Here is a 230,686-nt window from a genome sequence, read left to right as displayed (position 1 = left end):
CTACAATTACAGTCAAATAAGACGATATCAGTTTTTTTTTGATAAAAATTCGGCTATAATAGTATTTGTTTGACATAGTGATCAAAACAGACCATTTTAAAAATAGGTGGTGTTAATGAAGCCCAATGAAAAAAGTCAATCGTGTCAAAAGAAACGAAGATTTTCAAACAATCTTTAAAAATGGATTTTCATCAGCTAATCGTCAATTTGTCGTCTATGTGAATCCGCAACAGCAACAGGACCATTTTAGATTAGGCTTATCTGTTAGTAAAAAATTAGGTGATGCGCATTTACGTAACTACATTAAACGTTGCATTCGTCATGTAATGATGGATTTTGATAAGGATCAACTGATTTCGCAACACATCGATATTGTTATTATCGCCAGGAAACCGGCGGCCACTATGACGTTTCATGAGATGAAAGCCAGTCTCGAACACGTGCTTAAATTAGCAAAGGTGTACAAACACCGTTCTAAATAATTGTTCTAATAGATAGTTTTGATAAGGGGGATTTATTGAGTGAAAGCGAATAAAAAATGGCTCTTACTGTTAATGATGGTATCACTGGTACTCGTGTTGTCAGCTTGTTCACCGACAGCAGGTGCTGCATCTAATCCAGTTGACGCTAATACAACCGGCTTTTGGAGCCACTACATTGTATTTCCAATTAGTTGGTTAATCTTGAAATTATCTGCGCTTGCAGGTAACAGCTACGGTATGGGTATTATCTTAATTACGATTTTAATTCGGTTGTTAATTTTACCATTAATGGTAAAACAATTACGTAGTCAACGTAATATGATGAAATTACAACCGAAGATTAAAGAGATTCAAGCGAAATACAAATCAAAAGATCGTGATACACAGATGTTGTTGCAACAAGAAACAATGGCATTATATAAAGAAAATAATGTCAATCCATTAGCTGGTTGTTTCCCAATGCTTATTCAAATGCCAGTGCTCTTTGGTCTTTATGCTGCCATTAGACGAACAGAAGTATTAGAAACAGGTACGTTTTTATGGTTCAACTTAGGACAAGCCGATCACATGCACATCTTGCCAATCTTAGCTGCGATTACAACATTCTTATCGACTAAATTAAGCATGATGTCGCAACCAAAACAAGAAGGTGCGATGGCATCACAAATGAGCATGATGTTGTATGTTATGCCAGCCTTTATCTTGTTTGCGGGTTGGTCATTACCATCAGCCTTAGCGCTTTATTGGGTAATTGGTAACATTTTCATGGCTGTTCAAACGTTGGTCATCAACAATCCGTTTAAAATTCGCCGTGAAATGGCGGAAGAACAAGCGAAATTAGATGCTGAAAAACGTCGTACAGAACAAATGTCATTGAAACAACAACCAAGTACGAAAAAGAAAGCTAAAAAGAAAAAATAAGTTTTCTTAGAAGCACGCTCTAAAACGTTAAAAACGTTCCTTCCGACTTGTGATAGTCGAAGGGAACGTTTTTTTGTTTCGGTAGGAATCGATTAGTAGTTAGTTCATGCAAGCGTTTTTTTGCTTAAAATTTCCGCTCCGCGTATTAAATAAGAGTCCTAATGGCCTCTTACGGCCAAACAGCGAAACAAGTGGTTCGAGATAAAAGCGAATTGATTTTGATCGGTGGCGCGGCGCGAAAATAAACAGTTTGACTTGTTATTCACATGTGGATAAGTTAAAATAAACATTGAAATCAATATATCTACAGGTGAAAGATGTGGATAAGTTACGGCTAAAAACAGAGGTGTACAGCTTGTAAACAAAGTCGAATTAAACTTTTTGCTGTCAAAATAATTCAAGTAACTTTGGCTACGAGATGATAAGACTGAAAAGCGTTTGTCGTCAGTCTGGAGCAGTCTGTTGTTTTTTAACCGAATTCCGCCATGCAATATCAAGCGGTGTAACTTCTCAATCTTTTAAACCTGTGTTGCAGAGCTAAAAACAACATGAGGTGTTTTTGGCTTTTTATTTTGTCTGAAATGAAAGGGGAATACAGTAATATGTTAGAATTTGATACAATTGCCGCGATTTCAACCCCACCAGGTGAAGGCGCGATTTCGATTATTCGTGTCAGTGGTGATGAGGCGGTTAAAATCGTTAATCAAGCGTACCGTTCGGGTACAAAATCATTAGAAGAAGTACCAACACATACAATACATTACGGTCATATTGTCGATCCGATGACTAACGAAACCATTGATGAAGTAATGGTCAGTGTCTTACGCGCGCCGCGAACATTTACGCGTGAAGACTGCGTCGAAATTAATACGCACGGTGGGATTGTAGCGGTAAACCGCGTCTTACAATTGATTTTGAAACTAGGTGTTCGCTTAGCAGAACCAGGTGAGTTTACGAAACGGGCCTTCTTAAATGGTCGAATTGATTTGTCACAAGCCGAAGCTGTCATGGATCTCATCCGTGCCAAAACGGATCGTGCAATGGGCCTAGCCTTAAAACAAATGGATGGTAATTTAAGTCGCTTGATTCGTCGTTTCCGTCGCGAAATTTTAGATGTGCTTGCACAGGTAGAAGTGAATATTGATTATCCAGAATACGATGACGTTGAAGAAATGACACAAAAAATGTTGCTTGAAAAAGCAACCGATGTTAAAGGGTATGTGCTGCAATTGTTAGAAACCGCCCAACAAGGTAAAATTTTACGTGATGGGTTATCGACGGCGATTATTGGTCGTCCAAATGTCGGTAAATCATCGCTCTTGAATCAGTTAATTCAAGAGGATAAGGCGATTGTAACAAGTATCGCAGGTACGACCCGTGACATCGTTGAAGAATATGTGAACGTTAAAGGCGTGCCGTTAAAATTAATCGACACCGCCGGTATTCGTGAAACGGAAGATATCGTTGAAAAAATTGGTGTTGAACGTTCACGCCAAGCGCTTTCAGCTGCGAGTTTCATCCTGTTAGTAATCAATCAGGCAGAGCCGTTAAGTCCTGAAGATGAAGCGTTATTTTCCGCGGCAGCGCACCAACCGTTCGTGGTTATTTTAAACAAAACAGATTTGCCGACACAGGTGGATGAAGCGCGTGTAAGGGCCTTAGCGAACGGTAATCCGATTGTGAAAATCTCACTCGAAGCACAGGACGGTATTGACCAACTCGAACAAGCAATTGCTGATTTCTTCTTCTCGGGTGCAGTCGTTAGTGAAGATGCAACGTATGTTTCAAACACGCGTCACGTGGCGCTCTTAAATAAAACAGTCACAGCCTTGGATGATGTTTTAGCGGGCTTAGCGAATGAAATGCCCGTTGATCTCGTTCAAATGGATATGACACAGGCTTGGAGCTTACTCGGTGAAATTACCGGTGACGCTGTTCAAGACGAACTATTAGATCAGTTATTCTCACAATTTTGTTTAGGAAAATAGAAGGGACGATAAAAAATGCAAAGATATGAAGCAGGTCAATTTGATGTAATTGTCGTAGGATCAGGTCACGCAGGCGTTGAAGCTGCGTTGGCCGCAGCACGGATGGGCTGTAAAACATTAGTTGTTACCATTAATTTAGATATGATTGGATTTATGCCATGTAACCCGTCAATCGGTGGACCTGCTAAAGGGGTCGTTGTGCGTGAAATTGATGCCTTAGGTGGCGAAATGGGACGTAACATCGATAAAACTTACATCCAAATGCGGATGCTTAATACAGGTAAAGGTCCTGCCGTACGTGCCTTGCGTGCACAAGCTGATAAATGGAATTACCAAAACGAAATGAAACACACGCTTGAAAAAGAAGCTAATTTAACGCTCCAACAAGGGTTAGTAGACGAATTAATCATCGAAGATAACGTGATTAAAGGCGTTGTGACTAAAACAGGTGGGGTTTACCGCGGAGCTGCCGTCGTTTTAACGATGGGAACTTATTCACGTGGAGAAGTCATCATTGGGGAAATTAAATACTCGAGCGGTCCCAATAATCAACAGCCATCCGTTTTATTATCAGAACAACTTGACGCGCTCGGCTTTGATTTACTCCGCTTAAAAACAGGCACACCGCCGCGTGTGAAATCGACTTCAATTGACTACTCTAAAACGGAGATTCAACCAGGGGATGAAAATAGCCGTGCCTTTAGTTATGAAACAACAACTTTCATTACGGAACAAATTCCGTGTTGGTTAACGTATACGTCCGAAACCACCCATGAAATCATCAAAGCTAACTTGCATCGTGCCCCAATGTTTACAGGAATTATCGAAGGTAGTGGCCCACGTTATTGCCCGTCAATCGAAGATAAAATCGTGCGTTTTTCTGATAAGCCACGTCACCAAATCTTCCTTGAACCGGAAGGTCGTAACACGGAAGAAGTTTACGTACAAGGCTTATCGACAAGCATGCCGGAAGACGTACAACATCAAATGATTCATTCCATCCCAGGTCTTGAAGATGCGTCAATGATGCGTGCGGGTTATGCGATTGAATACGATGCGGTGGCGCCTACACAATTATGGCCAACGTTAGAAACAAAACGGATTGCAAACTTATATACTGCTGGCCAAATTAACGGTACAAGTGGTTATGAAGAAGCTGCTGGCCAAGGGATTATCGCGGGGATTAATGCCGCCTTAAAAGTGCAAGGAAAAGAGCCTTTCATTATGAAACGCAGTGAAGGTTACATCGGTGTAATGATTGATGACTTAGTGACAAAAGGCACGAAAGAACCTTACCGTCTCTTAACCTCACGTGCTGAATACCGTCTACTATTGCGTCACGATAATGCTGATTTACGTTTGACTGAAAAGGGTCATGAAATTGGTCTAGTAACAGCAGAACGCTATGCGCGTTACCTTGCGAAAAAAGCTGGAATCGAAGCAGAAACAGCACGCCTCCAAAGCATTCGTGTGAAACCAACTGCTGACGTGCAAGCTTGGATGACAAGCCTCGGTGGATCGCCTTTAAAAGACGGTATTTTAGCGTGGGATTTACTACGTCGTCCTGAAATTAAATACAGCGATTTACTGAATGTTATACCAGCAGCTGAGAGCATAACTGACGAAGTGGCTGAACAGGTCGAAATTCAAGTGAAATATGAAGGTTATATTAAGAAATCACTTGAACGTGTTGCAAAATTGAAACGCATGGAACAAAAAAGTATTCCAGTTGATTTGGACTATGATTACATTAGCGGTTTAGCAACCGAAGCCCGCGAAAAACTGAAAGAAGTGCAACCATTAACTTTAGCGCAGGCGAGCCGTATTTCTGGCGTCAACCCAGCTGACATTTCGATTTTAATGGTCTACCTTGAACAAAGTAAACTCGTACGTACAGGAGGAAACTAAGTGAACCCAGAACAATTCCGTGCCGCGTTGCTCAGCAAAGGCATTAACTTAAGTGATGAACAAATGGCACAATATGCTGATTATGCCAAGATTTTGGTGGAATGGAACGAGAAAATGAACCTGACGGCCATCACTGCTAGTGAAGATATTTATTTAAAACATTTTTATGACTCCATCACGTTGGCGTTTTATTACGACATGGATCAAAGTGTCAGCCTCTGTGATGTTGGGGCAGGAGCTGGTTTTCCAAGTCTACCGATTAAAATTGCCTTTCCTAAATTAAAGGTGACGATTGTTGATTCACTCAACAAACGAATTACCTTTTTAAATCATTTAGCAACTGAACTTGGCTTAAAGGATGTTAGTTTTGTGCACGATCGTGCCGAAACATTTGGTCAAAACAAACAGTACCGTGAACAGTTTGATATCGTGACAGCCCGTGCGGTTGCCCGCATGAGTGTGTTAGCGGAACTTTGTTTGCCACTCGTTAAATTACGTGGTCATTTCGTTGCCTTAAAAGCTGCTCATACAGCCGCAGAAATGGTTGATGCTAAAAAAGGCATCAAGGTACTCGGTGGTGAGTTAGTGAGCGATGAAGCCTTCATCTTGCCCGTAGAAGAGGCTGAACGTCATGTTGTGACGATTGCTAAAAAGCGTAAGACACCAAAACAGTATCCTCGTAAAGCGGGAACACCGAATAAAACACCGATTGTGTAACTGAAAGAAAACAACGAACAGTTGTATCGTTAATCAACTGTTCGTTGTTTTTTTAGGAGCAAGATGAATAAATAGTTTAGGTGATTGATTGTTTTTTAAAGATTGTTTGCTAAAATAGAGAATGTAATCATTTAAAGTGACGTAGCAAAACCATAGGATAGAAGGAAGGAGTCGAAGACAATTGGGTTTATTTGGCTTTGGCAAAAAACAAACATTGAAGCAAGAAGAAGCGATTATCGAGCAGTTTATTGAAGCATCAACAAATCAGACAGTCGAAGAATTACCGCTGGCACAAATTATACCAAACCGTTTTCAACCCCGTTCGATGTTCGATGAAGAGAAAATTGCCGAGTTGGCCGAGACGATTAAGGAACACGGCTTGATTCAACCAATTATTGTGCGTGAATACAAAGAAGAAGGTTATGAAATTATTGCTGGCGAGCGTCGTTTTAGAGCGATTAGTTCACTTGAGTGGGAAAAAATCCCAGCGATTGTCAATCAACTGAGTGATAAAGAGGTAGCCTCAATTGCCTTAATTGAAAACTTACAGCGTGAAGAGTTAACCGCAATTGAAGAAGCCCATGCCTACAAACGGTTACTCGCCTTGCATCAAATCACACAGGGCGAACTGGCACAGCAACTCGGGAAAAGTCAGTCAACGGTGGCCAATAAATTACGCTTATTGAAACTCGGTGAAGCTGTTCAAACCGCTGCCTTGACGAAACAAATTACCGAACGTCATGCCCGCGCTTTAATTCCACTTGCAGAAGACCAACAAGAGCTCGTCTTAGCCGAAGTAATTGCCGAGCAATTAACGGTGAAGGCAACCGAAAATCGCGTTGCAAAACGACTAGAGCAAGCGAAACCGAAGAAGAAGCGTCAAATTATTAGCCGTGATTTCCGCTTGGCGGTAAATACAATCAAAGAATCGCTCGCACTTGTCAATAAAACAGGCATTCCGGTTGAAACAAGTGAGAATGAAACGGCTGATTTTATTGAGATATCGATTAAAATACCTAAAAATAAATAAGCAAGCAAAGACAGCATTCCTTTCATAAGAATGCTGTCTCAGATTGTAGACAAAGTCTAAAGAGACTTCATTTTCTTTCGAATGCTATTACAGTGACTTTGTTTACGAGATGATAAGACTGAATAGAAAGTCTGTTCTATCCTCTCGTTTAATCAGCTAACTTCTATGATATTGGAATGGAAAAGTAGCGACGGTAAATAGTCGCTCTTCTTTTCCATTCCAATATCTTCAAAGTTGAACGAGCTGATTTCACTTTCGTTCTAGTAGGCACGACGAGCGAGTGACGGTGCGCGAACTGATGGTACGTAATCCCGAGCGAGCAAGTCGTAACGACCTAGAACAGTGTTTATCTTCAGTCTCAGACAGCATTTCTTTCATAAGAATGCTGTCTTTTTTAGAGTAACAGTAATCCTAATTGACTATTTACAAGTAGTAAATAGGGCGATGCATTAAAAACGGTTACAAAGAGAGAAGTGTTAATTATGAAGAAACCATTTTTACCTAGAAATCGTAAAGTTTTTGAATATAACGCGTAGATTGAAAAGCATAGAATTTATGATTCGTATTACCAAAATTCATATGTAGGATACTGCCATTATATCAATGAAGAATATGAGTATGCAAAAAAATATTTTCAATTAGCGCTAGAATATAACTACGATGATGGTAATGAAGAAGAGGATAGATATAATTATTTGATTTCCTTGGAAGCATGTCTAGATAGACAAACGTTACATGCGATTCAACATAAATACAACGACCAGAATGACAGTGACTATCAAACAGAGATAGAAGGAATTTTTAATGAAAATAAAACGAACGATACCCACTAATTTGTTGCTTTTTTTACTATTGTTTTACTTTAGTATGGGAATATCCAAGTACATCCAAGTATTATGGTTCAATGAAAATGACGCTTTATTTAATTATTCGTTATCTTATGCTGCGATGGCGATAGCGGGATCATTATCTTTTTTAATATCGAGCTTTATCTCGGAATGGCCCGTCAATAAAATACTCGCTTACTGCATACCGTTTTACGCAGTGGGAATGTCACTGAGAGTGATTACAGATAGTGTCTTTATCGCGCTACTTTCAGGTAGTATTGCCGGTCTAGGTGCGTCTATTTGTATACTTGCAATCAGGTCCTAGTTATATTATTTATCAGATGAGCAACCAGAGAATAAAGAAAAAATAATTTCGATACGCTATACAGTAATGCAAATTTCGTTAACGGCTGCGACCTTTATCGCGGGACAGTTAATCTTCATCATGCATATGAAAAACAAGTACATGTACTTACTCCTCGCGAGTGCAGTTGTTTTATTAGTTGTGTTGCTGATGAAAGGCGCACCTAACCACCGGATTAGTTCGAAACGAACGAAAAAGAGATGGAGGGCCCCTAAAAGGAAGGGGTGCATTTTGAATTTGTATGTCTCTGTCTTACTGTTGGGCGGATCAACATCGTTATTAGAGCCGTTAATCCCTGTTTTCATCAGCGACGTCGGTTACAATGCAGCGATTGCAGCCATTATCTATTCGAGCTATGGCATCTTTAAGGTCGGAGCTATTTTCATCTTTCGATTAAGGTTGTTTTCGGGCAATGCAGCAGTCACATTCATCCTCTTAGAGACTGTTTCGGGAACCCTTGTCGTTACATTAGGGAATATTGGAGTGAATCAGCAACTCGTTATTTTTTTACTGTTCATTACAGGATTAGAAACAGTCGGCTTCTTTGTCATGAAAGAAATAATGGAATACCAAATACTCCCTAAACAGGAGTTGCTTCTTTATCTCGGAATTATCCAATCCGCCTTTTTATTTGGAGATGCACTCGGTAGTGTACTGGGGTCAACACTCTACAATACATTTGGTATCAATGAATTAATCCAAACCTTTGGTGTATTAACATTTAGCTCGAGCCTTTATTATTTCACGCTGTATCTGTATATAAGAAACGTCATAGGACGATAAAGAGTAGTGAGTAACTAACAGGAGTTACTGTCCCACCAACAGTAAAGCTGAATTAGCTTAGTAAACAGACACTTCGTTCAATTGTGTATTCTCGGTTGTCGAATTAAGGATAGATATTTTATAGAAAGAAGCTCGAATGCTTAAAGTCTCAATATCAGGTGTGCTAGCGCCATTTTCCTATCTTGACAGCGATTGTCTTGAAACATTAAGTTTATCAGCGATTGAGAGAGACTTTTTGAGAGCTGAGTAACCGTCTGCATCATTAAAAACAAATGGTTCCTCAGCTATGACAGTTGACGTAATCATGAGTAGTATTGCGATTTTTTTAATTAACAGATAAAAGCTATCATAATTTAGAGCGATTTAACAGTAACGACTTCAGTGATAGGATTAAGTCGCTGTTAGATATACGTGTTAGGCGAACGTTATAAAACGTGGAAGATAAGGCAGTCGGTTAGGAGTTCTGAACAATTACTCATTACAGAACGAATCATTTGCTTTTTAAAAGGATAGACACGAAAATAATCATGAAAGTATGAAAGGGGTATAACCAATGTATCAACGATGGCAACGAACTAAACATAAAGGACTTAAACTAATTTTCGCCTGTTTATTGTGTGCCGGCCTCTTATGTGGTGGCATGTATCTTGAAAGTCTCTCTAAACAAAAACAAGCAGATCAAGCTATTGCGGCAGTCATTGCTAGTTATGGCATCCCCACAGCGCAAATTATTGCAGATAGTGGTACAAATTACAGTTGGAAGATGGGGAATTACTATCGTAGTTTTACCACTAAAAAAGATATGGAAAATGAACGAAAGCGCCTGAAACGGCCTGAAAACAAAGCGGAAAATACGATGTACACCTATCAAAAAGGCAGTGATAAACTGGTCAAACGAACAAAAGATTTAGATAGTCCTGAGGACGTGGCTTTGGTCTACATTTTTTGCTATGACGACGGTAAGGTAACGATGTCATTTAATTATTTTGGAGCGGAATATAGTTTGCCACTTGAGACAGTGGCTGAACAACAAAAACTTAAGCAGTTTGCGTATCCGCCACGGGAACTATCAGTGAAATAAAAACGGGTCAAACTACACGACACCGTTTTTTTTTGCTACAATTAAATAGTAGATGAAGACTTAATAAGACGTAATGAGCACGTTGCTAGACGATTGACAGTCTAAACGAGAGAGTGAGTTGAGTCGGATGGGGAAGGTTATTGCAATTGCTAATCAAAAAGGCGGTGTTGGGAAGACAACAACCGCCATTAATTTAGGGGCGAGTTTAGCTATTATTGGTCACCGTGTGTTATTAATTGATACTGATCCACAAGGGAATACAAGCAGTGGAATTGGCGTTCAAAAGGCAACTGTTGAACAGTGTATTTATGATGTTTTGGTTGGTGGTATCGCGTTATCCGAAGTCATTAGACCTTCAGAAATAGCCAATCTTGATGTTGTACCAGCCACGATTCAATTAGCCGGGGCAGAAATCGAGTTGGTCTCGATTATGTCACGTGAACGTCGCTTAGAAGATGCCTTGCAAGCCGTCAAAGACAGCTATGATTATATTATTATTGATTGTCCCCCGTCGCTCGGAATTATTACATTAAACGCTCTAACAGCAGCTGATGGGTTATTAATCCCTGTACAATGTGAATTTTATGCCCTAGAGGGCTTAGCACAGTTATTAAATACAGTTAAACTTGTGCAACGGCATTTAAATAAGACACTTGTCATTGAAGGTGTCTTGTTAACAATGTATGATGCACGGACAAACTTAGGTCAACAGGTTGTTGCCGAAGTGCAAAAATATTTCGGATCACAGGTTTATCAAACCGTTATTCCCCGTAATGTGCGTCTTAGTGAGGCACCGAGTTACGGCAAACCGGCTGTGATTTTTGATGTGAAATCGAAAGGTGCACAAGCCTATATTGAGTTAGCGAAGGAAGTGAAAGCAAATGGCTAAAGGTTTAGGAAAGGGTATCGATGCTTTATTTGGTGATATGGGATTGGCAACAGATGAGACAATCGAAGATGTTCAACTCGTACAAATCACTTCAAATCCCTATCAACCGCGGACGTATTTTGCTGAAGAGGCATTGAACGAGTTAGCGGCATCGATTCGTCTCAATGGCGTATTACAGCCTGTTATTTTACGGAAGATGAAAAATAAGTACGAAATTGTTGCGGGTGAACGACGTTGTCGTGCCTCGAAGATAGCCGGTAAAGACAGTGTTCCAGCGATTATTCGAACATATGATGACAAACAAATGATGGAATTAGCGATTTTAGAAAATCTCCAACGTGAAAATTTAAGTGCGTTGGAAGAAGCCACTGCGTATCAGTTATTAGTGGATAAGCAACAGCTGACCCAGGCGGAGATTGCTAAAAAGCTCGGCAAAAGCAGACCTTATATTGCCAACTATTTGCGGTTGTTAAAATTACCATCGGTAGTTAAAGCAATGATGGAGACAGAGCAACTATCAACAGGACAGGCACGTGCTTTACTCGGTTTAACAGATGTAAAACGAATCGTTCCAGTCGCTAAGTACACGGTGAAACAACAATTAACGGTGCGTCAGCTGGAACGCTATGTCACAGAGTGTAACGAACCAACACCTCAAAAAAGTAAGGCAGAAGCAGTGAAAAAGCCGCAATTTATTCGTGCGACTGAAGCTGAATTGCAGCGTAAATTCGGCTCAGCCGTAGCGATTAAAAAGCAAGGTAAAAAAGGGAAAATTGAAATCGAATTTTTATCAGAAGCCGATTTCAATCGCATTTTAGATGTGTTAGAGATTGAATTATAAAGGGGAAAATTCAAATGGAAAGAAACTATGATTTAAAGACCGTTGTTGAGATGAAAAAACCACATCCATGCGGAACGAATGAATGGCAAATTATTCGAATGGGGATGGATATTCGGATTAAATGTTTAGGTTGTGGACATAGTGTACTCATCGCCCGTCGTGACTTTGATAAGAAAATGAAACGTGTCCTTCGTTAATACGGTTATCATTCTGTATTTAAAAAGTCCTATGTTATACTGACGTTTAGAGAAAAGATAATTGTGATTAAGGAGGAACTGAGATGGCTGAAACAACACGTCAACAAAAAAGAAAGAAAAAACATCCGGTCAGAAATCTTATTTTATGGCTAATTTTAATTCTTGTATTAGCTGTGGCAGGAACTGTCGGCTATGCGTATTACAAAGCACAATCGACAGTGAAAGAGATTAATGCACCGTTGAAAACCACATCCGAAAACATTGCTAAGAAAAAACCATTTAGTGTGTTGTTACTAGGCACAGATGATGACCTCAATAATAAGGGACGTAATCGTGCGGGGTTATCGGACACGATGATTTTAGTGACAGTCAACCCACAAACGAATAAAACATACATGTTAAGTTTGCCACGTGATACACGAGTGCCAATCGTGGGGCACGGTACAGAAGAAAAAATCAATTCAGCCTTCGCCCATGGCGGCGCTCAAATGGCAGTTGATACTGTATCCTCATTTTTAGATGTGCCGGTGGAGTATTATGTGAGCATGAATATGGAAGGTTTTTCTCAGCTTGTTGATGCCGTTGATGGTGTGACCGTTAATAATACGTTGGAATTCAGTCAAGATGGCTCGAATTTTGCTGTTGGTACGCTCAAACTAAATGGAAAAGATGCGTTAAACTATACACGAATGCGCTATGAAGACCCTAAAGGTGATTTTGGTCGTCAACAGCGTCAACGCCAAGTCATTGAATCGGTTGTACAACAAACGTTATCAAGTAGTGTCTTATTTAACTACAATGATATTTTGGCGGCTATTGGCAAAAATGTTGAAACGAATTTTGAGACAGACGACTTGGTCACAATGGCTAAAAACTATCGCAGCGTCGTCAATAATCTGTCAGAAGATACGCTCGAAGGTGGCACCGGAGAAACGTTACTTAATCCAGATGGTGAAACAACAAGTTGGTACTACGTAGTGTCAGATGAAGTTGTTTCTTCATATCAAGCGAAGGTGAAAGCCGTTTTAAAAGGTGAATAAATAATGACAGTGAAATCACGGCAGTTGTAGGCTGATTAGTGGTTTTAAATGGAAAAGCATCGACAGTTTATGTCGATGCTTTTTTTGACTGCTTTTTCAGTAGGTATCACAGCTTTAATGTTCACTCGCAATACGTGAATCAATAAAGTCAGCGAGATGTACCATTAGCTCAATTGTTGTACGCGGTTGTTGTGGTGACCCCCACTCGGCTTTGCCATGATGTGATTGAATTATCGCGATGGCATCGAGCCAAGCATTTAGCGGCAGCAACGTTGCTTGTTGATACATTGCCCGTGATAGATACATCACGCCAAGTTGGATGTGGCCAAAACGTTTGCCAATGACATCCATATCAATTGCTCCTGCGCGATAATGTGGCACTTCAAAGTCCGCGCCAAACCAGAGCTTGTATTTTTCGCCCGAATTATCACCAACCGTACTGTATTCGATGATTTTACCGATGTCATGAAAAATAATGCCAAACACCAACGTATTGATTGAACCTTGATCGTGTAAGTGAGCAGCTAACGTTTGCTGACAAATACTTAAAAGATGTTCACTCGCTTCAGAATAGCTGTTAAAGGGTAACCGTGGTTGCTCCTTTGCCACACTGGTGAGCATTTCTTGCCAACCTAACGATTGGAACAGTCGCACTAGCACATTAAAATGTTTTGCTAAGGTCAGCGGGTCATCACTCTGTGCGAAAATCGTTGTGGCAATCCGTAAAACTTCTACAGTATGTTGTAACAAACCACCGCGGTAGTTATGGTGATGGCCTTTGGCACCATAGCGTGTTGCAAAGTCAGTCCATACCTCATCGAGTAGCGTAAAGGTAGCTTGTTGATGCGCTTCATCAAGCAGGGAGATATAATAAAAAAATTCATCGACGATTGCTTGAAAGCTAACATCTTCTGGTAATTGTCGTTGCAACGCTTGGGCCGCCGTTTCATCTAAATGAAGTGGCTTAATTTGTGTACACATAATTGAAAAACGACCGCTCCCTTTCGGAAATTCATTCATTTTCCCACTAATATGAGCGGCGGTTGTTTCAAGTAATTCCAATTGTTGCCGTCCATCGCCATTAACCCATTGTCGTCCTTCGAACGTCGCACTCGTATTTTCTAACTGAAAACTGATATATTTACCTTTATTAAGGGCTGTACCGACTAAAAAGGTGCCTGAAACGGGAAGCCCATCTGTTTGATTGAGCGTTGTGTCTGCTGTTATTGTCGACTTAATCGGTGTAGGGAAACGCCTCGCTAGCTGCTGATGTTGTAACTGAGCAAGTCCGGCTTCGATGGTTGCTATAGAGGGTTTACCATAAAAAGCTTTTTTGCCATCTTGACCTTCAAAAAAGAGTGTTTTAGTTTGCATAATTAATCCTCTCTTGTCGCAAATTAACGTGCTGTTTGGATACTTCTATTGTAAATCGTTGGACAAAACATAGCTATTAAAATCATTTTTGATTTTATGGTATGATAGGAGAGACGGATTTTTGATTTCAATTTCATTAAAAAACCTCTATAATATAAAATACAATTAACGAGAATTAAAGGAGTGCAAACAATGCCATTAACAGCCGGAATCGTTGGCTTACCAAACGTTGGTAAATCAACCTTATTTAACGCAATTACAAAAGCTGGTGCAGAAGCAGCGAACTACCCTTTTGCAACAATTGACCCAAACGTAGGTCGTGTCGAAGTTCCAGACGAACGTCTAGGCAAACTGATTGAAATGTATATCCCCAAAAAATCAATTCCCACAACATTTGAATTTACCGATATTGCTGGAATAGTACGTGGTGCGAGTAAAGGTGAAGGATTGGGTAATAAATTCTTATCTCATATTCGTCAAGTGGATGCCATTTGTCATGTTGTCCGTTGTTTTATTGATGAAAACATCACCCATGTTGAAGGTCGTATTAATCCTTTGGATGATATCGAAACAATCAACCTTGAACTTATTTTAGCGGATTTAGAATCAGTGGATAAACGTGTGAAGCGTGTTGAAAAGCTTGCGAAACAACGTGATAAAGAAGCGGTGGATGAATTAGCAGTGCTTGTAAAAGTACAAGAAGCATTAGAAAATAATAAACCGGCTCGTTCATTAGATTTAAGCGAAGATGAACAAGCAATCATGAACGGGTTGTTTTTACTAACATCTAAACCAGTCCTTTATGTGGCAAACGTTGCTGAAGATGAAGTAGCAGAAGGCAGTGAAAATCAATTTGTTGCAAGCGTACGTGAATATGCAGCAGCAGAAAAAGCTGAAGTTATCGTAATCTGTGCAAGTGCCGAAGAAGAAATTGCGGAACTTGATGATAAAGATAAACTTGATTTCCTCGAAGCGATGGGCGTTGAAAAATCAGGCTTAGACTTACTGATCCATTCAGCTTACTCATTACTTGGTTTAGCAACTTACTTCACAGCGGGTGTGCAAGAAGTTCGTGCTTGGACGTTCCAACAAGGGATGAAAGCACCGCAATGTGCCGGCATCATTCACTCTGACTTTGAACGTGGATTTATTCGTGCGGAAACTACAGCTTATGCTGATTTAGTTGAGTATGGATCAGAAAAAGCAGCCAAGGAAGCTGGACGTGTCCGTGCTGAAGGTAAAGATTACGTTGTGCAAGATGGCGATGTGTTACATTTCTTATTTAACGTTTAATTAATAGGGGGAGTACTTGATGGAACAAACATATGGTTTCAATCACGAAGGCTTAACGAAAAAAAATCGACAATACATTGTGGATGTTGAACGTCATCTTCGTACGGCAGCAGTCTTGCCAGCCGATCAAATTAAAACATTAGTAGATGAGATGGCGACCGAAGTACAGACCGCTCAAAAACAAAATGTAACAGCACGTCAACATTATGGCAAAACACCGCAACAGTTTGCGGCGGAACAAAATGAAGTTATCACGAAACCAAAACCAAAAGAAGCGTCTTGGTGGCTACGTGGTGTTGATGGTGGTTTACTCGTTATGGGAATTATGTTGCTTGCAGTTGCAGCAACGGCCTTTATCGGCAAATCCAATGAAAGTGTCACATCGATTCCAATTTCATTAATTCTAATGTCGTTTGTAATTGGTGGGGCTGGGATGGCCGGTATGCAATATTACACGTTGAAAATTAGAGATCAAGGTAAAAAAGGCTTACTGAAGTATGCCTTATATGCAGTCGTATTTGTCATCGTGTGGATGTTGTTAGCCTTTGTCTTTACAGCTATCTTACCGGTTAACTGGAACATTGTCTTACAACCGCCAATGGCAATTATTCTCGGTGTGCTAGTCTTAGTATTAAAATGGTACCTTAAACGTAAATACAATATCACACCGATTACTCGGTTCTAACATTTGAGACCTTCAGCAAAATGCTGAAGGTCTCAGACTGAAGATAAACGCTGTTCTAGGTCGTCAATGCTTCGCCTTATTGAAGTCGAGTACCATTTGTACACTCACCTCAAAGGCTCGTGTTTCCTAGAACAAAAGAATTTAAAGTCGTTCTAAACTTGGGTGATTTAAATACTAGAGGATATAACAACGTTTCTATTCAGTTTTATCATCTTGTAGACAAACTCGCTTGACCACTTTCCACAGAAAAAACAGTTTGATTCGACTTTGTCTACAATCTGAAACCTTCAGCTAAATGCTGAAGGTTTTTTTAGCTTATCTGTGGACAAAAGACATGAGATTATGTATGGTGTAAGTGCGGGTGAAAGCGCAACCAAAATCGACGTCGAGGAATCGTGAAACTCGCATTAATTAGGGTGATTTAATCATTTAATTAAAGGAGGAAACACATGGCTAAAGTGATTTGTGTCTTATACGATGATCCAGAAACGGGTTTTCCACCAGCTTATGCCCGAACAACATTACCAACAGTCACACATTATCCAGACGGTCAAACAGTGCCATCACCAACAGCAATCGATTTTAATCCCGGTGAATTATTAGGCAGTGTTTCTGGTGAACTAGGGTTGCGGTCGTATTTAGAAAGTCTCGGCCACGAATTAATTGTTACATCGAGTAAAGATGGTAGCGACAGTGTGTTAGAACAGGAATTACATGACGCGGAAATTATTATTTCGCAACCGTTTTGGCCAGCCTATATGACAGCCGAACGGATGGCGAAGGCACCGAAGTTAAAACTAATTATTACGGCTGGTATTGGTTCCGATCATACTGATTTAGAAGCAGCCAGCAAACATAATATTACTGTGGCAGAGGTTACCTATAGCAATAGTCATAGTGTGGCTGAACATGTTGTTATGATGATGTTGTCACTTGTTCGTAATTACCTGCCATCTAATGAATGGGTCCGTAAAGGTGGTTGGAACATTGCTGATTGTGTATCGCGCTCTTATGACATTGAAGGCATGCACGTTGGTACGATAGCCTCAGGTCGGATTGGTCTACGCGTCTTGCGCTTATTAAAACCGTTTGATGTGAATCTGCATTATTATGACCGCCGTCGTTTACCGCTCGAAGTCGAACAAGAGCTAGGTTTAACTTATCATGAGAGTGTGGCCAGTTTGACAAAAGTGTGTGATGTCGTTAATTTACAATGCCCGTTATACCCTGAAACAGAACATATGATTAATCGCGCCAGTTTAAAAGACTTTAAAAAGGGTGCTTACTTGATTAATACGGCTCGCGGGAAACTGTGTGAGCGCGATGCGATTGTCGGGGCGTTAGAAAGTGGCCAATTAGCAGGCTATGCAGGTGATGTCTGGTTTCCACAGCCAGCGCCAAGCGATCATCCATGGCGTACGATGCCGAATCACGGCATGACACCTCATATTTCGGGGTCGAGTTTATCTGCGCAAGCACGATATGCAGCCGGTACCCGTGAAATATTGGAATGTTATTTTGAAAATCGTCCGATTCGTGATGAATACTTGATTATTAAAGATGGTAAACTAGCCGGTGTCGGCGCTAAATCTTACGGTGAAGGCAATGCGACAGCTGGTGCTGAAAAAGCATAAAAGTACCAGCAACCGAAGGAATAATAGTGAACTCACCTCGTTTAACTTTGAAGATATTGGAATGCAAAAGAATAGCGACTAGTTACTGTTGCTACTTTTCACAGAAAAAGCAGTTTAATTCGACTTTTTCTACAATCTTGAGCCACCGCTTGTTGCGGTGGCTTTTTTGCTGTGTATAACTTTACAAACAACGAGTCTTAGTATAATATATAAAAAGTTAAGTACTTTGTACAAAGTACTTTTGTGAAAAACCGGAAGAAGGAGATAGAATAAATGAATTTCAAAAAATTTATGGGATTAACAGGGGTTAAGGCTTCGATTTTTATGGGGATTTTTTATGCAGTAGCAATGTTATTAATCTTTTTAACAGGTTATTCAGCATTACCAGCTAATATGGATGAACTGAAAGTAGCGATTGTAAATGATGATAAAGGACAAGCAGGCACGCAAATTTCAAAAGAATTAGCGAAGAGCCTTCCTTTTGAAATAAACAGTGATTTAACGAATGAAAATGCAATGAAGAAACTTGAAGATAATAAGTATGCGTTAGTGATTCATATTCCAGAATCATTTTCGGATAATGCAACAAAAGGAAAAGCAGCTGAAATTGACTTTACGGTCAACGAAGCTTCAGCAACGATGGTTTCTTCTGCAATGAAATCAGTCGTTTCAGAAATAAATACACAGTTGAGCGCGAATTTCTCAACGAAAACGGCCGAAGGTGTTTTGTTAAACATGAACGTGCCAAAAGAGCAGTCAGCAGCGATTGCGAAACAAATTGATCAAGCTTATGTTGGTAATTATGTCATTATTAATGATGTGCCTGACGGTATGAATAACAACATGTTACCGATGTTTTTAACAATGGCTTGTTATGTAGGTGCCATGATTGGTGCAATGCAATTAGTTAGTGCTTTTAAACAAAGTCGTGGGCGGGCGTCGCGGGTCAAACTGTTCGGTTATGTCCAAGGGGCAGCGTTAATTATTGCGATTGTTTCAACGATTTTTGCAGTCACAGTGGCCTTCTTCCTAACCGAGATGGGCTCCGATGTTTTAATCAAAATTGCGGGCCAACAAATCTTGCTCTACATGGCTGCATTTAACGTCTGTGCGATTTTTACCTTCTTAATTGGAGATGGTGGGATGATTTTGAATATCCCAATCTTATTGTCGCAAACAATTGCGAATGGTGCGACAATGCCACGTGAGATGATGTATGGGTACTTCAATGCGATTAGTCATGTGTCACCGATGTATTATTCCGTGCAATCGTATTTTGCCGTTATTTTTGGTTCAACTTCACAAGTACCGTTTTTATGGGGGTTAGCAGCTGTAGCAGTGGGTGCCATGTTAATTAATGCGTTAGTGGTCACATTTGTGCATAAAAAGCTTCCCGTTGACACCCAACCTGTAGTACTCTAAGATAAAGAAGATTCGCTCGATAGCTGAGCATCCAATTTAGTAGTCACTTGGAGGTGTAAGATGTCCATTCAGATTTATATTTTGAGTAAACTGATGCAAGGCGACAATTATCCTTATAAATTAAAAAAAGAATTATCAGAACCGATTCCCTTTGATAAATTGGGGAATTTAACGGAGAGTAAATTATACTATCATTTTGAAACACTAAAAAAGCAAGGATTTATTGAAACAACGCGTGTAATTAAAGAAGAGCATCGACCTGACAAAAACATCTTTTCAATTACAGCTAAAGGCCGAAAGCAATTGCCACTGAAAATTTATGAAGTATTTGAAAAAAGTCATCGTGTCGAAGAAATGATGATTGGTTTATTCTTTTTAGAACACGTCGATAAAGCACGTATTGTTGCGATATTTGAAGGTAAGTTAGCAGCATTACAAGCCAAAAGTGAGGAATTATCGTTGTTGTATCCACATGTCATTTCGCAAGGAAAAAAACGTGAGATGGTTGAATTCGTGGATGGTTATTTTACTGAAAAAAGGAATCGTGAAATGTCCTGGATGAGTGAATTAATCGCTAAATTAAAAAGTGAAATATCATAACAAAAAAGGAATCTCACAGGAGATTCCTTTCAGACTGAAGATAAACGCTGTTCTAGGTCGTTACGACTTGCTCGCTCGGGATTACGTACCATCAGTACGCGCACCGTCACTCGCTCGTCGTGCCTACTAGAACGAGAGGATATAACAACGTTTCTTTTCAGTCAAGTCATCTTGCAGCCAAAGTCACTTGAACTAACGTTCAAAGTAAAATCAGTTTAATTCGACTTTGTCTACAATCTGAAGGAATCTCACAGGAGATTCCTTTCAGACTGAAGATAAACGCTGTTCTAGGTCGTTACGACTTGCTCGCTCGGGATTACGTACCATCAGTACGCGCACCGTCACTCGCTCGTCGTGCCTACTAGAACGAGAGGATATAACAACGTTTCTTTTCAGTCAAGTCATCTTGCAGCCAAAGTCACTTGAACTAACGTTCAAAGTAAAATCAGTTTAATTCGACTTTGTCTACAATCTGAAGGAATCTCACAGGAGATTCCTTTTTGTTTATAAAATTTTACGGAGCCACTTCAGTTTCTTTTTATACGGAGGGTATAAGAAGGCGACACGAATACTAGCACGTCGCTTTAAAATGCTTTTTTGATGTGAAAAAGTAGCGAAGCTGGCTTCACCATGATAAGCTCCGATACCTGAGGTACCAATCCCACCGAATGGCAAAGTCTCATTGGCGACATGAGAGATGGTGTCATTGACACAGCCACCGCCAAAATTGATTGTTGTATAGATGTCCTCACACACCTTTTTTGATTCGGTAAATAAATACAAAGCGAGTGGTGTCGGGTGTTCGGCGATGATTTTTTTTGCCTCACTCAACTCATTATAAGTAATGATAGGTAAAAGTGGACCGAATAATTCTTCGCGCATGGTAGCCGCTGTGGTATCTGATAAGCGTAGGAGCGTTGGAGCAATAAACAAGTCTCGTTGTGAAGATTGACCACCACTAATAATAAAGTCACGGTCAATTTCTAATAGATTGCTCAGTCGTTGGTAGTGTCGGTCATTTACAATTCGTCCATAGTCAGGACTCTCATGGGGATTCCTACCGTAAAAGGCAGCTATTGTTCGTTCGATCGCCTCGATTAGGGCGGTCTCTTGTGATTGGTGAACGAGCACATAATCTGGGGCAATACAGGTTTGGCCGGTATTCAAAAATTTACCCCAAACAATTCGCTCGGCCGCATTTTTAATTTTGGCATCAGAGTGAACGATGACGGGACTCTTTCCACCTAATTCGAGCGTAACTGGAATTAATTGTTGGGCAGCAGCCTCGTAGACAATTTTTCCAACAGTGATGCTACCCGTGAAAAAAATATAATTAAAGGGTTGGGTTAATAATTTTGTTGTAACAGTCGCGTCACCTTCGAATAAGGTGATATAATCTGCCGAAAAAGTGTTAGTAATTAACTGTGCCAATACACTCGAAACATGCGGTGTTAGCTCACTTGCTTTTAAGATGGCACAATTACCCGCGGCAATGGCGCCAATTAAAGGTTCAAGTATGAGTTGTACAGGATAGTTAAATGGCCCGATAATTAAAACAACACCGTAGGGATCGTGATGGATGGTGCTCTTAGCAGAAAATAAAGAGGGCGTTGTGCGAACCTTGCGTGGTTTTTGCCAGTGCGGCAACTTTTTCAAGGCCGTCTTAATGCTGCGAAAACAAAAACCAATTTCGGTAGCATACGATTCAAAGTTACTCTTTCCCAAATCTTGGGAAAGAGCCTCTAATAAGGGCTTTTCAAAGTCTATCAATGCTTGTTGTAACTGTTGTAACTGTTGCGTTCGAAACGCCAATGAACGTGTTTGGTAGCTGTTGAAAAATTGTTGTTGCTTAATGAAAATACGAGAAATATCTTCTGTCATAAAAGCCCTCCTAAAAATATTCGCTAATTATTATAATATTATTTTAAGTATAGCCTAAAGGAAGATTTATGTCAGAAGAAGAAATGGTAATAGCAACTAATCAAAAATATTCAGATTATGTATTGAAAAAACTAGTTAAAAAGCGTTATAATAAATTGAATAATATTAAGGTGTTATTATAATGTTGTATTTAATAAATATGTTAGGCTAGTTATTGTAAAGGAGTAATGTTAAAATGGGATAACATCTCAGGAGCAATGATACAGATAGTCCTACAATAGTTAGATACCATGACTAGACATATTTGTAAGCTTGTAGACAAATAAGGAAACGTCTAACTGATAGATTGTAAAGGGAACAATCTGTCGTGTAATGTAAAAAAATATTCATGGGATATTATTCAAAAAGATGACAATAAAAAGGGGATTTTTTAATTGGGACATATTGTTTTAGCAGGGTGTAATCATATTTATTCAGAAGGTTTGAAAATTATTTTAGCGCAAACAGAGCATACGCTAAGCTCAGCGGATTTAACGCTAGAATCCTTAAAAGAAAATGTCAAAGGTGCTCAAGATATCGTGTTACTTAATTCAGATAAAGGAATTACCGATGAAATTAAAGCTTATTTAAAAGCAGAAGATTTAATTGTGGGTTATATTGCCTCTAAATTTTCGAAAGCAGAAATTGATTCGAGCATAGAAGATGGTGTTAAAGGTTTATTAACCTTTAACATGGATACGTTAGGTTTGAATTTTGCGATTAGTACGATGATGGAAAATCGCATCTTTGTGGATCCATACATTGATTATTTCACGGTAAATCACCAAGAATCTGCAGCGGATAACATTAGTTATGCGATGCAATTACGTTTAACAAGTCGTGAATATGAAGTGTTGAAATTGATGGCTAAAGGGCAAAAAAACAACGAAATCTCAAAAGAACTTAACATAAAAGAAAATACAGTAAAAAACCATGTGAGCAGTGTTTTGAAGAAACTGAATGTGCATAACCGTGTCGAAGCGGTATTGACGTTCCAAAATCATCAAAAAATTTCATAAAAGTAGTGGGAAACTTATCAAATTAAGCTTTTTGATAAGTTTTTTCTTTTGGAAAAGCAATATAAACGGTGAATTTAAAAAAAGCTTAGTTGCTCATACCTAAGAGGTGTGATATAATTCGTAGATGTGAGTAATGAAAATTATTCCTTGTTCTATGACTTGTCATAGAACCGCATAGTCCATAAGGAGGTGAAAGACGATGAGAAAGTACGAAATTATGTACATTGTACGCCCAGACATTGAAGAAGACGCTAAAAAAGCTGTTTTCGAACGTTTCAACGGTATCCTTGCTGAAGGTGCAGAAGTCATCGAAGTAAAAGATATGGGTAAACGCCGTTTGGCATATGAAATCAACGATTTTAAAGACGGTTTCTACCAATTGGTAACAATCAAATCTGAAGATGCTGTATCTGGTCAAGAGTTTGACCGTTTAGCTAAAATCAGTGAAGACGTTATCCGTCATATGGTAGTTCGTTTAGACGAAGCATAAATAATAAGATCACTAAAAGTAGAGGGGGTTGTGTCTGATGATGAATCGTGTTGTTCTTGTGGGTCGTTTAACTAAGGATCCTGAACTTCGATACACACCAGCTGGTGCAGCTGTAGCCACATTTACACTAGCTGTAAATCGTACGTTTACGAATCAACAAGGGGATCGAGAAGCTGATTTCATTAACTGTGTTGTTTGGCGAAAAGCGGCAGAAAACGTTGCTAACTTTCTTAAAAAAGGAAGCTTGGCAGGTGTAGATGGTCGTTTACAAACGCGTAATTATGAATCAAATGATGGTCGTCGTGTGTATGTAACTGAAGTGGTCGCTGAAAGTGTCCAATTTTTAGAGCCGCGTAATGCTAGCGCAGGAAATTCAGGTACGGGTGGTAACAATCAAGGCGGCAATAGTTATAATAACAACAGTTCTTATAGCGGTGGAAATCAACAGCCACAATCAAATCAAGGAAATGCGTACAATCAAGAGTCTCAACAATCGAGCAAGCCTGCTTTCAGCAATCCATTTGCAAGTGATGGCAAGCCAATCGATATTTCTGACGATGATTTACCATTCTAACAATAAACTAAGGGAGGTTAATAACTATGGCAGGACAACGCAGAGGTGGACGTCGTCGTAAAAAAGTATGTTTCTTTACTTCGAACCACATCGAATACATCGATTACAAAGATGTTGATATGCTTAAAAAATTCATTTCAGAACGCGGTAAAATTTTACCACGTCGTGTAACTGGAACAAGCGCTAAATACCAACGTAAACTTACAATCGCGATCAAACGTGCTCGTCAAGTGGCTTTATTACCATTTGTCGCTGAAGAAAAATAAGTTGACGAAAAAATCACTTCCACTTGGAAGTGATTTTTTTTGATTGAAAGTAAGAGCGAGCTTGAAAGTTTGTGATTGATTAAACTAGAGGAACGAAAGTGAATCAGCTTGTTCAACAGCATTTCTATTCAGCTGTACCATCTTGTAGGCAAAATCGCTTATCCTATTTTTACAGAAAAAGAAGTTTAAATAGATATTGTCTGTAATCTGAGAGTTATCCACAAGTGGACAACTCAGTTGTAAAAAAAGCAACGAATCTCTGATGAGAGACTCGTTGCTTTTTTTCGGTGTTAAACTTATCCGTTTGTGGATAAGTTGGTCTGAAGATAAACGTCGTTCTAGGTATTCAATCTGATGGATAAGTGTTGATTATGTGCCATCAATGCCTGCTCCAGCCGTTTCTTGTTATAGAAAGAGGCAACGTGCTCTGCAGAGGTAAAAAGCGTCTCAGGATGCCATTGAGCGATATCTGTGATGATGTTAACTTCCATGCTAGGAATGATATTTGTAAAGGTTAAGATGGTATTCGCAAGCGCTTGTTCTTCATTATAAATAAAATGGTGACTGCGTTGACTATATATTTTAAAGAAATGCTTAACGAGCTCGTATTTTGTAGAGTCCGAAAGTTGCGGATGTTGAATGCTTGTTGTGAGTAATTCGGCCAACGTAACGTAGAACAGGGCCATACCTTTTCCGCCTTCAAAAATGAACCCCCGATAATCGGTTTCTTCTGACATGTACTTGATTAACGCTGTTGCGGTATCTTCTAATTGATCAGATAATAGAAAGTTAGCGACTGTATTGTCATTAGCAATCAGTTGATTTAACATGACTAAACTATCAATTCGTTGAAAGATAGCGTCACTAGCGTGCAAAGAGATATTTTTAAATAAATAGTCTTTTGTAAGTAGTCGTTTAGTTAATGTTCTTTTTTGTTGTCTTGTTAAAATATTCGCTGTAATCAGTTTGCTACATAACGGGTGAAAAATCGTGTCACGTAATAGCGGGTTGGTCGAACCGAAGTGTGTCAGGAGCTGTTCAATCTCGCTATCTGTTAATATTTGGCGTGTGTTGTTTGTTAGTTCTAGCTGTAATGATTTGATGAAATAAATTGTCATGGTTGGTAGCCCCCTAGTCGATTTTATGAGTGTTTACCGCGTGCTTGGTAATGTTCACTATGATGTAATGGTTGTGGCTTGCCACCATTACGTTGTGAACGACGACGTGTGCGACGGCGGTATTCACGGTGGTTCTCTTTACTTTGTCGTTTTTTAAAGCTATCTTTCCGTTGTTTTCGTATTTCTAATGAATTAGTTTGTTCTTCTTCACTATGGTAATAGCCATTTAAGCGACGTGTTTCAACGATATCGATAAAGGCTGTAGGATCGACGCTTTTGATGGTGCGCTCAATCTCATAAATTTCATAATTGCTCACAACCATCATAATTGAATAAATCGGTTTTTTAGAGTAGCCACCGTAGGCCGGAATAATCGTCGCACCGCGGTCGAATTTTTGTTGAATAGCTGATACGACGAGGTCGGCATGTGGCGTTATGATAAAGACTGTTAATTTTTGATAATTCGTATGAATCAAATCAACGACATAACTGTTTACATAGCGTGAAACCAACGTATACAAGGCGTTTTGCCAATTAAAGATAGCACCAGCTGCGACGATGATAATGCCATTTAAAATCATAAAGTAGCGCCCTGTCGGGGTATCTTTTTTTCGGGCTAAGTACAGTGCGATGATATCTAATCCACCAGTTGAAATTCCGTGTTTTAAAGCAATACCAACACCGGCAGCAGAAATAACACCACCAAAAATAGAGTTGAGGATGATATCAGATGAAATCGCATAAGTGGGTAAGACTGAAATGAAGAACGAGGTAATCCCAATCACAATGAAACTGTATAAGGTCAGTGATTTGCCGACTTTTGTCCATCCTAACCAAATGATTGGTAAATTGAGTACTAAAATAAGTAGACCGAGATCTAAATTAACATGGAAAAAGTCATGGAAAATATCGACTACCAATTGAGCAGCCCCATTAATGCCAGAAGCGTAAACTTTGGCTGGAATTAAAAACAATTTCATACTTATTGCGCATAAAAATGCAGCGATAATAGCGATGGCAATCTTTTTTAAATGTTCATAGTAAGCTGAGTTTTTTACCGTAGACACATGTATTCATTCCTTTTTAAAATTAGTGAGAAGCTTCCATATTTCAATCTCTATCATAACATTTAGGGAAAGGTTTGCCTATTTTTGTATTGTTAATCAAAAGTCTATTTTACGATAATGAAACCTGATGTATCTGCCTACAATAGGGGCACTCACTCTTAGTGAAATAAGGATATAAGAGCTCGGGTGCAAATCAGGTGATGATTGTGGTAAAATTACAAGAGTAATTAGGAAACAGAATAGAGTGGAGTTGAAATGATGCCATCATATAAACAACGTCGCGATTTACGCTTTCTGATATATATCGTCGTCATCGTCTTTGTTGTCCTGGCAATTTTATCAGAAATATACCATTGGTGGTTGGTTTTTCCGTTTCTCATTGTTGCAGCAAGTGTGTTAGTTATCCTTATATTTGCCGAATTACGACTGAATCGTAAAATTAAGCAAACGACGGATGAACTAACACAACGTGTACATACAGCGGAGCAACAAGCTGTGAGTGATATGCCTTTAGGTTTAATTATGTACAATCAAGCAGCTGAAATTGAATGGTTGAACGATTATATGGCACGATATTTCAAAAATGAGCAAATACTAGGTTCATCTTTACGAGACGAAGAAACTGAATTGTGGGATTTTATTCAAGCCGCACCTGCAAAACAGACACAGACTATTTTTTGGCATAACCAATACTTTGAGTTAACCGTTAATAAAGTTGATCGAATTGTCTATTTACAAAATACGAATAAGCTTGAAGATTTGGTGCAAGAAAATGAAGACAGTCAAATTGTTATTGGCGTTATTTTCTTAGATAATTATGATGAATGGACACAGGGAATGGATGATCGTCGCCGAGGTGCTTTGAATAACATTGTAACGTCAACCTTGGGTCAATGGTCACGAACACATGCTATTTTTCTAAAGAGAATGTCTTCAGAAAGATATACGGTTGTTATGCGTCATTCAACTTTAGAAGAACTTGAGAAAACAAAGTTTGCCATTTTAGATACGATTCGTGAAAAAACATCGAAGAAGAACATTCCGTTAACCTTAAGTATCGGTTTAGCTTACAATGATGCTGATTTAACGGTGTTGGCGGAGTTAAGTCAGTCTTCACTTGATTTAGCGCTCGGTCGCGGTGGCGATCAGGTCGTCATTAAGCAACCTGAAGGCAAAGTCCGCTTTTATGGTGGGAAAACAAACCCGATGGAAAAACGAACACGCGTACGTGCCCGTGTGATTTCACAAGCGTTGCAAGAACTTATTTCACAAAGTGATAATGTCGTCGTTGTTGGTCATCGCTTCCCTGATATGGATGTTATCGGTTCTTGTTTAGGGATTCGAAAAATTGCTGAAATGAATGGCAAGGATGCTTATGTTGTCGTTGATACCGAAATGTTAAATGACGATGTGCAACGATTGATGAGTGAGATTGATAAGAACACGGATGTCACGCGCAATCTTATTTCACCGCAGAAGGTGAAAAATCATATTACGAAAAACACCTTGTTGGTGGTAGTTGACACACATAATCCAGCGATGGTGGAAGCGAATGAACTGCTCGAATTGATTGATCAATGTGTTATTATTGATCATCATCGTCGCTCAGAGAACTTTATTACACATCCGAATCCAGTGCTCGTCTATATTGAACCATACGCCTCATCGACTGCTGAGTTGATTACAGAGTTGTTTGAATATCAACCATCGGGAACATCGATTTCGGCGATTGAGGCAACCGCAATGTTAGCAGGTATTGTGGTAGATACGAAAAACTTTACGTTACGGACCGGTTCGCGTACATTTGATGCGGCGTCATATTTACGCTCACTTGGTGCAGATACGGTATTAGTTCAACAATTTTTAAAAGAAAACCTCGACACCTTTATTAAACGTAACCGTTTAATTGAAACAATGAATTTCTACCATGAAGATATGGCCATTACGAGCGGGCCGGATGACGCCCCTTATAACAACGTGTTGGCGGCACAAGCAGCTGACCGAATGCTGGGGATGGAAGGTGTCGGTGCATCCTTCGTTATTTTCAAACGTGAAGATGGTAGAATTGGTATTAGTGCAAGGTCGTTAGGTGAAATTAACGTCCAAATTATTATGGAAATGCTCGGTGGTGGCGGCCATCTTTCGAATGCAGCAACTCAGATAGAAGAAAGTAGCGTATTGGAAGCTGAAAACCGTCTAAAAGAAGCCATCGATGCTTATTGGAAGGGAGAAGAATAAAATGAAAGTTATTCTACTTAAAGATGTAAAAGGTACAGGTAAAAAAGGCGATATTAAAGAGGTGCCAGATGGTTATGCGCATAACTTTTTAATCAAAAAAGGTGTGGCACAAGAAGCCAATGCAGCCAGTATCAGCACATTAAAAGCGAAAGAAAAAAAAGCGGATAAATTAGCGGCGGAAGAAGTGGCGAAAGCCGAACGTTTAAAAGCAACATTAGAAGCTGTTACCGTTGAATTAAAAGCAAAAGTAGGGGCAGATGGTCGTGTTTTTGGCTCAGTCTCATCGAAACAAGTCGTGCAAGGTCTAGAAAAGCAAGCCGGCATTAAAATTGATAAACGTAAAATGACGATGGATCCAATTCGTTCTTTAGGCGTTACGAAAGTACCTGTAAAACTACACCATGACGTTGAGGCGATTTTCAATGTGCATGTTAGTGAAGAAAAATAAGAGCATGAAACAAGCGATGAAAGGAGTTGCCTGATGGAAAATATCGATCGAACACCACCACAAAATAATGAGGCCGAGCAGGCGATTATTGGTGCTATTTTTATCGAGCCAAATGCGTTAATTACCGCGGCTGAAGTCTTGCAACCCGAAGATTTTTATCGCCAAGCCCATCAACATATTTTTAGAGCGATGGTAATGATGAACGAACAGGGCAAAGCGCTCGATGTCGTCACTGTCAGTGAAATGTTAAAATCACAAGGTTTAATTGAAGATATTGGTGGTATCACTTATTTAACAGATTTAGCCGTGTCTGTTCCAACCGCGGCTAATATTGCTTACTACATTGAAATCGTTGAAGAAAAGGCGTTATTACGTCGTTTAATCAATACCGCCACACAGATTGCAACGAGTGGTTTTGCCAATGAAGAATCAGTCGAAGCCTTAGTTGATGATGCTGAACGTCGCATTCTTGAAGTAGCCCAACGTAAAAATGTCGGTCAGTTTAAAAACATTACCGATGTTCTATCAGAAGCCTACGATAACATTGAGCTATTGAGTAACCGTGAAGGTGATATTACCGGTTTACCAACCGGATTCAAAGAACTTGATCGGATGACGGCAGGGTTTCAGCGTAACGATTTAATTATTGTTGCGGCCCGTCCTTCGGTTGGTAAAACAGCCTTTGCCTTGAATATTGCGCAAAACACCGCGATTAAGACGAATGAAACAGTCGCCATTTTCAGTTTGGAAATGGGGGCGAGTCAATTGATTAACCGGATGCTTTGTGCCGAAGGAAATATCGACGCCCAAAACATGCGGACCGGTAAATTGAATGATGAAGAATGGCGTAAATTAGCGTTGGCTATTAGCACGCTATCGAGTACAAATATTTTCATTGATGATTCACCAGGTATTCGCGTCAATGAAATTCGTTCCAAATGCCGTCGTTTAAAACAAGAACACGGTTTAGGTATGATCGTGATTGATTATTTGCAACTTATTCAAGGGAGTGGTATTGGTGGCGGTGAAAACCGTCAGCAAGAAGTATCTGAAATTTCGCGAACGTTAAAACAGCTTGCGCGTGAACTTGAAGTGCCAGTTATTGCGCTCTCACAATTATCACGTGGGGTTGAGCAACGTCAAGATAAACGTCCGATGATGTCGGATATTCGTGAATCTGGTTCAATTGAGCAAGATGCCGATATCGTTGCCTTTTTATATCGTGAAGATTATTACGACCGCGAAGCTGCTGAGGAAGATAACGGCACGATTGAAATTATTATTGCGAAGCAACGGAATGGTCCAGTCGGAACAGTACAACTTGCCTTCGTGAAAGAATATAACAAATTTGTTGATCTCGTTGTGAGAGACGATATGCCACCGATGGGGGCATAACAACTAAAGAGTCTGACCTTGTGTCGGACTTTTTTAGTTAATATTCATTTTTTGAAAAATAATGAGCAGAAAATGAACGAGTGCTGGTAAGAAGTAGTGCTATAATGAATTATTTGTTGAAAGAAAAAATTGATAAGAGGTGTAAACGATGAAAAAAAGTCATATTAAGTGGGTTGTTGTCGGTTTATTGCTCGGCATTTTAATGTCAGCGATGGATAATACGATTGTCGCAACTGCAATGGGTACGATTGTATCCGATTTGGGTGGATTAGATCATTTTGTTTGGGTAACAGCAGCGTACATGGTGACGATGATGGCTGGGATGCCGATTTTCGGTAAATTATCTGACATGTATGGTCGTAAACGTTTCTTTATCTTTGGACTCGTGGTCTTTTTAATTGGATCAATGCTTTGTGGGATTGCTGATAGCATGATTCAATTAAGTGTTTTCCGTGCCATTCAAGGGATTGGTGGCGGTGCGTTAATGCCGATTGCCTTTACCATCGTCTATGATATTTTCCCACCACAACAACGTGGTAAAATGACGGGGATGTTAGGAGCCGTCTTTGGTTTATCAAGTGTAATGGGGCCGTTACTCGGGGCGTACATTACTGATAGCTTTAGCTGGCATTGGGTCTTTTACATTAATGTTCCAATCGGTCTGGTTGTCATCGTTTTAATGAGCATCTTTTATAAAGAAGCGACCGCGCCCAAAAAACAAGTGGTCGATTGGCTCGGAGCGGCAACACTTGTCATTGCAGTCGTCAGCCTCATGTTTGGTTTGGAATTAGGTGGCAACACCTTTGCTTGGGTATCTGTGCCGATGTTAATTTTAGCCATTATCTTTGTGGTATTTGCACTGCTCTTTATTTGGGCCGAAAAACGCGCCGTCGATCCGATTTTACCGTTTTGGATGTTCAAACGTCGCCTCTTCTTAACCGCCCAAATTGCAGCCTTCTTTTACGGTGCGACCTTTATTATATTAACGGTGTACATTCCGATTTTTGTGCAAGCGGTATACGGCGGAAGTGCTACTAACGCGGGCTTTATTTTAATGCCAATGATGATTGGTTCAGTCCTTGGTAGTGGTGTCGGAGGTAGCTTGCTAACCCGCGTGAAATTTCGTCACTTAATGAGTGCGTCAATTGTCATCTTCTTTATCGGTATGCTCTTGCTTGCAACGATTTCGGCTGAAACATCGCGTGTGTTATTGAGTACATACATGGCGATTGCTGGTATTGGTGTTGGTTTTTCATTCTCAGTCTTACCAACGGCTTCAATATATAATCTTGAAGGTCGCTTCCGTGGCAGTGCGACATCAACGAACTCATTCTTGCGTTCGTTTGGGATGACGATTGGGATTGCAGCTTTTGGTGCACTGCAAACAAATACGTTTGCAACGAAAATGAGCGAAGCATTTGCAGGCGTAAAGGTCGATCTTGCTCAGTTTGGCAATACACAACAATTGTTTGAAGCCTCATCACGGGCCAAAATTCCTGACGAAGTATTGAATCCAATTGTTGATGCAATGGCTTCGAGTGTTTCAACCATCTTTTTAGTCGCTTTAATTCCAATTGCGGTCTGTGCCGTGGCTATTTTTATGATGGGTAACGCCAAAGATGGCGAAAGTTTAAAATAAGAGGTTAAGGCTGTTAACGATAAATTGGCAGTCTTTCTCTATGAAATAACAAATTTATGCTTAAAAACGAACAGAATCACGATTGCGAGGGAATAATGTTCGTGAAACAGTTGACCTTTCGATTGAAACGTTGTATAATCGAGGGTGGATAAAATGTATAGTATAAAAATTTTGAATGAGGTGTTTGGATGTCTTCAGTTGTTGTAGTAGGAACACAGTGGGGTGACGAAGGTAAGGGTAAAATCACGGATTTTTTAAGTGAACAAGCTCAAGTTATTGCGCGCTATCAAGGTGGCGATAACGCCGGTCATACAATCAAATTTGGTGGCGAAACATATAAATTACAGTTGATTCCATCAGGGATTTTTTATGATGATAAGTTAAGCATTATCGGTAACGGAATGGTTGTCAATCCGAAGTCTCTTCTTCGCGAAATGAAATACTTAGAAGACAAAGGTGTTAATACATCAACATTGCGTATTAGCAACCGTGCACATGTGATTTTACCGTACCATATTCGTTTAGATGAGGCTGATGAAGCACGTCGTGGCGATAACAAAATTGGTACAACAAACAAAGGAATCGGACCTGCATACATGGATAAAGCATCACGTGTTGGTATTCGAATGATTGATTTGTTAGACAAAGAAGTGTTTAAAGAAAAATTAATGTACAATTTGGGTGAAAAGAATCGTTTGTTTGAGCGCTTTTATGAAGTAGAAGGCTTTACATTCGAAGAAATTTTCGAAGAATTTTATGAATATGGTCAAAAAATCAAAGACCTTGTGTGTGATACATCAGTTATCTTAAACGATGCTCTTGATGAGAATAAACGTGTCTTATTTGAAGGTGCTCAAGGCGTAATGTTAGATATCGATCAAGGTACATATCCTTACGTGACATCTTCTAACCCAACTGCCGGTGGTGTGGCTAACGGTTCAGGTGTAGGTCCTTCTAAAATTGATTACGTAGTTGGTGTTGTTAAAGCATACAGTTCACGTGTTGGTGATGGTCCATTCCCAACGCAGTTAGACGATGCTATTGGCGATCGTATTCGTGAAATTGGTCATGAATATGGCACAGTGACAGGACGTAAACGTCGTGTTGGTTGGTTTGATTCAGTGGTTGTATCGCATGCTTGCCGTGTGAGTGGTTTAACCGATTTATCAATCATGTTGTTAGATGTTTTATCAGGTCTTGAAACAGTTAAAATCTGTACCGCTTATAACTATAAAGGTGAAATCACACGTGAATTCCCTGCAAGCTTAAAAGATTTAGCTTTATGTGAACCTGTTTATGAAGAACTTCCAGGTTGGAGCGAAGACATTACAAGTGTCACATCGTTTGAAGAATTACCAGTTAATGCGCAGCGTTATATCGAACGTATCGCCGAAATTACAAAAGTACCTGTTTCAATGTTCTCTGTTGGACCAGATCGTGTCCAAACAATTGTTTTAACGGATGTTTGGTCTAAATAAGGTGATTGAAAACCGTACATATCATTAGTGTGTACGGTTTTTTTAATTGCTCAAAAATAAAAATGTGATAAAGTTAAGGAGAGTAATATTACGTTTCATGTGAAACAAAAACGTGTAATGGGGATTGCACGGGGATAATTTAGGATAGGGAGGGAAACATTGATGTTTTCCAATAAAAGGGGACGCCTAATGATGACTGCGATTAGTCTCATTATGGTGGTATTATTTGTGTTTGCGATACGAGAACAAATAGAGGCGAAGAAAGCTGAAAAAACGAATGCTGTCGTCCAAATCGAACAAGCATTAACGAAGGCAGAGCAAAACTTAACAACAGCAGATATCGCAAAGGCTGAGGCGGTATTAAAAACAGCTACTCATCTCACGGACACTTCGGACTATGCGAAAACTATCGAACGGATTAAGCAAAGACAAGTGAAAAAAAAACAACAGCAACAAGCGCAACAACTTGATGTACCCTTAATCAATCAAATGGATGCACCACGATTATTTAACGGTTGCGAGGTAACGAGTTTGGCTATGTTGCTTAATTATGAGGGGGTGACAGTCACAAAAAATGAATTGGCTCAACGAATACCAACTGTGCCATTAACATATGATAATGGTCAAAAAGGCAATCCACATGAAGGATTTGTTGGGAGTGTGTCAGGAGATACTCCGGGTATAGGGGTGTATCATGAACCGATAGCAACCCTAGCTAAGCAATATGTTGCGAGTGACCGTGTCCGTGATATTTCGGGAGAATCGTTTGAAAAGGTGTTGGCAGCTGTGCTAGAAGGGTATCCCGTTTGGATTATTACGACCAGTTCATTTACTCCGGTGACTTCGATGCAAGAATGGCAGACGCCAACTGAAACGTTAGAAATGACGTACGATATGCATTCTGTTGTCATCACGGGGTTCGATCAAACGCATATTTACATTAACAATCCATATGGTGAAAAAAAGCAACAACTTAAGCGCTCAGACTTTATTGCTGCCTGGAAACAAATGGGACAACAAGCAGTTTATATTAGTAAGTGAGTACGGGCTTGCATCTCTGAGTGAAAGTGCTATAATAAAGCGTGTAAAGAGAAATTATCGGGTTGTTAGCTCAGTTGGTAGAGCAGCTGACTCTTAATCAGCGGGTCGAGGGTTCAAGCCCCCCACAGCCCATTATAAAAGTGAAAAATCCTGACAGCTTAGCTGTCAGGATTTTTTTGTTTATCATAAAATAAAATATTTGTATAGCTAGCGTATGCAAAGTGATGAAAAAAGTGGTTATTTATGTCTAGTTAGTGACATAATAGAGCGTGAATGAGTTTCTTTTATCACTTTACAAGTAAAATAAGGAATAAAGACCTACGTTATTTAGTGAGAAAGTATCTTTTAATTATTTAATTAAATCGCTATACTTATAAAAGGAAGTTAGTTCGGGATAATTAATTTCCTCTAGTGTTGTTAGTAAGGGGTTACTGACAACGATACGGGTTAAGTGATATTTCTAAGGGATAATTATGAATACAGGGGGAAATATAGGGATGATTAAGAAACTTAAAAAGAGTTTTGTTTTATTTGTGTTGGTTATGTTTATCGCACAAACAGTCACAGCCAACATGGTAGTGACGGCGAGTACGACACAAACGGGTCCGGTAATTGACGATGTTATTGTGTCAGCAACGGAAGAAGCTGAACAAGATGTTGAGACGTTAACGGACGGACAAACAGTCTATGTAAAAATGGGATTTACATGGACACCAGGGAAAGATGATAAGTCGACATCATTAACAGTACCAATTCAATTACAGGGGAAGGTAATTGAAAATGGCACTGTATTTAATGATGCCCAAAAAGATGTTGGACGTTATCTCATCGAGGACGACGAACTCAAGCTCGACATTGATGACAGTAATGAGGCAGACGGAGCATACGTATTAACTTACAAAGCGACATATCAAGCGACAGAGAATGTAGCGGATACTGTCTTGTTAACGTTTTTAAGTGGAGAGCAAAGTATTGTTAAAACGTTTGCGAGTAAGGAAACAACGCAAACGGACAGCGAATCAGACGCTGATAGTTCGGATTCAATGAGCGATATAGCATCTGATTCCGGTGCCAGTGATACGGAGTCAACGGATGAGAAAACGGTTAAGGCAGAGGAATCAGCGACAACATCAACTGAAAAAACAATAGTACCTGCTGAAAAAGCAGTGAAAAAGACCGCTCTGAAAGCAGTCGACATTGCTAGTGCAGCACGTGAGCCACATAAAATCACAGAAAACATTATTACAGCAGTGGCAGTAACAGATAAAACAGGCAAGCCATTTACAACGAGTAATCCGGCGACAACTGATGATGATGTCACAATCGACTTCACTTGGGATCTTCCGGATGAGTTAGATATCGTGGCGGGTGATACATATGAGTTCCAATTGCCAAATGTCTTCAAGATGTTGTCCACTGTCAAAGGTGAGATGCTCGATTCAGATGGTGCCGTTCTTGGTAACTATGTAATTGGCACGGATGGTAATGTCGTGATTACATTATCAGATGAAGCAGCTACGCGTTCAAATGTAAAAGGTCATATTAAAGTAACAACGAAATTCAATAAAGAAAAAATTGTAGGTGAAGTTGAGCAAGAAATTGTTTTTCCACTTGCTGAAAAGAACATAAGCGTTCCGATTACATATAAGCCAGAAAAAGGAACTGATATTAGCAAAGAAGGAAAGCTAGATAAGCAATATAATTCTTTAAATGTACAATGGACAGTCGACATTAATACGAGTTTAGACACGATTGCTAATGCAGTTGTGACAGATGCTGTTCCGAGTAGTTTAAGTATTACTAAGGTCAGCGTGTATGAATTATTTGTTGATGTTAAGGGTGGAATTGAAAAAGGTGCACTCGTTGACCCGAGCAAGTATACGGTTAGTGGTGGCACTGTTACGTTTAAAGATTCAACCATCAACAAGGCGTATCGAATTTTCTACGATACAAAAATTAATAATGCCGACAAATTAACAGGAGTACAAACATTTAAAAATACGGCGACTTTAACTGGCACAAATAAAGTAGCTACTTCTGCTGCCAGTGTCAGTGCAAAATATGGTAAAGCATTAGCTAAAGAAGAAACCGGTTATAGTTCTAGCAACTTAGGACATTATTATACAGTTAGATATAATTATAATGAGCAGCCGATTGCCAAAGAACAGGCGACTATCACCGATAAATTTACGAATTCGATGATTTTAATCGGCAGTCTATCTGATGTGAAAATTTACCCCGTCTCGATTGATGAAAACGGGAAGGAAACGATTAGTAATACGCCGTTAGATGCCAGCCAATACGACATTAAAACAGCGAACGATGCAAGTAATAATGGCTTTACAATTAGCTTCAAAAATAACGTGACATCGGCATATGCCATCAAGTATGGCATTAAAGATGCGGGTATTGTTACTACTGAAAGTAACTTTAAAAATACAGTGTCAGCACCTACGTCTGAGGACGTAGTGGTTAATGGTCGTTCTGTTCAGAGTAGTATTATTAAAGAAATCGATGGATCAGATAACGATGCCGAAACAGTCAACTGGAAAATGACACTAAATACGACAGGTTATACAATGAAAAATATGAAGATAAATGATACTTTTAGTAGCAACGCGTTAACGTTAGTACCTAATTCACTAAAATTAGTTGATAAGAGTGCGAGTGATAAAGTATTAAAAGAAGGAACAGATTACACGTTGACAGCAAAAACAGGCGATAAGACTGGTTTTGATATCACCTTCATTGGTAACTATGCAACGACAAACCATCAATTCATTCTAACGTATCAAACACATTACGAAGCATTTGCTAATAAGACAACTAAATATGATAACACAGCACAATTATCATGGACGAGTGAAGATGGTAAAAACTATAATTCGACCAGTTCGAAAGATTATACTGCTCCAGCAGAAACATTGAGTAATGGTTCAAAGTCAGGTAGTTATAATGCACAAACAAAAGAAATCACATGGCTCATTAATGCAAACTATAACCGAGCTGATTTGAATAATGCCAAAATTACAGATAAAATTCCTTTTGATGAAACAACAGCAACGAATCAGGTTTATGTTGATAAATCAGCACAGGTATATCATTATAGTGTTACAAAAAACGGAAAAGTTGTTAAAGGTGTCGCACTTGATCCGAGTGAGTATACGTTAACAACACCAACAGCAGCAAACAATTATACCATTGAGGTAGTATTTACAAAAGCGTTTAAAGGTAATGAAAGTTCAGTTGCTTTAGAGTTTAAAACCTCGCTTGCAGGTCAAATAATAGTAGAGAAGTATAATAATACAGCAACATTTACGAATGATGGTACTGACTATCCGCTAACAGCAACAGTATCAGTGCCAAATGGTCAATTTCTTGTTGATAAAGCAGGGAAACAAGAGGGTGATAAAATTGACTGGGTTATTACAATCAATCGTAACCAGTCAACTGTTAAAAATTACAAAATCAAAGATGATCCAACATCTAATCAAGTATTAGATCAAGACTCTTTCCACTTATATCCAACTGATGTATCTGCCAATAGTGGTATCACAGCGAAAACAGATACGCCGCTAGTAGAAGGTGTTGACTACAAGTTAACGATTAGTACAGATGGATCAACAGGGAAGCAAAGTTTCGAGTTGGAATTCTTAAAAACAATCGATCGTCCTTATGTATTAAACTATTCGTCAGTCATTGATGCTGATAATGGTGAAAAGGTAAACAATGTAGTTGAAATGACAGGCGATAATGTAACAATGCAAATTCAAAAGCACTCCAAAGAAATTACCGTGCAACTATCATCCGGTTCGGGTGATATTGTAGGTGTACGCGGTGGTTTGAAAATCACTAAAATTGATGAAACAACAAAGGCAGCGATTGCAGATACAACCTTTGTCGTTTACGATAAAACAGGAAAAACGGCCTTGCGTTCAGGTAAAACCGGCGCAGATGGAACATTAACATTTAACGGTTTACGTGCGGGTGACTATCTTATTAAAGAAATGGATGCTCCGGCAGGTTATTCACTTAACCCAGCTTATGCTGCAGGTAAAAAAGTAACTGTCAAAGTTACAACTGAAAATCCGATGATGGATTTGACAGTCGAAAATCCGAAAACATTAGTAACAGTTAAAAAGATTAATCAAGCGGGCACAGGCTTAGCGGGAGCAGTCTTTAATGTACTTGATAAAGATGGAAACATCGTGTTCCCGAATTTAACCTCTGATACTAACGGGCAGTTAGCGATAGAAGGTTTAATCGAAGGTGATTATCAATTAAAAGAAGTTGGAGCACCAATTGGTTATGTGCTAAACACAACACCACAACCGTTTACAGTGGCATTAAATGCAGATGGTACAATGGTTCCAACGACAGTTACGATGACAAATTATCAAGGTAGTATTAAAGCAACAAAAACAGCCGCTGATGGCACACCGTTAGCAGGCGCAACATATAAAGTAGTTAACAGTAGTGATGAAACAATTAAAACAGCCGTTTCAGACAATAAAGGCCAAATCAATATTAATAATCTTGTGCCTGGTTCATATTATTTAGTAGAAGACAAGGCACCAGACGGTTATATCCTAGATTCGACAAAAACACCGTTTACAATTGATGAAACAACAGCCATAACGCCGGTTACAATCGATTTAGGAACGTTTTTCAACTATCAAGGGAAAGCAAAACTAGTTAAGACAGATGCAGAAGGAAAAGCGATTAAAAATGTGGCATTTGATATTGTTGATGCTAATAATAATGTGATCAAATCAGGAGTATCCAATGACAAAGGTGAAGTTTATGTCAGTGGTTTAGCGCCAGGTAGCTATAACTTTGTCGAAACGAATGCAGCACCGGGTTATATTTTGAATACAGCTAAAAAACCGTTTGAAATTAAAGATAAGCAAGTAGGTGAGCCTCAATTAGTAGAAGTAGGTTCGTTAGTAAACTATCAAGGTAGCATGACTTTAACGAAAACTGATACTGAAGGTCATCCACTAGCCGATGCAGAGTTCACCATTAAAAAGGCAGCGGGTGACATCGTTAAAACGGTTACCTCTGACAAAGATGGCGTTATCAAAGTAACTCATCTTGCACCAGGGGACTATACTGTGACAGAAACAAAGGCACCATCGGGCTACATTAGAAATACGGTCGAACAACCGTTTGTGATTACGGCAGCAACAGATAATGAACCCGCTATCGTTGAACTAGGAACGTTAGCCAATTATCAAGGAACTGTTCGTTTACATAAAGAAACGGCAGACCATAAGCCACTAGCGAATGCAGTCTTTAACATTGTAGATAAAGAGGGCGTACTTGTGAAAACAGCGACTTCAGATGAAGCGGGTGAAGTAACAGTTGCTGGCTTAGCACCAGGCAAATACAGCTTTATCGAAACAACAGCACCAACAGGCTACATCTTAAACACGACTCCAATCGACTTTGAAATTAGTGAAACACAGGCAGGCCAACCAACAGTGTTGGATGTAGGTGAAGTAATTAACTACCAAGGCACAGCAACAATACTAAAAACAGATGCCGACGGCAAACCATTAGCAGGAGCAGCCTTCGATGTAATCGATGAAACTGATGCGGTTGTTGCATCAGTAAAAGCGGACGACGAAGGAAAAGTAACGGTTAACGATTTAGCACCAGGAAAATACAGCTTTGTAGAAACAAAAGCGCCAACAGGTTACATTTTAAACACAACCCCGGTTGCGTTTGAAATTAAAGCAGAGCAAGCAGGCGAGCCAAAAGTGATTGAAACAGGCGCGTTTGTGAACTATCAAGGCACAGCAACATTACTAAAAACAGATGCCGACGGCAAACCATTAGCAGGAGCAGCCTTCGATGTAATCGATGAAACTGATGCGGTTGTTGCATCAGTAAAAGCGGACGACGAAGGAAAAGTAACGGTTAACGATTTAGCGCCAGGCAAATACAGCTTTGTAGAAACAAAAGCGCCAACAGGTTACATTTTAAACACAACCCCGGTTGCGTTTGAAATTAAAGCAGAGCAAGCAGGCGAGCCAAAAGTGATTGAAACAGGCGCGTTTGTGAACTATCAAGGCACAGCAACATTACTAAAAACAGATGCCGACGGCAAACCATTAGCAGGAGCAGCCTTCAATGTAATCGATGAAACTGATGCGGTTGTTGCATCAGTAAAAGCGGACGACGAAGGAAAAGTAACGGTTAACGATTTAGCACCAGGCAAATACAGCTTTGTAGAAACAAAAGCGCCAGCAGGTTACATCCTTAACCCAACAGCGATGGCGTTTGAAATTAAAGCAGAACAAGCAGGCGAGCCAAAAGTGATCGAAACAGGCGCGTTTGTGAATTATCAAGGCACAGCAACATTACTGAAAACAGATGCCGACGGCAAACCATTAGCAGGAGCAGCCTTCGATGTGATTGATGAAACTGATGCGGTCATTGCATCAGTAAAAGCGGACGACGAAGGAAAAGTAACGGTTAACGATTTAGCACCAGGAAAATACAGCTTTGTAGAAACAAAAGCGCCAACAGGTTACATTTTAAATACAACACCGGTTGCATTTGAAGTAACTGCTGACCCGACAGCGGAGTCAACAGTAGTCGATGCGGGCGCGTTTGCGAATTATCAAGGCACAGCAACAATACTAAAAACAGATGCCGACGGCAAACCATTAGCAGGAGCAGCCTTCGATGTGATTGATGAAACTGATACGGTTGTTGCATCAGTAAAAGCGGACGACGAAGGAAAAGTAACGGTTAACGATTTAGCACCAGGAAAATACAGCTTTGTAGAAACAAAAGCGCCAACAGGTTACATTTTAAACACAACCCCGGTTGCGTTTGAAATTAAAGCAGAGCAAGCAGGCGAGCCAAAAGTGATTGAAACAGGCGCGTTTGTGAACTATCAAGGCACAGCAACATTACTAAAAACAGATGCCGACGGCAAACCATTAGCAGGAGCAGCCTTCGATGTAATCGATGAAACTGATGCGGTTGTTGCATCAGTAAAAGCGGACGACGAAGGAAAAGTAACGGTTAACGATTTAGCGCCAGGCAAATACAGCTTTGTAGAAACAAAAGCGCCAACAGGTTACATTTTAAACACAACCCCGGTTGCGTTTGAAATTAAAGCAGAGCAAGCAGGCGAGCCAAAAGTGATTGAAACAGGCGCGTTTGTGAACTATCAAGGCACAGCAACATTACTAAAAACAGATGCCGACGGCAAACCATTAGCAGGAGCAGCCTTCAATGTAATCGATGAAACTGATGCGGTTGTTGCATCAGTAAAAGCGGACGACGAAGGAAAAGTAACGGTTAACGATTTAGCACCAGGCAAATACAGCTTTGTAGAAACAAAAGCGCCAGCAGGTTACATCCTTAACCCAACAGCGATGGCGTTTGAAATTAAAGCAGAGCAAGCAGGCGAGCCAAAAGTGGTCGATGCGGGCAAACTTGCGAATTACCAAAGCACAGTGGCATTAACTAAAGTTGATGATAAGCAACAACCATTAGCGAATGCTGTTTTTGAAATTGTTAATACTGATTTAGACGTTCCTGTCTTAGAAAATGTTGTATCAGATGAAACTGGGACAGTGACTGTAGTAGGATTAGCACCTGGTCATTACTACCTTCAAGAAACGCAGGCGCCAATTGGATACGAATTATCATCTGAAAAACGTGAATTTATGATTAGCGATGTGATGACGGAGACAATTATGACTAATCTAGGTGACTTTATCAATAAGATGGAAGTTGAACCGACACCTGAAATCACTCCATATCCAGAGGAGCCAAGCGAAACACCAGAAACAAGCGAAACACCAGAAACAAGCGAAACACCAGAAACAAGCGAAACACCAGAAACAAGCGAAACACCAGAAACAAGCGAAACACCAGAAACAAGCGAAACACCAGAAACAAGCGAAACACCAGAAACAAGCGAAACACCAGAAACAAGCGAAACACCAGAAACAAGCGAAACACCAGAAACAAGCGAAACACCAGAAACAAGCGAAACACCAGAGACAAGTGAAACACCAGAAACAAGCGAAACACCAGAAACAAGTGAAACACCAGAAGTAAACGAATTACCAGTCATGGTTGATAACAATCAGCCTGAGAGAGAAGAAACAATTCTTTTACCGTTGATACCATCAAATGACGTATTACTTACAGGTAAGCAACAAGACGGAGTGACAGTATATACCCCCGCCAAAGCGACAACACAAGAAACTGACCAAGTGACTTTACCAAGTACAGGTGAAGAAACGGATAAAGGTTTGATAGCGCTTGGTATGTTAATGATGTTATTCAGCATGATAACGTTACGAAAAACAAGGATTTAATGTTTTTTAAGTAGTAAACCTTATTGGTTTACTACTTTTTTTTTGTAGTAAAAGGAGGTTGTTTTTATTATTGAAATAAGGAATTAGTAATGGTATTGTTATCCGATTGTAACATTGAAGGAGGTTAGATATGTTACACTAATAAAGCTATATTGATAAATAAAGGGAGTGTCGAATCGAAAATGCTTAAAAAATTTATTACAGGTACACTAATTATCGGATTGACTGTTCCTTTAGGATTAAACAGTGTTCATGCAGATACTTATAGTGATCAAATTGAAAATATTGACATTCAAGCTAAAACAACCAAAGAACAATTAGTCGAGTTGACTGATAAAATAAAAGAAAATCAAGCTAATTCAAAAAAATTGTTAAAAGAAATAAAGAAGCAGCAACTTCAAGCCGATAAATTATCTAAGCGAAGCGTGCAGTTAGAAGATAAGATGGAAAAGCGTCGTGCAGTATTGGCGAAACAAGCACGAACATTGCAATCAAATGGTCAAACAGTAAACTATGTTGATTTTGTCTTAAATGCGGAATCAGTAACCGATGCGATTGCACGTGTTAATGTTGTCACACGTTTAGTAACAGCTAATCGCGAGATGTTCAATTCGCAAAAAGAAGATAAAGAACGCGTTGATCGAGCCGAGGTCAAAGCTAAAAACATAATGAATAGACAACGTGAAAATATCGTTGCGATTGAACAAAATGCCATTGATTTAAAAGAACAAGAAGCAACGAAAACTGCTGTTATTGCGCGATTAGCGACAGAAAAAACGACGATTCAAACGAAGAAAGAAGTCGAACTAGTGAGAGTTGCCGCAGAAAAAGCTGAAGCAGCCGCAAAAAAAGCTTCTGCTGCAGCTGAAAAACAACGAAAACTAGCAGCGAAAGCAACAAAAAGAACAACTGAAGATATTGTGAAATCATCTGAAAAAACAGTGGCACACATTGATAAGGTAAGTGAAACAACAGCCTCGTCAACAGAAAAAGAAAACGTTATCGTTGCAGATAAAGAAACTGAGGCTTCTGAGTTAGAAGAAGTAAAACCACCGGCTCAAACAGGAAGTGGCTACATTCGACCAACTTTGGCACCAATTACATCACATTACGGCGCTCGTGAAGGTCTTGATGCAAGTGGTTTCCATAAAGGCACCGATTTTGGTGGTGCGCCAGGTTCGCCTATTTATGCATCCAAAAGTGGGACTGTTGTGATTGCTCAAAATGATGGTGCGCCAGTTAGTGGTTATGGGATGGCGACATTAATTCAACATGAAGATGGCAACTATACTTTATATGCTCATCAATCATCGCAATCGGTTCATGTGGGTGATAAAGTATCCCAAGGTCAAGTGATTGGCGGAATGGGATCAACGGGGCAGTCAACGGGAACTCACCTCCATTTTGAAATTCGAACTTCGATGTATGGTGGAGAAGGTAACTTGTTGAATCCGGAACTTTTCTTCTAAGTAAATAAAAAACCAAAATGCTAAGTGCATTTTGGTTTTTTATTTGTGGAAATGGACAAGAGCCACTCTTCAATGTCAGAGTGGCTCTTTAATAGGTAATATAATGTTAATTTAATATTAAGTGACCGTTCATTGGGTCGAAGTTTAATTATCATATAAACAGACGCATCTGTTTAAGCCGCGGAATCATTCTCAACTTGTGCTTTCTAACTTAAGCAACGTAAACCCTGCCATCTTTTACGTCCTTGTGGCCCTATAGCCACGCCAGTGTGAAAAAGTATCTACAAAAACATCTAGTAGAATGCCGTACATTTCTATTACTATATAATAATAGTATAGCATTAATCTTGTTGGATAGCAAATTACTACTATTTACGGTCTTTTTTTAAGTGGTATATTTGAATGATTTGGTAATAAAAAAGGAGTTAGTACAGTGAAGAAAATGATTGAAACGTAATAGGTCTCTGGAAAAAGCGTCTGTTGTAAACCTAAGGCCGCTAAAATTAAGGCGATTTCACCACGAGACACCATTACTGTAGCAATTATAAGTGATGACTGTGGGTTGAATCCACATAATAAGCACCGATACCAGTACCGATTATATTAGTGAATACAGCCTAAGGCAAAGGATAATCGTCAGAAGTAAATGTTCTTTAATTTCTGTCAGTTGTAAGGATAAGACAATACTAGCAAAAAAGACCGGGATAATTAAAGTTTGTGCAAGCGGTTCACCTTTTTGTTGGAGAGCTTGCTTTAAAGTTGCTTTCCCTATGATCAACCTGGCGAATAAAGCGCTGATAAGGGCAACGCACAGAGAGGCTTCATGGATTTGTGTTTTGGCTAAGCCTTGCAATAATATGGGGATAAATAATCAACCGATAAAACAAAAGCAACTGAAAACAATAAATTTCCCAGGCAATATCGAGAGGCTTTCAATCTTGGTTGACAAAAAAACAATTAAAACGATTACGCTCTTTTTTGAACTGAAAAAAGTTTAGTTTTTTGACGGTTTGCACTTAAATGGTGCCCCGAGGTGGCAGTATATAACAAAGCGTGAAAGAAGGAATGTGCTGTTGTCCTCCCGGTCATAAATCCGATTAAGAAGCCTACTAAGATTGGGAAAACAACTCCGAAGATTGCAACCATTGTTGAAAGGTCTTTGTAATGATTCAACGCTTTTAAGTTTGTTTCGAGACCGACAGAAAACATCAAGAGAATGACACTAAGTGCGCTTAAAACGCTGACCAATTGAGATGGAGAAGGCAGTTGTAAGACAGCAGGTCCAATGAGGATTCCTGCCAACAATTCGCCGAGTACCGTCGGTTGGGAAATTTTAGTCGCGAAAAAACCAAATGATTTAGCGGCAATCAAGCTGATGACGAGTTTTAATAAAAGCTTGTGAGTCCGCTTTTAGTATGTATCAGTTTGATCTTACTGTTGACTTATCTAAATGTTCAGTCTATTATAACATGAAACGGATAGTTAGTTTTGAAAATCATTTTTTTCCATATACAGAGCAGAGAATGGTGAGCGACTTTATTCTATCGGTGCTATCATGTATACTATATGTGGTAGTTCATTATCCTTCACGCTTGAAAAATCAGACAATTCTAAATATTAGGATGAGATGGTTATAGTGAGTAATAATGACATCAATGAGCGTTAACAGCGTGAGGAGGAAAACGAATGGAAAAGAAAATTGGGTTTAGTGCCTATTTAGCGATTGGTTTAATGTTATTCGCATTATTTTTTGGAGCAGGAAATTTAATTTTCCCCGCATTTTTAGGTCAAGAAGCAGGTACACATTACTGGCCAGCAATTATTGGTTTTTTAATTACCGGTACAGGTCTTCCTTTTTTAGGTATTTTAGCAATCGGATTATCAGGTAAGGAGGATCTACAAAGCTTAGCGAGTCGTGTGCATCCTATTTATGGCCTGATTTTTACAGTAGTCCTTTATTTAACAATTGGACCATTTTTTGCACTTCCCCGTACGGGAACAGTATCGTTTGAAATTGGAGTGGCACCGTTTTTAAGTGAAGGTCACATGACAATCGGTTTAGCAATCTTTACAATTATCTTTTTTGGAGTCACTTTATTATTATCTTTGTCGCCATCGAAGATTGTTGATCGCGTTGGAAAATTATTAACGCCATTATTGCTCGTTGTTATTTTAGTACTTATTATTGCATCTCTTGTTAAGCCAATGGGAACAGCAGAAGCTGCCACTGGTAAGTATATAAGTGATTCATTTGTTAGCGGCTTTTTAGAAGGTTATATGACTATGGATGCTCTTGCAGCACTCGTGTTTGGGATTATTGTGGTCAATGCCGTGAAGGCTGTCGGTGCCAAATCGCGCAAACAAATCGCGATTATGTCAACGAAAACTGGCTTGATTGCGATTGTCTTACTGGCATTCATCTACGTCTTTATTGGTTTAATTGGGACGCAAAGTGTGGCGGAATTAGGTAGACAAGCCAACGGTAGCCCTGTTTTATCAGGAGCCGCACAGTTTTACTTTGGTAGTTTTGGTAAGATTTTATTGGCAGCCATCGTTTTCCTTGCTTGTTTAACAACAAGTATTGGACTCGTAACCGCTTGTGCGAGTTACTTCAATAAATTATTGCCGATGATTAATTACAAAGCGTTTGTGGTTATCTTCTCTGTCTTTGCAGGGTTAGTAGCTAATATTGGTTTAAGTAAAATCATTGCCTACTCAGTACCGGTGTTAATGGCGGTATACCCACTAACAGTTGTACTTGTTATTTTAACCTTCCTTAATGGTTTGTTTAAAGGACGTCGCGTTGTTTATGTCTCAACGATTTTATTTACAGCAGTTATATCAGTAACAGAATTTTTCAGAGCCTTAAATATTAATCTTGGTTTTATCGATAAATTCTTTGCTAATTATTTACCATTCTATGAAATCTCAATGGGATGGGTTGTGATGGGTGGTATAGGTCTTGTTGTCGGCTGGGTGATTGCTCTCATGACGAAACCGACGGTAACACCTGATTTAAACGATTAAAAAGTGTATTAATGAAAAACCTTTCATCTATTAAGGATGGAAGGTTTTTTATTTTTGGTGCAATTGTTGACAAATGAAGAGGATATTCGTTAAACTGAGCGAAACAAACTGTTTAACCGTTTACATCAATCGGTTAGTGGAACGTTGTTTACAGATAAGGGATTTTACGACACAGATGAGAATCTGTTGTAAGTGAGGGGAAAATAATGACAAATAAAAAAGAGCAGGTTATACCAGAGTTAACAAGTACATTACGCCAAGATATTATCCGTTTGCCGCTTGAAATCCAACAAGCAAGTGGCATTCGTATCTTTGGGAAATTGATAAAAGGGATTATCTTTAGTACCGATATTGCGATTATTAAAAATTGTAACGCGGATGCGGTAATTGCAATCTACCCATTCACGCCACATCCGACGATTATTGATGCCATCTGTCAAGTGGCCGATATCCCCGTGTTAGCAGGGATTGGCGGCGGTTTAACAAACGGTAAACGTTCGGTTAATATTGGCTTATCAGCAGAAGCTGAGGGCGCGATTGCCGCTGTCGTTAACGCACCGACACCTGATAAAACAATTAAACGGATTTTGGATTTCATTGATATTCCACTCGTTTTGACGATTGTATCAGAGCATACCGATGTACAGGCAAAGTTGGATTTAGGCATAAAGATTGTTAATGTGAGTGGTGGCGCTAAGACGGCTCAAATCGTCCGTCGTATTCGTCAACAATTCCCTGATTTACCAATTATTGCGACTGGAGGAAAAACACCAGAATCAATTGTTGAAACAATTGAAGCCGGTGCTAATGCTATTACATATACACCACCATCAAATGGTGAATTGTTTAAACGTAAGATGGAGTTATATCGTGAACAAGAGGAACAAAAACATCATTAAAATTGAAACACCCATCCGCTACTAAGGATGGGTGTTTTTTGATTTAGAGAATAAGAGTAAGCAGCCGATTCCACCGAGTAGGAGCGGGAAAACTAACGGGAAATCAACTAACTGGCCTAGCCATTTTTCCCGAAGGATGGCAAGATACAGCAACAACAGCAACAGCTGCTCTGTAAACTGTGTAAGCACAACCATGGCGATTGCCACTCCGATTAGTAGCAACACCCATTTGGTTTTTTGATACTGTTGGATAATTACAGCAGTCACGAGTAATAGACAAACAAGGAGCAAGGGTACAAAAAACGGTGAAGCACTGATCGGTGTCAAAAAAGTCGTTAGATAAGCTTGCAACAGCGTAATCGCCAGTAATGGATAGACGATTAAACCACTGAATAGAAAAATAGTTAGAAGAAACAATGTGAGAGTGAAGAGTCCTTTGATGAGCTGACGCAAAACCGAGCCACCTTTCTTACCATTAACGCAGTGAGGTGTACCAGCGTTTTGCTTCATTAACTTCGTCGGCAATGAGGCGGTGACCGAAATCGTGCCAAAAACCGGTAACCTCGCTATCACTCGTTTCGAAGATGGCAATTAACTCATCTGTCTCAGCCGGGGTACACATATTGTCGTTGCGCCCAGCACTAATGAAAATCGGCGTGTTTGTTAAGCGAGGATAGTGACTTTTACGCATAGGTACCATTGGATGTAAGAGCATCGCTCCGGCAAAGACATCGCCGTAGGTGAGCAAGAGGCTACCAGCAATGTTGGCTCCGTTTGAATAACCGATAAGGTAGCTATTGGCAACGTCAAAGTGATATGTAGTAGCAGCTTCGTTGATAAAGTTAAACAACTCGGTTGTACGGAAACGGAGATCTTCTTCGTCAAATAAACCTTCGGCGAGGCGTTTGAAAAAGCGTGGCAGTCCTTGTTCTAAAATATTGCCTTTAATGCCAAGAAGCGATGCGTGTGGATTGATTGCTTGCCCAATTTGGAGTAAATCTGCTTCGTCTCCTCCGGTACCATGTAATAAAATAAAGGTGGGTTCTTTTTCCGCCCCCGGTTGAAAAATATGTTTCATGTGGAACACGCCTTCTTTCTTTAAATAATGTTTTTAATTTAACATAGCATATTAGAAAATGCACAAAAAAAGATTGAATAAAAATGTTCACAAATTGGACAAAAATATGTTTTGTAGTAAAATAGAAGGGTAAAGTAAAGACAGAGATAAAGAGGAAGGGATGATTGAAATGACACTTTTAATTGGCGCAATTATTGGTTTAGTGGCCGGAGCAGTGATGTATCATAAAATTCCAGCGAGTTGGTTAACGAATGTGGTGGCTGGTTTAACCGGTGCGTTTGTCGGTGAAGGTTTGTTTGGCTACTGGGGTCCAATCATTGGTCAGACAATGGTGGTACCAACAATTATTGGCGCTTTGTTCTTCGTTGTGTTACTATCGTTCTTATTAACAATGACCTCACGACGTAACTACATTTAGGTCGACTGAGTACAACTAACAATTGCATAACTTATCAAGAGAGATGGAGGGTATGGCCCGATGAAGTCTCAGCAACCGGCAAATGCACGGTGCTAAATCCTACAAGCAAATGCTTGGCAGATGAGTAGACGAAAAACACCCTTCTGTGTAGCGAAGGGTGTTTTTTGTTTTAAGAGGGAGGGATAAACATGGGGACTACATTTAAACAAGCAAGTGAAGAAGCAGTGACCTTAGGTGTTATTTTAGCTGAATCAAAGCGTCGTGAAGCTAGTCGAATCGAGCGAAAAATTGTAGCACTTTATGCTGAAATAGCAAAACTTGAACAAGTTTTACAGCAACAAGGCTAACGATTAGTCGAATTGGCGTAAAAAACGACTGAAACGTGCTAATCCTTCTTCTAAGGTAGCGAAGTCGTTCGCGTAACCGATTCTTAAACCGCCCTCACAGCCCATCACAGAGCCTGGAACTAAAAAGACACCAGTCTCTGTTTGTAATTGGCGGCAAAGCGTTGTGGAGGCGATAGGCATGTCATAATGGAGGAGTGCAATCGGACCAGATTTGGGTTGCACATAAGAGATGTGTGGTTCATGCGTGACCCAGTCTGCCAAATAGTGGCTGTTTTTTTTAACAATTGCTAAATTACGGGCAATGATTTTATCTTTGTTTTGTAAGGCAAGCGTTGCTAAATAGTCGTCAATCATACCACAACTAATCGTGCTGTAATCACGGTGGTTGTTCAATTCCGGTACGAGCGTAAGTGGACTAATTATCCAACCGATACGAAGCCCAGGTAATGAAAAAGTTTTTGACATGCTACTTGTGCTAATACCTTTTTCGTATAGATCAGAAATGGAAGGTGTGAAGTTCGCGCCCGTTAAGGTTAGGCCACGATATACCTCATCAGCTAAAATATAGGCGTCGTATTTACGAGCCAACGCGATTAACTCCAGTAGTTGTGCTTCGTCCATTAAAGCGCCAGTGGGATTGTTCGGATTGTTAATCGCAATCAGTTTCGTTGCGGGTGTTAATAAGTGTTCGAGCGCCACTAAATCGGGTGCATAATTTTGTTCAGGTGTCAGTGGTAAAAAATCGACAATTGCACCATAAGATTGTGGCAGCGAGTAATGTTGCTGGTAGTTGGGCATGACAGAGACAATGTGATCGCCTGGTTCAATCAATGTTTCAAGCACAAGATGATTCGCGCCGATACCTCCGTGTTCAAGCGTAATTTGTTCGGGCTGAACATTGGTGTAAAGTTTTGCGATTTCATTGCGCAAAGCCGTACTGCCAAAAATATCACCATAAGTGAGTTTCATTTTTAAGATTGTTTCAATCGCTTCCGTCTTATTCCCAGCTAAATCGAGTAATTCTTCAGTTGTTAAAGCTTCAACACAAGATTCCGCAATGTTGATTTCGCACTGTGTCTCATAAACATTCATCCAATCTTCGACTCCAAAACGTTCTAATTTCATAATTAGCTCCCGTAAAATGTATTTTATACATACATTTTACATTTTTATGCACTGCAAGTAAACTGTTTTATCGTTTGAAGTGGGGAGTCGTTAAGCGAGTGAGTAAGGTGGTGATGGTTTTGTTTCGTAAAAAGAAAAGACTGACAATAATTGCAATGACAAGTACAACCATATTTTTAACAAAACGAATGGGGAATAAGGCTAAGGCAGCTTTATCAAGTACGATAGAAAGCCAATACGTATTGAGGACAGAATTGAGGAAGACAAAGACGAGGACATGTGAAATAATAATACGCCATAATTGCTTCGGTTTATTATATAAAAAGAGACTGTAGACAAAACCGCTTAGAAACGTTGTGAGTGGATACCCCGGAAAAAAGGCGACGCCTTTTGAATAGAGTAAAACACCAACAGTATCTGCGAGTGCGCAGGCAATGCCGGCAATAAGTGGGGGGAAATAAGCACCGATTAAGATTAATGGTAAAAAAACAAAACTAACACGGATAAAATCTAATTCAAGTGCTAAGAATCGTGAAAAAATAATCTGTAACGCAATTAAAAGTGCAAGTAAAACGAGCCGTTGAGTCGTAAAGCGATATTTTGTCATAATAGACCTCCTCAGGGTAATTTGAATTTGTTAGTACGGCTTAAATATAACAAAATGTTGTCAGATGGTCATGTCATTTTTTTCAGATAGAGGGACATCATGTGACCGTTTGTTGTTGAATGGGGTATGATAAGAGGAGTAGAAAGCGTGAGAAAAGAAGAGAAGGTGTGAGCATGGTAAAATTACGACCGTTGTTACGTGGGCCTGAAATCATTGCAGTGTTTGCCAAACATGGCTGTGCAAGCTACTTGCAACAGCTAGGGTTGATTAAACGTTCGAGTAAAAAAACAACAAAAGCAATCAATAAAAGTGTTGCGTTTACTGCTGCCTTAGAAGAATTAGGGCCAACCTTTGTTAAGCTCGGTCAGTTTTTGTCGACTCGTTCGGAGCAATTGCCAGCACCCTTAATTCATGAATTGAAAAAACTGCAAAAAAACGTCACACCGATAGCATTTTCTGAGATTAAGCCTTTGATTAATAAAAGTGTTGGTGGCGACTATATGCGTTTATTTAGTGAAATTGAACCAACACCGTTGGGTGCCGCATCGATTGGTCAGGTGCATGGGGCGCGTTTAAAAGACGGAACAGCTGTCGCTTTAAAAGTGCGACGACCGCAGATTGAGCGACAAGTAAGGCATGACATTGAAACGTTAACAGAACTCGCACGGATTGCTGAAAAGAATTCCCGTTATGCACGTGAACTACAAGTGTCTGCCCTTGTACGTGATTTTTCGCGCAGTTTAATGACAGAGCTTGATTTTAAACATGAGGCGCAGGTGATGACAACAATGCGTGAAAATAATCATCACCCCCAATTGTATATTCCAGCAGTGGCGGTACAACACGCGACTTCCGACTTACTTATTCAAGAACGGATTGAAGGGGAGGAGCTAAGCTCGGAGACGCTCTCTAGTTTGAGTACGGCTGAAAAAGAACAGCTATCAACCACAATTTGTGAAGCGTTAACGATGCAATTGTTTGAGCATGGTTTATTTCATGCTGATCCGCATCCAGGTAATTTTAAACTGCTTGCAAACAATGTGTTAGGAATGCTTGATTTTGGTAATGTTGGTCAACTGAATGAGCGTCTCAACCGTCTCTTGATGGATCTAATTATCGCAGCCTCCAACCGTGATGCCGTTAGTTTTTCGTTTGCGATGATGAGCTTAGATGCAAGCAAAACGATTAATCGCCACGCCTTTGAAAAAGATATTGAACGGATGATGGCCCGCTATTTACAAGTCGATATGAGTCAGTTGAATTACGGTTTGTTGATTCAAGATGTGCTCCAAATTGCGCGTTCTTACACAATTGAAATTCCCTTTGAGTTTTTGCAAATAGGGCAGGCAGTCTTAAAATTACAAGACACCTTAACAATGTTAACGCCTGACTTAAATATGTCCTTAATTATTCGCAAAACGATTCCAATTGTCGTTAAACAACAATTTAACCCTACGAAAATGACTAAGAGAATGAAAAGTAATGGACATCTGCTATGGCAAGCTGCGCGTAAACTACCAGTGGTTATCAATGAAGTTATCAATCAATTTCAAGAAGGTAAGCCGAGCGTTAAGATGGAAATGAATATGGATGACCACTTGCTACAGCGCGTTGAAAAAATCGCCTACATGCTAATTTTCGGTATTGCGCTGTTGGCATTTAGTATTTTGACAGCGGGACTTTTCATTGGTTTTACGAGTGCAGCCGGTTCAATCGCCTTTAACAACAGTATTTTTCAAACGATGGCGATTACAGCGATGGCGATTGTGGTGTTATTTATGACGATGCTTGTATGGTTGATTCAACGCATTCGAAAAAAATGATGGCAATGAGCCTTTAATAGGAACGATCTTTCTTGCAAACAGTCTTTGTTAAGGCCGTTTGTGAGTTTTTTGTTCATCAGTGAGTAGCTAAAATAGACGTAAAGATATAGAGCGGATAGCTGAGTATTGAAACAGGAGCAATTCAGTTGTTGCCTTTTAGAAATTAATACGTTATACTTTAAAACGTAACCATTACGATTTACAGAAGAAGGCGTTAACAAAAGGTGGAAAAGTTAAGTTCCAGACTGTAAAACGTAATCGTTTTGATTTATAATAAAAGGAGTGGTTTATTATCGCAACAAAAGCGAAGCTAACTAAAGCCGCAAAACAAGCTGAACTCATCTCACGTTATGCAGCACAGCGACAGATTTTAAAAGAACGTAACGATTATGAGGGGCTAAGAAAGCTGCCCCGGGATGCTTCACCTGTCCGTTATAAAAAACGCTGTCGGGTGACGGGGCGACCTCGTGGCTATATGAATGACTTTGCAATGTCACGCATCACATTCAGAACGTTAGCGCATCAGGGACAAATACCTGGTATCACAAAAGCAAGTTGGTAATTAATTGAGGAGGTAAAAAAATGAAACAAAAGCAAACGACGTTGTTAGCTATCATCGTTACAGTTGTATTAATATTAGCAGGATGTGGAACAACGAACGAAGCAACAACGAACAGTAAATTAAAAGTGGTAACGACCTTTTATCCGATGTATGATTTCACAAAGCAAGTTGTTGGTGCTAAAGGTGAAGTGAGTCTTTTAATCGAAGCGGGTGTGGAGCCGCATGATTATGAACCGTCAGCTAAAGATATTGCAACCATCACGGAAGCTGATGTTTTTGTCTATAATAGTGCGTACTTTGAAACGTGGGTACCAAAAGTAATCGAAAACATCGATACGACTAAGACAACTGTGATTGATGCAAGTAAGGGGATTACGCTCAAAGATTTTACTGCTGCAGAAGAAGCGGCACATAGTCACGAGCACGCAGATGAAGAAGCGCACGACCATGAAGATGGAGAAACACATGACCATAAGGCAGAAACAGATGCGGATAAAAATCCTCATGTGTGGTTGGATCCAGTGTTAGCACAACAACAAGTTAAAACGATTGCTGAGGGAATTGCTCAACACGATGAAAAAAACGCAACAACTTATCAAGAGAATGCCGAGACATACCAACAAAAATTGGCAATACTAGATCAACAGTATACAGATGCGTTTGCTCATGTATCGCAAAAAACATTTGTAACATCCCATGCCGCCTTTGGTTATTTAGCTAATCGTTATGGAATTAAGCAATTGCCGATTGCAGGTTTATCACCCGATGCTGAACCATCGCCAAAGGAAATGGCCAAAATCAAAACCTTTGTTAAAGCGAACAAAATCAACATTATTTATTTTGAAGCCTTAACATCACCGAAATTGGCTGAAACATTGGCGACCGAAACAGGTGCGAAGACAGTTGAACTAAGTCCGCTTGAAGGGTTAAGCGAGGAACAACAAGCGTCTGATTTGGATTACATTAAAGTGATGGAGAACAACCTCACAGCTTTACAAAAAAGCATTAAATAGGGCAAATAAAAGTGAAAGTAATTAATTTCATTTTCGTTCTAGTATGAACGACGAGCGAGTGACGGTGCACGTACTGATGGTATGTAATCCCGAGCGAGCAAGTCATAGCGACCTAGAACAGCGTTTATCTTCAGTCTCACTCACGCTTTATAAGCGTGAGTGTCTTTTACCTAATATCTGTATGAATTAACAGATAAACATAAAGGGGATGAGTTAGGGTGACAAGGGAACGATTAACAGAAACAACGGTTGAACAGGTAACAGGGTTATACAAGGCTTTAAGTGACCCGACACGTCTGAAAATATTACTTGAAATCGCAGCTGGTGAAATCGCTGTTAATGAGATAGCGGCGGCGATAGAGGCTAAACAATCGACCGTATCACATCAGTTAAGGGTGTTGAAGCAGGCGAAGCTCGTTAAAACAAGACGAGAAGGAACCACGATTTATTACACACTTGATGATCCACACGTTATGATGATTTTGAAGCAAACGATTGCACATGTCACGCATTAATTGAGTGACTTATTTGATGATAGGCGACTGTTTAAGTGTCAGTTTAACATAAGTGTTGAGCAAGATAATGTTCTTAATTTTGCAGATTAACTTAGCAACAATGAAAGAGACCAAGATAATAAAAAATTGCAGATAGGATAAGAGGATGTTAGCGTCCATTGTAAAGCCTTCCTTGGTATATCAAGGGTAAAAAAGCGGTATCAGTTATATTTCTCTGTGAGTCATGTCTTACTATCCTCGCTTCACTGCGAAAAGTAACGCACTTATTAGTTGCGCAACCGCTTTGATTGGTTGCGAATTCGTGATGCCAGTGTTTTAACCCAGTACAAAAAAGACAACACCTTGCTGACTGAGCAGCAAGGTGTTGTCTTTTTTTTAGATTGAGAGGCTCGTAATGACACTCACATGTCCTTCTTTAAAGAGTAACGGTTTGATACCGGCGTGTTGCCAGTGCGTATGCAATGCTTCGCATGCTGCTGTTGTCGGCATAAAGGCAATTCCGCAGTCACCACCGCCTGAGCCAGATGATTTAGCAACGCCGCCTGTTGCAAGGGCGATTTCACAAAGTTTTGTCAGCAACGGCGTTTCGATGGGAACACCTGCAGCTTCGCCTAATGTTTTTAATAAGTCGCGATTAGCAGAAATGGCTTCGTTTAACCCATGGTTATCGTCCGTTTCTAAGGCTTTTGTAAACTGTGTGACACAGGCGTCACTTTCAGTTAAAAAGGCTGTGAGACGTTGTGTAGAGCCGGCTAAGTACTCTTGAATCGAAGAAACTAAGCCTCTTGTGCCAGCGGGCGAACCGGTCCATCCGACGCAAAAGGGTAAGGTCGGCAAAGTCAAGGCTTCAATGTGAAGCAGTGGCCAAGGCTGTTGTGCTAAGTCACTAATAGATGTTGTATTCAACTGTTCAATTAACCAAGGTTGATCGAATGATGTATAACTTAACCAACCACCGTATGTACAGGCAGCGATATCACCACAAGACCCGTTGCCTTGGATGTGATAATGAGCGATTGCAGCCAGTTTGAAAATTAAGGTTTTTGAGGGAGCTTGCTTGAAATGTGTCAATAAGGCCGATACGACTGCCACTGTTACCGCCGCACTTGAGCCAAGACCGAATTTAGCCCCTTGAACGCTTGCAAGTTGACTATTAACGTTCATTGAAACAGGTGTCAGGGTGACGCCTCGTTCTTTTAAATACGTCGTCGTTGTATTAATAGCTTCTGCCACAAACCGCCATGTGGGACGAGGCATAACGAATTGACCGTTTACCGGCCAAGTAATGGCATGTTGGTCTAACGGGATATTAATGCTATTTTTATCATTATCTTTAATCGTAATCGTGATGTAACGATCTACGGTTGTTAAAATGGCTGAATGACCAGGATAAACAACGGCGTATTCGCCGGCAATATAAAGTTTGCCGGGTATTTTTAAGGTGTGTTTAGTCATGAGCAATCACCCGTGCTTTCGGACCAGGATGACAAATATAGACTTGGTCAGTATGCGATGCGAGCGCAGTCTGTACCTGCTGCTCATCTTTCGTTAAACAGAGCACTTTGACGTTGGGGCCGGCATCCATCGTAAAGTAGGCTTCGATACCGTTCTCACGTAAGGCATGAACCGTCTCCATAATAGCGAAAGAAGCTGGTTTTAAATAGCTAAATGGCGGTGTGGCTGCCATTGTAGTGGCATGCATACTGAGAGCGTTACGTTCAACCGTTTCACCGATAATCTTAAAATCATTGGCTTTAAACGCGTCTTGAATTGTTAACAAGTCTTTCTCTGCGGTAGCAGTCCACGCTTCAAAATAGGGCGAAGTTTCGACCGTTGATTGCATACCGAGACGACTATCAATCTTTTTAGGGCCGGCATCAACGACAGCGACTACCATTGCTAAATCGAGTTCAGTTGGTGCAACGACTGGGTAAGCGTAACTATCTATTCCTGTATCATCTGTGCCTTTTTGCCAGAGTGCAAAGTCACCGAAAATCGACCGTGAGGCAGACCCCGATCCAAGTCGCGCTAAGCGTGATAACGTCTCATCATCATCCTCACGACCAGCCGCTTTACTAGCAGCCAGTGCTAAGGCTGCAAAGGCGCTGGCAGACGAGGCTAAACCAGCAGCAGTTGGTACATGATTGGTTGAAGTGACATGTGCCTTTTCAGTCATGCCGAATTGTTGACGTAAAATCGTTAAGAACCGTGTCACTTTAGTATCCTCTATACGAGAACCGTTCAAAGTGAATTGATCAGTCATAAAAGCATCTGACCACTCAACCGTTGTTTCCGTATAAAATTGATCCAACGTCATTGAGAGACTACTATTCGCTGGTAATATAAGCGTCTTATCACGCTTTCCCCAATATTTAATTAAGGCGATATTGGTATGTGCAATCGCAGTTGCTTTCATTAAGTTACTCTCCTATCATAGATATCCATGTTTTCACGGCGCCGGCAGCTTCAAGCTGTTTTGTCATAGCGACTGCCTGCGTCTTATTCTTGCATAAGATTAGCACACAACCGCCACGACCGCCACCAGTAAGCTTGGCACCTAAGGCATCATGGGCTAGTGCACAATCAATTAAATTTTCGATTTCAGGACTGCTGACCGATAATTGTTTAAGTAATTGATGCGAGCGATTGAAGAGCCTCCCAACTGTTTCAAGACGACCTTCGTTCGTGATTTCCTTGCCTATTTCTCGGGAAATATCGCCTAATTGGGCAATACAGCCAGCAATCTCAGTGTTGTTTTTTTGATAAAGCGCGCGTACAGCGGCCACCGATGAACGTGTTTCGCTCGGTATCCCTGTATCTGCAACGACAAGTGGCAAGGTAACATTAAGTGATAATGATTGAACGCCTTTTTCTTTTTCAAACCAAGCGGCTTGTTCGTTAACAACGGTAATCGCATCGATACCACTTGGATTGCCGTGGGCGATGTCTTCTGAAAAATTAACGAACGGTAATACGCTATCTGAAATAACCGGTTGTTTTAAGTAAGCTAACAAAGCGCGTGTAATACTGGTGGCTACAACAGCACTTGAACCAAGTCCGCGTCCAACAGGTACACTTGAGTCGATGTGAATCGCAAGCGCGTCCATACATTTATAGCGTTTTAAGACATAGGGTACCAAAGCTTTAATCGCTGTTAATTTTTCAGGTGCTTGCGCCAGTGGACCAGTGTAGTAGTCAGAGAACAATTCGTGTTGAGAACCTTCAATGCGTTTTAAAGTTGTAATGATGTGTGCTTGTTTAAAAGGAAACGAGATAGCGGGCTCGCCATAAACGACTGAATGTTCCCCACATAAGATGAATTTAGCAGATGCGATACCTTGAGTTGTCATATAATCAGCCCTTTCGTTAGAAGAATTTGCTTAAAAGCCAAGGTGCGGCATACATTGCCATAAACATTACACCATAATTGACACCTAAGCGAGAGATAGCCCCTGATACGATGGCAACAAGTAGAACGCCAAAGATGTTAATCCAGCCACCGTCCATGTAGGCAAGCATTGCTACAAGTGAGATGAAAAGCCCTAAAATTGCTTCGTGCGGAATATATTTAAAGACAAAGCGTGAAATATGGGTGGCATACTTCATCATCACGTAATACGTTAAGCCTAAACCGATGACAGAGCCAATTAAGGTTGCCCAAACAAAATCACCGTATGATAAGACATGGTGCATGTTATGGTCAGCGGTAAAGACAGGTGCGGCATTGAAAAGTGGGTTGGCAGGGCCAATTGCCACTGGTGATAACGGAATGCCTAAGGCGATTAACGGAATGAGAATCCCGGCGATATAAGTCGAGTGTGCTAAGCCATCCATGCTTGCTAGCGCCATTCGCGCTTTTATAAGCGGATCTTTAATACGATTAACGACAGCTTCACCGAATAAAATTGTCATACCAACCGGGCTCATAAAGAAGGTTAAAGAACCTGCTAATGATGAGGCGGCAGTTGCAACTGTTTCTTGTTTCGTTAACATTTTGAATGGGTTCGGAAAACCAGTCGTTTTTTCGGCCTGTGGAATGACGATGACACGCTTATCCTCGCGTTTGACAGTTGCTAAATGGTCTTTGTTTAAGAGTGATAGCATACTGAAAATCATTGGTCCAATCGTGATGCCGAGGAAAAAGGATAAGGACACAGTCGTTGTTTCAGGTACAGCGCCAATGCCCCAATAGAGATGGCGTAAGCCTTGGACTAGCATGGCGAAGGGAACGATGACGATAATTGAGATAATTTTATTACGACTCATTAAGGCTAAAAAGAGTGCCCCAAAGAAAAAGACAGGAGCTGAATAAGCGGCAATTACCTTCGATAACGGTGCTAAGACCGACGCTAAAATCAAACTGACGGGTACAGCAACAAGTGTACCGATGACAGCACCTGAGGCCATTTTTTTAATACCAATAACACTTTGTCCGGCCTGTTTTAAAATCATTCCATAAGGAACCATCGGAGCGGCCATTACCCCGCCGGGAATACCGGCTACGGCAACAGGAATTGCATCGGTCAAGTTGAGTGTTACAACCGCTGAAATAAAGAAGGCGAGTACGACAATCGGATCAACACCGAGTAACACAAGTGCTAAGGTGACCGGTGCTAGGACGGCGGTTTCATCAGTTCCAGGTGCAATCCCAATGACAGTGTACAAGGCGGCAGCGCCTACAGCTGCAATGATCATTTCAATCACAAGTTGAACGGTCATTGATGATCACCGTCACTTTCTTCTTTGACGATGCGCTTCGGTTTAATGAGACAACTTGTTAAAATAAAACCAATGACAGCTCCACCTAAACCGAAAAACAACGGCAACGGCGCTTTATTCGGCGCGATAAAATAAGCGCCTAGTGTGAAAACAAGACAAATGGCAATTGAAAGCAGTAAATCTTTAATGTTCACGAGGTCCGCCCAAATCTCGACATTCGTCGATGTCTTTTTATTACTCACGTTATTGTTCCCCTTTTCTCTATATTCGTAACATTTTGTTACGGTCTGATTCATTGTTAACGAACAGACATACGGAAATATTATACCAATAAATTGAAGGTTATCAAAATGAATCTATAAAAAGAGTAAAAAACAGCGGCAAGCATGAATTTGATAGCGTTAACAAAATAGACACACTTTTCGGTAAAATGACGTCAAATAGGCAAGGTTACCTTAAAACTAATTGATAATGATTATCAATCATGATAGAGTAACGGTATGAAAACAGCAACTTGAAAGGGCGGACACCGTGAAAATTTGGCTATTACTTATTATCACAATTGGACTGAGTATCATCTCGTTAATGACGGGTGTGGAACACATCGCCTGGGGTGACATCTTCCATTTGAATCAGGCACAGCAACAAATTATGCTCATTTCACGTCTGCCCCGACTATTGGCGATTGTGATTGCGGGAGCCGGCATTAGCGTTTGCGGGATGATTATGCAACGTTTGACCCGTAATCGCTTCGTTTCACCTACGACAGCTGGCACGATGGATGCTGCTCGACTCGGTGTACTCGTCGCGATGATGGTTTTTCCAGCAGCTAGCATGCTTGGGAAAATAACAGTTGCCTTTGTGTTTGCCTTAGCAGGCACCTTTGTTTTCATTCAATTGTTAAACCGGATTCCGTTGAAAGATCCCGTGCTCATCCCACTGATTGGTTTAATGTTCGGTGGGGTATTGAATGCTGTCACAACTTTCTTTGCCTATAAAAACAACCTCATTCAAAACATCAATTCATGGATGCAAGGTGATTTTTCGGCAGTTCTACGTGGACGGTATGAGTGGCTTTACGTGGCGATTCCACTATTTGTGCTGATTTATCTATTTGCCAATCGCATCACCTTGGCCGGGTTGGGTGACTCCGTTGCTGTTGGATTAGGGTTGAATTACCGTGCAACGGTGACGATTGGTTTAGTGATTGTATCGTTGATGAGCGCGGCGATTATCTTAACAGTCGGTTCGATTCCATTTCTTGGTTTAATTGTACCAAACATCGTCAGCCTTTATCTCGGCGATAACCTTCGGCAAAACTTACCATTAACAGCTTTGTTAGGTGCAGCCTTCGTGCTTGCCTGTGATATTCTCGGCCGAGTTGTGATTTATCCGTACGAAGTTTCAATCAGTTTAATGGTCGGTATGATTGGTAGCGTTATTTTTCTCTACCTCTTATTGAGGAGGGATGTACGTGGCAAAGCATAGCTGGCGTTTTACCGTGTTAATGTTGCTCGCCTGTGCGAGTATCGCCTTATTTATACTCTACCATCTTGGGGGCAGTTGGCAGTTCGCAGTGAGTACCCGTAGCGTTAAATTAGGCGCCTTACTACTAACTGCGATTGCTGTGGCAGTCTCAACCTTATTGTTTCAAACACTGACGCAAAATCGCATTTTAACCCCTAGTATTATGGGGCTTGATGCCTTATATATGCTCTTTCAAACCGCGTTAGTTTACTTTTTAGGGAGCAGCACGCAGTTGTTAGCCAGTAAAAACCTTAATTTCGTGGTGACATTGTTGTTGATGATGCTGTTCTCATTTTTGCTTTATTATGTTTTGTTCGGACGATTAAGTCAGTCTGTCTTTACGTTATTATTGTTTGGCATTATATTAGGAACCTTGTTTCAAAGTGGGGCCTCTTTTATGCAAATGTTAATTGATCCTGATGACTTTTTAATTGTTCAAGGCAAGATGTTTGCGAGTTTTACTGCTGTTAACGGAGATGTATTAGTAATTGCTACCGTGTTTACGGTGATAGCGTTACTGTATGTTATGTTCATCTACCGCCGTTTAGATGTGTTGCAATTAGGCAAGGACCAATGTGTTAATCTCGGCGTGTCGTATACAAAGATGGCACGACATATTTTATTGATTGTGGCGATTCTTATTTCGACATCGACCGCCTTGGTCGGTCCGGTGAGTTTTCTAGGCTTACTCGTCGTTAATTTGTCCTATCAGTTTTTTTCAACACATCGACATGCAATCTTATTGCCAGGTGCGATTTTAATCGCAATCATTGCGCTCGTCCTGGGCCAATTTATCGTTGAACGCTTACTCACTTTTGCGACAACTTTGAGTGTCATTATCAATTTCATCGGCGGTAGTTACTTTATTTACCTGCTTGTGAAGAAAGGACGGAAGTAATGTTACAATCACTGGGAGTATCGAAGAAATATCAGCAAAAAATAATATTAGATGAGGTAACCTTGACGATTCCCTCACAACAGCTGACCGCTTTTATCGGAGCCAATGGGGCGGGGAAAAGCACCTTGTTGGGTATTATGAGCCGGCTTATTAGTAAAGAAGAGGGCAACGTTTTGATTGATGAACGAGATGTTACACAGTGGAAAAGTCGTGCTCTTGCGCAAAAATTGGCGATTTTAAAACAGAGCAATCACGTGAGTGCCCGTTTGAGCGTGGCCGACTTAGTCGCATTCGGCCGGTTTCCGTATTCGCAAGGACGATTGACGGCCGTCGACCAACAAAAAATCGACGAAGCATTAGCATACATGGAAATAACGTCCTTAAAGAATGCCTACCTTGACGAACTGTCAGGGGGTCAGCAACAACGGGTGTATATTGCAATGATTATTGCACAGGACACAGAATACGTCTTGCTCGATGAACCTTTGAATAATTTAGATATGAAACATGCCGTTCAGATGATGAAAATACTACGTCGGCTTGTGGATGAATTTGGTAAAACGATTGTGATTGTGTTGCACGACATTAATTTTGCATCGGCTTATGCCGATTACATGGTCGGCTTAAAAGATGGAAAAGTAGTGGCCCAAGGTGATACCGAATCGATGATGACGACCGAGATGCTCAAGTTAGTGTACGATATGCCGTTGGCAATTACTGAGGTCAACAGTTGTAAGTATTGCTTGTATTTTAAAGAATGACTATTATAAGGGGGAAGAAAAATGAAGAAAATGTTGATGATTATGGCAACGCTGATGTTGGTCTTATTAGTTGCCTGTAGCCCGAAAGAAGATGCGAAGAAGGATGACGTAAACAAAGCAGCAGCGGTGACGATTAAAACGACCAATGGTGATGTAAAAGTGCCAAAGAACCCTGAAAAAGTAATCGTGCTTGACTACGGTGTGCTTGATACAATGGACGCTTTAGGTGTGGGTGATACAGTTGTGGGGATGCCACGTGAAGGCGTACCGAGCTACTTGAAAAAATACGACACTGATAAAGTCGCTAATTTAGGTGGCTTAAAAGAAATCGACATCGAAAAAGTCAACGAATTAAAACCGGATTTAATCATTAGTTCAGGCCGCTTAGCTGAAATGAATGATAAATTGGGTGCAATCGCCCCCACAATTCAGTTATCCGTCGATACGACAGATTACTTAAACTCATTGACACAAAATACGACTGAATTAGCGAAAGTATTTAGTAAAGAAACAGCCGCTGAAACAGAACTTGGAGCAATTAATGAGAAAGTGAAAACATTTAAAGCCAAGGTACCTACTGATAAAACGGCCTTAATTATTTTAGCGAACGAAGGTAAGGCATCGGCTTATGGATCGCAGTCACGCTTTGGTCTCATCCATGATGTGCTGGGCTTTACACCAGCTGATAAAGAGCTGAAGGTGGCAACCCACGGACAAAGTGTTTCATTTGAATACATCAGCGAGAAAAACCCTGATTACTTATTCGTGGTTGACCGTAGCGCAGCGATTGGTGGCGAAGCCAGTGGCAAAAAAGTGGTCGAAAATGAACTGGTTGAAACGACAAATGCGTATAAAAACAAACACGTCGTTTACTTGAATCCCGAAGTTTGGTATTTAGGTGGCGGAGGGCTTGAATCTGTCAATGAAATGATTGATGAAGTTGGGGCAGTTATTAAGTAAGCGTCACTGTCAATCAGATGATGAGACGGTGTTTCAGCTATAAATTATTAAAAAGCAGCATGTGTTCCTGAATAAGGAGACGCCTGCTGTTTTTTTTGTGATAATGTAACGGAGCATGACTGCTAGTGATTTCGTGCGAGTGTCGTCTAAATCAGTTATAATGATTATATGATTAAAAAGATAACGTAGTAATCCGATAGATGAACCAAAGAGAGGGGATTGACCATGAGCGAGAAAAAAATACTTGTTGTTGATGATGAAAAGCCAATCGCAGACATCGTTGATTTTAATTTAACTAAAGAAGGTTATGAGGTTGAGGTTGCCTATGATGGGGATGAAGCGTTGGATAAAGTTGAGGCCTTTCAACCAGACCTTGTCTTACTCGATATCATGTTACCTGGCCGTGATGGGATGGAAGTGTGTCGAGAAATCCGCAAAAAATATGATATGCCGATTATTATGGTCACAGCAAAGGATTCCGAGTTCGATAAGGTATTAGGTCTTGAATTAGGCGCCGATGATTATGTAACGAAACCATTTAGTAACCGTGAATTAATTGCCCGTGTTAAAGCAAATTTACGCCGACGTTCGAATGCGGAAAATATCCAAAAGCAAGAAAAAATCACCGAGATAAAAATTGGTGCCTTAATTATTCATCCCGAAGCTTACGTCGCTTCGAAACGGGGACAACAAATTGATTTGACACATCGTGAGTTTGAACTGCTCCACTACTTGGCACAACATATTGGACAAGTGATGACGCGTGAAAACTTACTGCAAACCGTGTGGGGGTATGACTACTTTGGCGATGTTCGTACCGTGGATGTAACAGTGAGACGCTTGCGTGAAAAAATTGAAGATACACCAAGTCATCCAACGTGGCTCGTAACAAGACGTGGGGTAGGCTATTATTTACGTAACCCTGAACAGGAGTAGTGCGCTATGAAACGGCTAAAAATATATCAATCGATTCATTTTAAAATTGTCCTTGTATATATGTTACTCGTATTAATTGCAATGCAAATCATTAGTGCCTACTTTGTCCAAAAAGTAGAGCATCAATTAGTATATAATTTTCAGCAATCTATTCGTGACCGTGTGAGCCTGCTCGAAAATAATATTCAAGACGTAATGGACGACGTCGATGATAAGGCAAACACAAGTGCGAAAGAAAAAGAAGAAGCTGCCGAAGTTGAAATTCAAAAGACAATGACGAGTTTTTCGGGTAGTCTTACCAATGTAAGAGAAGTTCGTGTTGTCAATGGTGCTGGTCGTGTCATTGGTACGACCAGTAGCGCCAATCAAACGATGGTTGGACAACAAGCCAAAGACCAGATGATCCGCCGAACGTTATTAAATAACACAAAAGAAGATAATATATTATTGGATAAGGATAAAAAACAGCGTGTATGGGTGATGGCGCAACCATTGAAATTACAAAATGATACCCGCGGTGTTATTTACATTGTTTCTGAAATTGAACCCGTCTATACACAGGTGACTGAAATCACGAGTATCTTTGTCAAAGGGACGATTTTTGCGATGGCAATCACCTGTCTATTAGGTGTCTGGTTGGCGCGTACAATTACGAAACCAATCAAAGAAATGCGCGAACAAGCCGTAGCGATGACGCGAGGGAACTACTCTCGCAAAGTTAAGGTGTATGGGATGGATGAAATTGGTCAATTGGCAAGTGCTTTTAATATTTTGACCCGTAAAGTGCAGGATGCACAAGCGAGTGTTGAAGGTGAAAGTCGCAAATTATCCTCAATTCTTTCGTATATGACTGACGGTGTGATTGCGACCGATCGCCGCGGTAAAATTATGTTAATTAATCGACCAGCCGCGGATATGCTAAAAATAAAACAAGAAGATGCAATGGAACGCTCGATTGCAGAAGTATTAAACATCGATTCCAATTATACGTATGAAAAATTATTGGAAGAAAAAGAGTCGGTCACGATTGATTTATCGACTGAACGTCAAAATTACGTGTTACGCGCCAATTTCTCAGCGATTCAACGGGAAACAGGCTTTATTAATGGCGTCATTGCAGTCTTGCACGATATTACCGAGCAAGAACGAATCGACGCTGAGTTGCGTGAATTTGTTGCGAATGTATCACATGAACTGCGAACACCATTAACGAGTATGGCAAGCTATCTCGAAGCATTAGGAGATGGTGCTTGGAAAGATACAACGATTGCGCCGCATTTTATTCAGGTGACTCAAAATGAGACCGAACGAATGATTCGCTTGGTTAATGACCTGTTGAAATTATCTCGTTTAGATAGCGGACGCACGAAGTTAGAACGCAATTTTGTGCATTTCAATTCATTTTTCAACCAAATAATTGATCGTCACGAGATGTCTAAAAAAGACAGTATTAATTTCAAGCGTTACATTACGACCGAGTATATCTTGATTGAAATCGATGAAGATAAAATTGTGCAAGTCATTGATAATATCATTTCAAATGCCACTAAATATTCTCCAGATGGTGGGACGATTTCATTTTATCTCGCCCGACAAGGCGATGAAATAAAAATTAGTATCCGCGATCAAGGGATGGGGATACCGAAGAATAATTTAGAAAAGATCTTCCAACGTTTTTTCAGGGTCGACAAAGCGCGGTCGCGCGCGATGGGCGGTACAGGTTTAGGTTTAGCAATTTCCAAAGAAATGATCGATGCTCACGGCGGTCGTATTTGGGCTGAAAGTACCGAAGAAAAAGGCACGATTATTTCGTTTACTCTCCCATATGATGATTTTGTTGAGGATGAAGAGGAGGGATGGGAGTGAAAAAGAAAAGCATTCCCATCTTACTAGCTTTTGTTGTCATCTTAAGTATTGTATTGGCATGGAAAATTTGGAATGCAACACCAGCTTATGAAACGATTACGAGTGATGTGGCAGAAAAAGTAAGTATCGGTCAAAATGAAAGCGGGAGAGCTTTATATAAGCCGAATTTTATTGTCTATCAAAAAAATGATAGTTTTTGGAAAGTGAATTCCCAGAAAACAGCAGATATTGATGCCTTAGTTAAGTCGCAACTGTTCAACAACCTTCACCAGAGCGATACGCTGAGTAAAAAAGCATTGATTGATGCGGAAAACTTACCGAATTCGTTACGGATTAAGTATCATGTTGCCATTCCTTACGTCGTGTATCAGCAAATGACGAATCATTTGGATACTAGCAATATTGATGAAGACGATACCTTCGATGAAATTATTTTTTCGTTTGATAAGAAGAAAGGAAACGTCAGTTTCATTAATTCACAGACACGTACACTCGTTGTGGCTGATGTGACATCAGAGGCGCTGAGAAAACTGAATGAACGGTATCAAGCAAAAGAAACACGGGCGATTTTACCAATCGTCTTAAAACGATTCACGTTTAATTCCTCGTCAGAGCCGATTGTACTCGCTAAAAAGACATATGTGGCCGAAGCTTTGTCAATTGCGAAGTTTCAACAGGCGTTATTAAATAAAGCAGATCCGGCGATGATCAGTAACAACGATAAGGTGCGTGAATATATTAATGGCAGTGTTTTATTACGCTATGATTTAGTGAATGGGATGTTGCTCTATGTTAATCCAGCCCAAGAAATAACGGAGACTAAAAAAGCACAGGCAGATAAGGCACATGTTATTAATGAAAGCATTAGCTATATTAACAGTCATAGTGGTTTCACAGGGGATTTTATCATAGATGATTATGATGATACAAAAGCTGAAGTGAGCTATCGTTTGAGTATTAATAATATTCCAGTCTATAGCGACTTTGGAGGCTCGTTGATCAAGACTACTTCAGGGAGCTCAAATATTTATCGCTATCAGCGTCCCATGTTTGAGCTCAGTACCGGTATTCCATCAGAAGATGTTAAGATGACATTGAAAAGTCCGACAGAAGCGCTTGAAAACCTACGAGATAAACTCGGCACACTAGATAATGTGAATGGTTTGAATGTCGTCTATGTGATGAAAAGAAGCGGGGCAGAAGCGTCATTAGTAACGTTAGAACCGCACTGGGTGTATTATGTCAACGGCAACTATGAGATATTAGAATAAAGGGAGGTTCAGTTAATGGAATGGCGAAAAACGCTTGTTATCTTTGTTGTCGTATTTATGTTGCTCGATGTCTATCTCCTGTTTTTATTGTATATGAAACAGCAGGAAAATGAATTAGACGCATTGAGTCACACGAGTTTTGAAGATAGCTTAGTCGAACGTGGTATTAAGATTGATCAAGCCGATTTCAAAACATTTCCTAAACAAGCCCATTATTTGAGTGCTCATTACAAACAGTTTGCCCTCAAAGACCTTAAGTCCCTTACTAAGCAAAAGTTTCAACTAGTGGATAATAATAAAATGATAAGCAGTGATATTACCGATGAGGTCAAAGCGGAAGCACCGAATTTCACAGTGCTTAAAAGTTATGTTGCCAATAATATTTATCAAGGTGCGTCTTATCATTTATCGACCTATGATAAGACGACGAATGAAATCGTCTTTAGCCAACACTATAAGACAAAAAGGTTTGTTTTTGGAGAAGAAGCGAAACTCATCTTTCATTATGAAAAAGGCTACGTTAAGAGCTATCAACAAACCTTGTTGACCGATATTACGCCATTAGAAGGCAGTAATGATTTGATTTCGCCCTTGCAAGGGTTTGAAAGTTTGTTTCAAAACAACAAGGTTGCTGATAAAACAACAGTGCTCGATGTGCAACTGGGCTACTATATTTTGGGCGAACTCGAAAGTTCCAATGTGTATATGCCAGTATGGTATTATACAGTAGAAGTAAATGGTCAAAAGAGTCAATTGATGGTGGATGCCATTGAAGGGCAAGTATTAACAGCAGACATGTCAAATGATACAGAATATACGACAGCGTCTTAGGGGGAAAATGATGGAATTTATAACAAAGACAAGTGCAACGAGTAAAATGCCAGCTGTCGCTGATTTACGTTACTCGTTCTTAACGAGTGGTAGCTCAGGTAATGCGACCTTAATCGAATCGGATAGTCAATTACTCTTGATTGATTGTGGTCATAGTGGTAAGAAGATGGAAGAATTATGCCAATCGGTCGGACGCTCATTAGCCGATGTTGATGCGATGCTCATTACACATGAACATAGCGATCATATTAAAGGTTTAGGCGTCTTAGCACGCAAATATCAGATACCAATCTATGCCAACGAGAAAACATGGCAGGCGATGCCACAGTCAGTTGGTGAAATTGCGACCGATTTAAAATATATCTTTAATGAGGATAGCGTAAAAACATTTGGTTCAATTGATGTCGAGTCGTTCACCGTTTCACATGATGCAGCCAGCCCAATGTTTTATACTTTTCATCAAGGGGCGCATAAGATTGTAACGATGACCGATACGGGCTATGTGAGTGAACGGATGAAGGGTGTGATCCGCAATGCAGATGTCTACTTGTTTGAGAGTAATCACGATGTGGCGATGCTGCGAGCAGGTCGTTATCCATGGAATACGAAACAGCGTATTTTAGGGGATGAGGGCCATTTATCGAATGAAGATGCAGGCATGGCAATGAGTGAAGTAATTGGCGATAAAACGAAGCGCATTTACTTAGGACATTTAAGCCAGGATAATAATATGAAAGATATTGCGCGTATGACAGTGGAACAAACACTAGCTCAACAGGGGATCGCAGTCGGGCCACAGGTGCGTATTTTTGATACCGATCCAAATAAGGCGACACCGTTAACCGGATTGAATCATCTTATTTAAATAGCAGTAATACTGAAAAACACTGGCGACTGGTTAGTGTTTTTCTTCTTTAAATGAAGATGATAAAATCATTTTACAGTTTATTCATAGAAATTTCATGTTTAGAGGGTATAGTAAAAGCATAGAGTAAATGAAAAATAAACGAATTAAAGGAGTCGATTGTTATGACTGAAAATAAAGAATTTGATGAGTTAACAACAGCTGCTGCTGAAGAAACGCTGACTACAAGTGAACCAACAGCGACAGAGGAACCAATAAAAACGGTTGAATCTGAGGGAATGCCGACAGAATCAGCGCCTGTTAAACAAAAGAAAAGCCAAGCCGGTTACTTCTTTAGCGGCTTGGTAGGTGTGTTAGTCGGTGCTTTAATCATCGCTTTATTTGGTGGCAGCTTGATGGGTGGCAATAATAAGGGTGCAACACCGTTAGCTGGTTCAGATACAAAAACAACCCAATCGAGCAATGTCAAAAAAGTATCGGTTGATGCGACATCATCTGTTACCGACGCCGTGAAAAAAGCCGAAGATGCGGTTGTTAGTGTTTTGAACTATCAAAAACAAAGCAATGGCTTAGATGATATTTTAGGCGGATCAAATGGTAGTCGTAATAGCCAAACAGCAACCTCAGATGAAGCGGTTGAATCCGGTTCTGGTTCCGGTGTTATTTATAAGAAAGAAAAAGGCTATGCTTATATCGTGACCAATAACCATGTTATTGCCGATGCAGACTCGCTTGAAGTAATACTATCAAGCGGTAAAAAAGCGGAAGCGAAATTAATTGGCGCGGATGCGTGGACAGATTTAGCCGTCTTACGAATTAAAGATACCGACGTAAAAAAAGTTGCGACCTTCGGAGATTCAGCCGCCCTTAAAACCGGTGAAGCAGCGATTGCAATTGGTAGCCCATTAGGGACCGCCTATGCCGGATCAGTTACACAAGGAATTATTTCAGGTATTGACCGGACTGTTCCAGTTGATATTGATAGTGATGGTAACAGTGACTGGGAAACAAATGTTATTCAAACCGATGCGGCGATTAACCCTGGTAACAGTGGGGGGGCCTTAATTAACATTGATGGACAAGTGATTGGGATTAACTCAATGAAACTATCGTCATCAGATGTTGAAGGCATTGGTTTTGCGATTCCGATTAATGATGCCGAACCAATTATTACAGCCCTTCAAACAAATGGAAAAGTAACACGTCCGTCATTAGGCGTAACCTTACGTGATTTGAATACCATAGCAGCGACACAATTAGTTGATGTGCTTAAATTACCAGAATCAATCACGAGTGGTGTCATGGTACAAAATGTATCAAACGCCTCTGCAGCCGCTGATGCTGGGATGAAAACGTATGATGTGATTGTGAAATTTGCTGGTGCGGATGTGAAAGATTCGATGTCATTACGTAAAGCGCTCTATAATCAAAAACTAACAATCGGTGATACGGTTGATGTTGAGATCTATCGCGACGGTAAAAAACAAACAATTAAAGTAAAACTGAAAGAGTCAGATGCCTTGAGTGCTAGTTAATTAAGAGAAACGTTCGTAACGTCATCGTTACGAACGTTTTTTTTACAGTTATCCACAAAATGAGGTTCGTCTGTGTATAACTGTCGTTGAAAATGTGGATAAAATAATTTATACTAAGGAAAGATGGAGGTTTTAAAAAAATGAATAAAACTGATAAAGCTTACTACGCTTGTGATGAACATGTCGATTATATCTTGGATGACTATATTTATGCAGAGGGGACCTTCCCGCAAATAAATAAGATTGAACCAAATGACCTGTGGATAACCTGTGAGTACTGCCAAAATAAGAGTGTTTATCTAGTGGGGAACGTAAGTTCGCCTACAAAATGTGGATAAAAGTGTGGATTGTGTGGATAAGAGATTGTGCATAACATTGTGGAAAAGGATGATAAACTGTGAATATAACGATTATTTCTGTGGGTAAGTTGAAAGAAAAGTATTTAAAGCAAGGGATTGAAGAATATGCGAAGCGTTTAACGAAGTATTGTAAGTTTAAAGTCATCGAAGTGCCGGATGAGAAAGCGCCTGAAAACCTCAGTGAGGCTGAGATGCTACAAGTGAAAGACAAAGAAGGTGAACGGATTCTCGCCAAAGTAAAAGAGCAGGATTATGTGTTCGCGCTCGCGATTAACGGCAAACAAAATAGCTCTGAGGAAATGGCACAGCAAATTGACCAACTCGGTATTCAAGGAAAGAGCAGCATCGTCTTTATTATTGGTGGCTCACTCGGTTTGAGTGAAGCGGTGTTAGCGAAAAGTAACCAACTGATCTCATTCGGTAAGTTGACCTATCCACATCAGTTGATGAAGTTAGTGTTGGTGGAGCAAATTTATCGGAGTTACCGGATTATTCATGGTCATGCGTATCATAAGTAAGTATTCTATCTAAAAGAGGTGCTTTTAAAAGCACCTCTTTTTATTAAGTCGTTTCGCATCAAAAAAGGAGGTGTATACCCTCAATAAATCATAATGTGGCACACGCCGATCATCCCGGTGTTTTTTTATTGGAAAATCAGTTGAGTCAGGGCAAATCCAGATGATACGCCACTTGTTTAAAGTTATGATAAAACCATCGTATTATTTAATGATTGATTTAGCGACCCTGTATATAAATTGGATTGAGAATGTAGTGCAATACTAAAGCGTGACCTTTTCGGTTATTTAAGACTAGTCAACAACATCAGGAAGATGGTGAGTATAATCGCAACAGACATAAAACTAGATACGATATTACAAAATGAAGAGTTTAAGGATTTATTTCAAGCACAAGAAACGAAAATTGAAAAAACAGAAATAGATAGTTTTATGAGTGAATGTCGTCGTGAAATCGGTAAAAGTATTTTGCAAACGTTTGGATTAGGGATGACCTATGACCAATTTAAACAAGGTGGTAATCTTACAACACTGCACAATGCAAACAACTGTGTTTTTGCTAACGAGGAAATTAAACAGCAATATACGACTAAGTTTGATCGTAAGGCTTACGAAAAAGATTTTCCTAAAATGCGAAAAGAACTTTTTAAAAATAATAAAATTATCAAAGATGATTACACTCGGAAGCATTTGAAAAAAGATAGTCGAACACATATCGACCATGTTGTTTCGGCAAAATCGATTCATGACAATGATAAAGCAAGGCTTTATATGACAGCAGATCAACGCAATGATATGGCGACTCATCATAAAAATTTAGCAGTAACTAATGGGAGTGTCAATCAATCTAAAGGGGCGAAATCATTAGAAGATTGGATGCATAGCAGTAATAAAAAGACCGGGTATGATAATGCAACAACCTATGGGGTTGATGTAAAAAAAACCACAGAAATCGGTAAGCAAGCAAATAAACGCCGATAGTAAAATTAAGCTAGACAAATGACCTATAAACATCTCTACACCAAATGTACTTGTAATGATAGAAGCCTATTTCCAAACGAAACAATCTGTTTTAACCGGATTGAAGAGACTAGGATGTTCAAGACAACGATTGATAATGTCTACAATTTTTTTAAGAAAGGTTCCTCAGCCAGTGATTATTATCAAAAATACAAAGAAAATAAAACATATTGTGGCAGACGACCTATCATTTTAAGTACGGATCAACAAACTTACATTCAGAAAATGACAGCTAAAGGCTGGACACCTGATGTGATTATTGGTCGTGCTGAGATACCTATCTCATGTTCTGTTAGAACGCTCTATCGCCTATTTAAAGCGAACGACTTCGATATCACAAAGCTACCAATGAAAGGTAAACGTAAGCCAAACGGACACAACGAACGTCGCGGAAGGCAAGCATTTAAGCGTAATATTTCGGAACGATTGACTGATTATACGCAATTCAATCAAGAATTTGGACACTTGGAAGGTGATACAATTGTCGGTGTTCATCATAAAAGTGCTGTTATCACGTTAGTTGAGCGACTTTCAAAAGTGATAATCACATTAAAACCAGAAGGTCGTAAAGCAGCAGATATCGAAAAAGCAACGACTGCTTGGTTACAATCTATTCCCAAACATATGTTTAAATCAATCACGTTTGATTGTGGAAAAGAATTCTCAAACTGGAAAGAAATGAGTAACTCGAATGATATCTCTATCTATTTTTCGGATCCTGGAACACCTTCACAACGCGGTCTAAACGAAAATTCTAATGGCATTTTGCGTCGAAATGGCTTGCCAAAAAAGATGGACTTTAACCAAGTTGACCAAAACTTCATTTCAGCTGTTGCTTCAAAAAGAAATCACATACCAAGAAAATCATTAAACTACCGGACACCATTGGAAGTGTTTTTGAGTGACGTAAATGAAGAACAATTGTCCAGCTTAATTTGACAAATAAGAGAATAAAATTATTAAGGTAACAGAAACAGAAGTATTTATTAGTCGCGCAGGCAATAGTGTCGTGACTGTTAAAAAAACAAGCTTGGATTTCACACCAGAAGTTGGTACAGAAGTAGATGTGTATCCAGTCGGTGATGATTTTGTGATTAATGTTAAAGAAATCGTCGCAACAGCATCAACAACCAATTCTTTAGCCGGTATTAATGATAAAGCAAAACAATTATCACAGTCCTCTAATAGTCGGTACTTTCAAATGTGCGGCTGGGCTGCAGCGATTATTTCAATCTTTTTCTTACCGATTGTATTTGGTGTTGTGGGTGCAATCTGTGGCTTTATTTACTCAAAAACAAACCAGAAACAAGGACGGCTCATTATAATTGTCTCCGCAATCTGCTTTGTCATTAGCATTGTGATCCTGATGTTTGGTGGCAATGAGGAAATGGTCTACTACCGCTATTAAAAGATACGTTGAAAGAGGGAATCATCTAAGAGCGATGCGAGGGTTACCTCGCATCGCTTTTTATAGTTTAAGGAAGAACTCAATTTAACGTGTGGGAATAGTTGGTTCAGATGTTTATTTTTCTATAAAACAGGGAAGTGTTAGTACATAAGAACGTATAAGGCTTGTTTTTTTGACACAGATAAAGTGCAATTTAATATCTTAAAGTGATGATTTTTAGAATTATTTTCAGAGAAACAGTGAAATGTTATGCGAGTTCTTTCTATATTAAATGTTTTGACAGCAGAATAAAGTTTGGCGAGAATAATTAGCTGGTATCGAATAGAAAAGAAATAGTAATTTAAACGAGACCCGTTAGCTGCTTTACAAAAAACATCGTTTTTCTATTGCAGTTTTTTAATTAATTGAAAAACTAATAGAAACGACAGACGTTAACCAGTTTAACTAATATAACGATGTGTATTCGTTAGCAGATAATGCATAATGACAGTTAACTTTTTAGTACTCTAATGTCATTTGTCGGAAATGTTTGTTAAAAGGAAAATACTATTTCGAGATGATTAATTAAGATATATGCAGTACTGATAATTGAATGAGAGGGGGCGTTTTATGTTATCACTATTACATACGTATGTCGTAGTTTATGAATTGCGTAATTTTTCTCAGGCTGCCAAAATATTATACATATCACAACCTACGGTTTCGATTCATATCCAAAAGTTAGAAGAAATAACACAAACAAAGCTCTTTGTTCGCAATGAGAAAAAAGGTGTAGAACCGACTGAATTTGGCGACGTTTTTTATGAAAAAGCGTTACTAATGATAAATGAATGGGAAGAAACAATTGAAGAATTACAGCAAAAAAAACGAGAACGTCAACAAATTAAGATTTTAATATCACATTCTATCGCAGAATTGTATTTTAATGAATTTATTCCCAAATTAATTATTACTTTTCCACAGTTAGATTTTTCTTTTTTTATCAAAAATTCCGAAGAAATTATACACACTGTTACACAATCAAACGAGGTGATTGGTTTAATTGAAAAACCGACCAATCGTCTAGATTTGAAAGAGTTAGTTATTATAAAAGATGAAATGATTCATGTCGGACAAACGAATTCCCCATATTGGCTAATGCGGGAAAAAAATTCAGGTGTTAGATATTATCAAGATCTATATCTTGATAAAAATGAAATTAGCGCGAATAAGATTGTTACAAATAATTTGAGTTTTATTTTCAAGTTGCTCAAAAGTAATATTGGACAAACAATCGTCTCGAAAAAAGCATTGGCGTATTTGCCACAATTAGATTGGCAACCAACGAATCTTTGGCGTAATTTAATCATGATTCAAAAGAAAATGCACGTAGAAAATAGTTTGAATGAGGAAATCGCAGCCTTTTTGGCGGCTGAATTTAAAGCGGCTGAAATACGCCGACAAATAGCGATGGAAAAGATTGAGAGCAGTTAAGCTGAATAGGAGAAAAGGTGCAAGTATACTAAGAATGTACATGAACTATCTTCAAAGAGAAAGGGAATTTAATGCTACGTTGTCTATAATCAAAAAACCATCCAACATGTATGAGTGTTGGATGGTTTTTTGATTATGCAGTGGGGGGGAAGTTATTTTTTAAGGTTTTACAAATAAATTGGGAGAGCGCCTTTAGTGTGTCATCTTCAGTAACGAGAGGATTACTGACCAGCGTTAAAGAGCGACTAATATTGGTCGGCTCCCAAGGAATTCCGGGTAAATTTTCAAGAGCTTTTTTTGATACCAATGTTTGCCCAATGTTGTTTTGTAAAAGTTTGTAAATAAAACTGATATTGTTCGTTGAGAGCTTATTTAAGTCGAGCTTATGTTGGTCAAAATAAAGTTCTTGGTAAAAATGCAGACCTGAATGAGGTTCGCGCATTAGCCAGTAAGGTGAATTGACATCACCGACATGTACGAGTTCATCGTTCAGAAGTGCATTCGCGGTTAATTTTTTATGAGTAAGTGGCTTTTCAATCAATCCGAGCGTTTTACTATTCTGTATTACTTCGTTGATAATATCTTCTGAGTTATATACACGGAAATCAAAATCGATATCGGGAAAACAAGAAATCAAAAGAGGAATAAAGTCATTGAAATAACCTTCAGCAATTGAATGAGACATTAAAATGCTCATACGTTTCCGCTTGTTTTTTGTTTGTTGCAACTCATTCATAGTGCAATTCCAATAATTAACTAAATAACGAGATCGTTCATAAAAAAGGACGCCGAACGGGGTCGGAACGATACCGTTTTTGTCGTGTCGAACGAACAGTGGGGTATCCGTGAGTTCTTCTAAGCGGTGAATATGAGTAGAAACAGTCGGCTGAGAAATATAAAGTAGGGCTGCAGCTTGTGAAAAACTCTTCTTTTCATATACAGCTATGAAGGTATGAAGTAGTGATAGCATAATTGTTGCTCCTTATCATTAAGTGTTGTTTAGATATTGGCAAGTATAGCATGGAATAATTTCTGAATACACGAACAGAACTATTGTCTTTTTTGATATCGGTATTACTCATCCGTATTTCCCATTTATTGTGTTTGATAGGAACGCCGATAGTAAAATTAAGCTAGACAAATAAAAAAGTCATTTGTGCGACACTCAAAATAGTTCCGACCAAAGAATTATTAGGAGTGTAGACAAATGACCTATAAACATCTCTACACCAAATGTACTTGTAATGATAGAAGCCTATTTCCAAACGAAACAATCTGTTTTAACCGGATTGAAGAGACTAGGATGTTCAAGACAACGATTGATAATGTCTACAATTTTTTTAAGAAAGGTTCCTCAGCCAGTGATTATTATCAAAAATACAAAGAAAATAAAACATATTGTGGCAGACGACCTATCATTTTAAGTACGGATCAACAAACTTACATTCAGAAAATGACAGCTAAAGGCTGGACACCTGATGTGATTATTGGTCGTGCTGAGATACCTATCTCATGTTCTGTTAGAACGCTCTATCGCCTATTTAAAGCGAACGACTTCGATATCACAAAGCTACCAATGAAAGGTAAACGTAAGCCAAACGGACACAACGAACGTCGCGGAAGGCAAGCATTTAAGCGTAATATTTCGGAACGATTGACTGATTATACTCAATTCAATGAAGAATTTGGACACTTGGAAGGTGATACAATTGTCGGTGTTCATCATAAAAGTGCTGTTATCACGTTAGTTGAGCGACTTTCAAAAGTGATAATCACATTAAAACCAGAAGGTCGTAAAGCAGCAGATATCGAAAAAGCAACGACTGCTTGGTTACAATCTATTCCCAAAAACATGTTTAAATCAATCACGTTTGATTGTGGAAAAGAATTCTCAAACTGGAAAGAAATGAGTAACTCGAATGATATCTCTATCTATTTTGCGTATCCTGGAACACCTTCACAACGCGGTCTAAACGAAAATTCTAATGGCATTTTGCGTCGAAATGGCTTGCCGAAAAAGATGGACTTTAACCAAGTTGACCAAAACTTCATTTCAGCTGTTGCTTCAAAAAGAAATCACATACCAAGAAAATCATTAAACTACCGGACACCATTGGAAGTGTTTTTGAGTGACGTAAATGAAGAACAATTGTCCAACTTAATTTGACAAATAAGATAATATTTGTATTAGCCATTTAGTTGGTCGTGTAACTAACAGCATTCGTCCTTTATTACCACAGGACAAACTTAATCAGTTCGATTCCTCCTGCGATAGAACTGAGTGGGCTTCGTTGAAGTCACACTTATGGCTATAGCGAATGGTAATAGTGCTATCCGAAATATCTATTTCACATTGAGAGGTAGACAGGATAGTATTAAGGTTATAGCAGAACGAATACCGATTTATCCATATGAATCCATGCATAAATTTGGTTCGGGAAATTGTGAGCTAGCTGTTATCGAATTCATAGTAAAAATAAATGATGGAGGGAACCGCATGAAAAGAAAAAGCAGGTATTTTCTGATGGTAATTATTATGATTGCCACGTTATTTGTAGGTGAAACAGTCACTTTTGCCTCTCAAATAATAACAAGCGAACCACAAACAAGCGCAAGCAAAGAAGATACAAGCGCAAGCAAAGAAGATACAAGCGCAAGCAAAGAAGATACAAGCGCAAGCAAAGAAGAAACAAGCGCAAGCAAAGAAGAAACAAGCGCAAGCAAAGAAGAAACAAGCGCAAGCAAAGAAGAAACAAGCGCAAGCAAAGAAGAAACAAGCGCAAGCAAAGAAGAAACAAGCGCAAGCAAAGAAGAAACAAGCGCAAGCAAAGAAGAAACAAGCGCAAGCAAAGAAGAAACAAGCGCAAGCAAAGAAGAAACACCTAAACAGAAAGCAAAAGCAACACGTGCAGGTACTGCTATATCAACATGGGAAGAGTTGAGAGCTGCCTATGCAGATGGAACAGTCACAGCGGTTTCCTTAAGTAATGATATTACACGTACCACCGGAGATCTTGCCGCAGGACGTAACACTGACTTCAGTATCGAAGGGAATGGCTATAACCTCGATTTAGGTAATCAAGTCTTTCGAGTGCAACAGTCAGCAACGGCAACCTTTTCAATTAGTAATATTAAAACATTATCAACAACAGCCGGTAGAGTAACTGGTATCGTATCTTCCGGGGATGCTAACACAGCATTATCGGGTTGGACAATTAACTTCACTGATGTTAATAGTGCTTTAGATAATCAAACTCGAATCGCTTCTGTATCCGGTGGACAATTAAATTTAGCCGGTAATATTACGTGGTACACCGCTACGGAAATGGCTGTTATCGACGGTGTTAAAATCGAAGATAATGCGAAAGTTATCGGTTTTAAACAAACAGCCCATGATGATAGATCGTTTTTCTGGTTTGCACAAGCTGGCATGAGAGAAGACAGTGCGGGATCACATGACTTTGTTATTGGAAAGAATGCAACGGGTAGCTTTAAAATGACCGGTTCAGGCGTAGCATTTCCGGTTGTATTCGCTTACTACAATGAAATTCATTTAGAAGAGGGCGCGACTTATAATGCGACCATGCCAGGTAATGCATTTAGATCCGACTACTATAAAAGCAGCTTCGTCGCTGATGGGAAAAATAAGATTAACATCACATCTTTATCATCAGGCCAGTCGCCAGTGTCGTTTAATTCAAATGTTAAGACAGGTGAAGATTCACGGTTTTATGTAGGACCAGAAAGTGAATTTTATATTATCGGTAATACGAATAGCCGATTGTTTGACGCTAGTATTGCCAATGATGCAAGACGAACAACAATTACGATTGATACACCAAAAAACTACGATTTACGTAATTCGAGTACAGCAACAAATGCAAATTCTAGTATCGCAAACACAAACTTTAAAGAATTTTCAATTAAAAATTCGGACGTGAACGTATGGGAACTAAAAGACCAGGTCTTAGGACCTGCAACATACGGTGGTAGCAAGGTTGATTATGTTACTCGACTAGCCAATGGTACGGTTACATCGAGTGATAGTGGTTTACAATCGATCTTTAGTGTAGAAGGATTACGTCGTATTAGTGGGCTGAACCAAGATCCTGAGTTCGAGTTCAATGATGTAACAAACGCTGAATATTCAATCAGCGGAAAAGTTATTTTAGGTTATGTACCTGATGAGAACGGTATGGATGATGAAGGTAACTTCCATTACATCCCTGTTTACGCAGGAAAGGACCAAGGTATTGTTGAATTGAAAGATTCATATAGTGTGCTCCATCCCGATCTTAAAACAGATGAAACTGGAGAAGTTAAATATACGGGTGATAAATTAAATCTACAAGATAAGGTGGTAACGGCCCTTTCAGCGAACGGCGCCCATATTCAACAAGAGCAGTCCGAGTATACAGTTGTTGATGTTACACCACCTGAACCAACTGAGTTGTTGACGAAACGTGTTTCTGTTAACACGACAACCTTAAAAGGGACTGGTGAGGTTGGTGCAACCGTTTATCTAGAACTAAACGGTACGCTTTTATCGCCTGTTACAACAGAAGTTGATGCAGATGGTAATTGGAGTATGGAGATTCCGACTGGAACCTTTGTGAAAGATATGACAGGTCAACTGTTATTAGAAGATAAGGCTGGTAAAGCCGATATTGATTCACCACCGGAGACTAATTCGGATAAAGGTAACATTAATCCAAGAGAAGATCTTACGTATAAGGATGTTACTTTTAAAGCGGGTACGAAATTTGTTGTTGAAAATCTTGCACCAGAAATAACAATTGGTGCACCAGTAAAAGACGGTGAAACGTATGAGTATTATCCCGAAAATCATGCAGCCTTAGGTGGAATAGTCGAAGTTGTTGCAAATGTCCGTGATCTTGATAGTGAAACGTTCACTACCTACATTGAAGTTGATGGCGGAGCGCCAGAATCTTTAGGTATTAAACCTGGAGGTAATGAGCTGTACCGTGATGTTTCGAGAGAATACACCGAAGAAGAAATTCAAGAGATTCTAGCGGATAACGAACCGCATCAATTCACGATGTATGCTACCGACAGTGATGGCGCTACATCAGAAAAAGTATCAATTATGATGATTTGGCCAGATAAAGGTGAATTAGTAATGAAGTCAGTACCTGACGTATCATTTGGCAATCAAGAAATAAATACGATTGATAAGAGCTTTTATGTGGAATCGAAATCAGATGATTTAATCATTGAGGATACCCGTAAAGAAGTATCAAGTTGGAAGGTTAACGCTCAAATCGAGCAAGAGTTAACCAATCAAGACACCAATAAAGTGATCCCTTCAGTTATTCGTTATGACAATCAAGTGATATCGGCAGATAAATTAACGATATTTGAAAAAAATGATCCAACTAAAGGGACATTCAACCTATCTGAAAAATGGATTGAAGATCAAAAAGGTCTAAATCTCTTCTTACCAGTAGGTAAAATAAGTAGCGGTGATTATGATGCCAGTATTATCTGGTCATTAGAAGACACGGTTGCAAATGAAAATTAACACATAACACTTAAGTAATATATTACTCGTTGTTTACAACGAGCTAAAATATAAAAAATTGATAAGAAAAAGGAGATTATTAAAATGACAAACATTCAAAAATTTGGTAAATCAGTAGCAATCATGACAATCTTAAGCAGTGCCATTATCGGGGGTGTCGCAACAGTATCAGCAGACGAAGCAGTGGGTTCACTTAATTCTCACTCAGCGATTAAATTCATCCCAAACACTGACCCAACAGGTCCAGTCGATCCAACAGACCCAACAGAGCCAGTTGATCCAACCGATCCAGTATTACCGATTGAACCAGGAACACCAGGACCATTAAGCATTGACTTTGCTTCAAACTTCAACTTTGGTATTCAAAAAATCACATCAACTGATGAAGATTACTTTGCCTATTCACAAGGTGTAAACGATGCAGCTGGCGAAGCATCATTCCGTCCACACTACGTACAAGTAACAGATAACCGTGGAGACGCTGCTGGTTGGGTATTAACAGTTAAGCAAGATGGAGAATTCACAGCAACTGATGCAGATGCTAAAAACAAATCATTAGCAGGAACAACGATTTCATTAACAGGTGCTGAAGCAATTTCAGCAGCAACAGGTACGAACAAAGCAACAGTAAATGACTTAGCATTAGCTCCAAACGAAGAGCAAGTTGCAATGACAGCTGCAGAAAATGCTGGTGAAGGTACATGGTTAGCACGTTATGGTAGTGAAGATTCATTATTCAATGACGATAAATCACTTGAAGAAAAAGATGGTGAGTTTGTTGAAACTAGCATGAACAAAAATAACCAGGTTAAATTAACAGTGCCAGGTAAAGTTGCTAAATCTGCAACTCAATATAAAACTGATTTAGTTTGGACATTGTCTGAAGTACCAGGCGGAGAAGAATCAGGCGAATAATCAACTAAACTATTTGTAGAAAATATGTATTTATAGGGGGGCTTTATTAATGAAGTTATTTAAGAAAATCGCAGTATTAGGGATGGCAGTTGTTTTACTTATGGGGTGTGGTACCAAAGTATTGTTTGCATCCGAACTGAATTTTGCTGTAATACCACAGAAACCAAAAAATCAAATTGATCAGAAAAAAGGTTATTTTGATTTAAAAGTAAAGCCGAACCAGTCACAAGAACTGACGGTTCTATTAAAAAACACCACTAATAAAGCAGTCACTATAAAACCGAAAATTGCGACAACGACAACCAATAATGGTGGGGTTGTTGAATACGGTCCAAGTGATAAAAAAAATGATGAAACCTTGAAACATGATATTACTGACATCGTAAAAACGGAGTCTAAGATAACCATCAAGGCAGATTCAACGTATGAGTTAAAGTTAAAAGTGAAAGTGCCAAAGGAATCGTTTAAAGGTAGCATTACCGGCGGTCTGACATTAGAAGAAGAGATTGACAAAAAATCGCAAACAGATTCAGGTAGTGGGATGTCAATTAATAATCGTTATTCGTATGTTGTAGGCATACAATTACGTGAAGATACAAAAACGGTCAAGCCGGAATTAAAACTAAACAAGGTAGGCGCTGATCAACGTAACTATCGTAATATTATTGCAGCCAACATCCAAAATATCGAACCTACTTATGTGAATCAACTGAAAGTCAATGCTGAAATCACTAAAAAAGACAGTGATGAAGTGTTATACAAATCATCGACTGAAAAAATGCAAATGGCACCGAATACGAACTTTGATTATCCAGTAGAACTTGGAAAAGGTGAAAAACTTAAACCAGGTAAATATACGCTTAATATGACGGCAAAGTCATATAAGAATGAATGGCGCTGGACAAAAGATTTTACGATTTCAGGTGACGTTGCAAAAAAATTAAATGAAAAAGATGTGACGATCGAGAAGAGTTACATGATGTACTACATTATTGGTGGTATTATCTTATTACTCTTAATCGCTTTAATCTTATTCTTAGTACGAAAAAAACGTAAAAAACAGGAGGAAAACTAATGAAATTTGAAAAATTCGGTAAGTTCTTAGCAATCGCAACATTATTAACATCAACAGGTGCAGCAACAATTGTTACTGCTCATGCAGCAGAAGGTCAAGATGGTGCAGAATACTCGTCAAATGGTGTCGTTGAATTTGTACCTAACACAGACCCAACAAATCCAGTAGATCCAGAAGAGCCAGGTGAAGGTGTTGACCCAACAGATCCAACAGATCCAGAAGGTCCTAACCCAGGAACACCAGGACCATTAAGCATTGATTTTGCTTCAAGTCTTGATTTCGGTGTCAATAAAATTTCATCAAAAGATGAAACATATTATGCAAATGCTCAAGGTTACTCAGATAAAGATAAGGTAACTGCGAACTATGTTCAAGTATCAGATAACCGTGGCTCATCAGCTGGTTGGTCACTTAAAGTGAAACAAGAACAACAATTTACGAACGCTGACGCAAAATACAGTGAATTAAAAGGTGCAGCAATTACGATTAATGACAGTGTGGCTGTTTCTAACAGTGAAGGCGTTGAAGCACCAACGACACAAGCGAGTATCGTGTTAGAACCTGGTACAGCTGTTTCAGTAATGGACGCTGCCAAAGATGCTGGTGATGGTACTTGGATCAGCCGTTTTGGTAACGTTGAAAAAGTTGCAGTTGAACAAGAAGATGGTTCAACAAAAGACATCGATAAAAACACATCTGTTCAATTAGACGTGCCTGGTAGCACACCTAAATCAGCTGTTGAATACCGTGCAAGCTTAACTTGGATTTTATCAGAAGTAGAAAGCAACTAAACATAACGTCATAGAAAGGAGAAGTTAAGATGTATAAAAAAATATTTATCATACTTCCTCTATTGATGTTAGCTTTTATGTTAGGTTCCGTACAACTGAGTAAAGCAGCTGAAACACAGTCTTATCAATCAAATGCTGTAACAGGTTTTTATGGTGAATATGTGTTTGAAGAAGAAAACACGGGCGGTTCAAATCACGAGACTAATACAGGGTCAAACAATGGAGCTAGTAATAACGGTTCGAATACAGGTTCAAATGGTCATGGTGGTTTGTCTTCAATTAGCCAATTACCCATAACGGGTGACCAACAAAGTGCGTTACCGCTCATTGGTGGCCTGTTGATTTTAGCAGTGGCTACAATGTGTGTCAGAAGACGACAAGAGTATCAAAACGATTGAAAAATTCGAATAAAAGGGAGATTAAATTAAAATGACAATTACATTTGGAAAATCATTAGCAATCGCAACTATTTTAGGGGCGGCAATTTTAGGAACAAGCGCAACAACAACTCATGCAGCAGAGGGTGGTTCATTAACGTCTAAGGCCGTTGTTAACTTTATTACAAATACAGACCCATCACAACCGATTGATCCGGAAGATCCAGATCCAGAAAATCCAGTTAACCCGATTGACCCGATTGATCCAGAAAATCCAGTAGGCCCAGGGACTGATGGTCCTTTAAGTCTTGATTTTGTGCCAAGTTTAAACTTTGGTACAGCAAAAATCACAACTAAAAATGAAGAGTACAGTGCTTACGCACAACAAATTAAAGCGGATGCGACTGAGGGTACTCCTGAAATTGGAAACTACCGTCCTAACTACGTTCAAGTAACAGATAACCGCGGAACAGAAGCTGGTTGGACGTTATCAGTACAACAAGTGAAACAATTCGCATCAACTGAACAAAAGGAATTAACAGGTGCAGCAATTCAATTAACTGATGGTAAATTAAATACAGTTGAAGGTTCTACAGCACAAGCACCAACTGGTGCAACAGAAGTGTCATTAGTACCTGAAGAAACAATAAATATTGTTACTGCTGCTGCTGGTCAAGGTGCTGGTGTTTGGGCTAATTACTACGGTAGTTCAGAGACATCATTAAGTGCTGATACTGATATCGTTGTAACTGAAAATGAAGCTGGCGAAGAAGAAGTTGGTTCTAAACCTGTTATTCGTAACTCCGCTGTTACTTTATCAGTACCTGGTGCAAGTGTGAAAACTGATTCAACATATTCAACAGAATTGAAATGGACATTAGCTGAGACTGAATCTAATGGTGGTAATGAAGGCGCTGAATAGCGACCATTTTAATAAGAATAAGGGGCACTGCTTAAGTCTTTCAGTTATGCTGAAAGGTTAAGCAGTGTTTTTTTAACGGGATATTTAAAAAGTATCATTAAAGACGTAATACAGATACTAGTGATTACTACAGAAAAGACAAATACAATAATACACTTAATGTGCCAACTGATACAGGACCTAGTCATATCGAGGGAGCGACTGAAGGTAAGTCTGACCATTTTAATTTTACGATTAAGAAAATTGATAGCAACGTATCTATCGAAGATAATGGCAATAATTACTCACGAATGATTGATGGTTAAAGGTGGATGTTCTTAATCTAGTTACTATGAAATGAATGTGTTATTTGTAATGCTCATGCTTTAGTGTGGAGTTAAGAAAAAAGCAGGATTAAAACGTGGTGCAATTTCATATTAATTACAACGAGCGATTTAGTCTAATGTTAATAGCTATCTGTCGTTGCTCATGTCATAATATAAGAAAAAGGATGGCAGAGGAGCTTAACTAACATGCGAAATATTAAATTAACGATTGAATATGACGGCAGTAAATACTTAGGATGGCAACGTCTTGGTGATTCGGATAAAACGATTCAAGGGAAAATTGAAAGTATTTTAACCAAAATGACGGGTGAATCGATTGAAATTATCGGTTCAGGTCGCACAGATGCAGGTACACATGCGCGTGGGCAAGTTGCTAATTTTCATACGGCTTCTCACTTAGCGGTGCTTAAAATACGCGCATTTTTAAACCATTACCTTCCGCAGGATATCATTGTGAAACAAGTGGTTGAGATGCCAGAACGGTATCATGCACGCTATCATGCAACGGGGAAAAAATACAGCTATTCGGTATGGAATGCGGAATTACCTTCACCGTTGGAACGTTCGACCAGTTTTCATTATCAACAGCCATTAAACCAGCAACTGATAGAAGAGGCTTGTCGACTATTAGAAGGAACACATGATTTTATTGGTTTTTCTTCACTCAAAAAAACAAAAAAAGATACGGTTCGTACGATTGAAGAAATCAGTGTGCAACAACAGGGTGAAAGAATTACCTTTACATTTGTAGGTGATGGTTTCTTGTATAACATGGTTCGTATTTTAATGGGAACAATACTTGAGATAGGCGCGGGTGAACGGCCGTTAGCATCGATTACCACAATTTTTGAAACCAAGGTAAGGCAACAGGCGGGAATAACCGTTCCGGCCCATGCGCTCTGTTTAGAAGAAGTATACTATGATTAAAAGCAAGAACTCTTTGTTTGACCGACCAGTTTAATGGTCGGTTTATTTTTTTGCCAACAATGGCATCAATCGAAGTAAAAATAAACAAAAAACAGTTATTTAATCATGATAGGCTTAAAGGAGTGTTGATGAAAGTAGCAAAAGAACAATTAAAAAAGGAGAGATTTAAATGAAAAAAAGCAAGTTAGTTAAATTGGGAAAAAACATTGCCATCACAGCGGTGGCAGCGAGCGGTCTACTCGTAATTATGAGCCAGAATGCTTCGGCTCATGGGTATGTAGAATCGCCAATCAGTCGTTCGTACCAAGCTAAGTTGGATTTTGATAGTGGCATGGGATGGGATGCAGCCTTAGCAAAATATGGCTCAGTCATTACGGAACCGCAAGGATTAGAAGCATTAAAGGGTTTTCCAGAAAACGGGCCGGCCGATGGTCATATTGCATCAGCAAATGGTAAATTTGAAGGTGTGTTAGACATTCAAACACCTGATTATTGGAAAAAACAAACGATCTCCACCGGTTTAAATCAATTCACTTGGGCCTATACAAAAGAACACAGTACCGCCAAATGGCATTATTACATGACAAAACAAGGATGGGACCAAAATGCACCGTTAGTACGCGATGAACTTGAATTAATCGGCACAGTGGCACATGATGGATCGTATCCTTCAAGTCATTTAACACATACCATCAATGTACCGAATGACCGCAGTGGCTATAATGTTATTTTAGCAGTCTGGGATGTTGCCGATACCGCCAATGCTTTTTATCAAGTCATCGATGTGAATGTCGACAATGACGGGGCACCAGCACCAGAAGTGATTGTTCCTAACGCGCCAACTGAACTAGCAGCTACAAACGCAACAACATCGACGCTTGATTTAGCGTGGCAAGCACCAACCAATACAGCCGTTAAGGAATATCATATTTATCGTGATGGTAAAAAAGTACAAACAATGGCTGGAACAACTTTTGCGGATACGGGATTAACTGCTGGAACGACGTATCAATATCAAGTTGAAGCTGTTAACTTTAATGGTGATGTTTCCAAGAAATCAGCGGTTTTAACAGCTGCAACCGTTGAAATGCCAGCCATTGATGAACAAGCACCAACCGTACCATCCGGGGTACATTCCATGGGAACGACGGATCATTCAGTTAACTTAATGTGGACAAAATCATCACATTTAATTGGTGTGAAAGCTTACGATATTTATCGTGATGGTGAAAAAATCGGAACATCGGCAGGAACAATGTACATGGATGAAACGGTAGCAGCAAATACAACGTACAGCTATACTATTAAAGCAATTAGTGCGGGAGGAAACGTGTCTGAAGCTAGTGAAGCATTTGTTGTTACAACCGAAAAAACAGCGGTATTGCCTCAAGCGGGCGAATGGATACCGGGTACGTTAACAGAGCCAGTCGAATATAAATTAGGCCAAAAGGTAACGTACAAAGGTAAAACATATGAAACAATCAATGCGCATTTAAACTATGGTGATTTAAACTGGGCACCAGATAAAGCATTGAGTCTTTTTAAAGAAATTGCACCGATAAACGAGTGGGTACCGGGTACGTTAACAGCACCGGTCGAATATAAATTAGGCCAAATGGTAACATACAAAGGTAAAACATATGAAACAATCAATGCACATTTAAACTATGGTGATTCAAGTTGGGCGCCGGATTCAGCACTGTCATTATTTAAGCTAAAGGAATAAAATGTTTTCTAAGGTATCAATCATACGGGTAGATAGTGTATGAGAACAGACAGTATCCTCATTAAGAATACGGCTATGCGACTGAATAGCAGCGCTGTTTTATTTCGTTACGACTTGCTCAGTCGTGAAATAAGTTTGTTCAACAGCAATTTTATTCAGTCTTATCATCTTATAGCCAAAGTCGCTTGATCTATTTTCACAGAAAAAAGAAGCTTAATTCGACTTTTTCTACAATCTGAAGCAGTATCCTTTTTTGAGGAGACTGCTTTTTTTGTTAAAAAAGCTCATTCATATATTTCGTTCTGTTCGGAAAAAAATGAAATGTTAACTTTTTATTATAAAGGTATAGTTAAATATCAAGCGAAATTCACATATTATTTAAAAAAACGGATATTCTTTATTATTAGGAGGAATGATTATGGGACTAAGTTTATTAAGAAAAACAGGGATAATCGTATTAATGGTTGTAACAATGTTAGCATCTATTACATCAATAGGGGTTCAAGCAAGTCAAAAAGAGACGTTTAAGATGCAAATTTTATCGACAATTCAGGGTACTGAAATCGACACTTTGAATCAAGCGTCACAGTTTAAGTTAGCGTTTGACGTGAATTTATATGATGATAAATATCATGAGAACGATTTAATTGCCATTGCATTGCCACAAGAATTTATAATGAAAGACACACAATTCACGATGGCGATTAATGATAAAACCACGGGTGAAAAGATGGCTGATTTAATCTATGACAGTAAGAATCATCAGCTTGAATTGATTTTCACAGACTATGTTGAAGAACATCATGCGATCGAACTCTCTTTTTTTGTGAATCAAAAAATCAATCAAAACATCGAAAATGAAACAAAAAAAATAGATGTCACAGCAGAATTAACAGATAAAGATGGAATTATCGCCAGTACAACAAAGACGATTAATTATTTGGGAGGAGTAGTTGAAACGATACCGCTATTAAGTAAATCTGGTCATCAAGTGGGTGATTCATTAGAGGCTGAGTATACGGTAACAATCAATGAGGCAAGACAAACATTAGAAAATGTTGTCGTTTCAGATTATGCAGCAAATGAGAAATTCCTATTTGATCCAACGAGTGTGAAAATTAGTAAATCCGTTGGAGAAGATGTTTTTAGTGATGTCACTGAAGACATTAAGCTAAAGGGTGGACTGACATTTGATAAGGATAATAGTGATTTAAATATCAAACTTGGAACCGTATCAGAAACGTATCTTATTACATATAAGGTTTTAATTAATGAGAAAATCTTGAACGGCAATCGAATCGAAAATATTGCCATGTTAATGCATAGTAAAGGGATAGTAACAGAAAATAAAAGTATTATTTTCAATGATTCGATAACAGGTGGTGGAGAAGGAACGGGAACCATTAATAAAGGCATCGTTGAAATCTATTATATCGATAAAGCTGGTAATGAATTAACACGTTCCGAATATATTAGAGGTGACATAGGTAGTAACTACACAACATTAGCTAAACAATTTGATGGTTATGAATTAAGTGGATTACCGAGTAATGCAATCGGAATTCACACCAAAAATAAGGTGATTGTCACGTATGTCTATAACAAAGAACCAAGTACAGAACCAGAAGGAAGTACAGAACCAGAAGCAAGTACAGAGCCAGGAGGAAGTACAGAACCAGAAGCAAGTACAGAGCCAGGAGGAAGTACAGAACCAGAAGGAAGTACAGAGCCAGAAGGAAGTACAGAACCTGAAGTAAGTACAGAACCTGAAGCAAGTACAGAACCAGAAGCAACTACAGAACCAGAAGGAAGTACAGAACCAGAAGGAAGTACAGAACCAGAAGGAAGTACAGAACCAGAAGGAAGTACAGAACCAGAAGGAAGTACAGAACCAGAAGGAAGTACAGAACCAGAAGCAAGTACAGAACCAGAAGCAAGTACAAAACCAGAAGCAAGTACAGAACCAGAAGGAAGTACAGAACCAGAAGGAAGTACAGAACCAGAAGCAAGTACAGAACCAGAAGCAAGTACAAAACCAGAAGCAAGTACAAAACCAGAAGCAAGTACAGAACCAGAAGGAAGTACAGAACCTGAAGCAAGTACCGAACCTGAAGCAAGTACCGAACCAGAAGCAACTACAGAACCTGAAGCAAGTACAGAACCAGAAGCAAGTACAGAACCAGAAGGAAGTACCGAACCAGAAGCAAGTACAAAACCAGAAGCAAGTACAAAACCAGAAGCAAGTACAGAACCAGAAGTAAGTACAGAACCTGAAGCAAGTACAGAACCAGAAGCAACTACAGAACCTGAAGCAAGTACAGAACCTGAAGCAAGTACAGAACCAGAAGGAAGTACAGAACCAGAAGGAAGTACAGAACCAGAAGGAAGTACAGAGCAAGCTGTATCGACGAATATCAATGAACAAACGCTACAATCAGTAGACCAAGATCAGAAAAAATTACCTAAAACGGGTGATTACTCACAGCGAGACACTCTTTTGATAGGATTATTGTTAATTCTACTAGCAAGTAGCCTTTATCGCAGAGCGACAACGATTAAGTAATTCAGAGATGAATGCTCGGTTGTTTAGTGAATATAAAGGGCGGAAACGGACAAAAATATATGCTGCTGATACAATAGAACTAAAAGAGGTAGCATATGACTAAAATAATTTTTGTAGATGTTGATGGAACTTTATGTGATCGTGCAGGTGCTGTGCCACTTTCTGCGAAGCAAGCGATTCAAGCAACACGGGCAACAGGAAACAAGGTATTCGTCTGTACCGGACGTTCAAAACCTGAAATAACAGCTGAGATAGTAGGGATTGGATTGGATGGTATTATTGGGGCCGGTGGTGGTTACGTTGAGATAGATGGTAAGGTACTGACGCATAAGCGTATGCCTAAAAAAGCGGTGTTAGCGATTATTTCCTATTTCGAAGAGCATAACATCGGTTACTATTTAGAGTCGAACGATGGTTTATTTGGTAGTGCTAACTGTGTAGCGAGTATCCAAACACAGGTTACAAAGGGTGTAGACACTGATTCAACTAAATATCAGGAACTGATGGCAGAGTTCAATTGGTTTTATGACATTTTAGCACAATCAGTCGGTCGAAAAATTGATTATGCCAATGTTAATAAAATTTCTTTTATTAGTAATGGGCATCCTTTTGAGGCAGTGAACGCACAATTTCAAGCTGAATTCGAAATGCATCATACAACTGTGCCACAGTTTGGTCCTGAAAGTGGCGAAATTAGTGTTAAAGGAATCGACAAGCAAGTTGCAATTAGAGAAACCTTAGCGCATTTAGGCTTAGCCAAAGAAGATGCGGTGGCCTATGGGGATGGTAATAATGACCTTGCAATGTTTGCTGCTGTAGGATATAAGGTCGCGATGGAGAATGGCACAGAGCAATTAAAGAAATTGGCTGATGAAATCACAGCAACAGCCGAAAATGATGGGATTTATCAGAGCTTTTTGAAAAACAAATGGCTGTAACGAGAGGGAGAAAAGTGAAATCAGCTCGTTCAACAGCGTATAAATTGGAAAGGTCGAACTTGCGATTATTTCCCATCGCAAGGAGCGAGCTTGAAATTTACTAGCTGTTAGCTGATTGATCTAGAGGGAGAAAAGTGAAATTAGCTCGTTCAACAGCGTATAAATTGGAAAGGTCGAACTTGGGATTATTTCCCATTGTTGCTGTTTTTCTGAAAGTTGAAAGTTTCTGGCAGTAAACCATGGTGATGGTTTACTGTTTTTTTTTTTTGAAATTATCTCGAATTAAAATAAATAAACACTCCCCCCGTGTTATCCATAGTTAAAATTGAAGTGGTGTAGTACTAGCGACAGTTTACATTAAGGGGGGATAGCATGAATAAAAGGTTAAAATACGGTGTTGTTTGGACGCTATGTTTATGTTTATTAACATCCTTTCAAATAGAAAGGGTACAGTCACAAACGAATGGAAATGCTGAAAAAACAGGAGTTGCTTTAACGGTTGAACAAAGTAAGCAAATAGAGCAGGGCAAGGAACTGCTAAAAAACGAAGGGAATCCAATTGCTGAAAAAGACGATAAAATAAAGCAAGCAAAGCCAGCGACTAAGGTACTGATTGAATTACAGCAAGAAGCGGCTTGGGCTAAAGAAGGTTATGCGATTCACTTGAAACCAAAGCTGGATACAGCCTTTTCAGCCAATTTACGTTTCCCGACGGGCGTCAACGCCTTAGGCCCTGACATTGGTGATACGATTGAAGGTTATGTCGATTTACCTGTACATGCGATTATGACCTATCGGCAGGCAACCTTCTTTTATGGGTTTAATCGGATACCTGAATACATGCCCTATCATAATAATGTACAGTTCGCCTTTGATTATGATCACAGTGTCTATCGCATCAACGTGATAGCTACTCATTTTCCGAATAGTGAGGGCGCTGAAACACCCTGGAACGACGGTGCTTCGTTAGGTAATACGGCACGTTTTACGCTGAAAATCGAACGCTTGAAACAGACAACAGCAACAGAATTAAAACTACCAACGAAGTTAACTTGGCGTACAACGTATCATCAATTCAATGATATATGGTCGCAATATTATCTTAAAAGTTGGAACTATGGAACTAATAAAACGTATACAGTGCCGTTACAGCCTTCGCCGAAGATTCACGCAAACGATAGTCAGTTGTATCAGTATCAGGTATACCGCCCGGCGGATAATTACAGCGGTGGTACAGGATTAGACGGTAAGCCGTTACCATGGGATGAAACGACGATGAAGGTGACCGGTGATACCGTTAATACGTCAAGACCGGGTAACTACAAACAAATATTAACGTATCATTATTTGTTTAATGGAGTAGCGAAACAAGTGAGTACGACTTATACTGTCACCGTTATACCTGATCAAACAACTGCGGAATTACAAGACGTGTCGTTATATGTCGGTCAAGCATACGATGCAGATGCCCCGTTCAAACGAGTGTTAAATAAAGACGGCCAAGCGATAAACGCGAAGGATGTGCAGTATTACTATGTGAACAATGTGTTGACGAAGGAGTTAGACACCACTAAACCAGGCACACATCAGGTACGAATCGTGATTGCCAACGCCCTCGGTAAGTGGGTGTACAGTGAGCCAGCCAAGGTGACGGTTAAAGCCGATCAAACAACTGCGGAATTACAAGACGTGTCGTTATATGTCGGTCAAGCATACGATGCAGATGCCCCGTTCAAACGAGTGTTAAATAAAGACGGCCAAGCGATAAACGCGAAGGATGTGCAGTATTACTATGTGAACAATGTGTTGACGAAAGAATTAGACACCACTAAACCAGGCACACATCAGGTGCGAATCGTGATTGCCAACGCCCTCAGTAAGTGGGTGTACAGTGAGCCAGCCAAGGTGACGGTTAAAGCCGATCAAACAACTGCTGAATTACAAGACGTGTCGTTATATGTCGGTCAAGCATACGATGCAGATGCCCCGTTCAAACGAGTGTTAAATAAAGACGGCCAAGCGATAAACGCGAAGGATGTGCAGTATTACTATGTGAACAATGTGTTGACGAAGGAGTTAGACACCACTAAACCAGGCACACATCAGGTACGAATCGTGATTGCCAACGCCCTCGGTAAGTGGGTGTACAGTGAGCCAGCCGAGGTGATGGTTAAAGCCGATTTAACCGCTATTTTTGCTAAGGATATGAGCTACAAAGTCGGAGATACGTATGATCCAGCTGCTGGTTTCATTAAGGCGATTGATGCCGATGGGGTCGCAGTGCCGTTTTCTCCGGAGTTGAGTTGGACTGAGGATAATCGCCCGATTGATATGACGAAGCCGGGACAACACACTGTTTATTATGGTTTACCGAATAGTAGTGGTGCGCTTATTGTGCAAAAAACGACTGTTTCAGTAGAGCCGATTGATGTCACGTTAACTGTTGTAAGAGAGCAATCGTTTGGTAAGGTCATCTTAGGTAGTGCAGATACGCAACGATACTGGCAGAAGGATAAGCCGGTTGTGGTGACTGATGATGGTCAGAGAGGTTGGCGATTAGTTGCTGCTATCAATCAAACAACACACAGTGATTTTCGAGCGTATGTTTTTGTTGGAGACCAGTCTTTTGACCAAGGGAGTTTGTTAATTAGTGAGGGAATCGGTTCACAGATTGTTAGTGATACAAAAGAAAAAAGCGCATTTGTTCATATCAATTATGCGAAGGTAAAGACACCCCGCAGCGATGACGCACAAATTAAGTGGATGTTGGAACCTTCGGTAAAGGAGGTAGGCGAATGATAAATGTATTTGAATTATTAGCAACACATGTTTCTGCGAATACGTACGAGTCACAAGTAACGGGAACGTTGCTTGCACCTGAAAAAGCAGCAGTGTTAACAGCGCCTATTAAAACGTTCCCGATTGAACGGTTGCCGCATTTAGGTGATACCGAGACGCGTATCATACAGTTAGGTACGTTTCTCCTGCTTGCTAGTATTATTTGTTTAATGTGTTACCTTCATCATAGACAGGCAAAAAAACTGTGTATGAGTGTCATTATTGCGCTAGTGTTGCCGCTGAGTGTCATAGTGACAGCTAAGGCAACGACAGAATCTAAGGTAATCGGTGAAATTAGACCAGGTGAATTGACGATGGAAAAGCCCACAGATGTTAGTTTTGAAACGACGTTAACAGGAAAACAACAACAGCTCGTTTTAGCACCAATTAAGACGGTTGTGGCGGATTATCGTGGTGATGAGACAGGGTGGCAAATCGTTGTCAAAACCACTAATGAACAAAGTTATCAGCGGCATTTTCAGTTGGAAATAAATCGTGCATTCATCACCAGTGATAATGCAGTGGTGGCAGGGCATGTTACCCCGTCAATGACACAGGTTATTCAATTTGACACCTCCGTTCATATCATGGATAAAGCAAAACGGGGGAGTTATCAGGCGTTGTTAGATTGGCAAATTGAACCGCAACTGTCCCAAAACGTTAGAGAGTGACAATTAAAAGTGAAATCAACCGATTAGAAGCAAACAACTTGGAAGAAAAATGAAAGCGATTATTTACCGTCGTTGCCATTTATCTGAAAGTTGAAAGCTTCTGGTTGATTAAACTAGACAATTAAAAGTGAAGTCAACCGATTAGAAGCAAACAACCATCGGACAGTTACATTCACGTGTAACTGTCTTTTTCGTTTATAATAAAAGAAACAATACAAGAGGAGTCGATAACAGTGGCACAATGGCAGATTAAAACTTTTTCAGAGTTAACAACAATCGAATTATTCAATCTTTTATACACCCGTTCAGAGGTGTTTGTGGTCGAACAAAACTGCGTATTTCAAGAACCGACACTAGAAGATTTAGACTGCCTTCACGTCTTTAAAACCGATGAAGCGGGTGGTATTATCGCGTATGGTCGCATCATTGATAAGGGTGAAACGGTGACCTTCGGACGTGTAATCACAGCACCGCAACATCGTGGTGCAGGCAGTGGTCGTGAACTGCTGACTGTTCTCATTTCCGAAATCACCCGTCGCTATCCGGCACGAACCATTGAAATTCAAGCGCAATCCTACTTAGAACATTTTTATGGTTCATTTGGCTTCAAAGCTTGTTCCGCTTACTATTTAGAAGATGAGATTGAGCATGTTGATATGAAAAAAGAAGGCTGATTTTTATTGTGTTGAAAGTGAAATCAGCTCGTTCGACTTCGTGAATAGTTAACAAGCGAATATAACAACGCTGCTATTTCAATCCTAGCAACTTGTAAAAAAAAGCAGCTGTAATAGCATTCAAGCTAAAATGGAAGGTTGTTTGAACGTTGTATATAATCTGTGCCCCCTTATCTAGTGATGAGGGGGCTTGTTTGACGACATTCTATTTTAAATGATTAAACGATTGTTTATCCAATTGATAGAGTTAATCACATTGATTGAAAATATCGAATTAATGCCTGTTTTATACTGTTCATGCGTAACCGCTTATAAAAGAATGACGGCTTCATGCGCTAACGATTAATCTGATACTCGGTGTTCGTCGATTACAATGATGTTGACAGAAATGCCAAACGTCGGCGTCATCGTTTTTTTTAGCATTTTCAGATGCTTGCAAGGCAGCACTTTTAATTATGAGACCGACTAAGATAAAGATTAAAATCGCAGAGAACACAGCGATTAATAACAGGGAGCGGCCGCCTTTTACTTGCAAGCTATACCATGCTCGTTTAATGAAATTTATTGTATGACCTCCTAGCTATATTTGTTTACAGTCATCACTATAGCGAACGAACCTAAAAAAACAAATGGCTTGTTTTGAAAAAGAAGTTAAGTGAAAAGTAAGGTGGGGCTAAGTGCTGATGTTGACAGTTTAAAATAGCTGTTACAACAGTTGGTTAAGCGCTTTCAAAAAAAGCGTGACAAACAAACCAAAGTATAATATATTATATATATAAGTATAGTCTTTTGTTCAATAAGGATGCTTTTTTAAAAATAGGGGGAGGGCTTAAAGTGCCAGATAAAACAATTATGTTAGCATGTGCGGCTGGGATGAGCACAAGTTTATTAGTCACTAAAATGGAAGAAGCAGCGAAAGCGCGTGGATTAGATGCAAAGATTTATGCGGTATCGGTCTCAGAAGTACCTGCACAGTTAGAAAAAGAAAGATTAGATATCATTTTATTAGGACCACAGGTGCGTTACACCGAAAAACAAGTTGCGCAACAAATTGGTGATCGCGATGTTAAGTTAGCTGTCATTGAAATGCGTGATTATGGCATGATGAACGGTGAAGCCGTCTTAGCAACAGCCTTAGATAAGTTATCATAAATGACAAAATATAAGCGTTTGACAGTTGAGGCTGCACGATTGAAAAAGTGGCCACTGGTTTAAAACTGTCAGCGAAAACAATGGTTTTTAAAAAGAGGAGGAACTAGCAATGAACGCTTGGATTGACAAATTTGCAGAAAAATTAATGCCGATGGCTGCTAAACTGGGCCAAAACCGTTACTTAACGGTCTTACGTGATGCCTTTATGCTCGCTTTTCCATTAACAATGTTTGGTTCACTTGTTGTTGTTTTAAACAACTTACCGTTTTGGCCCGCCCATTTATCAGGTCAGCTTAACTCGCTGTTAGGTAATGGTCAAAATGCCACGATGTCGATTATGACGGTCTTTGTCGCCTTTGGGATTGGGTATTACTTAACGCAATCGTATGGCGAAGATGGCGTCTTTGGTGGCGTTGTTGCCTTAGCATCTTTCTTAATCTTAACACCATTTTTCTTTGAAACAGCCGAAGGCGCTGCGGTTACAGGTGCGCTTTCACTCGATCGATTAGGTGCTAAAGGAATGTTTGTGGGGATGATTGCTGCTTTTATTGCCGCGGAAATATACGTGCGCATCACCAAAAAAGGCATTACAATTAAAATGCCAAATGGTGTGCCAGAAGCTGTTAGTCGCTCGTTTGCTGCCCTTATTCCTGCGATTGCAACGTTAACAGTCTTTTTATTACTCAATGCGGGTATCAATGGCTTCTTTAACACGAACTTTCATGATGTCATCTACAATGTTATTCAAAAACCATTAGTTGGTCTCGGTAGTGGTTTGCCAGCAACGTTAGTCGCTGTTTTATTCATTCAAGTATTATGGTTCTTTGGCCTTCATGGTCAAGTCATCGTTAACTCAGTGATGGATCCTATTTGGCAAACATTATCACTTGAAAACTTAGCAGCTTACAAAGATGGACTTGAATTACCACATATTATTACAAAAGCCTTTATGGAAACATACACAGTTGGTCTCGGTGGTTCAGGGATGACATTAGCAGTTGTCTTGATGATGGCCTTCTTCTTCAAGAATAAGCAAATGAAAGAAATTGGTCGTCTTGCTGTTGGACCTGGTATTTTCAACGTTAACGAACCTGTTATCTTCGGCTTACCAATCGTTTTAAATGCATCGATTATGATTCCGTGGGTGATTACACCGTTAATCGTCACTTCATTCAACTACGCTGTGATGGCGATGGGCATCTTCCCAATTCCAACCGGTGTCACCGTTCCTTGGACCGTGCCATTCTTCATTAGTGGGATGATGGCAACGAACTCAGTCATGGGTGGCGTGCTGCAATTAGTCGATATGGCAATCATCGTTCTTTGCTGGTTCCCATTCTTGAAAATCTTCGAAAAGGTCAATACTACTACAAAATTATAATTTATGCGATAATGGATGGAGACCGTGAAGGTCTCCATTTTCTATATAAGATAGCGAGGAATGACCATGCTAAAATACAAAGTGATTGCGGATGATATCCGTTCTAAAATTCAGGCGGGTGAGTATGCAGCCGAAGCCTTATTACCAGATCAAGTGGCCTTAGCGCTTCACTATGAGGTGAGTCGCATGACCGTCAAAAAAGCAATTGATATTTTGGCGATGGAAGGACTCGTCTACCGTAAACGAGGGATGGGGACACGTGTACTCAAGAATGCGTTGTGGAACCAAAATGACAGTTTGGCCCTTGATTACCAAGGACTGACTGCTCAAATGAAAGGCACCGCGATAACAAATGATATTATTGAATTTAATATTCAGTTTCCAGATGAGGCCTTACAAAACTTATTGATGATTGGTGCTAATGAGGCGGTTTATTATGTTCATCGCGTGCGTAACGTCGATGGTAAGCCTTATGTAATGGAATACACTTATTTTGTTGCCAGCCTGGTACACGACTTAACACCAGCCATTTTAGAACAATCGATTTATGACTATATTAAAGCAGACATCGGACTAGTAATCGGTGGTGCCTATCGTAAAATCCATGCAGATGTTGCGAGCGATGATGACTGCCAATATTTGGCCTGTGAGGCCACAACACCAGTGCTTGAAGTTGAACAAGTCGTCTATCAGAAAAATGGCACGCCATTTGAATATTCGCGTTCTCGTAACCGTTTTGATACAAGGAGTTATACAATTACAGATATAATAAAAGATTGATTTTGAGCCATCCTTATTTTAATAAGGGTGGCTTTTAGGAGGGTAGAAACTTGTATGCGAAATTAATAATCATTCGAGGTAATTCATCAAGTGGAAAAACAAGCTTAGCTATGGCATTGAAAGAGCAGTGGGGGAATACGTTAGTTGTGTCTCAGGATGCAGTACGTCGAGAAATAATCGGGTGTTCGGATACAAAAAAAAATCCTGCGATAGAAATGATAGAGTCGTTAGTTAGTGAAGCAATAACTAAGAATGATTATGTCATTTTAGAAGGGATCCTAAAACGGTCAACTTATTATCAAATGATAGAACGTCTAATGGAATTATATGCACCTAGGAGCGCGTTATATTATTTGTCAGTTTCTTTTGAAACCACAAAATGTCGTCATCTTGAAGGTTTAAGGGTCAATGAATTCTCAATTGAACAAATGGAGCAGTGGTGGATAGCAGAAGATTTGTTAGACTACAAAAGTGAAATGCTGGTTGATGGAGAAGTCGAACAAACCGACTTGATTGAGCAAGTGATGAATTATATAAAAGATAATTAAAAAAGTGCGTATAATCACAATGTTTATCATGTCGTATAAGTGAATAAATAGTGGAAATCTAAGATTGATTAGTCTCGAACGAAGCATAAATGCGAGATGACGGGGATCTATTCAAAAATATATAAAGAAAAGGCTAAATATGAATTATATACTATGTATAAACAGGTATAAATGGTATATACTTAGTAAGGAAAATATATATTGAGAAATAAGATAGCGCAGGTAGTATTACTCTGAGTGATGGTCTGATTAATATCAGACAAGTTACTTTTCAAACTTATCGTCTGTTAAAGGCAGGTACTCGCTTCAAGAGTGATAGACAAGGAGGTATTTATTGAAAGTTTCTGTAATTATACCATGTTTTAACGTGGAATATTATGTAGGGCAGATGATTGAAAGCCTAAGAGCGCAGCAACTAAAAGATGTTGAATTCATTGTGGTAGATGACGGTTCAACAGACAGAACATTACAATTGATTAAAGAATTGACAGAAAATGATTCTCGTTTTAAGGTTATCGAACAAGATAATTATGGCGTGTCTATTGCTAGAAATACAGGGTTACAAGTCGCAACGGGGGATTATCTCATGTTTGTAGATGCAGATGATTTAGTAGCAAACAACGCAATTGAACAACTTTATCAAGAAGCGCTTATGACAGAGGCTGAGATTGTCTATGGGAAAATAGTTCGTTTCAATTCAAGAGGAGAATGGTATGCACAGAGTCATATCGAAAAAAACATATATAGTGGAAAGTATAAAAACATCATGCAACATCCGGAATTATTCTATTCGATTGGTCCTTGTGCTAAACTCTACTCAAAGAAAGTGATTGGTGAGCTAAAGTTTCCTGAACAAATTATCTTTGGTGAAGATCAATTTTTTACATTTACGACGTATACACGTGCGAAAAAAATTGTTTTCTTTGATAAAGATATCTACTATTACCGTGTGCGAGAGTTAGGTAATAAGTCATTAACACAGTCGACACACGAAAACGCAATAGGATATATGGAGTCATTGATAGCTGTCTATAGACTCGTTACTCAGCAATTTAATTGTGACAATTTATACAGTACAGCTGATAGTATAAATATTTTGCGGGAATATAGCAATCGTATGTTTAAGTATGAGTTTTTTCCGATTTTCAAAAAGGGCTATCGACAAAGACAAATACAAGATAGAGCATTAAAGCTGATGCAAGAATTTTTAGTATTAATAGATGATAGGGTTTTAGCAGAATCTTACTTCATTATGAGGGCGGTTTGTGTCGAACTGACAGATATCCGTTTTTTATTGCGATTTAAAAATAGACAGCTGTTTGTTACTATTCAACGATATATTATAGAAGTAAATGAAGCTGCTTTTGAAATAAAAATAAAACGTTATTATCCAAAACAATATCAACAAATTAAAACCATTATTTATTCAGCTAATGATTTGAAACGAGTTAATATGCGTCTTGATCGACTAAAACATGGTTTGACTTATGTTTGGCAGCGAAAGTGTGCCACTAAAGTGTATCGTTTAATATATGAATGTGCAAAATGTTTACCGATGCAAAAGCAAAGTGTTGTTTTGGCGACTACAAAACAAGCGCTAAGTGATAACTTGACGTTATTGGCGAAAGAAATAAAACAGCTACATCCAAATAGCCAGATAACCTTATTAAAAAAAACATCAAACAAATTACAAACGTACTATAAACTAGGGCGAGCAAAGGCGATTATTATCGATGACTATTATAGTCCGTTATATAATAAAAAAATCAGACAGGGCGCAGAATATATCCAGATATGGCATGCAATGGGAGCTTTGAAAAAATTTGGTTTGAGTGCAATAAATAAAGGGGATTCTAACAGTCGTTTATTTGAACAACGAGCCCATAGTCAATACACTAAGGTGTTATGTAGTTCTCCCGCATTAAATCATATTTATGCTGAAGCATTTGGTGTCGATCAGTCGAAGATTATTAATGGGCTTTTACCAACAGCGAGGCAATTGTTAAAAGAAGAATACCAAAGTGATGCGAAGCTCAAATTTCAACGGTTATATCCGGAGCTAACCTCTAAAAAAAAGGTTTTATATGCACCTACTTTTAGAGGGTCACCAAATGAACGGGTTGTTTATAAAAATTCTATTAATTGGGATCAGATGAACTTGGATTCAAATGTAATAATATTGGTTAAATTACACCCGATAATAGAAAATACACAAAACTTCAATTTTAATCAGCAAATTATTAATGTCAGTGATGATGAGATTAATTTGGAAGAATTAATGGTGGTATCAGATGTTCTGATAACAGACTATTCATCTGTTATCTTTGAATATGCGCTATTGGATAAGCCGACAATTCAATATTTAGATGGTTGGAGCATATATCAAACAGAAAGGGATTTGTTTTTCGAACCAAAAAATTATTCCTTTGAATATAATACCTATAATGAATCGGAATTAGAAAGAATGATTTATAAATCATTTGAGCAAAGGGATTTAATTGGGAAAGAACGATTTAAATATCAATTTTTAAGCATATAAAAATAAATGACAGGTGAATTGACAGGAGGAAATTATGAAAAAAATATTAATTAGATCAGGTATTAGTGCTTACGATGTAAGAACAGAGAGTGATTTACTGAAAGGTGATTTTGTCGGTGGGAATTCAGGGAACTTAATTTTTGTACATGGAATTATGCGGAATTTGACAACTGACCAGGTGATTTTGGAATCCGATTATTATTTATCGAATTCAGCTAAGGCAGAATACATTAATAAAAATTATGATGGTTATATTATTCCGCTAGCAGATGCATTTCGTGCCGATTTTGAAGATACATTGAAAGACATGACTACTCTAATAAAGAGATTAACGGTACCAGTGTATCTAATTGGTGTGGGGTTAAAGGCTCCGAAAGATGTTATGTCTGCTGAGCTTAAGTTTCCATTTGATGATACTGTAAGAAACTTTATTAAAGCGATTTTAGAAAAATCAAGTATGGTGGGGGTACGAGGCGAAATAACGGCACAATATTTGACGAACTTAGGATTCAAGAAAGGCATAGATCACATTGCAATAGGTTGTCCATCGATGTATACCTATGGTGAAAATCTTAAAATCAGAGAAATTCCGAATGTTGAAGAAAATGAGTTGTTAATTAGTACGAACCGATCAAAGTCGGCACCAAAGCATGTATTGAAATATATTCATAATATTCATAGTCAAAATAAAAAAGCGGCCTTTTTACCTCAAGGTTGGGATGAATTTAAATTGATGTATACTGGTTTTTCTACCATTGATATCCCAAACTACCCTTCAAAGATAACAGATTTAGAGTATGCGAATGGTGAAGCAAGGTATTTCTTGAGTGCAAGTGAGTGGATTAGTTACTTAAAAAATCGTGATTTTAGTTTTGGAACAAAATTACATGGGAATATTACTGCTACTATTGCAGGAACACCAAGTATTTCAATCCCGATAGATGCTCGCATGCGTGAGTTAGCAGAATTCCATGGTTTATGTACCTTGAATCCGGAAGAAATACACGAGAATGAGACATTAACAGATTTAATAAATAAGGTTGATATATACTCAGCAGAAAAAAAACAGAAAGAAAACTATCAAAATTTCATAAGATTTCTAGGAACTAATAAAATTGATTATACCTATCAAGATGAGACTAATTTCATGAAAACACCTTACGATAAATTGTATAGTACAGTTAAGTTTGAAAAACCAATTATTCCTATTACCGCATGCGATTTAGAACAAGCTCGGAAACGTGTTGGGATTGTTTATGGAGCGAATAACTATAGACAGAACATTTATGTGAATCGTCAAAATTGGCAGAAAAAAATCATAGTGGATAAAGAATCTGACCTAAAAAAAATGAATGAAAAGATAAATGAAAACAAAAAACACCTTGAAAAACTGAATGTAGAAATAACTGAAAATAAAGTAGCTATGTTATTAGAGCTTAAGAAAAACGACGATTTAAATACGAAGATTGAAAACTGTCAGATAGTAAGAGAGAATCTTTTATATGAACAACAAAAATTAACTGTTCGTCTAAGCGAAGCAGAAAAACAAAAAAAAGAATTTGAACAGACTTTAAAGAGAAAAAGCGTGAGAATAGTACTGAAATTAGCTAACAAGTTCAAAAAAAAGTCGGAGTAAATATGAGAATCGTTCAGTTGTTAAATAGAGATGTTTATGAAAGGTAAGTATAAGTTTATTCAAGTGAGTAAGGAGGTTTTTTTTTGTTTAAATATGATATTAGTATTTTAATTCCAGTATATAATGCCGAGCTTTTTTTAAAAAGAACATTACTTTCAATAATAAATCAAACGATGAAGAATACAACTTATGAAGTGTTGCTTATAAATGATGGTTCAAGTGACAATAGTGAGACTATTTGTAAAGAATATTGTGAGCGATTTGAAAATTTTAGGTATTTATCACATACAAATAGAGGTGTTTCAGCCACTCGGAATAGGGGCCTAAATGCATCTCAAGGTAAATATATCTTGTTTTTAGATGCAGATGATGAAATTAAAAATGACACTATCGAATCAGTTTTTCAGGCGTTTGAAGCCTATCAAGATGAAGCAAATATATTGGCTTATCCGCTCGAGGTTAACGATGGAAAAAAAACAGTAGCACATGTACGCAATAAAAACTTTACTATTAAAAATAAAGTAGCGTTATATGATATTGAAAAATTTCCTTATTTAAATCAGTGTACAATGAATGTGGTAATAAAAAATTTACCTGCGGAAGAAAAAGTATACTTTAATGAGGAATTAAAGCAGTCAGAAGATGCCTTGTTCAATACAACAATGATTTTGCAAACAGGTAAGCTTGTTTTTTGTAATGCAGGTGGCTATATTTATCATACGGGCCATGATTCAACCGTTGATAAATTCAAAAGTCCGGTTGATATACAAGATAAAATACTTGTATTCTTTGAACAACTATTTGAAAAAAATAGAGCGGTAAATGATGGGGAGATTTCCTCATATGCCCAAAGTATGGTGCTATACGAGCTGAATTGGCGTTTTAAACAACATACATTATTTCCCTATCATCTAAAAGAAGCAGACTTTGAAATGTGGATGAAACGATTGAAAAAGATTTTCAAAGAGATTTCGGTCGATACAATACTACATCAACCATTAATGGACTATTATCATAAGATTCATTTTATTGAACGATTTAAAGAGGAAATTCGTGTTGAAAACAATTCTTATGGAATTAGTTTTTATCATCAAAACGAATTAATCACAACGTATAAAACAATCACATTAGTTTTTAATAAGATGAAAAGACAGGGTAATAAATTACAAATAGTAGGTTATATTAAAGCTCCATTGCTCTCGCAGGTGGGACGTATTGAGTTGGGAATCAGTTTGAGTGATGGTAGTAAGCTAAACATACCTGTGGAGTTAGGACCATCGAGCCATTATAAATCACATGAGAGAACAGCTTCATTTTATGAGTTTGATTTTGATTTGCCAATAGATGTAGTTGAAAGTTATCAGTTCTATCTGAAATTAAATGAGAGAAATCATCTTTTAGTTGGATACATGGAAGACGATGTTATCTTTAAGAAATATTTAGAATCAAAATTTGTATTGCTTGGTTCGAAGGTGATTTCTTATGAAAAAAAACCAATGAAAATTAAAGTGATGGAAACAAAACATGTTCCATTAAATTCAAAGGAAGTTACAACTGGAAAAAAAATAAGTAATCGTCAGAAAGAGTTAATAAGTAAAAAAGGGATGAATTCACTGCTTAAGTTCAAAGCAGTTCAAAAATGGATTCATCCGTTTCTAAAAAACAAAAAAATCTGGTTGTATAATGATAGGAAAGGCGTGTTAGATAATGCTTACGAACAATTCAAATACGACATTAAGCAAAAAGATAGCGTCAAACGCTATTATGTTATTCATGAAAAAGATCGTAATGTAGCAGGTTTTCCAAAGAGTAATACGGTTGTATACGGATCGGTATATCATAAATTGTTATTTCTATATAGCAGTGTAATATTAACCTCATTTAAAGAGCGGCAAGAGTATTCACCGCTTTCTAATCGAGCTCATAATACGTTGTATTCTGAGTTAGAACAGCAAGTTGTTTATTTGCAACATGGTATTTTAAATGCACACACACCTTGGTTATACGGGAAGCACAAAACCAATTTCGATAAATTTCTTATTTCCAGTGATTTTGAAAGGGACAATTTACTTTTTAATTATGGCTATCGCGAAAAAGACTTGCTTAAAACAGGTATGCCTAGATTTGATAAAAATAACTATAAAAGTGAAAAGAATAAAAAAATCTTATTGGCTCCTTCATGGCGTAAGTCACTGGTTATTGAAGATTCTAAATTAAACCGATCGCTTAATAAGAAAGCCTTTGAAACCTCGGAATTTTATTTGGAAATTGATAAGTTAATTAATTCGACTGAACTAAATGAACTTTTGCAAAAAGAAGGATATTGTTTAGATGTTAAATTACACCCGATTTTCTTAGAAGAAGGCACCTTGTTCAAGACGAATCAGAGTAATATTAAGATACTAGATAGTAAATCTGATTTTGATATAAATGAGTATAAGTTATTTGTCACTGATTTTTCATCGTTTATGTTTGATTTCATCCAGAACAAAACAAAAATCGTTTTTTTATTTCCTGATTATGACCGATTTGTAACTGGAAATCATATCTATACTGAATTTGACTTTGATATTAGTCAATTAGGTCCTAAGTACACGAAGGCGGAGGAATTGGTAACCTTTATCAAGGAGAAAATCACTGCTGAATTTACAGTGGAACCGGAGGTTGCTGCATTGTATGAAGACTTTTATTATCCAGCGAAAGAAAGTTCTTATCGAGCAACAGTATACAAGGAGATAATAACTATTTCTTAAATAGAGTATAGTCTGTGATGGTAAGCATAAACTAGATTTTCTATAGAATTATCCCCTCACTTTTGCTACAATAGGATAAGACGATACAGATAGATAGAAAAAGGAGAGTCTTATAATGATATCAGTAAATGATCTTAGATCAGGAATGACATTCGAACAAGATGGTAAATTAATTAAGGTTATGGAAGCAAGTCACCATAAACCAGGTAAAGGAAACACTGTTATGCGCTTGAAACTGAAAGATGTTCGTTCAGGCTCAACTGTTGATACAACAATGCGTCCTGATGATAAAGTTAAAAAAGCGTATATTGAATCGAAACCAGTTCAATATTTATACAACCAAGATGACATCGAAATCTTCATGGATTTAGAAACATATGATCAATATGAAATCCCAACTACTGTTGTTGAAGAAGAAATGTTATACATGTTAGAAAACATGGAAGTTAAAATCCAGTTTTACGGTGCTGAAGTTATCGGTGTTACTTTACCGAAAACAGTTGAATTGACAGTTGTTGAAACACAACCATCAATCAAAGGTGCAACAGCAACCGGTTCTGGTAAACCAGCTAAAATGCAAACAGGCTTAACAGTTAACGTTCCTGATTTCATCGAAGTTGGCGAAGTTATCGAAGTTAATACAGCAGACGCACAATACTTAAAACGTGCGGCTAAATAAATAGCTAACTACTCAAAGACGTGCGGTTCAGTTTGATGAATCGTACGTCTTTTTTGTCTATCAAGCTATCTTTACGCGTATCTCTAAAAACGATACAATAAAAGCACAAATTAAAAAGATGAAAGAAAAGGGGCCGAAGGATGTTATTCAGTATCAAAAAAGAGGAATGGCTGGGCAACACTAAGAATGATCTTTTTGGTGGGCTTGTCACAGCGGTTGCATTAATCCCAGAGGTGATTGGGTTTGCGATTATTGCAGGTGTTAACCCGATTGCGGCTTTGTTTGCTTCAGTTACAACGGCGATTGTGACATCGATTACCGGCGGTCGTCCAGCGATGACATCAGCCGCGGCAGGGTCAATGGCGTTAGTGATGGTTGTGCTGATTAAAAATCATGGCCTTGAATATATGATTGCAGCGACGATTTTAACAGGTCTATTACAGCTGTTATTTGGCTATATTGGTATTCATAAGTTAATGAAGTTCATTTCTAAACCGGTGATGATGGGCTTTGTTAATGCCTTGGCGGTGTTGATTTTCATTTCACAAGTACAACAACTCGGCCATGTCAATAAGATGACTTTAGTCATTGTGGGAGCTACGATTGCAATGATGTATCTCATTCCCCGTGTTTCCCGGGTAATACCACCAGCCTTAATTATTATTGTCGTCATGACGTTGGTAGCACTTTTGCCACAGCTCGGCCTGCAAAAGGTCGGTGATTTGGGTGACATGACGGGGGCGATTGGCTTGTTGCAGCTACCGGCAATTCCATTCACATTTGAAACGCTACTGATTATTTTACCAACAGCGATTGCCTTATCGTTAGTCGGGATTATGGAATCGTTACTCACGCTTCCTTTAATCGACAACATGACTAAGTCAACTGGCGACAGTCGCCGTGAAGTGAAGTCGCAAGGATTAGCGAATGTTGTGACGGGTTTCTTCGGTGGTCAAGCGGGGTGTGCAATGATTGGCCAAGCGGTTATTAATGTGAAGTCAGGTGGCCGTCAACGGTTATCAACCTTTATTGCAGGGGTAACGTTATTATTATTGATTGTCTTTTTAAAGGACGTCATGGTCCAAATACCGACGGCAGCCTTAATTGGGATAATGATGGTGGTGGCGCTTGAAACGTTCAATTGGGATAGCTTACGGTCGATTAAACGCATTCCAGTGGCAGATACAGTCGTGATGGCTGTGACTGTGGCAATCGTCGTCTATACACATAACTTAGCAATCGGTATTCTGATAGGTGTTGTCTTGAGCATGATTATTTTCATTGCGAAGTTGGCAACACTTACAATTGAACGAACCGACAATGTCATTACCGTTCGAGGTGTCTTGTTTTTTGCCTCGGCACAAAGCTTAGTCAACTATTTTGAAAAAACACCATTAACAGCGAACCTAATATTAGATGTGAGTGGGCTTAGCATCCGTGATGCCTCGGCACATGAAGCGTTAGCAACGGTCATTAACCGGTATCAAGCAGCAGGCCTGCCATTGACAGTTCGTGACTTATCAGCTGAAAAAAGCACGTATCTAGGGTAAACTACAGGTATAAGCAATGAAAGAGGTGACGATATGAGTAAACTGTACATAAAGCAAAAGGTGTTTAGTATCAGTGGAGAATTCAGCGTCCAAGATGATCACGAAAATGTCCGTTATATCATCGAAGGGAGTTTTTTATCTCTTCCCAAGAAATTTAGCGTGCAAGATACAGCGGGAAATGAAGTGGCTTTGATTACAAAGCGGATGTTTCAATTTTTTCCGAAATTTGATGTTACGGTACATGATGAAAAAGTGTTTACGATTGCGAAACAGCTGTCTTTTTTTACAGCGAAATATAGTATTGAGGGTGAAGAGCTCACAGTTTCAGGCGACTGGTGGGACAAAAGTTTTGCGGTGGAACGCCATGGTGAAGTTGTTGCGAACATTACTGAAAAATGGTTGACCTGGGGCGATTCGTTTGAAATTGAGGTACTAGATGAAACGCTCGAACAGACGATTATTGCGTTAGTCGTGGCGATTGACTGTGTCAAACACGCCGAAAAAAGCAGTGGCGCTAGTATGGTCGATTAAGATGCGTTATCTTAGAAGTCTAACGTTATCTGATCGTCAAGTTGTGCATCCGCAGCTTTATCCGTATCATGTACTTGCCGACAAAAGTGGTGAGGTGCTTGTGTTCGATGCAATTACCTTACTCTATGGTGAAAATGGTTCAGGTAAATCAACCGTGTTAAATATGCTTGCGGCCAAACTTAAGTTAGTCGGAACCGAACGGCCAAAAGTATGGGGTCAGACCGATTATTTTGGCGACTATATGGCTGAATCGCATCTCAGTTTCGAAACAGATGAAGCCAGTGGGCAACGATGTACCATACCTGATCATAGCCGCTATCTTAAAAGTGAAGATGTTTTGTATGAGGTAAAAAAAGTACAACAAGAGGCGATTTTGCGTGAAGATTACTTGTATCGGCGGGGGCAACTTGGATATACGAAGGCGCAACGCGAGGCCCATAATGGCTCTTTTGCAATGGAGAAACAGATTGATAAACACTTATTTGCTCAAGAAAAGTTTTCAAACGGGGAGACGGCGATGCAACTATATGAGGAATACCTCGAAGCTGATGGTTTATATTTGTTAGATGAACCGGAGGTCTCGCTTTCACCTGATAATCAGCTAAGATTAGCAGCCGTTATTAGTGATGCTGCCCGTTTTTTAAACTGTCAGTTTGTGATTGCAACGCATTCACCGTTCTTATTAGGTGCCTTAGCAGGTACGATATACAACCTCGATTTGCCGGGTCTGCGAACAGCAAAACCGCTAGAATTGCCGTTGATGCAAACGTACCAACGGTTTTTTAGTTAAAAGGTCTTTAAAGTTTGTTCGACAGCAGTGCTATTCAGTCTTATCAGCTCATCAACAAATTTGTCTACAATCTGGGCTCCCTTATCGAGGGAGCTTTTTTTGATGGATTCAACAGCTAAAAGGATAAAATAGCAAAAAACATATAATCAATTGACATTCGTCATCAGATAATATACATTGATTGTGAAATAGTCCGAAAAGTCAGATATCTTACTGATGAAGTTGAAGGAGGGATTGGTGATGGAGCCTTTAATCGAACTTAAACAGTTAAGCACCTTATTTAATAGCGCAGGTGATTATTATGCCGCTGTTGATGAAGTGTCGTTAAGCATTGGCAACAATGAAACCGTAGCGATTGTCGGCGAATCCGGTTGTGGTAAAAGTGCGTTGGCGTTAGCTATCATGGGGTTGCATGATGAACGGACCACGCGAATTACCGGTGAAATTAGCTTTCAAGGTGAGCCGTTACTGCAACAATCGCTCGCACAATTGAATCGGCTGCGAGGCGATGCCATCAGTTTAGTATTTCAAGACCCACTCACCGCCTTGAATCCATTAATGACAGTCGGCCAGCAAATTGCCGAAAATTTACAGTTGCATACGAAGCTGACTGGAGAAGCGATTAAGCAGCGGGTTTATCAGTTGCTCGAACAAGTCGGACTGCCCCAGCCGCAACGTCTCTATCAACAATATCCCCATGAATTGTCTGGGGGGATGCGCCAACGGGTTGTGATTGCGATAGCGATTGTGAATAACCCGGCGTTAATCATTGCCGATGAGCCGACAACGGCTTTAGATGTAACGATTCAAGCGCAAATTCTCACCTTGCTTCAAACAATTAAGGCGGATTATCAATCCAGTGTGTTGCTCATTACGCATGACTTAGGTGTTGTCGCCGAAATGGCTGATCGGGTCGCGGTGATGTATGCGGGGCAAATCGTAGAATTGGCGACAGTGGATGCTCTCTTTAAAACACCACATCATCCCTATACGCGTTCGTTATTTGCTTCGATGCCGCAGTTCAACACCCCACAGTCACAGTTACGGGTAATTGAAGGGGCGGTGCCGAGTTTAGCCGCCGTTGATCGGCAGGCTTGTCGGTTTGCGCCCCGTATTCCATGGCTGCCAGCGCATGCGCATGAGTCTAATCCGCCACTGCGTGAAGTGTCACCAGGTCACTATGTCCGTTGCACATGCTGGCGCACATTTCACTTTCGAGAAGAGGAGGGTAACGCAGATGTCATTCATACAGCTCAATGAGGTGAAGGTTCATTATCCGATTCGCAGTGGTATGTTGCGACGGGTTACAGGTCAAGTGAAGGCAGTCGATGGTGTGAGTTTGGCAATTGAGGAGGGCAAAACCTACGGCTTAGTGGGCGAATCCGGCTGCGGTAAATCATCAATCGGTCGTGCAATTCTAGGCTTAAATCGTCTGACGAGCGGTAGTATTCATTATGAGGGCACTAATTTAGCGCGCTTAACTGGCACTAATCGTCATCCCCTTCGGCGTGACATTCAGATGATTTTTCAAGATCCTTACAGCTCGCTCAATCCCAAAAAACGGGTGTTGTCGCTCATTGCTGAGCCACTGCGTAATTTTGAAAAACTCACGAAGCAAGCTGAGCAGGAGCGGGTGGCAACAATGCTTGAGCAGGTCGGCTTAAACGCCGATGATCTTTATAAATACCCGCATGAATTTTCGGGCGGTCAACGTCAACGAATCGGGATTGCCCGCTGTCTGATGCTCAATCCTCGTTTTATTGTGGCGGATGAGCCGGTATCAGCCTTAGATGTCTCAGTCCAAGCACAGGTGCTCAATTTTATGAAAGCGATTCAAACACGCTTTGCCTTGACGTATTTATTTATAAGTCATGACCTCGGCATCGTACGTCATATGTGTGATCATATTGGCATTATGTACAATGGCCGTTTAGTCGAGGCTGGCACTGCGGCAGATATTTATCGCAATCCGCAACACATCTATACTCAGCGTTTAATCGCCGCGATTCCTAACAGTAATCCGCGCCAGCGTCACCAGCAACAGATAGTGCGACAGGCTGCTGCTGAACGCTATCAGGCGGAATATCAGCATTTTTTTGATGCCAACGACCAACCGCATGCGTTACAGGCGATTAGTCCAACACATTTTGTAGCGTTGCCGCAGTGAGGAGGAAAGCGTGATGGGGAAGTTTATTGTACGACGGCTGTTCATTATGTTGCCACAGTTAGCGCTATTGAGTGTGTTGATTTTTATTTTGGCCCAATTAATGCCAGGCGATGCGCTCACAAATATTATTGCTGAGACGCCGAATTTAACACCTGAACGGATTGCTGAGCTACGCGCCCAATTAGGGATAGACCTGCCATGGCATTTGCAATATTACCGTTGGATCACCGATGTGTTTCACGGTGAACTGGGAACGTCCTATGGGCATCAAGTGCCGGTAACGCATATTATTGGTGACCGCATTGGCAATAGTTTTTGGCTCGGCGTCCTCAGTCTCATCTTCACGTACCTGATTGCCTTGCCGCTCGGAATTTTAAGCGGGCGTTACCAAGAACGGGCCATCGATAAATTTGTGGTCGGTTACAATTACATCAGCTATGCGATGCCGCTATTTGTGTTTGCCTTGCTGATGCTGTTTGTGTTTGGTTTTAAGGCCGATTTGTTTCCGACGGCGGGGAGTGTCTCGCCCAATGCCTTGCCAGGAACAGGGGCTTATTTTGTCAGTAAACTGCATCATCTGTTCTTGCCAGCATTGACGATTGCGCTGTTACAAACAACGACGACGATTCAATTTTTACGCAATGAAATCATTGATTTGAAACCGAAGGATTTTGTGAAGTTAGCCCGTGCAAAAGGTGTCTCCGAAAAAAACATCTACCAACGGCATATTTTACGCAATGCCTTAATGCCAATATCGGCTTTTTTAGGTCTAGAAATCACCGGTGTAATCGCCGGCAACATCTTTATCGAACAAATCTTTAGTTATCCTGGCATCGGCCAATTGTTTCTGTCATCGATTGCCCAACGCGATTTTCCAGTCGTTACTGCGTTGTTAATGATCGCCGGTATTTTGACCTTAGTTGGGACGCTCCTCAGTGACATTATTATAAGCATGATTGATCCCCGGATTCGGGTGGATTAAAGACGGGAGGAAACGATGACACGTCAGACGAACCAAGTCGAACCTTCGACCTTAAAACTAATTGTGAACGAGTGGCGCTACGATAAATGGGCAATTGCCTCACTCGTCTTTGTGGCCTTATTTTTACTCGTTATTTATGGCTCAAGCATGTGGATTAATCAGGTGAGTTTACAATATGTTGATTTAGCTGCGATTCAAGCAAGTCCAAGTACAACCCATTGGCTCGGAACGGATATGGCAGGGCGTGATGTGTTTGGTCAGTTGATTATAGGCGCCCGCAATTCATTTACGATTGGTTTGAGCATTACGCTCATCGCGGCGTTTATTGGTCTAACATTCGGCTTTTTAGCAGGCTACTTTGGCGGATGGGTCGACAATATCATTATGCGCCTGGTTGATTTTGTCTATATTTTACCGATGCTCATGCTCATTATTGTGGTCGTCACGATTATTCCAAGCTATACGATTTGGACGTTCATCATGGTGATGTCAGGCTTTTTATGGGTTGGTAAAACCCGATTGATTCGAGCGAAGGTCTTGGCCGAAAAACAAGCCGACTACGTCAATGCATCACGAACCTTGGGCACGCCACATTGGAAAATTATCTTTATCCAAATTTTACCGAATGTCAGTTCATTGATTGTGGTCAATCTAACGTTAACATTAGCTGGCAACATTGGCATCGAAACAGGGTTATCTTATTTAGGGTTCGGTCTGCCAAAAAGCACCCCCAGTTTAGGCACACTTGTAAGCAATGCGACCAATCCGACCATCATTCAACATTATTGGTGGATGTGGCTGCCAGCGTGTTTGTTAATTTTAACGTTAATGTTAAGCATTAATTTCATCGGACAATCGATCAAACGAGCGACCGATGCGAAACAACGGCGTGTGATGTAAGCAGTGACATGAGAGACGACGATAAGGAGGAGAAGAACATGAAACGATATCCGCGTTTTTTACTACTCATCTTAACCGTAATAGTGGCACTTGTTGTAGCCGGCTGTAGTTCGACCGATACGGCCAAAAAATCAAAGAAAGTCGATACAAAATTCCCGTTAACAACAAAGGTTGAAGGTGAGGCTGATCCCGACGCCGTTTTAAATGTGGCGTTAGTATCCGATACACCCTTTCAAGGTATTTTAAATCCGAATTTTTACTCGGGTGCACCTGATAGCAATGTGCTCAGCTTTTTTTACCCCTCGTTATTTAGCATTGATGAGGATTTTAACATTACGAATGACGGTGGTGCGAGTGTCGATTACTCCGATGATCACCGTACCATTACGGTCAAGCTACATGATGACTTGAATTGGTCAACCGGAGAACCTGTTACCGCTGATGACTACCTCTTCTCGTTTGAAGTCATTGGCAATAAAGATTACGATGGCGTTCGCTACGACGAGATTTTCGAAAATATTGAAGGGATGACCGCTTATCATGAGGGCAAGGCTGATAAAATTAGCGGGCTCAGAGTGGTTGATAAAAAAACAGCTGAAATTAAATACACGCAAGCCAATCCAGCCGTTAAAACTGGCCTGTGGTCGTATGCGATGCAGCGCAGTGCTTATAAAGATATCCCAGTGAGTAAGATGAGTGCCTCTGATCCGGTTCGTAAAACACCGGTAGGGTATGGTCAATATAAAATTGATTCGATGGTAACTGGTGAATCGGTCAAGTTTTCGCCAAATGAACATTACTTCGGTAAAAAAGCACAGGTTGCGGGTGTGACACTGAGTGTCGCCAGCCCGGACACGATCAATGAAGGGTTAAAACAAGGGAAAATTGATATTGCCCTTGGGTATCCATCGACCCAATATGATCCTAAACATGAAATCGACACGGTTACTTTTCTCGGCAAGGAGGACTTAGCCTACTCTTATTTAGGATTCAAACTCGGTAAGTTTGATCAAAAGAAGGGTGAAAATGTCATGGATCCGAAGGCGAAAATGGCCGATGTGAAACTGCGCCAAGCGATGGCGTATGCGATGAACAATGCCGAAGTCGGTGAGAAAATTTATTTAGGCCTGCGTTGGCCCGCCAATTCAATGATTATTCCGAGTTTCAAGAGTTTTCACGATGCTAACATAAAAGGCTATCCCTATGACCCGAAAAAAGCCAATCAAATTCTCGATGAGGCAGGTTATGAGCAAAAAGAAGGTGAAGCGTATCGACGGACACCAGATGGCAAAGAACTTGTGATTCAGATGGCTGCCATGACGGGTGATAAGCAATCGGAACCACTCAATGATTTTTACATTCAAAACTGGAAAGACATTGGGATTGAGGTCAAATTAACCGATGGGCGTCCGATGGAATTTAACTCCTTTTATGATCGGGTCCAAAAGGATGATAAAGCTATCGATATCTACATGGGGGCTTGGTCAACGGGCACGGATATGAATCCATCCGAATTGTATGGGCGTAAGGCTTCGTTTAACTATCCGCGCTACACGAGTGAGGCTAACGATCGATTGATGGCTGATGGGCAGTCTGAAGCGGCATTTGACCATGATTACCGTAAAAAAGTGTATGATGAATGGCAACAATTAATGATGGATGATGTGCCTGTCGCACCGACGTTATATCGCTACAGTGTTAGCCCGGTTAATAAGCGTGTGAATGGCTATACGATTGAAACGACCGCTTACAACCGGTATGAAGACGTTCAAATTATTAAAGACAAGTAAGGTGCTATCGCAATCAAAAAAACATGCATCGATTCTCATAGTGAAGTATACTGAGTAGTGAGATGAAAATCAGAGAATAGATGGAGGATTTAAATGAATAACAATGATATTTTATTACGCTTGCGTTACGCCTTAGACATGAAGGATATTGATATGGTCGAAATGTTCCGCCTAGGCGGCGTTGAGGTGACATTGCAAGACGTCAAAGACATGTTAACGAAACAACAATATTTATTATCGAGTGAAGATGATGGTAATGTGTACGTTAAATCATGTGATAATGCGCTGATTGATTCATTCTTTAATGGCTTTATTACGTTCAAACGTGGTCCTAAAGACGATCAAGTGTTACCACCCCAGTTAAAAAGCAAAGAAATTCGTCACATTAACAACCTGCTTCTCAAAAAAGTTAAAATTGGCTTAGCGTTAACAAGTGAAGATATGCTTGAAATCTTAGATGATGCCGGCGTGTATTTATCAAAAGGGGAATTAAGTGCTGTCTTGCGTAAAGATGACCACCGTAACTTTAAACAATGTGGCGATAAATTTGCCCGTAACTTCTTAAAAGGTCTCGCTTTTCGGTACCGTAAATAAGTGAAAACCACGTCAGCTGCAACAGCTGACGTGGTTTTTTAAAGGGTTGCGGTAAATGTAATTATCCGCTGTATTAACTTAGCAAAAAAGACATCTTCTAACTGTTGTTCTTGATGAACAAGTGAAAATTGGCGTGTCATTTCGTCAGTTAAAAAGGTGGTTGGGACGGTTAGTCTTGGTAAATAGCGTTCCGAAAGCAGCGTGTTACCCAGTTGAGCATTCGCTAATTTCACGAGTACTTCATTGCTGTTAACAACGGTTGTTCCGCTAGGAGAAATGTTTTGTGTCGCCAAATAACGATTGGTAAAATGATAGAGGCCAGATCCTTGCTCGCGAATCAACCAATGATCGTTTGGAGCACTCACTTTGATCAGTCGGTCATCACAAAGTGGAAGGATGCTTAACTGACTTGAAATGACATCTGATTCGATGAAACCAAGGTCACAGCGTGCGGTTTCCATCAAGGTGATGACGTCGGTTGAATTACAAATCGTGAGTCGAATGTCGCTTTTAGGATATATATCTGATAAATAAGATATTAAATGTGGCATTAGTTCGGTGCCAATCGTTAACGATGCGGCGAAATGAAGCGGTTGCTGTAGTTGTTTCTCATCATGGAGGCCTTGTTTGTTTAGCTCCCATTTAGAGATAAGACTCACTGCTTGTGGATAAAATTGATGAGCCGATTGGCAAGCAGTAATCGCTTGGTTGCTCGTCCGAATAAACAGCTGACACTCGAGTTCATCCTCAAGCTTTTTGATATGCCCAGATACAGTCGGCTGTGTTAAAAAGAGCTGTTCAGCAGCCTTAGTGAAGCTATTGTGTTCATAGACAGCGATGAACGTTGCAATAAGTTTGAACATTGAATCCCTCCCACATTATGAAATTTTATGATGTTCATACAAAAATACGATTTTATTTATGCTTAAGAGTATTGTAACATAGAAGAATAAGAAACAAATCGAAGGGGAGTTTAGCACGTGAAAGTATTTTTTAATAAGCTGCCATTACCAATCGCAGGGGTTGCATTGGCATTAGCGGCCTTAGGTAATTTATTAAAACTGTGGCAGTTACCAGTGGTGGCTAATTGTTTAGCGAGTCTCGCCTCGGTGATTATAGTGTTAATCGTGTTGAAATGTGTCATCAGTTTTGAAGCGGTCAAGGCTGATTTTAAAAACCCATTAGTAGTGGCGGTAACACCGACGTTTACGATGTGTTTATTAATATTAGCAACTTATCTCGTAGCAATTGAAGGGTTGCAAACCTTTGCGCAGCTACTTTGGCTCGGGGCGATTGTGTTACAAGTAGGCTTAATGGTTTATTTTACATATTGGTTCGTCTTTCCATGGCAATTAACAAACGTCTATCCGAGTTGGTTTGTGCTTTATATTGGGATTGGGGTCATCGCTATTACGAGTCCGGCCTTTTACCCAACAATCGGTCACGTTTTTCTCTGGATTGGTCTCGCTTTATATGTTGTACTATTACCACTTGTACTAACACGTGTTTACTTTGCGACGACGATGCCAGAACCAACGATGCCGTTAATCGGTATTATAACAGCGCCTGCGTCGCTCTGTTTAGCTGGCTACCTCACAATCTCAGAAGGCAATCAAAATTGGTTAGCCTACGTTCTACTAGCGTTAGCGCAACTGCTTTATGTGTTTGTCTTAGTGCAACTGCCAAAAATCTTGCGTTTACCGTTTTATCCAAGTTACGCTGCCTTGACGTTTCCTTTTGTAATTTCAGCCACTGCTTGTATGATGAGCTATCATTATTTAGTGACGTATCCATGGCTGAAAAACATTGCAATGATTGAGACTGCAATTGCCTGTGTGATGGTTGGTTACGTATTGGTTCGATATGTGCTGTTTTTAGCGACTGCTGTTAAACGAGTGAAGTAGTTAGTTATTAATCGGAGACAAAAAGGAGCAAACCGATGTGGTTTGCTCCGAGACAGAAGGTAAACGCAGTTCCAATTTCTCCAGTATTTAAAGCCTAAACTTGGGTGACTTCAAAAATAACGCATCGACGGGAAATAGTCGATGCGTTATTTTTTTCAATCACTGCAGTTTAAAAATGCTTTAAAGTACGTTTAATTCATCATTGTATCTGCCAATAAATGATACATTTCAAGGCGTTTTGATTGGGCATAAGGTGGGCATAAAATCATTGCCTCATCAAAGCCATAGGTCTCCTCATCAGCTTCGAGTTTTGCCTTAATCATCGCCGGGGTACCGACGAGGTGAGCCGTCCGATTTTTTAAAATAGCGGCTTTATCTGCCTCAGTTAAGGGGTAAGCTTGGGCTTCTTCGGGTGATAACCGCTGCATCAGTTGCCCGCGCATTAAGTGCAGGCGTGCGATATCAGCTGGGAGTGCTTCGTATTCGGCTTCGGCCAAGGTCGGCGCAATTGTTACCATGTAGCAGACGCTAATTTGTGCCTGTTCCATAAAATAAGAAGGTGTAAACTGTTCACGATACTGTTTGAAAATAGCGGCGTCCATTTGCCCGGTGAAAAACTGCGCGTACGAATAACCGAGGCCCATCCGACCAGCCTCTTTGGCGCTGTTTCCTGTTGAACCGAGCAACCAAGCAGTTGGTAGTGTCACGTTTGTTGGCACTGCGAAGGCATTTTGGTATAGAGGATCACTGCTTGTTTGATCGTTCATAAGGTCGAGTGTCGTTTGGATTTTAGCATATGCACCGTCATAAGCAGGGGCACGACCTTCCGCTAAGGCAAGTGTTGAGTAATGATCGCCTCCAGGTGCACGACCTGCACCAAAATCAATTCGGCCTGGCGAGAGCGCACTGAGTGTCTTAAATGTTTCCGCCATTTTATAGGGCGCATAATGCATTACCATCGTGCCACCGGTACCGACGTGAATGTGTTTCGTCTTAGCTGCAATATGGGCAATTGTAATTTCTGGTGCGGAACTAGCAATCCCGTTATTATTATGGTGCTCAGCTAACCAAATCCGTTCATATCCACGTTCTTCTCCTAAGATGGCTAGTTCAACAGCATTCGTTAAAGCTGTTGCCGCGTCTGTGTTTTTTGGCACAACGGCCTGATCTAAAATACTTAGTTTCATCATAAAACTCCTTTAATATGTGATGAGCACGAGTGCTCTTTGAGTTAACTGTAACAAATTTAGCGCACAAAACACATCTATCGGCTTATGATTCGATTGGATTTATCGCAAAATACTATCAATTATTGAATGCCTCAAGTTACAAAGGCTATTGTAGCAAGATACGGCAATTAGCGAAAAAAAAAGTTGCTCTTCGGTTGTTAAAAAAACTTGTCAATCTAGTCGAAACGTCTATAATAGAAGAATATGTGTTGGAATGAACACCGCAACTAACGAAGATAACGGGGGTAAAGTAAATGAAGAAAATTGGTTTTGATCCACAAAAGTACATCGATGAACAATCAAAATTTATTTTAGAACGTGTCAATGATTACGATAAATTATACCTTGAATTTGGTGGTAAATTGATTGGTGATAAACATGCGATGCGTGTACTCCCAGGCTTTGATGAAGATGCTAAAATTAAACTGTTACAAAAATTGCGCGATAAAGCTGAAATTTTAATGTGTGTCTATGCAGGCGATATTGAACGTAATAAAATCCGTGGTGATTATGGTATTACCTATGATAAAGATATTTTACGTCAAATTGATGAATTCCGTGGTTATGGCCTTGAAGTCAACAGTGTGGTCATTACGCGTTACAGCGGCCAACCCTCGACTAAATTATTCATTAACAAGCTTGAGCGACGTGATATTAAAGTCTACAAACACGCAGCAATCGAAGATTACCCATCGAATATCGATAAAATTGTCAGCGATGAAGGCTTTGGCAAAAACCCTTATATTCCAACGACAAAACCTATCGTTGTAGTAACCGCGCCGGGACCAGGTAGTGGGAAACTAGCGACGTGCTTGAATCAACTGTATCACGAGAGTCACCAAGGTCGCGAAGCCGGTTATTCCAAATTTGAAACATTCCCTGTTTGGAATGTGCCATTAAAACATCCGCTTAATATTGCCTATGAAGCGGCAACGGTTGACTTGAAAGATGTCAACATGATTGACTCCTTCCACTTAGATTATTACGATAAATTGGCCGTTAATTATAACCGTGATGTGGAAACATTCCCTGTTATTAAACGAATGATTGAAAAAATTACGGGTAAAGAAACGGTATATCATTCGCCAACAGATATGGGCGTTAACCGTGTTGGCTTTGGTATTACAGATGATGATGCGATTACAGAAGCGTCGAAACAAGAAATCATCCGCCGTTGTTTTGCGACTGAATGTGATTTTAAAAAGGGCTTGCTTGACGAAGATGCTTTAAATCGCATTAAGTTAATTATGGAAGAAGTTGAGTTAAAGAAAGAAGATCGCTTAGCGGTCACACCAGCCCGTGACTATGCTTTACGTCTGAAAGCACAAAACAATATCTCGGACATGATGCCAGCTGTTATTGCACTTGAACTAAACGATGGCCGCATTGTAACCGGACGTACATCTGATTTAATGGATCCATGTGCAGCAGCGATTTTAAATGCGATTAAAACGTTAGCTAATATTTCAGATGATATTTTATTATTATCACCGGTCATTTTACAAACGATTCAAGACATGAAACGTAATGAGTTACACGATAAGATGACAGCATTGACGGCAAATGAAGTGTTAATTGCCTTATCAATTAGCGCGGTAACAAACCCAACAGCACAACTTGCGTATGAGAAAATTTCTGAATTAACGGATGTTCAAGCACATTCAACAGTCATGTTAAATGATTATGATGAGCAAACATTACGTAAACTCGGCATGGATATTACCTGCGATCCAGTTTATCCGTCAGATAACTTATATTATATTTAACTAATAATAATCGGGGCTTTTTTGGCTCTATGTCAAATAGTGTTGTTATTCAAAATTTAGTAAAATAAGTCATTTTTGCAGCTACCTTTTTTGGTAGCTGCTTTTTTTGTAGTCATTCCTAATGTGAAGGACGCTTTCTGCGGGTGACGGTTCATCCTCCGCGCTTCGCTGTGGGGTATTCAGCTGCCACTTTTCCCGCTAGAGTCGCCTTCACAAACGTCATGACGCTGCACGTTTATTATTGAGGCTCTCGCTTCATATGAATAATTTAAAAAGTAATCTCTGAGATGATGCAATCTTCTAGATGGGAGGATATCAATGATTTCATATTTTTTCGCATCAGTGCAAATAAAACGCATCTGACTATCAGCACTCTTTACCGATTTGAATTCATCCATTGAAAGATGTAGTAGAAGCCTTTGATAGTTCGGTTTGAATTGAGGAGACCATTGGTGTAAAGTACGATTAACAGTAGTTGTTGAAACACTCTGTCTAAAAGCGATATCTTTTTCAGAAGTAATAAACTGTCCTTCGGCAGCTAGTGTTTGGATGACACGTTTGGAGATAAAACAATTTCGTTTTACCATCGAAGTTGAAGCGATAAAGGTTGTTTTACATCCTTTACATAAGAAGCGTTGCTTCTTTAAAAAGAGATAGGTTGGAAGGTTATTGGTTTTAAGGAGTGTGATACGTGATAGTTTAGTTCCGTGTTTAATGAGTTTAACTGTTTTATTATTGAAGCCGCAATTCGCACACCGTGAGGGTGTGTAAGAGAGTGTGCCAAAATAACAAGTGCTTAAAACACCTTTAATTAACTGAGTTAAACACCATGTTTTTGGAAAAGAAATAGTTTCATCTGTAATTCCAGAGGAATTCGCGATATTGTTAAAAGTGATAGCTGACATTGTCGAATCCCCCTTATAAATTTGTTGTGGTGACTTAATATTATAGGGATTTTGAAAATGTTGCTATTTTTTTACGAAAAAATAGGCATCAGTGAAAATTCACCAACACCATAAATTATAGAACCGCTTTTTTGCTAGTCGTTTGAATCAGAAGAAGCTGTTTTTTTCGTATCAGAAGGAAGAACGGCTTCTTCAGTATCCCCAACAACGTCTGACTCATCGTCAGCACGTGTGTTGTCGGCGGTTGGAGTGTAGCCACTGCCATTACTAATGCCAATTGAAACAGTGTAGTCCATCGCCACATAGGCGTTGTAATTACTCATTTCGACGACTGTGCCTCGTTCTTCAGCCGAATCGACACTATGAATCGTATAGTTAATATTGGCGCCGTTAACGGTGTAATCATTGTAGAAGGATTCAGCCAATTCCCCCTCTAAACTACCAAAATAGCTTTTTAAATAAGGCTTACCCGCTGAATAAACGACCGTAATCGCTTTGTCATTCGCCTTATCATCGATGAAAGTACCAGCTTCGAGTGATTGTGAGATTAACGAGCCATAAGGTGCGCTCGTAGAGAAGCGCTTCTTAATATTGGTCGAAATCCCTTCAATCTCAGCCGCTGATTCAAGGGTATAGTCATTGAAGTTTGGTACTTGTAAGGTCGATATTGTCACAGTTACCTGTGATTTTTTGGCGATTTTAGTGCCTTTTTTTAAACTTTGTGAGATAACCGTACCGACTTCAATTGAATCACTGGTGCCATTTTCAAACGTGATTTTGACATCGTTATCTTGACCCCACTGAGTCACTTCATCTTTTGTTTTCTTGCTGAAATCAGGAACATCGATGTTTTTTTCGAATACTTCGACACCTTTAGAATAGTAAAGCAGTAATTGATCTTTGCGCTTGTAGTTCGTTTCAGACACATCATCAGCTAGAAAACGTTGCTTGATAAATTTGTTTTTGGCGATTTTAGCACTGAATTCATCTGTGATCGAAATGTTTTCAGCTTTTTGACTATCAATCCATTGCTGGGCCTCGCTTTTGGTCATTTCTTTAAATTGTGGCAGCTTAATCACTTCATCTGGATTGGGACCAATACTAAGCGTCACCGTTAACACACTGCCTTTTTTAATCTGTGTTTTAACTTTTTTATTTTGTGCTAAGACGATATTTGCGTCAGTTTTAGTGTTGTATTTTTGCTCCGTTTCAATGGTAATATTATTTGTATTCGCCCAGGTGCGAACCTCGCTAATATTCTTATCAACAAAATTGGGTAAAGGCACATGTGTCATACTGAAGTATAACCACCATAATAAACCAATTGTGATAACACAAATAGCAGTAATTATAAGTCGTTTTTTACGCTTCTTCTTTTGATAAGTCGGGTCAATCATCATGTTTTCATTCGGATTGACATCATCTGCTGAAGTAGAGCGTGTGCTTTTAGTCGACCTTGAACCAGTTGAGACCTTAGGCTTATTGGTTTCGTTAGTTTTAACCTTTGCCGTATTGGGAGAAGGTGTCTGTTTAGGTGGGTCACTCTTAGGCGTTTCACCATTGCGTTTTTGGTAATTTTTATTTTCAAAATTAGATAAAAAATCACTCATCTTTGCTAAAAGCCCCCTTGTGCAAATAGTACGTTTCATCAGACAATTCTGCGATTTCTGATGAATGCGTTACAACAATTATACACTTATTATGCTGATGGGCGAGCTCCTTGAAAATCGCTACGATTTCTTGTTCCATTTCTTCATCGAGGTTTCCGGTCGGCTCATCTGCTAAAATAATATCGACATTGGTCGCTAATGCTCGGGCAATCGCAACTCGCTGTTGTTCTCCACCAGATAATTGTGTCACGACACGCGTCGCCTTGTCGCGATTTAAACCGATATAATCAAGGAGATTTAAGGCAACTTCTTGATGGTCGCTGGGAATCTCATTGGTTGTAATTGACATTGGAACAAGCACGTTCTCGACGGCAGTTAAATAAGGAATTAAGTTGTAACTTTGAAAAATAATACTCATATCATTGCGACGATATTGCTCATAGCCGATTGTTTTGATGTTTTCATTGTGATATAAAATATCACCTTTATGAGGGGTATCCAATCCACTAATCAATGATAAAAAAGTTGATTTACCAGAGCCAGACTGGCCAACAATCGTATAAAATTTGCCTTTTTCAAAGGTGAGATTGGTATCTTTTAGTATATAGCGCTGACGATCACCGTCTTGGTAAAAATAATCGACATCTTTGACAGTTAAAATACTCATAGCAGTCACGTCCTTACATCATTATTTTTTTAGGATTGAGTCGTAAAATATAAAGCATGGGTAGAACGGTTGATAAAATCACTGTGACAAGACCAAAGAGATAGAAGAGTGCGATATAAGGGGCATCAATGGTTACCGCATAAGCATCTTTAACCGAATCAAAGTCCACTGTTGAGTTTGTGCTAAAGTGTGAATAGGACATTGAGCCACCGTTCATATCGTCAGTCTTGGCATCATTCGTAATCAATGAAGTCGACACGTTTTTGGCAAGGAGATTACCAGTGAAGAGCGACAATGAAATCGCGATAAAAGCTACGAGTAGCACTTCAATGAAAATTTGACCGATGATTTTAAGTTTCTTTTCACCTAATGACAGGTAAATGCCTAATTCTTTTTTACGATCGCGGATAAATAAAATGATAACGAGCGTCAAAATAATGACCGAGGCTGCAGCAGCTGCCAACAAGATGTATTTTGAAAACTTAGCGACCTTGTTCATCGAGCCAGAAATGGAGTCGTAGTCATCTTGAGCTGAAACAATCGCGTAATCTTTTGGTAAGATGGTTGAAGCGTCGGCAACGAAGTTAGGCATATCCTCAGGTGTTTTTACTACGAAAACAGACTCGTATCCGTCCTCGTTACCGATATTCTTAGTGTATTCTGCCAGTTCAGCTTCGGTCATACCTTCAGCGGAATTTTTATCTTTTTTCATTGCTTCTTTTTGGAAAGCAGTGTTTGCTTTTGAAACGACTTTGTTAGGTAAATAGATGGTGTTAATTTGTTCATTTGCTTGCCATTCTTGTTCAGCTTTTTTATCTGCGCTGAGTTTTTTTGCTGTATCTAGTTTTGTTGGTGTGAAAATACCAATCACCTTGTAAGAATACTCCTTAGAAAAGAGTTCTTTTTCTTTATCATCATCATAAGAAAGGTACACATTGTCTACTAAAAAGTTATCGCCAACAGAGAGGTTGTTGAGCTTAGCGACCTGTGAAGAAACGATGACAACATTAGCACCATTTTTAATTTGGTCATCTGTAAAGGTCGTGCCGCTATCAAGCTTGATTTTGTTTTCTTTCACATCAATTAAAGGGGCATATTGCACACCTCGGATGCTCAAAGAGCTACTATTACCGTATTTTTCATCTTCAGGCGACAGATAAGCTTTCACCTTTTTCGAATTATAGTAATCGGAAATATTATAGTCGTAATATTTAACCGTATCAAGCTGTCCAATTTTAGTAATAACATCTTTTGAAGGCGGTTTTGGATAATCAACTTCCTCATCCTCGGAGGCGTCCATCAATTGTTTCATCTTTTCTTTCGATAAATCAATCGTTGCTTGTGCGCCAAGTTGATTTTTGACGGTTTGTTCAACCTTATTTGTTGCTTGTGAAATCGAAACTGCTCCTGCAATCACGTTCCCTAAAATAAAAACAATCGCAAAAAGCAAGAGTGATTTACCCTTTTTACGAGAAATACTCGTGAGTGCCCGTTTGAAAAAGTTCATCTAAAAACTCCTTTGTTAGTTTATTTTTATACTAAAGTAAGCATGGGGACTGGTTTTAATGTAACCGATTACTAGATAACTGAACTATACCACATAGTACAGCTGGAAGAAACTAATAATCATCTGATGGAATGAGAGTGTAACTGGTCGTGAAGCTAAACTTCATGATAAACTAAGATAAATCAATGAATCAAAGGAGATTATGATGGTAAAGTTATTTCAAAAAGAATTGATTCTCTATGTTTTAATGGGCGGTGTAACAACACTAGTTAATCTTAGTGTTTTTTATTTAATGGATGAGACAACGGTTTTAAATGTATCTTGGAGTGTGACGATAGCGAATGTCTGTGCGTTACTATTTGCCTATGTCAGTAATAAGTATTGGGTGTTTCGTAGTCATAACAAAACACGGCAAGCGACCGTGATTGAAGCAATGTCATTTGTAAGTGTTCGACTCGCATCCCTTTTGATTGATATTGTGGTTACGTTTGGTTGTATCCATTTGGGAATGCCAACACTTGTGGCTAAAATAGCAGCAAATGTTGTCGTTATTGCGGTTAACTATGTTGCAAGTAAATGGTTCGTATTTAAATAAACTAAAAAGAAGTCCTTCAATGATACCATTACTAATGGCTCTATCGAAGGACTTCTTTTTAATTGTCTTAGCGGTTTTCAAAAGAAATGAATTTTGTAGCAACAGCATTAGTGTGCACATCATTTTGACTGATGATTTTTTGAATTGTTTTCCAGTCATGTATTGTCGGAATCGAGTTAATACAGATTGTATGGTTTGATTTGAATGACATATTTGAAATTGTCGTTAAAATGACATCGTATTCTCGGCTTTCTTCGAGTGCTTCAGCTTCTTCAAGTGCTTCGAGTACTTGGCTTTGAACATGAGAACCAAAATGATGGTTAAGAATGTCAATAATAAGGTGTGAATGTTCTTCGTCAAAATCACAAAACACGCCGACTCTAATCGGTTTAATCTGTTCAATGAGATGTTTTGTTAAGTTAGGCCAATGGATCATAATAGTATATAAAAACTCGTTAAAAGAGGCCTCTTTCCATTGATAATCAGAGATAAAAATCAATCGTGGCAGTGCTTCTTTGACTTTATTTACGAAATTGGGATATTCGGTCGTTACATAGTGTAAAAATGATTCCTTCTTATTAAATAGTATGTAATTTAAGCCGCTTGACCAAACAGTGATGTTGAATATTTCAAAGGTGAGCTGCTCGATGTCATCAATTGGGAGGTCTAAGTCATTCGACAAATCAGTTAAAAATGATTCAATATAAGTCACGGTAACGCCAATTGTGTCAGGGTGTGAAAGGACTTTTTGTTTTAAATGAGAGGCATTAAAAACAAAGTCAGGTTTTGAAAACACATATAATATTTCACGCACGGTATCAGGAGTTAAGACAATGCCGAATAAGTGTAAAAATTGATGCTCTATTTCGGTTTGTTCTAACATGTTTGTAATGACCCATTCAAACGAAGGGGTAGCAGTAATATTTGGAAGGGAGTACCCTTGCTGCATCCGAATAATGTTAGATAAGGTCGCTGAACGTAACTGGTTGACATCTGGATAATTCAGCGTGATATCGATTTTTTTTGCGAAGCGTTTGAACACAGCTGTTAAAAAATTCAATTGCTCTGTTGAATAGGGCAAGTTACCACGAGGGTATTTTTCACCATAATAATGTGTGATGAAATTACGAATGGCTAATTCATCACCGCATAGGTTATAAGGCTTAGTTGAGATGTAAATGGAATGTTCAGCTAATATGACATTGACACGGTTAATTAAACGCTTAAGACTAGAGTCACTGATGTATAACGTCTCATAAATATCAGATTCACTAACATCTTTGGCTGAAAAAAGCATTTCTAATAATCTAAACTCGATACTTTCTTGCAGAAAAACGGTATAAATATAGTCAATCGAATAATTAACGGGGTACTCGATGCGTACACCATTTTTACGTGACGTATCAATGGAAAACGGTGCAAATAGTAAGTTGAGATCAGTGATGTCGTTTTTCAAAATACGCTCTGAACAGCCGATTTTTTGTGAGATTGAAGCTAGAGTAATCCAATCATCGTTGTCAATTAATGTTTCGATGAAAAGTAGTTGACGCTGACGTGCCGGTGCTAGTATTCGTCTCAAATGAGCCACTCCTTACATTACTTATAATAATACAAGGATACAGTTTTTCTATTACTAAAGTCAACTATCTTTTAGTTAGATAGTTGACTTGTTAGTTTTTTTAATACTCAGATTTGTGAACCCAGCTAATACAGTAAGCAAGGGACAGAGCAAACAGAAAAAAGCATAGGGTAAATACTCAATCGTTGCAACGCCTAAGGTCGAAGCCATAAATACACCGCTGACACTCCACGGAACAAGTGAATTGACCACGGCACCGGAATCTTCGAGTACACGAGAAAGTGCTAATGGATGAAGACCAGCCTTCTCATAAGTTGATTTAAAGGCGTTTCCAGGTAAAATAATTGCTAAATATTGTTCGCCAATTAGTAAATTGATGCCGATACAACTAAGGGCGGTTGTTAAAATTAACTGCCCAGTAGTTGTTAGTTGTCGAATTAAGGCGTCCATTAGTGTTTTTATAATACCGAGTTCAACGAGCAACCCACCTAAGGCTAAAGCTAAAATAATTAATGAAATTGACCACATCATACTTTGGATGCCACCGTGGGTAAGAAGAGAATTAAGCAGTTCGTTGTTTGTTCGTGCGACATAGCCATCTTGAATAATGGCAGCAACGGATTGAACGGAATGTTTTTGGGTCAGTAGCAGGATGATGACCCCAACGCCAATCGATAAAAAAAGTGTGGGGATTGCCGGTAACTTCAATTGAGCACATAAGAAGATGAGGAGAAGTGGCAGTAAAACCCACCAATTAATCGAGAAATTGGCAGCCAATGCTGTTGAAATTGTTGTGATTTGATCGAACGAAGTGGCCGTTTTGGTTAAGCCGAGCAAACAAAAGCCGATTAAGGCGATAAAAAAAGCTGGAATGGTCGTCCACATCAGATTACGGATATGTAAAAATAAATCAACTTCTGCAATGGCAGCTGCTAAATTGGTGCTATCGGATAAAGGAGACATTTTGTCACCAAAGACAGCGCCTGAAATAACAGCCCCAGCAATAATCGCAGGTGAAAAGCCCATCGACAAGCCAATTCCTAAGAAGGCAATCCCAACGGTTGACACAACAGTGAAAGCACTGCCGACTGCTACACCAACGATGGCACTAATCACAAACACTGAGGGGATAAACAACTGCGGATTGATAAGATGAAAGCCATAAAACATCATGGATGGAATTATGCCAGCAGCAATCCAAACGCCAATCAAGGCACCGATGAGAATGAAAATAATCATCGGAATGAGTCCAGTCGCAATCCCGTTAGTAATCCCGGTATGGATTTTTTGCCAAGCGACACGATGTACTTTTGCCCAAATGAGCAACAGGCCGATACAAACGAGGATAGGTACTTGTGGCGCAAGGTGGTATTTAATAACACTAACACCTAAAATAATGAGAATGAGGCTGAGTAATAATAACGCCTCGATAATAGCAGAACGATGTTTCATAAATAAAAGCTCCTTAACCAACACGCTTTAACGCGTTAAATGATGAGTCTAAGGTTAACATTTCTGTTGTGAGAAGTCAATTGTATTGAGGTGTTATTAGACTTTAACAGCTGTTCTATAGTGCGTAAAAGTGTTCTATATTAGCATTGTAAGCGCTTTAGTATGTGATATGATTTAATTATCAAAACTAAGGAGGATTTACCAATGAAAAAAATGGCAGGTTTACTGGTTGTTGCATTATTATTAATGACTGTTTTAGTAGCGTGTGGGAATGAGAGTTCTTCAAAAGAATCAGATAAAAAAGAAGATAAAACACTAGTTGTCTATTCACCAAACAGTGAAAATATTGTTAATACATTGATACCGATGTTCGAAGACGAAACAGGTATTAAGGTCGAACTAGTATCTGCAGGCACTGGTGAATTACTCAAGCGAATTTCATCTGAAAAGGATAAACCTTATGCAGATGTCATGTTTGGCGGACTGAACAAATCAAAATTGACCGATGAAAACCTCTTTGAGAAATATACATCTAAAAACGAAGCTCTCTATCACAATTAGGGTGGAACGTGAAGGGAATCACTGTTTATTAACCGTTATCGATGATGGTGGCGGTATTGACAGTGAACGTTTAAAAGACATTCAATTGAGGTTTGAAGCTACGGAAAACAAATCGAATAGCGTGGGGCTCTATAATACCCATCGACGTATTTATTTGATGTTCGGTGCAGCTTATGGACTAACGATTAAGTCGGAACGAGGTAAAGGGACCTGTGTTCAATTAAGACTGCCACTAATAGGGGGTGATGAGGGTGTTGAAAGTATTGCTGGTCGATGATGAAGATATCATTAGAGAAGGACTAAAGATGAGTGTTAATTGGCAAAAAGCAGGATGTGTCATCTGTGGAGAGGCAAGTGATGGTCACAGTGCTGTTCAACAGATTGAAGCTATAAAACCGGACATTGTTTTGCTTGATATCAACATGCCTTTGATGAGTGGGTTGGATGTCTTAAAGTATTTTGAAGGGAAAGCATTTGTGTTCTTAACGATTATTATATCAGGCTATAATGATTTTAATAAGGCGAAACAGGCGATAAGATACGGTGTCACTGACTATTTATTGAAGCCGTTAAATCACGATGAATTAGAGGACGTGCTGACGCGTTGTAAAGATAGACGGACAGTTCAAAAACAATACGAATTGTTTAATCAAAAAATACAAGAAGTGAGCCACCGTGAATTATTTGTCTTTAATCAAACAGAAAAAACCACGATAAGTTCAAAAAGTGTACAAGCATTACTCACCTTAATTGAAGAACATTATGCAGAGAAAATCACCGTCACCGATGTTGCGGAACAGGTAAATCGTAGCAAGACACATTTGAATAAGCGGTTTAAAGCGCTGACAGGCTACACGTTTAATGATTATTTGAATCGTTATCGTATTGCTCAGGCCATTATTCGGTTAGAAAAAGGTGAAGACAAAATTAGCACGATAGCGTTAGATGTGGGGTTTAATAACTATCGTTATTTTATTGATATTTTTAAAAAGTATACACATCTGTTACCAAGTGAGTTTGTACAATATTCAAAAACACCACGTTAATTTGCTCTGACAGTTAAATAACGTGGTGATAGAGTGAATTTAAGACTGTGTTCTAAGAAAAGGCGTTCACGTGTATCATCAATTTGTGAAAATTTGTAATAACAGTCGTTTTTCAGATAGATGTGTGCTTGTTCAATACTACGAATAGCCGTGAGATGCGGATCATTAACCAGTGCCTTTTCTAACTTCGAAGTAGTTATGTTTGTTATGCTGACATAGCTTGTAAGATGATTTTTTAGGTTATCAGTTTGATTAATATAAATAATCTGTTTCGAGGCCCCTTTATCCTTTGAGCTTGCGATACAATAGACACCTGGTCGTGTAGTGATGTGGTTATCATCAATTGAGTCGAATGAATACCAAGGTTGTTCAGTAAGTGCTTCTTTTTGTGCTGTTAATTGTTTAAATGAAGGCAAATAAAACACATCCTTTGTCATGATTTAACTATCTCTTTTAATCATATCCGATTACGATAGTGGAAACAATTATTTAAACGTATCAATCATCGAGCTATTGATGCTTGCTTGCGTTTATTAAATTGTTTATAATAATAATTAAGTAGTGATTATAAGTAACTATACAGGAGGTACGAATGAGTAATTTACCCAATTGTCCAGAGTGTAACTCTGAATACACGTATGAGGATCGTGGAAATTTTATTTGCCCCGAATGCGCCCACGAGTGGACATTAGCAACTAACAGTCCATTAGAAGAAGAAGGCTTAATTGTAAAAGATATTAACGGGAACCAACTAACAGATGGTGATTCTGTCACAGTGATGAAAAACCTTAAAGTAAAAGGAGCTCAGTCTGATTTGAAAATGGGAACGAAAGTGAAAAATATTCGCCTTGTTGAAGGAGACCATAATATTGATTGTAAAATTGATGGTTTCGGCCCGATGAAATTAAAATCTGAGTTCGTAAAGAAAAATTAAATAGTACATTTCAAAAGAGGCATGTATCGCCCCTGGAAAGTTAAACTCAAAAAGCTAACTTTTTGGGGGGTGCTTCTTTTTATGATGTAGTTATAACTGGAGAAGGGGTTATCAAAAAATGCCCATCAAAAGGTTTTTTTTGATAACACACATCCTCAAAAAGATAGTATACTTAGGCTATAATTATTTCCCTAAAATAATTATCCCTAGAAATATCCCTTATCCCATGAGAGCGCTAATCCCCTTTAGCGTTCTCTTTTTTTTGAAGAAAAAGTCTATCAAAAAAAGCCGTAAGGGCGTCATTTTTTGATAGGCAAGTTATGCCAATCAAGGTGTATACTATCAATATAGTTATTTCCCTAAAATAATTATATCCCTAGAAATATCCCTTATCCCATGAGAGTACTAATCCCCTTTAGTATTCTCTTTTTTTATGTCTAATTATAGGAGAGGTAATAAATGATGTTTAAAATTTATAATTATATCGCTTTAATTTGTCTTGTTGGTGGTGTGTGTTTGTGGCTGCCCTTTTTTTTCAATGCAACTTCAAATCCAGCCGTTGTATTTACACCCATTATTGGTGTTATAGGTGTCCTTTTTGCACTACCTACAAAAAAACAATTGCTCATTTTAGGTAATATATTAGTAATGGTAAGTTTTTTTATGATGATGCTGGTTGGCTATATAATTGAAGCTATTTGGTCACTTTCTTGACTAAAAAAGACCTTGCAACGGCAAGGTCTAGATTGTCGAAAAGTTTAATTGATTTTGAAGTAATAAGTCAACCGACTTTGGTTACGAGATAAGCGGCGCTGTAGCGAGCTGATGTAACCGCTTTTCACTACAAGAAATATTTCGAAGCAAGATAGTTTGGTCTGTCATTGAATGACTGCAACGCTTGTTGGATTTCTAACAGATTTTTTGGTGATGGTAGTGGATCGATACAAATCACAGGCATCTCTAAGAAGTTCAAGGATGAAATAGTAGTGATTAACAAAGAAATATCGGGTATATCACTAATATCTTGAATATGGACGAACTGTAAATGTTTACCGAAATAGTAATGTAGAATGCCTTCGACAAAACGAGAATGTGCATTGTCGAAGTCAGAATACAATCCGACAGTTAGAGGCGGTAAAGCCTTTTCTAGCAGGGTAATGAAATTCTCCCAATGAATCAATAAGGTATAAAGAATTTCATTAACGGCATAGTCTTTATAATAGAAATCTTGAGCACTTGATAATTTTGAAAGTTCCTGTTGAACACTTGCAACAAAAAAGGGATAAACTTCACGAATACGTTTAGCAAAAAGTGCTTTACGATTGTAGATAATGTAGTTAGGTCCGACCAGAAGATAATGTTTATTGTAGAGTTGCAAAGCGACTTCATCAATATTAGTTAATGGAATGTGGGTGTTCTCAGACAAGTTTGTCAAAAAAGTATAGATGTTTCGAGCAAGTAGATTGTCTGTAGTTGTTTGCTTAAGATGTGTTTTTAACGCAGAAGTATTGCTGAAGTAGTTAATGTCAGCAAAAATAACAAGTAACTCCATTAAAATAGTAGGCGTGAATTCGCAGTCTAGTAAGAAAGTGAAGGCTATTTGTAGTTGTTCATTTTGATAGAGTTGTTTGACTTCTTGAGGCACCTCATTGCTTTCAAGTGTAAGATGGTGACCGTTATTAATACGAATGATTGAGGCCATGAACCAATATCGAAGACGTAAGCGGTCTTGCATCGCAGGTGTTTCATTGACAGTTTCGCACATCATTTCGTATAAGTAATCGACGGTTTGAATTTGATGAGTCGTAAAAGGTGAGTTGTAAGCACCGTATTTTTCAAGTAAAAACTGCGACAGTAAATTACGAATGTTCAGTTCATTTCCGCCGATATAGCATGGTTGAGTATGGATTTTAATATCACGTTCTAATAGGAGTTTATTATTTTTATTAATGATGCGGTTGAGTGTTGAGGGACTTGTGTAAAGTGTGTTCGCTAAATCTATGATATCGAATGACTCGTCAAGAAGAATCTTTTCGAGCACAGTAAACTCGATGCTATCGGTCAATATTTGTTGAAACACAAATTCGAGCGAATAGTTGGTCGGATATTCAAGTTTAACCCCTTTTTTTTGTGAAGTTACAATTGAAAAGGGCATATAGGTTTCGTTAATGTGGCTAATATCGACACGAAGAACACGCTCTGAACAGTCAATATCGGTCGCGATTTGTTTTAAGGTTAGCCAATCCTTCGTATTATAGAGCAGCTCCATAAATTTAAGGCGACGTAAGGAATTATTATTTAAGAGTGTGCGCATAAGAAACGTCCTTTCAGTAATAATGGGATTTTACGGTTATTTCTTCCTATTATAATGAAAAAACGGTGAGATATCCAATTGTTAGCTGTTTTATATGCATGAAAAGGCTTTATTTTTTAATTGACAAAAAAAACGGTGATGTATAGAATGATTGTTATGCCATTAACGGTTTTTACTAGAGAAGAAAGGACGGTGTATATATGAAAATAATGAAGAAAATCAATAATAATTTTGCAATGGCGCTCGATGATAACGGTGTAGAACTCATTGTTACGGGCAAAGGGATTGGCTTTCCGAAGACGCCTTATGAATTAACAGACCTTAACATAATTGAAAAAAAATATAGTGTTCCACAAAATACATCAGTCGATCTCTTACAACGTTATTCGGCTGAAGTGATAGAATACACACACGCAGTTGTTAAAATGGGTGAACAAATTCTAAATAAAACGTTAAATATGTCGGTTTTTGTCACGTTGGCAGATCATATCGATTTTGCTTTGCAACGATTTGAGGCAGAAATGGATATAAAAAACCCGTTAAACTGGGAAATTAAACATTTTTTTCCAATCCACTATGAAATTGGTATCCAGGCAATTACCTACTTGAGTAAAGAGACGGGGCGTAAAATACCGAAGGATGAGGCGAGTTCAATTGCGTTGCATTTTATTAATGATGAAATCGGTCGCTCTGATTTTCATGAAACAACATCAGTCATGAAAATATTAACAAATATCTTAAATATTGTGCAGTATCATTTTAATGTTGAATTTGACGAAGAGTCATTTATGTATCAACGGTTTATAACGCATTTGAAGTTTTTTGTGATCCGACACTTAGGCAATGAAGTGATTGAAGGTAAAGTCGATGAAATGTACGGATTGATGAAGGAACGCTATGTTGCTGAAGACCAATGCATTCATAAAATTGAGCAATACTTAGGTGAAATGTACGGTTGGACTTTAAGTGAAGATGAAAAACTTTATTTAATTATTCATATAAATCGAAATGTCTCTTGATTTACCCCCTTTTTTTTGTTATTATTACGAAGTAAAAGAAACCGGTACCATGAGAAATCGGTTTCATATAGATAATGGCTTGTTACTGATTCGATCAGGCATAACCAAAGTACTCCTAGACTTATTGTCGGGTGTCTTTGGTTATTTTTTTTGTAATCATAACAAGAACCATACATAGGAGGAATTTGTAATGGCAGATAAGTACAAAGATATTGCAGCGAAAATCGTTGAAAATGTCGGAGGCGAACAAAACGTTGATTCAGTCGTGCACTGTGCCACACGTTTACGTTTCGTCTTGAAAGATGAATCAAAAGCAAACAAAGAAGCGCTCGAGTCAGTTGACAAAGTTATGTCAGTTGTTCGTGGTGGCGGTCAATATCAAGTCGTGATCGGTTCAGAAGTAAATGACGTTTACACATCAATCAACAACAACTATAATGTGAACAGTAACGGTGAAGCAGCTCAAGATAACACACCGAAGAAAAAATCAGCAAGCGGCGCATTGGCAGTGATTGCGTCATTCTTCACACCGTATATTGGTGTTCTTGCCGGTGCTGGTATCGTAATGGCATTGGTTAACACATTAGAAATGTATGATGTTATTACTAAAACATCATTAACGTATGTAATGCTAACAGCAATTTCAACAGGTATCTTCAAGTTCCTTCCATTGTTTATTGCGATTACAGCGGCAGATGCCTTCAAGATGAATCGCTTTATCGCCTTGGCGATTGCTTCGGCAATGGTTTATCCATTAGTTGATCCATCAATCGGCGAACTTGTATTCAAACCATTTGGTTACAATGTCGACTTTAATAAATACGGTGGTGCGGTTGTACCGACGATTTTAGCAATCTGGGTAACGTCTTACGTTGAACGATTCTTCAAAAAAATCATTCCGGCAGCAGCGAAAATTGTTTTTGTACCATTCTTCACCTTATTAGTAGCTGGCGTATTAGCGTTCTTATTCATCGGGCCTTTAGGCACGCTTGTTGGTGATTGGATTTCAAAAGTTTACACATACGCTTATGACTTAAATCCATTAATTGCTGGTTTAATCTTAGGTGGTTTATTCCAATTACTTGTTGTTTTCGGTATGCACTGGGCCATTTTACCGATTGCAATGATCAACATCGATTCATTAGGTTATGATACCATTTTACCGGTGATGTTAATTGCCGTATTTGGTCAAGTATCAGCAGTTGCGGGGATGATTTTCCGCTTAAAAGGTAAAGATAAAGAAGTTGCTGTTTCAGCAACAATTGCTGGTTTCTTTGGTATTACAGAACCTGCACTATACGGTGTCAACTTAAAATACAAACGTCCGTTTATCATTGGTTTAATTGCGTCAGCAGTCGGTGGTGCGATTGTAAGTTACAGTGGTGTAACGTCAGATACGTTCTCACCGATTTTAAACCCACTATACTTTAACTTCTTTATGGGTGAAAATTCTAACTTTACAGCATTAGTGATTGCCTTTGTTATTACGATTGCAATCGGTATGATTGGTGCGATTATGTTTGGTTTACCAAAACCGAAACAAACAGCGACTGCTACAACAACTCAAGCAAAAGCAGAAACAACAGTGCCTGCAGTAGCAGCTAACACAATCACATCACCTTTAACAGGTGAATTAGTTGAATTGAAAGATGTTAACGATCCTGTTTTCAGTGCTGAAATTATGGGTAAAGGTTTCGCGGTCATCCCGAGTGAAGGTGTTGTAACAGCACCTGTTGATGGTGAAGTTATTATTCTTTACGGTACACAACACGCAATTGGTATTAAATCAGAGCAAGGAATCGAAGTATTAATTCATATCGGTATTAATACAGTTGAGTTGAACGGCGAATTCTTTGAGATGACAACTTCAACTGGTGCTCACGTTAAACGTGGTGAAGTACTTGGTAAATTTAATATTGAAGGCATTAAATCGAAAGAATACGATACAACAACAATGGTTATCGTCACAAATACAGCAGATTACGCAGACTTCTCATTCGCGCAAACAACAGGCGCAGTGAAAATGAATGATGCGATTGTAACAGTTTCAAAATAATAAGTTTAACAAAGAAGCCACCCGCTATGCGGGTGGCTTCTTTTAAGTCAAGTGTTCTTGTAGCCAAAGTCAATTAACCTGCTTTTAGGTGTATTTAAGCCCAGTCAGCTGACAAGTCGCCACCAATCGGTGTTTCGAACAATCGTTTTACGGCAATTGGATCTTTCGTTTGGCCTAATACCCACATTAGTTTTGGGACGATGGCTTCAGTATTCATATCGCCAGATAAAATGACAGGGTATTGCGCCACTTTTTGGCCCACTTCATAGAGCAGTAAGTTTTCGCCTTCCTCTAAACATTGCGTTGTCATCACAACTGACACGCCTTGTTCTGTCAGTTTTCCGACCTGTTCAAGGATGTTCTCATCTTCAAACGGCAACCCGCCATTTCCGAAACTTTCAATGATGATGCCATCATAATCTTTTGCGATTGCCTCGAAAAAAGAGGCTTTTAAGCCTGGGAACAATTTCAAAAGGAAAATATCGGGGCAAATGGTTGTGTTGAACTGCATGGTCTCCTCTGTTTGCGCAGGAGAAGTCGTCATGGTCACATGTCCGCCTTCAATCTGAGCGATATACGGGTGATTAACGCTCGCGAACGCATCATAACTTTTGGTGCGAATTTTAACTGCTCGTGTACCTTGAATGACTTTGCCGTCGAACACAACGACAACGCCTGGTTGGCCTTCTAAGCAATAAGTGAGGGCGTCGCGAACGTTCCGTTTTGCATCCGTTTTATGAAAGCTGAGTGGAATTTGTGAGCCAGTTAAGACAATCGGTTTGTTGACGCCTTGTAGCATGTACGACAGGGCGGCGGCAGTATATCCGAGTGTATCTGTGCCGTGTGTCACAATAAAGGCATCATAGTTGTTATAGTCGCGTTCAATTGCCTGGGAAATAGTAACCCAGTCATTCGGGCTCATATTTGTACTGTCTTTGTTCATTAAAAGATGGAAATCAAGTGTTAAGTCACTATGTTGACGTGTGTTGTTTTGTTCTGAAAAATAGTTGCGTAATTCTTGAACATTTAATCCAGGAAGCAACCCATTAGCGGTTTCAACAGAAGCGATTGTGCCCCCGGTTGCTAATACGAGAATTTTCATGATAAGCCTCCTTCATTCGTTTGTCTATCTTTTTCTATTTTAACGAATGAGCGTGCAACCGACAAGTAAAAGTATTAGTTCGTTTGTCTATTTGTCACATGATATAACTTAATAGGTATCGTTCAATAGACAAGTGCAGTGACATTAGCTATACTTAAAGAGAAAAGAAAACGGTTACATCTAGTGGTGGCCGACTTTTTTAATACTTTAAATGGGGGTTTTATAAATGAAGGCAGCAGTTTGGTATGGCGAAAAGGATATTCGGATCGAAGAACGAGAGTTGAAGGCGTTAAAGACTGATGAAGTGACTGTTCGCGTTGCTTGGGCCGGTATTTGTGGGAGTGATTTACACGAATATCAAGAAGGGCCTGTCTTTGTACCTGTGAATGAACCGGATCAATTTACTGGTGAAGTTGCACCTTTAATTATGGGGCATGAATTTGCCGGTGTGATTGAAAAAGTAGGCAGCGAGGTTACGCGTTTTAAAGTAGGCGATCGTGTAGCGATTAATCCGACACTGACTCATGGTATTAAACCAGAGGCGCTTGATACATATGATGGCTTTAGTTTTATTGGCTTACATGGCGATGGTGGTTTCACAACCTTTGCCAATGCTCCCGAAAAACAAGTCTACAAGTTACCAGAAACAATGACACTACAAGATGGTGCCTTAGTCGAGCCGATGGCAGTGGCTGTGCAGGCGATTAAAGAGAGTGAACTGCTCTTTGGCGACACTGTGGCTGTTTTTGGGGCCGGTCCAATTGGGTTATTAACAGTAATTGCCGCAAAAGCTGCTGGGGCAAGTAAGATCATTGTGCTCGATTTGTCAGCCAATCGCTTAGAAAAAGCCTTAGAATTAGGGGCGACACATGCAATTAATTCGGGTGAAGTTGATGGGATACAAGCTATTCGTGACATCGTACCTGGTGGTGTCGATGTGACCTTTGAGGTGGCTGGAGTCGCACCAACCTTCAAGGCAGCAATTGATGCAACTCGCGCTCGTGGGACAATGGTGATTGTTTCCATCTTTGCTCGTCCGATTGAATGGAATCCGCTCCACCTTACAAATACGGGTGTTAAAATCACATCTTCAATTGCCTACACACCGACAACTTTCCAACAAACGGTTGACTTGATGGGAACAGGGCAATTGAAACCGCAAGGAATCGTCACTTCACAGATTGTCTTGGATGACATTGTCAGCAACGGTTTTGAAGCGTTAACGAACGATAAAACGCAGGCGAAAATTTTAGTTGAGTTAAGTGGCGAAAAATAAAAGTTGGAGTCGCTTATTTTATTAATAAGGAACTAAAGTGTATTCTTAGACTGAAGATAAATGCTGTTCTAGGTCGTTACGACTTGCTCGCTCGGGATTACGTACCATCAGTACGCGCACCGTCACTCGCTCGTCGTGCCTACTAGAACGAAAGTGAAATCAACCGGTTGGAAGCATACAGCTTGGAAGAGAAATGAAGGCGACTATTTACCGTCGCTGCCATTTTTCTGAAAGTTGACAGTTTCTGGTTGATTAAACTAGAGGACATAACAGCCTTACTATTCAGTCTTATCATCTCGTAAACAAAGTCACTGTAATAGCATTCGAAAGAAAATGAAGTCTCTTTAGACTTTGTCTACAATCTGAAACAGAGGTGTTTTCACCTCTGTTTTTTTATTTTTAACGACATATAAATCATTTCTGGTTAAAAACACGAACGATAATGTGTTAATTCTTCTTAAACGTACGTCAAACGTTCGGATAGGCTTGACCTTTTAACCAAAAAAGGCTAAACTAAATGCAATAGTATATGCAAGATGATGAAAGCGATGACGTGAATCATTGGTTGTATCATAAACAAGCACTTATATAATTGTCGTAATATGGACGACGCGTTTCTACCTGACTGCCGTAAACAGTCGGACTATAAGTGAGGCATAGGCATGAATGGTTAGCAATAGTGATACTGCTAAGTAGATTAAGCTGCTCCTCATTTAGAGGGGCAGCTTTTATTTAGAGTCTGAGAGGGGATTTTTGATCAATGTTTAAAAAAGGAAGAATCGTTGCGTTAGGTTTGCAACATGTATTAGCAATGTATGCGGGGGCAGTCATTGTGCCGTTGTTAATTGCCAACCAACTCGGATTTACAGTGCAACAAACAACGTACTTAGTTTCGATTGATATTTTTATGTGTGGGATTGCGACGTTCTTGCAATTACGTGTGGGTAAATTTATTGGTATTGGTTTGCCAGTCGTATTGGGCTGTGCTGTTCAAGCGATTGCACCGATTGTGTTGATTGGTCAGGACATTAGCATTGGTGCGATTTATGGTGCGATTATTGCATCAGGCCTGTTTGTCTTTTTAATTGCACCATTCTTTTCCAAAGTTGTGCGATTCTTCCCTCCGGTTGTGACTGGATCAGTTGTAACGGTCATTGGTTTGACGTTAATCCCGGTAGCAATTAATAATTTGGCTGGTGGTCAAGGGAGTGCTGATTTTGGGTCAGGTTATAACCTGGCGTTAGGATTCGGAACATTACTTGTCATTATTTTAACTTATCGTTTTGGCTCTGGTTTTATGCGAGCAATTGCTGTTTTAATTGGTATTCTAGCAGGCACACTTTTTACACTCATCGGCAAAGGAATTTCCTTCCAGTCTGTGGCGGAGGCTTCTTGGGTTCACGTGCCAACGCCGTTTTATTTTGGGGTGCCAACCTTTAATTTTTCGGCGATTTTAACGATGATTATTATCTCGTTAGTCAGTATGGTCGAGTCAACTGGTGTGTATTTTGCCTTAAGTGATATTACAAAGAAAAAATTAACACCGAACGATTTAGCTCGCGGTTATCGCTCAGAAGGGTTGGCGATTATTTTAGGTGGTGTATTCAATACATTCCCTTACACGGCTTACTCACAAAATGTTGGCCTCGTACAGTTATCAGGCATTAAAACACGCAAGGTTATCTATGTTGCGGCTGCGTTCTTAGTGATTCTCGGTTTAATTCCAAAAATGGGTGCGATAACAACAACGATTCCAACGCCTGTGTTAGGTGGCGCAATGATTGCGATGTTTGGAATGGTTGTCGCTCAAGGGATCAAAATGCTCGGCACAGTTAACTTTGCCTCACAGGAGAATTTATTAATTATTGCCTGTTCGGTTGGTTTAGGTCTAGGTGTCACAACGGTGCCAGAGTTGTTTGCGACCTTACCTAAATTTGTGCAATTGTTCACAAGCAATGGTATCGTCGCCGGTAGTGTCTGTGCCATTGTGTTAAACATCGTCTTTAATATGGGACGCAAACAAGTGGCTGAGTCGACTTCTGTCACAGTGCATAAATAAGATGTATTATAAAGATCTGGTGCTACTCAATCGTAGTTCTGGGTCTTTTTAATCAATTGTAACTGATTTAAATGTCATTATTTTCTTTTTTTTTGAGAAAAAGAGGCGATTGAAAGCGATTGAAGTCATCAAAATGAATAAATAAAGCTTCGAAACTCGTTGACAACGCTTTCAGACTAGTTTAAACTTACATGTATAAGCAAGAGGGTGTTACCGATACGTTCGGGCATTACCTGTTGGAATACAATGTCGTATTGTTCGCGCAGTATGCTTGTGTTTCAATGGGTATTTTTTAGTTAACGGGAGGGACATGAATGAAGGTCATCCGAAGTTTTAATAATAATGCTGTTTTGGTTAAAGATAACGATTTAACAGAATGGATTGTTATTGGGAGCGGGATTGGATTTAATAAAAAGATTAATGATGAGATTGATGAAGAAAAGATTGAGCGACGTTTCATTGCTGAGTCTCACAGTGCAAAAACAAATGAGGGTGTAGAAACATTGTTACAAATGGATCCCAAGATATTAGAACTCTCTTCACAAATAACAGTTGTTGTTGAAGAAAAGTTAGGTATTCAATTCGAAAATAACAACTACTTAATTTTGGCCGATCACATTAGTTTTTTAATCGAAAGAGCGATGAGTAATATTGAGATGACGAATACCTCCATTCGTTGGGAAGTAAAGAAATTGTTCCCGAAAGAATATGAGGCTGCCAAAATCGCAATGGGTATTATTACAGCAAAGTTTAAGATTGAGCTACCACGCGGTGAGGATGTTTTTTTGACCTATCATTTTGTCAATGCGCAATTGAATGAAGGCAAACTCCAAGAAACGCTAAAAATGTCAAAAATAGTGCATAATATTCTTGAAATCATTCAAATAAAATACCAAATACTACTTAATCAAGAGTCGTTCCATTACGATCGCTTTGTCTCACACTTACGTTTTTTTGTTTTACGTCATCTGGATAATGAACCGGTCGGCATTAACTCGTTAGATTCTGGTTTACTTGAAATGATGCGACTTAAATATGCGGATGCGTATAAAACGGTCGAAAAGATTGCTTATTTTTTAAACAAAACAGAAGGTTGGGAATTATCCCAAGATGAGCGTTTATACCTCTGTCTTCATATTTGGCGCGTAACAAATAAAAAAGAAGATGAACAAACAGGCGTGTGACTATTCAATTAGGCATGACCCAAAAAGCAACCATTGCGGGTGTTTTTTTGGGTCATTTTTTATTTTTCAGTGAAGGGAGTGATGCGGAAAATCTAACCGTTTCAAAATTTTAATACATAGAACAAAAAAACAACAGAAAACGGAGGCGATACATATGAAATATGAAAAATTAGCAACGCTGATTATCGAAAACATCGGCGGAAAAGAAAATATTAATAGCCTGATGCATTGTACGACACGATTACGCTTCAAGTTAAAGGATGAAAAGCAGGCGAATACTGACTTTTTAAAAGAAGCTGATGGTATAGTGACAGTTGTTCAAAGTGGCGGTCAATATCAAGTCGTAATTGGAAATCATGTAGCAGATGTCTACAGTGCAATTAATCAACTTGCGGGTATAACAGGAGAAGAGGAAGAGTCTGATACATCAAAAGGTTCGCCCTTAGATCGCTTCATTGATATGATTTCAGGTATTTTTGCCCCAGCATTAGGTTTACTAGCTGCGACTGGTATGATTAAAGGTCTTTTATCATTATTTTTAACGTTTGGTTGGTTAGCGGATTCATCAGGAACTTATATTATTTTGAATGCATTAGGTGATTCATTCTTCTACTTCTTACCAATCATGCTTGGTTATACAGCGAGTTTGAAATTCAAAGTTAATCCGTTCCTGGGGATGGTTATAGGGGCGTCACTTGTGTACCCATCAATTGTTGGGTTAAGTCCAATGGCGATGGCTGCAGCTGGTGCAGAGCCGCTGTATACCCTCTTTGCCGGAACGATATTTGCTTCACCGGTATACATAACATTCTTAGGTATTCCTGTTATTATGATGAGTTATTCATCGTCAGTTATACCGATTATTATAGCTATCTGGTTTGCATCTAAGGTTGAGCCAGTCTTCAAGAAAGTTATTCCAGATGTGGTTAAAACATTCTTAGTTCCGTTCTGTTCAGCACTTGTAATTGTACCAATCACATTTATTGTCATTGGCCCCATTTCAACGTGGGTTGGCGATGCCTTAGGTGCAGGTAGTCTTGCTGTGTATGAGTTCAGTCCAATTCTTGCGGGTATTGCGATTGGTGCTTTATGGCAAATATTGGTTATTTTCGGCTTGCATTGGGGTCTCGTGCCAATTGCGATTCTTAATATATCGACAATTGGTTACGATCCAATCCTCGTGTTAATGACTGCTTCAACATTTGCACAAATTGGTGCAGTGTTAGCTGTGATGATGCGCACGAAAGATAAAAAAGTTAAAGGGTTAGGAGCCTCATCATTTATCTCAGGTATTTTTGGTGTGACTGAACCGGCTATTTATGGGATTACCTTACCGCGTAAAAAGCCATTTATTGCAAGTTGTATTGCTTCGGCAGTTGGTGGTGGTATTATTGGTGTCGCTGGTACAAAAGGGTTTATTGTCGGTGGTTTAGGTCTCTTCAGCTTACCGAGTTTGATTGACCCTAAAGAAGGTATTAATGGTAGTTTTTATGGCGTTATAATCGCAGTAATAGTTGCCTTTGTGTTAGGTTGGTTATTGACGCTTATTATGGATAAATCGCATAAAGACGAACACATTGCAGTAACTGAAAGTACAACAACAGCAACAACCGTGAACGAAGAGCGAATTGGCAGTCCTTTAACAGGAACAATGCGCGAGTTAAGTGGTATTAGTGACGAAGTATTCGCCTCAGGAGCGATGGGTAATGGTGTAGCGATTATTCCGACGCTAGGAGAGCTCGTTGCTCCAGCGAAAGGTGAAGTAACATTAGTGTTCCCGACAGGGCATGCGATTGGCATGCAAACAATCGTTGGTGCAGAAATATTGATGCATATAGGAATGGACACTGTCGAACTCGATGGTAAGTATTTCACCGTTCATGTTGAAAAAGGTGCGGAGGTTGAAAAGGGCGATTTATTAGTGAGCTTTGATATTGCAGCGATTGAAGCGGCCGGTTATCAAATTATTACACCGGTTATTGTTACGAATACGTCTAGCTATACGCAAGTTCGTGCGATTGCAGAAGGCGAAGTGAAAACAGGCGATAACATTATTTTAGTTAACTAAATAAAGATGTGACTATTAAATTAGGCATGATTCAATAACAGGTGGGTTGCTGTTGGTTGAGTCATGCCTTTTTTCATCGAGAAAGGAGAGGTTTAAATGAAGGGTTTTATTAGTCCTAAAAGTGGTTTGCGACCACCGTGATAGTGCTGAGCAAACAAAAGCTAATCAAATACACTAACTGTTGTTAGTAACGGAGGTAAAAAAATGAAATATGAACAACTCGTCAAGTTAATTATTGAAAAAATCGGAGGAAAGGAGAATGTAAACAGTGTCGTTCACTGTACAACACGACTGCGTTTTAAGTTGAAAGATGAACAAAAAGCGGACACTGATTTCTTGAAGAATGCGGATGGTATCGTTACCGTTGTTCAAAGTGGTGGGCAGTACCAAGTCGTTATCGGCAACCACGTGTCTGATGTATATGCTGAAATCGTTAAACAAACCGGCTTATCAGAGCAAACTGAAGCAGGTAATGTTGATAACGGCGGTTCGGTGTTAGACAAAGCGATTGATTTAATCTCTGGTATTTTTGCACCGACATTAGGTTTATTAGCCTCAACGGGTATGATTAAAGGCTTTTTAGCTATTTTTACAACGTTCGGTTGGTTAGCGACTGATTCAGGAACGTATATTATTTTAAACGCCTTAGGCGATTCGTTCTTCTACTTCTTACCAATCATGCTTGCGTATACAGCGAGTAAAAAATTCAAGGTCAATCCCTTCCTCGGGATGGTTATTGGGGCCACACTTGTTTATCCTACAATTTCAGCGATGGCACCATTAACGATGATGGCTTCGGATGCGACGCCGCTATATACATTGTTTAGTGGTACGATTTTTGAATCACCCATTTACATTACCTTCTTAGGTATCCCAGTTATTATGATGAACTACACGTCATCAGTTATTCCAATTATTTTAGCGATTTGGTTAACGTCAAAAGTGGAACCGTTCTTCAAAAAACTTATTCCAGACGTTGTTAAAACGTTCTTAGTGCCATTTTGTGCAGCCTTAGTTGTTGTGCCATTAACTTTCTTAGTCATTGGACCGCTTTCAACTTGGTTAGGAACAGCAATTGGTGCAGGTAGTCTCGCGGTATATCACTTCAGTCCGATTTTAGCAGGTGTAATATTAGGTGGGTTATGGCAGGTGCTAGTTGTTTTCGGTTTACATTGGGGCTTAGTGCCGGTGGCGTTGTTAAACTTAACGACACTCGGGTTTGATCCGATTTTAGTACTAACAGGCGCAGCGTCATTTGCGCAAATTGGGGCTGTTTTAGGTGTAACATTACGAACAAAAAACAAAAAAACCAAAGGTTTGGGGATTTCAGCGTTTATTTCAGGTATCTTCGGTGTAACTGAACCGGCGATTTACGGTATAACTTTACCGCGTAAAAAACCATTTATTGCAAGTTGTATTGCTTCGGCGATTGCTGGTGGTATTATGGGCTTTGCGGGAACAAAAACATATATGGTTGGTGGGATTGGTATTTTTAGTATCCCAAGTAAAATTTCGCCCGCTGGAATTGACGGCGGTTTCTATGGCTGTTTAATCGCCATGGCTGTGGCAATTGTGTTAGGTCTTGTATTAACGCTTATTATGGATAAATCACATTTAGATGAAGATGTAACACCAGCAACACAAACACACGTGAGTGATGTGGTAAAAGCTGAAACAATTGGCAGTCCCTTAGTTGGAACCGTAAAAGAGTTAAGTGGTATTAGCGATGAAGTTTTCGCTTCAGGCGCGATGGGGAATGGCGTTGCGATTTTACCGACTGACGGCAAGTTATATGCGCCAACAGACGGTGAAATTTCGCTTGTGTTCCCAACCGGTCATGCTGTCGGGATGAAGACAACCGCAGGGGCAGAAATCTTAATGCATATTGGGATGGATACCGTGCAATTAGATGGACAGTTTTTTGAAACACATATTGAAAAAGGTGCCCGCGTTACAAAAGGAACCTTGCTTGTGACCTTTGATATTGAACAAATTAAAGCAGCAGGCTATGAACTTGTCACACCAATCATTGTGACAAATACAAGTGAGTATGCCACCGTTAAAGCGATGGCTGATGGTGACGTCAAGGTTGGCGAAGCTATTATTGACGTCGTTTAAGTTGAGAGTAAGGGGCAAGATACAACATAAATTTGTGGAGGGTTAGATATGAAATACGCACAGCTAGTGGCAATGATTATCGAAAATATTGGCGGTAAAGACAATATCAACAGTGTTGTACACTGTACCACCCGTTTACGTTTTAAATTGAAAGATGAACACCGAGCGAACACTGATTATTTAAAGGCTGCTGATGGGATTGTGACCGTTGTTCAAAGCGGCGGTCAATACCAAGTTGTCATTGGCAACCATGTCGCTGATGTGTATCAAGAATTGATGCAACAAACAGGACTGACGGGTCAAGAACAAGTACCAGATGATGATAAAGGTTCACTGCTCGATCGTTTTATTGATTTAATTTCAGGTATTTTTGCCCCTGCTCTAGGGCTGTTAGCCGCAACAGGGATGATCAAAGGTGTGCTAGCGTTGTTGCTCACCTTTGGTTGGCTTCATGAGACCTCAGGGACGTATATTGTGTTACAAGCATTAGGTGATTCGTTCTTCTACTTCTTGCCAATCATGTTAGGCTATACGGCCAGTAAAAAGTTCCGTGTCAATCCCTTCTTAGGGATGGTCATCGGCGCAACGTTGGTTTATCCGACGATTGTTGGCTTTAGTCCGTTGGCAATGATGGCCTCGGGAGCTGAACCGTTGTATACCCTTTTTAGTGGAACGCTGTTTGAATCGCCAATTTATTTGACGTTTTTAGGTATTCCCGTTGTGATGATGAGCTATACATCTTCGGTTATTCCGATTATTGTAGCCATCTGGTTCACCTCCAAAGTTGAGCCGTTCTTCAAACAGATTATTCCAGATGTGGTCAAAACCTTCTTGGTGCCGTTTTGTTCGACTTTGGTTGTTGTGCCGATTACCTTTTTAGTGATTGGTCCCATTTCAACCTGGCTCGGAACGGCGCTAGGCGCAGGTAGTTTGGCTGTGTATCACTTTAGTCCGTTGATGGCTGGATTGATTTTAGGTGGTATTTGGCAGGTGCTCGTTATTTTTGGGTTACATTGGGGCCTTGTGCCAATTGGTTTGCTTAATTTAACGACCTTAGGTTTTGATCCGATTTTAACATTGACCTTTGCGGCATCATTCGCTCAAATTGGAGCGGTATTAGCCGTTGTGTTGCGAACGAAAGATCAGAAAACAAAGGGTCTTGGTATTTCGGCCTTTATCTCAGGTGTTTTCGGAGTGACGGAACCAGCAATTTATGGGATTACCTTACCGCGTAAAAAGCCGTTTATTGCGAGTTGTATTGCGGCTGCGATTGGTGGTGCAATCCTTGGTTTCATGGGAACGAAAAGTTATATTACGGGTGGTCTTGGTATTTTTGGGATTCCGAGTATGATTAATCCAAAAACCGGTATCGATAGTACCTTTTATGGTATTTTCATCGCGATTGCGCTCGCGTTTGTGATTGGGTTTGTGTTAACGTTGGTGATGGACCGCAAAGCAAAAGATTGATAGGGTGATAGTCGATGCGCAGCGAGTTTCAGTCTGTAGCACAACAACTCTCTTTGAGAAGTTGTTGTGTCAAACTGAAGATAAACGCTGTTCTAGGTCGTCAATGCCTCGCATTCTCGGAGTCGAGTACCATCTGTACACTCACCTCAACGGCTCGTGTTTCCTAGAACAAAAGAATTTAAAGCCGTTCTAAACGGCAGTGATTGGAGAAAATAACGTCTCGACTATTTCCCGTCGATGCGTTATTTTTGAAATCACCCAAGTTTAGGATTTAAATACGAGAGGATATAACAACGTTTCTTTTCAGTCAAGTCATCTTGTAGCCAAAGTCACTTGAACTAAAGTTCAAAGTAAAACCAGTTTAATTCGACTTTGTCTACAATCTGGCACAACAACTCTCTTTGAGAAGTTGTTGTGCTTTTTTATTTGTGTCTAATTAATTTAGTAGCCAGAGGCTATTCGGATAGAATAGCAGCTATTGTTTGACGACGCTTACATTTTTAGTTATAATAAAATTATATTCAGAGGGTGTTACTGATTGAGCAGGCATTACCTATTAGAATAGAGTGACTTTATTGTGGATGCAATGGAGCATTGTATTTTGATAGGTATTTTTTATTGTCTGCTAAGCGAGAAAAACGTAAGGCCACTACATATTACTGATGTATCTTACAGCGAATAATTGGCGTGTAACTATTCAATTAGGCATGACCCAAGAGACCAAGACAGTTAAATGTTTACGGTTTTTTTGGGTCTTTTTCTTTTGGCTAAATGTAATGATACTACCAAAATAAAAGGGGGATTTATTATGACAACACCATTTCAAAAAGACTTTTTATGGGGCGGCGCAGTCGCTGCCAATCAATGTGAAGGTGCTTATTTAACGGATGGCAAAGGCTTATCACTTGTTGATGTATTGCCTGATGCAGCACACGGACGCTGGGAAGCGATTATGAATCCGCAATTAGCGTTAGAAGGGCAGTATGATTTTTATCCGAGTCATGAATCGATTGATTTTTATCATCATTATAAAGCGGATTTAGCGCTGATGGCTGAAATGGGTTTTAAAACATTTAGAACCTCGATTAGTTGGCCTCGTATTTTTCCTAATGGTGACGATGCCGAGCCGAATGAAGCGGGTCTTGCTTTTTACGACGACCTTTTTGATGAATGTGTGCGTCTCGGGATTGAACCGCTCGTGACCATCAATCATTTTGATACACCTCTAGCGCTCATGAAAAAATGTAACGGTTGGGCCGATCGTCGTGTTATTGAACTGTATGAAAACTATGCTGAAGTCATCTTTAAACGTTATAAGGACAAGGTGAAGTACTGGTTGACCTTTAATGAAATTAATATGATTTTACACGCACCATTTTTTGGAGGTGGGATCGATGTCACGAAAACCGCCAATCCGAAACAAACAACGTATCAAGCGGCTCACCATCAGCTAGTGGCGTCAGCGCGGGTGACAAAATTAGCGCATGACATCAACCCGAATTTTAAAATTGGTTGCATGCTTGCCGGTGGTGTTTCGTATGCAAATACGTGTGCCCCGGAAGATGCATGGAAGGCGGTTGAAGCCAACCGTGAAAATTATTTCTTTATCGATGTCCAATCACGAGGCGAGTACCCAAGTTATTCGAAACGCTTCTTTAAAGAAAATAACATCACGCTTGACATCGCTGAGGGTGATTTAGAAATCCTGAAGGCGTATCCGGTAGAATTCATTTCGTTTAGTTACTATTCATCACGCTTAGTAAGCGCGGATCCAGAAGTGAATAAAACAACCGAAGGCAATGTGTTTGCGACCTTGAAAAATCCCTACTTAAAAGCGAGTGAGTGGGGTTGGCAAATTGACCCACTTGGCTTACGTACAACGATGAATGAGATGTATGATCGGTATCAAAAGCCGTTATTTGTGGTTGAAAACGGCTTAGGAGCGGTTGATACACCAACAGCTGACGGTAAGATTAAGGATGATTATCGTATCGCTTATTTAGCCGAACATGTGAAAGCGATGGGCGATGCGATTGAAGATGGGGTTGAGTGCTGGGGTTATACCCCTTGGGGCTGTATTGACCTTGTCAGTGCGGGCTCAGGCGAAATGAAAAAACGCTACGGTTTTATTTATGTCGATCGTGATAATGACGGCAACGGTAGCTTAGCACGCAGTAAAAAAGACTCGTTTTATTGGTACAAAGACGTTATTAAATCAAACGGTGCATCACTATATTAAACAACAGAGGAGAATGACAAATGTTAGAGATGAATAAAGGATTCAAACCAGGCTTTTTATGGGGCGGGGCAACCGCAGCCAACCAACTAGAAGGTGGCTATAACGAAGGTGGTAAAGGCCTAACGATTGCAGATGTTTCACCAGGTGGAAAAATCCGTATGAAATTATTGCGCGATGATAGCTATCCGCTCGAAATCGATACAGCAAACTATACGTATCCGAATCATCTCGGGATTGATTTTTATCACCGCTACAAAGAAGATATTGCGATGTTGGCTGAAATGGGCTTTAAAACATTCCGCATGTCGATTTCATGGGCGCGTATTTTCCCGAATGGTGATGATGCTCAACCGAATGAAGCTGGCTTAGCATACTATGAAGACGTGATTGATGAATTATTAAAACATAACATCGAACCAACGATTACGATTTCACATTATGAAACGCCATTAAACCTCGTTAAAAGTTATGGTGGCTGGAAAAACCGTGAACTGATTGGTTTATTTGAAAAATATGCCCGTACTATTTTAGAGCGCTTTGCTAATAAAGTAACGTACTGGATGACCTTCAATGAAATTAATACGGGTGTGATGGGTTCGTTCTTTACACTGGGGATGCGTAATGAGTCGGTTAACAATAACTTCCAAGCGTTGCACAACCAGTTTGTGGCCAGTGCGAAGGCTGTTAAAATTGCCCGTGAAATTAATCCAAACGTTCAAATGGGGTGTATGAGTATTTATGCGACAATGTATGCGTATGACTGTAACCCGGTAACAGCGGCAGAAACAATGGAAAAAAACCGTATGTTCAACTACTTTTGCAACGATGTGCAAGTACGTGGTGAGTACCCGACATATGCATATAGCTTCTTTGCTAAAAATAATGTCACATTAGACATTCAACCAGGCGACTTAGAAGTCATTAAAGAAAACACGATGGATTACCTCTCGTTTAGTTACTACATGTCAACGGCTCACTCGTCTGACCCTGCCCATTCAGAAGGTGTGCAAGGAAACTTCTTCGGCGGGACTAAAAACCCGTTCTTAAAAGCGAGTGAATGGGGTTGGGAAATTGATCCAGTCGGTTTACGGATTGCCTTAAATGATTTATACAATCGTTATGGTGTACCGCTTTATATTTCTGAAAACGGCTTGGGTGCAATCGATAAGGTTGAAGCAGATGGCAGCATTAATGATACGTACCGCATTGATTATCTCCAACAACACATTAGCGAAATGAAAAAAGCGGTTGAAATTGATGGTGTCGACTTGATGGCGTACACGTCATGGGGCTGTATTGACCTTGTGAGCGCTTCAACAGGCGAGATGAGCAAACGCTATGGTTTTATCTATGTTGACCTTGACGACGAAGGCAACGGTACTTTAGAACGTTCGCGCAAAGCATCGTTCGATTGGTACAAAAAGGTAATTGCTACAAATGGTGAAGACTTAACAAATAAAGACTAAGCGTGCGCGTAAATATAAATGAAAAAACTTCAATTAGTTGAAGTTTTTTTATTTTATTCATAATTTACACAACAATTGTTCAAAATGATTCTTTTTTTTAAGATATTTCATCTATAATATAAAGAGGATACAAACAGCAAATGAAAATTAAGAACAGACAAAGAAAAGAGGCAGTTATGACAAAGAAAAGAGTGGTTGTTATGTTAATCGTAATCGTTTTATTAGTGAGTGGAGGATTGTTGGTCGCGGGTAATTATTTCTTTAATGTAGCAGTCGTACCAGGCGATAAAGCTTTTTTGGCAGCTGAGGAAACAGACATATCAAAGGATAAGTTATATACTGAAAAACAATGGTTTGAAAAGGAAGCTGTGAAGGCGGATTGGACAATTACATCTAAAGATGATTTGAAATTAAGTGCGTCATATATAGCAGCAGAAAAAAAGAACAATACGACAGTCATTATTGCTCATGGTTATATGGGGTCACGTTTAGATATGGCAGGTATTGCTAAAATGTACCATGAGCAGGGCTATAACGTGCTCGTACCTGATATGCGTGCCCATGGAAAAAGCGAAGGTAAGTATGTAGGGTTTGGTTATTTAGAAAAAAACGACTTTAAGCGCTGGGTTGATAAGACGATACAAATGAATGGTTCAGCCTCGCAAATCGTACTACATGGGCATAGTATGGGAGGAGCAACAGTAATGTTAGCGACATCTGAAAATCTACCGAAAAACGTTAAGGCCATCGTCGAAGACTGTGGCTACACATCAGCAGTAGCTGAATTAAGCCATCAAATGAAAGAACTTTATCACTTGCCAAGTTTTCCACTGTTACAAATCACCAGCGGTATAACCAAACTGAGAGCAGGTTATTTCTTTGGACAAGCAGATCCAAAAGAAGCGCTAAAAACAAATGAAATACCTTTGCTCGTTATTCATGGTGATAAAGACAGCTTCGTCCCAACAGCATTTGCATACGAGTTATATGAGGCAACGAAGGGTCCTAAAGCAATTTATATTGCTAAAGGGGCCAATCATGTGGAAGCTTTTCCAGTGGATAAAAAGCTATTTGCAACCAAAACACTTTCTTTTGTTCAACAGTATGTTACTAAATAGCAACGGATGGTAGTTGGATCCAACCCTTTTTTCGGTGTGTTTACCGTAGAAATATGGTATCATATGCATGAGTAAATCTAAAAAAAGCGCCGAAAAATCGGGCTAAAAACATAGATAGGGAAGGTTAAGGGGATCATGACGGAAAATAAAAAAACTGAAAAACAAAGGTTCGATGAGACCGAAGCAGAAATTGAGCAAGTGGAACTTGAATCCATTGGAAATAAAAAAGAATTTGTCGTAACCAGTATGATGAGTATGTTACTAGGAAAAAAAGACGGCGAAATAAAACAGCTGTTGAATCAGTTTGAAGATAAGAGTGAATTACTTGTCCATCGTTATATGGGAAAAATGTACTTTAACGGTTCTTTTTTAGTTATCCAAGGGACGGCTTATTTCCCTGGTTTTCCAGAGTCAGATAAATATAAAATTAGCAAAAAACTCATTTTAAGTTCGCGTTCAGAAGAAGTTGAACCGATTGAAATCCCCTTGCGAAATAGCAAGCTTGCAACAGCTGATGCCCGTTTTCCATTAGGTGGTTACGAAGGGGAAGTTGATTTTCAAAAAATCAGTGAAGGCAGTCCATTAGCGATTGGCGATTACACAATGAAGATAGAAGTGTCGCAATATATTAAGGGCGAGTGGCGTAAACAAACTGTTTCATTAGGTAAATTAGCAGAAATCAAAGGGAACTATGTGCATTCAACAACGATGCAAAGTTATTCGGCGCGCAGTAACAAAAAATTCAAATTAACCGTGTCATATAATGGCTTGAGTGAAGAAATCAAAGTGGTTTCGAAAAAATTATCGGATGTCAATCCGCTTGACCAACTTGAAGGCGGCGAAGTGACTGAGGGACGTTTAATGCGTGCCTTAAAACGGAAGTATTTCAAACTGTTTTATAAATTTTATTGCACCTTACCTGTCAGTGCTAAAAAAGTAGCCTTCTTATCAGATAGCCGGACCGATATTACTGGTAACTTTGAATATATATATGAAGAACTAAAAAAACGCGGCACCGATCATAAAATTTCGTTTTATTTAAAAGGATCGATTAAACAGCCAAAAAGTTTAAAAGAGCTACGAACGTTAGCGCAAGCAATTGCAACGAGTAAATATGTATTGGTTGATGATTTTTATCCGTTAATCTATCCATTAAAAATTCGTAAAGACAGTGAGCTAATTCAAGTTTGGCATGCCGTTGGCGCCTTTAAAACATTTGGTTACAGCCGCGTAGGCATGCCTGGTGGGCCGAAAATAACCTCACTCAATCATCGGAATTACACACGTGTGTTAGTTAGTTCAACCAATATTGTCGATAAATATGCCGAGGGATTTGGGATTGCACCTGAGACTGTAATGCCAATTGGCGCACCGAGAACTGATTTGTTTTTCGATGAAGCTAAAAAGGCCGCGGTTATCGAGCGATTAAAAGAAGAATTACCATTTATAAACGGTAAAAAAGTTATTTTGTTTGCGCCAACGTTCAGAGGGAATGGGCAACAATCAGCTCATTATCCATTTGGAATGATTGATTTCAAACAAATTTATGAAGCGTTAAAAGACGAGTATGTTTTCTTACTAAAAATCCATCCATTCGTGCAAAATAAACCAGAAATTCCGTACGAATATAACGAGTTCTATTACGATGTATCAGCCTACCGTGAAATCAATGATTTGTTGCTCATCAGTGACCAACTGATTACCGATTATTCATCAGTATGCTTCGAATATGCTCTGCTTGATAAACCGATGGTGTTCTTTAGTCCAGATTTAGGCGAATATATGAGTGATCGCGATTTTTATTATGATTATTTTGATTTTATCCCTGGTTCGTTTGCGTCAAACACACCAACTTTAATTGAAAAATTACAACAAAATAAAATCAATCATCAACGACTAGAAATATTTAAAAATTATTACTTCGATGATCTCGATGGTAAGGCCAGTGAGCGATTCGTTGATTTAATCGTTAACGATGCTTTTGAAACAGCAGAAGAAGTAGTCGAAGAAGAAATTATTTGGGGTCGCGTTAAATAGGTGAAAGAATTCAATAGAGGAGTGTTATAGATGATTTATGCAGAGATATTAGCAGGTGGAATTGGTTCGCGAATGGGTAACGTCAATATGCCTAAACAATTTTTGAAATTAGGAAATAAACCGATAATTATTCATACCATTGAAAAATTCGTATTAAATAATCGCTTTGATAAAATCTTTATCGTGGTTCATCCAGAATGGCTTGTACATGCTAAAAATTTGTTAAAAACATACGGACTTACAGATGAGCGCTTAATGATTTTGTCGGGTGGTACTGACCGGAGTGAATCATTGTTAGCGGGTCCGCGTTATTTACAAGCAGAAGGCTTGTTGACAGCTGAAGATGTTATCATTACACATGATTCGGTGCGGCCTTTTATTACGCATCGTATTATTGAAGACAACATCGACAGTGTTTTGAAATATGACGCCGTAGACACGGTGATCGGCGCGATTGATACGATTGTTGCTTCTGAGGATGGCGAATTCATCCAAAGTATTCCTAACCGTGATCATATGTATCAAGGTCAAACGCCACAAAGTTTCAATGTCGCAAAACTTGTCCGTTTATTTGATGACTTGTCTGAAGATGCTAAGGCGATTTTAAGTGATGGTTGTAAAGTGTTTATTTTATCAGGCGAAAAAGTGAAACTAGTCGAAGGTGAAGTGTCTAACATTAAAGTCACAAATCCGTATGACTTTAACGTGGCCAACCATATGATTGAAGGTGACAAAGATGATCAACCAAGTCTATAAATTAGTGGCGCCCCGCCGAATTGAGGTCAGTTACGAAGATATTTCATTGAATACGGATAAGGTGATTGTTCGTCCGAAATTTATTAGTATTTGTAAGGCTGACCAACGGTATTATACCGGGACACGGGGCGAAGAAATTCTCAAGAAAAAGTTACCGATGGCCTTAACACATGAAAGTGTGGGTGAGGTGTCTTACGATCCAACCGGTGCGTTGAAGCGGGGCCAAGCTGTTATCATGGTGCCAAATACACCGTATGAAAAAGACGAATTAATCGGTGCAAACTATTTGCCAAGTTCAAAATTCCGTTCAAGTGCGAGCGATGGTTTCACGCAGGATTACATTGCAATCAATCGTGACCGGTTAGTCGTATTACCCGATGAGATTGATTTGCGAATGGCTTCGTTTTCAGAATTAATTAGCGTTGCGATGCATGGCATCTCGCGGTTTGAGAAAACGGCGCATGCCCGTCGTAATCGTATTGCTGTTTGGGGTAATGGGTCGCTTGGTTATATCGCGACGTTAATCTTGAAGAAAAAATATCCCGACGCCAACATTATTATTGTCGGTCGGACACAACAGAAGTTAGATTATTTTTCGTTTGCCGATGAAGCATACACGAGCAATGATTTACCTGCTGATTTTAGCTTTGATCACGCCTTTGAATGTGTCGGAGGTAATAATAGCGGCGATGCGGTGAATCAGATAATTGATTATATTAACCCGCTCGGTTACATCAGTTTACTAGGTGTATCGGAAGATTTAGTACCGCTCAACACACGGATGGTACTCGAAAAAGGTTTGACGCTCCAAGGGAGTACCCGCTCTGAACGGGAAGATTTTGAAAATGTCGTTGCCTTTTTTGTCGAACACCCGGATGGTGCCGACGAATTGCAACGTTTAATTGGTCAGGTTATTAAAGTCCGCAAAACAGAGGACATTATCCAGGCATTTGAAAAAGACCTCAATCAGTATTGGGGTAAAACAGTGATGGAATGGCAAATATAGACAAGGGTGTTTATGATGGGAAAATTATTAACGATAAGTAAAATTTGTGTAAAACAGATAATTAGAGGGTGTGTTGGTCTGCTATATAAAGTACTGACATTATTCCCTCTAAAACAAAAAGCAGTCTTTATCTCGACGCGGAGTACGGGTGCTAGTGAGAATCTAACACCGCTAATAGAAGAACTGCAGCGTCGAACCATAACACTACGTATCGTTGAATATAATGGTAAAATTGCAACGAACTTAACGCAATTAATTAAAACACCAATTTTCTTTATGAAAATGCTCTATCAGCTTGCAACCGCTCGTTACATTGTTATCGATGACTACTGTTTGCCTGTGTATTTAGTTGAAAAAAGACAGGGAGTCGAAGTTATTCAAGTGTGGCATGCAGCTGGTGCATTGAAAAAATTCGGGCACAGTCTCAAACAAATACCGACAACAACATTGCAACAATACGAACAGGCGCTCATTTCAACTCATTCTAATTATGATAAAGCAATCGTGAGTTCACCAGCAGCCATCCCGGCGTTCGCAGAAGCTTTTCAAATGCCACCTGAGAATGTGTTAGCATTGGGGACGCCAAAAACTGATGTATTATTAAACCCTGAATTCAAAGCAACGAGCATCGCAAAATGTGATCGTTTTTTCAAAAAAATAAATGAAGCAACAAAAAGAGTGGTTTATGCTCCGACATTTAGGGAAATAAATAGAAAACGTGAACGATTTACGTTGCCATTTAAAAATATAGCGGCATTATATGCGTCATTGGAACAAAACAATCTCATTTTAATCGTACAATTACATCCCTACAATCAAAAACAATGGCAGGTTCCTCAAGAATATCGTAAGCGTCTGCAGCTCAATCGCTCGCATATGACAACAAGTGAATTGCTCGTGGCTAGTGATGCCTTAATTACGGATTATTCATCGATTTTATTCGATTACAGTCTCCTGGCTAAGCCAATGGCTTTTTTTATGCCGGACATTGAACGCTATCAAAGTGAGCGCGGCTTTTATGATGATATTTTAGAAAAACTGCCAGGCGAAATTTTACAAACAGAGGCAGCTCTTTGTGAATGGTTAAGCAAATGTGATGTAGAAGTAGCTTCACATGTGGTTTCTTTTAAAGAGAAATGGTTTGCTGAGACCCCTGGCAAAGCAAGCGTCAATACAATTGATTATTTACTGAGACAAAAAACTGAGGATAACCTACTAAAAGGAGAATGAACGATGAAAAAAATAATCACATATGGGACATTTGATTTATTACATTGGGGACATATCCGCTTATTAGAACGTGCGAAAAGTTTAGGCGATCATCTGACTGTCGCGATATCAACAGATGAGTTCAATTTACTGAAGCATAAGGAGGCTTATCATAATTACAGTCACCGTAAATACATACTCGAAGCGATTAAATATGTCGACGAGGTCATTCCAGAAGATAATTGGGAGCAAAAGAAGACGGACATTAAAAAACATGACATTGATGTCTTTGTAATGGGTGATGATTGGAAAGGGAAGTTTGACTTCTTAGTGGAACAATGTGAAGTGATTTATCTCGATCGAACAGAAGGTATTTCGACTTCGATGATAAAAAAAGACTTGCAAGTATAAAAAAGGGGAATAGTGAGGATTAATTATTCCTCACTATCCTCCTTTTTTAATATAGTCAATTTGTCTATACAAAAAAGCAGCTTATAATATTAAATTAGATGAGAGATATGGTAATATAACATTAGTTTAGAGGCTTGTTATGGTGTCGAGGAGGACGTTTAATGAAAAAAAAAATCGCGTGTTTTATTATGAAAATAATGGCACGTTTGTCGGCAAAGGATGTTATTATCTTTGAAAGTTTCTTTGGAAAACAACTGAGTGATAGTCCTAAAGCACTTTATGACTACATGAAAAATGCTAAAGCTTACCAACACTACCGTTTAATTTGGTCAGTGAAAGCTTCATTTGAACCGGTATTCGTTGCTTCTGGTTGCGAATTTGTTCGTCGTGGTTCATTTAAATGGATAATGCTAATGGCGAGGGCACGTTACTGGGTGAATAATACGCGTCAACCGGATTGGCTTGTTAAAAACAGCCAGACAACGTATTTACAAACATGGCACGGAACCCCTCTCAAAAAATTAGGAACGGATATTGAAGAAGTGACGATGCCAGGTACAACAACTGCGAATTATCGAGTGAATTTCACACGTGATACAAAAAAATGGGATGTATTACTGGCGCAAAATGACTACGCGGCCAATGTGTTTGAACGAGCTTTTCAAGTTGATTCAAATCGTATTATAACTACTGGTTATCCGCGTAATGATCGTTTGTCAAATTATAAAGTAGCGGAAGTCAAGGCGATTAAAGAACGTTTGAAATTACCTTGTAATAAGAAAATTATTTTATATGCACCAACATGGAAGGATAATCAAAGCTATCGTAGAGGAAAATATAAAGCCTTTTTAGAATTTGATTTAAAGACAATGCATGCTGAGCTAGGAAAAGATTACATTGTCTTAATTAAATGGCATTATTTGATTGCCGATCACTTAACCATTCCAGCTGAGTACGATCAGTTTGCGATTAAGGTACCTCAAACAATCGATATAAATGAGTATTTCTTAATTAGTGATATCCTAATCACCGATTATTCATCCGTCTTTTTTGATTATGCTATTTTAAAACGCCCCATTATCTTTTTTACACCGGATTGGGATGCCTATCAAAATGAAATACGTGGAATCTATCCTGAAATTAGTGCTGCTTTACCAGGCATAATGGTGCAAACAACGGCTGATCTCATTCGGGCGATTCGCTTGGAAAAAGAGCCGTCAACAGCGTTTTATGACCGTTTTTGTTACTTAGAAGATGGGTTAGCGACCGCACGAGTGGTTGCGAGTGTTTTTACTAAAAATGATGAGTTATAGGAGAGTGCAATGACTAAACTACTGCAAAAATACAGAAAAAACAAAGTGAAATATAATTATGCAAAGTGGTATTTTTCAAAAAAAATAGAGAAAAAGACGGTCTTGTTTGAATCGACACATGGCCGTAGTATTCATGGACATATCTTTTATATGATGAAAGATATCGAAAAAAATCACCCTGAATATAAAGTGTATGTGGCATCACAAAATGTCGTAGCTGATCGATCCTTTCTGAAAAACAATGGTTTTACACGCGTGATTGTCGTGGAACATCTGTCAGCGGAGTACCATCGATTATTAACAACCGTTGAATTGTTAGTGAATGACACATCGTTTTTCCCGTTCTTCAATAAAAAGGAAGGTCAAAAATATGTGATTGTCTGGCATGGCACACCCTTAAAACACATGGGGAAAGATATGGCGGTTGTAACTGATGTCGCAAATGTCCAACGAAATTTTTACATGGCTGATCAAATTGTTGTGAGCAATGAATATACTAAGGATATATTAGTCGAAACCTACCATCTAAAAAATGTTTACAGCGGTGAATTTGTGATTGCACCCTCGCCTCGAAATGCTATTTTATTTGATCAGATGCATCAGACTGAATTACGCACGAAGCTTAAGTTGAAAACGAAAAAAATCATTTTCTATATGCCAACGTGGCGAGGTGATGTCGGTAACGTCAATAATGATAATCAAAAAGTAGCCGCGGACTTAGCTTACATTGCAGCTCATTTAGAAGAAAATACTATGTTCTATGTCAAATTACACCCGTTCCAAAGTGACATCGACATTTCAGAATTTCCACAAATAAGATTGTTACCTACTGACGTCGAATTATATGCTTTCATTGCCATCGTAGATGTACTAATTACAGATTATTCGTCGATTATGTATGATTTTATAAACACAAAGAAAGACATCATACTGTATACGCATGACTTGTTAGACTATCAACTGACTCGTGGCTTATATGAAGATGTGGCGAGCTATCCTTTCTATCAGACAGCAACGATTGAGGGCGTGATGGCTCGACTCAGTAAGCAAGCAACAATCGGTAATTACGAAGCAATGTCTCAACGTTTTTGTCAGTTTGACTACCAACATGGTAGCCATGATTTAATGAACTATATACTGATGAATAAGACCAGTCCTAAGATAATCAGTTCGAAGGTACATAACGGAAAAGAAACAGTCGTTATTTTATCAGGTGGTTTTTGGGATAATGGGATTACATCAGCGTTGTTAAATACATTGGAAAATATTGACACGAGCGAACGTAATTACATTTGCTTCTTTGGAAAAAACAAAGTGAAAAAAGAACATTTTTATAAGCTGAAAAACCTTCCTGAAAATGTACAATTTTATCCTGTTCCGGGTTCGATGAATGGTACGTTAATACAACGTCTCATCAATTCACAATATATGTGGAAAGAATGGTTTAAATTTCCATTTATCAATAAAATATTAGCGAAAATATATCAAGCGGAGTATCAGCGTGTCTTTGGTACTCTTAAAGTGGACTGGTTCATTCATTACACTGGTTTTGAACGAAAGTATGCTGAAATGGTACGTCACATGAACCATAAGACGGTTATGTACGTGCATACGGATATGTTTCAAGAATATGAGGCCAAACAAAATTTTAGTAAGAAAGTCGTTTTTGGCGCATATCAGTCGGCCTCAAAAGTTGTTTTAGTCCATGAAAATTTAAGGGAAGAACTTGTTGAGAAAATAGCAGGTATTGCCGACAAAGTTATCGTGGTTAATAATTTTTTAGGTGAAGAACGCGTACGTCGCTTTGCTGCTGAGAGTTTGATAGCAAGTTTGGTCGATGTACCAGTCGATTACTCTTTTAATGAGGAGCGTATGGCAACGGATAACTACCGGAAGGCAGTGTTATTAAATGATTTAGTCGGAACACATACCAATGTACAGAACGGTCAGTTACTGCTCAATGGGCAAGCAGCGTTAACCGCTAATGAGCAAACAATTTTCACACACGTAGAACAGGCATTAACAGGCCTTGAAAAGACCTTAGCAGAGACGTTTCCGACCATTTTAAACCCTGAGAACAAACTGCTTAAAGCATTAAAAGAGGAGCAGCCCGATTTGCACTACCCGAATAAGTTCATCGTCGATCAGTTGCGTATTTCAAAACTGCGATTGCTTGAATTTATTGCGGATGAGCAGATAACAGTCTTTATGAATATCGGCCGTTATGATTATCAAAAAGGCCACGACCGCTTGATAGAAGCCTTTGAACGAAATTATGAGCAGAACAATCAAATTGCACTTGTATTGGTGTGTCCGCATGGCGTATTGAAAAAAGAAACAATCGAAAAAGTTCGACAAAGCAGTGCCCGAGAGAACATAATAATACTTGGTGGGATGAGAAACCCTTATGTCTTATTAAAAGCGATTGATGCCTTTGTGTTATCGTCTCATTATGAAGGTCTCGGTTTGGTTGTTTATGAAGCATTAGCAGTGGGGACTGATGTCATAACGGTGAATTTGACAGAGACAATTACCTTATTGCAAAATAATGAAGCACTAATTGTTGAAAATACGGAAATGGGAATTACTCAAGGCATAACTGATTATTTAGGGGCTAGTATCGACTTGAATGCGTTTGATTTTGAAGCACCAAAAGCACAATCACGTGAAGAATTTACGGCTATTTTTAAAAGTTAAGACCGACAATAAGGAGGGAATTCATCATGAAAGTAAAAAAAGCAGTTATTCCAGCGGCAGGTTTAGGTACGCGCTTCTTACCTGCAACGAAGGCAACCGCTAAAGAAATGTTACCAATCATTGATAAACCAACGATTCAATATATTGTTGAAGAAGCAGTTGCTTCTGGCATTGAAGAAATTTTAATTGTGACCGGTAAAGGGAAACGATCAATTGAAGATCATTTCGACACGGCACCTGAGTTAGAACAAAACTTGTTAGATAAAAACAAGTTGGAAATGTTAGCGATGGTGCAAGAAACGTCTAAAATTAATATCCATTTTATTCGTCAAAAAAGTCCACGTGGCTTAGGTGATGCGATTTTACAAGCGAAAGGGTTTGTGGGGAATGAACCGTTTGTTGTGTTGCTAGGTGACGATATTGTTAAATCAGAGGAGCCGTGTGTGAAACAATTAATCACACAGTATGATAAAACACAGCGTTCAATTATTGGAGTTCAAACCGTTCCAAAGGAAGATACGCAACGCTATGGTATCATTAATCCAATCACTGAAATTGCGGAACATCTTTACAGTGTTAAAGGTTTTGTTGAAAAACCGCGGGTGGAAGATGCTCCTAGTCAATTAGCGATTTTAGGGCGTTATTTATTAACACCGGCAATTTTTGAGTTGCTTGAAACACAAGAAGCTGGTGCGGGTGATGAAATTCAATTGACGGATGCAATCGATCGTTTGAACAAAACACAACAGGTGTTAGCGTTTGAGTTTGAAGGCACACGTTATGATGTCGGTGATAAATTCGGTTTTGTTGACACAACTTTACGTTTTGCACTGGATCATCCTGAAATTAAACACCAAGTTAAAGCATTGATTAAAGAACTCGCATTAGAGTTAGATTAGGTTCATTATGTGAATACGGAGTTAATGTTATTAACACAAGTGAGTATGAGTCGAATAATGCTGACAGAGAAATAAAAAAAGCCTCAAAGACTCGTGTTTCCTAGAACAAAAGAATTTAAAGCCGTTCTAAACTGCAGTGATTGGAGAAAATAACGTCTCGACTATTTCCCGTCGATGCGTTATTTTTGAAATCACCCAAGTTTAGGATTTAAATACTAGAGGATATAACAACGTTTCTATTCAGTCTTATCATCTCGTAGGAAAAGTCACTGTAATAGCATTTTAAAGAAAATGAATACTGTTTAGAATTTGTCTACAATCTGAAAGAAGCCGCCTCAGCGGCTTCTTTTTTCACTTTGTTTGACAAAAGACTAGTTCTAGCGTATTACATCTTTATTACAAAACGATTAAAAATAGCTAAAGGCGTCGTATCTATTGTATGATAGGTAAGAGGTGTGGGGGATTGGTCAAAAAAGTCTATCCTAGTGAAAAAGATGAACGAAAAAGAATAATTGGCGATGGTATAATGGTCGGTATGATAATAAATTAAGTTGAGGTGAAGTGGATGCGACAAAAAATTATGCTCTTGGCGATGGTAACGACAATGTCTTTAACCGTCATGCCACCAGTATATGCGAATAGTTCAATGACTGATTCTGATAGTCAGTCAGAGAGCGAACAAAGTGTTTCACAAAATGAAACTGAAAGTAGTACTTCGGAAAACCAGGTCACAAGTGAGTCAACCGAAGTAGAAAAACCACCCACAACAAGTCAGACAGAACGTACAGAGTCAGAAAATAGCACGCAAGCTGAAACACGGATGACTGAGGAATCAGAAGATGCACTCGCTCAAGCGGTGGCAGATGTGATGCGCGATTTACCCAAGATGGAATTGGACCCGACACGGGGGCCAGGCTATTATGAGGTTGAAACGAACAGTCGCTCTAAGCGAAGCGTGAGTACAACGTCGGCAACGGCCGTCACGAATACGCAAGCTTTTTTAAATAAAATTAAAGCTGGTGCCATCTCGGGCTGGAAAAAATATAAGGTACTGCCGTCACTAACCGGGTCACAGGCTGTACTAGAAAGTGGTTGGGGCTCATCAGGCTTATCAACGAGTGCCAATAACTTATTCGGCATTAAAGGCCGCTACAATAATCAATACGAATTATGGCCAACTGCTGAATACATTAATGGACAATGGGTGACTGTTAATGCAGAGTTCCGAAAGTACCCTTCTTGGAAAGAAAGTATGGAAGATCACGGCAAGTTTTTAGTCGACAATAGTCGTTATGCTAAAGTGCTAGGTCAAAAAGATTATAAAAAAGCGACGCAACTTATTTGGGAAGCGGGCTATGCAACAGATCCAGATTACCCTGGTAAATTACAAAGTACGATTGAATATAATAACTTAGTCGCTTGGGATAAAGAGGCGTTTGAAGATACCGTTAATTTAGCCAACTACTATACAAGCAATCCTAAAAAAGTCGTCACTAAAAAAGCGGATTACTCTTATAAGGGTGTTGAATTTACAACAGCTAATCGGGTTAAAAATTACGCGTCGGGTACCATTTTGACGGTGACAGCGATTGAAAAATCTAAAAATGGTACGCCTCGTCTACAATTGTCAGATGGCACTTATTTTACGGCGCATCGCAGCAATGTCCAGCAACTGGTATCAAATGTGGCTAATTATTACACCACTAATCCGAGTAAAATCATCATGAAAAAAGATGACTATGCTTACAATACAACAGAGTTTAACACTGGAACAAGAAATAAATTGTATAAAAAAGGTGCCGTGCTCAATGTCAAAAGTATTTCTTATTCTGCTAATGGCACACCGCGACTCTTACTCACAAATGGCTTGTATTTAACTGCCCATCAGTCAAATGTTGTCAAAGCAATGGCAACTATTTCGAAATACTATACGACTAATCCTAAGACAATCATCATGAAAAAGGATGACTATGTTTATAAAACAACAGAATTCAATACAGGTACGAGAGGTGCCTTACAGAAAAAAGGACAGGTCTTAACTGTTAAAGCAATTGTTTACTCAGCAAATTGGACACCTCGCTTACAACTAAGCAACGGAACGTATGTATCCGCACATACAAGTAATGTCGTGAAAGCAATGGATACGATTGCCAAGTACTATACGACTAATCCTAAAAAAATCAATATGAAACGAGCGGATTATGCTTACTCGAGTCCAGAATTCAACGCTAAAACGAAGGTGAAACAATATGCTGCGTCGACTTTGCTCAATGTTAAAGCAATTGAGTATTCATCAGATTGGATACCACGTTTACTGCTGACAAACGGCTTGTACGTGTCAGCTCACCAAAGTAATGTCGTGAAATCACTGTCTAATATTGATAATTATTATACAAGTAATCCAGGAACAATCATCATGAAAAAAGATGATTATGCCTATAAAACAACCGAGTTTAACACGAGTACTCGCGGTGCCTTACAGAAAAAAGGCACTGTTTTAAAAGTGACAGGTATCGTGTATTCGGCAAATATGACACCACGATTGAAGCTCAGCAATGGTACATTTATCAGTGCCCATACGAGTAATGTTGTGAAGGCAATGGATACTATCGGTAAATACTATACGACTAATCCGAGCACCATCATCATGAAAAAAGATGATTATGTCTATAAAACAACCGAGTTTAACACAAATACACGTGGAAAACTACAGAAAAAAGGCACTGTTTTAAAAGTGACAGGGATTGTGTATTCAGCAAATTGGACACCGCGTTTAAAACTGAACGATGGAACATTTGTCAGTGCCCATACGAGTAATGTTGTGAAAGCTATGTCAAACATTGCGAACTACTACACAACGAATCCTAAAAAAATTATTATGGTCAAAGATGACTATGCCTATAAAACAACCGAATTTAACACAGGGACCCGAGGCAAGCTGCATAAAAAAGGGGCTGTCTTAAATGTTACAGCGGTGACTTATTCCGCAAATTGGACGCCAAGATTGAAATTGAGCGATGGTAGCTTTATATCTGCACACCAGAGCAATGTGAAGAAACAATAAAGAAAAAGATAGCATGGAAAAGTCTTTAATCCTCGGATTGAAGGCTTTTTTTGATACATCAATGAAGTCAGAACTTAAGTGAAGTGTTTCTTGAAAAGGAGAATGTTTAAGGCCTTAATGGTGAATGAAATCATAAAACGCCGAAATGAGTGCTGATTTTGAAACTAGTTTCAATTAATTATTAGATATAATTAAGCAACTGGATGGGGTGTTTTTGAAAGATATAAAAATAAATCTGAAAGGAAGTAGATGGTATGAAAAAAGTTTTTATTACCTCTGAAATTAAGACTGTACATGGTGGACTAACCGCATCATTACTCAATAAGGCACGGATATTGTCACAAGAGATGAATGAAGAAATACTTATACTGACATTTAATTTTGATGCGAACTATCCAGATGTGATTGAAAATATCCGAGAACGTTATCAACTCGACAACAGAGTGAAAATAATAAATATGAATCAACATTATTGTCGTAAACTTTCCAATAACCATCAGGTTAAACGAGCTATTTTTGATGCGAGCGCACTGGTGAATGGACGTCCTAGTGGGAAAAAATTGACATATTATGAGAATGATAAATTACGCGTTAAACGAAGTGTAATAGATAACCGTGTGTTGCAAGATGAATTTTTCACTGATTCAAAACGGTTATACGAAAAATGGATCTATGATACAGATGGGTGTATTGCCATGCGGAGCTTTTATCAAGAGGGCAGTACGAAGGTGCATCGTCAAATAATCTATCGTCCGGATGGAAAAGCTATTATTGAACGTCTATTTGAAAAAGATAAGATTCAAAAACTACGTTTGTTTCAAGAAGATGATAACATTCGGAATTTCGAAAGCATAGAAGCCTTTAAAACAGCTTTTATTTTAGAAGAAATCGTGAAAACAGAACCAACGATTATTGTCAGTGAAACACGATCGCAGGATCGCCTGTTATTGGATATGAAGCAGTCATACATCAAAAAAGTTTTTATGACTCATAGTATTCATATTCGACCAGAAACAGATATTATACGAGCAGGTAATCGTGTTGTTATGGGTGCACTTAATCAAATTGATGGTGTTGTTTTTTTAACGAAACAGCAAAAAAAAGATGTTCAACATCGCTTTGGTAACAGGTCGAATTACTTTGTGATTCCGCATTCAATTAAGTTGACGTCGGAATCGTTGCCAATAAAAGAACGGACATCTGCGGTGGTGATCCTTTCGCGCTTGCATCAAGAAAAACGCTTAGAAGATGCTATTACAGCATTTAAAGAAGTCGTCATACGAGAACCCAAAGCCACATTACATATATATGGTGACGGTCCTGAACGAAAAAAACTGCAACTGTTAATTAAAGATTTACAATTAGAGGCTGCCGTTTTTCTTGAAGGCCATACGAATGAGCCAAAAAAAGTGTTACAAACAGCTGATTTTTCAGTTCTAACATCATTATATGAAGGTTTCGGCATGGTTATTCAAGAAAGTTTGGCTGTGGGAACACCTGTTATAGCGTACGATATTAAATACGGTCCTGCTGATATGATTGATAATGGCAGTAACGGCTATTTGGTTCAAAATGGTAATATAGTGGACTTAGCGAAGCGAATGGTTGAAATGATGGAACTAGATAAGTCTACATATGAACAGATGAGAGTCAAAGCACTCGAGAAGATGAACGCTTTTTCGGAAAAAATGTTCGTGATGAACTGGGTGACTTTATTTAATCAGGTGACCGATATGCAGCTGAGCCCTATTACAGATGTTGCCTTTAAATTAGAAAAAGTAAAACGGACGAGGCGAGGCTATTTACTGAGCTGTACTGTCGAAGTAACGAGCGAACAGCCGGTACAGTTAGAAGCATTACTATTTGAAGCGTCCTTTTATTTACGTTCTACTCTGTCTAATAAGGAAACGGCTAAATATACGAGTGTACCGATTGAAGTAAGGAAACGACAGGATGACAAAATCGAACTGCTATTTCCGTTCGATTTTGCTAATAAGCAAGCAGGAGAAACCTATGATTTATTTGTTGCAGCAAATGCCTCACAGTTTTATCAACGTCATCGTGTTGGAAATGTTCGGAGTCGATTAATACCGACTAAATTTATGTGGCGTTTTAAAGGACATGCTTATTTCACTGAATACGGTAATCTAAGCTTTAAGATACGTTGATTCACTTTTTTATGAAAAGGAGAGTAGCCATTAAGTCGGTTACTCTTTTTTTGATTGATATAGACCAATTTCAGACGTCGCTGGTGCAGAAATTGATTGTCAATAGCATAGACTCTGTCTAAAAGTCATGGTATGATTGAAAAATGTGCACGAGTTGTTCATGAAATTATAAAAAAGCATTTTATTATTGAGGAGGAACGATTATGAAAAAAGAAAGTTTAGTAAAACGTTTAGGTGTTTCGCTATCATATGTAGCGATTGCACTTGTCTTATTAGTGTTTTTTTGGGCAGCAAGCTTAACTGGTCAATCAGGTTTAGAAGGAATCTTTAATGCCTATCAATTGATTTTTCCATTGATTGTAGCAATTGCGTTTGCAGTCGGAATTGGCTTCGATCATAGTGGGGCCGCAGCTTTGGCTGGCGCTGTGGGGTATCTTGTATTTGGGGCGTCGTTTTCGATTTTAATCGATGCAAAAGTAGCCTTTATGGTTACTGAACCAATCGCTGTCTTTGGCGGTATCTTTGGCACACAAATCTTCTTTATCATTTGTGGGTTCGTCATGGGAATCGCGAGTGGACTTATGTACAACAAGTTTTATAACATTAAGATGCCAGAATGGTTAGCATTCTTCGGTGGGCGTCGCTTTGTACCTATCATCACAAGTGTTGTTGCTTTATTTATTGGCTCATTTATTGCCAATATTATGTTGCCGCATTTATAAAAAGGAGGAAATTAAACAATGTTAGCTCAATTACAAAAAGTAGGGAAAGCCTTAATGCTTCCAATTGCTGTTTTACCAGCAGCCGGCTTACTTAACCGTTTAGGTGCAGCCGATGTGTTAAATATTCCATTTATGCATGCCGGTGGAAATGCTATTTTTACATACTTACCCTTAATGTTTGCAATGGGGATTGCAATTGGTTTAGCCAAAGATAACAGTGGTCTTGCGGCGCTTAGTGGTGCTATCATGTACTTTATTTTAAACTTTGGTGTTATCGGCATTAACGACAGCATTAACATGGGTGTGTTTGCTGGGTTTGTTGCAGGTTTATGTTCACCACTTATTTATAACCGCGTATATGATAAATTCGATAAAGGTGCCTTCTTTAACGGACGTCATCTGGCCTTGCTTTTAAATGCGATTGCAACCTTGATTTTGGTGATTGTATTTGGGTTGATTTGGCCAACTGTTCAAGTCGGTTTAGACCATTTAAACAGCTTTATTGTTGGTGCAGGTGCAGTCGGTTCAGGTGTGTTCACCTTTGCTAACCGTCTCCTTATTCCAACCGGATTACATCATGTGTTAAACTCTTATCTCTGGTTTGGTTATGGCAGCTTTACAGATGCCGCTACGGGTGTCGTTGTTAATGGTGACATTAACCGTTTCTTTGCTAAGGATCCGAGTGCAGGTGCATTCCAAACAGGGTTCTTCCCAATTATGATGTTTGGTTTACCAGCAGCCGCAATGGCGATGGTAGCAACTGCTAAGAAACATCGTCGTAAAGCAACCTTTGGGATGATGTTATCCCTCGCATTAACAGCCTTTTTAACAGGAATTACCGAACCACTTGAATTCTCATTTATGTTTATTGCGTTTCCACTTTATGTGGTACATGCAGTTCTTGCGGGTATTTCTGGTTTTATCGTCAACTTCCTTGGCATCAAAATGGGGTTCACCTTCTCAGCCGGTGCGATTGATTTTGGCTTAAACTATGGGTTAGGAACAAAACCGTTGCTCTTGATTTTAGTCGGACTTGTGTTCGCAGCTGTCTACTTTACTATTTTCTACTTCGCTATCTTGAAATTCGATATTAAAACACCAGGTCGTGAAGATATTGATGAAAATGCACAAGCAGATGAAGCAGAGCTAACGCCAACTACAGGCGATAAATACGATGCGATTGGTGATAAGTACTTAGCAGCCTTAGGTGGCGCAGAAAATATTAGCGTCATTGATAACTGTACGACTCGTTTACGTTTGCAACTAAAAGACACTAATAATGTTGATCAAGATGCTTTGAAACGTGCGGGTGCTAAAGGTGTGGTTAAGATTAACGAAACAGCCTTCCAAGTCATTGTCGGTACCGATGTTGAATTCGTGGCTGATAAACTAAAAGAGCGTGTTGAAAAAGCATAGTATTGAGTATAGTCAGACAGTTATACCATTGGGTATAACTGTCTTTTTTTGCAACTTAAGTTGTAATTATTAAATTAGATTACAAGCAATTATGTGAAAATTGCGATAAAATGGGTGTGAGTTAATTGAGGGGGAGAATGAATGAAAACAGAACAAGAATGGGTTAAAGAATTAGGTTTAAAACCACATCCTGAAGGTGGCTATTATGTTGAAAAGCTGGCGTCATCTTATATAACTAAGGTGAACGGTGCCGAAAGACCACTGTACACGAGTATTTATTTTTTATTGACTGCAAATAATCCATCGCATTTTCATCAGCTTAAGTCAGATGAAGTGTGGTATTATCATGCCGGCGAGCCGTTAACGGTACATGAGTTACACAATGGCACATACACGACTACTAAAATCGGTCCGAATACCAATGATGGAGAAGTGTTACAATACGTCGTTAAAGCGGGCAGTATCTTTGGATCAAGTGTCAACACGCCGGATAGTTATAGCCTCGTCAGTTGTATGGTTTCACCCGGTTTTGATTACCGCGATTTCAAGTTATTCACGCAGCAAGCATTATTGGCGGAGTATCCAGCACATGAATCGATTATTAAACAATTAGCGTTTGAAAAAATACCAAAATAGGGAGGTTTTTAAGATGCCAGTCGTTTCGATAACATTATCGAAGGAAGAAATAGCGACCTTAACTGCACGTGCGAAAAAAGAACAGAAGACGGCCTCATCGCTTATGCGAGAGGCGGTTGAAGCCTATTTACAAACACCCGCTAAAGCGACTGAAAAAAAGTGTTTAGATCAGCCTGAATAGTGGGTTTGAATTAGTGTTAAAGAGAAACGAATTTGAATTCAACTTTAGCTACAATCTGAGAGACATCTATAAGATGTCTCTCAGATTGTAGACAAAGTCTAAACAGACTTCGTTTTCTTTGTAATGCTAGTACAGTGACTTTGTATACGAGATGATAAGACTGAATAGAAATGTTGTTATATCCTCTCGTATTTAAATCCTAAACTTGGGTGATTTCAAAAATAACGCATCGATGGGAAATAGTCGAGACGTTATTTTCTCCAATCACTGCCGTTTAGAACGGCTTTAAATTCTTTTGTTCTAGGAAACACGAGCCTTTGAGGTGAGTGTACAGATGGTACTCGACTCCGAGAAGGCGAGGCATTGACGACCTAGAACAGCGTTTATCTTCAGTCTGTGAGACATCTATAAGATGTCTCTTTTTCTGTATTATAGGTAAGTGATAAAATATAAATCGAATAACATAGAAGGATTAGCAAACTATTATAGTACAGATAATCATATCGGAATGATACAGATATTAGTTGAAATGTTGTCACAAATAGATACATGTTCAATTTGTTGGGAGAAAATATGAAAACCCTTACAACAGTAAGGAGGTAAGAGGAGAGACAGTCACTTCCTGCTGAACGAACTTATCATTTGTTAATAACAAATGTAAGTGTAGAAGTAGTGTGACTCTTTTAAACTTAAGGTAGCAAAGAAAACTACGATACTACGGGAGGTTTTTTAGATGATGACTGTTGAAAGTAAACAAAAAAACAAAGAAACGCATCTCGAATGGCAAGGATTTAAAATGGGTGAATGGGCACAAGGTGTTGATGTTCGTGAATTCATCCAAAAAAACTATCAGGGATTTGAAGGCGACCATTCCTTTTTAGCGGGTCCGACTGCAGCAACTGAGGAATTATGGGCACAGGTAATGAAATTAAACGAAGCGGAACGTCTCGCTGGTGGTGTCCTTGATATGGATACAAAAGTCGTTTCAAGTATTACGTCACATGGTCCAGGCTACTTAAACAAAGAGTTAGAAACGATTGTGGGTTTCCAAACAGAGAAACCATTTAAACGGGGCTTGCAACCGTTCGGTGGTATTCGAATGAGTGAACTTGCAGCTGAATCGTATGGATTTAAGATTGATGAAGAAGTTTCACATATTTTTACAGATTACCGCAAAACACATAATCAAGGGGTATTTGATGCGTATACACCAGCAATGAGAGCCGCGCGTAAATCAGGGATTATTACAGGTTTACCAGATGCGTATGGTCGTGGCCGTATTATCGGTGATTATCGTCGAGTTGCCTTATATGGCGTGGATCATTTAATTGCCAATAAAAAAGCTGATTTAGCGACCTCAGATAATGCAACGATGACCGAAAAAGTGATTAGGGAACGTGAAGAATTATCTGAACAAATTAGAGCATTGGCAGAATTAAAACAATTGGGTCAAACATACGGTTTTGATATTTCACGTCCGGCAGCCAATACACAAGAGGCTTTTCAATGGTTATATCTTGGTTACCTAGCAGCGATTAAAGAACAAAACGGGGCGGCAATGTCGCTTGGTCGCACATCGACATTCTTAGATATTTACATTGAACGTGATTTGAAAAATGGTTCTTTATCGGAAGAACAGGTACAAGAAATCGTCGATCATTTCATTATGAAACTACGCCTCGTCAAATTTGCACGTACACCGGATTACAACGATTTATTCTCAGGGGATCCAACTTGGGTAACAGAATCAATCGGTGGTGTTGGGGAAGATGGTCGTCACTTAGTGACTAAAAACAGTTTCCGCTTTTTACACAGCTTAAACAACTTGGGGCCTGCACCAGAACCCAACTTAACGGTTTTATGGTCAACCCGCTTACCACAAGGTTTTAAAAACTTCTGTGCAATGATGTCGATTAAAACATCAGCCATTCAATATGAAAACGATGATGTGATGCGTCCGGATTGGGGCGATGATTACGGGATTGCTTGCTGTGTATCAGCGATGCGAATCGGTAAACAGATGCAGTTTTTCGGTGCACGTGCCAACTTAGCAAAAACGTTACTATATGCCATTAATGGTGGTGTGGATGAAAAATCAAAAGCTCAAGTATCACCAGCTTATCGTCCAATTACGTCTGACGTTTTGGACTATGATGAAGTTATCGAAAAATACGATGTGATGATGGACTGGATCGCTGAATTATACTTGAACACATTGAATGTCATTCATTTCATGCACGATAAATATTCATACGAGCGCATTGAAATGGCGTTGCACGATACAGCTGTTTTACGGACAATGGCAACTGGGATTGCTGGTTTATCTGTTGCAGTCGATTCGTTATCAGCGATTAAATATGCCAAAGTATCTACTGTTCGTGATGAAGATGGCATCGTCGTCGATTACATTATCGAAGGCGACTACCCTAAATATGGTAACAACGATGACCGTGCTGATGACATTGCTGTGTGGTTGCTTAAAACCTTCATGACGAAAGTGAAGAAAACACCGACATACCGTGATGCGAAACACACAACATCCGTGTTAACGATTACTTCAAATGTCGTTTACGGTAAAAAAACAGGGAACACACCAGATGGTCGACGCGCAGGCGAAGCCTTTGCACCAGGTGCTAACCCAATGCATGGCCGCGATACTAAAGGGGCATTAGCGTCGTTATCATCAGTGGCTAAATTACCGTACAGTGAAGGACAAGATGGTATTTCAAACACCTTTTCAATCGTTCCGAAAGCACTTGGTCGTACAGAAGAATCACAGGTGAGCAATCTTGTCGGCATGCTTGATGGTTATGCTTTGAAAATGGGACATCACTTAAACATTAACGTGTTTAACCGTGACACATTGATTGATGCGATGGATCATCCCGAAGATTATCCACAATTAACAATTCGTGTATCGGGCTATGCGGTTAACTTTGTCAAATTAACGCGAGAGCAACAACTTGAGGTTATAAAACGAACAATGCATGAAACAATGTAAATTGAACACGCATCATGTTTATTGAAAAAGGAGATGATAGTATGACAGGAGCTGCCGTAGGACGTGTGCACTCTGTGGAATCGATGGGAACGGTTGATGGGCCTGGTATCCGCTTTATAGTTTTTATGCAAGGGTGTTTACTGCGCTGTCAATTTTGTCACAATCCTGATACGTGGAAGATTGGCACAGGGACAGAGCGCACGGCCCAAGATGTGTTTAATGAGGCGATTCAATACAAAGCGTTTTGGGACGCATCTGGTGGTGGTATTACGGTCAGTGGTGGTGAACCATTACTTCATCTTGATTTTTTAATTGACTTGTTTACCTTATGCAAGGAAGCAGGTGTCCATACGACGATTGATTCATGTGGTGGTTGCTTTAGCCGTTCACCTAAATTCGTCGCTAAAATGGATCGTTTACTCGCGGTGACAGACTTAATTATGCTCGATATTAAGCAAATTAATCCGGTGAAACATCGCGAACTGACAACCCGTCCGAACGCTCCAATACTTGATTTTGCTCATTACTTGCGCGACCATCAGCAACCGATTTGGATAAGACATGTGCTGATTCCGACGAAAACAGATGACCCGCAAGATTTAACCGACCTCAATACGTTCATTGAAACATTACCGAATGTCGAGCGGGTTGAAATATTGCCGTATCATACAATGGGTGTGTATAAATGGGAAGAAATGGGTCTCGATTATCAACTAAAAGGCATTCAACCACCGACTGAAACAGTTGTGGCGATGGCAAATGAATTGCTTGGGACGGCTAAATATAATTAAAAAGAGAGTGTTTACTCATAAAAAAGACTGCAGATTTCCGATGGTTAATCGGATGTTTGTGGTCTTTTTATGATGGTTTAGATAAAATTTCAGTGGAAAAATAAAGGGATGACAGGGCGAGAAATATCTATAAAAAAGTGAACAGATGACTATTTCTCAAAAAAACAGGCTTGTTCACGACTGTTTTTAAGTTATGTGTTACTATTAGTTTTGGTAAAAAAGAACTAATCGCAAGATGGTTGCAGAGGTGTTCTAAGCAAAGGTTCACGATACGTATAGTAGCGCAATAGACAATGAGGTGAGGGGAAATATGAAAATTTTATTAGGAGTGACGATACTGCTAGTAACAATAATGGTGTTTGCCGGCTTCTTTTTTTATAGTTGTAATGAAGGTAAGCCGACAGCTAAAACAGAGAATACAATTGAACAAAAAACGCTTAAAGAAGAACAGAAACCGACACATACTGCTGAAAATAAAACTGAAGTGAACAAGAAGGGGGCGACTCAGCCTTTTTTACTGAACGATAAAGCGGGGAGTTCGATGGTGATTAATCGTTCAACGAAAGATGCTGCACTAACTTACGATGAGCAAATAGAACAGTCTCTTTTTTCAGGCAGTGCGTTACTGATAAAAAATGGCAGTGTTGTCTTAGCGTCTAGCTATGGTTACAGTGATTTTAGTACGGGTAAATTTAATCGTATCGATAGTGAGTATTATCTTACCTCAATACAAAAAGTTATTACGGCGACACTTATTATGAAGTTAGTAGAAGACAAAAAAATAGCGTTAGATGATACGATCGATAAGTATTTTCATGAAGAAATTCAACATAAATCTGAAATTACAATTGATGATTTATTGAGCATGACATCAGGTTTATCTCTTGAAAAAACAGCTGTTGACTTTGCTAATTCTGACGCATATTTTGACTATGTATGTAGTCACCTGGAATACGGAAAACCAGATAAATGGAAATACGGAGGCGTTAATTATACACTTTTAACAATGATTATTGAACGCGTTACGTCAAAATCATATGAAGATGTTGTTAGTGAAGATATCTTGGCTAAAAGTTCGTTTCCACATACAAAATTTAGTACTAGTAGAGATTCGAATCCGCTGTTAAGCCACGGATATTCGAAAGCGGATAGAACAAAGGCAGTTGATGTTAAATACGCAAATCTGCTGAAGGAAAAAGGAACTGGGAATATGTCTATGGATACACTGGATTTGTATCATTTTTACAGTGAACTGATTTCTGGTCGTTTCATTTCAAAAGAGATGCTTAGTCAGATGTGGCAAATGAAAACGCAGCCATATACTTATGATTATAAAGGGGGTGTCTACCATAAAGGTAACGGTGTTCTCTATGGTCATGGATTTTGGGGGCAATACGAACCGACGATGTATCTGTCTGCTGATGCTCAAACCTGTGTTATTTTAATGAGCAACTCAAAAGACAAGCCTACGTATGCACCATTGGCTAAAAGCTTGTTTGAGAGTTTGAGTGATTCGTTTCGATAATAATAAGTAATAAAACCCCCAAACTCCCTTCGTATTAGTAAGGCTTTGTTTGTGGGTTTTATTATATTAGTAGGCCACAAATTCCTGTAAGTAGGCAAGATTTGTAACATATAGGTGGTTATGATGTGAGTGAATGGCCTTTTGCTCACGGAGGTCGCGTAGCATGCGGCTGACGCTCGTGTCAGAGCTGATGCCACAAAAGGCGGCAATATCTTCATTGGTGATGGCAAGGTTGATGTGCAGGCCTCTATCAGTCTCTTCGCCGAATTGATGTGCCAGTTCGATTAAGAGGGCACATAAGGCCCCTTTTTTACCGTTCATGACGCGATGCTGTAACCGAGTCGTCATATGAGCCAACGAAGAACGGTAAAATTCTTTCACATAGAGCAATAACTCTTGCTGATACATCGCATCTTCCCAAAATGAGACACGATCAATTCGATAAAAGGCGGCAGTATCAGATTCAATTCTTACGTTGTAAGGCGCTTTTGTAATCGCATCTTCTTCATCGTTCATTAAGGTTATAATTTCAAAACTGTTTTTGTAGGCAATATTAAATTCACGACCATCCTTTAAGATGGTACTGATTTTCACAATCCCTGTTTTCAAAATGTCGACATAGCGGATGTCATCCCCATCATAGGCGAGGTAGCTGTTCTTTTTTTTAGTGATCAGTGGTGGTTGTTTACGTGTGATGTAGTCAGTTAAAATTTGTGGATGCATCAAAAAACCTCCCCAATTAGTCTCATGTTAAGTATAGCATGTGAGTTTAAGAGCGAAGGTTAAAAAGAATGACGAATTATTGAACACCTATTAGAGACGGCGTAATTTTTTGAGTTTGTAGAAACAAAGCCAACCAATAAAGCCACTGATTAGTATAATAAGGCCCGCATTCAGACCGTAACCTAATAGATTAGCTGCTGTAATACGTTCCTCATAATCGATACGAGCAAGACAGATTGCGGTGTAGAGTGCACCAATCAAGATGACTGGGAATCTCATTTTAGGCAACATTAAGAAAAGACCATTATTTTCTAAGGAAGCCTTGCTATAGAAAACAATTGCTAAGGAAGCAAACATAATAATTAACAGCATCAGGATAATCATATCCCAATGACTGAAACCAAAGAGTGTGCTTTGAAAGGTTGTATTTTGAATTTGTTCCATTGTCTTGTTTGTTGTAAAAGAAAGAAACGCTTGAATAATATGCACTAAATTGTAATAGAAAAGCAGAGACGCGGAGTATAAGATGGCAATGGTTACAAGTGAGGCCACTAAGGCATCACCAACTAAGGTGCCAATCATCAACGAAATAGTATAGCAAAGTAACATTAAAAGAAGCATTGTAAGTGATTGTAAGCAATACTCCTTGAAGGCTGTGATGAAAACGGCGTCTATTTGAGTAGAGAGTTGCCAATAGCTGAGACCGCGATATAGGAAGAGACTGACGAAAATCGTGAGCGTCGGCCAAATTAACTTATGGGCAATAATCGTTGTTCGTGAATAAGGCATCGCCTGTGCAATATAATCGGCCCCTTTGTTTTTTTCAAAAGCAGTTGTTTTTAAACCGATAAAAACGCAGAAGATGAAAGCAACTAAAAAGGATAGCCCTAAAGCATCGTCATAGACAGTCAAGTTATTAATAATATCAGCTTCAGACATGCGTTCATCTACAGGGGATTTTTTCTGTTCAGCTTTGAACGCACTCGATTCAAAGTAACGGAGATTTTTTTGATGGTCTGCAATAGTGTTGTAAGTATTTAGTTGTCCAAAACCGACAACTAAAATAAAGAGAGTGATAAGAACCCAAGCGTGTTGGCGCCACTCTTTCCATAATAAACCAGTTTTCATGTTAGTCCTCCTCATCTTTTAAATGATAGTTAAATAAATCAGTCAAGGTGACCGGCAATTCATCCATAAAAAGGGGCTCACATTCAAGTAATTGCTTATGTAACCCTGCAGTTTTAGTCATAAATAAAATGGTGAATACTTGACCTTGTTTTGTTAAGATGTCACCATGCTCTCGGATGAAATCCGGAATGATTCCGTCTTTAAAGGCAATTTGAACCTTCGTTGTTTCAGAACGCAACGACTCAAGATGATAGGTTTTTTCAATGGTTTGGTTTTTGATGAGATGAACATAGTCTGCAATCGGCGCAAGTTCTTCGAGGCGATGAGATGAAATAATAATGCCTAATTGACGATCGGATACTTCAGTCATCAAAGCGCTCATGATTTTTTTTTGTACGATAATATCGAGACCTTCCATAGGTTCATCGAGCATTAAATATTGTGAACCTACAGATAGGGCAATGATAATACCAAACAGAGCACTCATACCTTTTGAATAAGTTCCTAATTTGACGTTTGCGGGTAAGTTAAATGCCTGTAATAAATCGTCGAACTTATCATGGTTAAATTGGGGGTAGTTTTTAGCGTAAAAGGTTTTGATTGTTTTAATTTTAAAGCCGTCCCATGCTTTCAATTCATCGGGTAACAAAAAGAGCTGCGCTTTTAATTGGGGATGCAGTGCAAGCGATTGACCGTTAATGCGAACCTCGCCATTATCAGGTGAAAATAGTCCCATGATGGTACGAAAAAGGGTCGTTTTACCAATACCGTTACGACCGATGACACCAACGATTTCGCCAGGGTTGACATTAAAGGTAATATCAGTGAATAATAAGCGGTCATTTATTTTTTTTTGTAAATTAGTAATTTGCATCTTATGTTCCTCCTTTAAGTTCTGTGTATATCTCGTCAACCCATTGTTTTAAGATTTCAGCGTCAATCCCTTGGTAAATGAAATCGAGGAGTGTAGCTTCGAGTGTTTGTTTACTTAATTGCGTATCAACGATGGATTTGACAGCGTTTTGCTTATCCGCAACAAAAGCGCCCTTGCCCTTAATGGTAAGGATGACGTGTTGTCGTTCTAGTTCTTGGTAGGCTTTGCTAACGGTATTAGGATTAATACCAACCATACTAGCGTATTCACGAATAGATGGGATTTTATCACCAGGCTGCAGCAAACCGCGGACAATGTGTTCTTTTATTTTTTGAATGATTTGTTCGAATAAGGGTAAGTTACTTGTGTAATCAAGTTGATACAAATGGAGGCACTCCTTTCGTGAGCTTTGCACTACTGTACTACTTAAGATAGTACAGTAGTGGGGTGGGTGTGTCAAAGATTTACCTCATACAAAGAGCCACTAACAATTGTTAGTGGCTCTTTGTATGAAGATAAACGCTGTCCTAGATCGACAAATTCGGCAAGCAAATTTGTTCAGTTTTAACGGTTTGCTGTCGTTTTTAATTTATTTTTAAAATAGTTTTTTCCTTCAACCAAGCGGGTTACCATCATCGCGCTCACGGTATTACCTGATGAGTTCAATAAGGTCGCTGGCATATCAATAATTGTGCTAATCACAAGTACAAGTGGCACGGCTTCAAGGGGGAAACCGAGAATCGTCACGATTAATACTTCGGCAATCATACCACCACCAGGAATCGCACCCATCACAGCACCGACGAGGAATGCACAACAGATAATAATAAGCATGTTGTCAAAACCAGCAATGTCACGGTTAAAGACGCCGTATAAGAAGGCAATCTTAAAGACACCACCGATAACTGACCCATCTTTATGTGTGTTTGCCCCTAAAGGAATGACAGTATCGGCAATATCATGAGGCACGCGCATGTCTTTAGTTGCCTTTAAGTTAACCGGAATAGAAGCGGCACTTGAACACGTCGCAATCGCTGTAATTGCGGGTTTGGTAATGTTGCTCCAAAAGAGACGGAAGCCGTCTTTACCACCAGCTAGTAAAGCATAGACGGTATTCATCGCAATAAAGTAAACAATCGCTAACACAACATACAGCACAATCACACGAACATAGCTGCCAATGATTTGTGAGCCAAGATCACCGATAATAGCGGCAAAATAACAGCCCAAACCAATCGGTGCCAAGTACATAATGAATTGAACGAGTTTCATTAATACTTCAGAACCTGATTTTAAGAAAGCCGCAAACGGCTGTCCTTTTTCGCCTAATGATGAGGTCGCTAAACCGATTAAAACAGAGAAGAAAATCAATGGTAGCATGTGTTCTTTTGATAGTAATAAACTGAAATCGTTAACAGTGAAAATCCCCACAAGCCGATCGCTTAGAGCCATTTCATCGGTTGCTGCGCCATTGCCCATTAATGCTTTAATTGAGTCGAGGTTCGCATGTTGCACGAGCGGAAAGAGGCGGATTGCAATGTAACCAAGAATAGCAGAAATAATAGCTGTAAAGACAAAAATAAGCATCGTACTCCCCATAATTTTGCCAAGACGTTTAGTGCCATTCATTGAAGCAATCGCTGAAGAAATACTTAAGAAAACAAATGGTACAATTGCCATAAACATAAAGTTGACGAAGACATCACCAACGGGTTTAAGGTAATGTGTTTGAGCAGGAAAGCAGATTCCGATAATCCCGCCAATAATAATCGCCCCGATTAACAACAACGACGAACGATATAATTTAAAACTTTTTTTCATAATTGATCCCTACTTCTATTTTAGTGTGTGTTTAGTTCAAGACACACCTAAAGCCAGCGATAAAGCTGACTTTGAGTGTGTATTAAAGTGACAATGGTGCCTGTGTCTCATCTAATTGAGCGTTATAAGCGGCTGCAATCGTTGCCAGTTGTGCTGTTAACGCTTGTTTTTGAGCCGTTAAATCAAGGGCTAATGTTGAGCGAGTCACTGCTGCTGATTCAGTTGCTAAGCCAGCAACATCGGTAGCAAGTGCAATGATTTCGTCAAAACGTTTCGTACGTGCTTTATCATCTGTTAACATTTTAGCAGTTAACGGACGAACAGCTGTTTTTGATTTGAAGTATTTTGTCACGCGAGCTGTTGCTTCTTCATAAGTGGCTAACACGGCTCCAACTTCAACAATGTCTTCGGTAGCGACACTGTTTGCAACAGCGTCTAACATTAACTGATTAAATGCTTTTGTTGCTGTTGTGTTAGCAGCAGCAAGCAATGTATTATAAATCGGATAAAGTGCTTTATCTAACGGAAGTGTTTGTTTAGTGAGTTGAACTTTATGCGTGCTCTTACTTGCAACTGTTGGTGTAGCTCCAACTGTTTTGGTCGGTTTGATGACAGGTGAAACAACCACTGTTTTAACTGCCGGCTTAGTTGCAGTTACTTGTGAAATCGTAGCTTCTTGTTGACGTTTAGCCAGTTTTTTCTTAAGACGTTTATTCATTAGTCATTCTCCTAAATATAGTTTGATTCGTTAGTAAGGTTCACTCAAATCAGCTTAGATTTAGCTGACAGATAACCTAAATTAACCTTTTTAATTATAACATAATTGAACATCCTGTGTTTATAGTTAAGGATAAGGTTTTTACAACTATTTAACTAGTGAATGTGATATAGTGTAGTCGTATAAAACGACTATGAAGGAGGAATTTAGATGAGAGCTAGATTGATGAGTATGTTAGAACAACGAGAAGCAGAAATGATTCAAATTCGTCGCCATCTGCATCAATATCCAGAAGTATCGTTTGAAGAAGTAGAAACCGCACGCTATATCCGTGACTTTTATGAGGGAAAGGATGTCAAAATAGATAGCGAAGTGGGCGGTGGTCATGGTGTCGTTGTAACAATCAATCCAGAAAACACAGGCAAGACAATCGCTCTTCGTGCTGATTTCGATGCACTGCCAATCGAAGAAGAAACTGGTTTGCCATTTGCTTCTAAAAATAAAGGCGTGATGCATGCCTGTGGTCATGATGCCCATACGGCTTATTTACTTGTCTTAGCAGACTGTTTAATTGAACTAAAGGATGAAATTCCGGGGACAATTAAAATCGTCCATCAACATGCGGAAGAAAAGCCGCCTGGTGGAGCCAAAGATATTTTAGCGTCGGGATTATTGGATGACGTTGATAAAATATATGGCATCCATGTGATGCCTGGGATGCCTGCGGGTGTGGTCGCTTACTGTGGTGGTAAAGCGATGGCTGGGCGCAATTATTTCAACTTAAAGATAAGGGGTAAAGGTGGCCATGGTTCCTCACCACATTTAAGTCATGATTCAATTGTGGCTGGTTCGTACTTTGTGACACAGATTCAAACAGTGATTAGTCGTTGTGTTAATCCAATTGAACTTGGTGTCGTAACAATTGGCTCATTTGCGGGTGAAGGAACGTTCAACATTATTAAAGATAGTGTGACGTTGGAAGGTGATGTACGTTTCATCAAACCCGAAGTACGCGACCGTATTCAAGCAGAAATTAAAGCGCTCGTCAAAGGCTTGGAATTGAGTTTTCATGTCAGTTGTGAACTCGATTACAAAGACGATTATCCAGTGCTCTATAACGACCCGGTTGTAATGGATGAAGTTGTAGGCTATCTCGAAAAAGGAAAGGCAGATTATATCACAGCCTTAGCTGAAGTGCCAGTTGTATCGGGATCAGAAGATTTTGCTTTTTACACTGAAAAAATTCCAGGTGTCTTTCTTTATATTGGGGCACAACCTGCGGGTCAAACCGAGTTAATTTACAATCATAACCCACGATTTGATATTGATGAGGCGTCTATTTTAGTATCAGCTAAGACGGTTGCTGATATTGTCTTAGGTTTTTATCAACCGGAAGTGTAAGGCAGTAACAGAAGTGTTAACTTGTGTCTAAAAGCGCAAGTGACGCTTCTTTTTTTTATAAAATAAAGCGTTTTCACTATCTTGCTGTTTTATTTTAGCGTACACTAAATAAGTAAACAATCGATTGAGGGGGATGAAGATGAAACAAATCACACTTGGTAAATCAACGTTAACAGCGTCAGATATTGCGTTAGGCTGTATGCGAATGAGTAGTTTAACAAACAAAGAAGCAGTCAAAGTATTAGAAACGGCAATTACAGGTGGTATCAATTTCTTTGACCATGCTGATATTTATGGTGGGGGCACGTCTGAAACAGTCTTTGCAGAAGCTTTTAAAGACCTCGGTGTTTCACGTGAAAACATTATGCTGCAATCTAAATGTGGCATTACACCAACGGGATTTAACTTTTCAAAACCGCATATCATATCGTCGGTCGATGGTATTTTAAAACGACTCGACACAGATTACTTGGATGTGCTTGTGTTGCATCGTCCTGATGCTTTAATGGATCCGACCGAAATTGCTGCGGCTTTCGATGAGTTAGAAAAACAAGGTAAAGTACGTTCGTTTGGTGTGAGTAATCAAAACCCACTTCAAATCGAGTTGCTTAAATCGGTTGTTAAACAGCCGTTGCTTGTTAATCAACTTCAATTTGGTCTTAAACATACCGGTATGCTTGATGAAGGCTTTAATGTAAATAACTTATCGCCACAAGCACAACCGACAGCAGGTTTAATCGAATACAGTCGTTTAGAAAATATGACAATTCAAGCGTGGTCACCGTTACAATACGGTTACTTTGAAGGTGTGTTTATTGGACACGAAGATTTCCCTGAATTAAATGCTGCGCTCGAAGTAGTGGCAAAAAAATATGAAACAACTGCAGCGGCCATTGCGATTGCATGGATTTTACGTCATCCAGCTAAGATGCAAGTGTTATTAGGTAGTATGAATCCGACACGTATTAGTGAGATGATTGAGGCGAGCGATATTCAGCTGACACATGAAGAATGGTACCTTCTTTACAAAGCAGCAGGCAATGTTTTACCTTAAATATATGACAAAGGAATGACACTTCTAGCAAATAGAGGTGTCATTTTACGTGAAATTATCACAGTAATACAATAAAACGGTATACTAATAAAAACGCTATCATTAATGGCAAGGGAGTGGTTTGGTTTGATGACACAGGCAGAAATATTAGCAGTAACAATCACAAAAGGAGAAGATAAGATTGCGATGGGTTTTCTCCAGAAAATGATTCTTGGTTTTGTTGGAGGAGCGATGATTTCCCTCGGTTATCTCGCCTATATCCGCGTCATCGCATCAGTGACTGAGTTAGGTAGCTTAGCTAATTTGATTGGTGCTGCGGTGTTTCCGATTGGCTTAATCGTGATTGTTTTAGCTGGTGGTGAGTTAATTACCGGCAATATGATGGCCGTGAGTGCGGCCTTATTCGCCCGTAAAATCTCGCTGAAACAGTTGCTGCATAATTGGTTGGTAATCACGATTGCCAATTTTATCGGTGCGATGTTTGTAGCGTATTGTTTTGGTCATCTTGTTGGTCTCACGAGCAGTGCTGAGTACTTACATAAAACGTTAGCCGTTGCTGAGGCAAAAACTTCTGCCACTGCGTTACAGGCGTTTATATCCGGCATCGGTTGTAATTGGTTTGTTGGTCTCGCGGTATGGTTAGCATACGGGGCAAAGGATGCTGCGGGTAAAATATTAGCGATTTGGTTCCCGGTGATGACCTTTGTCGCGATTGGCTTTCAACATAGTGTCGCCAATATGTTCGTTATTCCGGCGGCGATTTTTGAAGGTGGCTCATCATGGTTAGCCTTCATTAATAACGTCATTCCGGTTTATTGTGGCAATGTGGTCGGTGGTGCCGTCTTTGTGTCACTCATCTATTTTTACGGCCTCAAAAAATAGCTCGAAAAAGTATAGCCTTTTATTAAAAAGACTATACTTTTTCGTGCAATTTGATAAATTATGGTGTATTATAATAAAAGTTAAACGTTTTCAAAATCAAATAGAGACCTTTAGACGAACAGAAATGTCAGACGAAAGTCTCGGATATCGAGCTGTTAGTCGCTTCCGAATAGGATGAAAGACTCAAATAATTGGACTAGACAACTTTTAACTGTGTTTCTGAGCGAAATGATGTATGATGAGTTTAGATAACGCTTACAGAGACGAAATATGAGAATGCTCACAATCGATAGAGGAGGAATTATTATGACAAAATATCAATTTCCACAAGATTTTTACTGGGGTTCGGCAGCAAGTGGCCCACAATCAGAAGGACGTTATGAAGGTGACGGCAAAGGCGATAGCATTTGGGATTTATGGTACAAAAAACAGCCGGAGCTATTTTTCAATCAAGTCGGTCCTGAAAAAACATCACAGGCGTACATTCGTATTAAAGAAGATGTGGCATTATTAAAGGCAACAGGTCATAACTCTTACCGTACATCGATTCAGTGGAGCCGTTTAATTCCAGAAGGTCGAGGAGCTGTTAATCCAGCTGCCGTCGCTTTTTATAATGAGTTGATTGACGAATTAATTGCGAACGACATTGAGCCGTTTATTAATATGTATCATTTTGATATGCCTGCTGTTCTGCAAGCAGAGGGTGGTTGGACCAATCGTGCAACTGTTGATGCTTATGAAGAATACGCACGTACTTGTTTCGAGTTGTTTGGTGATCGTGTAAAAAAATGGTTTACACATAACGAACCGATTGTGCCTGTTGAAGGTGGTTACCTGTATGAATTCCACTATCCAGCCATCGTTAACTTAAAAGATGCTGTTCAAGTAGCCTTTCATGAAATGCTTTCAAGCGCTCGTGCAATTGCAGCCTACCGTGAAATGAAGCAAGATGGCACGATTGGTATTGTCTTAAACTTAACACCAAGTTACCCACGTGATGAAAACAACGCGGCTGATGTGAAAGCAGCACAGTTTGCAGATGCGTTCTTTAACCGATCGTTCTTAGATCCATCAGTGAAGGGTGAATACCCAGCTGATCTAGTTGCCGACTTAAAGGCAATTGATATGTTGCCAACTTATGAAGCAGCTGACTTAGAGCTGATTAAAAACAACACCGTTGACTTGCTAGGAATTAACTATTATCAGCCACGTCGTATTAAAGCGCGTGAAACAGCGCACAACTACACGGTGCCAATGCCAGAAGATTTCTTCGAAACATACGATATGCCCGGTAAAAAAATGAACCCGTATCGCGGTTGGGAAATTTATGAAAAAGGAATTTACGATTGTTTAACGAATATTCGTGAAAATTATGGTAATATTCCATGTTACATTTCTGAAAATGGTATGGGTGTTGAAAATGAAGAACGTTTCATTGATGAAAATGGCCAAATAAACGATGACTACCGCATTGAATTTGTAACGGATCACTTGAAATTTGTGCATCAAGCCATTCAAGAAGGGTCAAATGTAAAAGGTTACCACATGTGGACGTTCATTGATAACTGGTCATGGTTAAACGCTTATAAAAACCGTTATGGTTTTGTGTCGCTTGATTTAGCGAATGATGGCAAACGCACGATTAAGAAAAGTGGTCACTGGTATAAAGAAGTAGCAACAAACAATGGGTTTGACGCTTAAGGAGGCGATGAAATGATTAAGATTATTCCAGCAACGGATTTTGAAAAGGCACATGCACTGCGTGATTATTGTTTCACACCCTATCACGGTGAACGTCGAGACGACTTTAGTTATTGGCTCGCTAACAGTATTACGTTAGGTGCCTATGAAGAAGATGTTTTGGCTGGTTTAATCATGTCATTGCCCTTAAATATGACGATTAATCAAGTCTCTTATAAAATGGGTGGGGTAGGTTTTGTCTCAACCTATCCTGAATACCGGAATCGTGGCATTATGAAGCAACTGATGCAAGAATTGCTGCGTAAAATGCGGTTGAACGGTGAAACTGTTTCGGTATTAGCCCCGTATTCTGTTTCGTTTTACCGTTATTTTGGGTGGGAGTTGTTTGTCGATCGCGTTGATTACACGATTCCGCAAGCACTATTTCCCGCTTTTGGTAAACAGGCAGATGATGTGAAACGCTTTAGTTTTGCTGATTGCAATGAGTCTGTTTTTGCTGATGTCAAGGCTTATCATAATGCTGAAGCATTGAAACGGACCGGGATGATGCAACGCGATGGTGCATGGTGGCAACGGTTAGCACGTCGAGAAGGCGGTAGTTTCTTCGGTGTTGTGTATGAAAGCGGTGTTGTAACTGCTTACGTACGCTATCTGTTAGATGGATTAACTTTTAAGGTGCTTGATTTTTATGGTTCATCACCACAAAGTGAACACGCATTATGGCGTTTTATTAGCTCGCATAGTGCGAGTGTAACCGAGATTAAAGGCTCAGCGATTGTCAGTGACGGCATTGGTGCTGATTTTAATAACCCACAATTTAAAAAAGAGTTGGTTCAGCATGAGATGGTGCGTGTGGTCGATGTTGTGCCGTTTTTAGAACAGTATAACTGGCAGCCACCAACGCCACTCTGTTTGAAAATAGCAGACAAGTTTGCACCTTGGAATGAGGGTGTGTATCGGATTGAAGTTGATGGCCAGGTTACTGTCATTACGGAATCAGAAGTTGGTAATCGCTGTTTACATTTGAATATAACGACCTTTTCAGCTTTGATGTTAGGGCATGTTTCGCTATCGAAAATAGGGCGATTTGTCTTATCACCACTAGCGGAAACAGAACGTATAGCGTGGCAAAGTGCGTTACCCGCAATTGATGCGTTATTTTACGAACATTTTTAATTAAATAGCGTGAAATGTCAGATAAGTTAACGCAAAAGCCATTGCTTTCAAAATGTTCCAATGGTATCATAAAGCAATGAAAGCGCTGTATTGACAACTATACCAATTCGTGAAAACGAATACAAATACCGATTTAAAAGGAATGTAATCGTTTTCGCTATTGTGGTATAGACCATTGTGTGTTATTCTAACTTTAGAGATAAAAACGAGCCATAGGAGGCAGGAAAATATGAAAACAATCATGTTAGTATGTTCAGCAGGTATGAGTACAAGCTTATTAGTTACAAAAATGGAAGCGGCTTCAAAAGAGCAAGGCTTAGAATCAGATATCTTTGCTATTTCAGCGAGTGAAGTTGATCAAGTCTTAGAAACTAAAAACATCGATGTTTTATTATTAGGTCCACAAGTACGCTACCTTAAAGGGCAAATGGAAGGTAAACTTGCTGGAAAAAACATTCCTGTCGAAGTTATCAATATGGCAGATTACGGCATGATGAACGGTGCCAACGTTTTAAATCGTGCCGTCGAATTGATGGCTGAATAAGAGATTGCATAAAATACATTTCTAGGGAGCGATAAGCAGATGAACGAAGAATTATTACAAGCAATTATGGGGTTAATTATGAACAGTGGTAATGTTAAGAGTGACTGTATGGAAGCGATTCAACTCGCTAAAGAAGGCAAATTCGATGAAGCACGTGAGAAAATCGAATTGGCGAACAAAAACCTCGTGGAAGCACATCACTCACAAACAGGTTTATTAACACAAGAAGCTAAGGGTGAAAAAGTGGAAGTATCGTTACTGTTGATTCACTCACAAGATCATTTGATGAACGCGATTACGGTGAAAGACCTCGCTGTTGAAATGATTGAGATGTATGAAACTTTTTCGAAAAAATAATAAAACGATAAGAAACCATTAGGCTGAATTAAACAGCGTTTTACTTCAGTCCGAGAGTTGCGTAAAGCAGCTCCTACATAGATACACTCAGAAAAGGAAGTGGGAAAATGTTTAAGTTTTTAGAAGAAAAGTTTGTGCCAATCGCAGCTAAAATTGGGACACAACGTCATTTAATCGCCGTTCGTGATGGTTTTGTAACATTGATGCCATTAACGATCTTAGGCTCGTTCGCTGTTTTAATTAACAACTTACCGATTAATGCTTACCAAAAATTAATGGATAAAATTTGGCCGCATGATATTTGGACACAGTGGGGCGGCAATATGTGGAACGCTACCTTCGGAATTATGTCGCTCTTAATTGCCTTTACTGTTGCCTATCACTTAGCCAAAGGATATGGCAAAGATGGTTTATCAGCAGGTGTGATTAGTTTATCTGCGTACCTGACCTTCGGTACTTTTGGTGAAGGTGGCTTAACGGGTATGACCACCGGAACCGCCGGTATCTTTATCTCTTTGATTATTGCTCTTTTATCATCTGAATTATTTTCACGTTTATCTGGCAGCAAAAAATTAATGATTAAGATGCCTGATAGTGTACCACCAGCAGTAGCTAAATCATTCGCTGCGCTTTTACCAGCAATTATTACAATTGGTGCTTTTGCACTTGTTCGGACAATCATCTCAACATCATTCAACATGCCTGATGTTGTTACATCATTCTACAACTCAATTCAACAACCATTTATGGGTCTTACAAACACATGGGTTGCCGGTTTAATTTTAGCATTTGTACCTGTGTTCTTATGGACATTCGGTATTCATGGGGCAAACATCATCGATCCATTTTTACAAACAATCAACTTACCAGCGATTGCCGAAAATGCAGCTGCGCTTGAAGCTGGTCATGCAGCACCGTATATTATTAACAAACCGTTCTTAGATGCCTTTGTTAACATGGGTGGTTCAGGAACAACAATCGCTTTAATCATTGCTATCTTTATCGTAGGACGACGTAATAAACAGTATAAAACAGTCGGTGGTATCGCAACAGCACCAGGCTTATTCAACATTAATGAGCCACTGATGTTCGGTTTACCAATCATCTTAAACCCTGTTTTATTCATTCCGTTTATTATTACACCAATGGTATCTGTAACAATCGCTTATTTCGCAACGAAATTAAGCTTTGTACCAGCAGCAACGATTGCAACACCTTGGGTAACACCGCCAATTATTAATGGGTTCTTAACAACGCAGTCTTGGACAGGTGCAGTCTTAAGTGTCATCATCATCTTAGTCGCAACCTTGATTTACATTCCATTCGTGGCAATGTCATCACGTGTTGAAGACGCAGAGAACAAATAACAATCACAAAGCCATATGCGATCTTCGTATATGGCTTTTATTCTAAAAAAACAAAGTGAGGTCATTATAATGAGACAATTAGGATTTTCAGTTTATCCCCAACATGGTGAAACAGCAGAATTAACAGCTTATATCGCCTTAGCACATAAATATGGTTTCAGTCGAATTTTCACGTGTTTAATTTCATTAGATAGTGAGAGTGAACGTCAAAAAATGAAGGATGTTAATAAATTCGCGTCGGATTTAGGCATTGATGTTATTGCCGATGTTGCGCCAGATGTCTTTAAAGATCTTGGTATAGACTATACTGGAATCGCTAAATTGAAAGCAGAATACCATTTAGCAGGCATTCGTTTAGATATGGGATTCAGTGGCCATGAAGAAGCCTTTATGTCACTTGATCCAGCCGATTTGAAAATTGAATTAAACATTAGCAACGGAACCAAATACCTTGAAACAATTTTATCGTATCAAGCAAACCGCGAGAATATTATCGGCTGCCATAACTTCTATCCACGTCTGTATACGGGGTTATCACGTGAACATTTTATCGCAACTTCGAAAATGTTTAAAGACAACGGTATTCATACGGCGGCGATGATTTCATCACAGGATGCAGCCTTTGGTCCGTGGGACGCGGCAGGTAAAGGGTTGCCAACGCTCGAGGAACACCGTGGCAAATCGATTGTAGTACAGGCGAAAGACTTATGGCACACAGGTTTGATTGACGATTTAATTATCGGGAATATGTATGCCTCAGAAGCTGAACTGAAGGCGTTAGGAGAACTGAATCGCTATAAATTAGAATTCGATGTTGTAGCAGAGAGCGCTAATAATGCAATTGAAAATACAATCATGTTCAATGAACCGCATTTTAACCGTGGCGATGTGTCTGCCTATATGGTGCGAAGTACGCAATCGCGGGTGAAATATAAAGCAGAGTCTTTTGAGCCACATCACACGGGTGAAATCACAAAAGGCGATGTAACGATTGATAATAACCTTGACGCTCGTTATAAAGGAGAACTGAATGTTGCTTTGCAAACGATGGCAAATGCTGGCAGCACCAACATCGTTGGTAAAATCATTGCGGATGAACGATACTTGTTGGAGCGTTTACAACCGTGGGAATCATTTGGTTTACGCCAACATTAACGGTGAAAATAGAAACGTTGTGATAGTAGGGATGCAGAGCAAACAAGGCATAACGACCTAGAACAGCGTTTATCTTCAGACAAAAAAGACGTTGCTAAAGAGCAACGTCTTTTGGCTCTATGTCAAATAGTGTTGTTATTCAAAAGTTAGTAAAACAAGTCATTTTTGCAGCTACTTTTTTGGTAGCTGCTTTTTTTGTAGTCATTCCTAATGTGAAGGACGCTTTCTGCGGGTGACGCTTCATCCTCCGCGCTCCGCTGGGGGGTATTCAGCTGCCACTTTTCCCGCTAGAGTCGCCTTCACAAACGTCATGACGCTGCACGTTTATTATTGAGGCTCCTCGCGTATTAAAAGACAGTACAAGAGTCAATTAATTACGAGTTGGGAGCGATGCGTTTATGATTGAATCCGAGTAGAATCCTGTTTCTGAAATTTGAAAAGTTACGGTAACCAAACGAAATCCGTTTAATCACTTTTATTTTGTTATTGATCCCTCCTAAATGCCCGTTGGAATCCTTGTATTTAAAGCTATTTTCGATTGCAAGTAAATGCTTGTTTAATGTTTTTAAACTGCGTTTCAGTTGTGAAGAAACGAAAGGTTTTTTAGTCTGAATCAGTGATTGGTAAGCAGGGGGATTTTTGTGTTGTAGCGCAATCAGTAATTGCTGTGCTAGTTCGTACGTTTCTTTGAATTCAACATCCAGTGTCATAAAGTAATCGATGATTCCTCTCGAACTTTTTTGTCCGTTAAATAAACGATGATAGCGATAATCAAAATCGCTTAAGTCTGTTTTGTTTTTGAGAAGTAATTTCCAATACGCTTTGAGTTTACGATAAATCTTTTTATCTTCTGAGTTTGAAGTATCATAACGGTTCATGAGTTTAATGCGTGTTTGATTAAGGGAGCGTGTTACTAATTGGGACAAATGAAAACGATCGATGATGCAATCTTCTAGATGGGAGGATATCAATGATTTCATATTTTTTCGCATCAGTGCAAATAAAACTCATCTGACTATCAGCACTCTTTACCGATTTGAATTCATCCATTGAAAGATGTAGTGGAAGCCTTTGATAGTTCGGTTTGAATTGAGGAGACCATTGGTGTAAAGCACGATTAACAGTAGTTGTTGAAACACTCTGTCTAAAAGCGATATCTTTTTCAGAAGTAATAAACTGCCCTTCGGCAGCTAGTGTTTGAATGATGCATTTGGTGATAAAACAATTTCGTTTTACCATCGAAGTTGAAGCGATAAAGGTTGTTTTACATCCTTTACATAAGAAGCGTTGCTTCTTTAAAAAGAGATAGGTTGGAAGGTTATTTGTTTTAGGGAGTGTGATACGTGATAGTTTAGTTCCGTGTTTAATGAGTTTAACTGTTTTATTATTAAAGCCGCAATTCGCACACCGTGAGTGTGTGTAAGAGCGTGTACCAAAATAACAAGTGCTTAAAACACCTTTAATTAACTGAGTTAAACACCATGTTTTTGGAAAAGAAATAGTTTCATCTGTAATTCCAGAGGAATTCGCGATATTATTACAAGTGATAGCTGACATTGTCGAATCCCCCTTATAAATTTGTTGTGGTGACTTAATATTATAGGGATTTTGAAAATGTTGCTATTTTTTTGCGGAAAAATAGGCATCAGTGAAAATTCACCAACACCATAAATTATAGAACCCGTCTTTTTTGTTATTACTCTGTTAAAATGACACCGAAATGATGCACGATAGCTGAAGCTTGTACGGGAGCGATTTTTAAGCCACGGATCAATTCAGGACTAACGACGATATGATAAAATTCACAGTTTGATAGGTCAATGTCTTTCATTACCGTTTGAGAAAAATCAGCACCTGTTAAGCGATTATTCATGAAAAAAACCGTTTCAAAGGTTGTGTCTTGAAAGAAACTTTCAGTCATATCACAACTTTCGAATTGGGATTTAACGAATTTCGCTTCTGAAAAATTCGCATACGAAAGACTGGCGTTGAGCCAACGGACATCTTTGAAATACGTATTGATGAAATTGGTGCCAAGTAGTTTGCAGCCTTCAAAGAGGACGCGAAAAAAGACAGCTTCTTCAAAATCAGTATTTGCCAAATTGCAATTTAAAAAATGAACATCAAGAAACTCGCATTTAGTCATTGTTGTTGTCAAAAAACGACAATTTTCAAAGCGGATTTCTTCACAGCCTTCAAAAGCAGCCGAGCACTCAATCTCACAGTTCAGATAATGTGAAAAGGGTGTTAACGTATCTGAGTCAATGATTTGGTCAGCAATAACGTGGTGATAGGTTTGCGTAGGTGCAATTATTTTTTTCATTGTATCCTCCAAAAAAGTAGTGTCTCTTTATTATAGCGAAAAAAAGGAGGTCTTGTCCGGTTATTGTTTTTTCCAGCGACTGAGCCCTTTTAATTGTAAGGGATAAAGTTTAATTAATAACCATTTTTTGATAGCGCCATGAGAGCTTGCTGTGAGTCCTTGTTGACCACGGGTAAGCATTTCAGTGTAGCTGATATTAGGCTCGGTAAAGGCACCGTTTTGATAGCATAAATGGCAATAACTGACTGTGGGTTCACCTGTGACTTCTGTTCCACGTAAATGATTAGCAGTTAACGGTAGGCCGCAACTTTGGCAAAATTTTTCGATGGCGAACATCTCCTTTTCTAATTAAATAAAATAGTGCTGATGGTCACGATTAAAATGCAGCTGATTTTATAACCTTCATTTATCCCAATTAAGGTTAGTGACTTTTGTTCGAATAGATACGTTTTAACGGCGGATAACGCCACCAGAGCGGCTAATAATAATCCAGTTAAAGGTAGTGTTAGTTGGCTATGTAGGAGTAGTGTGCTCACAATGAGAGCGACAAGTAATTCAATTATGAGCGTGGTAATAAAGGGCCGGTAACTGGAGCCATTACTTTCAATCTCAGTTGCAGTGACCTTCATAGCTCGTAACCACTGTTCTTTAAAAAATACGGAATACCAGAGTGCACCGATTAAAAAAGCAACAAAACCAGACGCTAAGGTGATAAGCATTGTGTTAGACCTCCTTGCAATTAGTCTTTTCGTTTAGTCATTTAGTATAACAAGTTTGTTAGAGCGATACAATAGGCAGAAGTGAGGAATGTGACATAAATGTAAGCTTTTGAATGACATTTGTCATCACAATCACACGTATTTATCGATAGAACTTGTTATAGTATGACTAGAGCTTAATTAAGAGGAGGACAACTAATGACAAATCAAATCGTAACAATTAATCATTTGCAAAAAATATATGGTAAGAAAAAAGAAAATGAGCATATGGCGCTCAAGGATATCTCATTTAATGTTGATAAAGGAGACTTTGTTGGTATTATGGGACCGTCGGGATCAGGCAAAACCACCTTGCTTAACATCTTGGCCACCTTAGATACAGCCACAAAGGGTGAAGTTAGTATTACAGGGCAAGACATAACACATCTAAACACCAATGAATTAGCCGAGTTTAGAGCGAAGAAATTAGGGTTTATCTTTCAAAATTTCAACTTGCTAGATAATTTATCGATTTATGAAAACATTGCATTACCGCTTTCTTTACAAAATGAATCGTCAGTTAATATTCGCACCATGGTTGAAAAGATTGCAGAAACCTTAGATATTACTCGGATTCTAAATAATTACCCTAACGAAGTATCTGGTGGCCAGCAACAACGTGCGGCTGCAGCTCGAGCGTTAGTGCATCAACCCTCACTTTTGTTAGGTGATGAGCCGACCGGTGCCCTCGATTCGAAAAATGCTAAAAGTTTATTGGAATCGATGAAGGCGTTAAATGAGGAACAGTTAGTGACAATTTTACTAGTGACACATGATGCTTTCAGTGCGAGTTATTGTAAACGCATTTTATTTATTAAAGATGGTATGCTCTTTAAAGAAATTCATCGTCAAGGTACACGTCATGATTTTTACAAAGAAATCTTAGCCGTATTAGAAGAATATAGCGAAGTTTAAGAGGAGGACCTTATGTTACTTAAATTATCATTATCAGGAATGAAAAATAAACGCAAAGAATACATCGTCCTCTTCATGGGCTTGATTATGTCGATTGCGATTTTCTATATGTTTGAAACGATTGCCTTAAATAAAGCGTTTCTCATTGGTAATACATCATTGAGTTTTATGGGGATTGTGTTTCACGCAGGGACGTTTTTATTAGCGGGCATTACGATTGTTTATATTCTGTATGCGAATGCCTTTCTTTTGACTTTACGTCAAAAAGAGTACGGTATGTATATGATGCTTGGTGCAAAAAAGAATAAAATTTCGCAGTTGATGTTTATCGAAACAGTCGCGATTGCTTGTATTACGTTAGTACTTGGTATTAGTGTTGGTATCGGACTAGCAAAGGGTGTAGCAACCTTGCTGTTGCATAAATTAGCCTTACCTGCAGGTGGTTTTGAGGCTGTTTATCCCAAGTCATTGATGATGACGTTGGTTTTCTTTGCTCTTCTATTCATTATTGCCGGGGCAATAAATGGTTTGAAACTGACACGTTTAAGTGTACTACAGTTGTTAAATGGCACAGAGTCATCTGAACGGGTTATTATCACTCGAACAAAAGTAGTGATTGAAGCTGTTATCGCAGTATTGTTGCTTGGTGTGGGCTATTATTTCATGATTAATATCCGAAAATTTCAATTCATCGGCATGTTCGGTGCCTTGATTACAATTTCAATTGGAACGTATTTCTTTTTTCGTGTGTTATTACCGTTATTTATTCGTGGGTTGCAAAAAACACCACGTTTTAATGATCATCAAATCAATCGATTTACCTTGGCGCAATTACGCTTTCGTGCGAGTGATTTAACGAAGGTGTTAGCACTTGTAACAATGCTTATTTCATTAGCAGTTGGTTCGATTGCTGTAGCGCTTGTTTTTAATAATAACATTAAGGAAACCACGGAAACCTTTGCTGTTTATGATTCGGTTGTTAAGAACCCGACAGCAGAACAAACAACGATTATTAACAAATTAGCTTCTAAAAGTAAGGCTACTTATCGCTTAAAAGAAAAAGACAAGACAATTTACTTAGTGGCAGAAGAGTTGCAACAACAAATGCCTCAGTACTTAAGTTATGAGGCGAATGACACGGTCGAAAAAACACCGACACAAGCGCTTGTGAAAAACAAAGCAATTGGCGATGTGAGTGATATGGACCAATGGGATAATGCGTTGAACCAATTGTTGCCTCAAACATATGACACCAAAAAAATCATAGTGACTGAAGCAGACTTTAATAAGTTGACGCTCAAAGAAAGTACAGTGATAGCGACAGTGGTAACTGATTTTGACGAGGCTAAACCGCAATTAGCAGCGTTAGATAAAAGCGAGACAGCAAAAAATCCGACGGTGGAACTTACGAGTAAATATAGCTCTTATCAATTAATGAGTGCGATGTTTAACGGGATTATCTTTATGGGCTTATTTTTAGGATTTGCTTTCTTAGCGATGATGGCAAGTTGCCTGATGTTTAAAATTCTAGTGGGAGCCTCTGCTGATATTCGTCGCTATGATATGCTGAATAAAATTGGTGTAAAACAAGCGTTGTTGAAACAATCGATGACGAAAGAGTTAGGGACGCTGTTTGTTTTTCCGGCCTTGTTGGCCACAGTGCATGTATTAGTGGGAATGAAAATGTTTGCTTACTTCTTGATGGTGGATGTTTACTTTAAAATTTGGCTACCATTTGTTATTTTTATTGCGATTTATGGTGTTTACTTTGTGATTACGACCAAACTTTATCAAGGTGTCGTCTTTAAAAAGAAGTGATTACTCAAAAAAATCAAACCTATCTCAAACGGAGATAGGTTTGATTAATAATCGGAATTGTCAGATAATAACGAGATGTGTTAAAGTTAATCTATTATACAGATAAGGATGTGTTGTTGATGGGGAAAACAAATACTACTTTAGATACGCAAGCAATTTATGATCGTGTGGCGAAATTAAACGCGAATGAGCCTGAATTTTTACAAGCTGTGAAAGAATTTCTTGATACCGTTTATCCGGCAGTTGAAGAAAATGAGGCTTACAAGCAACTAAACATTCTTGAGCGTATTTTAGAACCCGAACAACTTGTGCAATTTCGTGTGCCATGGGTAGATGATGCAGGTAACGTTCAAGTGAACCGTGGTTTCCGCGTTCATTTTAATAGTGCAATCGGGCCGTATAAAGGTGGGTTACGTTTCCATCCAACAGTAACAGCGAGTGTGGTTAAATTTTTAGGGTTTGAACAAGTGTTTAAAAACTCGTTAACAGGGCTACCAATTGGTGGTGGTAAAGGTGGATCAAACTTTGATCCTAAAGGTAAATCAGACATGGAAGTGATGCGTTTTTGCCAAAGTTTCATGACTGAATTATACCGTCACATTGGTGAAAATACTGATGTGCCAGCTGGTGATATCAACGTGGGTGGTCGCGAAATTGGCTTTTTATTTGGCCAATACAAGCGCTTAAAACATTCAAATGATGCAGGTGTCTTAACAGGCAAGGGTTTAACCTATGGTGGGAGCTTAGCACGTACGGAAGCAACGGGATATGGGTTAGTCTACTTAACTGATGAGATGTTAAAAGCGAAGGGATTAACGTTTAAAGATACAACAGTGGTTGTGTCTGGTTCGGGTAATGTTGCGATTTATGCAATTCAAAAAGCACAACAACTAGGCGCGAAAGTTGTCGCATGTTCAGACTCAACAGGCTATATTTACGATGCAGAGGGTATTGATGTAGCTTTGTTACAAGAAGTGAAAGAAGTGAAACGTGCTCGCTTAACGGAATATGCCGCAGCTCGACCGAACGCCGTTTATAAAGAAGGATCCGTTTGGGAGATTGATATCGAGTATACGGTAGCTTTACCTTCAGCAACACAAAATGAAATTGATTTAGAATTAGCAAAAAAATTAGTTGCTAACGGTGTTAAAGCAGTCGCTGAAGGAGCAAATATGCCAACAACGCTAGATGGTGTGGCTTACTTGCAAGCACAAGGTGTGCTCTTTGCGCCAGCTAAGGCAGCCAATGCGGGTGGTGTGGCAACATCTGCCCTTGAAATGTCGCAAAACAGTCAACGTTTATCGTGGACGTTTGAAGAAGTCGATGCGAAACTGAAAGAAATTATGCAAGACATCTACAAAAACATTAGTGATACAGCAAAACAATATGGCAAAGAAGACGACTTTGTAACTGGTGCGAACATTGCGGGCTTTAAAAAAGTGGCCGATGCAATGATTTCACAAGGTATCGTTTAAGTAGTCAACGAAGCCACCACTTCCCTCAATGAAGTGGTGGCTTTTTTGTGTTATTATTACAAGATAGTAACGGTATGTAGCGTTATCTTATGTTTACAAGACACGATTAATTTGTAGTTCTAGGAGGGAAATAATGGAGATACCTAATAAAGCTTTGTTGAAAAAGGCTGTTACGAGCGCTGTCAATTTAAATGCAACATACTCGCTTAAAGAATTAAACGATAAACTGACAGGTTGTGGGTTTGAAACAAAATTACTCGGTCCCGTTAATACAATGCGAATGGCAGAGGAAATTAAACATTCGAGTCAGTTGTTGTATTATTGGCATCAAGGTCGGGCAAGCAGCATTCATTGTCGCTTAGTCATTTCATACGACAAAACAGCGACAACTATAAGCGAAGTCGCTGTCTCTGCTATCAAATTTTAGGTTAGATAATGTTCTTTTGTTGCAACAGACTCATTAAGTCAAGTTTTGCATCACTAGTGATGACACGGACTTCGAGTTCAATTGCTCGTGCTGCCAAGGATTTGAAGGCGTTAATATCGATTTCATCAACAGCTAAAAAGTTGTTGATCATTTGTTTACCTTGCGTGTAAGACATCCCGCCTATATTAATAGTCGTGAGGGGGAGTCCTTGTTCAATGAGGCTGAGGACATCCGTTGGGTTGGTAAATAAGAACATCACTGCATCAGCGGCATATTTGGGGTTACGATAAACCCGTAGGGCTTTTTCAAGCGACACAACATGGGCACTGATGCCTGGTGGTGCGACTTGTTTGAGCATTGTACTACGAACAGGGTCAGCGGCAACCGCATCGTTAGCGACGATAATACGGGTGATTCCACTTGCTTTGGACCATGAGGTGGCGACTTGGCCGTGTATGAGACGATCATCAATGCGTGCGAGTTTAATATGCATCGAAACACTCCTTTGAGAGGGATCAGAATAGCTTTCAAAACGAGTGTAACATTGTACAATAGTGTGAGAAAGTAAAAAGCGCTATGCTTAACTATAATTAAAGCCCCTTAAACTTGGTCGTTTAAGGGGCTTTCGTATAGCTTCGAAGTTTGATGAGCTGATGTCGCTTTTGTTGCTTATTCTCTAGTGAAATACGGTAGCATCTGCTCCAGTTCATCGATGTTACGAGCATAGAGTAAGTGGCGGCGTTTATTAGCGATAATCGCCAAGATGCCGTCTTCTGCTAGATTCATCTGTTCGATAGCGTCATAGCGCACAAAGAAGTTGCCATAAAAGAAGCCATCTTGTTTGAAACGCACCTGAGGTTGGCGCACATATGAAAGAATTAAATAAAGGGCAACGAGGGCGATGAGTAGGTAGGTTACGATGATGTCACCGCCTCTAAAAAGATTGATAATCGCAATAAATGCGAAAAGTGCTGCAAAAATCAACGTATCCATAATGTTGCGTTTACGTAAGCGTAAGGCTAACAATGTTTTACCTTTCAAACGATCAATAATAATGTAATCATACACCAAGTAAAGCAAAATCAAACTGACGTAGGCGCCTAAAAAACCAGTTGTCCAAGACATACATCATACCTCCTTCTAAGTTGTTAAGACTCTCGTTAAGTATACCAGAAAATAAAAAACAGGTAAGGCGGGTAGACGTGCTACCTGCGCCTTACCTGTCGAGGATTAAGCTAAGAAGCCAACCCAGTAACCAAGAATACCGATTACGAAGAAACCGAAGATTAACCATAACGGGTTAACTTTACGTTTCAATAACCACATACATGCAAATGTTAAGAGTAATGGTACTAAACCAGGCATTAACTGATCGAGAATTGATTGAACAGTTGTTTCAACAACCTTACCATCATCACCTGTAACACGTGAAAGGACGAACGGCATGTTGACGGTGGTCCACTTGTTAACAAGTGCCCCCATGATGAACAGACCAAGAATTGAAGCGCCTTCTGTTAGTTTTTGTAAGAGACCACCACTCATGTCACCTACAACAGAAGACCCTTTTTTGTAACCGTACGAAACACCCCAGTAACGGATGAATAAACGAACAGCGTTAAAGAAGACGAAGAAAACAATCGGTCCTAAAATACTACCGTTCATTGCAAGCGAAGCACCAAGTGCACCTGCAACCGGACGTAACGTCCCCCAGAAAATCGGATCACCAACACCAGCAAGTGGTCCCATCAAACCAACTTTGATACCGTTGATGGCACCATCGTCGATTGGCGCACCGTTTGCACGTTGTTCTTCCATCGCAAGTGTTACGCCTAAGATTGGAGCACCAACATAGGGATGGGTATTAAAGAATTCTAAGTGACGTTTAATCGCAGCTACTCGTTCAGGTGAGCCTTCAGGGTATAAGCGTTTAATCGCTGGTACCATTGAATAAGCGTAACCTAAGGCTTGCATACGTTCAAAGTTCCAAGAACCTTGAAAAACGTTACTGCGTAAAAAGACAGCATTAATATCTTTTTTAGTTAATTTTTTTTCTAATACATGTTCTTCAGCCATGATTTCTCCTCCTCCTTAATCTAATTCATCGTCGAGATCGCTTGGTCCACCTGCAGCAACAGCGTTTCCGCCACCACCATTACCATTATCATGGTATTTAGGGTGTAATTGAATGAAGATAATTGCTAAAAAGGCACCAATAACACCAAGAGCAATTAAGTTGAAGTCTGTAAATGCCGCGACAACGAATCCAAAGAAGAAGAATGGCATTAAGTAGCCAGCTTGCATCATGTTAATAACCATTGCATAACCAACAACAACGATCATCCCACCAGCAACAGCAAGACCACCTGTTACGACATCAGGAATTGAGTCTAATAAGTTTTTAATTGTATCAGTACCCACTGAGTAGGCAACGATAACAGCTGGAATAGCAATACGCATTGCTTGTAAAATAAGAGCGGTTAAATGAAGTCTTGAAATCGCATTTAAATCACCACGGTCAGCAGCTTTATCGGCCGCATGTTGGAAACCAACTGTGATAGTACGAACTAAGATTGTTAATACTTGACCAGCTGCAGCTAAAGGAATAGCAAGTGCGATACCTGCACCAATACTTTGGCCACCACCAATAACTAAAATTGTTGAAATAATTGAAGCAAGTGCTGTATCGGGTGCAACAGCAGCACCGATGTTCATCCAGCCTAACGCAATTAATTGTAATGAAGCACCGATCATAACACCTTGTGAGATGTCACCAAGCACTAAACCGATTAACGTACAGGCAATTAACGGTTGATGTGTTTGGAACTCATCAAGGATAGAACCCATACCTGCAACACAAGCTACGATAAAGACTAGGATAATTTGTAGAGTACCTATTTCCATGAGAATCTTCCTCCTTTTCCTTCTATTAAATTAGTTTATTTTACTTTGGCAAGTAAGGTCATCATGCTAACTTTACTGTCAGCAGCAACTTTACGAGCTTCAAGTTCAATACCTTTGTCATTTAAAGCATTGAATGCTTTAATGTCTGTTTCATCGACAGAAATGGCATTTGTTACCATTTGCTTACCTTCATGGTAGGCCATACCCCCAATGTTGACTGATGTGATATCGATACCATCTTCAATCACACGTAAAACGTCTGTAGGGTTTGTGAATAAGAACATTACTTTGTCAGTTGCGTATTTTGCGTTGTTGTAAACACGTGAAGCTTTAGCAACATCAACCACATGGGCTTTAACACCAGGTGGTGCAACTTGTGTCAATAACGTTTTACGAACCGTATCAGCTGCAACCTCATCAGACACAACGATGATACGGTTTACACCTGTTTCTTTTGTCCAGACAGTGGCAACTTGACCGTGAATTAAACGGTCGTCAATACGAGCTAATTTAATAATCATTTATAATTCCTCCTCATTTTCTTCTTCATTTGCTGCTGCAGCTAAGCCAGCTTTTAATGATTTGATACCAAAGGCACCGGCAGTTAGAGCGGTCTCAACTAGCTCAGGTAACGATTGGGCTGAGCGCATTGATAATGTTTCAAGTAACATCGGAATGTTGACACCAGTCACGACATCAGCATTTTCATGTTCAATGACGATACGACTAGCGGCGTTGAACGGGCTACCGCCAAACAAGTCGACCAGAAAAAGTAAGCCATCACTCGTATCGAGTGTGTTTGCTTCATCTTTTAATTTGTCTACTAACGTATCGGCGTTTTCGCCCGGCATGAAATCGATGACGCCAACATTCGTTTGTTCACCAATAATCATTTCAGTTGATTTGAGTAGTTGTTCGGCACTCGCACCGTGTGTTCCGATTACAATTGCAACTGTCATAGTAGTTCACCTCTTTTTTTTAATAGTTAATTGTCTACACTTATACTAATGCAAGTTCCGTGCCAACTTTCATGAGTGTGTGAAACCGTTATCATATCAAGGGTTTAAAAAAAGAAAGACACTAAAATGAAAAAACAAGACACAAATACGTTATCGAAAACGGCAGTGTCTTGTTGTGTGTTTAGACTAAAGTGATTGGATAGTAAGTGTATCGGCAATCATATCCATGATGTAATACAGTTCATCATCGGATAAGTTAATTTTCAAACTGTTGTAAAAATGTTGGGCGATGGTATGGTAGTCGCCACGCTTGCTTAATTGTTGTGGACTTGCTGTCGCATAATAAGCAAGGGTTTCTTTCACAACGGCTCGTTCAAGTGCGCAACCGACATGCACAATCAGATTTATTTTTTGACCGTTAGTTAACTGAATGTTTTCGAACTGCTCAATATCGTTGACGAAAGCGAGTAGCAACGGCAGTACTTTTGTCGGATTCAAATACGTTAAAAACTCGTTGAGACTTTCTTCACTCATTTGTAGCACCATCGACGGCTTATTGATGTGTTCCAGTACTAGTGGCGTTGCTGTTGGAATGTAATGGTTTAATAGCGCTTCACCCTCACTATCAAAGAGCTGTTCGAGTGGGATAAAAGGTACGCCAACATTGGGGTTGGCGATACCAATCGATAATAAAATATGGTATTGATCGAGTTCTGTTTGGCGTTGGGCAACCTCGTGTAGCGGCATTGCGATAATACTAATATCGCTACGACCCATATTTTTCAAAAGGGTGCCCACAAAGGTTTGGAGTTTCAATGCCGTTCCTTCTCCGGTTGTACAAACGCTCAGAATCGCAAGTGGTTTATCTGCAGGTGAATCAGGTATCGCGACTGTTGTCGTTGGTTTCTCAAGATAATTTTCATAACCTCTAAAGTCTTTTAAGGAGCGGTAAATTGTCTCTAAATCCATTTCCATAATCGTTGCTTTACGAACCGCCTCAAGTACAGTCGGGGTTGACACCATATCAATTGTTTTGACAGGGATGCCAGTTTCCTCAGTGAGGATATCGCCAAAGCCGGTTAAGGAGCCCATATCAACCATTAGGAGCACCCCTTTGCCATTATCGATTTCACGCACAACCCGTCGCATATCATCTAAGACTTTTTTAGGGCTGAGGTCAAGGGGCATGTCGATGCTTTCGATGTTGTTTTCGCCTAATAGTTTTTTGACTACATTAACCATGCTACTGGCTGAGCTGCTGCCGTGCATCGCTACTAAAATAGCAACCCGCTGCGACTTATTATCTTTTAATAGTGAATTAATTAAAAGGGTTAAGTACATCGTTTCCATCATTGGAACTGACACACTAAAGTGTGTCTTAATCATCTGATTAATTTGAATCGATAATTCATATTCGGTTGCCATTTCTTGCACGACATTTTCGATGTTGGCGTAGCGAACGATTTTATGTTCTTTATTACGTTTTAAGAACGCCGTTAAATGAAGACCAAAGGCGAGGATGAAACGTTCATCGAGTTTACGGTGTAAATGCTGCTCAATCATTGATTTTATATTTTCGGTGAAATTTAAGATGTCTTCATTAATAACCTTTAACATTTTTTCACGGGATTGGGTATTGTTCTGGAACTTTGAATAAAATGAGTTGAGATGGATGTCGATATCAATCCCAATGAAGCGGTTAATTTCTTCATCTTTAATGCCTTGGTCGACCATGAAACCAACCTTGTCTTCGATAATGCTATAAAGATTAAAGTCTGGCTCATAGGCGTCGTCTTTAATAAGCGACTTTGTATTATCATCGGGATAAACGATGACATCGCTCTTAAGATGATCAGACAGTTCTTGCATTTCGGCACGATTGCCACTGAGATGGAAGAAACCATTCTTCACTTCAGCAGGGAGATCCTTAAAATTAATTTTTAAGGTGTCATCTTTTAAGGAATGCAAGAAGGCATTGGCACAGACGAGTTGGATGTTGGATTTTAGTTGACCAACATTGCCGTAGGTTGTGTTACCAATTAACGCTTTCGTTGCTTCGGTATCAATCTCAATTGGTTTTTTTATTCGATGCGCTTCGGTCGTTAAGAGAAAACGTAATAAATCAATTTTATCCTTGGCTGCTCGTTCTTCAAAGGTCGGGATGTTAATAATAATTGGAATCCGTCGTACGAACGTTTTTAATAAGGAAGATTCAGGATTTTCGGTCGTTGCACAAATGATGAGAACGTCGGCATGATGTTGACGTTCGGTCTCGCCAAGTTTGGCATAATTACCATTATCCATTAAGTAGAAAATCATCTCTTGACCTTCGGGTGGTAAACGATGCACCTCATCGAGAAATAAAATACCTTGATGAGCTTTTTCAACAAGTCCTTGTTTATCGGTATCTGCACCAGTGAAAGCGCCTTTAACGTGTCCGAACAAATGGGACATTAGCAATTGTGGATTTGTATAATAATCGGCACAGTTGAACACAACGAAGGGTGAATCAGCTGCGTATTTGCCGATGTGATGGGCATAATTAAACATCATATTAGCGAATAAGGTTTTACCCACACCGGTGGGTCCAACGATTAATGTGTCTAAGCCATTAGGTGGATAAAGAATCGCTGCTTTGGCTTGTTCAACTTGATTGCGTAAGCTTGTTGTGGCACCGATTAAATCGGAAAAAGGTGTCTTTTCGTATTCAGCTGTCGTAGTTGGTTGTGCAGCCAAAAACACTTCCAAAGAGTCGAAAAAGAAAGTCGTGACAGCTGTTCCGAGTAATTGTTCGGCAGCTGCGAGACTTAAATAACCAACAGGGCGGCCATTAATTTTAACTAATTTTTGTTCGCGAAATAATTGATTGAGGTCAGCGCTTACATTATTGCGTTGGATATTAACTGCTTCGGCTATTTGTAAGGCTGTGATACCTCCAGTCGCTAATAAAGTGTCTAAATCGATGTGAGTCGATAAGGTTTCAAGTTGTGCTAATACGCGTTCATTTCTTTTCAAATAGCTTCACCCCTTACAATCAGATTGTTATGATACTTGTATTTTAACACGAAAAAAGCTATTCTGATATTGTAAGTGTCTTATACTTTGAGGAGGAACATGCATGAAAGAACCGATTTTTTTAGAAGGCGAATTACATGAAAAAATTTGGGGTGGCCATAAGTTACATGAATTGTTTGGTTATGGTGAAACAACCAAAAACATCGGTGAAAATTGGGGGATTAGTGCCCACAAAAATGGCGATGCCAAGGTATTGAATCCGATGTTTACTGGTGAAACACTTGCGGGTTTGTGGGAAAAGCGCCGTGACTTATTTGCAGATTCTACTCAAGCTGAATTTCCTTTACTGACAAAGATTTTAGATGCAAGTAGTGATTTATCAGTACAAGTGCATCCGGATGATGCCTATGGTCAAGCTCATGCAGGTGAACAAGGTAAGACAGAGTGTTGGTATGTCATCGCAGCTGAACCGGGTGCCAAAATTGTTTATGGGCATAAGGCGAAAACAAAAGCGCAATTTGAAACATTGGCTTTAAATGGTGAGTGGGATCGTTTACTGCGTTCCGTTGAAGTTAAGGCGGGCGATTTTTATTACGTACCAAGTGGTACGGTACATGCGATTGGTGCGGGGATTGTTATTTTAGAAACGCAGCAAAGCAGTGATACGACTTATCGTTTGTATGATTATGATCGTGTTGATGCAACAACCGGACAAAAGCGTCCATTGCAGATTACGGAATCACTCGATGTGACGACTGTGCCTCATCATGTCGTAGCGCCACATCAAACAAAGGTTATTTCGGAAACAATCAGCATGATTACCTTAGTTGAGAGTGATTACTTTAACGTTTATAAATGGGTGGTGCGAGGCACGGCAACAATGTCAGCCTTTGGTCCGTATACGTTGGCAAGTGTGATCAGTGGCACGGGTCATATTCGGATTGACAACCGTTCATTTGATCTTAAAGCAGGTGACCACTTTATTATTCCAGCGACCGTTAAAAAGTGGGAGCTGAAGGGTAAAATGGAATTGATTGCCTCAACACCAGGTCCAAAAAATAGCTAATTGTAACGAAGCACCCCCTCCAAGGGCTGCTTGAGACTGAAGATAAACGCTGTTTTAGGTCGTTACGACTTGCTCGCTCGGGATTACATACCATCAGTATGCGCACCGTCACTCGCTCGTCGTGCCTAGAACGAAAGTGTGAAGTCAACCGGTTGGAAGCATACAGCTTGGAAGAGAAATGAAGGCGACTATTTACCGTCGCTGCCATTTTTCTGAAAGGTGATAGCTTCTGGTTGATTGAACTAGAGGACATAAAAGCCTTGCTATTCAGTCTTATCAGCTCGTAAACAAAGTCACTGTATAGAATTCGAAAGAAAATAAAGTCTCTTTAGACTTTCAGACTGAAGCAGTCCCTCGAGGGGCTGCTTTTTTTGTAAGTTGACAGAAAAACAACTTGACGAAAACGTTTTCAATGGGTATATTATAAACGAAAACATTTTCGAATGGAGGAATAATTATGAAAACATTTTTCGAAAAAGCACAACAGTTTGGAAAATCATTTATGTTGCCGATAGCTATTTTGCCAGCGGCAGGGTTGTTATTAGGGATTGGTGGGGCATTATCGAATCCCAATACAATCGCGGCATATCCAGTGTTAGATATTGCGTGGTTACAAGCTATTTTTACGATTATGAGTGCGGCAGGTAATATTGTTTTTGCTAATTTACCTGTTATTTTTGCAGTCGGAGTAACAGTGGGACTCGCTAAATCAGATAAGGGAACGGCGGCGTTAGCTTCTTTACTTGGTTACCTCGTGATGAATGCAACCATTAATGCGTTGTTAATTTTATCGGATAAACTCGTAGTTGATGGTCTAGCAGCAGTTGGGCAAGGGATGACTTTAGGTATTCAAACGCTAGAATCAGGCGTCTTTGGTGGTTTAGTCATTGGTATTATTACGGCCTTATTACATAATCGCTTCAATAAAATTGAATTGCCACAGGTCATTGGCTTTTTTGGAGGTTCACGCTTTGTACCGATTGTGACTGCTTTTACCGCGATTTTTGTTGGCGTAGTGATGTACTTTGTTTGGCCCATCTTCCAATCGGGAATATTTAAAGTGGGCGATATTGTCAATGCCACAGGGGCTATTGGTACCTTTTTCTTCGGATTTATATTACGCTTATTAGGGCCATTTGGACTGCATCATATTTTCTATCTGCCATTTTGGCAAACAGCATTAGGTGGTAGTTTAGAAGTTGGCGGTCAGTTAGTGCAAGGAACACAAAACATTTTCTTTGCCCAATTGGCTGATCCAACAGTGACACAGTTTTATGAAGGCACATCACGTTTCATGTCAGGTCGTTTTATTACGATGATGTTCGGATTGATTGGGGCGGCATTAGCGATTTATCGCTGTGCGAAACCAGAGAATAAAAAAATTGTTGGTGGGTTAATGTTATCAGCAGCAATCACTTCTTTTTTAACAGGAATTACAGAGCCGTTAGAATTTTCATTCTTGTTTGTGGCGCCGGCCTTATATGTGGTTCATGCCTTCTTTGATGGGCTGGCTTTTATGATGGCTGATTTATTCAACATTACGATTGGTCAAACATTCTCTGGTGGTTTTATCGACTTTATACTGTTCGGTGTGTTACAAGGCGAAGCTAAAACGAACTGGCTATATGTTATTTTCATCGGCATTGTCTGGTTTTGTCTCTACTACTTTACCTTCATGTTCCTCATTAAAAAATTCAACTTCAAGACGCCTGGGCGTGAAGCTAAGTTAGTGAAGGCAGCTAAAGTTGAAGGGTCTAATCGTGCATTAGCCATTATTGCGGGCTTAGGGGGATTAGATAACCTCGATACCGTTGATTGTTGTGCCACACGTTTACGTGTCACTGTCCGAGATGAAAGATTGGTTGATGATGAGCAGTTGAAAACAACTGGTAGCAATGGGATTGTGAAAAACGGTCGTGGTATTCAAGTAATCTATGGACCACAAGTGACTGTTGTTAAAAATGAAATTGAAGAATTGATGGAGGCGGAATAAAATGAATATGTTAGAACGTGTAAAAAAAGGTTTAATTGTATCGTGTCAGGCATTACCTGATGAACCACTTCATAGTGCATATATTATGGGGAGACTGGCTGTCGCAGCTGAATTAGGTGGGGCTGTGGGTATTCGTGCGAACTCACAGGTAGATATTATTGAAATTAAAAAAAATACTAATTTGCCTGTTATTGGCATTGTTAAACGGGATTACCCAGATTCGCAGGTGTTTATTACAGCGACGATGTCTGAAATTGATGAACTGATGGTGACTGGCTGTGAGATGATTGCCTTAGATGCGACTGATCGTCTTCGACCGAATGGTGAAACATTAGCACAATTGATGACGAACATAAAAGCGAAATACCCTGATGTGTTATTGATGGCAGATACGGCAACAATCGCAGAGGCAATCACAGCCGAAAAATTAGGGTTTGACTGTGTTTCAACGACATTAATGGGTTACACTGAACAGTCGTCTGGTGATAATATCGAAGATGATGACTTTAGTCGTCTAAAAGAAATTTTGGCAACCTTATCAGTGCCGATTATTGCAGAAGGTCATGTGGATACACCAGCGAAAGCGAAACGTTGTAAAGAATTGGGCGTTCATGCGATCGTAGTCGGTAGTGCGATTACACGTCCTAAATTGATAACGGAAACATTTGTAGCAGAGATGAACGAAGTACAGTAGGTTAAATAAACACCGCTACCTAATGGTAGCGGTGTTTTTATTTCTTTAAAGTAGCTAACGTCAGGTCACGATTCGCTTTGAAGGTCTTATCTTCTAATAAACGATAATAGATGACATCGAAGATAAAGTGAATCGATAGTTGGCTATTGATAAAACGCTCATCGGCAATGGGAACAATGCTTGATGTAAAGAGGACGCCGTCACAACTGTTAGTGAGTGCGGTATAATCTTTAATCGTTAAGGCGAAAATAGTCGCTTGATTCGCTTTAGCAAACTCGGAGGCACGGATGATGGCTTCTGTTGTACCTGAATTTGAAATGACGACTAAGAGGTCGTTTTTTGTGAGAAGACTGGCGCGCATGACCATTTGATGAGGATCAGTTTCAGCATCGATACTAATACCCATCCGACTTAAATGATTTTTAAACTCAATTGCGCTTAAACCTGAACTGCCAATGCCACACACGAGAATACGTTGGGCGGATTTGATATGATTAATGAATTCAATCAAGGCTTTTGATTCAAGGAGGGCAGCTGATGATTGCAAGATTTGGTTGTAGTACGAGACAATTTGGTTGGAACCTAAGATAGCGGTATCAACGGCAGTTTCTTGTAATAACATTGTTTTTAGTTCAGCAAAGCTACGGTATTCTAACTTATGACAAAATCGCGAAATTGCTGCATTCGAGGTACCAATCTCCTGAGATAACGTGCTGATTGAAGCGGTCGTGACAGACGTGGTATTGTGAAGAAAATAATCAGCTATCTTTTGTTCGTTATTAGATAAGACACGAGAATTGCGGGCAATTCGATTAGCTAAGGTCATTGTGTTCATCGAGGATCTCCTTTCAGCGTGACACTAGATAGCTTTAGTATAGCGTAAACATGGAAGTCCTGCTATAAAAGATAAACGCTGTTCTAGGTCGTTACGACTTGTTCGCTCGGGATTACGTACCATCAGTACGCGTTCCGTCACTCGCTCATCGTGCCTACTAGTACGAAAGTAATTTAAAGCCGTTCTAAACTGCAATGTTTGGAGAAAATAACGTCTCGACTATTTCCCGTCACTACTTTTCCATGAAATATCATAGAAGTTAGCTGATTAAACGCGAGGATATAACAACGTTTCTTTTCAGTCAAGTTATCTTGTAGCCAAAGTCACTTGAACTAATGTTCAAAGTAAACGCAATTTAATTCGACTTTCTCTACAATCTGAAGCGCTAAGCAATCGTTTTGCTTAGCGCTTTTTATCTCGTATTATTTTTAATAAAACAATGTTTACTTCTTTAGGCGGCGGGCAATGAGGCTACCGGCTGATTGCAGAAGTTGAACGATAATAATTAAGAGAATTAAGGTGACATACATCATTCCTGGCTGGAAGCGGAGGTAACCGAATTGATACGCTAAGTCGCCAAGTCCACCAGCACCAACAAAACCGGCCATTGCTGTTGCACCAATTAAACCAATCGTAGCAATGGTTAAGCCTAGAATAATGGCTGAACGTGATTCACGCACCATCACGAACCAGATGATTTTCCAAGTCGCGATACCCATTGATTGATAGGCCTCAACAACCCCTTTATCAACCTCTAATAAGGCTGATTCAATTAAACGGGCGATATAGGGAGCACAGTACACAACTAACGGTACGATTACCCCTTGTACTCCAATAGTTGTGCCGGCAACTAACTTTGTGAACGGAATCAAAAAGAAGAGCAGAATGATAAAGGGAATCGAGCGAATAATATTAATAATCGCATTGGCAATCGTGTAAGTGATTTTATTTTCAGCGTGTCCACCTTTACGTGTAAGTACTAATAAAATCGCCAGTGGCACGCCTAAAATCACCGAGATAACGAGTGAGATAGCAGTCATTTGTAAAGTTGCAATCAACCCTTCGAGAATCGTGGGGCCCCATTCAGAGAAAAAATTAGACATTAAGGACACCTTCTTTCGTAACGATAATGGCTTGGCTTTCTAAATAGGTAATTGTGTTAGTAATGTCAGCTGTGCGACCTTCTAAGTGGACAATCAAATTCCCAATCGCTTCGTTTTTAAATTGATCGATGCCACCAGCGATAATATTTGGGACGACATTAAAATGTTTACTAACATAAGCTAAAGCCGGTTGACTTGCTGCATCACCGACGAAGGTACATTGGATTAAGACACCTGTTTGATCAAACGCGCCGACGATTTTTTCAGGGATTTTATACTTCGCTGAATTTTTCAAGAAACTTTTTGTAACAGTTGAGCGTGGTTGTGTAAACACTTCGACGACTGTTCCTTGTTCGACAATTTCACCGTTTTCCATCACAGCTACTCGATCACATAGGCGTTGAATCACACTCAGTTCATGTGTAATTAAAAAGATAGTGAGGCCGAGTTTTTCATTAATTTCGAGCAGTAACGCTAAAATTGATTCGGTTGTATTTGGATCAAGTGCACTGGTTGCCTCATCACTAAGTAAAATTTCAGGTTCGTGAGAGAGCGCACGGGCAATCGCCACCCGCTGTTTTTGTCCGCCCGATAGTTGTGCTGGGTAAGCGGTAGCTCGATCGCTAAGACCGACAATGCCTAAATATTTTTCAACGCGCTCAGCGATGACTTCTTTTGATAGACCTGTTAATTTTAACGGAATCGCAATGTTGTCATAAACAGTGGCCGTTGTTAAGAGATTGTAGCCTTGAAAGATCATTCCGATTTTTTGGCGTGCTTGACGTAAGGCGATTTTATCTAAGACTTGTAAATTAACACCGTCAATGAAAACTTGCCCTGTAGTGGGTGTTTCTAGCAGGTTAATACAGCGGATGAGCGTGCTCTTGCCGGCACCGCTGTAGCCAATTACCCCATATATTTCACCAGCATTAACTTGGACGGAGACGTCTTTTAAAGCTGTAATCACTTTTTTATCGACAGTATAGTCTTTTGAAATGTTTTTAAGTTCAATCATGCTCTCGTCCCCCTATATCATTACCATGTTGTAACAACTGATCCTTTGAATTGTTTAGCGATATACGCTTTAACTTCGTCAGAGTGGTAGTATTTTTTTAACTTTTTAACAATCGCATCATCTTTATTTTCGATACGAACAGCAAAATAGTTAGGGTAAGGGTTATCAGTTAAAGGCTCATGATAAATTGCATCGTCTTTAATGTTTAAGCCAGTGCCCATGGCAAAATTTGTGTTGATCGCAGCCGCTTTTACTTCACCTAAGTGTTTTGATACTTGAGCAGAATCAAGTTCAACGATTTCTAAGTTTAATTTGTTTTCAACAATGTCTTTTTTAGTCGTATTTTCACCAGCTTTATCTGACAGCTTGATAAGTCCTGCTTCTTCAAATAATTGAAGGGCACGTAATTCGTTGGCAGGGTCATTAGGAACGGCAATTTTATCGCCTTCCTTAATATCGTCAATGCTCTTGATTGAGTCAGAATAAATCCCAAGCGGGAAGGCAACTGTTGCAAACACTTCGGTGATTTTAAAGTCTTTTGACTTGATTTGATTTTTTAAGAACGGTAACGTCTGGAAGCTGTTGGCGTCAAGTTCGCCTTGATCTAAAGTTGTATTTGGTGTGTTGTAATCACTAAACACTTTTAACTTGATGGTAACGCCATCCTTTTTAGCAACTTTGGCAACTTCTTTCATGATTTGTTCGTGGGGGCCGCCGGTAACACCGACTGTGACTTCTTTATCATCGAGTGCTTTGCTACCGCCACCGCAGGCTGCCAATGTGAGTAAAACTGCTAAAATAACGAGTGAACCGAGTGTCTTTGTCAATTTTTTCATAAAATAATTCCTCCTGTTTGTCTGTGTATTGGTAAAAAAAGGTAATAAAAAAGACTTCTCAAAAAGAGAAGTCGGGTAAACGCTACTTCTCTTATCTGCCAAAATCAGTCACCTGATTTTGTTGGAATTAGCACCTCATCAATTGATATTGATAGGTTGCCGGGTTTCATAGGGCCAGTCCCTCCACCACTCTGGATAAGAAATCTTATTTAATTGTAAGGCCTACTACTGTAGGTGATAACTAAAAGTATAGCGACAAAAAAACAATATGTCAATCTCTTTTGAATATTCTGTCAATATATTTCAGAAAAATAAAACAGACTGTCGTTCGTATCTTTTGAGAAGCGTTGCTAAAGATGGTAAAATAAAGTCAGATAGAAAATTATAAGGGGGAAAATTTTGAAGAAAATTATTAGTATTTTAACAGCAGTGGTTATTTTAATGACACCAGTAGGCTCTCAGATGATTAATCTTGTCACTCCAGACAGTTATCAAGCGTCTGCCGTCAAAACAGTGAGTGCCAAAATGCGAGGTGGCGGTTATCGTTCAACCAACCGTTCATATAACACCAATAGCAACAAGGTGAAAACAAACTCAACAAAAACAGCAGCAAACAAAGCAGCAACAAATAAAGCAGTTACGGCCAATAAAGCGAAGGCTAAAAGTCGTTTCGGTGGTTTCTTAGGCGGAATGATGTTAGGTGGACTTGCCGGAATGTTATTCGGAGGCTTATTAGCTAACATGGGCGGGTTTGGTAACATCATCGGGATGATCATTAATATTTTAGCGATTTTAGTAATTCTTCGTCTTGTGATCATGCTCGTTTCGCGCATGCGTCAAAATAAAAAAGCTCAAGCAACATCTGCAGGTGCTTATACAGATGCTCGTCACATGAACCGTGATGAGGAAGTCCAAACCAATTATCAAAATGCAATGGGTGGTGCGTCAGCAACGACTGATGATAGCGATATTGTGTTAAACGAAGATAATATTTCTAATGCGGTTATCGATTTCTTTTCATACGAGAAACAAATTAACATGTATGAAATGCAAGTATCTTTGACCTATGACGAAAACAAAGGTTTTGGCGCAGAGGTGTTAAACACTTCGGGTAGCATCATTCAATCACTCGATCACTTCTCATTAATTCAAGCGATTCGCTACTGGGCTGAAAAAGAAACCGATTTAGACCCTAATATGGGTATTAAATTAAATTTCAATGAAAACACAGGTATTACGGCAGTTATTAGTTAAACTGTAGCGAAATAATAAGCTGAGGCACTCTAACAAATGGTTGGAGTGCCTTTTTAATGTCATCCATCTTTGAATTTAGTTTTGACAGTGCTAAAATGAAGATATTGAGTAGTGAACGGAGGCGAACGCATGGAACAAACGAAGAAGGTCTACCTAGAGTTAATGTTAGCGATGTTACGTACAGGTATTTTAGGTTTTGGTGGTGGTCCGTCGGTGATGCCCTTGTTTCAACATGAGGCAGTTAAAAAGTATCACTGGATGAACGAAGCTGACTTTGATAATACGTTAGCAATAGCGAATGTGTTGCCGGGTCCAATCGCGACAAAAATGGCAGCTCATCTGGGCTATGAACGAAAAGGTTGGCTCGGAGCTATTTGGTCGGTATTCTGGCATATATTACCAAGTACAATCGCGATGGCTGCCTTTATATCGATGGCAAATGTTCTTAGTCATTCAACAATCGTGCAAGGCATCATTGCGGCTGTAACGCCAGTTGTGTTTATGATGCTTTTATTAATGGGGTATCGTTTTGCGAAGAAGGCTTATGAAGGCCTAGGCTTTATTTTAACATTGATTGCCTGTGTTTTAGCAGCAGTCTTACTGTACTATATTCATCCAGCCCTCGTTATTTTTATCTTTATTATCTATGGCACACAACATTATCGTGTCGCTAAAGGGGGTGCTAAGTAATGCTGTTATTGTGGGAACTATTTAAGTCGTTTTTTCTGGCGAATATTTTTGGTTACGGCGGTGGACCAGCTTCGATTCCACTAGTTTATCACGAAGTTATTGATAAGCATCAATGGATGAGCGAAACCGATTTTTCGAATGGGATTGCGCTAGCTAATGCTTTACCGGGGCCGATTGCTACGAAAATTGCAGCGTCAGTCGGTTATCCTGTTAGTGGCGTGCTCGGTGTGAGTGTAGCAATTTTAGCAACGATTGTCCCATCCGCGCTCTTAATGATTATCATCTTCAAACAACTGGATAAGTATAAAAAATCAAAGGTGTTGCTCGGAGTAATGCTACTTGTACAACCTGTTGTAGCAGTGCTGATGTGGAAAGTTACCTATACAATGGGAGCAACGGCCGTGAGCCAATTGGGATGGTTGCAATTTGGAGTGTTAGCCGTACTTAGTTATATCGCCTTAGAACGATTGAAGTGGCATCCGGCCCTCGTTATTCTAGTCGCGGCTGTATATGGTGGAGTAATCATCGCATAAAAGTGAAATTAATTTATCTAGCAACGTATAAATTGAGGGGTTCGCTTGAACTATTTTCACAGAAAAAGACGTTTGATGAAACTTTTTCTACAAGATGGAGCTTAACAGTTAGTTGCTGTTAAGCTTTTTTTAGCAATTGTGTAACGATGATACCGACGCAAATACCTAGTGTGTCAATCATCACATCGGTAACTAAAGGTGTCCGATTGGCAGTAAAGGATTGATGCCATTCATCAGATATAGCAAAGAAGATTAGGGTCAACGGGGCCACTGCCCAAATCAGTTGCTTTTTCATATTAAAAGCATGTAAAATTAAGATATAAATCGCTCCCATAATAGCATAAACTGAAAAGTGTGTTGCTTTGCGAAAGAAGAATTCAATGAAATTGTAATACCCACTCTGTTCAACACTAACGATTTTCCCCCCGTAATAAAATTCCACCTTCTGTAAAACCTCTTTGAAGGGCTGAGATGGCAAGACTTTCTCTAAAAATGGAATTAGTGTTTGATTCCCATATGGTTGTGAAGATGAATAAAACACCGAACCACTAACTAGTAAAAGCATGATGACTAGTGTGATTTTTTTAATATTTTTTTCATTCACAGTAAAAGCACTCCTTATCATCAATTTTTAAAATTATGTAACAGCAGGTAGTCAGTAGAGCAGTAACAAACTAATTAGTTAAACTGTCCTGAGGAGGGATGGTATAGACTCTTCATTTTAACATGATTATGGGTGAAATACAGAGAGTTGGTGTATTTCGTAGCTGATTTTAAAAAACAGCGTATACTGCTTTTAGCACATACGATTTTTAAGGAGGCAACTATGAAAAAAATTTATACACTCTTTATCTTAGGAACGTTAATGGAACGAAAGATGCACGGGTATTTATTGAAGCAAGTTCTTAATGAGGTGTTAGGTCCTTTTAAGAAAATAAGTTGGGGTGTACTTTATCCGCTCATACATGAATTGTCCGAAAAAGGTTGGATAGAGGAAGTTAAAACAAAAGATAAAGAAAAAAGCAAAAAAGATTATTGTATAACTGAGCGTGGGCGGGTTGAATTTCATAAATTAATGATTGAACCCATTGATTTTAAACATTTATATATGATGCATTTTAAAGTGAAATTAAGTGCGATTCAGTGGGTGAGCCATTATGATGCCGTTAATATTTATGCTAATTATGTCCAATATTTAACAGTCTTAATTAACTATAAAAAATCAGTTTGGGCGGAAGAATCTGCCGATAATGTACATGTTAAAGGTTTACTGGAGAGCGAAATGAAGGAATTACATTTTAGTCGTAAATGGGCGAAACAAATGATGAAGAAACTATAAATACACATTTTTTTCAAAAGTTTAAGGAGTTAGCATTGTGCTAGCTCCTTCTTTTTATTGACATTAGCAATTGAAGTATCTAACATTAAATGTAACGAGACTACGTTTTGATGAAGGAGCAATTATGAAGCTAGAATTTAAAGCACTTCAAACACAACAACAGCAGTTACGAATGACACAGGAATTGCAACAAGCCATCAAGGTGTTGCAATACAATAAGGAAGAATTGACAGCTTATTTAGAAGATAAGGCATTAGATAATCCTTTTTTAGAAGTAACGATCGATCAAAAAAGTGTGTTAGATAAAGATCGTTATCAAGATAAAGGGGGATATCATTCAGATGAGGATTATATTGCTCAGTTGCCCGATCAATCGTTTGATTTAGCGATGTTTTTAAAAGAACAAGTGATGTTAAGCATGCGGCCAATGAAGTTAAGAGAGATTGTCTTATTATTAATTGGAAACTTAGATGAAAAGGGCTATTTAACGATTACATACGATGAACTAGTTGAGGCATTGCCAATGACTGCGATTGAGTTTGAAAATGCGTTAACTTTATTGCATCAATTAGACCCGGCTGGTATCGGAGCACGTACGCTGTGTGAATGTATTTGTCTGCAAATTGATCGTGATGTACGGGCACCTAAACAAGCCTATCGAGTAATCAGTGACTACTTTGACTTGTTCACAACCAAAAAATGGCAAGAGCTTGCAATGGCGACAAACCTGTCAATCACAGCGATTGTTGAGATATCAGAGTATGTTAAAACGTTAACACCGTTTCCTGGTAGACGCTATAACAAAGAAGTCAATGTGTATATTTCACCTGATGTACGTGTCACAAAGAGTGAGGGACAACTACAGATTGTCCCGATTAAGGCAGGAATTCCACAAGTTGCCTTTAATGACACTTATTTTAAGTCTGTTTCCCATCACACGGAAGCGGAGGTGACGACCTATTTAAAACATAAAAAAGCTGATTTCAAATGGTTACAGCAGGTGCTGGCGAAACGAGAAAGTACTATTGTGACGGTGACACAGGCAATTGTAGAAAAACAGCAAGCGTTTTTTTATGAGGAGCACCATCCGTTAATACCGCTAACTTTTGCAGAGATTGCAAAATTAATGAAGGTACACGAATCAACCATTAGTCGAACGGTAAACCATAAGTATTTGGAAACGAGTTTTGGTGTGTTTGAGTTACGCTCTTTTTTCACGACTGGTATTTCAGCAAACACGGTGTCGAATAAAACGGTACAATCGATGATTAGCAGTATCATCGCAGAAGAAGATAAGCGTAAGCCGCTATCTGATCAAAAAATTACCGATCAACTGAAAAAACAAGGGATTACAATTTCACGACGAACAGTCGCAAAGTACCGTCTCCAGTTGAATATCGGAGGGACAATACAGCGTAAACAGTATTAATCAACTTTAGCAATCAGAGGGAAAAAAGTGGAACTGCTTTATCGTAATAGAGTATGCTATAATCAATTTATTGTTTTTAACGAGCAAAATAACTAATCAATGGAGGAAAGCTGTGAGAGAAAATGAACTAAAACCGACACTTGGCATTTGGTCTGCCTTGGCATTAATTATTGGTACAATCATTGGTTCAGGTGTGTTTTTTAAACCGGCGTCAGTGCTTTCAGAAGTAGGAAATACAAATATGGCTTTAGCAGCCTGGGCAGCCGGTGGAATTTTAACGATTGCTGCGGGTCTTACGATTGCTGAAATCGGAACACAGTTACCTTATACAGGTGGTTTATACATTTATATGAGCCATATTTATGGTAAGATTTGGGGCTTTCTTTCAGGATGGATGCAAATTGTCATTTATGGTCCTGCGATTATCGCTTCATTGAGTCTTTACTTAGCTGTTTTGTTTGTTGAATTTTTTGGTGTAGGTGATGAGTGGCGTGTACCAATCGCTATTTTTGCTTCTTTATGTGTGATGGCTTTGAATATGATCAACACAAACTATGGTGCAAAAGCACAAATTATTACAACCGTCTGTAAGTTGGTTCCAATTGTAGCGATTGTCATCTTTGGACTATTAAAAGGGGATGAAGCGGCTCTTGGGCAGGTGTTATCACACGCAACTTCGACGACAGCTGGTAGCTTTGGTGTAGCGATTTTAGCGACACTTTATGCATACGATGGTTGGATTTTATTATCGAACATGGCAGGTGAGTTGAAAAACCCACAGAAATTATTGCCACGGGCAATGACGATTGGATTATTTGTCGTGATGGGGTGTTACATGCTCATCAACCTTGCGATTTATAAAATGCTACCCGCAGATACGATTGTTGCACAAGGTGAGAAAGCGGCACCCTTTGTTGCAATCTTACTCTTTGGTGATATTGGTGGGAAGTTATTAAATATTGCTATTATTATTTCAATATTAGGCTGTTTAAACGGTAAGATTATGACCTTTCCACGGATTGTTTATGCGATGGCAAAAGAAAAAGATCTGCCGTTTGCAAAACAGTTAGCGTATGTTAATCCAAAATCGAACACACCAATAATGGCGATTGCGACTGTGATGGTAATTTCAATTATTATGATGCTCTTTTTCGATGCGGATTATTTATCAGTCATCTGTATTTTTGTTATTTATATCTTTTATGTGTTTGCCTTTATCGGTGTCTTTATTCTACGACGTCGGAATAAGAATGGCCCTCAACGCAGCTATCGTGTACCGTTGTATCCAATCACGCCGATTGTAGCAATTTTAGGTTCAGTTTACATTATTTGGAGCCAAATGGTCGCTGATCCAAAAGGAGTTATCATTTCAATCGCGATTGTTTTAGTCGGGATTCCGGTGTATTTATTAATTCATCGTAAAAAGGCGTAAAAAAAACTGTAAGTTGCAATCGCAACTTACAGTTTTTTTGTCTTTATTTTAAATACATATAACGTAATGCCAATAAGGTATAAGGGTGTAATTTGTAATCTCGTAAGTTTGGATTTTGGAGTGTGGCGACCGAATTGACATAAAGTGGTGCAACGGCAGCAGTGTCCTCAATCACAACTTTTTCAGCAGCAACCATCGTATCCCAGCGTGCTGTTTCATCATCATAGAGTGTAGTTTCAACTTCATGGATTAACTGGTCGAATGTGTCGTTTTTGTAGCCCATTGATTCACCAGGTTGATCGCTTTTGAATATTTCTAAATAGGTAAGAGGATCTTGGTAGTTAGGTGACCACCCGGTTATTTGCGCTTGGTATTCACCGTTTTGATCGAGCTCTTGTCTGCTTTTAAGTGGCACGCGTTTAATGTTAACGGTGACACCCTCAAGGTTTGTTTCCCATTGTGATTTAATGTACTCCGAGACGATTTTTGAATTGTCACCATCATCTGTTAATAATTCAATGGTGAAGGTAGAGCTGCCGGTTGTTTTTTTTGCAGCTGCTAAATGAGTCTGTGCTTTCTGCGTATCAAAATGAACAACGGCAGGGGCTTGCTGACGGTAATCTTCTTTTGTTACGGGGTTCTCAACAAAACCAGCCGGTACAAGTCCTTCCGTGGCCGTTGAACCGTTATCAAGCACTTTGTCGACTAAGGTCTTACGATCAATTGCGAGCGATAGAGCAAGTCGAAGATCGGTGTTGTCGAGATGTGTTTTATCTGTTTCGAATTTTTCGTTAAAACGGACGAATTGGGTTGTGTCACCTGGGAACACTTTGAAGTTTGGGTTATCTTTATATTGTTTCGCGAATTCGCTTGAAAGTTCAGCAAAATCTAATTTATCTGTTTCAAATAAGTTGGCCCCAGTATTGGAATCAGGTACGACATCGAAAGTGAAATTCGCTGTTTTAATGGCTTTTTTATTCCAATACGTATTATTTAGCTCATATTTCCATGAGTTAGATGCTTGTTCCCAGTTAGTTAGCTTATAGGGACCATTGAAGAGAATATGTTCAGAGTCTGTTCCGAATTTACTGCCTTCTTTTGTGGCATACTTTTCATTAATCGGATAGAAAATTGTGAATGGTAGTAGGCGAGGAAAGTATGAAACGGGTCGTTCTAATGTAACTTCGAGTGTGTAATCATCGAGTGCTTTTACACCTAATGATTCAGGCTTTGCTTTGCCCTCGAGAATTTTTGTGGCATTTTTCAACAAACCATCAAACATGTAAGTGAGCTGCGAACCTGAATCAGGTTCAATCGCGCTTTTCCAGGAAAATTCAAAATCCTTGGCAGTCACAGCATCGCCATTTGACCAAACGGCGTTTTTACGGAGGGGAATGGTGTAAACCGTGCGTTCTTGATTTAGTTTAGGGAAATCTTCTGCGACAGCCGGTGTTAATTGGCCATCGGCATTATAGGAATAGAGGCCTTCATTGGTTTGGTTTAATTGTTCCATACTCGTACGGTCAGCAATTAAACGAGGATCTAGGGTTGTAATCGGGGATGAGACGGATAGGCGTATCGGTGTATCCTCTTCTTTTGCTGGTTTAACAGCTTTTGTAGTGTCGTTACTACCGCAGGCAGCTAAAAGCGTTAGCATCAAGATAGCGGTCATAATTAGTAGGCGCCGTAAAAAAGGGGTCTTTGTCATTGTGATTCCTCCTAAGATGTTGGATTTAAATTTAGCCTACCTTATAAGAGTATGAATGTAAACGCTTAATTTGAATTGAAAAATCTCCATGATAACGATAAGATATATAATGCTTATCATTGTAATAATGGTTGTCACGTGATGTTTATATTCAAAAGAACATAGTGAATCATCAAAAAACACCTTGACGAGGTCAAGGTGTTAGATTGTAGACAAAGTCGAATTAAACTTCTTGTTCTGCGAAAATAATGCAAGCGACTTTGACTACAAGGTAATATCGTTTATAAACTAGTAAGTCAATACTGAATTATTTTTCCAAATACACGTATTTTAGAGCTGTTAAAGCATACGGATAACGTTTGAAGTTTTTTAATTGAGGATTTTCGAGTGACGCAAGTGCGTTTTGATAAAGAGGTGCTAATGCGGCATCCTCTTGCACGGCTAGTTTTTCGGCTTCAATAAAAGTGTTCCAACGTTTTAATGGTTCAGTGCCATAATCGACGGCAGCCTTTGTGATGAGCTCATCATAAGCCTTATCGTTATAGCCCATAGAATTGCTGACTGCATCTGATTTCAAGGTATCAAGATAAGTTGTGAGATCTTGGTAGCCTGGTCCCCAAGCTGTTAATTGAGTTTCGTAGTCTTTTTTAGTGTTGAGTTCAAGTCGACTTGTCTTTGGGACAGTTTTGATTTCGACTTTGACACCAGGTAGGTTTGTTTGCCATTGATTTTGAATATATTCGGCTGTCGGTTTACTGCCATCGGTGTCATCGTTGAGTAATTCGAGTGTAAAGCTGTCTTTGCCAGTTTCAGCTTTTGCTTTTGCGTAATACTTTTTAGCAGCAGCAACATCATAGGCCGTTACCGCACCGGCATCTTCTCGGAAATCTTTGCCTGTATCGGGATTAGCAACGAAATCTTTCGGAATGAACCCTTCAGCGGGGATGGAACCATTTGATAAGACATGCTCAGTTAAGCTTTTCGTATCGATTGCAGCTTTCAGTGCCTTACGTAAATTGAGGTTATCTAAGCCGGTTACCGCTGTGTTTTTTGTTTGATTGAATTTAATATAATAAACAAATGAGCCGGTTCGCTTCACGAAGTTATCGTTTGTTTTATATTGTTTGGCATAGTCTCCAGTTAAGAGCACACGATCAATTTCACCTGTTTCAAATAAGTTAGCACCTGTGCCTGAGTTTTCAAGGAGGTGATAGACAAATGTTTTTGTTTTGACATTTTTTTCGTCCCAGTACTTCGTATTTTTAGTAAGCGTCCATGAATCGGAGGCTTGTTTCCAATCTTTCATGACATAAGGGCCATTGTATAAGATGCGGTCGCTATCTTGGGCGTATTTTTCACCCTGTGCTGTTACGAATTTTTCGTTTAAGGGGAAGAAGACTGAGAAGGACAATAAAGTATCAAAATAGGGAACAGGACGTTCAAGCGTTACCTTTAGCGTATCAGCAGCGGTGGCTTCAACGCCTAACTCACTATTTTTTTTCTTGCCTGCAATGATGTCGCTTGCGTTTTTCACAACACCATCGAATAAATAAGTATAGGTTGACGCTGTTTTTGGATCGACTGCGCTTTTCCAAGCATATTCAAAATCAGCAGCGGTGACTTTTTCACCATTGCTCCATTCCGCATCTTCACGGAGCTTAAAGGTGTAGACTGTTTTAGCTTTATTTGTGGTTGTTTTTTCAGCAATTGCTGGAACGAGTTTTCCATCAAGATTATAACTATAAAGCCCTTCGTTTGTTTGATTTAAGGCTTGGATACTTGTTTCGTCTGAAGCGACACGTGAGTCCATCATCGCAATGTTAGATTGAGCACTCAATTTTATTTTTGAAGCTGTTTTGGAGCTGTTGGATTCATTGGCCGAACTATTGCCACAGGCTCCTAATAGTACGGCGGTCATTACAATTGAGCTCCCTACAAGTGCTTTTTTGCGAATGCTGGTCTTTGTCATTAATATTCCTCCAATTCAGATAGTTATATCATTTTGTTTATGGTGTTGCTTTCAACTATATAACAGTCTGAATATTCTGTAAATAAAAATAAATAAATTACTAAAAAAGGAATCGGTCGGGGTTAATCGTTCTCATAAATCGAAAAAGCCAGCTCCGCAATTAGTGGGCTGACTTTTTCGATTGCACTTCCGACAGTTTTATCAGGTTGCTGCACTTTTATTTTTCTAAATAAACATATTTCAACATCGTGCTAGCGTAAGGGAAGCGTTCATAGTTTTTAAGTTTCGCATTTTCTAACGATGCAACAGCATTTTGGTATAACGGAGCTGAAGCTGCATCTTCTTTGATTAATTGTTTTTCGGCTTCAATATACGTGTTCCAACGATCAGCTGGTTTTGTTGCTTCATCAACTGATGCTTTAACTAATAGATCATCGAAGGTTGGGTTGCTGTAATCCATCATGTTATAAGATGATCCTGTTTTAAAGAGATCGATAAAGGTTGATGGATCTTGATAGTCTGGTCCCCAACGAGTCAGTTGTGCCTGGAAGTCACCCGATGCATTTAGTTCAAGACGGCTCTTATAAGGCAATGTTTTCAATGTTACTTTTACACCTGGTAAGTTTGTTTGCCATTGATCTTGAATGTACTCAGCTGTTGGTTTACTACCATCGGCATCATCATTGAGCAGTTCAATTGTAAAGCTTGATTTACCGGTTTCTTTTTTAGCGAGTGCTAAATATTTTTTAGCAGCGTCGGCATCAAAGTTAATGACCGGTTCAGCATCTTCACGGAAATCTTTACCTGTTTCAGGGTTAGCGACAAAATCAGCAGGAACAATCCCTTCAGCAGGAATAGAACCGTTTGATAAAACGTGTTCTGTTAAGCCGTTTGAGTCAATCGCGGCACTTAAGGCCTTACGTAAGTTAACGTTGTCTAGGCCTGTTTTAGCAACATCGACTGATTGACTGAATTTAACGTAATAAATAAAAGCGCCAGCGCGGCTCACGAAGTTGTCGTTGCTCTTATATTGTTTGGCAAAGTCACCTGTTAACTCGGCACGATCAAGTTCACCAGTTTCAAATAAGTTGGCACCAGTCCCTGAGTTGGCAATGACGTTATAGACAAATGTATCGGTTTTTACATTTTTAGCATCCCAATACTTTTTGTTTTTTGTTAATGTCCAAGTGTCAGATGTTGGATCCCAATTTTTCATTGTGTAAGGTCCGTTAAAAAGAATGTTCTCACTACTTTTAGCATAATCAGCACCTTGTTCTTTCACGAAATCTTCATTCAATGGGAAGAAGACTGAGAAGGCAAGTAACGATTCAAAGTAAGGTACTGGTTTTTCGAGTGTTACTTTTAGTGTTTCGTCATCAATCGCTTCAATGCCTAATTCAGCGGCATCTTTTTTACCAGCAATGATGTCAGTCGCATTTTTGACAACACCATCATATAAATAAGAGTATTGTGATCCTGTTTTAGGATTAACAGCACTCTTCCAAGCAAATTCAAAATCGTCAGCCGTGACATCATCGCCGTTGCTCCAATGTGCATCATCACGTAATTTGAAGGTGTAGATGGTTTTATCTTTATTGGTCGTCGCTTCACTCGCTGCTGCAGCTGGAATTAATTTTCCTTTTAAATCGTAGCTGTAAAGCCCTTCGTTTGTTTGATTTAACGTTAAAATACTCGTTTCATCTGTTGCAAGGCGAGAATCCATGTAAGAAATGTTCGTTTGTGAACTTAGTTTAATCTTTGATGCCGTCTCCTTGGATTTACTATCTGTCGCCGAATCACTTCCGCAAGCCCCTAATAATACGGCACTGATGATGACTGATGTTGCAATGGTGCCTTTTTTTCCTAATGCTCTCAATGTCATGATTATCCCCCCAATTAGCGTTCATCTATCCCAATTCAAGATAGTGTTATCTACAACTATACATTATTCAGAATAGTCTGTAAATAGTTAAATGAGAATTTTCTGAATATTTAACAAAAGTCTCCTGGAGGTTATTGCTTTATTTTTGAAAACGTACACGCTATAATATGATTAAGTTGGTCTTGGGAAACTTAGTTAGTCAAGACTAACAAAAGGAGGAGCTATGAAAGTAGAACATTTGTCAGTTGCTTATGGCCAAGTAACCGTGTTAGAAAATATTAACGTCACGCTTCGAAAAGGTGTGTTAACGGGCATAATTGGTCCCAATGGTGCGGGGAAATCAACTTTTTTAAAAGCGCTTGTGGGATTAGTTCCAAGTGATGGGGTTATCACCTACGATGATTTCGACGCTAAAATGGCATATGTGCCTCAGCGACAAGCAATTGATTTAAGTTATCCCATTACGGTATTTGATATGGTCTTAATGGGAACCTATCCCTCATTGGGGCTGTTTCAACGACCGGGTAAGAAAGAGCGTGCAGCTGTGAAAAAAAGTTTAGTTGCGGTCGAGATGGAGAATTATGCACAACGACAAATTTCTGCTTTATCCGGAGGTCAATTGCAACGAGTTGTAATTGCGAGAGCATTGGTGCAAGAAGCTAATGTTTATTTGTTGGATGAACCGTTCGCAGGCGTTGATATTGTGAGTGAAAAAATTATTATGCATCGTATTCACAGCTTACAGCAACAGGGGCACACCGTCATAATTGTGCATCATGATTTAACGAAGGTGCAGGAGTACTTTGAAGATGTTCTGTTATTGAATAAAACGACAGCGATTCACGGCAAAGTTGCTGACGTATTTACGAGCGAAACAATCGCGCAAGCATACGGTATCGCAATTAATTTATAGGAGGTGGTTTCGATTTTCTTTGAAGCGTTAGGCGAGTATAACTTTTTACAACAGGCATTAATTACAGCCATTTTAGTCGGCATCAGTTCAGGCATTATTGGTAGTTTTGTCGTATTGCGTGGAATGTCGTTAATGGGTGATGCCATCTCACACGCAGTCTTGCCAGGTGTTGCCATTTCATACATGTTAGGCATTAACTTTTTGATTGGTTCGACTGTATTTGGAATACTAGCTGCCTTAGGGATTGGGTTCATTACGGAGCGTAGTCCTTTGAAAAACGATGCCGCAATTGGGATAATTTTAAGTTCATTTTTAGCATTGGGAATGATTCTAGTGACGATTGCTAAAAGTTCAACTAATTTATATCACATTTTATTTGGTAATATTTTAGCTGTTCAACGGACCGACCTATGGGTCACCTTAGTCGTGACTTTGTTAGTCATTGTGTTAGTCAGTTTGTTTTATAAACAATTAGCGGTGAGCACCTTTGATGAGATAATTGCTAAAAGTTATGGTGTTAATACAAAGGTTATTCATTACTTTTTGATGGTATTACTGACGTTAGTGACAGTTGTCGCCTTACAAACAGTCGGTGTGATATTAGTGGTTGCAATGTTAATTATCCCAGCATCAACCGCTTACTTATTAACAAATAAACTCGGTCAAATGATTTTTTTAGCGGTAACAATTGGTGTGCTCAGTGCAGTCGTCGGACTCTATGTGAGCTTTGTGAATAACCTTGCCTCGGGTCCTTGTATTGTGATGTGTGCAGCCGTGTGTTTTGTCGTTGCGTTTCTAATGTCAAAAAAAAGTTCGATCCGTCGGATTAAAAGCTAAGGGGAGATAAAAATGACTTTTAAGAAAAAAACAGCTGGTTTGCTAATAGTTATCGCCTGTTTGACGCTGTTACTAACAGGCTGTGCCTCGTCAAAAACAGCAGAAACAGCGGCTGATAAGATGCAAGTGGTCGTGACCAATTCGATTTTAAAAGATATGGTTGAACAGGTTGGCGGTGAACATGTCTCGGTACATAGTATTGTACCGGTCGGGCAAGATCCCCATGAATACGAACCCTTACCGATTGATACGGCCAAAACAGCAGCGGCTGCGCTTATTTTTTATAATGGCCTCAATTTGGAAGTCGGTAATGGGTGGTTTACTAAATTACTTGATAGTACCCAACAAAAAGACAAAGAAAATGAGGTCACTTTTGCAGTTTCTAAAGGGATTAAAGCAATTACGTTAAATGGAAAAAAAGAAAAGGATCCACATGCTTGGCTCGATATCAACAATGGGATGCGTTACATTGATAATATTACAGCTGTACTCGCGCAAAAAGATCCAACGCATAAAGACAGTTATCAGAAAAAGGCGACGGCTTATAAGGATAAGTTAACAAAGGTCGATCAACAAGCCCGGATGAAGCTGG

196 protein-coding genes, 1 tRNA gene, 4 pseudogenes and 3 riboswitches (1 of these 204 cut by a window edge) are annotated in these 230,686 nt (G+C 39.4%); of the genes and pseudogenes, 147 read left to right on the top strand and 54 right to left on the bottom strand.

Translation table 11 applies throughout. From position 1 onward, the window contains the following. Nucleotides 1-125: 125 nt before the first annotated feature. The 12 genes from rnpA (at nucleotide 126) to ACJYYY_RS11330 (ending at nucleotide 13,068) form a co-directional block, all read left to right on the top strand. Nucleotides 126-482, top strand: coding sequence for a ribonuclease P protein component (rnpA, locus tag ACJYYY_RS11385; RefSeq protein WP_035313242.1), 357 nt, complete (start codon nucleotides 126-128; stop codon nucleotides 480-482). A gap of 39 nt (nucleotides 483-521) precedes the next feature. Beyond that, nucleotides 522-1,403 carry a membrane protein insertase YidC gene (yidC, locus tag ACJYYY_RS11380; protein ID WP_408868964.1) on the top strand — a complete coding sequence of 294 codons (882 nt, stop codon included), beginning with the start codon at nucleotides 522-524 and terminating at the stop codon, nucleotides 1,401-1,403. A 602-nt stretch (nucleotides 1,404-2,005) separates the two neighbouring features. Continuing rightward, a complete protein-coding gene (mnmE, locus tag ACJYYY_RS11375) occupies nucleotides 2,006-3,391 on the top strand; it encodes a tRNA uridine-5-carboxymethylaminomethyl(34) synthesis GTPase MnmE (RefSeq protein ID WP_035313246.1) in 1,386 nt (461 codons plus the stop codon). A gap of 15 nt (nucleotides 3,392-3,406) precedes the next feature. Beyond that, nucleotides 3,407-5,299 carry a tRNA uridine-5-carboxymethylaminomethyl(34) synthesis enzyme MnmG gene (gene mnmG / locus ACJYYY_RS11370; protein ID WP_035313247.1) on the top strand — a complete coding sequence of 631 codons (1,893 nt, stop codon included), beginning with the start codon at nucleotides 3,407-3,409 and terminating at the stop codon, nucleotides 5,297-5,299. Continuing rightward, on the top strand, nucleotides 5,300-6,016 hold the full coding sequence (gene rsmG, locus ACJYYY_RS11365) for a 16S rRNA (guanine(527)-N(7))-methyltransferase RsmG (protein WP_035313248.1): 717 nt from the start codon (nucleotides 5,300-5,302) through the stop codon (nucleotides 6,014-6,016). A gap of 181 nt (nucleotides 6,017-6,197) precedes the next feature. Further along, nucleotides 6,198-7,046 (top strand): nucleoid occlusion protein, encoded by an 849-nt coding sequence (gene noc / locus ACJYYY_RS11360; protein WP_035313249.1) that lies wholly within the window; start codon nucleotides 6,198-6,200, stop codon nucleotides 7,044-7,046. Nucleotides 7,047-8,264: 1,218 nt separating this feature from the next. Continuing rightward, nucleotides 8,265-9,020, top strand: a complete 756-nt coding sequence (locus ACJYYY_RS11355; RefSeq protein WP_035313251.1) for a hypothetical protein — start codon at nucleotides 8,265-8,267, stop codon at nucleotides 9,018-9,020. Nucleotides 9,021-9,573: 553 nt separating this feature from the next. Continuing rightward, on the top strand, nucleotides 9,574-10,101 hold the full coding sequence (locus ACJYYY_RS11350) for a hypothetical protein (RefSeq protein ID WP_035313252.1): 528 nt from the start codon (nucleotides 9,574-9,576) through the stop codon (nucleotides 10,099-10,101). Nucleotides 10,102-10,228: 127 nt separating this feature from the next. Further along, on the top strand, nucleotides 10,229-10,990 hold the full coding sequence (locus ACJYYY_RS11345; RefSeq protein WP_035313253.1) for a ParA family protein: 762 nt from the start codon (nucleotides 10,229-10,231) through the stop codon (nucleotides 10,988-10,990). After that, a complete protein-coding gene (locus tag ACJYYY_RS11340; RefSeq protein WP_035313254.1) occupies nucleotides 10,983-11,831 on the top strand; it encodes a ParB/RepB/Spo0J family partition protein in 849 nt (282 codons plus the stop codon). Before ACJYYY_RS11345 ends, ACJYYY_RS11340 begins: the two co-directional genes overlap by 8 nt. Nucleotides 11,832-11,845: 14 nt before the next feature. Beyond that, nucleotides 11,846-12,028 carry a DUF951 domain-containing protein gene (locus ACJYYY_RS11335; RefSeq protein ID WP_035313255.1) on the top strand — a complete coding sequence of 61 codons (183 nt, stop codon included), beginning with the start codon at nucleotides 11,846-11,848 and terminating at the stop codon, nucleotides 12,026-12,028. An 83-nt stretch (nucleotides 12,029-12,111) separates the two neighbouring features. Then, nucleotides 12,112-13,068, top strand: coding sequence for an LCP family protein (locus ACJYYY_RS11330; protein WP_035313256.1), 957 nt, complete (start codon nucleotides 12,112-12,114; stop codon nucleotides 13,066-13,068). 114 nt (nucleotides 13,069-13,182) lie between these two features. Here the strand turns inward: ACJYYY_RS11330 and ACJYYY_RS11325 are convergent, their stop codons facing one another. Further along, nucleotides 13,183-14,442, bottom strand: coding sequence for a hypothetical protein (locus tag ACJYYY_RS11325; RefSeq protein ID WP_035313257.1), 1,260 nt, complete (start codon nucleotides 14,440-14,442; stop codon nucleotides 13,183-13,185). A gap of 192 nt (nucleotides 14,443-14,634) precedes the next feature. On the opposite strand from ACJYYY_RS11325, the gene ychF reads away from it, so the two are divergent. The 5 genes from ychF to ACJYYY_RS11300 all read left to right on the top strand — a co-directional run bounded on the left by ychF (nucleotide 14,635) and on the right by ACJYYY_RS11300 (nucleotide 20,076). Further along, nucleotides 14,635-15,735, top strand: coding sequence for a redox-regulated ATPase YchF (ychF, locus tag ACJYYY_RS11320; RefSeq protein ID WP_035313258.1), 1,101 nt, complete (start codon nucleotides 14,635-14,637; stop codon nucleotides 15,733-15,735). Between the two features lie 19 nt (nucleotides 15,736-15,754). Continuing rightward, nucleotides 15,755-16,420: a DUF1129 domain-containing protein gene (locus ACJYYY_RS11315; RefSeq protein ID WP_408868963.1), complete on the top strand. Its 666-nt coding sequence runs from the start codon at nucleotides 15,755-15,757 to the stop codon at nucleotides 16,418-16,420. A 449-nt stretch (nucleotides 16,421-16,869) separates the two neighbouring features. Beyond that, nucleotides 16,870-18,054: an NAD-dependent formate dehydrogenase gene (locus tag ACJYYY_RS11310; protein WP_035313260.1), complete on the top strand. Its 1,185-nt coding sequence runs from the start codon at nucleotides 16,870-16,872 to the stop codon at nucleotides 18,052-18,054. A 273-nt stretch (nucleotides 18,055-18,327) separates the two neighbouring features. After that, nucleotides 18,328-19,476 carry a YhgE/Pip domain-containing protein gene (locus ACJYYY_RS11305; RefSeq protein ID WP_035313261.1) on the top strand — a complete coding sequence of 383 codons (1,149 nt, stop codon included), beginning with the start codon at nucleotides 18,328-18,330 and terminating at the stop codon, nucleotides 19,474-19,476. Nucleotides 19,477-19,536: 60 nt separating this feature from the next. Then, nucleotides 19,537-20,076: a PadR family transcriptional regulator gene (locus ACJYYY_RS11300; protein ID WP_035313262.1), complete on the top strand. Its 540-nt coding sequence runs from the start codon at nucleotides 19,537-19,539 to the stop codon at nucleotides 20,074-20,076. A gap of 504 nt (nucleotides 20,077-20,580) precedes the next feature. Here the strand turns inward: ACJYYY_RS11300 and ACJYYY_RS11295 are convergent. After that, the gene (locus tag ACJYYY_RS11295; RefSeq protein WP_035313817.1) at nucleotides 20,581-21,957 is read right to left on the bottom strand and encodes an aldehyde dehydrogenase; all 1,377 of its coding nucleotides are present in this window, start codon (nucleotides 21,955-21,957) and stop codon (nucleotides 20,581-20,583) included. 434 nt (nucleotides 21,958-22,391) lie between these two features. On the opposite strand from ACJYYY_RS11295, the gene ACJYYY_RS11290 reads away from it, so the two are divergent. From ACJYYY_RS11290 to rpsR, 4 genes are all read left to right on the top strand, one after another. Further along, nucleotides 22,392-23,015, top strand: a complete 624-nt coding sequence (locus tag ACJYYY_RS11290; RefSeq protein ID WP_408868962.1) for a response regulator transcription factor — start codon at nucleotides 22,392-22,394, stop codon at nucleotides 23,013-23,015. Between the two features lie 199 nt (nucleotides 23,016-23,214). Then, nucleotides 23,215-23,505, top strand: coding sequence for a 30S ribosomal protein S6 (gene rpsF, locus ACJYYY_RS11285; protein WP_035313814.1), 291 nt, complete (start codon nucleotides 23,215-23,217; stop codon nucleotides 23,503-23,505). A 37-nt stretch (nucleotides 23,506-23,542) separates the two neighbouring features. Continuing rightward, nucleotides 23,543-24,079, top strand: coding sequence for a single-stranded DNA-binding protein (ssb, locus tag ACJYYY_RS11280; RefSeq protein WP_035313812.1), 537 nt, complete (start codon nucleotides 23,543-23,545; stop codon nucleotides 24,077-24,079). A gap of 26 nt (nucleotides 24,080-24,105) precedes the next feature. Then, on the top strand, nucleotides 24,106-24,345 hold the full coding sequence (gene rpsR, locus ACJYYY_RS11275; RefSeq protein WP_035313810.1) for a 30S ribosomal protein S18: 240 nt from the start codon (nucleotides 24,106-24,108) through the stop codon (nucleotides 24,343-24,345). Between the two features lie 338 nt (nucleotides 24,346-24,683). On the opposite strand, the gene ACJYYY_RS11270 is transcribed toward rpsR, so the two are convergent. Both ACJYYY_RS11270 and ACJYYY_RS11265 read right to left on the bottom strand, forming a co-directional pair. Continuing rightward, entirely contained in the window at nucleotides 24,684-25,463 is a 780-nt protein-coding gene (locus ACJYYY_RS11270; RefSeq protein ID WP_035313808.1) for a DUF2785 domain-containing protein, read from the bottom strand. Nucleotides 25,464-25,486: 23 nt separating this feature from the next. After that, nucleotides 25,487-26,530, bottom strand: coding sequence for a YitT family protein (locus ACJYYY_RS11265; protein ID WP_232217907.1), 1,044 nt, complete (start codon nucleotides 26,528-26,530; stop codon nucleotides 25,487-25,489). Nucleotides 26,531-26,788: 258 nt separating this feature from the next. On the opposite strand from ACJYYY_RS11265, the gene ACJYYY_RS11260 reads away from it, so the two are divergent. From ACJYYY_RS11260 to ACJYYY_RS11220, 9 genes are all read left to right on the top strand, one after another. Further along, entirely contained in the window at nucleotides 26,789-28,768 is a 1,980-nt protein-coding gene (locus ACJYYY_RS11260) for a DHH family phosphoesterase (protein WP_035313806.1), read from the top strand. Between the two features lies 1 nt (nucleotide 28,769). Continuing rightward, nucleotides 28,770-29,216 carry a 50S ribosomal protein L9 gene (gene rplI / locus ACJYYY_RS11255; protein WP_408868961.1) on the top strand — a complete coding sequence of 149 codons (447 nt, stop codon included), beginning with the start codon at nucleotides 28,770-28,772 and terminating at the stop codon, nucleotides 29,214-29,216. Nucleotides 29,217-29,249: 33 nt separating this feature from the next. Next, on the top strand, nucleotides 29,250-30,611 hold the full coding sequence (gene dnaB / locus ACJYYY_RS11250) for a replicative DNA helicase (RefSeq protein ID WP_035313804.1): 1,362 nt from the start codon (nucleotides 29,250-29,252) through the stop codon (nucleotides 30,609-30,611). Between the two features lie 148 nt (nucleotides 30,612-30,759). Beyond that, nucleotides 30,760-32,250 (top strand): MDR family MFS transporter, encoded by a 1,491-nt coding sequence (locus ACJYYY_RS11245; RefSeq protein ID WP_035313802.1) that lies wholly within the window; start codon nucleotides 30,760-30,762, stop codon nucleotides 32,248-32,250. 188 nt (nucleotides 32,251-32,438) lie between these two features. Continuing rightward, the gene (locus ACJYYY_RS11240; RefSeq protein ID WP_035313800.1) at nucleotides 32,439-33,728 is read left to right on the top strand and encodes an adenylosuccinate synthase; all 1,290 of its coding nucleotides are present in this window, start codon (nucleotides 32,439-32,441) and stop codon (nucleotides 33,726-33,728) included. Between the two features lie 189 nt (nucleotides 33,729-33,917). Continuing rightward, the gene (locus tag ACJYYY_RS11235) at nucleotides 33,918-34,769 is read left to right on the top strand and encodes a C39 family peptidase (protein ID WP_408868960.1); all 852 of its coding nucleotides are present in this window, start codon (nucleotides 33,918-33,920) and stop codon (nucleotides 34,767-34,769) included. Between the two features lie 59 nt (nucleotides 34,770-34,828). Next, nucleotides 34,829-34,901: transfer RNA gene (locus ACJYYY_RS11230), tRNA-Lys, on the top strand. 365 nt (nucleotides 34,902-35,266) lie between these two features. Further along, nucleotides 35,267-43,117, top strand: coding sequence for a SpaA isopeptide-forming pilin-related protein (locus ACJYYY_RS11225; protein ID WP_408868959.1), 7,851 nt, complete (start codon nucleotides 35,267-35,269; stop codon nucleotides 43,115-43,117). A gap of 182 nt (nucleotides 43,118-43,299) precedes the next feature. After that, the gene (locus ACJYYY_RS11220; RefSeq protein ID WP_408868958.1) at nucleotides 43,300-44,586 is read left to right on the top strand and encodes a peptidoglycan DD-metalloendopeptidase family protein; all 1,287 of its coding nucleotides are present in this window, start codon (nucleotides 43,300-43,302) and stop codon (nucleotides 44,584-44,586) included. A gap of 372 nt (nucleotides 44,587-44,958) precedes the next feature. Here ACJYYY_RS11220 and ACJYYY_RS11215 read toward each other — a convergent pair. Beyond that, nucleotides 44,959-45,156, bottom strand: a pseudogene (locus ACJYYY_RS11215) (cation:proton antiporter); the annotation flags it as partial. A gap of 396 nt (nucleotides 45,157-45,552) precedes the next feature. Then, nucleotides 45,553-45,957: a cation:proton antiporter gene (locus ACJYYY_RS11210; RefSeq protein ID WP_035315052.1), complete on the bottom strand. Its 405-nt coding sequence runs from the start codon at nucleotides 45,955-45,957 to the stop codon at nucleotides 45,553-45,555. Nucleotides 45,958-46,272: 315 nt separating this feature from the next. On the opposite strand from ACJYYY_RS11210, the gene brnQ reads away from it, so the two are divergent. Further along, complete coding sequence (gene brnQ / locus ACJYYY_RS11205; protein WP_035315054.1) at nucleotides 46,273-47,613, top strand: branched-chain amino acid transport system II carrier protein; 1,341 nt, start codon at nucleotides 46,273-46,275, stop codon at nucleotides 47,611-47,613. A 206-nt stretch (nucleotides 47,614-47,819) separates the two neighbouring features. Next, nucleotides 47,820-48,512, top strand: a complete 693-nt coding sequence (locus ACJYYY_RS11200; protein ID WP_035315056.1) for a hydrolase — start codon at nucleotides 47,820-47,822, stop codon at nucleotides 48,510-48,512. A 21-nt stretch (nucleotides 48,513-48,533) separates the two neighbouring features. On the opposite strand, the gene ACJYYY_RS11195 is transcribed toward ACJYYY_RS11200, so the two are convergent. Continuing rightward, nucleotides 48,534-48,965: a hypothetical protein gene (locus ACJYYY_RS11195; protein WP_035315057.1), complete on the bottom strand. Its 432-nt coding sequence runs from the start codon at nucleotides 48,963-48,965 to the stop codon at nucleotides 48,534-48,536. 22 nt (nucleotides 48,966-48,987) lie between these two features. Beyond that, nucleotides 48,988-49,590: an alpha/beta hydrolase gene (locus ACJYYY_RS11190; RefSeq protein WP_035315059.1), complete on the bottom strand. Its 603-nt coding sequence runs from the start codon at nucleotides 49,588-49,590 to the stop codon at nucleotides 48,988-48,990. Between the two features lie 160 nt (nucleotides 49,591-49,750). Between ACJYYY_RS11190 and ACJYYY_RS11185 the strand changes: the two genes are divergently transcribed. Beyond that, nucleotides 49,751-50,008 carry a GlsB/YeaQ/YmgE family stress response membrane protein gene (locus tag ACJYYY_RS11185; protein ID WP_035315060.1) on the top strand — a complete coding sequence of 86 codons (258 nt, stop codon included), beginning with the start codon at nucleotides 49,751-49,753 and terminating at the stop codon, nucleotides 50,006-50,008. Between the two features lie 28 nt (nucleotides 50,009-50,036). Further along, nucleotides 50,037-50,135: riboswitch (SAM riboswitch) on the top strand. Between the two features lie 61 nt (nucleotides 50,136-50,196). Beyond that, entirely contained in the window at nucleotides 50,197-50,355 is a 159-nt protein-coding gene (locus tag ACJYYY_RS11180; RefSeq protein WP_156921201.1) for a hypothetical protein, read from the top strand. Between the two features lie 3 nt (nucleotides 50,356-50,358). On the opposite strand, the gene ACJYYY_RS11175 is transcribed toward ACJYYY_RS11180, so the two are convergent. Together ACJYYY_RS11175 and ACJYYY_RS11170 are read right to left on the bottom strand one after the other, a co-directional pair. Then, a complete protein-coding gene (locus ACJYYY_RS11175; RefSeq protein WP_035315062.1) occupies nucleotides 50,359-51,480 on the bottom strand; it encodes an aminotransferase in 1,122 nt (373 codons plus the stop codon). A 67-nt stretch (nucleotides 51,481-51,547) separates the two neighbouring features. Then, on the bottom strand, nucleotides 51,548-52,087 hold the full coding sequence (locus tag ACJYYY_RS11170) for a folate family ECF transporter S component (RefSeq protein WP_051456996.1): 540 nt from the start codon (nucleotides 52,085-52,087) through the stop codon (nucleotides 51,548-51,550). Between the two features lie 173 nt (nucleotides 52,088-52,260). Between ACJYYY_RS11170 and ACJYYY_RS11165 the strand changes: the two genes are divergently transcribed. The 4 genes from ACJYYY_RS11165 (at nucleotide 52,261) to ACJYYY_RS11150 (ending at nucleotide 56,000) form a co-directional block, all read left to right on the top strand. Continuing rightward, a complete protein-coding gene (locus ACJYYY_RS11165) occupies nucleotides 52,261-53,910 on the top strand; it encodes an ABC1 kinase family protein (RefSeq protein WP_408868957.1) in 1,650 nt (549 codons plus the stop codon). Nucleotides 53,911-54,202: 292 nt separating this feature from the next. After that, the gene (gene rpsN, locus ACJYYY_RS11160; RefSeq protein ID WP_084038741.1) at nucleotides 54,203-54,472 is read left to right on the top strand and encodes a 30S ribosomal protein S14; all 270 of its coding nucleotides are present in this window, start codon (nucleotides 54,203-54,205) and stop codon (nucleotides 54,470-54,472) included. A gap of 20 nt (nucleotides 54,473-54,492) precedes the next feature. Next, entirely contained in the window at nucleotides 54,493-55,485 is a 993-nt protein-coding gene (locus ACJYYY_RS11155) for a metal ABC transporter substrate-binding protein (RefSeq protein WP_408868956.1), read from the top strand. A gap of 218 nt (nucleotides 55,486-55,703) precedes the next feature. Further along, nucleotides 55,704-56,000 (top strand): metalloregulator ArsR/SmtB family transcription factor, encoded by a 297-nt coding sequence (locus tag ACJYYY_RS11150; RefSeq protein WP_035315064.1) that lies wholly within the window; start codon nucleotides 55,704-55,706, stop codon nucleotides 55,998-56,000. Between the two features lie 375 nt (nucleotides 56,001-56,375). On the opposite strand, the gene ACJYYY_RS11145 is transcribed toward ACJYYY_RS11150, so the two are convergent. Genes ACJYYY_RS11145 through ACJYYY_RS11125 form a run of 5 tightly spaced genes read right to left on the bottom strand, consistent with a single transcriptional unit; the run spans nucleotide 56,376 to nucleotide 60,961 of the window. Beyond that, on the bottom strand, nucleotides 56,376-57,455 hold the full coding sequence (locus ACJYYY_RS11145; RefSeq protein WP_035315066.1) for a phosphomevalonate kinase: 1,080 nt from the start codon (nucleotides 57,453-57,455) through the stop codon (nucleotides 56,376-56,378). Next, nucleotides 57,448-58,416, bottom strand: a complete 969-nt coding sequence (gene mvaD, locus ACJYYY_RS11140) for a diphosphomevalonate decarboxylase (protein ID WP_035315067.1) — start codon at nucleotides 58,414-58,416, stop codon at nucleotides 57,448-57,450. Before mvaD ends, ACJYYY_RS11145 begins: the two co-directional genes overlap by 8 nt. Before the next feature lie 4 nt (nucleotides 58,417-58,420). Beyond that, nucleotides 58,421-59,350, bottom strand: coding sequence for a mevalonate kinase (gene mvk, locus ACJYYY_RS11135; protein ID WP_035315069.1), 930 nt, complete (start codon nucleotides 59,348-59,350; stop codon nucleotides 58,421-58,423). Nucleotides 59,351-59,366: 16 nt separating this feature from the next. Further along, on the bottom strand, nucleotides 59,367-60,719 hold the full coding sequence (locus tag ACJYYY_RS11130; RefSeq protein ID WP_408868955.1) for a tripartite tricarboxylate transporter permease: 1,353 nt from the start codon (nucleotides 60,717-60,719) through the stop codon (nucleotides 59,367-59,369). Then, the gene (locus ACJYYY_RS11125; protein WP_035315071.1) at nucleotides 60,716-60,961 is read right to left on the bottom strand and encodes a hypothetical protein; all 246 of its coding nucleotides are present in this window, start codon (nucleotides 60,959-60,961) and stop codon (nucleotides 60,716-60,718) included. Before ACJYYY_RS11125 ends, ACJYYY_RS11130 begins: the two co-directional genes overlap by 4 nt. A 289-nt stretch (nucleotides 60,962-61,250) precedes the next feature. Between ACJYYY_RS11125 and ACJYYY_RS11120 the strand changes: the two genes are divergently transcribed. From ACJYYY_RS11120 to ACJYYY_RS11045, 16 genes and pseudogenes are all read left to right on the top strand, one after another. Then, nucleotides 61,251-62,207 (top strand): ABC transporter permease, encoded by a 957-nt coding sequence (locus ACJYYY_RS11120; RefSeq protein WP_035315072.1) that lies wholly within the window; start codon nucleotides 61,251-61,253, stop codon nucleotides 62,205-62,207. After that, a complete protein-coding gene (locus ACJYYY_RS11115; protein ID WP_269479285.1) occupies nucleotides 62,194-63,144 on the top strand; it encodes an iron chelate uptake ABC transporter family permease subunit in 951 nt (316 codons plus the stop codon). Before ACJYYY_RS11120 ends, ACJYYY_RS11115 begins: the two co-directional genes overlap by 14 nt. After that, nucleotides 63,144-63,905, top strand: coding sequence for an ABC transporter ATP-binding protein (locus ACJYYY_RS11110; RefSeq protein ID WP_035315074.1), 762 nt, complete (start codon nucleotides 63,144-63,146; stop codon nucleotides 63,903-63,905). Before ACJYYY_RS11115 ends, ACJYYY_RS11110 begins: the two co-directional genes overlap by 1 nt. Before the next feature lie 21 nt (nucleotides 63,906-63,926). Next, entirely contained in the window at nucleotides 63,927-64,865 is a 939-nt protein-coding gene (locus ACJYYY_RS11105) for a siderophore ABC transporter substrate-binding protein (RefSeq protein WP_035315076.1), read from the top strand. 225 nt (nucleotides 64,866-65,090) lie between these two features. Next, complete coding sequence (gene yycF / locus ACJYYY_RS11100) at nucleotides 65,091-65,801, top strand: response regulator YycF (protein WP_035315077.1); 711 nt, start codon at nucleotides 65,091-65,093, stop codon at nucleotides 65,799-65,801. Nucleotides 65,802-65,807: 6 nt separating this feature from the next. After that, nucleotides 65,808-67,667 (top strand): cell wall metabolism sensor histidine kinase WalK, encoded by a 1,860-nt coding sequence (gene walK, locus ACJYYY_RS11095; protein WP_035315079.1) that lies wholly within the window; start codon nucleotides 65,808-65,810, stop codon nucleotides 67,665-67,667. Beyond that, nucleotides 67,664-68,938, top strand: coding sequence for a YycH family regulatory protein (locus tag ACJYYY_RS11090; protein WP_035315080.1), 1,275 nt, complete (start codon nucleotides 67,664-67,666; stop codon nucleotides 68,936-68,938). The genes walK and ACJYYY_RS11090 overlap by 4 nt, the downstream gene beginning before the upstream one ends. Before the next feature lie 15 nt (nucleotides 68,939-68,953). Beyond that, on the top strand, nucleotides 68,954-69,769 hold the full coding sequence (locus ACJYYY_RS11085; RefSeq protein ID WP_035315082.1) for a two-component system regulatory protein YycI: 816 nt from the start codon (nucleotides 68,954-68,956) through the stop codon (nucleotides 69,767-69,769). A 46-nt stretch (nucleotides 69,770-69,815) separates the two neighbouring features. Beyond that, the gene (locus tag ACJYYY_RS11080) at nucleotides 69,816-70,634 is read left to right on the top strand and encodes an MBL fold metallo-hydrolase (protein ID WP_035315089.1); all 819 of its coding nucleotides are present in this window, start codon (nucleotides 69,816-69,818) and stop codon (nucleotides 70,632-70,634) included. A 164-nt stretch (nucleotides 70,635-70,798) separates the two neighbouring features. Next, complete coding sequence (locus ACJYYY_RS11075) at nucleotides 70,799-72,169, top strand: S1C family serine protease (protein WP_051456997.1); 1,371 nt, start codon at nucleotides 70,799-70,801, stop codon at nucleotides 72,167-72,169. A gap of 140 nt (nucleotides 72,170-72,309) precedes the next feature. Then, nucleotides 72,310-72,507: a CxxH/CxxC protein gene (locus ACJYYY_RS11070; RefSeq protein ID WP_035315083.1), complete on the top strand. Its 198-nt coding sequence runs from the start codon at nucleotides 72,310-72,312 to the stop codon at nucleotides 72,505-72,507. A gap of 59 nt (nucleotides 72,508-72,566) precedes the next feature. Next, a complete protein-coding gene (gene rlmH / locus ACJYYY_RS11065; protein WP_035315085.1) occupies nucleotides 72,567-73,046 on the top strand; it encodes a 23S rRNA (pseudouridine(1915)-N(3))-methyltransferase RlmH in 480 nt (159 codons plus the stop codon). Between the two features lie 312 nt (nucleotides 73,047-73,358). Beyond that, on the top strand, nucleotides 73,359-74,024 hold the full coding sequence (locus ACJYYY_RS11060) for a hypothetical protein (RefSeq protein WP_408868954.1): 666 nt from the start codon (nucleotides 73,359-73,361) through the stop codon (nucleotides 74,022-74,024). 18 nt (nucleotides 74,025-74,042) lie between these two features. Continuing rightward, nucleotides 74,043-75,002: pseudogene (locus tag ACJYYY_RS11055) on the top strand (IS30 family transposase). A gap of 70 nt (nucleotides 75,003-75,072) precedes the next feature. Further along, on the top strand, nucleotides 75,073-75,471 hold the full coding sequence (locus ACJYYY_RS11050) for a hypothetical protein (RefSeq protein ID WP_035315648.1): 399 nt from the start codon (nucleotides 75,073-75,075) through the stop codon (nucleotides 75,469-75,471). 609 nt (nucleotides 75,472-76,080) lie between these two features. Continuing rightward, the gene (locus ACJYYY_RS11045; RefSeq protein WP_408868953.1) at nucleotides 76,081-76,944 is read left to right on the top strand and encodes a LysR family transcriptional regulator; all 864 of its coding nucleotides are present in this window, start codon (nucleotides 76,081-76,083) and stop codon (nucleotides 76,942-76,944) included. Between the two features lie 133 nt (nucleotides 76,945-77,077). On the opposite strand, the gene ACJYYY_RS11040 is transcribed toward ACJYYY_RS11045, so the two are convergent. Further along, nucleotides 77,078-77,914: a LysR family transcriptional regulator gene (locus ACJYYY_RS11040; RefSeq protein WP_051457067.1), complete on the bottom strand. Its 837-nt coding sequence runs from the start codon at nucleotides 77,912-77,914 to the stop codon at nucleotides 77,078-77,080. Between the two features lie 237 nt (nucleotides 77,915-78,151). Here ACJYYY_RS11040 and ACJYYY_RS11035 point away from each other — a divergent pair. The 15 genes and pseudogenes from ACJYYY_RS11035 to ACJYYY_RS10965 all read left to right on the top strand — a co-directional run bounded on the left by ACJYYY_RS11035 (nucleotide 78,152) and on the right by ACJYYY_RS10965 (nucleotide 97,229). Continuing rightward, a pseudogene (locus tag ACJYYY_RS11035) lies at nucleotides 78,152-79,111 on the top strand (IS30 family transposase). Between the two features lie 357 nt (nucleotides 79,112-79,468). Then, complete coding sequence (locus tag ACJYYY_RS11030; protein ID WP_408868952.1) at nucleotides 79,469-82,486, top strand: pectate lyase-like adhesive domain-containing protein; 3,018 nt, start codon at nucleotides 79,469-79,471, stop codon at nucleotides 82,484-82,486. 84 nt (nucleotides 82,487-82,570) lie between these two features. Beyond that, on the top strand, nucleotides 82,571-83,401 hold the full coding sequence (locus tag ACJYYY_RS11025; RefSeq protein ID WP_035315544.1) for a WxL domain-containing protein: 831 nt from the start codon (nucleotides 82,571-82,573) through the stop codon (nucleotides 83,399-83,401). Nucleotides 83,402-83,450: 49 nt separating this feature from the next. Then, entirely contained in the window at nucleotides 83,451-84,476 is a 1,026-nt protein-coding gene (locus ACJYYY_RS11020) for a DUF916 and DUF3324 domain-containing protein (RefSeq protein ID WP_408868951.1), read from the top strand. After that, a complete protein-coding gene (locus ACJYYY_RS11015) occupies nucleotides 84,476-85,267 on the top strand; it encodes a WxL domain-containing protein (protein ID WP_051457047.1) in 792 nt (263 codons plus the stop codon). The genes ACJYYY_RS11020 and ACJYYY_RS11015 overlap by 1 nt, the downstream gene beginning before the upstream one ends. Before the next feature lie 29 nt (nucleotides 85,268-85,296). Continuing rightward, nucleotides 85,297-85,665 carry an LPXTG cell wall anchor domain-containing protein gene (locus ACJYYY_RS11010; protein WP_035315543.1) on the top strand — a complete coding sequence of 123 codons (369 nt, stop codon included), beginning with the start codon at nucleotides 85,297-85,299 and terminating at the stop codon, nucleotides 85,663-85,665. Nucleotides 85,666-85,696: 31 nt separating this feature from the next. After that, nucleotides 85,697-86,566: a WxL domain-containing protein gene (locus tag ACJYYY_RS11005; RefSeq protein ID WP_035315541.1), complete on the top strand. Its 870-nt coding sequence runs from the start codon at nucleotides 85,697-85,699 to the stop codon at nucleotides 86,564-86,566. A 161-nt stretch (nucleotides 86,567-86,727) separates the two neighbouring features. Continuing rightward, nucleotides 86,728-86,871, top strand: a complete 144-nt coding sequence (locus ACJYYY_RS11000; protein ID WP_408868950.1) for a hypothetical protein — start codon at nucleotides 86,728-86,730, stop codon at nucleotides 86,869-86,871. 207 nt (nucleotides 86,872-87,078) lie between these two features. Next, a complete protein-coding gene (gene truA / locus ACJYYY_RS10995; RefSeq protein ID WP_408868949.1) occupies nucleotides 87,079-87,819 on the top strand; it encodes a tRNA pseudouridine(38-40) synthase TruA in 741 nt (246 codons plus the stop codon). A gap of 169 nt (nucleotides 87,820-87,988) precedes the next feature. Continuing rightward, complete coding sequence (locus ACJYYY_RS10990; RefSeq protein ID WP_408868948.1) at nucleotides 87,989-89,545, top strand: lytic polysaccharide monooxygenase; 1,557 nt, start codon at nucleotides 87,989-87,991, stop codon at nucleotides 89,543-89,545. A 418-nt stretch (nucleotides 89,546-89,963) separates the two neighbouring features. Further along, nucleotides 89,964-92,108 (top strand): Ig-like domain-containing protein, encoded by a 2,145-nt coding sequence (locus ACJYYY_RS10985; RefSeq protein WP_408868947.1) that lies wholly within the window; start codon nucleotides 89,964-89,966, stop codon nucleotides 92,106-92,108. Nucleotides 92,109-92,203: 95 nt separating this feature from the next. Next, on the top strand, nucleotides 92,204-93,046 hold the full coding sequence (locus ACJYYY_RS10980; protein WP_035315661.1) for a Cof-type HAD-IIB family hydrolase: 843 nt from the start codon (nucleotides 92,204-92,206) through the stop codon (nucleotides 93,044-93,046). A 372-nt stretch (nucleotides 93,047-93,418) separates the two neighbouring features. Further along, nucleotides 93,419-95,845, top strand: a complete 2,427-nt coding sequence (locus tag ACJYYY_RS10975) for a bacterial Ig-like domain-containing protein (protein WP_408868946.1) — start codon at nucleotides 93,419-93,421, stop codon at nucleotides 95,843-95,845. Then, nucleotides 95,842-96,555, top strand: coding sequence for a hypothetical protein (locus ACJYYY_RS10970; RefSeq protein WP_408868945.1), 714 nt, complete (start codon nucleotides 95,842-95,844; stop codon nucleotides 96,553-96,555). The genes ACJYYY_RS10975 and ACJYYY_RS10970 overlap by 4 nt, the downstream gene beginning before the upstream one ends. 233 nt (nucleotides 96,556-96,788) lie before the next feature. After that, nucleotides 96,789-97,229 carry a GNAT family N-acetyltransferase gene (locus ACJYYY_RS10965; protein WP_035314641.1) on the top strand — a complete coding sequence of 147 codons (441 nt, stop codon included), beginning with the start codon at nucleotides 96,789-96,791 and terminating at the stop codon, nucleotides 97,227-97,229. Nucleotides 97,230-97,557: 328 nt separating this feature from the next. On the opposite strand, the gene ACJYYY_RS10960 is transcribed toward ACJYYY_RS10965, so the two are convergent. Then, nucleotides 97,558-97,764, bottom strand: coding sequence for a hypothetical protein (locus tag ACJYYY_RS10960; RefSeq protein WP_035314640.1), 207 nt, complete (start codon nucleotides 97,762-97,764; stop codon nucleotides 97,558-97,560). Between the two features lie 317 nt (nucleotides 97,765-98,081). On the opposite strand from ACJYYY_RS10960, the gene ACJYYY_RS10955 reads away from it, so the two are divergent. From ACJYYY_RS10955 to ACJYYY_RS10875, 17 genes are all read left to right on the top strand, one after another. Beyond that, nucleotides 98,082-98,381 (top strand): PTS sugar transporter subunit IIB, encoded by a 300-nt coding sequence (locus tag ACJYYY_RS10955; protein WP_051456936.1) that lies wholly within the window; start codon nucleotides 98,082-98,084, stop codon nucleotides 98,379-98,381. 109 nt (nucleotides 98,382-98,490) lie between these two features. Beyond that, nucleotides 98,491-99,762 carry a PTS cellobiose transporter subunit IIC gene (gene celB / locus ACJYYY_RS10950; protein WP_035314636.1) on the top strand — a complete coding sequence of 424 codons (1,272 nt, stop codon included), beginning with the start codon at nucleotides 98,491-98,493 and terminating at the stop codon, nucleotides 99,760-99,762. A 66-nt stretch (nucleotides 99,763-99,828) separates the two neighbouring features. After that, a complete protein-coding gene (locus ACJYYY_RS10945; protein ID WP_035314634.1) occupies nucleotides 99,829-100,542 on the top strand; it encodes a GntR family transcriptional regulator in 714 nt (237 codons plus the stop codon). Between the two features lie 50 nt (nucleotides 100,543-100,592). Beyond that, nucleotides 100,593-101,090, top strand: coding sequence for an AAA family ATPase (locus ACJYYY_RS10940; protein ID WP_408868944.1), 498 nt, complete (start codon nucleotides 100,593-100,595; stop codon nucleotides 101,088-101,090). A gap of 334 nt (nucleotides 101,091-101,424) precedes the next feature. Then, a complete protein-coding gene (locus tag ACJYYY_RS10935; protein ID WP_408868943.1) occupies nucleotides 101,425-103,629 on the top strand; it encodes a CDP-glycerol glycerophosphotransferase family protein in 2,205 nt (734 codons plus the stop codon). A 34-nt stretch (nucleotides 103,630-103,663) separates the two neighbouring features. Then, the gene (locus ACJYYY_RS10930; RefSeq protein WP_408868942.1) at nucleotides 103,664-105,265 is read left to right on the top strand and encodes a polysaccharide pyruvyl transferase family protein; all 1,602 of its coding nucleotides are present in this window, start codon (nucleotides 103,664-103,666) and stop codon (nucleotides 105,263-105,265) included. Between the two features lie 83 nt (nucleotides 105,266-105,348). Then, nucleotides 105,349-108,018, top strand: a complete 2,670-nt coding sequence (locus tag ACJYYY_RS10925) for a glycosyltransferase (RefSeq protein WP_408868941.1) — start codon at nucleotides 105,349-105,351, stop codon at nucleotides 108,016-108,018. Nucleotides 108,019-108,133: 115 nt separating this feature from the next. Next, the gene (gene efp, locus ACJYYY_RS10920; protein WP_035314621.1) at nucleotides 108,134-108,697 is read left to right on the top strand and encodes an elongation factor P; all 564 of its coding nucleotides are present in this window, start codon (nucleotides 108,134-108,136) and stop codon (nucleotides 108,695-108,697) included. A gap of 140 nt (nucleotides 108,698-108,837) precedes the next feature. Next, nucleotides 108,838-110,247 (top strand): SulP family inorganic anion transporter, encoded by a 1,410-nt coding sequence (locus ACJYYY_RS10915; RefSeq protein WP_035314619.1) that lies wholly within the window; start codon nucleotides 108,838-108,840, stop codon nucleotides 110,245-110,247. A 33-nt stretch (nucleotides 110,248-110,280) separates the two neighbouring features. Further along, complete coding sequence (locus ACJYYY_RS10910; RefSeq protein WP_035314618.1) at nucleotides 110,281-110,778, top strand: LURP-one-related/scramblase family protein; 498 nt, start codon at nucleotides 110,281-110,283, stop codon at nucleotides 110,776-110,778. Next, entirely contained in the window at nucleotides 110,732-111,568 is an 837-nt protein-coding gene (locus tag ACJYYY_RS10905; protein ID WP_408868940.1) for an AAA family ATPase, read from the top strand. Before ACJYYY_RS10910 ends, ACJYYY_RS10905 begins: the two co-directional genes overlap by 47 nt. 240 nt (nucleotides 111,569-111,808) lie before the next feature. Next, nucleotides 111,809-112,828, top strand: coding sequence for an ABC transporter ATP-binding protein (locus ACJYYY_RS10900; protein ID WP_035314616.1), 1,020 nt, complete (start codon nucleotides 111,809-111,811; stop codon nucleotides 112,826-112,828). After that, nucleotides 112,806-113,735, top strand: coding sequence for an ABC transporter ATP-binding protein (locus tag ACJYYY_RS10895; protein WP_035314615.1), 930 nt, complete (start codon nucleotides 112,806-112,808; stop codon nucleotides 113,733-113,735). The genes ACJYYY_RS10900 and ACJYYY_RS10895 overlap by 23 nt, the downstream gene beginning before the upstream one ends. Nucleotides 113,736-113,748: 13 nt before the next feature. Further along, nucleotides 113,749-114,717 (top strand): ABC transporter permease, encoded by a 969-nt coding sequence (locus ACJYYY_RS10890; protein WP_035314614.1) that lies wholly within the window; start codon nucleotides 113,749-113,751, stop codon nucleotides 114,715-114,717. Nucleotides 114,718-114,732: 15 nt separating this feature from the next. Further along, nucleotides 114,733-115,617, top strand: a complete 885-nt coding sequence (locus ACJYYY_RS10885; protein WP_035314613.1) for an ABC transporter permease — start codon at nucleotides 114,733-114,735, stop codon at nucleotides 115,615-115,617. A gap of 38 nt (nucleotides 115,618-115,655) precedes the next feature. Further along, nucleotides 115,656-117,407: an oligopeptide ABC transporter substrate-binding protein gene (locus ACJYYY_RS10880; RefSeq protein WP_408868939.1), complete on the top strand. Its 1,752-nt coding sequence runs from the start codon at nucleotides 115,656-115,658 to the stop codon at nucleotides 117,405-117,407. Nucleotides 117,408-117,500: 93 nt separating this feature from the next. Then, on the top strand, nucleotides 117,501-118,001 hold the full coding sequence (locus ACJYYY_RS10875; protein ID WP_035314612.1) for a DUF1456 family protein: 501 nt from the start codon (nucleotides 117,501-117,503) through the stop codon (nucleotides 117,999-118,001). Nucleotides 118,002-118,039: 38 nt separating this feature from the next. Here ACJYYY_RS10875 and ACJYYY_RS10870 read toward each other — a convergent pair whose 3' ends face one another. Beyond that, the gene (locus ACJYYY_RS10870) at nucleotides 118,040-118,864 is read right to left on the bottom strand and encodes a LysR family transcriptional regulator (RefSeq protein WP_035314611.1); all 825 of its coding nucleotides are present in this window, start codon (nucleotides 118,862-118,864) and stop codon (nucleotides 118,040-118,042) included. Nucleotides 118,865-118,981: 117 nt separating this feature from the next. On the opposite strand from ACJYYY_RS10870, the gene ACJYYY_RS10865 reads away from it, so the two are divergent. Further along, nucleotides 118,982-119,905: a TDT family transporter gene (locus ACJYYY_RS10865; protein WP_035314610.1), complete on the top strand. Its 924-nt coding sequence runs from the start codon at nucleotides 118,982-118,984 to the stop codon at nucleotides 119,903-119,905. Between the two features lie 191 nt (nucleotides 119,906-120,096). Here the strand turns inward: ACJYYY_RS10865 and ACJYYY_RS10860 are convergent, their stop codons facing one another. After that, nucleotides 120,097-121,092, bottom strand: coding sequence for an LLM class flavin-dependent oxidoreductase (locus ACJYYY_RS10860; protein WP_408868938.1), 996 nt, complete (start codon nucleotides 121,090-121,092; stop codon nucleotides 120,097-120,099). Nucleotides 121,093-121,388: 296 nt separating this feature from the next. On the opposite strand from ACJYYY_RS10860, the gene ACJYYY_RS10855 reads away from it, so the two are divergent. Beyond that, nucleotides 121,389-122,900: a DUF1846 domain-containing protein gene (locus ACJYYY_RS10855; RefSeq protein ID WP_035314609.1), complete on the top strand. Its 1,512-nt coding sequence runs from the start codon at nucleotides 121,389-121,391 to the stop codon at nucleotides 122,898-122,900. A 179-nt stretch (nucleotides 122,901-123,079) separates the two neighbouring features. On the opposite strand, the gene ACJYYY_RS10850 is transcribed toward ACJYYY_RS10855, so the two are convergent. The 4 genes from ACJYYY_RS10850 to ACJYYY_RS10835 all read right to left on the bottom strand — a co-directional run bounded on the left by ACJYYY_RS10850 (nucleotide 123,080) and on the right by ACJYYY_RS10835 (nucleotide 127,589). Then, nucleotides 123,080-123,805 (bottom strand): transposase family protein, encoded by a 726-nt coding sequence (locus ACJYYY_RS10850; protein ID WP_408868937.1) that lies wholly within the window; start codon nucleotides 123,803-123,805, stop codon nucleotides 123,080-123,082. Between the two features lie 134 nt (nucleotides 123,806-123,939). Continuing rightward, complete coding sequence (locus ACJYYY_RS10845) at nucleotides 123,940-125,415, bottom strand: PASTA domain-containing protein (protein ID WP_408868936.1); 1,476 nt, start codon at nucleotides 125,413-125,415, stop codon at nucleotides 123,940-123,942. Beyond that, nucleotides 125,408-126,082: an ABC transporter ATP-binding protein gene (locus ACJYYY_RS10840; RefSeq protein WP_035315138.1), complete on the bottom strand. Its 675-nt coding sequence runs from the start codon at nucleotides 126,080-126,082 to the stop codon at nucleotides 125,408-125,410. Before ACJYYY_RS10840 ends, ACJYYY_RS10845 begins: the two co-directional genes overlap by 8 nt. Nucleotides 126,083-126,095: 13 nt before the next feature. Then, on the bottom strand, nucleotides 126,096-127,589 hold the full coding sequence (locus ACJYYY_RS10835) for an ABC transporter permease (protein WP_035315137.1): 1,494 nt from the start codon (nucleotides 127,587-127,589) through the stop codon (nucleotides 126,096-126,098). 205 nt (nucleotides 127,590-127,794) lie between these two features. On the opposite strand from ACJYYY_RS10835, the gene ACJYYY_RS10830 reads away from it, so the two are divergent. Next, nucleotides 127,795-128,184: a GtrA family protein gene (locus tag ACJYYY_RS10830; protein ID WP_035315136.1), complete on the top strand. Its 390-nt coding sequence runs from the start codon at nucleotides 127,795-127,797 to the stop codon at nucleotides 128,182-128,184. A 67-nt stretch (nucleotides 128,185-128,251) separates the two neighbouring features. Here the strand turns inward: ACJYYY_RS10830 and ACJYYY_RS10825 are convergent, their stop codons facing one another. Both ACJYYY_RS10825 and nhaC read right to left on the bottom strand, forming a co-directional pair. Continuing rightward, nucleotides 128,252-129,763, bottom strand: coding sequence for a helix-turn-helix domain-containing protein (locus ACJYYY_RS10825; protein ID WP_408868935.1), 1,512 nt, complete (start codon nucleotides 129,761-129,763; stop codon nucleotides 128,252-128,254). Nucleotides 129,764-129,838: 75 nt separating this feature from the next. Then, nucleotides 129,839-131,215: a Na+/H+ antiporter NhaC gene (nhaC, locus tag ACJYYY_RS10820; RefSeq protein WP_035315134.1), complete on the bottom strand. Its 1,377-nt coding sequence runs from the start codon at nucleotides 131,213-131,215 to the stop codon at nucleotides 129,839-129,841. A 204-nt stretch (nucleotides 131,216-131,419) separates the two neighbouring features. Here nhaC and ACJYYY_RS10815 point away from each other — a divergent pair, with 204 nt between their 5' ends. From ACJYYY_RS10815 to ACJYYY_RS10805, 3 genes are read left to right on the top strand one after another with little or no spacing between them, the layout of a single operon-like run. After that, nucleotides 131,420-131,776, top strand: a complete 357-nt coding sequence (locus ACJYYY_RS10815; protein WP_035315133.1) for a hypothetical protein — start codon at nucleotides 131,420-131,422, stop codon at nucleotides 131,774-131,776. 1 nt (nucleotide 131,777) lies between these two features. Further along, the gene (locus tag ACJYYY_RS10810) at nucleotides 131,778-132,053 is read left to right on the top strand and encodes a sensor histidine kinase (protein WP_035315131.1); all 276 of its coding nucleotides are present in this window, start codon (nucleotides 131,778-131,780) and stop codon (nucleotides 132,051-132,053) included. Beyond that, entirely contained in the window at nucleotides 132,028-132,822 is a 795-nt protein-coding gene (locus ACJYYY_RS10805) for a response regulator (protein WP_035315129.1), read from the top strand. The genes ACJYYY_RS10810 and ACJYYY_RS10805 overlap by 26 nt, the downstream gene beginning before the upstream one ends. Here ACJYYY_RS10805 and ACJYYY_RS10800 read toward each other — a convergent pair. Then, nucleotides 132,819-133,259 carry a hypothetical protein gene (locus ACJYYY_RS10800; RefSeq protein WP_035315127.1) on the bottom strand — a complete coding sequence of 147 codons (441 nt, stop codon included), beginning with the start codon at nucleotides 133,257-133,259 and terminating at the stop codon, nucleotides 132,819-132,821. The two genes, ACJYYY_RS10805 and ACJYYY_RS10800, sit on opposite strands and share 4 nt — an antisense overlap. Before the next feature lie 155 nt (nucleotides 133,260-133,414). On the opposite strand from ACJYYY_RS10800, the gene ACJYYY_RS10795 reads away from it, so the two are divergent. Together ACJYYY_RS10795 and ACJYYY_RS10790 are read left to right on the top strand one after the other, a co-directional pair. Further along, nucleotides 133,415-133,756, top strand: a complete 342-nt coding sequence (locus ACJYYY_RS10795) for a zinc ribbon domain-containing protein YjdM (RefSeq protein ID WP_035315125.1) — start codon at nucleotides 133,415-133,417, stop codon at nucleotides 133,754-133,756. Nucleotides 133,757-134,215: 459 nt separating this feature from the next. After that, nucleotides 134,216-134,470 carry a hypothetical protein gene (locus ACJYYY_RS10790; RefSeq protein ID WP_408868934.1) on the top strand — a complete coding sequence of 85 codons (255 nt, stop codon included), beginning with the start codon at nucleotides 134,216-134,218 and terminating at the stop codon, nucleotides 134,468-134,470. Nucleotides 134,471-134,597: 127 nt separating this feature from the next. Here the strand turns inward: ACJYYY_RS10790 and ACJYYY_RS10785 are convergent, their stop codons facing one another. Continuing rightward, the gene (locus ACJYYY_RS10785; protein ID WP_051457006.1) at nucleotides 134,598-136,070 is read right to left on the bottom strand and encodes a helix-turn-helix domain-containing protein; all 1,473 of its coding nucleotides are present in this window, start codon (nucleotides 136,068-136,070) and stop codon (nucleotides 134,598-134,600) included. Nucleotides 136,071-136,270: 200 nt separating this feature from the next. Here ACJYYY_RS10785 and ACJYYY_RS10780 point away from each other — a divergent pair, with 200 nt between their 5' ends. Together ACJYYY_RS10780 and ACJYYY_RS10775 are read left to right on the top strand one after the other, a co-directional pair. Further along, a complete protein-coding gene (locus ACJYYY_RS10780; RefSeq protein WP_035315123.1) occupies nucleotides 136,271-137,089 on the top strand; it encodes a PRD domain-containing protein in 819 nt (272 codons plus the stop codon). 190 nt (nucleotides 137,090-137,279) lie between these two features. Next, nucleotides 137,280-139,145, top strand: coding sequence for a beta-glucoside-specific PTS transporter subunit IIABC (locus ACJYYY_RS10775; protein WP_035315122.1), 1,866 nt, complete (start codon nucleotides 137,280-137,282; stop codon nucleotides 139,143-139,145). A gap of 94 nt (nucleotides 139,146-139,239) precedes the next feature. Here ACJYYY_RS10775 and ACJYYY_RS10770 read toward each other — a convergent pair whose 3' ends face one another. After that, nucleotides 139,240-140,250, bottom strand: a complete 1,011-nt coding sequence (locus ACJYYY_RS10770) for an asparaginase (RefSeq protein WP_035315120.1) — start codon at nucleotides 140,248-140,250, stop codon at nucleotides 139,240-139,242. Between the two features lie 223 nt (nucleotides 140,251-140,473). On the opposite strand from ACJYYY_RS10770, the gene ACJYYY_RS10765 reads away from it, so the two are divergent. The 26 genes and pseudogenes from ACJYYY_RS10765 to ACJYYY_RS10640 all read left to right on the top strand — a co-directional run bounded on the left by ACJYYY_RS10765 (nucleotide 140,474) and on the right by ACJYYY_RS10640 (nucleotide 179,074). Beyond that, complete coding sequence (locus ACJYYY_RS10765; protein ID WP_035315119.1) at nucleotides 140,474-141,523, top strand: 2,3-butanediol dehydrogenase; 1,050 nt, start codon at nucleotides 140,474-140,476, stop codon at nucleotides 141,521-141,523. Nucleotides 141,524-142,087: 564 nt separating this feature from the next. Then, a riboswitch (purine riboswitch) is annotated at nucleotides 142,088-142,189 on the top strand. A gap of 94 nt (nucleotides 142,190-142,283) precedes the next feature. Then, nucleotides 142,284-143,582: a nucleobase:cation symporter-2 family protein gene (locus tag ACJYYY_RS10760; protein WP_035315118.1), complete on the top strand. Its 1,299-nt coding sequence runs from the start codon at nucleotides 142,284-142,286 to the stop codon at nucleotides 143,580-143,582. A gap of 314 nt (nucleotides 143,583-143,896) precedes the next feature. After that, nucleotides 143,897-144,766 carry a PRD domain-containing protein gene (locus ACJYYY_RS10755; protein ID WP_035315117.1) on the top strand — a complete coding sequence of 290 codons (870 nt, stop codon included), beginning with the start codon at nucleotides 143,897-143,899 and terminating at the stop codon, nucleotides 144,764-144,766. A gap of 154 nt (nucleotides 144,767-144,920) precedes the next feature. After that, nucleotides 144,921-146,834, top strand: a complete 1,914-nt coding sequence (locus ACJYYY_RS10750) for a beta-glucoside-specific PTS transporter subunit IIABC (protein ID WP_035315116.1) — start codon at nucleotides 144,921-144,923, stop codon at nucleotides 146,832-146,834. A 204-nt stretch (nucleotides 146,835-147,038) separates the two neighbouring features. Continuing rightward, entirely contained in the window at nucleotides 147,039-148,952 is a 1,914-nt protein-coding gene (locus ACJYYY_RS10745; protein WP_408868933.1) for a beta-glucoside-specific PTS transporter subunit IIABC, read from the top strand. A 48-nt stretch (nucleotides 148,953-149,000) separates the two neighbouring features. Beyond that, nucleotides 149,001-150,407: pseudogene (locus ACJYYY_RS10740) on the top strand (PTS transporter subunit EIIC); the annotation flags it as partial. Between the two features lie 820 nt (nucleotides 150,408-151,227). After that, nucleotides 151,228-152,658 (top strand): 6-phospho-beta-glucosidase, encoded by a 1,431-nt coding sequence (locus tag ACJYYY_RS10735; RefSeq protein WP_035315115.1) that lies wholly within the window; start codon nucleotides 151,228-151,230, stop codon nucleotides 152,656-152,658. Between the two features lie 20 nt (nucleotides 152,659-152,678). Then, entirely contained in the window at nucleotides 152,679-154,124 is a 1,446-nt protein-coding gene (locus tag ACJYYY_RS10730) for a glycoside hydrolase family 1 protein (RefSeq protein WP_035315114.1), read from the top strand. A 176-nt stretch (nucleotides 154,125-154,300) separates the two neighbouring features. Next, nucleotides 154,301-155,242, top strand: coding sequence for an alpha/beta hydrolase (locus tag ACJYYY_RS10725; protein ID WP_408868932.1), 942 nt, complete (start codon nucleotides 154,301-154,303; stop codon nucleotides 155,240-155,242). Nucleotides 155,243-155,377: 135 nt separating this feature from the next. Beyond that, entirely contained in the window at nucleotides 155,378-157,279 is a 1,902-nt protein-coding gene (locus tag ACJYYY_RS10720) for a CDP-glycerol glycerophosphotransferase family protein (RefSeq protein ID WP_051457003.1), read from the top strand. A 30-nt stretch (nucleotides 157,280-157,309) separates the two neighbouring features. Continuing rightward, nucleotides 157,310-158,035 (top strand): 2-C-methyl-D-erythritol 4-phosphate cytidylyltransferase, encoded by a 726-nt coding sequence (locus ACJYYY_RS10715; RefSeq protein WP_035315113.1) that lies wholly within the window; start codon nucleotides 157,310-157,312, stop codon nucleotides 158,033-158,035. Further along, nucleotides 158,016-159,041 (top strand): ribitol-5-phosphate dehydrogenase, encoded by a 1,026-nt coding sequence (locus ACJYYY_RS10710; RefSeq protein ID WP_035315111.1) that lies wholly within the window; start codon nucleotides 158,016-158,018, stop codon nucleotides 159,039-159,041. The genes ACJYYY_RS10715 and ACJYYY_RS10710 overlap by 20 nt, the downstream gene beginning before the upstream one ends. Before the next feature lie 15 nt (nucleotides 159,042-159,056). Next, nucleotides 159,057-160,271: a CDP-glycerol glycerophosphotransferase family protein gene (locus ACJYYY_RS10705; RefSeq protein WP_408868931.1), complete on the top strand. Its 1,215-nt coding sequence runs from the start codon at nucleotides 159,057-159,059 to the stop codon at nucleotides 160,269-160,271. Between the two features lie 3 nt (nucleotides 160,272-160,274). After that, a complete protein-coding gene (gene tagD / locus ACJYYY_RS10700; protein ID WP_035315108.1) occupies nucleotides 160,275-160,661 on the top strand; it encodes a glycerol-3-phosphate cytidylyltransferase in 387 nt (128 codons plus the stop codon). A 161-nt stretch (nucleotides 160,662-160,822) separates the two neighbouring features. Further along, entirely contained in the window at nucleotides 160,823-161,974 is a 1,152-nt protein-coding gene (locus ACJYYY_RS10695; RefSeq protein WP_408868930.1) for a CDP-glycerol glycerophosphotransferase family protein, read from the top strand. Nucleotides 161,975-161,983: 9 nt separating this feature from the next. Beyond that, nucleotides 161,984-164,671 (top strand): CDP-glycerol glycerophosphotransferase family protein, encoded by a 2,688-nt coding sequence (locus tag ACJYYY_RS10690; protein WP_408868929.1) that lies wholly within the window; start codon nucleotides 161,984-161,986, stop codon nucleotides 164,669-164,671. 26 nt (nucleotides 164,672-164,697) lie between these two features. Further along, nucleotides 164,698-165,570 (top strand): UTP--glucose-1-phosphate uridylyltransferase GalU, encoded by an 873-nt coding sequence (gene galU / locus ACJYYY_RS10685; RefSeq protein WP_035315107.1) that lies wholly within the window; start codon nucleotides 164,698-164,700, stop codon nucleotides 165,568-165,570. 565 nt (nucleotides 165,571-166,135) lie between these two features. Continuing rightward, nucleotides 166,136-168,634, top strand: a complete 2,499-nt coding sequence (locus ACJYYY_RS10680) for a glycoside hydrolase family 73 protein (RefSeq protein WP_051456999.1) — start codon at nucleotides 166,136-166,138, stop codon at nucleotides 168,632-168,634. 254 nt (nucleotides 168,635-168,888) lie between these two features. Next, a complete protein-coding gene (locus ACJYYY_RS10675) occupies nucleotides 168,889-170,802 on the top strand; it encodes a glycosyltransferase (RefSeq protein ID WP_408868928.1) in 1,914 nt (637 codons plus the stop codon). Nucleotides 170,803-171,005: 203 nt separating this feature from the next. Beyond that, nucleotides 171,006-171,524, top strand: a complete 519-nt coding sequence (locus ACJYYY_RS10670) for a PTS transporter subunit EIIC (RefSeq protein ID WP_035315103.1) — start codon at nucleotides 171,006-171,008, stop codon at nucleotides 171,522-171,524. A gap of 18 nt (nucleotides 171,525-171,542) precedes the next feature. Further along, the gene (locus tag ACJYYY_RS10665) at nucleotides 171,543-172,940 is read left to right on the top strand and encodes a PTS transporter subunit EIIC (protein ID WP_035315101.1); all 1,398 of its coding nucleotides are present in this window, start codon (nucleotides 171,543-171,545) and stop codon (nucleotides 172,938-172,940) included. A 141-nt stretch (nucleotides 172,941-173,081) separates the two neighbouring features. Then, complete coding sequence (locus ACJYYY_RS10660) at nucleotides 173,082-173,576, top strand: cupin domain-containing protein (protein ID WP_035315099.1); 495 nt, start codon at nucleotides 173,082-173,084, stop codon at nucleotides 173,574-173,576. 13 nt (nucleotides 173,577-173,589) lie between these two features. Next, a complete protein-coding gene (locus ACJYYY_RS10655; protein WP_408868927.1) occupies nucleotides 173,590-173,757 on the top strand; it encodes a ribbon-helix-helix protein, CopG family in 168 nt (55 codons plus the stop codon). A gap of 736 nt (nucleotides 173,758-174,493) precedes the next feature. Continuing rightward, on the top strand, nucleotides 174,494-176,758 hold the full coding sequence (pflB, locus tag ACJYYY_RS10650; protein WP_408869241.1) for a formate C-acetyltransferase: 2,265 nt from the start codon (nucleotides 174,494-174,496) through the stop codon (nucleotides 176,756-176,758). 41 nt (nucleotides 176,759-176,799) lie between these two features. Then, nucleotides 176,800-177,549 carry a pyruvate formate-lyase-activating protein gene (pflA, locus tag ACJYYY_RS10645; RefSeq protein WP_035314876.1) on the top strand — a complete coding sequence of 250 codons (750 nt, stop codon included), beginning with the start codon at nucleotides 176,800-176,802 and terminating at the stop codon, nucleotides 177,547-177,549. 310 nt (nucleotides 177,550-177,859) lie between these two features. Continuing rightward, nucleotides 177,860-179,074 (top strand): serine hydrolase domain-containing protein, encoded by a 1,215-nt coding sequence (locus tag ACJYYY_RS10640; protein ID WP_408868926.1) that lies wholly within the window; start codon nucleotides 177,860-177,862, stop codon nucleotides 179,072-179,074. Nucleotides 179,075-179,140: 66 nt separating this feature from the next. Here the strand turns inward: ACJYYY_RS10640 and ACJYYY_RS10635 are convergent, their stop codons facing one another. The 6 genes from ACJYYY_RS10635 to ACJYYY_RS10610 all read right to left on the bottom strand — a co-directional run bounded on the left by ACJYYY_RS10635 (nucleotide 179,141) and on the right by ACJYYY_RS10610 (nucleotide 184,338). Further along, nucleotides 179,141-179,797 (bottom strand): Crp/Fnr family transcriptional regulator, encoded by a 657-nt coding sequence (locus tag ACJYYY_RS10635; RefSeq protein WP_408868925.1) that lies wholly within the window; start codon nucleotides 179,795-179,797, stop codon nucleotides 179,141-179,143. Nucleotides 179,798-179,887: 90 nt separating this feature from the next. Next, nucleotides 179,888-180,925, bottom strand: coding sequence for a hypothetical protein (locus ACJYYY_RS10630; RefSeq protein ID WP_035314873.1), 1,038 nt, complete (start codon nucleotides 180,923-180,925; stop codon nucleotides 179,888-179,890). Between the two features lies 1 nt (nucleotide 180,926). Then, nucleotides 180,927-181,799, bottom strand: coding sequence for an ATP-binding cassette domain-containing protein (locus tag ACJYYY_RS10625; protein ID WP_408868924.1), 873 nt, complete (start codon nucleotides 181,797-181,799; stop codon nucleotides 180,927-180,929). Nucleotide 181,800: 1 nt separating this feature from the next. Next, the gene (locus ACJYYY_RS10620; protein WP_035314872.1) at nucleotides 181,801-182,184 is read right to left on the bottom strand and encodes a GntR family transcriptional regulator; all 384 of its coding nucleotides are present in this window, start codon (nucleotides 182,182-182,184) and stop codon (nucleotides 181,801-181,803) included. A 179-nt stretch (nucleotides 182,185-182,363) separates the two neighbouring features. Then, nucleotides 182,364-183,620 carry a dicarboxylate/amino acid:cation symporter gene (locus ACJYYY_RS10615; protein WP_408868923.1) on the bottom strand — a complete coding sequence of 419 codons (1,257 nt, stop codon included), beginning with the start codon at nucleotides 183,618-183,620 and terminating at the stop codon, nucleotides 182,364-182,366. 82 nt (nucleotides 183,621-183,702) lie between these two features. Next, nucleotides 183,703-184,338 carry a hypothetical protein gene (locus tag ACJYYY_RS10610; protein WP_035314870.1) on the bottom strand — a complete coding sequence of 212 codons (636 nt, stop codon included), beginning with the start codon at nucleotides 184,336-184,338 and terminating at the stop codon, nucleotides 183,703-183,705. A 210-nt stretch (nucleotides 184,339-184,548) separates the two neighbouring features. Here ACJYYY_RS10610 and ACJYYY_RS10605 point away from each other — a divergent pair, with 210 nt between their 5' ends. From ACJYYY_RS10605 to ACJYYY_RS10565, 9 genes are all read left to right on the top strand, one after another. Further along, nucleotides 184,549-185,739: an amidohydrolase gene (locus ACJYYY_RS10605; protein ID WP_035314869.1), complete on the top strand. Its 1,191-nt coding sequence runs from the start codon at nucleotides 184,549-184,551 to the stop codon at nucleotides 185,737-185,739. A gap of 139 nt (nucleotides 185,740-185,878) precedes the next feature. Beyond that, nucleotides 185,879-186,793 (top strand): aldo/keto reductase family oxidoreductase, encoded by a 915-nt coding sequence (locus ACJYYY_RS10600; RefSeq protein ID WP_035314868.1) that lies wholly within the window; start codon nucleotides 185,879-185,881, stop codon nucleotides 186,791-186,793. Between the two features lie 105 nt (nucleotides 186,794-186,898). Then, nucleotides 186,899-187,675: a formate/nitrite transporter family protein gene (locus ACJYYY_RS10595; RefSeq protein ID WP_408868922.1), complete on the top strand. Its 777-nt coding sequence runs from the start codon at nucleotides 186,899-186,901 to the stop codon at nucleotides 187,673-187,675. 306 nt (nucleotides 187,676-187,981) lie between these two features. Beyond that, nucleotides 187,982-189,376: a glycoside hydrolase family 1 protein gene (locus ACJYYY_RS10590; protein ID WP_035314866.1), complete on the top strand. Its 1,395-nt coding sequence runs from the start codon at nucleotides 187,982-187,984 to the stop codon at nucleotides 189,374-189,376. A gap of 12 nt (nucleotides 189,377-189,388) precedes the next feature. Then, on the top strand, nucleotides 189,389-190,552 hold the full coding sequence (eis, locus tag ACJYYY_RS10585) for an enhanced intracellular survival protein Eis (protein WP_035314865.1): 1,164 nt from the start codon (nucleotides 189,389-189,391) through the stop codon (nucleotides 190,550-190,552). Nucleotides 190,553-190,781: 229 nt separating this feature from the next. After that, nucleotides 190,782-191,096, top strand: coding sequence for a PTS sugar transporter subunit IIB (locus ACJYYY_RS10580; RefSeq protein WP_035314864.1), 315 nt, complete (start codon nucleotides 190,782-190,784; stop codon nucleotides 191,094-191,096). A 39-nt stretch (nucleotides 191,097-191,135) separates the two neighbouring features. Beyond that, nucleotides 191,136-191,453, top strand: a complete 318-nt coding sequence (locus tag ACJYYY_RS10575) for a PTS lactose/cellobiose transporter subunit IIA (RefSeq protein ID WP_035314863.1) — start codon at nucleotides 191,136-191,138, stop codon at nucleotides 191,451-191,453. A gap of 107 nt (nucleotides 191,454-191,560) precedes the next feature. Beyond that, nucleotides 191,561-192,820 (top strand): PTS sugar transporter subunit IIC, encoded by a 1,260-nt coding sequence (locus ACJYYY_RS10570; protein ID WP_035314862.1) that lies wholly within the window; start codon nucleotides 191,561-191,563, stop codon nucleotides 192,818-192,820. 69 nt (nucleotides 192,821-192,889) lie between these two features. Next, nucleotides 192,890-193,975, top strand: coding sequence for a DUF871 domain-containing protein (locus tag ACJYYY_RS10565; RefSeq protein ID WP_035314861.1), 1,086 nt, complete (start codon nucleotides 192,890-192,892; stop codon nucleotides 193,973-193,975). Nucleotides 193,976-194,349: 374 nt separating this feature from the next. Here ACJYYY_RS10565 and ACJYYY_RS10560 read toward each other — a convergent pair whose 3' ends face one another. From ACJYYY_RS10560 to ACJYYY_RS10540, 5 genes are all read right to left on the bottom strand, one after another. Further along, nucleotides 194,350-194,955 (bottom strand): transposase, encoded by a 606-nt coding sequence (locus ACJYYY_RS10560; RefSeq protein ID WP_408868921.1) that lies wholly within the window; start codon nucleotides 194,953-194,955, stop codon nucleotides 194,350-194,352. Then, nucleotides 194,873-195,532 (bottom strand): transposase family protein, encoded by a 660-nt coding sequence (locus ACJYYY_RS10555; RefSeq protein ID WP_408868920.1) that lies wholly within the window; start codon nucleotides 195,530-195,532, stop codon nucleotides 194,873-194,875. The genes ACJYYY_RS10560 and ACJYYY_RS10555 overlap by 83 nt, the downstream gene beginning before the upstream one ends. Before the next feature lie 139 nt (nucleotides 195,533-195,671). Continuing rightward, nucleotides 195,672-196,298 carry a pentapeptide repeat-containing protein gene (locus ACJYYY_RS10550; RefSeq protein WP_035313687.1) on the bottom strand — a complete coding sequence of 209 codons (627 nt, stop codon included), beginning with the start codon at nucleotides 196,296-196,298 and terminating at the stop codon, nucleotides 195,672-195,674. A 60-nt stretch (nucleotides 196,299-196,358) separates the two neighbouring features. Next, nucleotides 196,359-196,634: a zinc ribbon domain-containing protein gene (locus tag ACJYYY_RS10545; RefSeq protein ID WP_051456863.1), complete on the bottom strand. Its 276-nt coding sequence runs from the start codon at nucleotides 196,632-196,634 to the stop codon at nucleotides 196,359-196,361. A gap of 8 nt (nucleotides 196,635-196,642) precedes the next feature. Then, complete coding sequence (locus tag ACJYYY_RS10540; RefSeq protein WP_035313685.1) at nucleotides 196,643-197,017, bottom strand: DUF1761 domain-containing protein; 375 nt, start codon at nucleotides 197,015-197,017, stop codon at nucleotides 196,643-196,645. A 198-nt stretch (nucleotides 197,018-197,215) separates the two neighbouring features. On the opposite strand from ACJYYY_RS10540, the gene ACJYYY_RS10535 reads away from it, so the two are divergent. The 4 genes from ACJYYY_RS10535 to ACJYYY_RS10520 all read left to right on the top strand — a co-directional run bounded on the left by ACJYYY_RS10535 (nucleotide 197,216) and on the right by ACJYYY_RS10520 (nucleotide 201,691). Further along, nucleotides 197,216-197,971, top strand: a complete 756-nt coding sequence (locus tag ACJYYY_RS10535; RefSeq protein WP_035313683.1) for an ABC transporter ATP-binding protein — start codon at nucleotides 197,216-197,218, stop codon at nucleotides 197,969-197,971. Nucleotides 197,972-197,983: 12 nt separating this feature from the next. Beyond that, entirely contained in the window at nucleotides 197,984-199,789 is a 1,806-nt protein-coding gene (locus tag ACJYYY_RS10530; RefSeq protein WP_035313679.1) for an ABC transporter permease, read from the top strand. Nucleotides 199,790-199,908: 119 nt separating this feature from the next. Beyond that, nucleotides 199,909-201,264 carry an NADP-specific glutamate dehydrogenase gene (gdhA, locus tag ACJYYY_RS10525; RefSeq protein ID WP_051456862.1) on the top strand — a complete coding sequence of 452 codons (1,356 nt, stop codon included), beginning with the start codon at nucleotides 199,909-199,911 and terminating at the stop codon, nucleotides 201,262-201,264. Between the two features lie 133 nt (nucleotides 201,265-201,397). Then, complete coding sequence (locus tag ACJYYY_RS10520) at nucleotides 201,398-201,691, top strand: hypothetical protein (RefSeq protein ID WP_035313677.1); 294 nt, start codon at nucleotides 201,398-201,400, stop codon at nucleotides 201,689-201,691. Nucleotide 201,692: 1 nt separating this feature from the next. On the opposite strand, the gene ACJYYY_RS10515 is transcribed toward ACJYYY_RS10520, so the two are convergent. From ACJYYY_RS10515 to ACJYYY_RS10485, 7 genes are all read right to left on the bottom strand, one after another. After that, nucleotides 201,693-202,184, bottom strand: coding sequence for a mannose/fructose/sorbose PTS transporter subunit IIB (locus ACJYYY_RS10515; RefSeq protein ID WP_035313675.1), 492 nt, complete (start codon nucleotides 202,182-202,184; stop codon nucleotides 201,693-201,695). A gap of 176 nt (nucleotides 202,185-202,360) precedes the next feature. Further along, nucleotides 202,361-202,816: a YobD family protein gene (locus ACJYYY_RS10510; RefSeq protein ID WP_035313673.1), complete on the bottom strand. Its 456-nt coding sequence runs from the start codon at nucleotides 202,814-202,816 to the stop codon at nucleotides 202,361-202,363. A gap of 105 nt (nucleotides 202,817-202,921) precedes the next feature. After that, nucleotides 202,922-203,764 carry a PTS mannose transporter subunit IID gene (locus tag ACJYYY_RS10505; protein WP_408868919.1) on the bottom strand — a complete coding sequence of 281 codons (843 nt, stop codon included), beginning with the start codon at nucleotides 203,762-203,764 and terminating at the stop codon, nucleotides 202,922-202,924. A gap of 15 nt (nucleotides 203,765-203,779) precedes the next feature. Beyond that, on the bottom strand, nucleotides 203,780-204,592 hold the full coding sequence (locus ACJYYY_RS10500; protein ID WP_035313670.1) for a PTS mannose/fructose/sorbose transporter subunit IIC: 813 nt from the start codon (nucleotides 204,590-204,592) through the stop codon (nucleotides 203,780-203,782). A gap of 35 nt (nucleotides 204,593-204,627) precedes the next feature. Next, nucleotides 204,628-205,113: a mannose/fructose/sorbose PTS transporter subunit IIB gene (locus ACJYYY_RS10495; protein WP_035313668.1), complete on the bottom strand. Its 486-nt coding sequence runs from the start codon at nucleotides 205,111-205,113 to the stop codon at nucleotides 204,628-204,630. Beyond that, a complete protein-coding gene (locus ACJYYY_RS10490) occupies nucleotides 205,114-205,551 on the bottom strand; it encodes a mannose/fructose/sorbose PTS transporter subunit IIA (protein WP_035313665.1) in 438 nt (145 codons plus the stop codon). A gap of 186 nt (nucleotides 205,552-205,737) precedes the next feature. Beyond that, nucleotides 205,738-208,566: a sigma-54-dependent transcriptional regulator gene (locus ACJYYY_RS10485; protein WP_035313663.1), complete on the bottom strand. Its 2,829-nt coding sequence runs from the start codon at nucleotides 208,564-208,566 to the stop codon at nucleotides 205,738-205,740. Between the two features lie 103 nt (nucleotides 208,567-208,669). Between ACJYYY_RS10485 and manA the strand changes: the two genes are divergently transcribed. From manA to ACJYYY_RS10470, 3 genes are all read left to right on the top strand, one after another. After that, nucleotides 208,670-209,632 carry a mannose-6-phosphate isomerase, class I gene (gene manA / locus ACJYYY_RS10480; RefSeq protein ID WP_035313661.1) on the top strand — a complete coding sequence of 321 codons (963 nt, stop codon included), beginning with the start codon at nucleotides 208,670-208,672 and terminating at the stop codon, nucleotides 209,630-209,632. Nucleotides 209,633-210,089: 457 nt separating this feature from the next. Beyond that, the gene (locus ACJYYY_RS10475; RefSeq protein WP_035313657.1) at nucleotides 210,090-211,625 is read left to right on the top strand and encodes a PTS transporter subunit EIIC; all 1,536 of its coding nucleotides are present in this window, start codon (nucleotides 210,090-210,092) and stop codon (nucleotides 211,623-211,625) included. Between the two features lie 7 nt (nucleotides 211,626-211,632). Further along, nucleotides 211,633-212,319, top strand: coding sequence for an N-acetylmannosamine-6-phosphate 2-epimerase (locus tag ACJYYY_RS10470; protein WP_156921129.1), 687 nt, complete (start codon nucleotides 211,633-211,635; stop codon nucleotides 212,317-212,319). 37 nt (nucleotides 212,320-212,356) lie between these two features. Here ACJYYY_RS10470 and ACJYYY_RS10465 read toward each other — a convergent pair whose 3' ends face one another. The 4 genes from ACJYYY_RS10465 to ACJYYY_RS10450 form a co-directional block, all read right to left on the bottom strand. Next, nucleotides 212,357-213,154, bottom strand: coding sequence for a MurR/RpiR family transcriptional regulator (locus ACJYYY_RS10465; RefSeq protein WP_035313654.1), 798 nt, complete (start codon nucleotides 213,152-213,154; stop codon nucleotides 212,357-212,359). A gap of 443 nt (nucleotides 213,155-213,597) precedes the next feature. Further along, on the bottom strand, nucleotides 213,598-214,257 hold the full coding sequence (locus ACJYYY_RS10460) for a methionine ABC transporter permease (RefSeq protein WP_408868918.1): 660 nt from the start codon (nucleotides 214,255-214,257) through the stop codon (nucleotides 213,598-213,600). Beyond that, complete coding sequence (locus ACJYYY_RS10455; RefSeq protein ID WP_035313650.1) at nucleotides 214,250-215,272, bottom strand: methionine ABC transporter ATP-binding protein; 1,023 nt, start codon at nucleotides 215,270-215,272, stop codon at nucleotides 214,250-214,252. The genes ACJYYY_RS10460 and ACJYYY_RS10455 overlap by 8 nt, the downstream gene beginning before the upstream one ends. 20 nt (nucleotides 215,273-215,292) lie before the next feature. Beyond that, nucleotides 215,293-216,108 (bottom strand): MetQ/NlpA family ABC transporter substrate-binding protein, encoded by an 816-nt coding sequence (locus ACJYYY_RS10450; protein WP_035313648.1) that lies wholly within the window; start codon nucleotides 216,106-216,108, stop codon nucleotides 215,293-215,295. 88 nt (nucleotides 216,109-216,196) lie between these two features. Next, nucleotides 216,197-216,310: riboswitch (SAM riboswitch) on the bottom strand. Nucleotides 216,311-216,507: 197 nt separating this feature from the next. On the opposite strand from ACJYYY_RS10450, the gene ACJYYY_RS10445 reads away from it, so the two are divergent. The 3 genes from ACJYYY_RS10445 (at nucleotide 216,508) to ACJYYY_RS10435 (ending at nucleotide 218,585) form a co-directional block, all read left to right on the top strand. Further along, the gene (locus ACJYYY_RS10445; protein WP_035313646.1) at nucleotides 216,508-217,362 is read left to right on the top strand and encodes a DUF2653 family protein; all 855 of its coding nucleotides are present in this window, start codon (nucleotides 216,508-216,510) and stop codon (nucleotides 217,360-217,362) included. 129 nt (nucleotides 217,363-217,491) lie between these two features. Further along, nucleotides 217,492-218,052: a chromate transporter gene (locus tag ACJYYY_RS10440; RefSeq protein ID WP_035313644.1), complete on the top strand. Its 561-nt coding sequence runs from the start codon at nucleotides 217,492-217,494 to the stop codon at nucleotides 218,050-218,052. Further along, nucleotides 218,052-218,585, top strand: coding sequence for a chromate transporter (locus tag ACJYYY_RS10435; RefSeq protein WP_035313642.1), 534 nt, complete (start codon nucleotides 218,052-218,054; stop codon nucleotides 218,583-218,585). The genes ACJYYY_RS10440 and ACJYYY_RS10435 overlap by 1 nt, the downstream gene beginning before the upstream one ends. Nucleotides 218,586-218,703: 118 nt before the next feature. On the opposite strand, the gene ACJYYY_RS10430 is transcribed toward ACJYYY_RS10435, so the two are convergent. After that, the gene (locus ACJYYY_RS10430; RefSeq protein ID WP_408868917.1) at nucleotides 218,704-219,189 is read right to left on the bottom strand and encodes a VanZ family protein; all 486 of its coding nucleotides are present in this window, start codon (nucleotides 219,187-219,189) and stop codon (nucleotides 218,704-218,706) included. Between the two features lie 222 nt (nucleotides 219,190-219,411). Here ACJYYY_RS10430 and ACJYYY_RS10425 point away from each other — a divergent pair, with 222 nt between their 5' ends. The 3 genes from ACJYYY_RS10425 (at nucleotide 219,412) to ACJYYY_RS10415 (ending at nucleotide 222,785) form a co-directional block, all read left to right on the top strand. Further along, nucleotides 219,412-219,924, top strand: a complete 513-nt coding sequence (locus ACJYYY_RS10425) for a PadR family transcriptional regulator (protein WP_051456859.1) — start codon at nucleotides 219,412-219,414, stop codon at nucleotides 219,922-219,924. Between the two features lie 124 nt (nucleotides 219,925-220,048). Then, nucleotides 220,049-221,353: an RNA polymerase factor sigma-54 gene (rpoN, locus tag ACJYYY_RS10420; RefSeq protein ID WP_035313638.1), complete on the top strand. Its 1,305-nt coding sequence runs from the start codon at nucleotides 220,049-220,051 to the stop codon at nucleotides 221,351-221,353. A gap of 112 nt (nucleotides 221,354-221,465) precedes the next feature. Beyond that, nucleotides 221,466-222,785: an APC family permease gene (locus tag ACJYYY_RS10415; RefSeq protein WP_035313636.1), complete on the top strand. Its 1,320-nt coding sequence runs from the start codon at nucleotides 221,466-221,468 to the stop codon at nucleotides 222,783-222,785. 43 nt (nucleotides 222,786-222,828) lie between these two features. Here the strand turns inward: ACJYYY_RS10415 and ACJYYY_RS10410 are convergent, their stop codons facing one another. The 3 genes from ACJYYY_RS10410 to ACJYYY_RS10400 all read right to left on the bottom strand — a co-directional run bounded on the left by ACJYYY_RS10410 (nucleotide 222,829) and on the right by ACJYYY_RS10400 (nucleotide 228,344). Continuing rightward, the gene (locus ACJYYY_RS10410; protein ID WP_051456858.1) at nucleotides 222,829-224,493 is read right to left on the bottom strand and encodes a peptide ABC transporter substrate-binding protein; all 1,665 of its coding nucleotides are present in this window, start codon (nucleotides 224,491-224,493) and stop codon (nucleotides 222,829-222,831) included. A gap of 307 nt (nucleotides 224,494-224,800) precedes the next feature. Beyond that, complete coding sequence (locus ACJYYY_RS10405; RefSeq protein WP_408868916.1) at nucleotides 224,801-226,462, bottom strand: peptide ABC transporter substrate-binding protein; 1,662 nt, start codon at nucleotides 226,460-226,462, stop codon at nucleotides 224,801-224,803. Nucleotides 226,463-226,679: 217 nt separating this feature from the next. Further along, on the bottom strand, nucleotides 226,680-228,344 hold the full coding sequence (locus ACJYYY_RS10400; protein WP_408868915.1) for a peptide ABC transporter substrate-binding protein: 1,665 nt from the start codon (nucleotides 228,342-228,344) through the stop codon (nucleotides 226,680-226,682). Nucleotides 228,345-228,567: 223 nt separating this feature from the next. On the opposite strand from ACJYYY_RS10400, the gene ACJYYY_RS10395 reads away from it, so the two are divergent. The 3 genes in view from ACJYYY_RS10395 to ACJYYY_RS10385 are tightly spaced (at most 12 nt apart) and all read left to right on the top strand, a layout consistent with a single transcriptional unit that may run on beyond the window. Beyond that, nucleotides 228,568-229,257 carry a metal ABC transporter ATP-binding protein gene (locus ACJYYY_RS10395; RefSeq protein WP_408868914.1) on the top strand — a complete coding sequence of 230 codons (690 nt, stop codon included), beginning with the start codon at nucleotides 228,568-228,570 and terminating at the stop codon, nucleotides 229,255-229,257. Nucleotides 229,258-229,269: 12 nt separating this feature from the next. After that, nucleotides 229,270-230,094, top strand: coding sequence for a metal ABC transporter permease (locus ACJYYY_RS10390; RefSeq protein ID WP_156921128.1), 825 nt, complete (start codon nucleotides 229,270-229,272; stop codon nucleotides 230,092-230,094). 12 nt (nucleotides 230,095-230,106) lie between these two features. Continuing rightward, nucleotides 230,107-230,686: the 5' portion of a metal ABC transporter substrate-binding protein gene (locus ACJYYY_RS10385; protein WP_035313632.1), read on the top strand. Its footprint extends 356 nt past the window's final position; the window shows 580 of its 936 coding nt (coding positions 1-580); its start codon is at nucleotides 230,107-230,109; its stop codon lies off the right edge, out of view.

This window comes from Brochothrix campestris (assembly GCF_046058945.1).
Taxonomy (GTDB): domain Bacteria; phylum Bacillota; class Bacilli; order Lactobacillales; family Listeriaceae; genus Brochothrix; species Brochothrix campestris.
Note: the sequence above shows the minus strand (reverse complement) of the source record. Positions and strands in the feature narration are given on the sequence as shown.

Bases quoted from the DNA above. Each gene is read 5' to 3' on its own strand.
- ACJYYY_RS10625 (WP_408868924.1), bottom strand. From the start codon at position 181,799: ATGCAAATTACTAATTTACAAAAAAAAATAAATGACCGCTTATTATTC.
- ACJYYY_RS10435 (WP_035313642.1), top strand. From the start codon at position 218,052: ATGCTGTTATTGTGGGAACTATTTAAGTCGTTTTTTCTGGCGAATATT.
- ACJYYY_RS10665 (WP_035315101.1), top strand. From the start codon at position 171,543: ATGTTAGCTCAATTACAAAAAGTAGGGAAAGCCTTAATGCTTCCAATT.
- ACJYYY_RS10610 (WP_035314870.1), bottom strand. From the start codon at position 184,338: ATGAATAAACGTCTTAAGAAAAAACTGGCTAAACGTCAACAAGAAGCT.
- ACJYYY_RS10590 (WP_035314866.1), top strand. From the start codon at position 187,982: ATGACAAAATATCAATTTCCACAAGATTTTTACTGGGGTTCGGCAGCA.
- ACJYYY_RS10735 (WP_035315115.1), top strand. From the start codon at position 151,228: ATGACAACACCATTTCAAAAAGACTTTTTATGGGGCGGCGCAGTCGCT.
- ACJYYY_RS10595 (WP_408868922.1), top strand. From the start codon at position 186,899: ATGGCAAGGGAGTGGTTTGGTTTGATGACACAGGCAGAAATATTAGCA.
- ACJYYY_RS10815 (WP_035315133.1), top strand. From the start codon at position 131,420: ATGAAAAAAATGGCAGGTTTACTGGTTGTTGCATTATTATTAATGACT.
- ACJYYY_RS11350 (WP_035313252.1), top strand. From the start codon at position 9,574: ATGTATCAACGATGGCAACGAACTAAACATAAAGGACTTAAACTAATT.
- ACJYYY_RS10750 (WP_035315116.1), top strand. From the start codon at position 144,921: ATGAAATATGAAAAATTAGCAACGCTGATTATCGAAAACATCGGCGGA.
- ACJYYY_RS10530 (WP_035313679.1), top strand. From the start codon at position 197,984: ATGTTACTTAAATTATCATTATCAGGAATGAAAAATAAACGCAAAGAA.
- ACJYYY_RS10400 (WP_408868915.1), bottom strand. From the start codon at position 228,344: ATGACATTGAGAGCATTAGGAAAAAAAGGCACCATTGCAACATCAGTC.
- ACJYYY_RS10790 (WP_408868934.1), top strand. From the start codon at position 134,216: ATGATGTTTAAAATTTATAATTATATCGCTTTAATTTGTCTTGTTGGT.
- ACJYYY_RS11030 (WP_408868952.1), top strand. From the start codon at position 79,469: ATGGTAATTATTATGATTGCCACGTTATTTGTAGGTGAAACAGTCACT.
- ACJYYY_RS11060 (WP_408868954.1), top strand. From the start codon at position 73,359: ATGGTGAGTATAATCGCAACAGACATAAAACTAGATACGATATTACAA.
- ACJYYY_RS10880 (WP_408868939.1), top strand. From the start codon at position 115,656: ATGAAACGATATCCGCGTTTTTTACTACTCATCTTAACCGTAATAGTG.
- ACJYYY_RS11335 (WP_035313255.1), top strand. From the start codon at position 11,846: ATGGAAAGAAACTATGATTTAAAGACCGTTGTTGAGATGAAAAAACCA.
- ACJYYY_RS10775 (WP_035315122.1), top strand. From the start codon at position 137,280: ATGGCAGATAAGTACAAAGATATTGCAGCGAAAATCGTTGAAAATGTC.
- ACJYYY_RS10970 (WP_408868945.1), top strand. From the start codon at position 95,842: ATGATAAATGTATTTGAATTATTAGCAACACATGTTTCTGCGAATACG.
- ACJYYY_RS10410 (WP_051456858.1), bottom strand. From the start codon at position 224,493: ATGACAAAGACCCCTTTTTTACGGCGCCTACTAATTATGACCGCTATC.
- ACJYYY_RS10720 (WP_051457003.1), top strand. From the start codon at position 155,378: ATGACGGAAAATAAAAAAACTGAAAAACAAAGGTTCGATGAGACCGAA.
- ACJYYY_RS10535 (WP_035313683.1), top strand. From the start codon at position 197,216: ATGACAAATCAAATCGTAACAATTAATCATTTGCAAAAAATATATGGT.
- ACJYYY_RS11130 (WP_408868955.1), bottom strand. From the start codon at position 60,719: ATGACCGTTCAACTTGTGATTGAAATGATCATTGCAGCTGTAGGCGCT.
- ACJYYY_RS10460 (WP_408868918.1), bottom strand. From the start codon at position 214,257: ATGTCTAATTTTTTCTCTGAATGGGGCCCCACGATTCTCGAAGGGTTG.
- ACJYYY_RS10465 (WP_035313654.1), bottom strand. From the start codon at position 213,154: ATGAACACAATGACCTTAGCTAATCGAATTGCCCGCAATTCTCGTGTC.
- ACJYYY_RS10605 (WP_035314869.1), top strand. From the start codon at position 184,549: ATGAGAGCTAGATTGATGAGTATGTTAGAACAACGAGAAGCAGAAATG.
- galU (WP_035315107.1), top strand. From the start codon at position 164,698: ATGAAAGTAAAAAAAGCAGTTATTCCAGCGGCAGGTTTAGGTACGCGC.
- ACJYYY_RS10875 (WP_035314612.1), top strand. From the start codon at position 117,501: ATGAATAACAATGATATTTTATTACGCTTGCGTTACGCCTTAGACATG.
- ssb (WP_035313812.1), top strand. From the start codon at position 23,543: ATGATGAATCGTGTTGTTCTTGTGGGTCGTTTAACTAAGGATCCTGAA.
- ACJYYY_RS11010 (WP_035315543.1), top strand. From the start codon at position 85,297: ATGTATAAAAAAATATTTATCATACTTCCTCTATTGATGTTAGCTTTT.
- rpsR (WP_035313810.1), top strand. From the start codon at position 24,106: ATGGCAGGACAACGCAGAGGTGGACGTCGTCGTAAAAAAGTATGTTTC.
- ACJYYY_RS10980 (WP_035315661.1), top strand. From the start codon at position 92,204: ATGACTAAAATAATTTTTGTAGATGTTGATGGAACTTTATGTGATCGT.
- ACJYYY_RS10470 (WP_156921129.1), top strand. From the start codon at position 211,633: ATGTTAGAACGTGTAAAAAAAGGTTTAATTGTATCGTGTCAGGCATTA.
- ACJYYY_RS11295 (WP_035313817.1), bottom strand. From the start codon at position 21,957: ATGACAGAAGATATTTCTCGTATTTTCATTAAGCAACAACAATTTTTC.
- pflA (WP_035314876.1), top strand. From the start codon at position 176,800: ATGACAGGAGCTGCCGTAGGACGTGTGCACTCTGTGGAATCGATGGGA.
- ACJYYY_RS10405 (WP_408868916.1), bottom strand. From the start codon at position 226,462: ATGACAAAGACCAGCATTCGCAAAAAAGCACTTGTAGGGAGCTCAATT.
- ACJYYY_RS10450 (WP_035313648.1), bottom strand. From the start codon at position 216,108: ATGAAAAAATTGACAAAGACACTCGGTTCACTCGTTATTTTAGCAGTT.
- ACJYYY_RS11200 (WP_035315056.1), top strand. From the start codon at position 47,820: ATGACAAATAAAAAAGAGCAGGTTATACCAGAGTTAACAAGTACATTA.
- manA (WP_035313661.1), top strand. From the start codon at position 208,670: ATGAAAGAACCGATTTTTTTAGAAGGCGAATTACATGAAAAAATTTGG.
- ACJYYY_RS10845 (WP_408868936.1), bottom strand. From the start codon at position 125,415: ATGAGTGATTTTTTATCTAATTTTGAAAATAAAAATTACCAAAAACGC.
- ACJYYY_RS10670 (WP_035315103.1), top strand. From the start codon at position 171,006: ATGAAAAAAGAAAGTTTAGTAAAACGTTTAGGTGTTTCGCTATCATAT.
- ACJYYY_RS11105 (WP_035315076.1), top strand. From the start codon at position 63,927: ATGAAGAAAATGTTGATGATTATGGCAACGCTGATGTTGGTCTTATTA.
- ACJYYY_RS10505 (WP_408868919.1), bottom strand. From the start codon at position 203,764: ATGGCTGAAGAACATGTATTAGAAAAAAAATTAACTAAAAAAGATATT.
- mnmE (WP_035313246.1), top strand. From the start codon at position 2,006: ATGTTAGAATTTGATACAATTGCCGCGATTTCAACCCCACCAGGTGAA.
- mvk (WP_035315069.1), bottom strand. From the start codon at position 59,350: ATGACAACTCAAGGTATCGCATCTGCTAAATTCATCTTATGTGGGGAA.
- ACJYYY_RS11305 (WP_035313261.1), top strand. From the start codon at position 18,328: ATGAATTTCAAAAAATTTATGGGATTAACAGGGGTTAAGGCTTCGATT.
- ACJYYY_RS11085 (WP_035315082.1), top strand. From the start codon at position 68,954: ATGGAATGGCGAAAAACGCTTGTTATCTTTGTTGTCGTATTTATGTTG.
- ACJYYY_RS10730 (WP_035315114.1), top strand. From the start codon at position 152,679: ATGTTAGAGATGAATAAAGGATTCAAACCAGGCTTTTTATGGGGCGGG.
- brnQ (WP_035315054.1), top strand. From the start codon at position 46,273: ATGGAAAAGAAAATTGGGTTTAGTGCCTATTTAGCGATTGGTTTAATG.
- ACJYYY_RS10575 (WP_035314863.1), top strand. From the start codon at position 191,136: ATGAACGAAGAATTATTACAAGCAATTATGGGGTTAATTATGAACAGT.
- ACJYYY_RS10890 (WP_035314614.1), top strand. From the start codon at position 113,749: ATGGGGAAGTTTATTGTACGACGGCTGTTCATTATGTTGCCACAGTTA.
- ACJYYY_RS11075 (WP_051456997.1), top strand. From the start codon at position 70,799: ATGACTGAAAATAAAGAATTTGATGAGTTAACAACAGCTGCTGCTGAA.
- ACJYYY_RS10475 (WP_035313657.1), top strand. From the start codon at position 210,090: ATGAAAACATTTTTCGAAAAAGCACAACAGTTTGGAAAATCATTTATG.
- ACJYYY_RS11190 (WP_035315059.1), bottom strand. From the start codon at position 49,590: ATGAAACATATTTTTCAACCGGGGGCGGAAAAAGAACCCACCTTTATT.
- pflB (WP_408869241.1), top strand. From the start codon at position 174,494: ATGACTGTTGAAAGTAAACAAAAAAACAAAGAAACGCATCTCGAATGG.
- ACJYYY_RS11245 (WP_035313802.1), top strand. From the start codon at position 30,760: ATGAAAAAAAGTCATATTAAGTGGGTTGTTGTCGGTTTATTGCTCGGC.
- ACJYYY_RS10545 (WP_051456863.1), bottom strand. From the start codon at position 196,634: ATGTTCGCCATCGAAAAATTTTGCCAAAGTTGCGGCCTACCGTTAACT.
- ACJYYY_RS11330 (WP_035313256.1), top strand. From the start codon at position 12,112: ATGGCTGAAACAACACGTCAACAAAAAAGAAAGAAAAAACATCCGGTC.
- ACJYYY_RS10985 (WP_408868947.1), top strand. From the start codon at position 89,964: ATGGGACTAAGTTTATTAAGAAAAACAGGGATAATCGTATTAATGGTT.
- ACJYYY_RS10900 (WP_035314616.1), top strand. From the start codon at position 111,809: ATGGAGCCTTTAATCGAACTTAAACAGTTAAGCACCTTATTTAATAGC.
- ACJYYY_RS11325 (WP_035313257.1), bottom strand. From the start codon at position 14,442: ATGCAAACTAAAACACTCTTTTTTGAAGGTCAAGATGGCAAAAAAGCT.
- ACJYYY_RS10395 (WP_408868914.1), top strand. From the start codon at position 228,568: ATGAAAGTAGAACATTTGTCAGTTGCTTATGGCCAAGTAACCGTGTTA.
- ACJYYY_RS10500 (WP_035313670.1), bottom strand. From the start codon at position 204,592: ATGGAAATAGGTACTCTACAAATTATCCTAGTCTTTATCGTAGCTTGT.
- ACJYYY_RS11345 (WP_035313253.1), top strand. From the start codon at position 10,229: ATGGGGAAGGTTATTGCAATTGCTAATCAAAAAGGCGGTGTTGGGAAG.
- ACJYYY_RS11355 (WP_035313251.1), top strand. From the start codon at position 8,265: ATGCAAATTTCGTTAACGGCTGCGACCTTTATCGCGGGACAGTTAATC.
- ACJYYY_RS11310 (WP_035313260.1), top strand. From the start codon at position 16,870: ATGGCTAAAGTGATTTGTGTCTTATACGATGATCCAGAAACGGGTTTT.
- efp (WP_035314621.1), top strand. From the start codon at position 108,134: ATGATATCAGTAAATGATCTTAGATCAGGAATGACATTCGAACAAGAT.
- ACJYYY_RS11340 (WP_035313254.1), top strand. From the start codon at position 10,983: ATGGCTAAAGGTTTAGGAAAGGGTATCGATGCTTTATTTGGTGATATG.
- ACJYYY_RS11220 (WP_408868958.1), top strand. From the start codon at position 43,300: ATGCTTAAAAAATTTATTACAGGTACACTAATTATCGGATTGACTGTT.
- tagD (WP_035315108.1), top strand. From the start codon at position 160,275: ATGAAAAAAATAATCACATATGGGACATTTGATTTATTACATTGGGGA.
- ACJYYY_RS10695 (WP_408868930.1), top strand. From the start codon at position 160,823: ATGAAAAAAAAAATCGCGTGTTTTATTATGAAAATAATGGCACGTTTG.
- ACJYYY_RS11260 (WP_035313806.1), top strand. From the start codon at position 26,789: ATGCCATCATATAAACAACGTCGCGATTTACGCTTTCTGATATATATC.
- ACJYYY_RS10835 (WP_035315137.1), bottom strand. From the start codon at position 127,589: ATGAACTTTTTCAAACGGGCACTCACGAGTATTTCTCGTAAAAAGGGT.
- walK (WP_035315079.1), top strand. From the start codon at position 65,808: ATGAAACGGCTAAAAATATATCAATCGATTCATTTTAAAATTGTCCTT.
- ACJYYY_RS10690 (WP_408868929.1), top strand. From the start codon at position 161,984: ATGACTAAACTACTGCAAAAATACAGAAAAAACAAAGTGAAATATAAT.
- ACJYYY_RS11300 (WP_035313262.1), top strand. From the start codon at position 19,537: ATGTCCATTCAGATTTATATTTTGAGTAAACTGATGCAAGGCGACAAT.
- ACJYYY_RS10510 (WP_035313673.1), bottom strand. From the start codon at position 202,816: ATGTCTTGGACAACTGGTTTTTTAGGCGCCTACGTCAGTTTGATTTTG.
- ACJYYY_RS10425 (WP_051456859.1), top strand. From the start codon at position 219,412: ATGAAAAAAATTTATACACTCTTTATCTTAGGAACGTTAATGGAACGA.
- ACJYYY_RS10795 (WP_035315125.1), top strand. From the start codon at position 133,415: ATGAGTAATTTACCCAATTGTCCAGAGTGTAACTCTGAATACACGTAT.
- ACJYYY_RS10490 (WP_035313665.1), bottom strand. From the start codon at position 205,551: ATGACAGTTGCAATTGTAATCGGAACACACGGTGCGAGTGCCGAACAA.
- ACJYYY_RS11145 (WP_035315066.1), bottom strand. From the start codon at position 57,455: ATGACTAAACACACCTTAAAAATACCCGGCAAACTTTATATTGCCGGC.
- ACJYYY_RS10780 (WP_035315123.1), top strand. From the start codon at position 136,271: ATGAAAATAATGAAGAAAATCAATAATAATTTTGCAATGGCGCTCGAT.
- ACJYYY_RS11180 (WP_156921201.1), top strand. From the start codon at position 50,197: ATGGGGACTACATTTAAACAAGCAAGTGAAGAAGCAGTGACCTTAGGT.
- ACJYYY_RS10715 (WP_035315113.1), top strand. From the start codon at position 157,310: ATGATTTATGCAGAGATATTAGCAGGTGGAATTGGTTCGCGAATGGGT.
- ACJYYY_RS10755 (WP_035315117.1), top strand. From the start codon at position 143,897: ATGAAGGTCATCCGAAGTTTTAATAATAATGCTGTTTTGGTTAAAGAT.
- ACJYYY_RS10705 (WP_408868931.1), top strand. From the start codon at position 159,057: ATGGGAAAATTATTAACGATAAGTAAAATTTGTGTAAAACAGATAATT.
- ACJYYY_RS10680 (WP_051456999.1), top strand. From the start codon at position 166,136: ATGCGACAAAAAATTATGCTCTTGGCGATGGTAACGACAATGTCTTTA.
- ACJYYY_RS10560 (WP_408868921.1), bottom strand. From the start codon at position 194,955: ATGAAATCATTGATATCCTCCCATCTAGAAGATTGCATCATCGATCGT.
- ACJYYY_RS10515 (WP_035313675.1), bottom strand. From the start codon at position 202,184: ATGCATATTAAACTCGCACGCATTGATGATCGTCTCATACACGGCCAA.
- ACJYYY_RS10945 (WP_035314634.1), top strand. From the start codon at position 99,829: ATGCTAAAATACAAAGTGATTGCGGATGATATCCGTTCTAAAATTCAG.
- eis (WP_035314865.1), top strand. From the start codon at position 189,389: ATGATTAAGATTATTCCAGCAACGGATTTTGAAAAGGCACATGCACTG.
- ACJYYY_RS10495 (WP_035313668.1), bottom strand. From the start codon at position 205,113: ATGATTATTAAATTAGCTCGTATTGACGACCGTTTAATTCACGGTCAA.
- ACJYYY_RS10765 (WP_035315119.1), top strand. From the start codon at position 140,474: ATGAAGGCAGCAGTTTGGTATGGCGAAAAGGATATTCGGATCGAAGAA.
- mvaD (WP_035315067.1), bottom strand. From the start codon at position 58,416: ATGAAAGCAACTGCGATTGCACATACCAATATCGCCTTAATTAAATAT.
- ACJYYY_RS10990 (WP_408868948.1), top strand. From the start codon at position 87,989: ATGAAAAAAAGCAAGTTAGTTAAATTGGGAAAAAACATTGCCATCACA.
- ACJYYY_RS10640 (WP_408868926.1), top strand. From the start codon at position 177,860: ATGAAAATTTTATTAGGAGTGACGATACTGCTAGTAACAATAATGGTG.
- ACJYYY_RS10785 (WP_051457006.1), bottom strand. From the start codon at position 136,070: ATGCGCACACTCTTAAATAATAATTCCTTACGTCGCCTTAAATTTATG.
- ACJYYY_RS11025 (WP_035315544.1), top strand. From the start codon at position 82,571: ATGACAAACATTCAAAAATTTGGTAAATCAGTAGCAATCATGACAATC.
- ACJYYY_RS10570 (WP_035314862.1), top strand. From the start codon at position 191,561: ATGTTTAAGTTTTTAGAAGAAAAGTTTGTGCCAATCGCAGCTAAAATT.
- ACJYYY_RS10885 (WP_035314613.1), top strand. From the start codon at position 114,733: ATGACACGTCAGACGAACCAAGTCGAACCTTCGACCTTAAAACTAATT.
- ACJYYY_RS10800 (WP_035315127.1), bottom strand. From the start codon at position 133,259: ATGACAAAGGATGTGTTTTATTTGCCTTCATTTAAACAATTAACAGCA.
- ACJYYY_RS11165 (WP_408868957.1), top strand. From the start codon at position 52,261: ATGGTAAAATTACGACCGTTGTTACGTGGGCCTGAAATCATTGCAGTG.
- ACJYYY_RS11235 (WP_408868960.1), top strand. From the start codon at position 33,918: ATGATGACTGCGATTAGTCTCATTATGGTGGTATTATTTGTGTTTGCG.
- ACJYYY_RS10655 (WP_408868927.1), top strand. From the start codon at position 173,590: ATGCCAGTCGTTTCGATAACATTATCGAAGGAAGAAATAGCGACCTTA.
- ACJYYY_RS11070 (WP_035315083.1), top strand. From the start codon at position 72,310: ATGAATAAAACTGATAAAGCTTACTACGCTTGTGATGAACATGTCGAT.
- truA (WP_408868949.1), top strand. From the start codon at position 87,079: ATGCGAAATATTAAATTAACGATTGAATATGACGGCAGTAAATACTTA.
- ACJYYY_RS10555 (WP_408868920.1), bottom strand. From the start codon at position 195,532: ATGTCAGCTATCACTTGTAATAATATCGCGAATTCCTCTGGAATTACA.
- ACJYYY_RS10565 (WP_035314861.1), top strand. From the start codon at position 192,890: ATGAGACAATTAGGATTTTCAGTTTATCCCCAACATGGTGAAACAGCA.
- nhaC (WP_035315134.1), bottom strand. From the start codon at position 131,215: ATGAAACATCGTTCTGCTATTATCGAGGCGTTATTATTACTCAGCCTC.
- ACJYYY_RS10930 (WP_408868942.1), top strand. From the start codon at position 103,664: ATGAAAAAAATATTAATTAGATCAGGTATTAGTGCTTACGATGTAAGA.
- ACJYYY_RS10710 (WP_035315111.1), top strand. From the start codon at position 158,016: ATGATCAACCAAGTCTATAAATTAGTGGCGCCCCGCCGAATTGAGGTC.
- ACJYYY_RS10860 (WP_408868938.1), bottom strand. From the start codon at position 121,092: ATGAAACTAAGTATTTTAGATCAGGCCGTTGTGCCAAAAAACACAGAC.
- ACJYYY_RS10895 (WP_035314615.1), top strand. From the start codon at position 112,806: ATGTCATTCATACAGCTCAATGAGGTGAAGGTTCATTATCCGATTCGC.
- ACJYYY_RS11015 (WP_051457047.1), top strand. From the start codon at position 84,476: ATGAAATTTGAAAAATTCGGTAAGTTCTTAGCAATCGCAACATTATTA.
- rpoN (WP_035313638.1), top strand. From the start codon at position 220,049: ATGAAGCTAGAATTTAAAGCACTTCAAACACAACAACAGCAGTTACGA.
- ACJYYY_RS10850 (WP_408868937.1), bottom strand. From the start codon at position 123,805: ATGTCAGCTATCACTTTTAACAATATCGCGAATTCCTCTGGAATTACA.
- ACJYYY_RS11110 (WP_035315074.1), top strand. From the start codon at position 63,144: ATGTTACAATCACTGGGAGTATCGAAGAAATATCAGCAAAAAATAATA.
- ACJYYY_RS10870 (WP_035314611.1), bottom strand. From the start codon at position 118,864: ATGTTCAAACTTATTGCAACGTTCATCGCTGTCTATGAACACAATAGC.
- rpsF (WP_035313814.1), top strand. From the start codon at position 23,215: ATGAGAAAGTACGAAATTATGTACATTGTACGCCCAGACATTGAAGAA.
- ACJYYY_RS11045 (WP_408868953.1), top strand. From the start codon at position 76,081: ATGTTATCACTATTACATACGTATGTCGTAGTTTATGAATTGCGTAAT.
- ACJYYY_RS10455 (WP_035313650.1), bottom strand. From the start codon at position 215,272: ATGATTGAACTTAAAAACATTTCAAAAGACTATACTGTCGATAAAAAA.
- ACJYYY_RS10855 (WP_035314609.1), top strand. From the start codon at position 121,389: ATGAAGAAAATTGGTTTTGATCCACAAAAGTACATCGATGAACAATCA.
- ACJYYY_RS10830 (WP_035315136.1), top strand. From the start codon at position 127,795: ATGGTAAAGTTATTTCAAAAAGAATTGATTCTCTATGTTTTAATGGGC.
- rplI (WP_408868961.1), top strand. From the start codon at position 28,770: ATGAAAGTTATTCTACTTAAAGATGTAAAAGGTACAGGTAAAAAAGGC.
- ACJYYY_RS10660 (WP_035315099.1), top strand. From the start codon at position 173,082: ATGAAAACAGAACAAGAATGGGTTAAAGAATTAGGTTTAAAACCACAT.
- ACJYYY_RS10915 (WP_035314619.1), top strand. From the start codon at position 108,838: ATGTTATTCAGTATCAAAAAAGAGGAATGGCTGGGCAACACTAAGAAT.
- celB (WP_035314636.1), top strand. From the start codon at position 98,491: ATGAACGCTTGGATTGACAAATTTGCAGAAAAATTAATGCCGATGGCT.
- gdhA (WP_051456862.1), top strand. From the start codon at position 199,909: ATGGGGAAAACAAATACTACTTTAGATACGCAAGCAATTTATGATCGT.
- ACJYYY_RS10725 (WP_408868932.1), top strand. From the start codon at position 154,301: ATGACAAAGAAAAGAGTGGTTGTTATGTTAATCGTAATCGTTTTATTA.
- ACJYYY_RS11240 (WP_035313800.1), top strand. From the start codon at position 32,439: ATGTCTTCAGTTGTTGTAGTAGGAACACAGTGGGGTGACGAAGGTAAG.
- ACJYYY_RS11315 (WP_408868963.1), top strand. From the start codon at position 15,755: ATGGAACAAACATATGGTTTCAATCACGAAGGCTTAACGAAAAAAAAT.
- yycF (WP_035315077.1), top strand. From the start codon at position 65,091: ATGAGCGAGAAAAAAATACTTGTTGTTGATGATGAAAAGCCAATCGCA.
- ACJYYY_RS11020 (WP_408868951.1), top strand. From the start codon at position 83,451: ATGAAGTTATTTAAGAAAATCGCAGTATTAGGGATGGCAGTTGTTTTA.
- ACJYYY_RS10540 (WP_035313685.1), bottom strand. From the start codon at position 197,017: ATGCTTATCACCTTAGCGTCTGGTTTTGTTGCTTTTTTAATCGGTGCA.
- ACJYYY_RS10760 (WP_035315118.1), top strand. From the start codon at position 142,284: ATGTTTAAAAAAGGAAGAATCGTTGCGTTAGGTTTGCAACATGTATTA.
- ACJYYY_RS10440 (WP_035313644.1), top strand. From the start codon at position 217,492: ATGGAACAAACGAAGAAGGTCTACCTAGAGTTAATGTTAGCGATGTTA.
- ACJYYY_RS10550 (WP_035313687.1), bottom strand. From the start codon at position 196,298: ATGAAAAAAATAATTGCACCTACGCAAACCTATCACCACGTTATTGCT.
- dnaB (WP_035313804.1), top strand. From the start codon at position 29,250: ATGGAAAATATCGATCGAACACCACCACAAAATAATGAGGCCGAGCAG.
- ACJYYY_RS10975 (WP_408868946.1), top strand. From the start codon at position 93,419: ATGAATAAAAGGTTAAAATACGGTGTTGTTTGGACGCTATGTTTATGT.
- ACJYYY_RS10910 (WP_035314618.1), top strand. From the start codon at position 110,281: ATGAGTAAACTGTACATAAAGCAAAAGGTGTTTAGTATCAGTGGAGAA.
- ACJYYY_RS11170 (WP_051456996.1), bottom strand. From the start codon at position 52,087: ATGACAAAATATCGCTTTACGACTCAACGGCTCGTTTTACTTGCACTT.
- ACJYYY_RS10675 (WP_408868928.1), top strand. From the start codon at position 168,889: ATGAAAAAAGTTTTTATTACCTCTGAAATTAAGACTGTACATGGTGGA.
- ACJYYY_RS11005 (WP_035315541.1), top strand. From the start codon at position 85,697: ATGACAATTACATTTGGAAAATCATTAGCAATCGCAACTATTTTAGGG.
- ACJYYY_RS11270 (WP_035313808.1), bottom strand. From the start codon at position 25,463: ATGACAATTTATTTCATCAAATCATTACAGCTAGAACTAACAAACAAC.
- mnmG (WP_035313247.1), top strand. From the start codon at position 3,407: ATGCAAAGATATGAAGCAGGTCAATTTGATGTAATTGTCGTAGGATCA.
- ACJYYY_RS11155 (WP_408868956.1), top strand. From the start codon at position 54,493: ATGAAACAAAAGCAAACGACGTTGTTAGCTATCATCGTTACAGTTGTA.
- ACJYYY_RS11080 (WP_035315089.1), top strand. From the start codon at position 69,816: ATGCCAGCTGTCGCTGATTTACGTTACTCGTTCTTAACGAGTGGTAGC.
- ACJYYY_RS10580 (WP_035314864.1), top strand. From the start codon at position 190,782: ATGAAAACAATCATGTTAGTATGTTCAGCAGGTATGAGTACAAGCTTA.
- ACJYYY_RS10615 (WP_408868923.1), bottom strand. From the start codon at position 183,620: ATGAAAAAAAGTTTTAAATTATATCGTTCGTCGTTGTTGTTAATCGGG.
- ACJYYY_RS11185 (WP_035315060.1), top strand. From the start codon at position 49,751: ATGATTGAAATGACACTTTTAATTGGCGCAATTATTGGTTTAGTGGCC.
- ACJYYY_RS10520 (WP_035313677.1), top strand. From the start codon at position 201,398: ATGGAGATACCTAATAAAGCTTTGTTGAAAAAGGCTGTTACGAGCGCT.
- rnpA (WP_035313242.1), top strand. From the start codon at position 126: ATGAAAAAAGTCAATCGTGTCAAAAGAAACGAAGATTTTCAAACAATC.
- ACJYYY_RS11225 (WP_408868959.1), top strand. From the start codon at position 35,267: ATGATTAAGAAACTTAAAAAGAGTTTTGTTTTATTTGTGTTGGTTATG.
- ACJYYY_RS11040 (WP_051457067.1), bottom strand. From the start codon at position 77,914: ATGCTATCACTACTTCATACCTTCATAGCTGTATATGAAAAGAAGAGT.
- ACJYYY_RS10600 (WP_035314868.1), top strand. From the start codon at position 185,879: ATGAAACAAATCACACTTGGTAAATCAACGTTAACAGCGTCAGATATT.
- ACJYYY_RS10955 (WP_051456936.1), top strand. From the start codon at position 98,082: ATGTTAGCATGTGCGGCTGGGATGAGCACAAGTTTATTAGTCACTAAA.
- ychF (WP_035313258.1), top strand. From the start codon at position 14,635: ATGCCATTAACAGCCGGAATCGTTGGCTTACCAAACGTTGGTAAATCA.
- ACJYYY_RS10635 (WP_408868925.1), bottom strand. From the start codon at position 179,797: ATGCATCCACAAATTTTAACTGACTACATCACACGTAAACAACCACCA.
- ACJYYY_RS10745 (WP_408868933.1), top strand. From the start codon at position 147,039: ATGAAATATGAACAACTCGTCAAGTTAATTATTGAAAAAATCGGAGGA.
- ACJYYY_RS10840 (WP_035315138.1), bottom strand. From the start codon at position 126,082: ATGAGTATTTTAACTGTCAAAGATGTCGATTATTTTTACCAAGACGGT.
- ACJYYY_RS10630 (WP_035314873.1), bottom strand. From the start codon at position 180,925: ATGAAAACTGGTTTATTATGGAAAGAGTGGCGCCAACACGCTTGGGTT.
- ACJYYY_RS11175 (WP_035315062.1), bottom strand. From the start codon at position 51,480: ATGAAATTAGAACGTTTTGGAGTCGAAGATTGGATGAATGTTTATGAG.